This window comes from Leuconostoc falkenbergense (genome assembly GCF_045801155.1).
Lineage (GTDB): Bacteria > Bacillota > Bacilli > Lactobacillales > Lactobacillaceae > Leuconostoc > Leuconostoc falkenbergense.
In genome coordinates this window covers 25001-215000 of record NZ_CP174386.1, presented here as the reverse complement: position 1 = coordinate 215000, position 190000 = coordinate 25001, and the positions used below count along the sequence as shown (strand labels likewise).

General features: G+C 39.7%; 170 protein-coding genes, 9 tRNA genes, 1 rRNA gene and 3 riboswitches (2 of these 183 cut by a window edge). Of the genes, 40 read left to right on the top strand and 140 right to left on the bottom strand.

Features of this window, described 5'->3' with window-relative positions; translation table 11 throughout:
* The 5 genes from ACI3ES_RS01060 to ACI3ES_RS01040 all read right to left on the bottom strand — a co-directional run.
* A 16S ribosomal RNA gene (locus tag ACI3ES_RS01060) occupies positions 1 to 1040 on the bottom strand (it extends 511 nt beyond the left edge of the window).
* A gap of 489 nt (positions 1041 to 1529) precedes the next feature.
* On the bottom strand, positions 1530 to 2603 hold the full coding sequence (locus ACI3ES_RS01055; RefSeq protein WP_114667681.1) for a PTS transporter subunit IIC: 1074 nt from the start codon (positions 2601 to 2603) through the stop codon (positions 1530 to 1532).
* A 36-nt stretch (positions 2604 to 2639) separates the two neighbouring features.
* Positions 2640 to 3629 carry a D-2-hydroxyacid dehydrogenase gene (locus ACI3ES_RS01050; protein WP_114667682.1) on the bottom strand — a complete coding sequence of 330 codons (990 nt, stop codon included), beginning with the start codon at positions 3627 to 3629 and terminating at the stop codon, positions 2640 to 2642.
* Complete coding sequence (locus ACI3ES_RS01045) at positions 3622 to 4815, bottom strand: aminotransferase class I/II-fold pyridoxal phosphate-dependent enzyme (RefSeq protein ID WP_114667683.1); 1194 nt, start codon at positions 4813 to 4815, stop codon at positions 3622 to 3624. The genes ACI3ES_RS01050 and ACI3ES_RS01045 overlap by 8 nt, the downstream gene beginning before the upstream one ends.
* Before the next feature lie 284 nt (positions 4816 to 5099).
* Complete coding sequence (locus ACI3ES_RS01040) at positions 5100 to 5684, bottom strand: guanylate kinase (protein WP_080518891.1); 585 nt, start codon at positions 5682 to 5684, stop codon at positions 5100 to 5102.
* A 117-nt stretch (positions 5685 to 5801) separates the two neighbouring features.
* Here ACI3ES_RS01040 and ACI3ES_RS01035 point away from each other — a divergent pair, with 117 nt between their 5' ends.
* The gene (locus ACI3ES_RS01035; RefSeq protein ID WP_114667684.1) at positions 5802 to 7202 is read left to right on the top strand and encodes an APC family permease; all 1401 of its coding nucleotides are present in this window, start codon (positions 5802 to 5804) and stop codon (positions 7200 to 7202) included.
* Between the two features lie 33 nt (positions 7203 to 7235).
* Here the strand turns inward: ACI3ES_RS01035 and ACI3ES_RS01030 are convergent, their stop codons facing one another.
* Both ACI3ES_RS01030 and ezrA read right to left on the bottom strand, forming a co-directional pair.
* On the bottom strand, positions 7236 to 7763 hold the full coding sequence (locus tag ACI3ES_RS01030; RefSeq protein ID WP_114667685.1) for a GNAT family N-acetyltransferase: 528 nt from the start codon (positions 7761 to 7763) through the stop codon (positions 7236 to 7238).
* Between the two features lie 49 nt (positions 7764 to 7812).
* Complete coding sequence (gene ezrA, locus ACI3ES_RS01025) at positions 7813 to 9528, bottom strand: septation ring formation regulator EzrA (protein ID WP_114667686.1); 1716 nt, start codon at positions 9526 to 9528, stop codon at positions 7813 to 7815.
* Between the two features lie 305 nt (positions 9529 to 9833).
* Between ezrA and rpsD the strand changes: the two genes are divergently transcribed.
* Positions 9834 to 10445, top strand: coding sequence for a 30S ribosomal protein S4 (gene rpsD, locus ACI3ES_RS01020; protein WP_004914980.1), 612 nt, complete (start codon positions 9834 to 9836; stop codon positions 10443 to 10445).
* 106 nt (positions 10446 to 10551) lie between these two features.
* On the opposite strand, the gene ACI3ES_RS01015 is transcribed toward rpsD, so the two are convergent.
* Positions 10552 to 12252: an ABC transporter substrate-binding protein gene (locus ACI3ES_RS01015; RefSeq protein WP_114667689.1), complete on the bottom strand. Its 1701-nt coding sequence runs from the start codon at positions 12250 to 12252 to the stop codon at positions 10552 to 10554.
* Between the two features lie 112 nt (positions 12253 to 12364).
* Between ACI3ES_RS01015 and ACI3ES_RS01010 the strand changes: the two genes are divergently transcribed.
* The 6 genes from ACI3ES_RS01010 to ACI3ES_RS00985 all read left to right on the top strand — a co-directional run bounded on the left by ACI3ES_RS01010 (position 12365) and on the right by ACI3ES_RS00985 (position 19197).
* Positions 12365 to 13594, top strand: coding sequence for an MFS transporter (locus ACI3ES_RS01010; RefSeq protein ID WP_114667687.1), 1230 nt, complete (start codon positions 12365 to 12367; stop codon positions 13592 to 13594).
* Positions 13595 to 13688: 94 nt separating this feature from the next.
* The gene (locus ACI3ES_RS01005; RefSeq protein ID WP_010292632.1) at positions 13689 to 14063 is read left to right on the top strand and encodes a YueI family protein; all 375 of its coding nucleotides are present in this window, start codon (positions 13689 to 13691) and stop codon (positions 14061 to 14063) included.
* Between the two features lie 7 nt (positions 14064 to 14070).
* Complete coding sequence (locus ACI3ES_RS01000) at positions 14071 to 15354, top strand: replication-associated recombination protein A (protein ID WP_114667688.1); 1284 nt, start codon at positions 14071 to 14073, stop codon at positions 15352 to 15354.
* Positions 15355 to 15746: 392 nt separating this feature from the next.
* Positions 15747 to 16190 carry a universal stress protein gene (locus ACI3ES_RS00995; RefSeq protein WP_004914992.1) on the top strand — a complete coding sequence of 148 codons (444 nt, stop codon included), beginning with the start codon at positions 15747 to 15749 and terminating at the stop codon, positions 16188 to 16190.
* A 168-nt stretch (positions 16191 to 16358) separates the two neighbouring features.
* Positions 16359 to 18254 carry a glycoside hydrolase family 2 TIM barrel-domain containing protein gene (locus ACI3ES_RS00990; protein WP_407631999.1) on the top strand — a complete coding sequence of 632 codons (1896 nt, stop codon included), beginning with the start codon at positions 16359 to 16361 and terminating at the stop codon, positions 18252 to 18254.
* Positions 18232 to 19197 carry a beta-galactosidase small subunit gene (locus ACI3ES_RS00985; protein WP_142511726.1) on the top strand — a complete coding sequence of 322 codons (966 nt, stop codon included), beginning with the start codon at positions 18232 to 18234 and terminating at the stop codon, positions 19195 to 19197. Before ACI3ES_RS00990 ends, ACI3ES_RS00985 begins: the two co-directional genes overlap by 23 nt.
* A 110-nt stretch (positions 19198 to 19307) precedes the next feature.
* On the opposite strand, the gene ACI3ES_RS00980 is transcribed toward ACI3ES_RS00985, so the two are convergent.
* The 7 genes from ACI3ES_RS00980 to ACI3ES_RS00950 form a co-directional block, all read right to left on the bottom strand.
* The gene (locus tag ACI3ES_RS00980) at positions 19308 to 20477 is read right to left on the bottom strand and encodes an ROK family protein (RefSeq protein WP_114667373.1); all 1170 of its coding nucleotides are present in this window, start codon (positions 20475 to 20477) and stop codon (positions 19308 to 19310) included.
* A gap of 36 nt (positions 20478 to 20513) precedes the next feature.
* Complete coding sequence (locus ACI3ES_RS00975; protein ID WP_114667374.1) at positions 20514 to 21527, bottom strand: aldose epimerase family protein; 1014 nt, start codon at positions 21525 to 21527, stop codon at positions 20514 to 20516.
* 60 nt (positions 21528 to 21587) lie between these two features.
* Positions 21588 to 22964, bottom strand: coding sequence for a sugar porter family MFS transporter (locus ACI3ES_RS00970; protein WP_114667375.1), 1377 nt, complete (start codon positions 22962 to 22964; stop codon positions 21588 to 21590).
* Between the two features lie 84 nt (positions 22965 to 23048).
* Positions 23049 to 24737 (bottom strand): glycoside hydrolase family 43 protein, encoded by a 1689-nt coding sequence (locus ACI3ES_RS00965; RefSeq protein WP_114667376.1) that lies wholly within the window; start codon positions 24735 to 24737, stop codon positions 23049 to 23051.
* Positions 24738 to 24856: 119 nt separating this feature from the next.
* Positions 24857 to 25471, bottom strand: coding sequence for a hypothetical protein (locus tag ACI3ES_RS00960; RefSeq protein ID WP_242029715.1), 615 nt, complete (start codon positions 25469 to 25471; stop codon positions 24857 to 24859).
* Positions 25472 to 25948: 477 nt separating this feature from the next.
* Positions 25949 to 27391: an amino acid permease gene (locus ACI3ES_RS00955; protein WP_114667377.1), complete on the bottom strand. Its 1443-nt coding sequence runs from the start codon at positions 27389 to 27391 to the stop codon at positions 25949 to 25951.
* 77 nt (positions 27392 to 27468) lie between these two features.
* Positions 27469 to 27636: riboswitch (Lysine riboswitch) on the bottom strand.
* A 19-nt stretch (positions 27637 to 27655) separates the two neighbouring features.
* Complete coding sequence (locus tag ACI3ES_RS00950) at positions 27656 to 28312, bottom strand: phospholipid phosphatase (protein ID WP_114667378.1); 657 nt, start codon at positions 28310 to 28312, stop codon at positions 27656 to 27658.
* 150 nt (positions 28313 to 28462) lie between these two features.
* Here ACI3ES_RS00950 and ACI3ES_RS00945 point away from each other — a divergent pair, with 150 nt between their 5' ends.
* Genes ACI3ES_RS00945 through ACI3ES_RS00935 form a run of 3 tightly spaced genes read left to right on the top strand, consistent with a single transcriptional unit; the run spans position 28463 to position 30903 of the window.
* Positions 28463 to 29317 carry a sulfite exporter TauE/SafE family protein gene (locus tag ACI3ES_RS00945; protein ID WP_114667379.1) on the top strand — a complete coding sequence of 285 codons (855 nt, stop codon included), beginning with the start codon at positions 28463 to 28465 and terminating at the stop codon, positions 29315 to 29317.
* Positions 29318 to 29328: 11 nt separating this feature from the next.
* Positions 29329 to 29691, top strand: coding sequence for a DUF1634 domain-containing protein (locus tag ACI3ES_RS00940; RefSeq protein WP_114667380.1), 363 nt, complete (start codon positions 29329 to 29331; stop codon positions 29689 to 29691).
* 12 nt (positions 29692 to 29703) lie between these two features.
* Positions 29704 to 30903, top strand: a complete 1200-nt coding sequence (locus tag ACI3ES_RS00935) for an LCP family protein (protein WP_114667381.1) — start codon at positions 29704 to 29706, stop codon at positions 30901 to 30903.
* A 60-nt stretch (positions 30904 to 30963) separates the two neighbouring features.
* Here ACI3ES_RS00935 and ACI3ES_RS00930 read toward each other — a convergent pair whose 3' ends face one another.
* Both ACI3ES_RS00930 and trpS read right to left on the bottom strand, forming a co-directional pair.
* A complete protein-coding gene (locus ACI3ES_RS00930; RefSeq protein WP_317211732.1) occupies positions 30964 to 32292 on the bottom strand; it encodes an amino acid permease in 1329 nt (442 codons plus the stop codon).
* Between the two features lie 139 nt (positions 32293 to 32431).
* A complete protein-coding gene (gene trpS / locus ACI3ES_RS00925; RefSeq protein WP_114667383.1) occupies positions 32432 to 33448 on the bottom strand; it encodes a tryptophan--tRNA ligase in 1017 nt (338 codons plus the stop codon).
* 273 nt (positions 33449 to 33721) lie between these two features.
* On the opposite strand from trpS, the gene hflX reads away from it, so the two are divergent.
* Positions 33722 to 35002 (top strand): GTPase HflX, encoded by a 1281-nt coding sequence (hflX, locus tag ACI3ES_RS00920; RefSeq protein WP_114667384.1) that lies wholly within the window; start codon positions 33722 to 33724, stop codon positions 35000 to 35002.
* A 54-nt stretch (positions 35003 to 35056) separates the two neighbouring features.
* Here the strand turns inward: hflX and ACI3ES_RS00915 are convergent.
* The 5 genes from ACI3ES_RS00915 to ACI3ES_RS00895 form a co-directional block, all read right to left on the bottom strand.
* Positions 35057 to 35130: transfer RNA gene (locus ACI3ES_RS00915), tRNA-Pro, on the bottom strand.
* 179 nt (positions 35131 to 35309) lie between these two features.
* Positions 35310 to 36527, bottom strand: a complete 1218-nt coding sequence (locus ACI3ES_RS00910; RefSeq protein WP_114667385.1) for an amidohydrolase family protein — start codon at positions 36525 to 36527, stop codon at positions 35310 to 35312.
* Positions 36528 to 36547: 20 nt separating this feature from the next.
* Complete coding sequence (locus ACI3ES_RS00905) at positions 36548 to 38164, bottom strand: peptide ABC transporter substrate-binding protein (protein WP_142511731.1); 1617 nt, start codon at positions 38162 to 38164, stop codon at positions 36548 to 36550.
* Positions 38165 to 38598: 434 nt separating this feature from the next.
* Positions 38599 to 38671 (bottom strand) — tRNA-Thr (locus ACI3ES_RS00900).
* A gap of 74 nt (positions 38672 to 38745) precedes the next feature.
* A tRNA-Leu gene (locus ACI3ES_RS00895) sits at positions 38746 to 38827 on the bottom strand.
* Between the two features lie 110 nt (positions 38828 to 38937).
* Here ACI3ES_RS00895 and ACI3ES_RS00890 point away from each other — a divergent pair.
* On the top strand, positions 38938 to 39288 hold the full coding sequence (locus tag ACI3ES_RS00890) for a bacteriocin immunity protein (RefSeq protein ID WP_114667388.1): 351 nt from the start codon (positions 38938 to 38940) through the stop codon (positions 39286 to 39288).
* A gap of 100 nt (positions 39289 to 39388) precedes the next feature.
* On the opposite strand, the gene ACI3ES_RS00885 is transcribed toward ACI3ES_RS00890, so the two are convergent.
* The 3 genes from ACI3ES_RS00885 to mutY are packed head-to-tail and all read right to left on the bottom strand — an operon-like array spanning position 39389 to position 41909.
* The gene (locus ACI3ES_RS00885) at positions 39389 to 39763 is read right to left on the bottom strand and encodes a DUF6508 domain-containing protein (protein ID WP_004913942.1); all 375 of its coding nucleotides are present in this window, start codon (positions 39761 to 39763) and stop codon (positions 39389 to 39391) included.
* 30 nt (positions 39764 to 39793) lie between these two features.
* Positions 39794 to 40897, bottom strand: coding sequence for an AI-2E family transporter (locus ACI3ES_RS00880; protein ID WP_004913941.1), 1104 nt, complete (start codon positions 40895 to 40897; stop codon positions 39794 to 39796).
* On the bottom strand, positions 40875 to 41909 hold the full coding sequence (gene mutY, locus ACI3ES_RS00875; protein ID WP_114667389.1) for an A/G-specific adenine glycosylase: 1035 nt from the start codon (positions 41907 to 41909) through the stop codon (positions 40875 to 40877). Before mutY ends, ACI3ES_RS00880 begins: the two co-directional genes overlap by 23 nt.
* Positions 41910 to 41999: 90 nt before the next feature.
* Here mutY and ACI3ES_RS00870 point away from each other — a divergent pair, with 90 nt between their 5' ends.
* From ACI3ES_RS00870 to proC, 3 genes are all read left to right on the top strand, one after another.
* Entirely contained in the window at positions 42000 to 42143 is a 144-nt protein-coding gene (locus ACI3ES_RS00870) for a hypothetical protein (protein WP_181809862.1), read from the top strand.
* 104 nt (positions 42144 to 42247) lie between these two features.
* The gene (locus tag ACI3ES_RS00865; RefSeq protein WP_114667390.1) at positions 42248 to 43651 is read left to right on the top strand and encodes a DHA2 family efflux MFS transporter permease subunit; all 1404 of its coding nucleotides are present in this window, start codon (positions 42248 to 42250) and stop codon (positions 43649 to 43651) included.
* Positions 43652 to 43711: 60 nt separating this feature from the next.
* The gene (gene proC, locus ACI3ES_RS00860) at positions 43712 to 44479 is read left to right on the top strand and encodes a pyrroline-5-carboxylate reductase (RefSeq protein WP_142511733.1); all 768 of its coding nucleotides are present in this window, start codon (positions 43712 to 43714) and stop codon (positions 44477 to 44479) included.
* Positions 44480 to 44585: 106 nt separating this feature from the next.
* On the opposite strand, the gene ACI3ES_RS00855 is transcribed toward proC, so the two are convergent.
* From ACI3ES_RS00855 to ACI3ES_RS00725, 27 genes are all read right to left on the bottom strand, one after another.
* The gene (locus ACI3ES_RS00855) at positions 44586 to 44876 is read right to left on the bottom strand and encodes a bacteriocin immunity protein (protein ID WP_242029714.1); all 291 of its coding nucleotides are present in this window, start codon (positions 44874 to 44876) and stop codon (positions 44586 to 44588) included.
* A gap of 180 nt (positions 44877 to 45056) precedes the next feature.
* Positions 45057 to 45128: transfer RNA gene (locus ACI3ES_RS00850), tRNA-Glu, on the bottom strand.
* A gap of 64 nt (positions 45129 to 45192) precedes the next feature.
* Entirely contained in the window at positions 45193 to 46428 is a 1236-nt protein-coding gene (locus ACI3ES_RS00845) for an NADH-dependent flavin oxidoreductase (protein WP_114667392.1), read from the bottom strand.
* Positions 46429 to 46640: 212 nt separating this feature from the next.
* Positions 46641 to 47237 carry a LysM domain-containing protein gene (locus tag ACI3ES_RS00840; protein ID WP_080518875.1) on the bottom strand — a complete coding sequence of 199 codons (597 nt, stop codon included), beginning with the start codon at positions 47235 to 47237 and terminating at the stop codon, positions 46641 to 46643.
* Between the two features lie 205 nt (positions 47238 to 47442).
* Positions 47443 to 48948, bottom strand: a complete 1506-nt coding sequence (locus ACI3ES_RS00835; RefSeq protein ID WP_114667393.1) for a bifunctional UDP-sugar hydrolase/5'-nucleotidase — start codon at positions 48946 to 48948, stop codon at positions 47443 to 47445.
* A 48-nt stretch (positions 48949 to 48996) separates the two neighbouring features.
* Positions 48997 to 49806 carry a phosphonate ABC transporter, permease protein PhnE gene (gene phnE / locus ACI3ES_RS00830; RefSeq protein ID WP_114667394.1) on the bottom strand — a complete coding sequence of 270 codons (810 nt, stop codon included), beginning with the start codon at positions 49804 to 49806 and terminating at the stop codon, positions 48997 to 48999.
* A 10-nt stretch (positions 49807 to 49816) separates the two neighbouring features.
* Positions 49817 to 50638 (bottom strand): phosphonate ABC transporter, permease protein PhnE, encoded by an 822-nt coding sequence (phnE, locus tag ACI3ES_RS00825; RefSeq protein WP_004911713.1) that lies wholly within the window; start codon positions 50636 to 50638, stop codon positions 49817 to 49819.
* Complete coding sequence (gene phnC / locus ACI3ES_RS00820) at positions 50638 to 51384, bottom strand: phosphonate ABC transporter ATP-binding protein (protein ID WP_114667395.1); 747 nt, start codon at positions 51382 to 51384, stop codon at positions 50638 to 50640. Before phnC ends, phnE (ACI3ES_RS00825) begins: the two co-directional genes overlap by 1 nt.
* Before the next feature lie 95 nt (positions 51385 to 51479).
* Complete coding sequence (locus tag ACI3ES_RS00815) at positions 51480 to 52523, bottom strand: phosphate/phosphite/phosphonate ABC transporter substrate-binding protein (RefSeq protein ID WP_114667396.1); 1044 nt, start codon at positions 52521 to 52523, stop codon at positions 51480 to 51482.
* Between the two features lie 333 nt (positions 52524 to 52856).
* Positions 52857 to 53300 (bottom strand): F0F1 ATP synthase subunit epsilon, encoded by a 444-nt coding sequence (locus ACI3ES_RS00810; RefSeq protein ID WP_114667397.1) that lies wholly within the window; start codon positions 53298 to 53300, stop codon positions 52857 to 52859.
* Positions 53301 to 53314: 14 nt separating this feature from the next.
* Positions 53315 to 54715, bottom strand: coding sequence for a F0F1 ATP synthase subunit beta (gene atpD / locus ACI3ES_RS00805; RefSeq protein WP_004911725.1), 1401 nt, complete (start codon positions 54713 to 54715; stop codon positions 53315 to 53317).
* A gap of 147 nt (positions 54716 to 54862) precedes the next feature.
* The gene (locus ACI3ES_RS00800; RefSeq protein ID WP_004911728.1) at positions 54863 to 55771 is read right to left on the bottom strand and encodes a F0F1 ATP synthase subunit gamma; all 909 of its coding nucleotides are present in this window, start codon (positions 55769 to 55771) and stop codon (positions 54863 to 54865) included.
* A 14-nt stretch (positions 55772 to 55785) separates the two neighbouring features.
* On the bottom strand, positions 55786 to 57303 hold the full coding sequence (gene atpA, locus ACI3ES_RS00795) for a F0F1 ATP synthase subunit alpha (protein WP_114667398.1): 1518 nt from the start codon (positions 57301 to 57303) through the stop codon (positions 55786 to 55788).
* A 12-nt stretch (positions 57304 to 57315) separates the two neighbouring features.
* Positions 57316 to 57858: an ATP synthase F1 subunit delta gene (gene atpH, locus ACI3ES_RS00790; protein ID WP_080518871.1), complete on the bottom strand. Its 543-nt coding sequence runs from the start codon at positions 57856 to 57858 to the stop codon at positions 57316 to 57318.
* 11 nt (positions 57859 to 57869) lie between these two features.
* Positions 57870 to 58373 (bottom strand): F0F1 ATP synthase subunit B, encoded by a 504-nt coding sequence (gene atpF, locus ACI3ES_RS00785; protein ID WP_114667399.1) that lies wholly within the window; start codon positions 58371 to 58373, stop codon positions 57870 to 57872.
* A 26-nt stretch (positions 58374 to 58399) separates the two neighbouring features.
* Entirely contained in the window at positions 58400 to 58627 is a 228-nt protein-coding gene (atpE, locus tag ACI3ES_RS00780; protein WP_004902064.1) for a F0F1 ATP synthase subunit C, read from the bottom strand.
* A gap of 168 nt (positions 58628 to 58795) precedes the next feature.
* The gene (gene atpB, locus ACI3ES_RS00775) at positions 58796 to 59521 is read right to left on the bottom strand and encodes a F0F1 ATP synthase subunit A (protein ID WP_004911735.1); all 726 of its coding nucleotides are present in this window, start codon (positions 59519 to 59521) and stop codon (positions 58796 to 58798) included.
* A gap of 305 nt (positions 59522 to 59826) precedes the next feature.
* The gene (locus ACI3ES_RS00770; RefSeq protein WP_407631998.1) at positions 59827 to 61101 is read right to left on the bottom strand and encodes a uracil-xanthine permease family protein; all 1275 of its coding nucleotides are present in this window, start codon (positions 61099 to 61101) and stop codon (positions 59827 to 59829) included.
* Positions 61102 to 61554: 453 nt separating this feature from the next.
* A complete protein-coding gene (gene nagE / locus ACI3ES_RS00765) occupies positions 61555 to 63552 on the bottom strand; it encodes an N-acetylglucosamine-specific PTS transporter subunit IIBC (RefSeq protein WP_114667400.1) in 1998 nt (665 codons plus the stop codon).
* 245 nt (positions 63553 to 63797) lie between these two features.
* The gene (gpmA, locus tag ACI3ES_RS00760) at positions 63798 to 64511 is read right to left on the bottom strand and encodes a 2,3-diphosphoglycerate-dependent phosphoglycerate mutase (protein ID WP_004912306.1); all 714 of its coding nucleotides are present in this window, start codon (positions 64509 to 64511) and stop codon (positions 63798 to 63800) included.
* Between the two features lie 108 nt (positions 64512 to 64619).
* A complete protein-coding gene (locus ACI3ES_RS00755) occupies positions 64620 to 64820 on the bottom strand; it encodes a cold-shock protein (RefSeq protein ID WP_004912309.1) in 201 nt (66 codons plus the stop codon).
* Positions 64821 to 65095: 275 nt separating this feature from the next.
* Positions 65096 to 65773 carry a DUF4811 domain-containing protein gene (locus ACI3ES_RS00750; protein ID WP_114667401.1) on the bottom strand — a complete coding sequence of 226 codons (678 nt, stop codon included), beginning with the start codon at positions 65771 to 65773 and terminating at the stop codon, positions 65096 to 65098.
* A complete protein-coding gene (locus ACI3ES_RS00745; protein WP_080518869.1) occupies positions 65773 to 67284 on the bottom strand; it encodes an MDR family MFS transporter in 1512 nt (503 codons plus the stop codon). Before ACI3ES_RS00745 ends, ACI3ES_RS00750 begins: the two co-directional genes overlap by 1 nt.
* A 115-nt stretch (positions 67285 to 67399) precedes the next feature.
* The gene (locus tag ACI3ES_RS00740) at positions 67400 to 68095 is read right to left on the bottom strand and encodes a type I pantothenate kinase (RefSeq protein ID WP_004912318.1); all 696 of its coding nucleotides are present in this window, start codon (positions 68093 to 68095) and stop codon (positions 67400 to 67402) included.
* Entirely contained in the window at positions 68092 to 70458 is a 2367-nt protein-coding gene (helD, locus tag ACI3ES_RS00735) for an RNA polymerase recycling motor HelD (RefSeq protein ID WP_036068859.1), read from the bottom strand. The genes ACI3ES_RS00740 and helD overlap by 4 nt, the downstream gene beginning before the upstream one ends.
* Before the next feature lie 106 nt (positions 70459 to 70564).
* Entirely contained in the window at positions 70565 to 73264 is a 2700-nt protein-coding gene (locus tag ACI3ES_RS00730; RefSeq protein WP_242029712.1) for a DUF285 domain-containing protein, read from the bottom strand.
* Between the two features lie 179 nt (positions 73265 to 73443).
* Positions 73444 to 73878 (bottom strand): hypothetical protein, encoded by a 435-nt coding sequence (locus ACI3ES_RS00725; RefSeq protein WP_114667605.1) that lies wholly within the window; start codon positions 73876 to 73878, stop codon positions 73444 to 73446.
* A 189-nt stretch (positions 73879 to 74067) separates the two neighbouring features.
* Here ACI3ES_RS00725 and ACI3ES_RS00720 point away from each other — a divergent pair, with 189 nt between their 5' ends.
* Entirely contained in the window at positions 74068 to 74244 is a 177-nt protein-coding gene (locus ACI3ES_RS00720) for a hypothetical protein (RefSeq protein ID WP_158082417.1), read from the top strand.
* 44 nt (positions 74245 to 74288) lie between these two features.
* On the opposite strand, the gene ACI3ES_RS00715 is transcribed toward ACI3ES_RS00720, so the two are convergent.
* Together ACI3ES_RS00715 and ACI3ES_RS00710 are read right to left on the bottom strand one after the other, a co-directional pair.
* Positions 74289 to 74591, bottom strand: coding sequence for a hypothetical protein (locus ACI3ES_RS00715; protein ID WP_114667604.1), 303 nt, complete (start codon positions 74589 to 74591; stop codon positions 74289 to 74291).
* 143 nt (positions 74592 to 74734) lie between these two features.
* The gene (locus ACI3ES_RS00710; RefSeq protein ID WP_114667603.1) at positions 74735 to 75502 is read right to left on the bottom strand and encodes a helix-turn-helix transcriptional regulator; all 768 of its coding nucleotides are present in this window, start codon (positions 75500 to 75502) and stop codon (positions 74735 to 74737) included.
* 190 nt (positions 75503 to 75692) lie between these two features.
* Between ACI3ES_RS00710 and ACI3ES_RS00705 the strand changes: the two genes are divergently transcribed.
* Positions 75693 to 76016, top strand: a complete 324-nt coding sequence (locus tag ACI3ES_RS00705; protein ID WP_004912078.1) for a hypothetical protein — start codon at positions 75693 to 75695, stop codon at positions 76014 to 76016.
* A 283-nt stretch (positions 76017 to 76299) separates the two neighbouring features.
* A complete protein-coding gene (locus tag ACI3ES_RS00700) occupies positions 76300 to 78279 on the top strand; it encodes a hypothetical protein (RefSeq protein WP_260377988.1) in 1980 nt (659 codons plus the stop codon).
* Positions 78280 to 78416: 137 nt separating this feature from the next.
* On the opposite strand, the gene ACI3ES_RS00695 is transcribed toward ACI3ES_RS00700, so the two are convergent.
* The 5 genes from ACI3ES_RS00695 to ACI3ES_RS00675 form a co-directional block, all read right to left on the bottom strand.
* A tRNA-Ser gene (locus tag ACI3ES_RS00695) sits at positions 78417 to 78504 on the bottom strand.
* A 54-nt stretch (positions 78505 to 78558) separates the two neighbouring features.
* Complete coding sequence (locus tag ACI3ES_RS00690) at positions 78559 to 79095, bottom strand: biotin transporter BioY (RefSeq protein ID WP_114667600.1); 537 nt, start codon at positions 79093 to 79095, stop codon at positions 78559 to 78561.
* Positions 79092 to 79838 (bottom strand): biotin--[acetyl-CoA-carboxylase] ligase, encoded by a 747-nt coding sequence (locus ACI3ES_RS00685; protein WP_114667599.1) that lies wholly within the window; start codon positions 79836 to 79838, stop codon positions 79092 to 79094. The genes ACI3ES_RS00690 and ACI3ES_RS00685 overlap by 4 nt, the downstream gene beginning before the upstream one ends.
* Complete coding sequence (locus ACI3ES_RS00680) at positions 79838 to 81394, bottom strand: ABC-F family ATP-binding cassette domain-containing protein (RefSeq protein WP_142511754.1); 1557 nt, start codon at positions 81392 to 81394, stop codon at positions 79838 to 79840. The genes ACI3ES_RS00685 and ACI3ES_RS00680 overlap by 1 nt, the downstream gene beginning before the upstream one ends.
* Positions 81395 to 81414: 20 nt before the next feature.
* Positions 81415 to 82365 carry a helix-turn-helix transcriptional regulator gene (locus ACI3ES_RS00675; RefSeq protein WP_114667597.1) on the bottom strand — a complete coding sequence of 317 codons (951 nt, stop codon included), beginning with the start codon at positions 82363 to 82365 and terminating at the stop codon, positions 81415 to 81417.
* 196 nt (positions 82366 to 82561) lie between these two features.
* Here ACI3ES_RS00675 and ACI3ES_RS00670 point away from each other — a divergent pair, with 196 nt between their 5' ends.
* Positions 82562 to 83842, top strand: a complete 1281-nt coding sequence (locus ACI3ES_RS00670) for an MFS transporter (protein WP_114667596.1) — start codon at positions 82562 to 82564, stop codon at positions 83840 to 83842.
* 5 nt (positions 83843 to 83847) lie between these two features.
* Complete coding sequence (locus tag ACI3ES_RS00665) at positions 83848 to 84180, top strand: VOC family protein (protein WP_004911636.1); 333 nt, start codon at positions 83848 to 83850, stop codon at positions 84178 to 84180.
* Positions 84181 to 84226: 46 nt separating this feature from the next.
* Here ACI3ES_RS00665 and adhP read toward each other — a convergent pair whose 3' ends face one another.
* The 27 genes from adhP to alr form a co-directional block, all read right to left on the bottom strand.
* Positions 84227 to 85279, bottom strand: a complete 1053-nt coding sequence (adhP, locus tag ACI3ES_RS00660; protein ID WP_114667595.1) for an alcohol dehydrogenase AdhP — start codon at positions 85277 to 85279, stop codon at positions 84227 to 84229.
* A 170-nt stretch (positions 85280 to 85449) separates the two neighbouring features.
* Positions 85450 to 86352 (bottom strand): NADP-dependent oxidoreductase, encoded by a 903-nt coding sequence (locus ACI3ES_RS00655; protein ID WP_080518863.1) that lies wholly within the window; start codon positions 86350 to 86352, stop codon positions 85450 to 85452.
* Positions 86353 to 86604: 252 nt separating this feature from the next.
* Positions 86605 to 88455, bottom strand: coding sequence for an ABC transporter substrate-binding protein (locus ACI3ES_RS00650; RefSeq protein ID WP_114667594.1), 1851 nt, complete (start codon positions 88453 to 88455; stop codon positions 86605 to 86607).
* A gap of 124 nt (positions 88456 to 88579) precedes the next feature.
* Entirely contained in the window at positions 88580 to 89476 is an 897-nt protein-coding gene (locus ACI3ES_RS00645; RefSeq protein WP_114667593.1) for an ABC transporter permease, read from the bottom strand.
* 10 nt (positions 89477 to 89486) lie between these two features.
* A complete protein-coding gene (locus tag ACI3ES_RS00640) occupies positions 89487 to 90452 on the bottom strand; it encodes an ABC transporter permease (protein WP_317211767.1) in 966 nt (321 codons plus the stop codon).
* A 2-nt stretch (positions 90453 to 90454) separates the two neighbouring features.
* A complete protein-coding gene (locus tag ACI3ES_RS00635; protein ID WP_114667591.1) occupies positions 90455 to 91444 on the bottom strand; it encodes an ATP-binding cassette domain-containing protein in 990 nt (329 codons plus the stop codon).
* The gene (locus ACI3ES_RS00630; protein WP_114667590.1) at positions 91441 to 92454 is read right to left on the bottom strand and encodes an ABC transporter ATP-binding protein; all 1014 of its coding nucleotides are present in this window, start codon (positions 92452 to 92454) and stop codon (positions 91441 to 91443) included. Before ACI3ES_RS00630 ends, ACI3ES_RS00635 begins: the two co-directional genes overlap by 4 nt.
* 222 nt (positions 92455 to 92676) lie before the next feature.
* On the bottom strand, positions 92677 to 93894 hold the full coding sequence (locus ACI3ES_RS00625) for a phosphoglycerate kinase (protein WP_080518862.1): 1218 nt from the start codon (positions 93892 to 93894) through the stop codon (positions 92677 to 92679).
* A 93-nt stretch (positions 93895 to 93987) separates the two neighbouring features.
* Positions 93988 to 94833 (bottom strand): glycosyltransferase, encoded by an 846-nt coding sequence (locus ACI3ES_RS00620; protein WP_114667589.1) that lies wholly within the window; start codon positions 94831 to 94833, stop codon positions 93988 to 93990.
* On the bottom strand, positions 94830 to 96278 hold the full coding sequence (locus tag ACI3ES_RS00615; protein ID WP_114667588.1) for a glycosyltransferase: 1449 nt from the start codon (positions 96276 to 96278) through the stop codon (positions 94830 to 94832). The genes ACI3ES_RS00620 and ACI3ES_RS00615 overlap by 4 nt, the downstream gene beginning before the upstream one ends.
* Positions 96279 to 96357: 79 nt before the next feature.
* Positions 96358 to 96429: transfer RNA gene (locus ACI3ES_RS00610), tRNA-Gln, on the bottom strand.
* Between the two features lie 39 nt (positions 96430 to 96468).
* A tRNA-Tyr gene (locus tag ACI3ES_RS00605) sits at positions 96469 to 96551 on the bottom strand.
* A gap of 169 nt (positions 96552 to 96720) precedes the next feature.
* Positions 96721 to 98613 carry a M13-type metalloendopeptidase gene (locus tag ACI3ES_RS00600; RefSeq protein ID WP_114667443.1) on the bottom strand — a complete coding sequence of 631 codons (1893 nt, stop codon included), beginning with the start codon at positions 98611 to 98613 and terminating at the stop codon, positions 96721 to 96723.
* 100 nt (positions 98614 to 98713) lie between these two features.
* Positions 98714 to 99649, bottom strand: coding sequence for an ABC transporter ATP-binding protein (locus ACI3ES_RS00595; protein WP_004911617.1), 936 nt, complete (start codon positions 99647 to 99649; stop codon positions 98714 to 98716).
* A 2-nt stretch (positions 99650 to 99651) separates the two neighbouring features.
* Positions 99652 to 100701, bottom strand: a complete 1050-nt coding sequence (locus ACI3ES_RS00590; protein ID WP_004911614.1) for an ABC transporter ATP-binding protein — start codon at positions 100699 to 100701, stop codon at positions 99652 to 99654.
* A gap of 15 nt (positions 100702 to 100716) precedes the next feature.
* The gene (locus ACI3ES_RS00585) at positions 100717 to 101742 is read right to left on the bottom strand and encodes an ABC transporter permease (RefSeq protein ID WP_114667442.1); all 1026 of its coding nucleotides are present in this window, start codon (positions 101740 to 101742) and stop codon (positions 100717 to 100719) included.
* Positions 101743 to 101753: 11 nt separating this feature from the next.
* Positions 101754 to 102671, bottom strand: a complete 918-nt coding sequence (locus tag ACI3ES_RS00580; RefSeq protein WP_004911607.1) for an ABC transporter permease — start codon at positions 102669 to 102671, stop codon at positions 101754 to 101756.
* A gap of 84 nt (positions 102672 to 102755) precedes the next feature.
* Positions 102756 to 104387 carry a peptide ABC transporter substrate-binding protein gene (locus tag ACI3ES_RS00575; RefSeq protein ID WP_114667441.1) on the bottom strand — a complete coding sequence of 544 codons (1632 nt, stop codon included), beginning with the start codon at positions 104385 to 104387 and terminating at the stop codon, positions 102756 to 102758.
* 204 nt (positions 104388 to 104591) lie between these two features.
* Positions 104592 to 105251, bottom strand: a complete 660-nt coding sequence (locus tag ACI3ES_RS00570) for an amino acid ABC transporter permease (RefSeq protein WP_004911601.1) — start codon at positions 105249 to 105251, stop codon at positions 104592 to 104594.
* Between the two features lie 10 nt (positions 105252 to 105261).
* Positions 105262 to 105903: an amino acid ABC transporter permease gene (locus tag ACI3ES_RS00565; protein ID WP_004911599.1), complete on the bottom strand. Its 642-nt coding sequence runs from the start codon at positions 105901 to 105903 to the stop codon at positions 105262 to 105264.
* A complete protein-coding gene (locus tag ACI3ES_RS00560; protein ID WP_004911596.1) occupies positions 105903 to 106769 on the bottom strand; it encodes a transporter substrate-binding domain-containing protein in 867 nt (288 codons plus the stop codon). Before ACI3ES_RS00560 ends, ACI3ES_RS00565 begins: the two co-directional genes overlap by 1 nt.
* A 78-nt stretch (positions 106770 to 106847) precedes the next feature.
* Complete coding sequence (locus ACI3ES_RS00555) at positions 106848 to 107585, bottom strand: amino acid ABC transporter ATP-binding protein (RefSeq protein WP_114667440.1); 738 nt, start codon at positions 107583 to 107585, stop codon at positions 106848 to 106850.
* A 171-nt stretch (positions 107586 to 107756) separates the two neighbouring features.
* A complete protein-coding gene (locus tag ACI3ES_RS00550; RefSeq protein WP_114667439.1) occupies positions 107757 to 109556 on the bottom strand; it encodes an ABC transporter ATP-binding protein in 1800 nt (599 codons plus the stop codon).
* Positions 109549 to 111324 carry an ABC transporter ATP-binding protein gene (locus ACI3ES_RS00545; RefSeq protein ID WP_114667438.1) on the bottom strand — a complete coding sequence of 592 codons (1776 nt, stop codon included), beginning with the start codon at positions 111322 to 111324 and terminating at the stop codon, positions 109549 to 109551. Before ACI3ES_RS00545 ends, ACI3ES_RS00550 begins: the two co-directional genes overlap by 8 nt.
* A 73-nt stretch (positions 111325 to 111397) precedes the next feature.
* The gene (locus ACI3ES_RS00540) at positions 111398 to 112318 is read right to left on the bottom strand and encodes a YdcF family protein (protein WP_242029711.1); all 921 of its coding nucleotides are present in this window, start codon (positions 112316 to 112318) and stop codon (positions 111398 to 111400) included.
* Positions 112319 to 112492: 174 nt separating this feature from the next.
* The gene (locus tag ACI3ES_RS00535; protein ID WP_114667437.1) at positions 112493 to 113590 is read right to left on the bottom strand and encodes an aspartate-semialdehyde dehydrogenase; all 1098 of its coding nucleotides are present in this window, start codon (positions 113588 to 113590) and stop codon (positions 112493 to 112495) included.
* A gap of 9 nt (positions 113591 to 113599) precedes the next feature.
* Complete coding sequence (alr, locus tag ACI3ES_RS00530) at positions 113600 to 114712, bottom strand: alanine racemase (protein ID WP_114667436.1); 1113 nt, start codon at positions 114710 to 114712, stop codon at positions 113600 to 113602.
* A gap of 109 nt (positions 114713 to 114821) precedes the next feature.
* Positions 114822 to 114989: riboswitch (Lysine riboswitch) on the bottom strand.
* Between the two features lie 116 nt (positions 114990 to 115105).
* Between alr and ACI3ES_RS00525 the strand changes: the two genes are divergently transcribed.
* On the top strand, positions 115106 to 115927 hold the full coding sequence (locus ACI3ES_RS00525) for a serine hydrolase (protein ID WP_114667435.1): 822 nt from the start codon (positions 115106 to 115108) through the stop codon (positions 115925 to 115927).
* Between the two features lie 58 nt (positions 115928 to 115985).
* Positions 115986 to 116669 (top strand): NAD(P)H-hydrate epimerase, encoded by a 684-nt coding sequence (locus tag ACI3ES_RS00520; RefSeq protein ID WP_080518948.1) that lies wholly within the window; start codon positions 115986 to 115988, stop codon positions 116667 to 116669.
* A gap of 47 nt (positions 116670 to 116716) precedes the next feature.
* Here the strand turns inward: ACI3ES_RS00520 and rlmH are convergent, their stop codons facing one another.
* The 15 genes from rlmH to ACI3ES_RS00445 all read right to left on the bottom strand — a co-directional run bounded on the left by rlmH (position 116717) and on the right by ACI3ES_RS00445 (position 133417).
* Positions 116717 to 117196, bottom strand: a complete 480-nt coding sequence (gene rlmH, locus ACI3ES_RS00515; RefSeq protein WP_114667434.1) for a 23S rRNA (pseudouridine(1915)-N(3))-methyltransferase RlmH — start codon at positions 117194 to 117196, stop codon at positions 116717 to 116719.
* Between the two features lie 629 nt (positions 117197 to 117825).
* Positions 117826 to 118956: a S1C family serine protease gene (locus ACI3ES_RS00510; RefSeq protein WP_114667433.1), complete on the bottom strand. Its 1131-nt coding sequence runs from the start codon at positions 118954 to 118956 to the stop codon at positions 117826 to 117828.
* 63 nt (positions 118957 to 119019) lie between these two features.
* The gene (gene yycI, locus ACI3ES_RS00505) at positions 119020 to 119790 is read right to left on the bottom strand and encodes a two-component system regulatory protein YycI (RefSeq protein WP_242029708.1); all 771 of its coding nucleotides are present in this window, start codon (positions 119788 to 119790) and stop codon (positions 119020 to 119022) included.
* Between the two features lie 111 nt (positions 119791 to 119901).
* On the bottom strand, positions 119902 to 121200 hold the full coding sequence (locus tag ACI3ES_RS00500) for a hypothetical protein (RefSeq protein ID WP_114667431.1): 1299 nt from the start codon (positions 121198 to 121200) through the stop codon (positions 119902 to 119904).
* Positions 121190 to 123055, bottom strand: a complete 1866-nt coding sequence (gene walK, locus ACI3ES_RS00495) for a cell wall metabolism sensor histidine kinase WalK (RefSeq protein ID WP_036066468.1) — start codon at positions 123053 to 123055, stop codon at positions 121190 to 121192. The genes ACI3ES_RS00500 and walK overlap by 11 nt, the downstream gene beginning before the upstream one ends.
* Before the next feature lie 65 nt (positions 123056 to 123120).
* Positions 123121 to 123828, bottom strand: a complete 708-nt coding sequence (gene yycF, locus ACI3ES_RS00490) for a response regulator YycF (RefSeq protein ID WP_004911084.1) — start codon at positions 123826 to 123828, stop codon at positions 123121 to 123123.
* Between the two features lie 225 nt (positions 123829 to 124053).
* Positions 124054 to 125034, bottom strand: a complete 981-nt coding sequence (locus ACI3ES_RS00485; RefSeq protein ID WP_004911087.1) for a ribose-phosphate diphosphokinase — start codon at positions 125032 to 125034, stop codon at positions 124054 to 124056.
* Between the two features lie 160 nt (positions 125035 to 125194).
* Positions 125195 to 125695 carry a thiol peroxidase gene (tpx, locus tag ACI3ES_RS00480; protein WP_004911091.1) on the bottom strand — a complete coding sequence of 167 codons (501 nt, stop codon included), beginning with the start codon at positions 125693 to 125695 and terminating at the stop codon, positions 125195 to 125197.
* 44 nt (positions 125696 to 125739) lie between these two features.
* Positions 125740 to 126555, bottom strand: a complete 816-nt coding sequence (locus ACI3ES_RS00475; protein WP_114667430.1) for a Cof-type HAD-IIB family hydrolase — start codon at positions 126553 to 126555, stop codon at positions 125740 to 125742.
* 78 nt (positions 126556 to 126633) lie between these two features.
* Complete coding sequence (locus tag ACI3ES_RS00470; protein WP_114667429.1) at positions 126634 to 127866, bottom strand: MFS transporter; 1233 nt, start codon at positions 127864 to 127866, stop codon at positions 126634 to 126636.
* 63 nt (positions 127867 to 127929) lie between these two features.
* A complete protein-coding gene (locus ACI3ES_RS00465) occupies positions 127930 to 128451 on the bottom strand; it encodes an NUDIX domain-containing protein (protein ID WP_114667428.1) in 522 nt (173 codons plus the stop codon).
* Entirely contained in the window at positions 128444 to 129100 is a 657-nt protein-coding gene (locus tag ACI3ES_RS00460; RefSeq protein ID WP_114667427.1) for an HAD family hydrolase, read from the bottom strand. The genes ACI3ES_RS00465 and ACI3ES_RS00460 overlap by 8 nt, the downstream gene beginning before the upstream one ends.
* Positions 129097 to 129912: a histidinol-phosphatase HisJ gene (hisJ, locus tag ACI3ES_RS00455; RefSeq protein ID WP_114667426.1), complete on the bottom strand. Its 816-nt coding sequence runs from the start codon at positions 129910 to 129912 to the stop codon at positions 129097 to 129099. Before hisJ ends, ACI3ES_RS00460 begins: the two co-directional genes overlap by 4 nt.
* A 116-nt stretch (positions 129913 to 130028) precedes the next feature.
* Positions 130029 to 132482 (bottom strand): phosphoketolase family protein, encoded by a 2454-nt coding sequence (locus tag ACI3ES_RS00450; protein ID WP_114667764.1) that lies wholly within the window; start codon positions 132480 to 132482, stop codon positions 130029 to 130031.
* Positions 132483 to 132688: 206 nt separating this feature from the next.
* Positions 132689 to 133417: a GntR family transcriptional regulator gene (locus tag ACI3ES_RS00445; RefSeq protein WP_004911113.1), complete on the bottom strand. Its 729-nt coding sequence runs from the start codon at positions 133415 to 133417 to the stop codon at positions 132689 to 132691.
* A 75-nt stretch (positions 133418 to 133492) separates the two neighbouring features.
* Here ACI3ES_RS00445 and ACI3ES_RS00440 point away from each other — a divergent pair, with 75 nt between their 5' ends.
* Both ACI3ES_RS00440 and ACI3ES_RS00435 read left to right on the top strand, forming a co-directional pair.
* Positions 133493 to 133993: an aminoacyl-tRNA deacylase gene (locus ACI3ES_RS00440; RefSeq protein WP_080518949.1), complete on the top strand. Its 501-nt coding sequence runs from the start codon at positions 133493 to 133495 to the stop codon at positions 133991 to 133993.
* The gene (locus ACI3ES_RS00435) at positions 133986 to 134534 is read left to right on the top strand and encodes a hypothetical protein (protein ID WP_036066470.1); all 549 of its coding nucleotides are present in this window, start codon (positions 133986 to 133988) and stop codon (positions 134532 to 134534) included. The genes ACI3ES_RS00440 and ACI3ES_RS00435 overlap by 8 nt, the downstream gene beginning before the upstream one ends.
* A gap of 23 nt (positions 134535 to 134557) precedes the next feature.
* Here the strand turns inward: ACI3ES_RS00435 and dnaB are convergent, their stop codons facing one another.
* From dnaB to ACI3ES_RS00350, 17 genes are all read right to left on the bottom strand, one after another.
* Entirely contained in the window at positions 134558 to 136021 is a 1464-nt protein-coding gene (gene dnaB, locus ACI3ES_RS00430; RefSeq protein WP_114667328.1) for a replicative DNA helicase, read from the bottom strand.
* Position 136022: 1 nt separating this feature from the next.
* Entirely contained in the window at positions 136023 to 136475 is a 453-nt protein-coding gene (gene rplI, locus ACI3ES_RS00425) for a 50S ribosomal protein L9 (protein ID WP_004911126.1), read from the bottom strand.
* A 9-nt stretch (positions 136476 to 136484) separates the two neighbouring features.
* A complete protein-coding gene (locus ACI3ES_RS00420) occupies positions 136485 to 138512 on the bottom strand; it encodes a DHH family phosphoesterase (RefSeq protein ID WP_114667327.1) in 2028 nt (675 codons plus the stop codon).
* Positions 138513 to 138638: 126 nt separating this feature from the next.
* Entirely contained in the window at positions 138639 to 138923 is a 285-nt protein-coding gene (gene rpsR, locus ACI3ES_RS00415) for a 30S ribosomal protein S18 (RefSeq protein ID WP_004911134.1), read from the bottom strand.
* Between the two features lie 32 nt (positions 138924 to 138955).
* Positions 138956 to 139519, bottom strand: a complete 564-nt coding sequence (ssb, locus tag ACI3ES_RS00410) for a single-stranded DNA-binding protein (protein WP_004911137.1) — start codon at positions 139517 to 139519, stop codon at positions 138956 to 138958.
* Between the two features lie 31 nt (positions 139520 to 139550).
* Positions 139551 to 139847: a 30S ribosomal protein S6 gene (gene rpsF / locus ACI3ES_RS00405; protein WP_004911142.1), complete on the bottom strand. Its 297-nt coding sequence runs from the start codon at positions 139845 to 139847 to the stop codon at positions 139551 to 139553.
* 179 nt (positions 139848 to 140026) lie between these two features.
* A complete protein-coding gene (gene pepV, locus ACI3ES_RS00400) occupies positions 140027 to 141472 on the bottom strand; it encodes a dipeptidase PepV (RefSeq protein WP_114667326.1) in 1446 nt (481 codons plus the stop codon).
* Positions 141454 to 142281, bottom strand: a complete 828-nt coding sequence (locus ACI3ES_RS00395; RefSeq protein ID WP_114667325.1) for an energy-coupling factor transporter transmembrane protein EcfT — start codon at positions 142279 to 142281, stop codon at positions 141454 to 141456. The genes pepV and ACI3ES_RS00395 overlap by 19 nt, the downstream gene beginning before the upstream one ends.
* 1 nt (position 142282) lies before the next feature.
* Entirely contained in the window at positions 142283 to 143959 is a 1677-nt protein-coding gene (locus tag ACI3ES_RS00390; protein WP_114667324.1) for an ABC transporter ATP-binding protein, read from the bottom strand.
* Positions 143960 to 143996: 37 nt separating this feature from the next.
* A complete protein-coding gene (locus ACI3ES_RS00385) occupies positions 143997 to 144560 on the bottom strand; it encodes an ECF-type riboflavin transporter substrate-binding protein (RefSeq protein ID WP_114667323.1) in 564 nt (187 codons plus the stop codon).
* 26 nt (positions 144561 to 144586) lie between these two features.
* A complete protein-coding gene (locus tag ACI3ES_RS00380) occupies positions 144587 to 145450 on the bottom strand; it encodes an S-adenosyl-l-methionine hydroxide adenosyltransferase family protein (RefSeq protein WP_407631997.1) in 864 nt (287 codons plus the stop codon).
* Between the two features lie 406 nt (positions 145451 to 145856).
* Positions 145857 to 147665 (bottom strand): DNA helicase RecQ, encoded by a 1809-nt coding sequence (recQ, locus tag ACI3ES_RS00375; protein ID WP_114667321.1) that lies wholly within the window; start codon positions 147663 to 147665, stop codon positions 145857 to 145859.
* A gap of 26 nt (positions 147666 to 147691) precedes the next feature.
* A complete protein-coding gene (locus ACI3ES_RS00370) occupies positions 147692 to 148138 on the bottom strand; it encodes a Tellurite resistance protein (RefSeq protein ID WP_114667320.1) in 447 nt (148 codons plus the stop codon).
* 34 nt (positions 148139 to 148172) lie between these two features.
* Positions 148173 to 149528 carry a Na+/H+ antiporter NhaC family protein gene (locus ACI3ES_RS00365; protein WP_317211662.1) on the bottom strand — a complete coding sequence of 452 codons (1356 nt, stop codon included), beginning with the start codon at positions 149526 to 149528 and terminating at the stop codon, positions 148173 to 148175.
* A 311-nt stretch (positions 149529 to 149839) separates the two neighbouring features.
* Positions 149840 to 150982 (bottom strand): PLP-dependent aspartate aminotransferase family protein, encoded by a 1143-nt coding sequence (locus ACI3ES_RS00360; RefSeq protein ID WP_114667318.1) that lies wholly within the window; start codon positions 150980 to 150982, stop codon positions 149840 to 149842.
* Positions 150983 to 151094: 112 nt separating this feature from the next.
* Positions 151095 to 152309 carry an MFS transporter gene (locus ACI3ES_RS00355; protein ID WP_114667317.1) on the bottom strand — a complete coding sequence of 405 codons (1215 nt, stop codon included), beginning with the start codon at positions 152307 to 152309 and terminating at the stop codon, positions 151095 to 151097.
* A 93-nt stretch (positions 152310 to 152402) separates the two neighbouring features.
* Complete coding sequence (locus ACI3ES_RS00350) at positions 152403 to 152549, bottom strand: hypothetical protein (protein WP_004911174.1); 147 nt, start codon at positions 152547 to 152549, stop codon at positions 152403 to 152405.
* A 188-nt stretch (positions 152550 to 152737) separates the two neighbouring features.
* On the opposite strand from ACI3ES_RS00350, the gene zwf reads away from it, so the two are divergent.
* The gene (gene zwf, locus ACI3ES_RS00345; protein ID WP_114667316.1) at positions 152738 to 154198 is read left to right on the top strand and encodes a glucose-6-phosphate dehydrogenase; all 1461 of its coding nucleotides are present in this window, start codon (positions 152738 to 152740) and stop codon (positions 154196 to 154198) included.
* Between the two features lie 45 nt (positions 154199 to 154243).
* Here the strand turns inward: zwf and ACI3ES_RS00340 are convergent, their stop codons facing one another.
* Positions 154244 to 155173 (bottom strand): D-alanyl-D-alanine carboxypeptidase family protein, encoded by a 930-nt coding sequence (locus ACI3ES_RS00340; protein WP_080518918.1) that lies wholly within the window; start codon positions 155171 to 155173, stop codon positions 154244 to 154246.
* Positions 155174 to 155268: 95 nt separating this feature from the next.
* Between ACI3ES_RS00340 and ACI3ES_RS00335 the strand changes: the two genes are divergently transcribed.
* Complete coding sequence (locus ACI3ES_RS00335; protein ID WP_004911182.1) at positions 155269 to 155703, top strand: MarR family winged helix-turn-helix transcriptional regulator; 435 nt, start codon at positions 155269 to 155271, stop codon at positions 155701 to 155703.
* Positions 155703 to 156593: a metal ABC transporter solute-binding protein gene (locus ACI3ES_RS00330; RefSeq protein WP_114667315.1), complete on the top strand. Its 891-nt coding sequence runs from the start codon at positions 155703 to 155705 to the stop codon at positions 156591 to 156593. The genes ACI3ES_RS00335 and ACI3ES_RS00330 overlap by 1 nt, the downstream gene beginning before the upstream one ends.
* 33 nt (positions 156594 to 156626) lie before the next feature.
* Here the strand turns inward: ACI3ES_RS00330 and ACI3ES_RS00325 are convergent, their stop codons facing one another.
* Positions 156627 to 157364, bottom strand: coding sequence for a helix-turn-helix domain-containing protein (locus ACI3ES_RS00325; RefSeq protein ID WP_181809855.1), 738 nt, complete (start codon positions 157362 to 157364; stop codon positions 156627 to 156629).
* Between the two features lie 489 nt (positions 157365 to 157853).
* Here ACI3ES_RS00325 and ACI3ES_RS00320 point away from each other — a divergent pair, with 489 nt between their 5' ends.
* Together ACI3ES_RS00320 and ACI3ES_RS00315 are read left to right on the top strand one after the other, a co-directional pair.
* Positions 157854 to 158087: a hypothetical protein gene (locus tag ACI3ES_RS00320; protein WP_114667313.1), complete on the top strand. Its 234-nt coding sequence runs from the start codon at positions 157854 to 157856 to the stop codon at positions 158085 to 158087.
* 35 nt (positions 158088 to 158122) lie between these two features.
* Positions 158123 to 158329 (top strand): hypothetical protein, encoded by a 207-nt coding sequence (locus ACI3ES_RS00315; RefSeq protein ID WP_114667312.1) that lies wholly within the window; start codon positions 158123 to 158125, stop codon positions 158327 to 158329.
* A gap of 412 nt (positions 158330 to 158741) precedes the next feature.
* On the opposite strand, the gene ACI3ES_RS00310 is transcribed toward ACI3ES_RS00315, so the two are convergent.
* From ACI3ES_RS00310 to ACI3ES_RS00290, 5 genes are all read right to left on the bottom strand, one after another.
* Positions 158742 to 163193: a glycoside hydrolase family 70 protein gene (locus tag ACI3ES_RS00310; protein ID WP_188353981.1), complete on the bottom strand. Its 4452-nt coding sequence runs from the start codon at positions 163191 to 163193 to the stop codon at positions 158742 to 158744.
* Between the two features lie 408 nt (positions 163194 to 163601).
* On the bottom strand, positions 163602 to 164765 hold the full coding sequence (locus ACI3ES_RS00305; protein ID WP_114667330.1) for a DUF2075 domain-containing protein: 1164 nt from the start codon (positions 164763 to 164765) through the stop codon (positions 163602 to 163604).
* 67 nt (positions 164766 to 164832) lie between these two features.
* Complete coding sequence (gene ubiE / locus ACI3ES_RS00300; RefSeq protein WP_010278821.1) at positions 164833 to 165543, bottom strand: bifunctional demethylmenaquinone methyltransferase/2-methoxy-6-polyprenyl-1,4-benzoquinol methylase UbiE; 711 nt, start codon at positions 165541 to 165543, stop codon at positions 164833 to 164835.
* Complete coding sequence (locus ACI3ES_RS00295) at positions 165540 to 166985, bottom strand: o-succinylbenzoate--CoA ligase (RefSeq protein ID WP_114667310.1); 1446 nt, start codon at positions 166983 to 166985, stop codon at positions 165540 to 165542. Before ACI3ES_RS00295 ends, ubiE begins: the two co-directional genes overlap by 4 nt.
* 48 nt (positions 166986 to 167033) lie before the next feature.
* Positions 167034 to 167549: a GNAT family N-acetyltransferase gene (locus tag ACI3ES_RS00290; RefSeq protein ID WP_317211656.1), complete on the bottom strand. Its 516-nt coding sequence runs from the start codon at positions 167547 to 167549 to the stop codon at positions 167034 to 167036.
* A gap of 162 nt (positions 167550 to 167711) precedes the next feature.
* Between ACI3ES_RS00290 and ACI3ES_RS00285 the strand changes: the two genes are divergently transcribed.
* A complete protein-coding gene (locus ACI3ES_RS00285; protein ID WP_004914856.1) occupies positions 167712 to 168575 on the top strand; it encodes an aldo/keto reductase in 864 nt (287 codons plus the stop codon).
* Between the two features lie 121 nt (positions 168576 to 168696).
* Here ACI3ES_RS00285 and ACI3ES_RS00280 read toward each other — a convergent pair whose 3' ends face one another.
* Complete coding sequence (locus tag ACI3ES_RS00280) at positions 168697 to 169530, bottom strand: hypothetical protein (protein WP_114667308.1); 834 nt, start codon at positions 169528 to 169530, stop codon at positions 168697 to 168699.
* A complete protein-coding gene (locus ACI3ES_RS00275; RefSeq protein WP_004914854.1) occupies positions 169523 to 169858 on the bottom strand; it encodes a PadR family transcriptional regulator in 336 nt (111 codons plus the stop codon). Before ACI3ES_RS00275 ends, ACI3ES_RS00280 begins: the two co-directional genes overlap by 8 nt.
* Before the next feature lie 326 nt (positions 169859 to 170184).
* Here ACI3ES_RS00275 and abc-f point away from each other — a divergent pair, with 326 nt between their 5' ends.
* Positions 170185 to 171672 carry a ribosomal protection-like ABC-F family protein gene (gene abc-f, locus ACI3ES_RS00270; protein WP_114667307.1) on the top strand — a complete coding sequence of 496 codons (1488 nt, stop codon included), beginning with the start codon at positions 170185 to 170187 and terminating at the stop codon, positions 171670 to 171672.
* 55 nt (positions 171673 to 171727) lie between these two features.
* Here abc-f and ACI3ES_RS00265 read toward each other — a convergent pair whose 3' ends face one another.
* Genes ACI3ES_RS00265 through ACI3ES_RS00245 form a run of 5 tightly spaced genes read right to left on the bottom strand, consistent with a single transcriptional unit; the run spans position 171728 to position 175533 of the window.
* Entirely contained in the window at positions 171728 to 172495 is a 768-nt protein-coding gene (locus ACI3ES_RS00265; protein WP_114667306.1) for an ABC transporter permease, read from the bottom strand.
* A gap of 3 nt (positions 172496 to 172498) precedes the next feature.
* Positions 172499 to 173404, bottom strand: a complete 906-nt coding sequence (locus ACI3ES_RS00260) for an ABC transporter ATP-binding protein (RefSeq protein WP_114667305.1) — start codon at positions 173402 to 173404, stop codon at positions 172499 to 172501.
* Positions 173405 to 173441: 37 nt separating this feature from the next.
* Entirely contained in the window at positions 173442 to 174269 is an 828-nt protein-coding gene (locus ACI3ES_RS00255) for a hypothetical protein (RefSeq protein ID WP_142511333.1), read from the bottom strand.
* Positions 174269 to 175171: an ATP-binding cassette domain-containing protein gene (locus ACI3ES_RS00250; RefSeq protein ID WP_114667303.1), complete on the bottom strand. Its 903-nt coding sequence runs from the start codon at positions 175169 to 175171 to the stop codon at positions 174269 to 174271. The genes ACI3ES_RS00255 and ACI3ES_RS00250 overlap by 1 nt, the downstream gene beginning before the upstream one ends.
* On the bottom strand, positions 175168 to 175533 hold the full coding sequence (locus tag ACI3ES_RS00245; RefSeq protein ID WP_080518902.1) for a GntR family transcriptional regulator: 366 nt from the start codon (positions 175531 to 175533) through the stop codon (positions 175168 to 175170). The genes ACI3ES_RS00250 and ACI3ES_RS00245 overlap by 4 nt, the downstream gene beginning before the upstream one ends.
* A gap of 187 nt (positions 175534 to 175720) precedes the next feature.
* On the opposite strand from ACI3ES_RS00245, the gene ACI3ES_RS00240 reads away from it, so the two are divergent.
* The 4 genes from ACI3ES_RS00240 to ACI3ES_RS00225 all read left to right on the top strand — a co-directional run bounded on the left by ACI3ES_RS00240 (position 175721) and on the right by ACI3ES_RS00225 (position 179879).
* The gene (locus ACI3ES_RS00240) at positions 175721 to 176164 is read left to right on the top strand and encodes a CopY/TcrY family copper transport repressor (protein ID WP_114667302.1); all 444 of its coding nucleotides are present in this window, start codon (positions 175721 to 175723) and stop codon (positions 176162 to 176164) included.
* A complete protein-coding gene (locus tag ACI3ES_RS00235) occupies positions 176145 to 178214 on the top strand; it encodes a copper-translocating P-type ATPase (protein WP_114667301.1) in 2070 nt (689 codons plus the stop codon). Before ACI3ES_RS00240 ends, ACI3ES_RS00235 begins: the two co-directional genes overlap by 20 nt.
* A gap of 114 nt (positions 178215 to 178328) precedes the next feature.
* On the top strand, positions 178329 to 179057 hold the full coding sequence (locus ACI3ES_RS00230) for an MIP/aquaporin family protein (RefSeq protein ID WP_114667300.1): 729 nt from the start codon (positions 178329 to 178331) through the stop codon (positions 179055 to 179057).
* 102 nt (positions 179058 to 179159) lie between these two features.
* Positions 179160 to 179879, top strand: coding sequence for an MIP/aquaporin family protein (locus ACI3ES_RS00225; RefSeq protein WP_114667299.1), 720 nt, complete (start codon positions 179160 to 179162; stop codon positions 179877 to 179879).
* Positions 179880 to 179919: 40 nt separating this feature from the next.
* Here ACI3ES_RS00225 and ACI3ES_RS00220 read toward each other — a convergent pair whose 3' ends face one another.
* The gene (locus ACI3ES_RS00220) at positions 179920 to 180813 is read right to left on the bottom strand and encodes an RluA family pseudouridine synthase (protein ID WP_114667298.1); all 894 of its coding nucleotides are present in this window, start codon (positions 180811 to 180813) and stop codon (positions 179920 to 179922) included.
* Positions 180814 to 180879: 66 nt separating this feature from the next.
* A riboswitch (TPP riboswitch) is annotated at positions 180880 to 180968 on the top strand.
* A 68-nt stretch (positions 180969 to 181036) separates the two neighbouring features.
* Between ACI3ES_RS00220 and thiT the strand changes: the two genes are divergently transcribed.
* The gene (gene thiT, locus ACI3ES_RS00215; RefSeq protein ID WP_114667297.1) at positions 181037 to 181591 is read left to right on the top strand and encodes an energy-coupled thiamine transporter ThiT; all 555 of its coding nucleotides are present in this window, start codon (positions 181037 to 181039) and stop codon (positions 181589 to 181591) included.
* 36 nt (positions 181592 to 181627) lie between these two features.
* On the opposite strand, the gene ACI3ES_RS00210 is transcribed toward thiT, so the two are convergent.
* The 3 genes from ACI3ES_RS00210 to ACI3ES_RS00200 form a co-directional block, all read right to left on the bottom strand.
* Entirely contained in the window at positions 181628 to 182098 is a 471-nt protein-coding gene (locus ACI3ES_RS00210; protein WP_004910320.1) for a MerR family transcriptional regulator, read from the bottom strand.
* 86 nt (positions 182099 to 182184) lie between these two features.
* Positions 182185 to 183246, bottom strand: coding sequence for a glycosyltransferase (locus ACI3ES_RS00205; protein WP_114667329.1), 1062 nt, complete (start codon positions 183244 to 183246; stop codon positions 182185 to 182187).
* A 19-nt stretch (positions 183247 to 183265) separates the two neighbouring features.
* Positions 183266 to 185461, bottom strand: coding sequence for an LTA synthase family protein (locus ACI3ES_RS00200; protein WP_114667296.1), 2196 nt, complete (start codon positions 185459 to 185461; stop codon positions 183266 to 183268).
* A gap of 49 nt (positions 185462 to 185510) precedes the next feature.
* On the opposite strand from ACI3ES_RS00200, the gene ACI3ES_RS00195 reads away from it, so the two are divergent.
* Complete coding sequence (locus tag ACI3ES_RS00195) at positions 185511 to 185954, top strand: GNAT family N-acetyltransferase (RefSeq protein WP_114667295.1); 444 nt, start codon at positions 185511 to 185513, stop codon at positions 185952 to 185954.
* A gap of 14 nt (positions 185955 to 185968) precedes the next feature.
* Here the strand turns inward: ACI3ES_RS00195 and ACI3ES_RS00190 are convergent, their stop codons facing one another.
* Entirely contained in the window at positions 185969 to 186760 is a 792-nt protein-coding gene (locus ACI3ES_RS00190) for a DUF6681 family protein (protein WP_114667294.1), read from the bottom strand.
* A 90-nt stretch (positions 186761 to 186850) separates the two neighbouring features.
* Between ACI3ES_RS00190 and ACI3ES_RS00185 the strand changes: the two genes are divergently transcribed.
* Both ACI3ES_RS00185 and ACI3ES_RS00180 read left to right on the top strand, forming a co-directional pair.
* Positions 186851 to 187174, top strand: a complete 324-nt coding sequence (locus ACI3ES_RS00185) for a hypothetical protein (protein ID WP_181809853.1) — start codon at positions 186851 to 186853, stop codon at positions 187172 to 187174.
* A 250-nt stretch (positions 187175 to 187424) separates the two neighbouring features.
* The gene (locus ACI3ES_RS00180; RefSeq protein ID WP_004910305.1) at positions 187425 to 188201 is read left to right on the top strand and encodes a TIGR01457 family HAD-type hydrolase; all 777 of its coding nucleotides are present in this window, start codon (positions 187425 to 187427) and stop codon (positions 188199 to 188201) included.
* Between the two features lie 43 nt (positions 188202 to 188244).
* On the opposite strand, the gene ACI3ES_RS00175 is transcribed toward ACI3ES_RS00180, so the two are convergent.
* The 3 genes from ACI3ES_RS00175 to ACI3ES_RS00165 form a co-directional block, all read right to left on the bottom strand.
* Positions 188245 to 189450 (bottom strand): MFS transporter, encoded by a 1206-nt coding sequence (locus ACI3ES_RS00175; RefSeq protein ID WP_114667292.1) that lies wholly within the window; start codon positions 189448 to 189450, stop codon positions 188245 to 188247.
* A 385-nt stretch (positions 189451 to 189835) separates the two neighbouring features.
* Positions 189836 to 189909: transfer RNA gene (locus ACI3ES_RS00170), tRNA-Ile, on the bottom strand.
* A gap of 26 nt (positions 189910 to 189935) precedes the next feature.
* Positions 189936 to 190000, bottom strand: a tRNA-Gly gene (locus ACI3ES_RS00165) (it continues 6 nt past the right edge of the window).

Below are 190000 nucleotides of genomic sequence, written 5' to 3'. Positions count from 1 at the left end.
GAAGAGAACACTTCTATCTCTAAAAGCTTCAAAGGATGTCAAGACCTGGTAAGGTTCTTCGCGTTGCTTCGAATTAAACCACATGCTCCACCGCTTGTGCGGGTCCCCGTCAATTCCTTTGAGTTTCAACCTTGCGGTCGTACTCCCCAGGCGGAACACTTAATGCGTTAGCTTCGGCACTAAGAGGCGGAAACCTCCTAACACCTAGTGTTCATCGTTTACGGTGTGGACTACCAGGGTATCTAATCCTGTTTGCTACCCACACTTTCGAGCCTCAACGTCAGTTACAGTCCAGTAAGCCGCCTTCGCCACTGGTGTTCTTCCATATATCTACGCATTCCACCGCTACACATGGAGTTCCACTTACCTCTACTGCACTCAAGTTAACCAGTTTCCAATGCCATTCCGGAGTTGAGCTCCGGGCTTTCACATCAGACTTAATCAACCGTCTGCGCTCGCTTTACGCCCAATAAATCCGGATAACGCTCGGGACATACGTATTACCGCGGCTGCTGGCACGTATTTAGCCGTCCCTTTCTGGTATGGTACCGTCAAACTAAAATCATTCCCTATTCTAGCTGTTCTTCCCATACAACAGTGCTTTACGACCCGAAAGCCTTCATCACACACGCGGCGTTGCTCCATCAGGCTTTCGCCCATTGTGGAAGATTCCCTACTGCAGCCTCCCGTAGGAGTTTGGGCCGTGTCTCAGTCCCAATGTGGCCGATCAGTCTCTCAACTCGGCTATGCATCATTGTCTTGGTAGGCCTTTACCCCACCAACTAACTAATGCACCGCGGATCCATCTCTAGGTGACGCCAAAGCGCCTTTTAACTTCGTATCATGCGACACTAAGTTTCATTCGGTATTAGCATCTGTTTCCAAATGTTATCCCCAGCCTTGAGGCAGGTTGTCCACGTGTTACTCACCCGTTCGCCACTCACTTGAAAGGTGCAAGCACCTTTCGCTGTGCGTTCGACTTGCATGTATTAGGCACGCCGCCAGCGTTCATCCTGAGCCAGGATCAAACTCTCAATTTGAAAATTTGAAGATTGCTCTTCGATTAAACTGACGATTATTTCGCTATATTCTCTATAACGCTAATCCGTTTATTGTTTGTTACGAATTGACTTCGCAAATTTGTTTTTGTTACCTAAGTAACAGCCACAGATTCGTTTGTTCAAAGTTTTGTTCAGTTTTCAATGTGCTACTTATTGCCCCTTGAGACAACTATATTATCTTATCACCTTGTTCTTGTCTTGTCAACTACTTTCTTCGTTGACTCGCTCATGCTTCCGGCTCGCCCTGACTCGCTTTTGCCTCCGTCAGAACATATATTAATATACCAACTTTATCCCGCCTCGTCAACTCCTTTTTCCCTTTCTTTTACCTCCACTTTACTCCGTTTGTCCTTTCCTTATTCTAGCTCGGTTTTCCCCTCGCTTCGTTCGCTTTTTACCTCCCTTCTTCCCTGTTTCCCTCTCCCCCGTTCGCTTCATTTGCCCCTCCCTTTACCTTATCTTAATAGCTCACTTCAATGTTAACTTTAAATCTTCCGGTTGGATCATGTTTATTTTGGTCATAAACAACCACTTCATCCCTAACGCAAGTAAAATTGGTAAAACAACAAATACAATGAAAACATTTAACATGGCGATTCCCGTTTTTCCAGCTTCATTAAACGCCGTCAAAGGACCAATCAGGCCGGAAAATCCAAATCCAGCCGAAAAAGGCGTTCCTTTGATGTTTAGCAAGGTAGAAATCGCCCCCATTATAGCGGCCGCAATTGTTGTGGGTAAGAAAAGCTTTGGTTTTGTTAACATATTAGCCATCTGAATCTTTGGTGAGCCAACAAAGTGTGCCAAAGTGCCACCCAGCGGATTCACACTGGCACCCATTGCGGCTAATGTGAAGCTGGCCACTGTGATGCCAACGTTTGCGGCACCTGATCCCACACCTGTCAAACTAATGGCCATTGCCACTCCGACCGATGACAAGGGTGAAACAACCAAAAACGCAAACGCTGCTGCTAGTACAGCCCCCATCAGAATAGGTGTTAAATCAGTAGCTTGCGCAACCCATGAACCAATTACCATTTGCACGCGCCTGAGAGGATCTAAAGTAATTAAACCAATTCCACCCGCACCAACAAGTACAAACAGAGGCTGAAGTAACATTTTCAAGTGTCCAAAAATTGTTTCGGTTAACTTAACTAATGCTGTGGCAATGAGCGCTACTAAAATGATATTCAGCACAACGCCCGTTCCACCAATAATCATCCCCTTGGGCGTATTCGTTACAACGCCAGCTGAAACAAACATTGCTAAACCAATGGAGCCAGAATCAATCGCTGACAATTTGAAAATTTGTCCTACTGCAAATCCAGCAACAATTGGTAACGCGCTTTGAATCAAGGTTGTCATAAAGCCGATTTGAGTCGCAATTTGATTACCAGAAAACAATAAGAGCAACTGACTGACTAGCGCTCCTGGAATTAAAGTAATAACAATACCCAAACTAGTGCCATTTAAGACATTAATGATGAACTGCTTGATTGATAAGGGATTTGTTCGTTTTTGAATGTTTTGAGTGAGTGTTGTCATATTTTTTCCTTATGTATGCGCTAAAAAGCGCTTTTTTTATATTTCATGTGGTGAAGTGGCGCCTGACAGAATAGTTAAGACATCATCTAAGGCAAAATCTACCATGTTAGCAACAGCAATATTTGTGAAAAAGGCAATATGTGGTGTTAAGAGGACATTGGGCATGGCCAATAACTTTTTAATGCGCTCATCTGCTACTCCTGTTTTTCGTAAATCATGATTAAAAACTGGTGACTCGTCAGTTACAGTATCTAAAGCAACAGCATGCAACTTGCCATTATCTAATGCATCAATAAGATCATCAGTGTTAATCACTGGCCCACGGGAGGCGTTAACGAGCAAGCCACCATCTTTCATTTGAGAAAAATCAGAAGCAGATAGTAAATTAACGGACGTATCATTTAGGTCAACGTGCAAACTAATAACATCACTCTGAGACAAGAGTTCTTCTTTAGAGACATACGTCACTAAATCACGCAAGTCGTCGCGCGGATTAACATCATAAGCTAAAACTTTTGTGCCAAGTGCATGAAGTAAGCCAGCTAAAGTGCCGCCAATACGACCTGCACCAATGATGCCGACTGTCACGGAATGAATTTCTCTCGACTGCAAGCCCGCCCAGCGAAAATCATTTTGTGCAATACGCGCATCAAACTCCGGTGTTCGTCGTAGTAAACGGAAAATCTGCATTAGAGCCATTTCTGCTACCGATCTTGGCGAATAGGCTGGCACATTAGTAACTTTTAAGCCTGCGTTTTTGGCCAAGTCAACCTCAATCATGTCATATCCTGCTGTGCGCGTCGTAATTTGGCCAACTTGTTGTGCTAATTGATTGTAAAAAGCTTGATCGCCACCTATTTCAGCAGTTTGCTGAATCACCAAACCATCAATATTTGTTAAATCGGGCATTGTTTCTGGATGAAACTCATCCCGAGAAATCTCTATTTCAATGTGATGTAATTTGGCGTAGGCATTAATCGCCTCTTCTTCATCATTGCGAACACTAGTCATTAAAATTTTAGTCATTTTTATTTTCTTTCATATATAATGTCAAACGCGCCATTGCTTCTTGGAGAGTTTCAATTGCGGCTGCGTAGCTCAAACGAACGTAACCTTCTCCGCCAGGTCCAAAAGAAGAGCCCGGAATCAAAGCTAAGCCATTCTTGTTAGCTAAGTCGCGCGCAAATTCAAAATCATCTTGCAAGTAGCCAGCTGGAATTTTAGCAAAAATATAGAACGCGCCATCAGGTTTAGCAACTTGAAATCCTAATGATGTCATTTGTTCATAGACAAAGTCTCGACGCTGACGATAGGCTGCCTTCATATCCAAAGTATCTTGACGACCAGCTTCTGTACCTAACGCTTCTGTCGCGGCTGCCATTGCCGGGTTTGAGGCAGTTGTAATTGTAAATTGATGAATCATAGCAATCTTTTGCACTAGTTTTGCTGGTCCAGCCAAAATGCCAATACGATAACCTGTCATGGCATGTGATTTTGATACGCCGTTTAGCACAATTGTTTGTTCTGGGAGATATTTTGCCATTGAAACGTGATCATTGTCATACGAAAGTTCTGAATAAATTTCATCAGAGATGACGATAATATTAGTTTCGCGCAACACATCAGCCAAAGCTTTAACTTGTTCATCACTATAGGTCACGCCAGTTGGGTTAGATGGAAAATTCAGAACCACAGCTTTAATCGCGTCACCATGTTCTGCAATAGCAGCTTTCAGTAAATCCGGTGTCAGAATAAAATCAGTTGGAGCTGTATTAATATAAACAGGTTGCGCACCGTCAACCAAACCTACGGCAATGTACAAAGGGAAAATAGGTGTTGGCAAAATGATTTTGTCTTCAGGATTAAGAATCGTTGTTAGCGTTGCATAAATTGCTTCTGTCGCACCAACTGTCACAATAATTTCAGATGCAGCATCATAATTAACTTGATAGCGATCTTGTAAAAAGTTGGCAGCAGCTTGACGCAGTGCCAATGTACCATTCGAGGCAGCATAGTGTGAATCATCATCAATAATTGATTGAATTGCAGCTTGTTTGATGTGCTCTGGAACGTTGAAATCTGGTTCACCCAATGTTAACTTAATGATGTTTGGAATGGCACTAACCTCTACATCAAAAGCACGTATTGCCGATGGTCCAACCAACGAAAGATTTTTATTCAACGATTGCAATAATTCCGGTTTCACTTCCATTTTCATTCTCCTTAATTAAGACAAATACAAAACGCACACTCGGACGACTACCCGAATGTGCGTTTGCTCATTAATAACGAACTCACTGCGGCATTCGGAACGTTGTCCGAATACCTACGCAAAATGCTTTAAGTATCAGGACGATTAGCCGAAATACTTAAAGTAATAACTTACTGAAATTGCGCGTTGTGTACGTGTCATATAACCAATACCTTTTTATTTTATGAGATAATTATAATGCTATAATTATTTTATGTCAAGCATATTCTAAAAAAAATCACAGTTTAGATTTTTTTAGGCAGACTTCTGCCATTCATCACATCAGTTACAATCAAATCCAATCGTGCTTTTGTTTTCGCCCAATCATCATTTTCCAATTGATAAGCAACACCTTTCAGAGCTTCCGGCAACGTCACATCACGCATAAATTCTGGTGATGCAATACGTTGTTTAACAATTGTCGGATCATCGCCACGAATTTGAACCCGCTCAATGAGTACATCAGGGTGCGTTACCGTCACAAAAATAATGACAGCTTGTTCACCCAGTTCTCGTGCGTAAGTAATTGCACCTGCTGTGTCCAAGACAATCGTCGCAAAATTACTTTGTGCCCATGCTAATGCCAAAGCCTCGTGCGAGGAACCATATTTTGAGCCCGCGTACATGACCCGTTCTAAATAATGATTTTTTTCGAAACTATCATTTGTTTCAAAATAGTAAGCACCACCATTTTCTTCACGATCACGCGGTTTTCTGGTCGTGTGTGTAATTACCCGTGGCATATGATAGGTTTCTTGTAAGTAACGCGCAATGGTGGTTTTCCCAACGCCAGTCGCTCCCGTTATAACAAACACTTTATTATTTTTCATCATCTAAATTCCTTATCTTTCATTGTAACGTAAAACTTGAAGCACAGTTAGACAAGTGCGTGTTAAATTGATAAAATAATAGTTATTGATTTATTAAAATTATGTTGGAGAATTATTATGTCTGTATTGTCAAGAGCTTTTAAACGGGAGTCAGTCAATAATTATATTGCTGCTGATTCACACATGGAGCGTGTTTTAACCACTAAGGATCTGATTAGTCTAGGGGTTGGAACTGTTATTGGCACAGGTATTTTTATCTTACCTGGCCACGAAGCGGCTGAGCATGCTGGGCCGGCTGTGGCAATTGCTTTTTTGATTGCGGCGATCTTTTCTGGTTTATCAGGCATGGCTTTTGCTGAATTTTCATCAGCGATGCCAGTGGCTGGTTCAGCCTATTCATACGGTGGCGTGATTTATGGCGAAATTATTGGTTGGCTATTGGGTTGGTCCTTAATTGTCGAATACTTTCTCGCTGTTTCTGCTATTGCCACTGGTTTTTCCGCTTATTTAGGCAACTTGTTAACAATATTTAATATTCATATGCCCAAGGCACTCATGGCGGGTCCAATGGAAGGTGGCGTGGTTAATCTATTTGCCATGTTGATCATTCTGATCGTGGCAGCAATTCTTTCTCGTGGTCTTAGCACCTCGAAAAAGATTGAAAACGGTGCCGTCGTTTTAAAAATCGTTATCCTTGCACTATTCATTATTGGTGGCTCATTTTTCATTAAAACAACTAATTATGTCCCATTTTATCCAAAAGAATTTCATAGTGGTCTTGGCGGATTGAATGGTATTTGGGCAGCTACTGCCAGTATTATTTTCGCTTTTCTTGGTTTTGATACAATCGCTGCACATGCTGCCGAAGTCAAAAATCCCCAAAAGACAATGGTAAGAGGGATTGTTGGTACAGTCATTGTTTCTGCCTTGCTGTACACACTTTTCTCAATCGTCTTAACCGGTATTGTTAACTACAAAAAATTGGGTGTTGATGATCCTGCTGCTTTTGCTTTGCAAGTCGTTCATCAAACACAATTCTCTGTTGTCATCACGGTCGGTGCACTAATTGGTATGTTTACAGCCGTCTTAGCGCTTGTTTATGCCTCATCACGACTTGCTTATTCTTTTGGCAGAGATGGTTTGCTACCAAGATCACTAGGACGCATTTCAAAAGGATCTCATTTACCCGTCAATGCGTTGATCGTAGCCGTTGCCATTGAAATGATTTTTGCAGGTTTGATTCCATTAAGCACTTTGGCTAGCTTAATCAACGCCGGAACCTTAGTTGCTTTCATGTTTATTAACTTTGGTATACTGATTTTACGCCGTCGTAAAGACTTAGCTCATGATGGCTTCAAAGTTCCCGGCTATCCTGTCATTCCGTTCATTGGCGGTCTGTTGAGTCTATTCTTCATTTCACAGTTATCAGCTGAAACCCTCAAGATGTTTGGTATCTGGCTTGTAATTGGTATCATCTGGTATTTTGCCTATGGTATCAAACATTCTAAAATGTCTTAACATAAAAGGCTTCACTGTTAGTGAAGCCTTTTACTATTGCATTGCGAAATACTGACTCTTAGTCAGTGTCCAAATTTGGTGACCTTGTGAATCTACACCTTCACTATGAAAACCAAGTCGCTGCGGTATCCGCCGACTTCGAACATTATCTTGATCATGCCCAATCCAGATAACATTCATAGCTAATTCTGTAAATCCAATGTGAAGCAATGCTTTCACCGCTTCACTAACATAGCCATTGCCTCGTTGTTGTGGTGCCAAAACATAACCAATTTCTGCATCATTTTGGTCAGAATGGTAACGAAAATCAATTGTTCCCATTAATTCATCAGTTTTCAAATCAGCAATGGCATATTTCATGGTGCCAGGTTCATCATGCCAAAAATAATCACGAATAGATTGTGTTATTTCGGTAATCGTTTGTTTTCTTATTCCAGATAACCAACGGACTGTATCTTCATCACTCATATATATCAGCATTGCCGGAGCATCCGATAGGCGAACACGACGAAGCCGCAAACGCTCGGTTTGAATTTCTGGATAATCAGTAACTTGTTTCATTTATTGCCTCATTTTTTAATGTAAAAAGCCATCACGATTGTGATGACTTTTAAGACAATGGCGTTTTGCGACGCATATAGGAATCAACGATTTTTTCATATATGCCAGGTTCAACGCTATTAAGTGCTGGCCCCAAGACGTCCATTGCCTGTTTGAAATTATACTCTCGTTCATAAAACATACGCGCCTGTTCACTGGCAGCAGCTACCCGCTCGCTTGAAGCACGATAACGATTTGAATATTGTAATAGTTGCTCAGTCAGTGCGGCCTCGTCAACAATATCATCTGTCTTTTCTTTTAATGTGTCAATATCGGCAGAGACAATGTTAAGTTGACGTTGGACTTCATCCATATCAATCAAATTGGCATTTAGAGACTTAGCCAATCGTTCTAATTCATTTGATACAGCGTAGAAATACTCCAGATAAACCGCTGGCAAACCTGGTAAATTAAGACGCTCGACAGCATGTTTAATATTTTCAATTTCTTGTTGATATTGACCACCTAGTTGACGAGCTGAACGATCTGCTTTTTCCAATCCAGAAATCTTGTCCCAAATTTCAACTTGTTGTGTTTCAATTTCGGCAAATTGCTTCAAAAGTTTTTCTTGTTGAATCCGCAACTCACTGTATGAAATTTCTTTGGATTCTAACAAATCATCATTATGATCAATTTGTGCTTCCGCCGTATTAATTTGTTCAAGTAATGTCCGTCGGGTTTCCAACTCTTGATGATTAAATTGAAAACTTTGTCCCAAACGATCTAGTTCAATTGTCAAAGCTTGATTTTGTTCTCGCAAGCGCAACAAATCAGATGATAAGTTATTCGCATTTTTAACAACATGTTGGCGTGCCTTGACTTCAGTTTCCATTGTATCGTACATATTGTCAATACGTGTTTCAATGTAACCATTTTGCTCGGCAACTTCTTTTAATTTAAGATCAGCCAATAAGTTCAACACTTGTTGGCGTTGCCCATCAATTGCTTGTAGTTCCTGCTCAACGCTATCATTGGGGAACACATAGCCATCCGCCACTAACTGTGCATGCCCCTGCGCAAGTTCATTGAGTTGTTCAACATATTTAACGTTCAATCTGTCAAAGTAAGCCGGAATATCTTGCATCATGTTTTCCATTTGTGTCGTTTCCATGGCAAGTTGTTCGTAAATGTCTGAGGCCGTGGCATGATCACCCGCTTCAGTCAAACGGGTGAATTCATCATAATCACCTTCAAGTTGACTCAAAAACTGGTCAAGCGCAGGATTGGCTGGCCCAAACTTGAAATTTTCGGCCAGTAAACGTTTGCGTAAGTCTTCATACTTCTTTTTAAGATCACGAATCGCTTCTCGATGCGCTTCATCAATTTTCTTCAAATCTGACAAACCTGCGCGTACGTTTTTAATGGTCGTTTCTGTATCATCAACCATTGATTGCAAACGCACTATTTCACGGCGTGTTTTAACAATATTGATTCCGCGCGCCTCAAAAAGAACCAAATTGGCTTGTTGATCAATTTTCAAAAATTTATTATTTTGAACGTCGTTATAATCACTTTCAAATTTCTGATAATTTTTGAGCGATTGCCCTGTCAGAGATAGTTTGCGTGCCTCAACCAACTCATTACGAACCTTTAGTGATTCGAGTTGTGCTTTCCGAGCTTTCAGTTCATTGACTTTTTTGACAGTAGCTCTTTGTAAAACAAAGATTGCCAAGTATGCAATAACCACGAGTGCTAATATAATTGCTAGAATTGTAAAATTGAACATAGAGATAGTTTCCGACCTTTTAATTTTCACTCTCAATATTATCACTTATTTAGCTGAATTAAAGGACGTTTGCTAAATCTCAAATCGTTTACAGCTTTCTTAAGAACTTGCTATTTACGTAAGTTTCTGGTAGTATGGGAGAAGTTGTTAAATTGAGTAGCAGTAAGTAAAGAAGCGCGTCAACAGCGCCCCAAATCGTTAGTAAGGCCATAGCTACTGGCTCTGAGAAACGTCAAGTTCGGCGCTGCACGCATCTGGTACTTACCCTCAAATGTACAGCAAACTACATTTTGGAGGACATATACATGTCACGTTATACAGGTCCAAAGTGGCGCATTTCTCGTCGCTTGGGTGTTTCATTGTCTGGTACTGGTAAAGAATTGTCACGCCGTGCATACGCACCTGGTGATCACGGTGCCGGCCGTCGTGCTAAGATTTCTGAATATGGTACACAATTGCGTGAAAAGCAAAAGTTGCGTTTCACTTACGGTTTGACTGAACGTCAATTCCATTCTTTGTTTAACAAAGCCGGTAAGATCCGTAAGGGTACTCACGGTACTAACTTCATGATCTTGTTGGAGCAACGTTTGGATTCATTGGTTTACCGTCTTGGTTTGGCAACAACACGCCAACAAGCACGTCAACTAGTTAACCACGGTCACATCTTGGTTGACGGTAAGCGCGTTGATGTCCCATCATACAGCGTTCAACCTGGTCAAGTTGTCTCAGTTCGCGAGAAGTCAAAGAACATCTTGCCTATCCAAGTTGCTGTTGAATCAGTAGTGGCTCGTCCACAATTCGTATCATTTGATACCGAAAAGCTTGAAGGTACTTTAGTTCGTTTGCCAGAACGTGAAGAACTAGATGCCGAAATCAACGAAGCGTTGATCGTCGAATACTACAACCGTTTGGGTTAATAAATTAATTCAATTCGGTTTAAAAGCACTACCATTCATGATAGTACACCAAAAAGTTGTTTTAACTTTTGGTTACATATCGCGTTTGGTGGTGCTTTTTTTTGTGTTATTTTGGCATTTGCCACGCGTTTTTATAGTCATTTCCATATTCACCATTAGCTAGAAATTGATGGATATAGACATCACGAACCGCATGAATTGTATAAATCATGAAAAAATGATCTGTTAGCCAATTATCAATCGTCAAATATATAGTATGTCGCTGTTCTATAGTTGGTGCTTGTTTGAATTGAATAACCATTTGCTGTAAATCATTTTTCAAATCAATTGTTAACATTTTTTGTACCAATAATGTCGGGCTTGTTAGAAATTCTATATAAGCAAATTCGTCGTCGTTCATTGGGACATCAGCTAACATGACGAGATCTGCTTGTTGCTCCAAAACATCGGAATAGTAATCATTTGTAAAACTATAATACAAAATTTCAATATAAATACCAGCTTGTTGTGCACGTTCTTGTATCCACTTCGCCATATCAATAGCCGATTTGATATGCGAAAGCACACCTAGAATAATTGGTTCGCCGGAATAACCAGATTTTCTGATTAACTGTCTAGCCTGCTGCATAGATTTTTTATGATCTGCAATAGAATCCTCACGATTGTAATGACTGGCAATATCACCCAAATGCCTATCAAAATAACGCATATCAATGATGTTGTATAATGCTTCCCGCACTAATGTGTCCTGAATGATAGTCTTGCGATTCATGTTCGCGATGACAAATTCAGCACCAGGTATAGCACGTTGTTTTTTTATATAGTCATAATTGCCATAGTCTTCAGGATTAAATAAGTGTTTGGCGATGTTATCGTCATCAACTAACAGATACTGAACCTCATCAATCATGGCGCGAAAACCATAATAATTATTGAAAGCTTTCAACCTGAAGATGTCATTTGTGCTTTCAACCACTTCAAAAGCGCCCGTTCCAATCCAATGAAGATTGTCAATTGACGAATCACAATCAATGATAATATATTTGGCGTCGGCAACAAATCTCGCAAATAGTGGTTCAGACGCACTAAAATAAAATTCAACGACGTCTGTGGCTCGCGGAACTATTTTTACAAGATTGATCAACTGCCAATAGCGAGCACCTACTCGCTGTTGCACACGCTCAAATGTCTTTTTGACATCAAGACTAGTCATTTCCTTGCCGTTATGAAACTGTACCCCTTTACGTAAATAGAAAGTCCAGATCGTCGCCGATTGATTTGACGTCCAATGGTGTGCTAATCCTGGTTGTAACCCATTGTCATACTTGATTAACGTATCACCTAGTTGCATAACTAATTCATATTCATGATGAATAGCCACGTTAACTGGGTCTAATGATGTTATTTTACGCGTCGAAACTTGCCTTAAGATTCGTTTATGATCGTCTTGCACTTGTAATCCTAAAAGATTTGTTAATTGACGACGAAATTGTGCCAACCAAATTGTCGGTATGCCTAGTTGAAAAAGATAAAACATCATGTCGGTATCATTTATGATAATTGCATGACGCATCGTGTCTGTTAACTCCACACGAAAATCATTTAAAAAATGAATGTTTGACAAATGACCACGCCCTCGTCCCGGCTCATAAGTTAACAGTCCGTCATCCGAAAAATGCCGTAGTCTTCGTTGCGCTTGTTTAACTGAAACCGCCCAAAAATCAGCTAATTCTTTGGTTCTAAACTGAACAATTGTTCCAAATTTTAAATAATGAAGACGTAATTCAATGTAAATTTTACTAATCATTTGCATATCCCTGCTGTAAAAGTAGACATTTTATTTTAACGAAGTCCGTTTTACAAAATTAATGTCTATTTTATAATCATAACATGCACTTATGAAAGCGAGAAATAATCTCATGTGGCAAACTTTACATCCTAATATTAAAGCTCGTATCAAAATCCAATTTTTAAGTCGTTTTGGTAGTTCACTGATTTTCCCATTTATGGCTATCTATTTATCCCATGCCTATAATGCACAAACAGCAGGAATCTTAATGATGATTAATATCGTCATTGCTTTTTTAGCCGGTGTTTATGGTGGCCATTTGACAGATATGTATGGACGGCGACCTTTATTGATTACTGGTGAAACCATTAAACTAATCGGATCAGCTGGCATTTTTTTGGCAAACATCCCAGTATATCATCTGCCTTGGCTAACCTTTATCATGATGTCAATTGGTAATATTGCTAGTGGCTTGCTTAACCCAGCCAGCGAGGCAATGTTAATCGACGTTTCAACTAAAACAACACGTGCTTTTATGTATGCCATCAATTATTGGGCTAGTAACTTTTCGTTAATGATCGGCAGTATGATTGGCGGTTGGTTATTTGAATCACACTTCATAATATTAGCTTCTACGCTCGTGATAATTAACACTTTATCACTTTTATTGACGATTTTTTCAATTACGGAAACCTATCAAAGCAACCAACTATCTTCACCAAAAATCGGCATGCTTGCTGTCTTCAAACACTATCAGCCTGTCTTCAAAGATTTACCATTTCTCATTTTCACGTTGGGTGGTATTTTATTGCTTGCGGTTGAATTTCAACGGACAAATTATATTGCGATTCATCTTGCAGAAAAATTCGTTCACACGACAATATTTGCTGTGCCACTGAACGGAGTTAAAATGATTAGCGTGTTAACAACAATAAACACACTAATTATTATATTTTTCACTGCACTGTTTTCAAATTGGATTGCGCGGTATAATACACGCTATATTTTCACAATTGGCACATTATTATTCACGATTGGCTATGCTTTGCAAGCAACCACAATCACTTTTTTACCACTCCTTATTTCAAGCTTAATTCTATCTTTTGGAGAACTCATGTATGTGCCAACTCGACAGGTACAGTTGGCTAATTTAATGCCCAAAAGCCAGCGTGGCGCCTATATTGCTTTCAATGGTAGTATCTTTCAACTAGGTAAAATATTGGCTAGCTTGGTTTTAGTTGGATCACCACTACTAACTAATTCACTAATCGGTATACTGATTTTATTTCTAGGTGGCGGCGCTGTTATTTTAACCTTACTATCACTCAAAATGTTTGATACTCATCACGTTCAACCTTGACAATTAAAATTGATCCGCAAAAATCCTCAGCTAAACATGAAAAACCATTCTCAGATAACGTATAATGGAATTATCAAACGTATCGGAGAAAAATATGGACATCAATGAACGCTTACAGCAAGAGCAACTTGGTAACGGCACACCAAAAATTAATCCTGACGAACAAAGCCGCTACCTTGGCACGTTTCGAGAACGTGTTATTGTTGCTGTTAAAGTCTCACAACTTGGCAGTACTGCAATACAATCAGCTTTTGCCACTTCGTTAAAATCACACAGCATTGGGAAAGTGCTGATCGACCAAAATCTCGCAGGAGACTATTTTGCTAAATACGTTGGTCTAGCTACACAAAGTAAGCACCCTTTCACACTACTATCTGATGCAACCAAAAGCCATCAGCAAGATGATCCAATTGCTGTTTTACTAGCAGCCAACACCGCTGTTAATGTTGATAATATTTATTTAGGATAAGTGCCTCATGCAACAACCCCTTGCGTACCGTATGCGCCCCACAAAAATTGAAGAAATTGTTGGTCAACAACATCTTGTCGGTGAAGGCAAGATTATTTGGCGCATGGTCGCTGCGCATCGCTTGAGTTCCATGATTTTATATGGTCCACCCGGTACAGGTAAGACTTCAATCGCTAGTGCGATTGCCGGTTCGTCAAAATATGCTTTTCGTATGCTTAACGCAGCAACTGATAGTCAAAAAGATTTGCAAATTGTTGCTGAAGAAGCCAAAATGTCTGGTACAGTCGTATTATTGCTCGACGAAATTCATCGTTTGAACAAAGTTAAACAAGACTTTTTGTTGCCACACCTTGAATCAGGAGCAATTATTCTAATCGGTGCCACCACGGAAAATCCATATATTAACGTCACACCAGCCATCCGCTCCCGTACACAGATTTTTCAGGTGAATAGTCTTAGTGCTGAGGATATTAAAAGTGCCGTTGCGCGTGCACTAGATGACAAAGAAAAAGGACTTGGTGAATATGATGTTGCGCTTGATGATAATGCATTAACGCAACTATCACGAGCCACTAACGGCGACCTTCGTAGTGCGCTCAATGGTTTGGAGCTCGCTGTATTATCCACAAAACCAGATAAAAATAATATCATCCATATTACCTTGCCTATTATTGAAGAAACCGTTCAACGTAAGGCATTGTCAGCAGACAAAGATGGCGATGCACACTATGACGTTATTTCTGCGCTACAAAAATCAATTCGAGGATCAGACGCTGATGCTGCGTTGCATTATGCAGCGCGCATTATTGAATCCGGTGATTTACCAATCTTAGCGCGACGATTAACTGTGATTGCGTATGAGGACATCGGTTTAGCTAATCCAGCTGCAGCACAACGCGCTATAACAGCCATTCAGGCCGCACAAACGCTTGGATTTCCAGAAGCGCGCATTCCATTGGCCAACGCCATAATTGAACTCGCTTTATCACCAAAATCAAATGCTGCTTATACTGCAATTGATAACGCTCTCAGTGATGTCCGCAGTGGTAAAATTTCAGATATTCCAGACCACCTGAAAGATGCGCATTACAAAGGTGCGCACGATCTTGGTCATGGTGTGGGCTACATTTATCCGCATGATTTTGATAATGACTGGGTGCCGCAACAATATTTACCAGACAAACTCAAAAACAAAACTTACTTCCAACCAAAAGGTAATTCTAAAACAGAAAAGCAATTCCGTGATGTTTATCAGTCGTTAAAATCACAACAACAAAAAGGTTTAAGCTGAAAATGTCAAGACTGTTGTTCTAAATCTTTTCGCGTTATAATATACTTTGAATTACTTAGATATACGCATTGTTGCATCATCAGCTTTTTCCTTACAACCTTTATTTTCGGTTGGGAATTCTTGACTTAGAAGATCTGCCCTTTCATTCGGTAATCTGACAATCTTGATGCACCATCCACCTCGATAATTTCGAGGAAAATCTGCGCAACGATTAACGGTATCAATTGAGTATTCCGGGCATGACCCGTGCGTTCACATTTGTGAACGCTTTTTTATTGGAATTAGACTATTCTGTGAAATAATAGACAATTTACTACTAATTTTAGTATGAAAGCGCTATACTAAAGGTGTAAAGAAAAACCGTGGGAACACGTTTTATGGAGGAAGTTATTATGACAGCAAACTATCACAAGATTTTGGTACCTATGGATGGCTCAAAAGAATCTGAAGCTGCCTTGTCTCGCGCCATTGAGTTGACACTAGACGCTGGCGATGCCGGTGTTTTGTCAATTTTGAACGTAATTGATACTCGTGCTTTCCAAAACGTTGCTAGTTTCGATGACACCATGGTTGAAGCTGTGTCAGATGAAACACGCAAAAGCTTAGAAAAGTACAAAGCTCAAGCAACCGAGGCTGGTGTCAAAAATGTTGACTACTTAATTGAATATGGTTCACCTAAAGCATTGATTGCTAAGGATGTCCCAAGTGAAGTTAATGCCGATCTAATCGTTATTGGTGCTACTGGCTTGAACGCCGTAGAACGCTTAGTTATTGGTTCAGTAACTGAATTTGTAACTCGCACTGCCAAAACAGACGTATTAGTTGTTCGCGGCTAAGCGCTTCAAAAAACAACCTCATGTTGAGGTTGTTTTTTTTTGCCTTTTTCATTTATTTTGACTACAAAATATTTAGTAATCATCAAATAAATTCTATAAAATATTTACTAATTTATGGTAAAATTCTATTGTAAGCGGTTTCATTATTATACTAATAAAGGAGACATTATGTTAGAAAAATTGGAATGGTTAGATGATCCACGCGTCTTCCGCGTTGGTAAATTGCCAACTCATAGTGATCATACCATGTACCGAACAACAGATGAAATCAAACAAAAGCAATCGAGTTTTACTAAAAGTTTAGATGGTGACTGGCGATTTCATTTTTCAGAAAATCCATCTCAGCAACTAATTGGCTTTGAACAACTGGATTTTGACGTTGACCAATTCGAACACATTGCAGTTCCGGGACATATTGAGTTACAAGGATTTGGTCAAATTCACTACATCAACACACTCTACCCTTGGGAAGGCAAAATCTATCGACGCCCACCATATTCTCTTAGTCACGATAAATCCTATAAAGGTCTTTTCAGTGAAGCGGCAGACAATACCGTTGGTCAATACATCAAAACCTTTACGTTACCAGACAACTTTGCTCAACATGACGTTCATATTCAATTTGATGGCGTTGAAAAAGCGATGTATCTTTGGCTCAATGGTCATTTTATTGGTTATTCTGAAGATAGTTTTTCACAAGCTGAATTTGATCTAACACCTTATTTGCAAGCGGGTGAAAATAAATTAGCAGTTGAAGTATATAAATACAGTACAGCTGCTTTTATTGAAGATCAGGACATGTTCCATTTTTCGGGTATCTTTCGTAGCGTGCGTTTACTTGCAATGCCTCAAGTGAACTTGGTTGACTTGTTTCTCAAGCCTACCGTAGACAAACAATTGCATACAGGCAATTTGTCAATGTCACTATCTTTTGACGGCAAATTAACTGGTACAAGTGCCAAAATAGTGGTTCAAAACCCCTCGCAAAACATTGTTTGGCAAGAAACCGTTGCTATTAATAGTCACGTTACGCCTTCAAGTGCAGTCATTGAAAACGTTGCATTATGGTCGCATAAGCACCCTAATTTATATCAATTACTCATCACAATTTTTGATGCTAATCAAAACATTATTGCTGTTGTCCCATATTCATTTGGTTTCCGTCGTTTACACAAAGATGGTCATAATCGTGTCACGCTTAACAATGTGCCGTTGCACTTAAATGGCGTCAATCGTCATGAATGGAGTCCCACAGGCGGTCGCAACATCACAATGAGCGACATGAAAAAAGATATTAGTGTTTTCAAAGACAACCACATCAATGCCGTTCGTACAGCTCACTACCCAAACCAAATACCTTGGTACAATTTATGCGATCAAAATGGCATTTATATGATGGCGGAAACTAACCTAGAATCTCATGGTTCATGGCAAAAAATGGGCGCTGTTGAACCATCCTATAATGTCCCTGGTTCCATTCCTGAATGGCAAGACGTTGTTTTAGATCGCGCCAAATCCAATTTTGAACAATTTAAAAATCATCCTGCAATTTTGTTTTGGTCATTGGGCAATGAATCCTATACAGGTGACAATATTGCAGCAATGGACGCCTACTTCAAATCAGTTGATAACTCACGTCTAACCCATTATGAAGGTGTTTTTCAAAATCGTATTGATGAGGATCGCATATCCGACGTTGAAAGCCGAATGTATGCACACCCAAAAGCAATAAAAGACTATCTCACCAATCACCCCCAAAAACCTTATTTAAATTGTGAATATATGCATAGTATGGGTAATTCAGTTGGTGGTTTAGGTGATTATATGCAGCTATTCGATGAATTTGATAGTTATTTAGGTGGCTTCATTTGGGATTATATTGATCAAGCTTTGTACGTAACCGATAAAGTTACTGGTCAGCAAGTGTTAAGATATGGTGGTGATTTTAATGATCGCCATTCAGATTATGAATTTTCAGGTGATGGTATCGTGTTTGCCAACCGTCAAGAAAAGCCAGCCATGCAGGAGGTCAGATATTATTATGGACGCTATGACAATGAATGAGTTACATGTTGTATATGGAGATGGCACGCTGGGGCTACATGGCAATAGTTTTGATTATATTTTTAGTTATGAAAAAGGTGGACTAGAGTCACTCGTTGTCAATGCAGCAGAATGGCTGTACCGTGTACCAAAATTAACTTTTTGGCGCGCAACAACTGATAATGATCGTGGTAGTCATTTTTCAACTCAATCAGCAGCTTGGTTTGGCGCAGACATGTTTACAACGCTAAAAAACGTCAGCATTCAAGTAGACGATGAAAATATTGGTCTCCCTATTGCACCTGATAATAATCGTTTTTCAAATGAGATTTTTGCTAAAAATGTGGCCATTACCTTCAGCTTTTTAACAGCTACAACACCACAAGCAACAGTTGATGTTACTTATTTAGTGAGTCAAAACGGTAACATCACAATCACAGTAAACTACACTGGGACCACTGGACTACCAGAATTACCAGCTTTAGGATTAAGCTTTATCATGCCAGAAGTCGCTGACGGTTTTCAATATACTGGTCTATCTGGTGAAACTTACCCTGATCGACAAGCGGGCGCCTTGACAGGAACGTTTGACATTGTTGGCTTACCGCTGACACCTTATCTTGTACCACAAGAAATGGGCATGCACATGGCAACTCATTCTCTAACAGTCAAAAACGCAGCGTCACAGCAAACGCACAACCATAGTACGTCAATTAATAGCCTCACTTTTAATCAACATACACAACCATTTGCTTTTTCCGCACTACCTTATACTGCAATTGAGCTTGAAAGCGCCACACATATTGAAGAACTCCCCCTGCCTAGACGTAGCGTCATCACGATTTATGGCGCCGTTCGCGGTGTAGGTGGCATAGACAGCTGGGGTACCGACGTCGAGCCAGAATATCATATTTCCGGCGAAACTAATCATGCTTTCGATTTTACAATTGTTCCTTTTCAGTGATAAAACTTAACATCAAAAAAGCTTAAGCCTTATGCCATATAATTGGGATAAATCTTAAGCTTTTTCAATATTAATTGTTTGAGTTGAACAGTTGATTTCCAATTTCATACTCAATGGCTGAACTTCAAATCAACATCTTCCAAGTCAAGCACGTGGCGCGTCACACTTGCTGCCCCACCAAGCAAAGTTGCTTGATAGACAGAGTGATTTGCAAATAATAATTCTGATTGACAAGTTGGATTCAGATCTTGATACACTTCAATCACGCGGCCTAATAATTCCGGCATTTCAGCGATAAAACGTGAGTGAATAAAAAGCGCTTGTGGGGCATAGGTTTGTATAATATCATAAGCCATTTGTGCAATGCCACGGACCCAATCATCAATTAACGCTGTCGTTTCTGGTGCATTATGACTAGCACAAGCCACAAAATCAGCACGGACGATTTCTTTTTTACCTAAAGCTTCGGCCAAACGTTTCAGCATGGCATCTTCAGAATATAAATCTTCCATACGAATAATTTCTTTATTCTGAGACCAAACAATACTGCGACCAACTTCGCCAGCTCGTCCGGACAAGCCACGATATAGTTGACCATCAATAATAATTCCAGCACCAATACCATAATGAATATTGAGTGCAATTAAATTATCATATTGGTCAATTTGACGATAGTCATGATAATCACGAATATAAACAGCAGCATAATTGGCTTCGTTTTCTAGTAACACTGGCACACTAATCACTTGTCCAAGCATATCAGCTAAATCAATACCTGAATAATCGAAAAAAGGAGAGTACGTTACTTGATTATGATCAACAACGCCATGCACACCAACCGCAATTCCCATGACACCCTCTTGCGTGCCATATTTTTGCGGTTTAATACGATGCAAATTTTTCATCATTAAGTCTACAACTTGCTTTAGTGTCAAGCCATCAACGTCAAATTCATCAGTTGCGATTACTTCACCGCTCAAACGTACCTGTGCCATTCGTAAATGATGGCGTCCCATGTCAAATGCAACCACAAAACCGTAATTGCGATTGAAGCGAATCATTTTAGCCTTGCGGCCACCTGTTTCGGTTGTATCCCCTTCACCCAAATCTTCAATAAAACCGATATCATCTAAATCACGGTAAATCGAGCTAATGGTGGATTTATGCAATTCTAGGTCAACCGCAAGTTGGGCACGCGACGTTTCTTTGGCATTAAATAATGCTTGTAAAACTAAGCGCTGATTATGATCCCGCATGGTGATTTGATCTGTTTTCTTCATAGCATCGCTGGCATTAAAACAACCAGCACCTCTCCCTTATTTGTGATAACGATAAACAATTTCTGCCACACGGGTTTCATCTTTTTTCAAACGCACGTCACCAAAGGCTGGAATATTTTCAGAGTTTGGTAATGTGTGGGGCTCCAAGGCAACTGCCACCCATTTATGTCCGTTGCCATGATTATTTATCATATCCGATGTCATCGAATTGGCGGTGAAAACAACTAACCCATTTCGATGAGATATTACATCTATTGTACGCGAACTGACCTTATCTTTCAAACTAGCAATTTTTGGTCCTTGAACGACAAATACATCATCAAAGCCATGTTCCGCGGCTGTTTTATCCAAAGTTGCTAACGCAGCGCCCAAATCCGACGCCATTCTCAAATCAAATGGCGAATTATGATTGGCGACTGTCTCCCCAGTTGGCACTTTACCAGCATCAACTGCCAAATGAACTTTACTGTTAAGCTGCAATTCATGATTTGAGACATCATCAGATTGGCTTAAATTAAAATAAGCATGTGACGTCGGATTAAATACACCATCAGCTTCACGTTGTGTCCCGCTCATGGTCAAAGTCACAGTATCATCATCTTCAAGTGTGTAACGTATTTCTGATTCTAAATCACCCGGAAAGCCGTCTTGCGCTGACGTTATGGTCGCCGTCAAGACAATACTATTTTGATCAAATTTTACCGTAAACATGGTATTGGACCAACCATTACCACCACCATGTAGCGAGTTATTACCTTCATTTTGTGGTGTTTTAATCAATTGATCACCAAGCTTAAATGTTGCATCTTTAATACGACCAGCGACGCGACCAATTAAACGATTGATATAAAAAGGATTATCGGTGTAACCTGACATGTCCGGTGCTGACAATAACATATTAACGCGTGTTCCTTCGTCAATTACCGAATATTCATGCCAAATACCAGCAAAATCAAGGACCGTAATCCGAGTGCCATTCTTATTTTCTAAAGAATAAGCCGACACATTTTGTTCTTCAAACTCACCAAATGGTTGAATGGTTGTTTTCATTTTTTAAATTCTCTTTCATTTTTGATTTAAAAAAATCAGTCTAACGACTGATTATTGTTACTAATTTGCAACAGGTTCATCATTTAAATGATTCTTACGATGACGTAAGCTCGCTTCAATTTGTTCCAATGAACGACCACGTGTTTCAATAGTAAACTTGTGCACAAACCAAATGGAAATGAAACACATCACCGCATAGAGGTAGAATAAATTACCTGTACCAAAAGCACTTAGCAATGGTGGGAAGGTCAGTGAAACAATCGTGTTCGCTGTCCAGTTGACCACAGCACCAAATGAATTACCTAAACCACGGATATTGAGTGGGAAGCTTTCGCCAATCATAACCCACATTACTGGACCCCATGTTGCAGAGAAGAAAGCAATGTAAATTGTTAATGCAATCGCAGCAAGATATGAACCAAACTTACCTGTACCCGAAAGTTGCATGCCAACTGACATCAAAATCAGCGAAATACCCATCCCCCATGCACCGTAAATCAACATTTTCTTACGATCAATTTTGTCCATAATCATGACCGCAACCCAAGTCACAATCACATTAAAGATACCAATGCCAATGTGCGCCATCAAGGCTGCTGAGACACCAAATCCAATATCAGTGAAAATCGTTGGTGCGTAGTAAAGTACCGTGTTACATCCCATGGTTTGTTGAAAAATTGCCAATCCCATCGCCATAATAAGCACTGGCCGACTAAGTGGGCCAAACAAGTCCGCTAAACTACCAGCTGATTTTGTCTGAGCCTGTAACGCTATATCATCTAACTCCGCTTCAACAAGTTTGTCATCATTATTAAACATCGCCAACACTTGACGCGCTGCCAACATTTTGCCTTCACGAACCAAAAATCGCGGTGATTCAGGCAATACCCAGCCACCAATAAACAGGAGTAGGGCTGGGAGGGCAGCCAAAGCCAGCATGATACGCCAACCAAATGTCAATCCTTGTAATAAGTAATTTGAAATATACGCAATTAAGATTCCCGTCATAATCATCATTTGGAATAATGATGCGACGCCACCTCGTTTATCAGCTGGCGCCATTTCTGACAAATAAGTTGGAATAAGTGATGAAGCACCACCCACAGCCAAACCTAGGACAATACGCGAGGCAACCAAATGCAGGAAATCCGGTGCGAAACCAGACCACATTGCGCCGATAAAAAATATAATCGACGATAGTAACAGTAGTTTTCGACGTCCAAAGCGATCTGATAAAGGTCCAATCACAGCGGCACCAAGAATGGCGCCCACGAGAACTGCGGAAACAACCCAGCCTTCTTGCCATTTGGTCAAAGTCAACTGTTTAGAAATAAACAATATGGCACCAGAAATCACACCAGTATCATAACCAAATAATAACCCACCTAAAGCACCAAAGAAGTAAATAAAGCCTGCCGATAATTTATGCACTTTCATTTATAAGACACTTTCTGTTTAAAAACGTATAATCAATTGAAGTAACAATTACTTGAGATACTGTTGCTTATTTATATGTTATTTTTAATAAAATCGACTCTCTGATTTTTTCCAAGAATAACTACCGTCAGCTTCTTGGTAATCGCCCAATTCCTTATAATCGAAGAAATCAAATTCTGCTGTTGAGTCATAGCCAGAGTAATCAACCGCTGCCAAGCCGACATAAGCACCCGTGAAGAAACCACCATATTCGCGTACGACATAATCATCTGACAATACGGCAGCATCTAATGTAATACCTGTTGCAATCCAGTTTTGACCATCAAATGAATAGTAATAAGTATATGATTCCTTACGATTTTCTGACTTAAACCATACGTATTCTGTGCCTTCAGGAATCACCGGTGCATCGTCTTTAAAGTATGACGTGTATGATCCGTTACGCAAACCACCTTTATTTTCACCAACTTCAATGACATTTTGACCGTCATCATTTTTTGTAATGAAGATAAATGACCAATGTGAGTGGTTGTAGTAATTAGTCAAACCAGCCATTGCTTGATATGAATATGGATCAAACTTTACTTTGGTTTCGGCATCAAAGTAGAAAGCTTGCCAACGACGTGCAATCAAGGATAGGTCAAACGTGTTAGCCAATGAACCTTGTCCGCGCAACACTAATTTACCCGCGCCAGTGTGACCCATCTTTTCAGTAAATGGTACACGTAGTGTGTTCCAGTTAATGTCAAGCTTTTCATCAGTAAAGTCATCGTGTTGTGAATGATCAGCTGGTGCATCAGTCAAAATAGCGTCCTTAGGGGCCTCAACAAACGTTGAACCACCATGACCACCAACAACTCGTGGCCAACCTGCTTCATCCCATTCAACTTTTTGAATTGATGACTCGCGACCTAATGTTGACCAACCACGTGGATCCGTAGCACTTTCCGTTGGATGATTCCAAGGGCGAGCTGATAATGAGGCATAATACCATTCACCACCCGGTGTATCGACAAGGGCACCATGTCCTTGCTTTTGCAAGTAGGCATTTGGTGTATCAAAGTTGGTCAAGAATGGTCCTTCCGGCTCACGTTCAAATGACAATGCATCCAAAGACTGTGACCGTGCTACGACTTCTTGGTGAGTAAAGATCGTACCACCTTCTGCCGCAAACAAGTAATATTGACCCTTAATTTTATACAAATGTGGCCCTTCAACTAGCTTAACCTCAGTCCCTTCCCAAATTGTGCGGGCTGTTTCTGGCTTTAACTTCATTGTTGATGTATCAAATTCAGTCAAAGTAATGCCATCAAATGGGTGATGATACTCACGATGATCCCATGTCTGTTGCACGAGATACTTGCGACCATCATCATCATGGAACAATGAGGCATCAAAACCAACACCATTCACCAAAATTGGATCTGACCATGGTCCTTCAATTGATTCCGCAGTCGTCAAGTAATTCTTCATGTCCTTAAACGAGCCATCAGTAATCTTAACATCCGTGAAAATCAACCAAAACTTACCGTCAGCATAAGACAAATCTGGTGCCCAGATACCACCTGATGATGGGTTGCCCTTCATATCCAATAATGTCGTTGTATCAAGAACATTTTTAACTAAATTCCAATGCACCAAATCTTGTGAGGCGTGGATACGTACACCCGGGAACCATTCAAATGTTGATGTCGCAATATAGTAAGTATCTCCCACACGAATAATTGATGGATCTGAGTTAAATCCTGGTAATACAGGGTTTTGAATTTGCATAATATGCTTTCCTTTCTTAGTACCAAACCGTCTTTCTGCATCTGAAAGCGGTATCATTTCTTTTACAAAATATATCTTACCACGGTTAGTTTGTTCACGCAACCAACTATGATATATTTTTAATCAAAAACGGCACATTCTTGACGTTTTGGTGCGCGGCTTCTCAACACTAACATATAAATAATGCACCCACTCATAATAAATACCCATATTAATGGCACAAAAACAGTTTCAAAACTAATGATATGAACCGCTAAAAGGCTCAATAACATCGAGATATCATTCCAAACATAACAAGATAAACTCTCTGAATACGGTGCCCGTTTAATTTTCTGAATCGTTGGAATAATTGCTAATGCCTCAACAATCGCCAATATAAACAATAGCTCGCCCTGCGTCAGCGCATGAACCAAGGTCAACAAAAGTGGCACTACAACTGCCCCTAACATAGCCATAATAAATCGTCGATTAATTGGTTGTTCTTTGGCGTATTTGAGTCCAATAATGCCAAAGTAGGAAAAAAACACGACACTCAAAACCATTGATGTTGCACCAAAACCGCCACGATTAGCCAAAATAATCACAGCCTCAATTAACGAAATTAATGCCCAAATCATAAAAGTCGCAAAATTTGGTTGGAATTGTCCACGTTTTAACGCACGAAGTGCTGGCACATTTCGATAAAATACTGCTAACATTGCTAGTCCACCCAACCACGTCTGTATATGTAACATTAATCTGCCCCACTTTCTCATCATGACAGTTGCTATCATAATGATTCATTATTTTGATATTTATCATAACAAATATTCGTTAACAGGGGCTAAAGTTCATATTTTATTCACATAAATTGCTCTTTATATGAAATAAACGTGATAAACCAATCACTTCAGTTTAGTCTCAGGCAATCATGACAGTTGACGGTGTTAGACTTTCAGCAGAATCATTATCCTCCGTTACCTTTCCAACATAACCTGCTCTAGCAAATGTTGTCTAAGTAACACCAAACCCATCGCAAGCGATAATATTGTCAATCTGCTGCCGACCAGATTGATACATTTTATAATTTGTTATTTGGTCGCCCGACAATCATTATAGACACCAGATAAATATTGATATAATAGTATATTTTTATAATTAAGTATCTATTTCAAATGAATTTGTTGCATAAAAAAGCTGAATGCTCGTTGGCATTCAGCGATAAGTGCTATTTACTTTTTAGGTTGTGACAAGTCAACCTCTTCTAACTTAATCACTTTTGTTTTGTGGGAAATTTTGTACCAAATATATAAAATTGCAAATAATGGTACGGACAAGTATGTTATTGCGATTTTTTCCCAATTCAAGTTAGTAAAACTTTCCGGATCTTGTCCAATAATCACCCCAATTGAGATAACCAACGCAAATAGTGGCCCAAATGGGAACCACTTTGCCCGATACTTCAAATCCGACAAACTTTTACCCTGTGCAACATACGCGCGGCGGAAGCGATAATGTGAAATCGCAATTCCAACCCAAGCAATAAAGCCAGTCAATCCAGAGGCATTAACGAGCCAAGTATAAGCGACCGAACCACCTTTAGTATTAGAAATAAACGCTAACAAACCAATTGCCGTCGTCAAAACCAATGCTGCCACAGGTACACCGCGTTTGGACACTTTACCAAAAATCTTAGGGGCTTCACCCTTACGCGCCATGGCAAACAACATACGTGATGATGCATAAGATCCAGAATTCGCTGATGATACAATTGATGTCAAAATAACAGCATTCATCAAACTGGCTGCAAAAGCGATACCCGCATTTTTAAAGACAATCGTAAATGGTGATACAGCAATATTTTCAGTTGATGAAATTAACAAACGTGGATCTTGGTAGTAAACCAAAGCCGAAATCACAAAAATTGCTAAAATATAAAACAACAAAATTCGCCAAAAGACTTGATTGATAGCCTTGGGCACTGATTTATCAGGGTCTTGTGCTTCTCCAGCAGTAATACCAATTAGCTCAGTCCCTTGGAAAGAAAATCCTGCCACGACAAAGACTGACAAAATGGCTTGTGGTCCGCCAACGAAGCCATGATTGCCAACTGATAAGTTTTTCATGACATTGACGTCAGAATGAATAACGCCAAAGATTGTTGCCACGCCAACCACCAAAAAGACGATAATTGTAATCACTTTAATCATTGACAACCAAAATTCAGCTTCACCAAAAGCACCGACGGAGAACAAATTAATCAAAAAGATGAATGCCAAAGCAACGGCTGAAAAAATCCAACCCGGTGTATTTGGCCACCAAAACTTGGCAACTAATCCAACAGCCACAATATCAACCGCCAGCGTGATCGCCCAATTGAACCAATAATTCCAGCCCATCGCAAAGCCTAATGCGGGATCAACATATTTACCTGCATAATCTGAAAATGAACCAGACGTTGGTGCATAAGTCGCCATTTCTCCTAAACTGGTCATCAAAAAATAAACCATCACGCCAATCGCTAAATAAGCGACAATAGCGCCCATTGGACCAGCCTGCGCCACTGTGGCACCCGAAGCAACAAACAACCCCGTACCAATTGATCCACCTAACGCAATCATCGACACATGACGTGTTTTTAGATTTCGTTTAACTTGCCCACTATCCTCAGACATAAAAAATTCTCCTTTTCCCAACAAAAAACCTCTTCCTGCTCACACAGAAAGAGGTTTAAAAAGTCATTTTCTTAATCACTTTTCAAAGCGCACCGTATTACTACGACAGTCTAGTAACTGTTAATTACCAGCCCAAACATCATATTGCCAGATGACATTTTCGGCAATCGCCCCTTTAACATAACATCAACGTCTTGGCAGACTCAATTATGCGACTCATGTTGATTGCAACCTCTTTGATATATTAGTAAAAGCATATCACAATCAAACCCGACCGTCAATTTTTAGGACATGTTGCCATTGACGAGCTCGCTTGCGATACGTTTGTGCGGTTAATTGCCACCAAAAATAGCCAAATAATAACGCGCCAAGACCGCTAGATAATAACATGTTATTGATTTGGACCAATGAAATCATCATGAAAATCCAAAATACACCAATCAGCCAATTCATCATTATCTGTAATCGCCGTGATTGAAATAAACGTGGCACAATCAATGCTACCATCAAGAATAAGATTTGCGACCACCATACCAACAATAAATTGGGCATCATATCACGTAGCTTTAGCCCATTATCCCAAGAGATACCAACTACGATGGCAACAATCAAACACACTAACATCCCCATTGCTTGTGAAATAATGAACCACCACATCGCGATTTTGTATTGTGCCAGATAAAGAACACCAGCCATCAAAGCGATAAATGACAGTACTACCCAATAATGCGCAAACAGATGCCCTATTGTTATCAAAGCTTGCAGAGAATGTGGCAACATATTTTGAACCACTAAGGTAGCTGCATCATCCCCAAATGTCAACAAAACCGCGTTAAACCTGACGGCAAGGCAAAACACAGCAAATACTAAACCAAAAATAATAATCAACAATTTTCGTAATTTATCAGGTTGAATTAACACAAATACACTTCCGTTCACCCGCCATGACGCAGTAAACGCTCTCCCAATTTATTAAAATTCTACAAACACGTTTGCTTATCGTACACAATAATTGTAGCATTGTGTAGAATATAATTATTGAAAAAACAGTGAAGTGGTAGGAATTTAATCTTGGCTTTAACTTTGTCCATTATCATTATGCTATTGGTTGGTGTTCTTGCCGGAGTCCTTGGGGCGCTTTTGGGCCTTGGTGGTGGCATGATTGTCACGCCAATCTTAGTGATTGGTTTTAATATTCCTATTCACTACGCAATCGGTGCCAGTATTGTCGCTGTGATTGCGACTTCATCTGGTGCTTCAATCGCATATTTAAAAGACGACATGTTGAATTTGCGTGTCGCTATGTTACTCGAAATTTTTACGACAATTGGTGCGCTGGTCGGCGCAATATGTGCAGGCCTTTTCGCCCCAATTTGGTTAAATTTCCTTTTTGGCGTGCTACTAGTTTATCAATCCTACCGGATGTGGCGAAAATTGCACGTACACAACCAAGCTGATTTGGCCGCACACGATGACCCACTCGCTAACAAGTTGCAACTCAACGCCGCTTACTATGACAAAGCACTAAATCAAACCATTGATTATCGTGTGGAGAATGTTCCCGGTGGTGCTGTTGTGATGTTATGGGCTGGACTCGCGTCTGGCCTATTAGGCATTGGTTCTGGTATGTTCAAAGTGTTTGCCATGGACGGTATCATGAAAATGCCACTCAAGCCTGCCAGCGCGACCTCTAATTTAATGATGGGTGTCACGGCCGCAGCCAGCGCCCTCGTTTATTTTTTTAATGGCACTATTCGAGCCGACATCGCTGTACCAATTGCTTTAGGTATTGTTTTAGGTGCAACAATTGGTGCACGCATCATGCCGTATGTACCAGCCAAACGACTCCGACAACTATTTATCCCAGTTGTCGGTATTGCTGGTATACAACTCTTGCTCAAAGCATTTAATATTACATTATATTGAGGCCCTCACCTATGCCCACTAATCAAGCAGAAAAAGATTTAGAACGTCAAATTGGCATTGTTTTAAGAATTGGCGTTATGATTGCTGTTGTTGTGATGATTCTTGGTTTTGCTTGCTACCTCATTAATGGCGCCAAAACAGGTTTGCCCGACAACCAATTTCCGCGTCAACTAGCACAGATTGTACATGGTTCCTATCATTTTCAAGCTGGTGCTATCATGATGTTAGGACTATTTTTACTCATTCTAACGCCTGTTTTACGAATTATCGCTTCCATTTATGCCTTCACCAAAATTAAAGATTGGCGATATGCTGGCATTACCCTCGCAGTTTTCATTATTTTACTCGTTGCCATGTTCATTGGCCAACACTAATCGGAGATCATCATGGCAGAAAATCAAACAAAGTCTCGTACAGATCGTTTTAAGAAACCAACCCACAAATTGCGAAATACGATTTTAGCAATCATCGCTGTATTAGCAATCACGGCCGGTGGCTTCGCGTGGTACGCAATTAATAACGCTAAATCAACAATTGACAAGGTTTATAAGAGCACAGGCACTAAAAAGGCCCGCAATGTCTCAAGCGTTGTTTCTAGTGGTAAACCATTATCTATTCTATTGTTTGGAACTGATACAGGTGAACTTGGTCGTACTTACAAAGGACGTACCGATTCAATGATGTTATTGCTCATCAATCCCAAAACAGAAAAAACGACAATGATTTCAATTCCTCGTGACGCAATGGTTGCCATCCCCGGTTATGAAGATACTTTCCCACAAAAAATGAATGCCGCTTATGCCTATGGTTCAACATCAACGGCCATCAAAACTGTTGAAGCTTATCTTAATATTCCAGTTGATTTCTATGCGTTAGTAAATATGGCTGGTTTGGAAAAAATGGTCACCCAAGTTGGCGGTATTTCCGTAAAGTCACCACTTGATTTTACTTATAGCCAAGACACCGCTCATGATTATGGTCCCAACTTATACCGTTTCCACAAAGGTAGTACCGGTTATGAACACTCTGATGACAATGGTGTCACATGGTCTGAAACAAAGCATGTTATGACCGGTGATGCAGCACTAGCCTTCTCTCGGATGCGCTATGACGATCCTGAAGGTGATTATGGCCGTCAAAAGCGTCAACGTCTCGTTCTTGAAGGTTTGATTAAAAAATCTGCCAATGTTTCAAGCCTCTTGAACAATTCATTTATGACAACGCTTAGTAAAAATGTCCTCACTGATTTGACATTTGGTGACATGACAACAATCGCAAGTAAATATATTAAAGCCAAGAATAATATTGTGAGTGAACATATTCAAGGCGTGGGAACAAGCTATCCAGACGCTTCTGGTAATGCGATTTCTTATGAAGTCGTGACACAGAAAGAAAAGCAACGTGTAACTAACCTAGCTCGTAAAGCACTAGGGTTAAAGGCAGCAACAACTGGTCCGGCCTATGGTGGTGAAGTACCAAGCACACTACAAGCCGTGGCTGCTTCTCTCCGACCTGCAGATGATGAGTCCTCAAGTAGCACTGATAGTTCATCTGACACGTCGACAGAGAGTTCTTCTGATCAATAATTTTATCATTTTAAAACCCCTGAAAAATTAATTTCGGGGGTTTCTTTTTGATTAAAACACTTACTTTTTAAGTTGTCGCTTTGATAGAATCAGATAAACCGGCAACCCCATCGCGACCACGGCAATTGATATTACAACACCAGAAAAATCATGCAAAATTTCTGAAATTTCCACGTAAAGTGAACCTGCAATTGCTAGTATTGGGATAAACGGATATAAGGGTGCTGAAAATGCTCTATTAACGCCAGTCGGATCTTTATGTCGCAAAATGAAAACGCCGACAAATGCCAAAATATAGAACAAGAAAGTCGTGAACATGGCAATGTCAGTGAGTCGATCAGGATTAGTCAACAATAACATTAAGTCGCCCAGAACAATCATAAACCAAATCGCAGCATTAGGTGTTTTGGTCCGCATGTTAATCTTAGAAAATGTTCTTGCAAAGGGAAATAAGCCATCTCGCGCCATTGCAAATAACACACGTGGAAATGAGACAATTTTACCATTGAGTGTCCCTAGTAATGAAATTAAAACCGCCACACTCATCAAACGACCACCAACGACACCAAAGGCACTGGTTGCCATATGAATTGTTGTATTTTGACCAAGCGCAACGATTTTCGCTGCATCTAAACTTCTATATGTCCCATAACTGACACCCACGTAAGAGATAATGACAATAATCAAACCAAATACAATTGCCTTTGGTAGAACTTTTTGCGGATTTTTAATTTCACCACTAATATTTGCCAAAGTTACCCAGCCATCATAAGCAAATAGTGTTGCTAAAATAGCAACCCCAAATCCCCCACTGTTAGTGTGTGCCACCGCTGTGACTGTCTGCCCTAATGCTTCATGCTGTCCAAAAAACATACCAAAAATGATCAACGCAATAATCGGCAACATCTTAAGTGTCGTCGTCAATATCTGAAATTCAGCACTAAAACGATTAGGAATTGAGTTAATTATGCCAACAAACGCCAACGCAATAATCGCTGAGGGTATCGCCCACATTTTGGGTAATTGAAACAAGTCAACAAACAATATCCCAAAGTAAGCAGAAATAGATCCCATCATAGCCGGTCCATAAAATATGACTTGCATCCACCCTGCTAAATAGCCCCAAACTTTGCCATAAATTTTTTCAATATAAATGTATAAGCCGCCAGTTTTAGCCATTTGGGAACCAATTTCAGCAACACTCATACCGGAGGCAAGTGTCAAAATACCACCAGCCGCCCATGCAATTAATGCGGACGTCGTACTACCAGCCGACGCTAATACGCTACCTTGTTTAAAAAAAATCCCTGAACCAATGATTGTGCCAACCACTAAAGCCAGTGAGGCAGTCAGGCCGAAGCCGCGGTTGAGTTGTGCTTTATTATCCATATCGTCCCCTGATTTTGTTTCTATCTTGCCATTATATACTATTTTAATTTATCATATTTTAACAATTTGTGTCTTTTTTATGCCACTATTACTATAATCAGCACTAAAAAAGCAATCTTTTCAGATTGCTGTGATTTCTTTAGTCGAAATAATCAATGCCCATTGCATGGCGTACATCTTTCATTGTTGACTCTGCTACTTCATTAGCATGATCAGAGCCAGCCTTTAACATAGCCATCACAGATGGAATATCTTGGGCAAATGTTTCACGTCGTTGACGAATAGGTGCCATTTCAGCTTCCATCACTTCAATCAAGTGCTTTTTGATTTTCATGTCGCCAAGGCCACCAGCAGTGTATTGCTCTTTTAATGCCTGCACACGTTGCTTATCAGGATCAAAAATATCCAAGTAAGTAAAGACGACATTACCTTCAACATGACCGGGGTCATCAATGTTTATGTGCAATGGGTCAGTGTACATCGACTTGACTTTTTTAGCTAATGTGTCTGCATCATCACTAATATAAATACCGTTGTTCAGTGATTTTGACATTTTAGCATTACCATCAATGCCCGGTAGACGTCCTTGCCCCTTCGGTGGAAAGACACCGACAGGTTCAACCAATACTTCTGATTGGTAAGCATTATTGAATGAACGAACTAGCTCGCGTGTCTGTTCAATCATGGGTTCTTGATCATCACCAACCGGCACTTTTGTGGCCCTGAAAATTGCAATATCGGCCGCTTGAGACACAGGATAAGTCAAAAATCCCGCTGGAATACCCTCTCCAAAACCTTTTTGTTGAATTTCTGATTTAACAGTCGGATTGCGTTGCAGACGTGCCACACTGACCAAATTCATAAAATATTCAGTTAATTCTGGCAACCCAGTAATTTGAGATTGTACAAAAATCGTTGATTTAGTAGGATCAATACCAACTGCCAAATAATCCAATGCAACTTCTGTTAGCGAACGGCGAATTTTTTCAGGATTACGAGCGTTGTCTGTAAAAGCTTGTGTGTCAGCAATCATAATAAATGGATCAAATTCACCAGAATCTTGCATTGCCACACGATTTTTCAGTGAGCCAATATAATGCCCAATATGCAATTTGCCGGTTGGTCGATCACCCGTTAAATAAATTTCTTTTGCCATGTTTAACCTCGATTTAATTGATTAGCTTATTTCATTATACTTGAAAAAACACACCACGTGATAAGAAATATCGTCTAAGTTTGACATTAGGTTTAAAAACTTATACACTATCACTATTAAGAAAAAGAGGTACGGGAACTTGTTGAACGAATTTTAAGATGTAGTGACAAAAAACAGGCAACTGTTTTGGTGCGCTTTTCTTGAGATTGGTCTGCAATTTTCGTCAACACGTTAAATGCCCCAGTCTCGTAGTTTGATTGGAGGCATTTTTTGATGCAAGAAACACCCCGAAAAGTATTTTTAGTTGGCTTGACAACAAGTCAGGCAAATTTAACTTATGAATTAGAAGAATTAGGCAACCTAGCAAAAGCAAACAACTTAGACCCAGTTGAGACGTTCACCCAAAAACTGGAACGCCCGAATCCAGCCACTTATTTTGGTAAAGGCAAAGTTGAGGAAATTAGCGCGGCAGTAGCCACTTACGAGGTCGACATGATTGTGGCTAACGACGAGTTGACACCTTCGCAAATCCGTAATTTGGAAAAAGCAACCAACGCGACTGTGGTGGACCGCACTGGTTTGATTTTAGATATTTTTGCGCAACGTGCGCAAACTAAAGTGGCCCAATTACAGGTTCAATTGGCGCGTTTGCAATATCAGTTACCAAGATTACGTACAAGTATGTCAATCACGCTGGATCAGCAAACTGGTGCTGGTGGTGGTGGCTTTACGTCACGAGGCGCTGGAGAAACCAAACTCGAACAATCTCGTCGCCGTATTACAGCTCAAATGGTTCATATTCGTCAAGAATTAGCAGACCTTGAGAAAGGTGAGACAACACGTTCAGCACAACGCCAAAATAACGATCTACCAAGCGTAGCCTTGGTCGGCTACACTAACGCGGGTAAATCGACACTCATGAACCGGCTGTTGGCGCGTTTTGGCGTTGGTGCTAATAACGACGATAGCAAACAAGTTTTTGAAAGAGATATGCTTTTTGCCACTTTGAACACAACCGTCCGCCAACTGACATTACCAGATAAAAAACAATTTTTGCTCAGTGATACCGTTGGTTTTGTCTCTAAACTACCTCACAGCTTAGTCGCTGCTTTTAAATCGACTTTGCAAGAAGCGGCCAGCGCAGATTTACTGCTACACGTTGTTGATGTCTCTGACCCTCACTATCAAGACATGATGACAACCACTAACAAAACATTACAAGAAATTGGTGTTAGCGGTCGTCCAACTATCACAGTTTATAATAAAGCTGATCGTACTGAGCTCGTTTTTCCAGAAGTAACTGGTGAAAATGCAATTACCATTTCTGCTTTAGATATTGCTTCCCAAGATGCCTTAATTGATCTCATCAAACAACATGTGTTCAAAGATGTTGCAGTCGTCAACTTGCACATTCCTTTTGACAAAGGTAACGTTCAGGCTCAGCTCGCCGCAAAACACACATTTTTACAGGAAGATTATGATGATACTGGCACTCTGATAACAGTTGAGCTGTCAACTAATGAACGCGAGACTTTCAAAGATTATATCGTTTAAAAAAAGGGCAGCAAACCAATTATAGTTTGCTGCCCTTTTAATGTTTCTCGTTCATCGGGATGACGAGATTTGAACTCACGACCCCCACGTCCCGAACATGGTGCTCTACCAAGCTGAGCTACATCCCGTTGATACGAGAATAATTTTAACGCAATCAATGCGCCAATTCAAATTTTAATACACCAATGTTTCACCTTTTGTTGGTAGATAGACATTCAAACCTGCTTTGCGTAATGCTTCTGCCTCATACAAATACTTAATTGCCCGTGTTCGCTACAAAGAATATAGTTTTAAAATTTGGATTATCTTATGATTCTTCAAAAACAACGGCATGTCCGTGTTGAAAAACAAATTTATTATCTTGCTGAAGTGCTTTCATATTCTCCGCTGGATTTTCTTGCATGACAATGAAATCAGCAAATTTTCCAACCGAAATTGAACCATAATCCTGTTCAATAGCCATCATATTAGCCGCATTAATTGTGGCTGATTGTAAAACATTTTGGGGTGTCATTTTACCAAATTCAACCATCATATCCATCTCAACGGCACTCTCATCGCCAAAACCATTAAATGGTGTGCCAGAATCAGTTCCCATAACCATATTAACGCCCGAAGCAGCAGCTTTTGCGACACTTTTTTGATGTGCTTCCCAATGGGTTGTGGCACGCTCAATCATCCATGATGGCACCTCATTAGGTCGATCAATAATTCGCTTCATAGCAATCATAGTTGGCACTACTGATGTCCCATGCTCTTTCATCAGTTCAACTGCCTCATCATCAAGATGAAATGCGTGTTCCACCGAGTCCACACCAGCACGAACGGCAATTTTAATTCCCTCTGTACCCTGAGCATGTGCAGCTACTTTGATACCTTTTTTATGTGCTTCGATGACGCCAGCATGGACTTCGTCTTCATTTAATTGTACTTGATCTGGATTTTCAAAATCACCAGCACTAACACCACCAGTAACCATGAATTTAATGATTTGTGCACCAGATTTCATTGCTTGTCGTACAGACTTGCGGACTTCATCTGGCCCATCAACTTCGATACCACCCCCACCGCTACCATGACCTCCTGTCATGGAAAACGCAGCACCACTGGCCACCATCATAGGTCCCTCAATACTACCTTCACGTTGCAAACGCGCCATCTCAATATCTGTCATCCATGATGTACCAACATTGCGTACCACAGTTACGCCATGATGAAGCATATTTTTCATATTATGAGCAGCTGCCATAACTGCTCTAACATGTTCCTGTTCATTATTCACACCAAAATTTGGTTTACCAAATTCATTGTAGACATCAGAGTCGACATGAATATGAGCATTAATCAATCCTGGCATTAGATATTTCCCTTGAAAATCCACGCTCTTGGTCGCACTAGGTCCCGCGCCATTTCCAACTTCAACGTAGCGCCCTGTTTCATTGTTAACAATCACATACTTATTCGTTTCAAAATCACCTGTTTTATCATTGAATCCATTAAAGTTATAGTATTTAGTCGTTGTCATTTTAAATATCCTTTTCTATTTTATTTCCAGTACATATCTTGATAGGCTGGCGAGTGGAAACTATTTCCTTGAAAACCACCAACTTTATCAGTAACAGCATTTGCTGTTACTGGCTGATAAATCGGCACCATATAAGCTTTTGTCTTAGTGAAATATTTATTGGCAGTTTGTAAGGTTTGATAACGTTCTTTAGGATTATTAGCTTCTTTGGCAGCCTTGTCCAAATAGGCATCGTAATCTGTGTCATTAACTTTTGAGAAATTCAAACCATAACCAGATTTTCCAATAGCTAATGGATAGGCAGCATCTGGTACACTAACACTTAAACCAACATTCGCCATGTCAAAATCTTGCTTCAATACTTCTGAAACTAGTTGTGCGTGAGGTTCATACTTTGTATTGATGGTTATCCCTTTAAACTCGTGCTCAGCTGCATATTGAATATATGCACCAACCTTCTTGCTAGTGGAATCATCATCGAACGTCATGTTAAACGTCTCACTTGTTTTTCCAACCTCTTTTAAATAAGCTTTCCACTCCTCTTTTGCCTTTTCTTTGTTAACTTTGAATTGTGTTCCTGCATCTGTCGTAAAGTCAGTTCCCGTTGTTGGATTTGACATCACGCCTTTTGGTACAGCGTTCGATTGTGGCATCGAACCGTCATTCATGATATTAGAGGTAATCGTATTTCGATCAATTAAATAACCAAAAGCCTGACGTAAATGTAAATTATTTGTCTTATTGCTTGTTTCATTAAAATAAATGCCACGCACAACCGCCTGTGGTGTTGCATGATAATACTTTGTATTCTTATACGTTTTAATATAGTCATCAGATATTTGTGCAATGTCTAAATGTTTGTTCTTAAATTCATTAGCTGCGGTCATCGGTGTTTTAATCACACGTACTTTAACTTTTTCAATTTTAACTTGTTGCGCATCCCAATATTTGGCATTTTTAGTAAATGTAAAACTTGAATTAGTCCCTGTCCAGCCTGTCATCTGATAGGCACCATTCGTCACCATATATTTTGAGGATGTCCCATACTTGGTCCCCCATTTTTTATAGTCTTTGGTGTTTACCGGAATAATTGAAGTAGCTAACTTATCAAAAGCTGGTGTAGCTTGTGTCAAAGTAATCCGCAATGTGTGAGCATCAAGTGCTACGGCACCAATTTTGTTGGGAGATATTTTACCATCATGAACATCGTCATAATTTTTAATGATTGATATCGCGTCAGCTGAATTTTGCGATTTTGTTTTAGGATCAGCAATCGCTTGGATTGCAGTAACAAAGTCTTGTGCTGTCACTTTATCGCCATTTGACCACTTTGCATTGTCACGAATCTTAAAAGTATATACTGTACCATTTTGCGTGGGTTTTACTACTTTGACAGCATTACCTGTGACAACGCGATTTCCTTTATAACGATACAAGCCTTCATAAACTTGAGTTTGTGCTTGGGCAGAATAAATATCTGTGAGCATAATGGGGCTCATTGTGATAACGTCATCTTTCATCATCGTCTGCAATGTTTGACTTTTACTATTTTTGTTGTGTTGACCGGGAAAATACATAAACCCAGCTACCACAGCAACCCCAAGCACACCTACAATAACACCTGTTCTCTTCTTCATTGAATTCTATCTCCATTTTAGAATATAAAAAAGCCAATCTATTGTTGGCTCTAATAGTTTGATTGACAGTTTGTCAAAATCATTAGAATACCTGCAACTAGATTGACTTAGCAAAACACTAATAATCAATATGAGAATCAAATCCAGTCGCTTTTTTTATAGCGACTGAAAATAATCAACCGCCTCATTAAATAATAATAATGAGAGAGTTGAGAATAAGAACTGACTTATTTTCGGAGTTTTTTACTACATTTTTTTGCATAATCTGATGCTCCTTCTTATAAACATGTTTTTAATATTAACATTTAATTAGAATAACGTCAATATAATTTCATTAAAAATATATTTAATCCGATTAGATGTCCAGATAGAAGTATACCCTATTAAACAAAAAAAGCTTTGAATAATTACTCATTCAAAGCTTTCATAAATTATGCCGACCGCCGGGCTCAAACCGGCGACCCCCTCATTACTAGTGAGGTGCTCTATCAACTGAGCTAGGTCGGCAGATCAAAGTACTCAAGTATTATATCAAATAATACCAGATACCTCAATATAATAATATGGCGGCGACCATATTATACGGGTGACAGGAATCGAACCTGCACGGATTTCTCCACTGGAACCTAAATCCAGCGCGTCTGCCAGTTCCGCCACACCCGCATATCTAACACAACCCTTTAATTTTACTGGAAAAATGATTATACGTCAAGCGTTTATTTACCTTTGATCACAAATAAGCGTAACATAGAAGTAGCGAGGAGAAACAACAAATGACAAAAAGAAACGTTACAACAGTAATCGAAGCAAAGCACAACATTGAATTATTATACTTATCGCTACAATCTAAGCTTATTGTCCCAGGTATTCGCGATATCACTGATATTCTATTACAAGTTAACAAACAAATAGACACCAGTAAAAACCCAGAGGCTTTAATAAACAGAATGGTTAATTATATCCGTATCACGGCCTCGTCTGAAAAACTTCATTTTTCAAAAGCTGATGAAAAACTGATTATTGATTTAGGCGTGATCGGACAACAAGCTGGTCTGAATGGCCAATATATGGCCGATTTTTCTGATAAATCACAATTTTATAGTTACGCTGACACATATAGATAGATTGTAATTAGTTAGCCACTTTCATCATCAAAAAAGAATCGATACACTATTTTCTGTATCGATCCTTTTAATGTTCATAGTCCTATTTTAGTCACAATCATTAGGCTTTTTGTTTTAAATCACGTTCTCTTACTAACAAATCAAGTAAAATCCCATTTTGCACCAACGCTTGCCACATCCCCGGTGTGTATTTTTCACCGCGAATAATCGCTGATACAATTGCTCTTATTAAGCTATAATCCTGAGACGTATTCGCTAATTGGGCTACATCTGCCTCTGCCAAACCTTCATGAAATTGATGTTGGCGCAACGTGCGATCAAAATTTCTATCATATTCATCCGACTTAAAATAACTTTGCGCAAACGTCAAAATATCAGCCGTATAAGACGGGTATGTCGTCTCATGCCATGGAATTGCTTGCCCTTTTGCCTGCCGTAAAATACTAATATTTTTGTCAAAATCAAATGCTTGCATTGCGATACCTCTTTCTATGGTATGATTATATCACTTATTTTTAGTAAGTTCACGCATTTGTGTGCCAAATTTGATGACAGTTCTGAGCACAGCATAGACTGGCACCACCAAAATCATGCCAACGATACCTTTCAAGTTACCCGCTACCATCAGTAAAATCATGATTGTCAGCGGATGAATCTGTAATGATTTACCAATCACATTTGGATAAATAAAGTTGCCATCCAATTGCTGAACAACTGTCATGACCACTAATACCAAAATCATTTGCTTCCAAGATTGCGTTCCTGCCACTATTAAGGAAGGAATGACACCAATCCAGGGACCTACATAAGGAACAATATTAGTAATGCCGGCGATGACCCCTAAAAGCCAAGCATAAGGTTGACCGATGATTAGGTAGCCAATCGCCATTGCCACCCCGACAAACAGCATCTCGATTGCTTGACCAGAAATATACTTTTCAATCGTGTGGTCCATCTTATTTGTCAAATCTGCGACATTATCAGCAAAACGATCGGGAAAAAGACGTTGTAAAGCTGGTAGGAGACGATTACCGTCACTTAACATATAGAATAAAACAACCGGTATTGTCACTAAATTAATGGTCACTGACGTGATTGTTGAAATCACATTGCCTAGCGTCCCCGCCGTAATAGTCAAAAACGAAGCTGCATACTTTCCAACAGCGCTTTTCACCTCATCAACATCAATCGACAAATGCAAACTGTTAAACCATTTACTTTGCAACGTATCATTAACATAAGATTGGACCGTCTTAGCAAATCCCGGCAAAGCATTGATCAAATTGGTCATTTCACGAACCAAGGTTGGCACCAGCAATATTAAAGCCCCACCAATCACAGTCAAAAACAGCACAAATGTTATGATCACTGCCAGTTGATGTGGCATTTTATGATTTTTAATGGTGATTTTTTCAAGTAAGGTCAAGATTGGTTTCAAGACATAATACAAAAAGCCGGCCACAATTAACGGAACGAATACCGTTGAAATGAAAACTGATATCGGCTGCATCAAAAAATCAAACCGTGACACAATCCAAATTAGTGCCGACAGTGCTAATAATTCTATTGTCCAAAAAAACAAATTTTTATATTTCAGATTCGGAAACATTTAATTTCTCCAGCAATTTATATTGTAATTTTGGCAGACTTAATGCTGCCAATTCTTCTTGATTAAAGTATTTTTGCCGTGAATCCGGCGTAATCGGTGTCGATTTGACCAACCAAATTTCCCAACGGCGATGTGTGAAAATATGAACCACGGGCTTAATATTGAGCATGTTGCCTTGAATATCTTCCACACTATTAATTGGTGTTAGTGGGAACGTCCAAAAATTAGCTAACAATCCTGTTTCTGGCCTTTGTTCTAAAAGTAGAGCGCCATTTTTCTCATAAACATGAGCGACAAACAGTTGCTTGACTGGTTTTGGTTTGGGTGTTTTAACCGGATAATGACTTTCAACACCATCACGATAGGCCGCATTAAAAGATTGGACTGGTGAATGTTGCGTGTCAGCGTTTTTAGCGGACATATAGCTAGCACCTAAGTCCATAATTGCCTGATTAAAGTCCCCCGGTCGTTTAGGATCAACAATTGGCAAAATGGCATCATAAAATATTTGCCGTGACTTAGGCTGTGCAATGTCTGCATCAATCTTTAATAAACGACTAAACACACGATATTGATTACCATCAACCGCTGGTACCACTTCGCCAAAACTGATTGAAGCAATCGCAGCAGCCGTGTATGGCCCAACGCCCGGCAAAGTCTGCAACTCTTTACTTGTCGTCGGCCACTCACCATCATATTCACGAACAACATACTGCGCTGCTTTTTGTAAATTGCGCGCCCGCGAATAATAACCAAGTCCTTCCCATAATTTTAACACAACTTCCTCAGGTGCCTGTGCTAAAGCGCTCACTGTTGGTAACTGCTGCATAAATCGTTCAAAATAAGGGATTACCGTGGCAACTTGTGTTTGCTGTAACATTATTTCTGAAACCATTACGCGGTAAGGATCGTGATTTTGCCGCCAAGGTAAGGTTTTACGCCCCTCGTCATCATACCAACGAAGTAGTGTTTCTCGAAAAGATTCAATTGTTTGTTGAGACCATTTTTCCATAATATCTATTGTAGCACTTGTAATTGATATTTTTTTACAGTATAATAGTTATTTGTATGGAAAACATTGGATAAAAAAAGGAGCACTATCATGGCATTAAAGAAGCCTCTTAACTCATTCGCCCGTGCCCGCAAAGTTAGTCACAGCGCTGCGAAGAAGCAACGTCAAGCTGCTATTGCAAAGTTGCAACAATGGGCCAAAGGTAAGTCAGAAGAATTACCTTCGACAAAGTAAGTTTGACTTAAAAAACAAAACCAGTATACGTACTGGTTTTTTGTTTGTTTTTTTAACAGCAACACTTTGATAACTAAAATTTCAAAAAGAAAGGACGTTATTACTTGAATATATCTCAAAAAAATCGCACAATTTTAATCATTTTAGTGATTGGTACTTTCCTTGGCTTCTTAAATCAAACACTGATGAACGTTGCCCTACCTGATATTATGCGTGAATTTCACATTTCAACCGCATTAGGACAGTGGCTAACCAATGGTTATATGTTAGTCAATGGCATTATGGTACCTTTAACTGCCTTCCTCATTCAACGCCTAACAACACGTGCGCTTTATCTGACAGCGGTTGGTCTATTTGCGATTGGAACGATTACAGCTGGCTTTGCGCCTAACTTTGAAATTTTGATCACGGGTCGTATGATTCAAGCAATGGGCGCCGGTGTTTTTGGACCATTAATGAATGTCGTTGTGATGAATTTATTTGCCCCTGATCGTCGTGGATCGGCAATGGGAACGATTGGGTTGGCGCTAAACTTTGCGCCAGCCTTAGGACCGAGCTTGTCTGGATTTATCGTAACTAATCTGAATTGGCGTTTTCTATTTTATATTGTTGCACCCCTCATTATTGCTAATTTTATTCTGGCATATTTTCTCTTAAACAACATTGGCACACCAAAACGATTAAAGTTCGATATGCTCGGTGTTATTCTATCAAGTATTGGTTTAGGATCGTTACTTTATGGCTTTTCAAATGCAGGCGGTACCCCGTGGCATGACTTTACTGTTTGGGGGTTTGTGGTAATTGGCTTGGTTGTCACAACATTATTCATCCTTCATCAATTGCATACGTCAACGCCATTGCTTAACATGAGCGTTTTTTCTCATCGAGAGTTCAATGTTGCTGTTTTGATTAATATTGTTTTGATGATGGCTATGTACGGTGGTGCGTTAATGTTACCACTTTATATGCAAAATGTCCGTGGTGCTTCTGCCTTTATTTCTGGTTTGGTTTTATTCCCCGGGGCATTGGTTACAGCCTTTTTGTCACCATGGAGTGGCCGCTTATATGATCGCTATGGTGCCAAATATCTCACCCTTACCGGTATCTTAATTACCGCTGTGGGTACTTTTATTCTTGCCTCATTAACGTTGACAACGCCACTTTGGTTCGCTGTCATTGGACAATTTGTACGGCAGCTGGGGCTAGTCTTGGTTCTGATGCCGATCCAAACTGAAGCATTTAATGCACTACCTCTTAACATCATCCCTGATGGTTCGGCCATGTTTACAACGATTCGTCAGTTGGCTGCTTCGTTTGGTACGGCAGCCTTGGTAACAATTATGACAAAAAGCGCCACTAATTATCAGCTGCACCACCAACAAGCTAGTAGTTTACTTGTCAATTTGCATGGCGTCCACATCACTTTTTTAACTGCTGCGTTGTTAATGCTTGTTGCAGCAGCAATGACTGGTTTACTTAAACCCAAACCAATTATCACCAAAAAGTAGCAAGTGCTTCGACTATTTCAGTTATAATATAAATAAACTTAATTAATTGGAGGTATTGTTATGACCTACGGGTTTATTGGTGCCGGCAACATGGCGACGGCGATGATGAAAGGACTGTTGCACGCGAATGTTGATCCAGCAGATATTTACGTGTCTTCACCACACCGTGCCAAGTCGTTGGCAGAGAAACTTCACATCAATGCTGCTGATTCACAAACAGTTATTAACCAAAGTGACATCATCATATTAGCGTTTTTACCTAATCAGTTAACAGACATTGGCGCTACGCTTAATTTCACTAATAAAATCGTCGTCTCTGTGTTAGCACAAATCACGATTTCTGATCTAAATCAAGCTATTCCAAATGCGTTCAATGTTCGCGCTTTACCCAACATCAATTCGGCTATTGGGCAAGGTAACACAGCGCTCGCTTTTGCCGACAACATAGACGCGGAACAAAATAAAAGTGTTACTCATTTTTGGCATTTGTTAGGCAACAGTGTCATACTCGAGGAAGATCAGTTCGCCATATTTTCTGCCATTGCCGGTTCCGGTCCTGCCTATGTCTTCAAGTTCATTGACGCATTGACCAAAGCAGGTGTTGATAATGGCTTGGACGAAAAACAAGCTGCAAGTATTGCAACGCAAACTGTTTTAGGTTCTGCAAGCACTCTAAATCAGTCAGGCAGCGACGCCGTCACACTCATGAATAGCGTTGCATCACCGGGTGGCTCCACACGCGCTGGTCTAGATAATTTTGAAGCTAATCAATTTGATGATATTGTTGCCAAAGCTATTTCAGCGACCGTCAATCATAAACACGCCTAATCACTAGCACTTCAATCATGAAGTGCTTTTTTAGTGAGCAATCAAAATAAAAAAGCCGCAACCAACGTTGCGACTGATAAGCAGCTATCTCATCAAAATTGTTAAATCAAATACTGAACAAAACATCACGACCGCCCATATCGTTTGCACCAATATAGCGCTGAGATAATTCGACAAGAAACTTTGTCGATGCAGATGTCAACCGTCGCTCGACTGCAAGCCGCGATAAACTTCTTTTGAGCGACGCAGCCACAGCGCGATCATTTTGACTCTTTTCTAGTTGGGTTTTATTGCTAACAAATATATCACGTTCAGCACTCGTAATGGTTTCATCTAAAATTAAATCAACCAAATTGTCTAGCAACCAATTTTTATCTGGTGTCTTCCATGTCATCATTATTATTCCCCCGATTTTGCTTAATGGATAACATACGCTACATGACGTGCCATCCTATCATTTTAGCATTGATTATTTATATCATACTACTTTTTATCAGCGACAGTTCATTTTAAAAAAAATAATGCATTAAACGTCTGAGAGCACACAAAAAGCCGCAACCGAAGTTGCGACTTTTAGTAGCTCGTGAGAGAATCGAACTCTCGATTCCGCCGTGAAAGGGCAGCGTCTTAGCCACTTGACCAACGAGCCATGGTCAGTTGTTGTTCGCTCTCGCTAAACAACTATATTAGTATACCAAGAATTCAAATACTCGTCAACCCTTTTTCTTCAAAGTCATCAGTTTTGTTGGATCAATTCGTTTTGGCACTTTGACCGGTGTACTTTTGTAATAACGCCAAGGCTTGTTCGGATCAAATTCCAGATCTGTCGTCACCGGTAATCCATTCTTAAAGCGTGTCAATAACCATTGTTCCAATGGTTTGGGGACACCCAACAAGTCGAAATCTGATGGCGAAATGGCATACCGAATTGCCCGTTCATCATTCATCTTCACCTTTTGCACCCAGTTGGGTTCAACAATCAATTCACGCCCTATGGCCGCAAAAGTCACACCAGTATCCATCAGCTCTTCAACTTGCATAGGCTGTTTTACTAAGCCAGCCACCATCAGTGGAAAGTCGTCTGGTAGTGCCTGTCGATAATAATCAACAATTTTTGTCTGATCATTCTTATCTTTAAACGGTGTTTGAAAGGCATCTTTCAATGACAAATGTAGATAATCAACTGGCAAGTCAATTAATTTGTTGACAAAAGCTAACGAATCTTGCAATGTAATCCCCGGTGTCATTGGTTCTTCAGGTGATTGACGATAGCCGAGTAAAAATGGCCGATCAGCATACTGCTCGATGGTTTGCGCGACCTTAGCAGTAACCGCTAAACCAAAACGCATCCGTTTCTCCAATGTTCCACCCCAAATGTCATCACGTTGATTACTGTCAGGTGAAAAGAACTGTTGCATCAAATACAAATTCGCGCCATGAAGTTCAACACCATCAAACCCAGCCAAAATAGCTCTTTTTGTTGCAGCAGCAAAGTCATCAATTGTTTGCGCAATTTCTTGATGGGTTAACGCGCGTGGCGTTTCAAAGTCGCCACGTGGATACGCAACAGCTGACGCAGATACCGGTTGATGCCCACGCAATATCGCAGTAGTTGTCTGCCGGCCAGCAGAAAATAATTGCAGTATCGCTTTTGCACCGCCTGATTGTATTGCACTGGCTAAACGTGATAGCCCCGCAATTTTGTCGTCATCAGCGGCGGAAATACCACCTTCCCAACCTTTTCCTAAATTATTGACATGTGCAACTTCACTCACAATGATTCCGGGACCACCGCTGCGCATTTGGTAATAGCGCAACTCATTATCAGTTACACTACCATCTTCAAAAGACGCACGTAATGTTGTCGGAGCCATTACGACGTGATTACGCACGGTCATTTGCTTATTTTTAAATGTATATGAGTCTAAAAAATCGTAATTTATTTGCATATCAATATTGTAACACGATATGTTACTGTGTCACGAGTTGACCAGTGGCAAGATTCGACGTACATCCGTGAATATCATTTTTACTAGTGCCCACTCGATGTGACACAAACAATTGGCACATTAAAGTTATGGTTAATTACCATAACTTTTCTTAACTAAAAAAACATCCCCGCAAATTGAGGATGTTTTGATATCATGGTTTGATTAAAAAATTAATACCAACCAGTTGCTTGTGAGTGTGCCCAAGCATTTTCAGCTGTACCGTAACGTGCTGCAATATACGCCTTCATGGCATTCAATTGGTCGTTATAATCAGCTGTGTTACCACCGTAGATGGCACGGGCTTGTGCTGAAAGTTGACCAATACCATAATATTGACCGTTTGTAGCGTTAACATTACCACCTGATTCACGAGCAATCAAAGCATTCAATGCAGCAGAATTAGAGCTGTCACTTGAAGTTGACGTTGTTGCTGAAGATGAAGTAGTAGTGGTAGTTGTTGTCGTTGTGCTTGTCGTTGCTGCTGCAGTCGTTGTTGATTGTGCAGTCGTTGCTGCCGCTTTAGTTGCTGTGGCAAATGACAAATGTTGACCAACAACGATCAAGTTAACGTTTGAAATGTTGTTATTAGTCGCAATTGTGTCAACTGAAACACCATACTTTGCTGACAATTTGTTCAATGTGTCACCAGATTGCACAACATAGTCTGATGGGGCTGTTGTTGTGTCGGCACTAGCATGTGCACCACCAAAGGCAAAGGCACCTGCAACACCAGCAGCGATGGTCAAAGTCTTCTTAATATTAAACATTATGTATTTGTACTCCTAAGTTGTCTGTTCGAAGATGACAACATCCGAATTGATGAAGTCATGTAATTAACTTACGAGTATTAGTTTAGTCGCTGAATATAATAAGCAAACATCTGTTTCATATCAGGAACATTACATACTATTATTTATTATACATTTACCATACTAATTGTCTTATAAAAATCTTAAGATTTACAATAAAGGATTAATATCGGACTTTTAACTGTAATTGTGGCTTCTCTGGTAACTGATTATGATTCTCAAAATAGGCGACTAACATATCTTGAACAGCCTTATCACCCGAATAAATCGTCTCTGAATCAGCATAAGCTTTGTAATCACCACCACCGACAGCACGATAATTGTTCATCGCAACACTAAAATAATCGCTATCTTGAATATCTTCGCCCTGATACTTTAATTTTGTAATACGTTGTCCTATTGGCTTACGGACATCAATTTCATAATCAATACCAAACGCCAAGTCGTAGTTATAATGTTCCACTTTTGGTTTCAACCAATCAGGGTTAACCGCTAGTTTCTGATCTTCGATAACAAAATAATTTGCTGTATGCTCCAATCCAACGCGTAAATCAGCACCAGAAATACGTTTCGTGACCAATGTATTATCAAATGGGTAATTTTGCAAAATTGATCTGAGTGTCAACCGTTTTGGCAAACTTGACGGGTTGTTGTTTAAGCCTTGCAATGTAATTTGCGCACCGGTAGCAGCCAGTTGTACTGCTGCTACCCAGCGCAAAACATCATTACCGTATTGCGCCAAAGTTAACGGTTCTGCAACTGCAACAGATGATGTCAAATTAGCGATTGGCTGATCCAACCACGCTTCAACTTTGTCATTGAGTGGTTGCAAGGCTTTAAGCATGTCAGGTTGGCTAGTCGTGCCAGCAGCATTTGTTGATGCAGTGAATAACCATTTCCCGTCTCTTAGCTCGCCATCAATTTGTGCGAAAAACTTAGCTTGATTAGGTAATTGTAGCGTTAATGTGTCGTTAATTAACTGGGCCGGCACTTGACCATGCTGATGTGCTGTCAATAAAATATCCAAATCAAGTTCTGCGGTGAGTTGCCAAGCAATATTTTCAGATGTTGTACTAATTACCTTGTCGGAATCCAAGTCACGCTCATAACCACCATGATAAATACCTATTACAACATCAGCTGATTGGCGCAGACGCGCGATAGTTTGAGCCGCTTTAATCAAAGGTGATTCAATTTTAATACCTGCGAGATGTTCTGGTTTCTCCCAAATATTAATATAGTCTGTCACTAAACCAATTAAACCAACTTTTGTGCCATCAGCTAGAGTCTTAATTTCTGCAGGATATAAGGTTTGTCCACTCTCATCTGTAACATTTTCAGCTAACACAGTTGCATTCAGATTTGCCAAATGTTTCTGGAGTTCGTCATAGCCCGCATTAAAGTCATGATTACCAAGCGTAACATAGTCATATCCTGCCATATTCATCATGTCTGATACTGCGTCAATGTCTTTATTTTTCTTAAGGTATTGTAGTAGTGGTGATCCTTGATACATGTCACCACCATCAATCACTAGTGTATTGCCATCTTTTTGATAATTCGCGGCCACATTGATAAGGCCTTGTGGTTGTGAACCGCTTTGAATGTAGTCAGTTGGCCATAAGTAACCGTGAACATCCGAAGTGTAATATAACTTGAAATGCTTCATTAAATTCCTTCTTTCAAAAACAAGGCAGCCAATGAGGCTGCCCATCTTCTAACCATGTAGTAAGTGCTGACGTAATTTATCTGATAAGTACTCAATGACAAAAATTAGCACAAACAGACCAATTAGAATGGCCCCAACTTTGTGCCACTCATACCCACTCATTGCAAAAATCATTGGCGCACCAATGCCCCCAGCACCAACCAGTCCTAAAATAGTGGCTTCACGTAGATTCATATCAAATCGGTAAGCAAGAATTGAGATAAAGTCTGAACTGAGTTGTGGCAAAACACCATAACGGATTTTTTGGAAAAATGTGCTACCCGCTGCATCTAATGATTCCAAGATGCCCGAATCCAAATCTTCAATTGTCTCAATAAATAGTTTTGAAATCATACCGATAGAGACAACTGCCAGTGTCATCACACCGGCAAATGGTCCTGGCCCAGTGACGCGAATAAACATCAAACCATATACCAATGATGGTACTGTCCGAATCGCCATAATCACAAATCGTGTTACCACGACAACTGGTTTTGGCACTATATTTGTAGCTGAAATAAATGACAATGGCACCGCAATAATTGCACCAACTAGTGTCCCAAGAAAAGAAATTGCGATTGTTTGCAAAATCAAATAGGCAACACCAGTATCACCACCACCGAATAATAGGTCTTTGTCTGGTGTCACAATTCCTTCTAGGATATTCCAACCAATTCGCCATCCTTTGTCAGTCAAAGTCATTTGATTGACAGCAGATGATGACCAAACCAAGGCAATCAATACAATGATAGCAGCGGTGATATAGTATTTCGCACGTTTAGGTTGTGTCAGCAGAACAGCTTCTAGTTTTTTATTCATGTTGTTCTCCTTAACTCAAGAATTTTCGTAGTTGTTGACTCAATGTTTCAATCAGCACCACGGCAACAAATAATGAAACCAAGATCATGCCAACACTTTGAAATTCACGCCAACCAATTTTTTGGTTCAAAATCATACCAATACCACCAGCGCCAACATAACCTAAAATGGCAGCATAGCGAACATTACCTTCAAAAGCAAATAACGATGTCGACAAATAAGTCGGCAAAATTTGTGGCATAATAGCCGTAACAAACGCTCGCGGTGCATTTGCACCTGTGGCAATCAAGGCTTCATACGCCCCCATGTCCACTGTTTCAATATACTCAAATAGTTGTTTACCAACAAAAGATAAACTAAACATAAAGATAGCAACCGTACCAGCAAATGTGCCTAATCCAAAAATATAAGTCGCAATTAGGGCGGCAACTAATGTTGGCAATGTCCGCAACACTGTCAACGCAAACCGCACAATAAGATTGACGAATCGATTATTAGTAACATTGTTAGCCGCCAATATTGCTAATGGCAGGGCCACCACTGCACCAAAGAAAGATCCAAATAGTGACATTTTAATCGTATCAATTAAGGGTTGCCAAACCGATGGAAAATAAGACCACTTTGGTGGAAATAAATCGCCAAAGACCACCCAAAACTGCTGAAAATTAGCAAATAAGGTTGGTAAACTAAAACCAGTCACAACAACTGAAATAATTAAAATAATTAACAGTATCAGCAAAATCAATGGTGTTCTCGTAAACTTTTGGCTGACTGTTTTACCGTTGGCTAACGTGTATTTCTTAGCTTTAAATAATTTATCATACCACCACATTATTCGGCCTCATCTTTTGAATAGATATTATCTAAAATTTCTTGTGTTACACCAGAAACTGGTCCGTCATATACCACACGTCCAGAACGAATACCAATGATACGTTTGGCATAATCCAGAGCTAGGTCGACATGGTGAATATTGATCAAAACGGTTTGACCAAGTTCGTCATTAATGCGTTTAAAATCGTCCATTACCTCATGCGCTGTGACAGGATCAAGTGCAGCCACTGGTTCATCCGCCAAAAGCACTGATGGATTTTGTGCCAAAGTTCTTGCCAATGACACACGCTGTTGCTGTCCACCAGACAATTGATCAGTTCTAACAAAAGCCTTATCTAACATCGAAACACGATCTAGCGCCTCTAACGCACGCATTTTATCATTCTTTGAGAATAGCCCCAAAATGACTCGCCATAATGGCATATCTGGTACTAATGAACTCATAACATTACGAATAACCGTAATACGGGGCACCAAGTTATATGACTGAAAAATCATACCCACCTTGCGACGAAATCGGCGTAATGCTTTCCCTTTCAAGTTAGAAATTTCGACACCGTCAACCGTCAATTTACCTTCAGTGATGTCATTCAACCGATTAATAGTTCTAATAAAAGTAGACTTTCCAGCACCAGACATGCCGATAATCCCCACAAATTCACCATCTTCAATTTCTAAATTGATATCTTGCAAACCCTTCACACCGTTGGGGTACGTTTTTGAAACATGCTCAAATTTAATCATTTTTTCTTCCTAAACTATAATATGTATTGGCGCCATTTAAGGCACCAAACGCAATAAAAAGCAGCCCTGGAGCCGCTTATTAATGTCGTTGATTTTTACTTAGTTGACTCTTTTAACACTTTTTGTGCTGCACGTTCACCGTCATAGTTAGATGACTTTGCCTTAACATAACCTTCGTGTGAATAGATTGCAATCACTTTTTTACCTTCTTTAGTCTTAGCCAATTTGATAAATGACTTTGACAAAGCTGACTTAAACTTCTTAGTCATAATCTTTGACTTCTTTGAAACAGAAATTGTGTCGTTGTAGATTGGTTGTGAAACGCCGATAACATTTGTTTCAGCCCAAATTGACTTTGATTGCTTATAATCTTTTGTCCATGCGTCCGCAAAATCACGACGTGCATCTGCATAAACTGGCAAAATATCAATTTGTCCAGAAGCTAAACGTGCCATACCTGAACCGTATGAATCAACCTGAACTGTATTTGACAAGTCAGTCACTGTCTTATTGTACTTTTTATTCAACCACAATGATGGATAAATATAGCCGGCTGAAGAAGTGGTTGATGACAAGCCCCACTTAGCAGAGTTCAAATCTTTCCATGTCAACTTTTTACCTGCATTGATTTTCTTAGCCAATTCCTGTCCCTTTGCAGAAGGACCAGCGATAAACAATGAACGATATGTCGCTGCTTGCTTTTTAGTAGGTTCAGTCGCTTTACCATCATTCCACTTTGCAGCAGAAGTAAAGTCTTTATTTAAACCAGCACGAGTTGCGGTTAACAAAACTTGAACGCCGTCTTCATACATCACATAAGTACCACCCGGAATGAAACCAACATCGGCAGTCCCTGATGTTAGCGCTTCTCCGGCAGCTTCATAACTTGTACCTACTTTGATATCAACATTCTTAACATTATAACCTTGCTTTTTTAATTGTGCTTTCAACAAGCCTTTCAATGGCTTAGTTGCTGTTACAATTTGATCAGGTTGCTTTGAAGGAACAAAATAGATTTTCAATTCCTTGATTGTCTTAGTTGCTGCACTTGCGCTCTGCACACTCAATGTTGCAAAAGCAATCAATGCAACAGCAAAAACCATACTCAAACGGATGATCTGCTTAGCAGTCTGTTTCATGATTCAGTTCTCCTGTGACCTTAACGGTCTCTCTCGTTTTAGTAACCATTGCGTTACCAGTTTATTCTACACAAGCATTGTCAAATTTTCGTCAAACTTTTGTCAAGAAAAATTCAATGTCTGTCCAGATACTACTTTACCAAAAAAATCATCATCATAGCAAAATAATTATTAAGTATTTCCTCATTTTTAAAATTAACGTACGGGACGTTCTGAACATTCGTCATGATTTTTAATAAAAATACGAACGTTTAGTTTGTAAGCGCTTTTTATACAAATTAATGCCATCATAAAAACCCCGAAATAACTATTTCGAGGTTTTTGTAAATTGATTTAACGTCCAGATTTCAAGGCAGCAACGTGAATTCGGTTAACGGCACGCATCAAAGCAATACGTGCACGCTTTAGTTCTTCGTCATTGTTGTCATCTTGGGCATGAGCTAAACGTGCTTCCGCACGTTCTTTAGCACTTTCAGCACGTGACACATCAATTGTGTCAGATGTTTCAGCACTGTCAGCAATCACTGTCAAAATGTTATTAGAAAATTCAGCAATACCACCATTTACGGCCAATGATTCTTTATCATCACCACGCTTGACAATTAATTCATCAATCGTCAATGCAGCTAAGATAGGAACGTGTTTTGCCATAATTCCAATTTGACCACCTTGCGTATTTACAATTGCGATATCAATACCGCTTTCATTGTAAATATCCCCAGCTGGCGTAACAATTTGAACTTGGATGCCGTGTGTTGCAGTTGTTTCATCTGCCATATGTCAATACCCCCTTATTGGGCCATTGTCTTGGCTTTTTCAACAACTTGTTCAATAGCACCAACGTTACGGAACGCATCTTCAGGCAAATCATCATATTTGCCATCCAAAATTTCCTTGAATGAACGTACAGTTTCAGCAACTGGTACATATTCACCATTGATACCAGTAAACGTCTCAGCAACTGAGAATGGTTGTGACAAGAAGAATTGAATACGACGTGCACGGTTAACAGTCGTTTTCTCTTCATCTGACAATTCATCCATACCCAAAATTGAGATAATATCTTGCAATTCGCGATAACGTTGCAAAGTACGTTGCACTTCAGTAGCAACTTCATAGTGCTCTTGACCAACGATTTGTGGATCCAAAGCTGATGAAGTTGATGCTAGAGGATCAACCGCAGGATAAATACCTTGCTGTGTCAATGAACGCTCCAAGTTGGTTGTTGCATCCAAGTGCGCAAATGTTGTGGCAGGCGCCGGATCAGTATAATCATCGGCAGGCACATAAACGGCTTGAATTGAGGTAACTGAACCCTTCTTAGTTGAAGTAATTCGTTCCTGCAATTGTCCCATTTCTGTTGCCAACGTTGGCTGGTAACCAACGGCTGATGGAATACGGCCCAACAAGGCTGACACTTCAGAACCAGCTTGAGTGAAACGGAAAATGTTATCAATAAACAACAACACATCCTTACCTTCATTGTCACGGAAGTTTTCAGCCATTGTCAAACCAGTCAAAGCAACACGCATACGTGCACCTGGTGGTTCGTTCATTTGACCATAAACCATGGCTGTTTGTTTCAAAACGCCTGATTCTTCCATTTCGTGGTACATATCATTACCTTCACGGGTACGTTCTCCGACACCTGTGAAGACTGAAATACCATTGTGTCCTTGTGCAATATTGTGAATCAATTCTTGGATTAGAACTGTTTTTCCAACACCGGCACCACCAAACAAACCAATTTTTCCACCACGAACATAAGGTGCCAATAAATCAATAACCTTAATACCCGTTTCCAAAATTTCGGTTGAGTTTGTTAATTCGTCATATTTAGGCGCTTCACGGTGGATTGAACTACGTGGGACATCATTGGCAATTTCGCCATTGTTGTCGACAGGTTCTCCCAAAACGTTGAACACGCGTCCTAATGTTGCTTCACCAACTGGGACTTGGATTGGCTTACCAGTATCAGTGACTGACATACCGCGTTGAAGTCCATCTGTTGAATCCATGGCAATACTACGGACAATCCCGTCACCTAATGCCAAAGATACTTCAACTGTTAATGTTTGGCCTTCGCCTTTGTCAATGACAAGCGCATTGTTAATATCTGGCACTTGTTGGCCAGCTTCAAACGCAACATCAACGACCGGACCAATCACTTGTACGACTTTTCCAGTACTCATTGTCGTTTCCTTTCATGATAAACATCAATAACTGAATTACCTTTATCATCTGTCCAAATGTGTCATCACAAATAGTTTTGATATCGGGCAATTATTGATGCATGCTACACAAACAGTAGTTGTGTTTTATTTAATGTGACAGTCGGCTTACTCTAACGCAGCCATACCACCAGTAATTTCTGTAATTTCGGTCGTAATCGCTGCTTGACGTGCTCGGTTAAACTGTAACTCTAAACGACCAATTAGGTCCTTAGCGTTATCAGTAGCGCCCTTCATCGCAGTTGATGAAGCCGCATGTTCAGCCGTTTTTGCGTCAAGCACCGCTTCATACACTAAGCTTTGTGCAAATTGTGGTAAGACAACATTCAACACTGCCGTTGTGTCTGGTTCGATTTCATACGTAGATTGAACGTCTAGTTCCGCTTTTTGCGCTTCTGTTCCACCCATTGCTTCCAACGTATCTGTCGTTAGTGGCAATAACTGGACATCACGGTACTCACTAGTCAATCGGTTAACGAAGTGGTTATACACAACATGCAAGGCATCAAATACGCCAGTTTCATACAAACTCGTTACTGTTTTGACAACAGAACGAATTTCGTTGAATGATGGCACATCCGAGACACCGCGATGTTCTAAAATCACTTCAAACCCACGTTTTTTGTAGAAATCGGCACCATTACCACCCACAGCAAGAATAGCTGTGTTAGTGGTATCCAAATTCAATTTCTCTAATAATGCATTGGTTTGCTTAATAACGTTGGCGTTATATGAACCAACCAAACCACGGTCTGATGTTACCACCAAGATACCTGTTTTTTGGATTGGACGTTGTGCAATCAACGGAATATGTTCAGCATCCGCATTATCGAAAAGATGTGCAGAGACAAGATGTTCAACCACCGTCTCTAAACGAGCAGCATAAGCACCATATCCAGCACTATACTTTTGAATTTGACTCAACTTGGCCGTTGAAACCATTTGCATGGCACTCGTAATTTGGCGCGTTTTCTTAGTTGATGAAATACGACGCTGAATATCTTGCAAAGAAGCCATTGCAGCGCCTCCTTTTATTCTGCTGATTCAGATCCAGCAAAGCCAGCCTTAAAGGCCTCAATTGCTGCATTCAAATCAGCCTCTTCAGGTAAGTTCTTGGTTTCAACAATTGTCTTAAACAAACCAGACGCATTGGCGTCAACATAAGCAATTAATTCATCTTGGAAACGTTGAATATCTTCGACAGCAACATCATCCAAGTAACCATGTGTCAAAGCATACAAGACAACAACCTGATGTTGTACTGGCATTGGCTTGTGTAATGGTTGCTTCAGCACTTCAACTGTGCGGCGACCACGAGCCAACTTTGCTTGTGTCGCTGAATCCAAGTCAGATCCGAATTGGGCGAAACTTTCCAATTCACGGAAAGAAGCCAAATCCAAACGCAACGTACCAGCAACCTTCTTCATAGCTTTGATTTGTGCATCACCACCAACACGAGAAACAGAAGTTCCAGCATCAATAGCAGGACGAACACCAGCATAGAATTGATCAGCATCCAAGAACACTTGACCATCGGTAATTGAAATAACGTTGGTTGGAATATATGCTGAAACATCGCCGGCTTGTGTTTCGATGAATGGCAAAGCAGTCATTGAACCACCACCTAATTCATCACTTAACTTGGCAGCACGTTCTAGCAAACGTGAATGCAAGTAGAAAACATCACCGGGATAAGCTTCACGTCCGGGCGGACGACGAAGAATCAATGACAGTTCACGGTAAGCCGTAGCCTGCTTTGACAAATCGTCGTACACGATCAACACGTGCTTGCCATTGTACATAAATTCTTCACCCATTGCTGCACCGACATAAGGCGCCAAATACAACATAGGAGCTGGTTCAGAAGGACCAGCGTTAACAACGATTGTGTAATCCATAGCACCCATTTGGCGCAAAGTTTCAACTTGTGTACGCACAGTTGAATCCTTTTGACCAATAGCCACATAGATAACAATCATGTTTTGATCTTTTTGGTTCAAAATTGTATCGATAGCCAAAGACGTTTTACCAGTCTTACGGTCACCAATAATCAATTCACGTTGTCCTCGTCCAATAGGAACAAGGGCATCGATTGCTTTAATTCCAGTTTGCAACGGTTCAAAAACTGATTTACGTTGCATAACACCGGGTGCTTTTACTTCAACAGGGCGTGTCTTATCAGTTTTGATATCACCCAATCCATCAATTGGTTGACCCAAAGCATTTACAACGCGTCCGATTAATTGTTCGCCAACTGGCACTTCCATGATACGGCCAGTACGCTTTACTGTGTCACCTTCACGAATGTCGTCAAAACCACCAAGAATGATGATACCGACTTCGTTTGATTCGAGGTTTTGGGCCATGCCGTAAGTGCCATTAGCAAATTCGACAAGTTCACCAGCCAAGGCGTTAGCCAAGCCAGTTGCACGGGCCACACCATCACCAACATAAGTGACAGTTCCCACTTCTTCTACAGTTAGCGTTGTGTCGAACTTTTCGAGCTGTTGCTTAATTAAAGCAGATATTTCTTCAGCTTGAATAGCCATTATTCTTCCTCACTAACCTAATAATTGTGCCTTCATTTTGGCAATTTTTGTTTGTAAGCTACCATCAATCAAAATTGATTGTGATTGCAAGATAACACCACCAAGGATGCTGCTATCAACTACGTTTTCAATATTAACTTGTTTTGCACCCGTCTTGGTTGCAAATACGGTCGCTAATTTATCTAAACGTTGGTCATCTAAAGCAACAGCTGTCGTTGCTTTGACATCAACGATACCTTTGGCCTCATTATAATGATTGACAAATTGATCAATGACCAAAGACAAAATGTCTATGCGATCATTACGTGCCAACAGCTTAACCAAATTTTGAATTGACTCCGCTGCGCCTTTTGTGAGCGTCTGTAACAATTGTTCACGATCTGTCGTCGTTAAATCCGAAGCAGTCACAACAGTTACAAAACTTGGATTCTCAGTGATTAACTTTTGAATCGTTTCTAAGTCACGCAAGACATCATCAAGCTGATTTTGTTCACTTGCTAGCTCAAAAATTGCTTTGGCGTATTGGTCAGCAATATCTTTAATATTTTTTGCCATCCCAATACTCCTTATTTAGTTTCTAAATCTGAAATGTAAGCATCAATTAATGCTTGTTGATCATTCAACGACAATTCCTTTTGCATCAACTTTGACGCAATAGCCACTGAAAGGGCTGCTACATCATCTTTTGCACCAGAAATTGCGTCATCCTTGAGCTTTTGTGCATCCGTCTGAGCTTGTTGGTTAATTGAAGCTGCGCGATCAGTTGCAGCAGCAATCAATGAATCACTTTGCTTTTGAGCACTTGCCTTGGCATCTGCTACCACTTTTGTGGCGTTTTGACGCGTCTCGGCTAGCTCAGATTGACGTTGTGATGCTAATTGTTCTGCCTCTTGACGAGCTGATTCAGCTCCATCAATATCAGAAGAAATTTTATCTGCACGTTCGTCAAGAATTTTTGTCAATGGTCCGTAGGCCACCTTCTTCAAAATGAGCATCAACAAGAGGAAGGCAATGATAATAAACAGCATATTTCCCAATGGAAGTGCTGCTAATGTTGTTAATCCCAACATGATTTTCCTCCGCTACTATTATGTGATTACTTGCCCATCAACATGAAGGCGAAGACGATTGACAAAATTGGCATAACTTCGACCAACGCGACACCCAAGAACATACGTGACAACAAACGACTTTCAAGTTCAGGTTGGCGGCTCATACCTGCCAAGAACTGTGAGATCAAAACACCGTTACCAATACCACCACCAACGGCAGCTCCAGCAGCTGCAAGACCTGCTGCGATTACACCAAGATTGTGCAAATCCATTAGATTTCTCCTTATTGTACCGTGTAGTAGGGGTCCCCATACCACACACTTTATACTATATAGATGATACGCTCTCGCGTTCTTTTGGCAAACCAACTCGTGTCATAACCCCATTAAACAACTAGGTTTAGTGTGATTGTGGCACAAATCCCATTTGCTCCAACAACACTATTCATTACCTGACAATTGTGAAATAAACACACCCGTCAAAATAACAAATACGTATGCTTGAATGGCACCAATAAAGAGTGAAAATCCTTGCCAAACCATTTCGATTGGCAATGACAACACTGACCAAAGACCATTAAAGTGTCCTGGCCATGCCAAACTGTTAGCTACGAGTGTCAGCAACATTTCACCAGCGAAGATGTTACCAAACAAACGCAGTGACAACGTCAAGAAATTGGCTAATTGTTCGATAATATTCAATGGTAACATCCATGAATACGGTGTGAAGAACATATTCTTGATATAGCCCTTAAAGCCAAGTTCCTGCACGCCCATACCATGAGCTACCATTAACGACATAATTGCCAAAGTCATTGTTACAATTGGGTTGGCCGTTGGTGACTTAATATAAGTCACACCATCACCAAGCTTAATTTGTAACAGCAAGCCCATTTCGTTTGACACAATTATAAAGAAAAACAATGTAAATGCGAACAAACCAAATTGACGTGCTTGTTTTTTTGATAGTTGTCCACCAACGATACCGTTCGTGAAATCTAACAAATATTCAATCACATTTTGCCGCTTGTTAGGTTTTACACTAAGATTGCGGGTCAATACAACTGAGACAATGACAACAATCGCCATAGCCAGCAACGTTGAAATAATGGTGGTCCAATCAAAGGTCAAACCAAGAAACTCAAACGTTGCCATTGGGTCATCCATGCGCCTTCTCCTTTCTCAAATATTTGGCGAAATGGTCGTAAGTATTTCGGCTATTCGTCATAATATAAATCTATGATACGCCTTTCAGTTTGAATTTCAACCACTTAGCGCGACCTTTTTCACAAACTTTTTATTATCTTGACTTTGTAAGGTTGTCAACATAGTTATCAACGCCCATAAATTAAAATTTTGACTGATTAATTTCGATTGGCAACAAGATTATTTCATCACAATTTCAATCAAAAAAGGGTTGTGTTTCAGCATTTTTAGCCTAACACAACACCTTTTCGCAAAGTTTATTCAAATTACTTTTCACTAGCAGCCACTTTTGGCAAAACTAGATTCAACACAATTCCCAAAACGGTAGCAATAGCGACACCTGAAAAGTCCACTTGCGAACTTAACTGTAAATGGAAATTACCAATACCAACCACAAGAATCGGTGCAGCAATCATTAAATTGCGCTTTTTACTGTAATCAACCTTATTGTCTACAATGACCTGCAGTCCCGCCGCCGCAATGACACCGTAAAGCATGAAACCAACACCACCAGTAACGGCACCAGGAATAGTTGAAATCAATGCAGATAACTTACCAATGAAACTGAAAACAACGGCGAAAAATGCCGCACCACCAATAACCCATACTGAGTAAACACGACTTAACTGCATCACACCAATGTTTTCCCCGTATGACGTTACTGCAGGTCCACCAACCAATCCAGCGACTACTGAAGCCGTACCATCACCAGTTAACGTACGTTTCAAGCCAGGATTAGCGAAAAAATCATGCCCAGTAATTTTAGACAATACCATCAAATGACCTAAATGTTCTGATAGGGTTACTAACGCCAAAGGCGCCATGCTCAGCACCGCTGCCGGATAAAAGACGAAGCCATTTTTACCAATAAAGGTTTCAAAGTTAGGTAATTGGAACCAGTGCGCTGAAGCAACTGGGCTTAGGTCAACTAGACCAACCATTAACGCGACAATATAACCAAATATAATTCCCAGCAACACAGGCAGCAAACTCAAGAATCCCTTTAAGAACATATTAAATGCAATTGTCGCAAGGAGTGTAACCAAAGCGACAACAAAGACGCGCCAATCATATTTATTGTTAAGCATTGTCGCAGAGCTAGCAGCTGAACCAGCTAAACTCAGACCGATAACCATAATAATCGGACCAACAACTTCCGCTGGAAAAATGTATTCGATCCAACCAGTTCCTGTAAAAGTAACGACAAGCGCAACAATTAAATAAACTAGACCAACAGAAATGATACCTTGCGCGACGGCAGGATAGCCAATTGTTTTCAAAAGCGAAGCCATTGGTATAATAAAGGCAAAACTTGAGCCCATGTATGCCGGCACTTTACCACGCGTAATCAATAGATGTAAGAGTGTGCCGACTCCCGAAGTAAACAAGGCTACGCCGGGATTTAACCCAACTAGCAACGGTACTAAGACTGTTGCGCCAAACATTGAAAACAAATGCTGCAATGATAATCCAAGCCAAACTAAAAATGGTGGTTTGTCATGAAGATCATAGATAGCATTGCTATTGGTATTTTCTGACATAATTACTCTCCTGAACGTATTGAATCTATTATATACAAAAAACCTGACCTCATGCACGATGATGTCAGGTTTTTTGTTATATAATTTTGTCAAATATGCGCGGCAAACGCATAGTGTTGCTGAAACATCCACTGTCACGCAACACCTCGCTCCTTGCCAGTACACAACGTCATCCCACTATTTTTGGGGTGGTCAGACAAAATTTGTCTGCTACATATATATCATTCGGATAACCTGTGTACTTTTGTGACTTCAGTTGATTGCGCTTTATCATTAGCATTTGTTTATTCAGATTCGAATAATTAAATCATCTCAACCTTGGTCTGCGAGGCGTTACCTTGAACTGCTTCAATTTCTGTCAAATTGTTTTGCGACATTCATGGCCTCCTCTTATTTGATTAACTATAGTATATCATTCTTTGTAAGCGCTTTCAACTGTTTTTTATCCATATTTTAGTACATTATTTGACCGACATAGTTCCCACCATGACCATCAAAATCCAATTCGTCATCAATTTTAACGGTGGCCGTTTCTGGTAATTCGAGGCAAATCACCATAATCGTTGCCATTTTGTCAGCTTGATGAATTGCTTCAATGTTCATATCTGCCAGTAAATCCCCATGTTTGACATGATCACCGACGGCAATTTTAAGATCAAATGGCGCGCCATTCATAGCGACTGTGTCAATGCCCATGTGAACCAACACATCTGTACCACGCTCTGTTTTAATACCAATAGCATGTTGTGTTGGTGCAATCATTGTAATTTCACCATCAATCGGCGATAAAACATTACCATTAATAGGCTCAATTGCAAAACCATCTCCCATCACTTTGCTGGCAAACGTATCATCTTTGACATGTTCCAAATGTAAAAGTTGCCCATCAGCTACCGCAAAAAGTGATTCAACTGTCGTATGGTTAACTGGTGTTGTCGTCCTCGCGGTTGTCATTTCGCTTGATTTTAATGGTGTCGCCAGCATCGGTGACAAGTTGCCGTCATAAATGTTTTGAATATTATCTGCCACAAATTGCACATCTGGCCCAATCACAATATGAATTTGATGCTGGTCTAAAACATTAACACCCATAACACCCGGAGCATGTTTTAGCGCGTTAACATCGGCCAATGCCGTATCAGTCATTTTGTAACGTAAACGCGTCGTACAATTATATAAATAAGTTAAATTATCTTTTGCATTATCTCCGCCCAACGCTTGCCAAATGACACGCGCACTGCGTAAATACTTATCTTCTGTCGACGGACGCGACGGCACAGTGCTTTCTGGCACATCATTTTCTTTTGGATCACGACCGGGTGTCATCAAGTTGAATTTTTGAATGGCAAAATTAAAAATCACATAATACAAAATCGCAAACACAACCCCTTGCAGTAACAACATATAAGGCTTGTTAGCCAAAGGCATTTTGAACGCTAATACGTAGTCGACTAACCCTGCCGAAAAACCAAAGCCAGATGTCCAATGGAAAAATGCCGCTACTGCTAAGCTCAAACCAGTTAAAGCTGCGTGAATCAAGTACAGTGGCCACGCAACAAACATGAATGAGAACTCTAAAGGCTCTGTCACACCTGTAAAGAATGAGGCAACACCTGCTGCCAACATTAACGAACCAATCCGTTTTTTTTGCTCTGGTAACGCATTACGATAAATGGCATACGCACCGGCCGGCAAACCAAACATCATAATTGGAAAAAAGCCTGCTTGATAACGGCCAGTAATGCCCAAAACACCATGTGAATCCCAAAAATTACCAATATCATTAATCCCGGCAACTTTAAACCAAAAGACTGAATTCAGGGCATGATGTAGCCCCGTTGGAATCAGTAACCGGTTAAAGAAGCCATACAATCCTGCCCCAATCCAACCAAGATTAGCAATGGTTGTTGCAAAAGCAACTAATGCTGCGTAAACAAACGGCCAAATCACAATCATCACAATACTAAATATTAGCATCGCCAAAGCTGTTAAAATCGGTACTAATCGCTTCCCACTAAAAAAAGACAGCGCTTGAGGCAATTTTGTTTGTCCAAATTTATCAAAAAGCGCTGCTGCAACTAAACCAGAAACAATACCAAATAAGACATTGTTGTGCGTTGGTGTACCAAAAGCAGCGTTGACGGCTGTTATTTTCTGACCAAACAAAGTCGCAATATTTTCTGGACGGAGCACATAGTCTGTCAACGCGTAACCAACGACTGCTGCCAAAGCAACCGCCCCATCCTTTTTATTGGACATTCCTAAAGCTAAGCCAACCGCAAATAAAAGCGCTAAGATATCAAGTATCGAACCACCAGCTAACTTTAAAACACCGCTTATAAACCAAGTAGCTGGTAGCCAATTACCAATACCTGTTAAAATCGCAGCTGCTGGTAAAACTGCCACCGGCAGCATCAATGAGCGGCCCATCCGTTGAAAATAATCTTTCATAACCTCACACACTCCAATTTGTGCCAAATGTAACACAAATCTAGTGATTCCTTTCCCTATACTGACATAACACTACTGATAATAACGCTTTTAAGGACAAATAATCATTTTCATGTAAACTTTCATAACATATCAAAATCGTTTTCACAACATATACCAATGTACACTTTTCTACTAAAAAAAGCAAAAGATAGCAATAAAAAAAGGTATACCAATTTTGGTATACCTAGGAATGATAATTAGCTTTATTTTGTTAATGTTGTCTTTGATACAACTTCCAAATTGTCATCCAAGTCATAAACTAGTGGTTGTCCATTAGCAATTTCAAGATTCAAAATGTCATCGTCTGAGATGTGTTCGATATGCTTAGCTAAAGCACGAAGCGAGTTACCGTGAGCGGCAATGACAACGTTTTTACCAGCTTTCAAGTCCTTTGAAATGTTTGATTCCCAGAAAGGTAATACACGTTCCAAAGTAATCTTCAAATTTTCACCCAATGGCAATTCGCCTTCAGGTACATCGGCATAGCGACGATCAAACGCAGGATATGTCTTGCCTTGAACTGTCATTGTTTCATCGTATGAGTCCAACAATGGTGGCAAAACATCGTATGAACGACGCCAAATGTGAACTTGTTCGTCGCCCCACTTTTCAGCAGCTTCAGCCTTATTTTGACCTTGCAAAGCGCCATAGTGACGTTCGTTAAGGCGCCATGACTTCTCTTCAGGAATAAACAATTGACCAGCCTCTTCCAAAGCGTAGTGCAATGTTGTAATTGCACGTGTCAAAACTGATGTATAAGCCTGATCAAATTGGATGCCTTCGGCAGCCAACAATTCGCCAGCTTCCTTTGCTTGTTCAACACCCTTGTCTGACAACTTTGTGTCAATCCAACCATTGAATAAGTTCAATGCGTTCCATTCACTTTGACCATGACGGATTAGTACTAATTTAGCCATTTGTTCTAAACTCCTTAGTTTATGTTTGTGTTAATCGTAACGATATCATTATACCACGAAATCACGACACAAAAAAACTCGCCGAAGCGAGTTCTTTCTAATTGGTTATTAGCCCTTAACGATGTTAACAGCTTGCAAACCGCGGTCACCACTTTCAACTTCGAAAGTAACTGCTTGACCTTCGTCAAGAGTCTTGAAGCCGTCGCCTTGGATTGCTGAGAAGTGTGCAAATACATCTTCGCCGTTTTCGCGTGTGATGAATCCGTAACCCTTTTCGCCGTTAAACCACTTTACTGTGCCTTTTTCCATGATATGTTTCTCCTTTGGTGTGCTCACCAAGTAATATTGTTCGTAATCTAAAATAATTGGTACTGAGCGCCTTCCGAAAAAAACAAATCAAAATCAAAAACTTTTATTACCCCATTAGTGTAACACATTCACAGAAATTAGCAAGTAATACACTAATAACCGTAGTTCTTTTTTACTCCCAATTATTGGATTAATTTTTTCACCGATTAAAAACAACTGCAATTGTATCAAAAAAACGTTTTCGACCTGTTTAAGGCGAAAACGTTGATGACACATTATTTAATATTTAACGCTTTTTTGACTGCTGCAACTTGTAATTGTGCCGCTTTGTCTGGATCCGTTTTTGCCAAAGCAGCTAACTGTGCTTGTTGTTGGGCTAGTGCTTGCTTTTCAGCATCTGTCTTTGGTGTCATTTTTGATTGCAATGACTTAGCTTGAGTCGTCGTCAAAGCAACCCAAGTGCTCGGCACTTGATAAACAACATGCTTATTTTTAAGTTGGTGATTATTGCCACCAATACCAAACATCAACCGCATTGTGGCATTTTTATAGACATAACGCGTTGTTTTCGTAATTTTGTAAGCTTTATTTCCGGAAATATTAGACATACGAGAACTGGTATTCAAGTTGGGCTTTGCAACAGTTGTCTTTTTAGCATTGTCTGTGGCACGGTAAACATAGACATTTTCAGCGCCGTTTGTACCAACACCTTGATAAAGCAATAGACCAAATCCCTGTGACGCCGTTCCGGCTGTGTAGATTTGTTTTTTGGTTGTCGTGGTGACTTCCTTCATACCGTAGTGTGAATTCATGTTAGCCGCAACGCCAGCAACACTTGCAATCAACCCAACAAACATAATCACTGTTGTTACAATACGTATACCACGATTGGTAATCATCATATTGGCTACAAAGGCCAAAATAGCAAATAACGCTATCAACAAAATAATCATTAGGCTGCGTCCTCCTTGTGTGCTGGTGTGTTAATTTTGCCACTGTGTAGTAAGAATGTAATTAACAATGCAACAAGAGCAAATCCTGCGGCCAACAAGAATGAAGCGTGGAAGCCGTTCAATGTTGCATCTATTAACTTATTAGCATATGACAATGGATCTTGGCCTTTAAGTGAAGCAGCTGGCTTATTGTTGTCAGTAACAGACTGCATGACTGATGCCAAAATTGCCGTTCCCAATGAAGAAGCAATTTGACGCATCGTGTTGTTGGCAGCTGTTCCTTGGGCGGCTGTTTCAGGTGACAAAGCACCCATAGCCGAAGCTGTCAACGGCATCATTGTCATCGCAATACCAAACATACGTAATGTGTATAGTGCTGTGATAAAGTGTTGCGACGTATCAGCGGTCATATAAAATAGCGGTACCGTACCAATCAACAAAATAGAAAATCCAGTAACGGCTAAGCGCTTGGCCCCATGCTTATCGTAGAAAGCACCAGCAATCGGTGACATAATTCCCATCATCAACGCGCCGGGAAGTAACGTCAAACCAGAATCCAACGGCGTTAAGCCTCGGATATTTTGCATATAAATTGGCAAAACCATTTCAACACCAATCATAGCCATCATAGCTAGTGACACTAATATTGTCGTAATGGTAAATTGCTTAGACTTGAAGACAGACATATCCAAGAATGGCTTCTCCATGCGAGATTGATGCCACATAAATTCAATTGTAATCAACAATCCAGCAATTAATGGCAGAATAACCCAACCAAAATCACCCCATCCGTGGTCTGAAACCATGGCAAATCCAAACAAAATTAGACCAAATCCAAACGTTGATTCAATCAAAGAGCGCACATTTAGTGTCACTTTTTTCGTTGGTAAAATGTTGCGGAAATAAACAAATGAAGCAATCATGACTAAAATAACAACTGGTAGAATAACGCCAAAGATTGAACGCCATGAATTTTCAAGCGTGAAGCCCAAAATAGTGTGATCTTTTTCCAAAATCCAACCTGACAGTGTTGGTCCAATGGCAGGTGCCATTCCAACAACTAATCCACCAAGACCCATCGCTTTACCACGGGACTCTGCGTCAAATAAATTCAACGAAATCACTTGCATCAATGGCATCAAAACACCAACAGCCATAGCTTGCAAAACACGTGCCACCATGAGCATCCAAAAGGCATTAGTTGGTGTCACAAACGCCAGCAATGTACCAGCAGTGAACAACCCAAGCGCTGATAGATACAATGTTTTTGTTTGAATTCGTGTTGTTAAGTAAGCTGAAACCGGCACCATAATCCCGTTAGCCATTAAGAAAATGGTTGTCAACCATTGCACTGTTGAGGCGTTAACATCAAACGCTTTCATCAATGCAGGTAATGCTGTCCCCAAAGCTGTTTGCATCAGCATTACAGAGAACACACCGACCAACAACACAATCATCATGGCGATGCGGTTGACTGGTTTCCCCTTTGTGTCTACTATTTTATCCGACATATCAAAATCCTTTCATTCGTTTTCTGCTATTTACAGAAAACACTTTAGTTCTTCGTTAGGTTCAAAAAGCTATTTTACGCTTTAAAAAAAAATTGTCAACTAAGTTGACAATTTTTTATCGATTATTATAAGTGATATTTTTCACATCGTGCTGATCGTTCAATGTAACAATCACATCCGCTAAAGATTTCGTAGGTAAAATATAGTGATCCAAATTGGTTTGATTCGTTGTGTCCCAAACCTTCATTACCAAATCGCTTAGCTCGTCTAGTGGCATTTTGGCATATTGATAGCGCCAGCTAGATGGATCATTCTTGGCTAAAGCCGTTTCTTGCAAGGTACGTGACAAATACCATGACTTAATATTATCCAAATCTGCGGTGACAAAAATTTTGAAATCTAACACATCCTCTGGTAATCGCAGGGCTGTTACACCCTCAACAATTAAAATATTGGGTCGGGTGATAGTTTGCAATTGTGTTGGGTGAATGTCAGCCAATTCTTGCGTATAAAGTGGTATCTCGATCTGCTCACGACCAACCTTAAAATCTCTAATCACTGTTGCCATGCGGTCCAAATCGTACGTTTGTGGAAAACCTTTTTGTTCAAAAATGCCGGCGGCCAACAATGTGTCATTAGACATCAGAAAATCATCCGTACTAATCACACTAGTCGTCAAGCTTTCCTGATGAAATAATGCTGCCAAATTATTAGCAAATGTACTTTTGCCAACTGAAACTGAACCGGTAACACCAATTACCATGAAAGGTTGCTGATAGCGTTTCAAAATTTCATTGACTAACTCGTTCATTTTTCAACCTCATAACGTTCGGCACCGACATGGTCCAACAACGGTGTCACTGACTTTTCAGCCAGCAATGTCAAACGATGCATCGCGCGTGACGCAACTGTATACAATAGACGACGTTCGTCTTCTGCCGCATATCGTGTCCAATCCGCGTGCCAAATGACAACTGCGTCAAATTCCAGTCCCTTAGCCAAATACGATGGTACTATGATAGTTCCCAGTGCTAAACGTTGATTCTCTGATTGAATTAATGTCACACTTTTATCAGCCAATTGTTGCGCCAACAACTTCGCATCAGCGAGTGTTTTGGTGATAATAGCTGTCGAATCTTGGTCTTTGGCATTTTGTTGTAACTGCTGACGTAGCTTATTCAGCAAGTCAGTTTCATTATCAGCGATTTTCACAATTGGCTTCTCGCCATTACGATTAAACGCTTCAATATCTTGCCCACCTAATAAAATATCTTTGGTGAAATCAGTAATTTGTTGTGTCGAACGGTAAGTTTGTGTGAGCTTAACCGTGTCTACCCGCTCTGGATCAAACAAACTAGCCAAATCTTCCTGCAAATTAGCCGCATTATCCTTAGTGAAAATAGCTTGGTTAAGGTCGCCAAGCACCGTGAACTTTGCCAATGGGAAGCTAAACTTTAAGAAAGCTAATTGGAACGGCGTATAATCTTGCACTTCATCAATGAATAGGAAGCGAATATCACGTTCGCCATGCTTACCAGTCATTAAATCATATAAATACAAATATAACGTTGTGTCAGCCAGTGACATTTGATGATTCTTGAGATTTGCCACAACGTGTTCAACATGCGTCTGCCACTCTGCTTCCGATAGTTGATAAGCCGCTAAGTCAAAGAATCTTGGTAACTCATGCAAGAAATCAATAAATTGCGCATTGATATTAAGGAAACTAGCACGTCTCACTTGTCTTGCCAAAGGCTTCAAAGCGCGTGTCGTAATTTGCTTGGCCAAGAACTTGCGCTCAGCTTTTTCACTGGTAAATTCTCGTTCTTGTTCCCCAGCACCTAATTGCGTACGGCGCGTCACTGCTGCTGCGTCGTTTTCTTCATTATCGCCCATACGGACACGCCCAGCGCCAACAAGCTCATCATATTCTTCTTTAGATAGATTTTCAATTTCTAAATCTACCCAATCTTTACGCATCTCTGTGCCAATGCGGCTGCTTAGCATACGCATAAGTGTGTCGCGCGTTGCGTCCAAACGTTGACTTAACTTGTAATTTTCGTTGTACTGATAATAAATTTCTGCCATGCGTTCTTTGGCGATAAATGGCTCGCCTCTAAACATAATGCTGCGGAACTTCATCCCCTGACGTGTCAAAGAGTTGGCATAATTGGTGACTGCGTTGAACATGTCAACACTACCTTTAGCCAATGCCAGTCGATTATTCACATGATCCAATTCAAAGCGTTCTTGCAACGTTTCTACTGACATTTTAGGTAAACGACGTGAGGCGTACTGGTAAAATGTCATTTGGACCATATTTTGTTCACCTAATTCAGGCAAAACTTGATCAATATAATCATTAAATAGTTGGTTGGGACTAAATAGCACCACTTGGCCACTGGTTAATTTACCGCGGTAACGATAAAGCAAGTAAGCCACACGTTGCAAAACGGCCGCCGTCTTACCAGAGCCGGCTGCACCTTGAACAAATAAGAGATCAGCCGACGTATTACGGATAATCTTGTTTTGCTCTTTTTGAATGGTGGTCACAATTGACTTCATCTTGGTTGATGATTCGCCACTCAAGGCATTCATCAACATAGCGTCCCCAATTGCCTCTTCCGTGTCAAATAACGTCACAATCACGCCGTCTTCAATTTGAAATTGACGTTTCAGCGTGACATTGGCTTTTTGAGTGCCATCAGGTGTCAAATATTCAACTGGTCCAATGCCACCATCATAATAAATAGAAGCTACCGGTGCACGCCAATCATAGACAAAATAGCGATTGTCGTCATCACTAAACGACCCCAAACCAATGTAGATGGTTTCTGGTTCACCGCTTTCTGACACGGATTCGCTAAAATCAATACGTGCAAAATACGGATTATGAATCTGCTTATTTAAAACTTCATAACGACGTTCTGCCCGTGACTTAGAATTTTCACGTTCAGCCAACATTTGTTGCTGCTGGCGGACAGACATAGCTGTTTCAACAATACCGGAATAGGTATCCGTTTTGAGACGCACATCTCCCCAACTTTTGGAAACGTCAGAGATGTTTTTGTTTGTCCGCTTAATTTCTAGCTCGGTATCAGTCAAAGATTGGTTCATGGCTGATAGTGTTGTCTTCAAATATTGCTCTTCAACTTGCTTAATTTTTTCGTCCAAAAACGCGTCCCACTCTCTTAAATTTCAATGATATAATTATACGCTTAGATTGAATAAATGAAAAGGAAAAGCGCTTAAATGATTAACATTTAAGCGTTTCTTCTGTTTACGGCGTCTCACTCAACGTCCATGTTAATTCTGATTCTAGTTGTTTGCCAAGCAATGCTGTATCAAGCACAGTGCTTGGGTTCAACCAAATGCTGAAGTTTTTGGTATCATCATGATTAAAAGCAATACTCTTGGTCGCAGTCGCTGATGTGCCCGACCAGAAACGGCAAGCTCCCGTGGATAAATCACTAGTGCCATATTTAATCTTCAAATCTGATTTGGCAATCGTAGCTGATTCACCATCAGTTGTCCAGTCGCTCGTTTGTGCCACTGTAACATTATACGTTGTAGTGTTATCTAAATCTTCTAAGGCCACTGAACCAGTTGCCATGTTGGTTGCCAGCGGACTATTGCCATTAAAGAAGTCACTAGCCCCTAACGTGCCAAAAGTAAGTGATGAAATCGTATCAATCGCAGGTGTAGGTTGAACTGACTGATTAGCCCACACATAAGTCACTGGTTCTGTTCGATCAGCGTACATTTCTGTCGTTGTGACCATTGCACCTTTGGGATTAAATTCTGTTCCTGTGCCAACAATCTGCCAACTGGCAGCAGTTGTCTTGTAACTTGTACCCGGGATTGTTGTGCCAATGGCAGGCGCTGTTTGAAATCTAGGGTTACCAGAAAATATAATATCTTCTCCCAAGGTGATTTTCCAGAGATTGGTAGTATTGTAGAACATAGCGGCAACTGTGGCACCAGAAGTATGCCATCCTGATAAGTCCAGAGTTGTTAATTTATTGGCATTGTAAAACATATCCTCAAATGTCGTGACTTGGCTGACATCCCAGCTCTGAATTGCTAAACTAGTCACACCAGCGTTATAGAACATACTCTCCATATTCGTAACATTAGTGGTCTTAAAATTAGTCAAAGTTGGATTGGTTAAGGAGCTCGTACCAAAAAACATAAAGCTCATGTTCACGCTACTGGCTACACGATTAACACCCCAATCAGTTAAGTTCAATGTTGTTAACGCGGTCGCATTTTGAAACATACGCTCAAATGTCGTCACCTCGGTCACATCCCAATTACTCAAATCTAAACCGACCACACCACTGCTGACAAACATAGACTGCATATTCGTAACATTAGTGGTCTTAAAATTAGTCAATGTTAGACTGGTTAACGCTGTCGTATATCGAAACATGAAACCCATATTCAAATTGCTGGCTGTGCGACCAACACCCCAATCAGTTAAGTTCAATGTTGTTAACGACTTCGCATTTTGAAACATACTGCCAAATGTCGTCACCTTCGTCACATCCCAATTACTCAAGTCTAAACTGGTCACACCACTACTGGAGAACATAAACTCCATATTCGTAACATTGGTGGTCTTAAAATTGGTCAACGTTAGATTGGTTAACGCTGTCGTCCCAGTAAACATGCTATACATGTTCACAGTACTGGCTGTGCGACCAACACCCCAATCAGTTAGGTTCAGTGTTGTTAACGATGTCATTCCGTAAAACATGGTGTCAAAGCTCGTCACCTTCGTCACATCCCAATTACTCAAATCTAATGTCTGAATTTTACTATTCAGCATGAACATTCTACCCATATCCGTCACATTATCCGTATATGAGTTTGTAGCATCAAACACTGCTAAGTTTTCCAAATTATAAAACATATTATATGAATTAGCTGGTAAATTAACTGTTCCCGTAAAACTAATTGAAGTGACAATATCTGGATCAACATCATACGATTCCAAATTAGCAGCCACTGTTCGTGCGTTATAGTTTTGAAATGTACCGGTATTGTATATCAATTCACCAGTGTCTGGGTCGAGTGTCCAAGGTGACGTGCCGTGATAACCGCGAAGAATGGGATCATATGTTTCACCAGTCTGTGCCCAAACTATGGTGAGGGGACGCGGCGCTGTATTTGTTGTTATTGTCTTTAAGTTGCTCAATACTTCCCCAGCGGGTAGATGATCAGTTCCTGCACCAACTAATTGCCAATTGGCTGCACTAGTAACATATGTAGTCCCATTATCTGTGATATGTGTACCAACGTCGGGCGCTGATGGAATAGTAACTGGTGTGTCTCCTTGAAATTCAAAGTTAGCACCAATTGCAATTTTCCACAAGCTGGGCGTGTTAGCGAAAAAGTTTTCCATGCAAGTACCGGACATGGTGTGGTTAGTCGCAATATCTAAATTAACTTTTCCAAGTTTGCTCAAACCAGAGAAGAAGTTTCTCATGCTCGTCACGCTGCTTGTATCAAGATTAGCACCGTCAAACGACTGTAATTCAGTTAATCCTGTTAGAAAATTATCCAAATTAGTTGGTGCAACGACTGTCCCCTGAAATGACACGGATTTGACAAGTGTTGGATCGTATCCTTCGTTCGTAATATTGGTTGCAATGTTTTGATCTAATGTACCATTTGTGAAAATCAGCTCACCCGTTGTGTCATCAAGTGTCCATGATGAGTCACCATTCTCTCCTGACAAGATTGATTGTGTAGCCACTTTTGATTTATCTACTTCGAGGTTTAGAGAGTTTTGGCGTTTTATTTCTTTTGTGTTGGTTTCACTCGAACGCTTGCTATCACTATCCTTACTGGTACTTGTGGCATGATGTTCAAGAGGGGGGGTAGAAACTTGTCCTTCTGCTGACACCGTAACAAAAGGTGTCAGTAAATTGATTATGATTATCCCTATTAACATAATTTTTGGTAATTTAGCCATTGCACACTTGTCCCAATCAGATTATGTATTCATTATCACTGGAAAAGTTGCCTAAAAGGTGAAATAAATTCGAATACTGTGTAACGAATTTGTGAACAAATTGTGCAGATGTCGCTAAACCTGTCTAATACTTCAAACTAAAAATTGAGCACGACATAATTTATGTCGTGCTCAATTTTTTACTTATCTGTCACAATCACAGTGGCGTTGTCACCAATGTAGATTGATGTTTTCTTACCTGTTTTATTATCAACCAGATTCACACCATGTCCGTTACGGTCAAAGCTAAATGAACCAGTATATTGATAGATTATCTTGCCCTGATAATCTTTGATGACAATTTCACGTTTTTGATTGTTGTTATATTCCAATTGGTAAGTCTTTTTTGACTTAATGTAACTCGATGAGTGGATATAATTATAATATTTTGACGACGCTGCTAAGCCGAATACAACCAGCGCCGCAATAATACCTATAACAGCAATTGTGTTACCTAGCCTCTTTTTGCCACCAAAGAAATAAGCATAGACACCTAGTAAAATAATGACAACAGGTACGGCAAACATGGCCGCCCACAGCACCCAAGAAATAGGCGTTGGCTGAATATGAAACATTTGATTCTCCCCAATTAATGAATTTTTTGTTATTTCTTACTATATAATATCAAACATTTCATCAATTTTCACCTTGAGATGATGATAAGAAGATTATGGTATTTTTCAAATAAAAAAGGACATATTACTATGATTATAAATAGATGTCTGCTAGTATTAAGTTAATTAGTCGCATGAAAGGAGCAGTTAATGTATACCACAGTACTTTTTGCCATTATATTCTGCGTGATTGTCGGGGTAATTTTCTTAGCGATTGGCTTTAACGCTCGCCATCCCGTAGCCAAGTATGTTTGTCAGTTCATTGGATTTGCGCTATTAGTCTTTGCCATTATATTCTTGCTCACACATTACTGGTGGTGGATATAATTGGCAATTAAGCTATCTATTTTTCAAGTTCGCCAACCAACCCGTCAGCGATTCAGATAGGTAACGATGTTCTGCGCGATGCAGGTATTCACAATTCCCATTGTGAATTCACCACCCTTGTCAATATTCAGTTCATTAGCCAAAATCTGATTTTGTAATTGTTTATTATCTACCAAGAGTCGTAACAAGTCATTCTTAGAAATTTTATTTTGGCTCGTATCGCCCTCGTGTTCCGCATAAAAATAATAACGATGTGCGCCCACAGCAGCAATATTACCAATATTTCGGAGGGCATCTTTAAAACTATGTTTCTCAGCAATACCATAGTTCATCTGACTATCATTCATGATTTTGACCTCCCAATCTCTTCAATCAACCTACTATATAGTTCTCATTATAGTACAATCTAAAGGCAGAATTTTCCGAATTTTTTAATCTTTTTTCAATAAAAGCAAAAAAATCGTCCCCAGTAATGATTTTTTTGTTTAACCTACTGCACAACCAGTTCTTGAATGACTTTATTAAAGTGCTTTTTATTTTTTAAATCCTTAACTGATTGGAAATTCATACTCAAATTGTCGTGATCTTTTGAATACATCAATCTTGTGATAGCTGAAACATTGCTTTTCATGACGGTGCTAACTGATGATCCCGGTACAATTCTAGCAATTTTAACGTAGCTGCCTTTGTGATAAGCCATTACGTACGGATCTTTGACGCCGGGGTTGAGTCCCGTTGTTAGCGTTAGCTTCGTCCACTCCGTCCCCATGTCATTATCTGAAAACCATTTTGTCCAATAACCATGGTTTGTCTTATTATTGGGATTAGTGACTTTATCACTAGGCATTTTTGTATAGGCTACTTTGTATTGCAAAAATGGATTCATGCGGTCAATTGTATCAATGCCTTTTTGGTAACCAACCAACAGCATACCTAACCATAAAACCAATAACACAAAAATGGACCCCAGTATCATCGTGAGCCGCTTATAGCGATGTTTTAATGACACGTCTTGATCAATTGCTTCAGCAATGCTTTTCTGTTTGTCTTTCATGTCGATTTCTTCTCCGAACATTATTTTTTCGAAAGATACGTCAAACAAATCACTCAAACGCCTTAAGACATCCAAACTAGGATAATTTTTGCCTGTTTCCCAAGTTGACACAGTTTGCCGGCTGACATGAACTTCATCTGCCAGCTCCTGTTGTGTCATCTTTTTTTGTAGTCTTAGTTGTTTAATATCTTGTTCAAAACTCATAGCTTTCATCTCCTAATGTAACCGACTCATTAAGAACAATACTAGCAATTCATGCTTGCTCTTGTAAAGCAAGCGTCACTAGCATGGCGTTACTTGGGGATTTGCGCGTAAAAAAATATCAAGGTTTAATTACTTCATCATGATAACAATTGCTTATGGTACAATAAGAAAAACTCGAAGGGCAACTACTATGGAAGAATTATTTGGCATGATTTTGGTATTCTCAGACACGTTATTTGATGTTGATGATGACAAACCATTTGGATTCAGATTCTGGCTCGCACTAGTCGTCTGGGCTGTTACGTTTGGTGCTTTTATCATTGCACTTTACATGTTCATCGTGTTTGTGCCAAGCTTATTTAATCACCCACTAACTCAGTTTTGGTGGGTGTGTGTTGGCATAGAAGTGTTATTTGGTGGGATGTCTTATTTTTTAGGACGGCGTACTGTAATTTGGGCTTGGCAAATTAAAAATAATATTCAAGCCCATTACCCCCAAAAACATACAGATTAATCATCTGTTTTTCATGATTAGGGTGTTATAGAAATAACCAAAAAACCACGACTTAAATTTAAGTTGTGGTTTTTTTGATTCTGATTGATATCATTTTTGGCAACAAAATTCAAAATATCATCACATTGCAAATCTAAAATTACTATTAACGGTAAAAATAATGCCACATTTACAAAAAATTTACCAGATATTTTCACAAAAACAAAATAACAATGAGACACTAATTAAGTACAGAAAATTATTATTAAGTACACATCGTTATATCAAAACACTCAGGGAGAATATGATGAAACGCACACTCACTCGAACACTCAAGCTATCAGCAATTGCGCTGATACTCTGCCCAAGTTTTTGCACTAGCGTCATAACTGCTTCCAATATCAATGCCATTGATATTGATGCCGCGCAAAAAACCAAAGTTTATAGCGATGCTGATGTCAAGCAAGTGATAAACAACCTTAATGATGATTTATCGGAAATTTCAAAGTCAACCAACTCTGATAGTGATACTGATTTGAAGCCACTATCGCCAATGTATAAAAATAATACCGATAATATTCTCAACACAATCGGCGCCGCTGCTTCTTGGGCAACGGCAGCATTCGCCGATAGCACCAAAGAATCTTGGAAAGCCGGAAAAGGTCTCGCTTTTAAAGAAAGTATGACTGGCTTGGCTAAACTGTTAGATTTTGGTAAACTGTTTGGTCCTCTAGTCAAACTATTTATGGGTTTTGGCTGTCCGGGGGAAGAATCACCTGAAATGAAAGCAATCAATGATCTAAAAAACACACTCAACTATTTTCAAGAACAAACAGCAGCTCATTTTAAAACAACCAATCGAAAAATTGATTTAAACACAATTACCCCACTCGTTCAAGAGCAAATCACCATGCAACAGAACTTCAGAACTGCTAACGGTGGTACAGACGCTCTAACTGGAGAGCTAAATGCTAAAAAATATTTCACTGGAGAAAACACAAATGAAACAACATTTGATTATAATACAAAAGCAATTTATCACACAATTGGCGATTGCAAAGTAGAAAACAATACGGTTAGTTTTTCACAAGACAAAAACACAACATTTGTTGGTGATGTACAAAAATTTGGCAATGCTCTAACCAGCAGAACACTACAAAACAAGTCATACGATTCATTTAATTTATACGCTGCCTATGTGTCTCTTGCTCGAGAACTTAACTTTGCAACATTTAGTGACAGAGAAAAATGGAACGAAACCATCAAAGATGATTGGGCGTACCTGACTCAAGTGGCCACATTAGGCATTTATGCCGATGCCACGCGTTGTCAAGCCATTTCTATTGCTTTTGACCGACTAACTCATAATGACGCATTCTGGCAAGATAAGACTTCAGCAGTTGAGACAAAACTTAGAAAAGATCTAGCGGCTTATTCGGATATCAAGAAGCAAGATGAGACAAAAGATTTGAATCTCTTCGGCTTAACCGTTACACATATTGACACTAACTCAAACGACTACACAAGAACCTACGGACCAATTACAGCAGCAGAGCGCAACACCACAACCCCATTAACCGAATTAAGCCAAAAAATCGAACAAAATTATAACAACAATCAAAAAGAATTTGATCAAGAAAAGAGTCTTTCAAACCAAGGTACTTACTATGATTATGCAGCTGCCACATCATTTACGACGAACAATTCTTGCCCATTGTATCGAGCAGTCTTAGGTAGCGCCGGTGGTAAAGACGCACAAATCAAAAAACAAGGTGGTACAACGAATCATTGGGGTGTCGCTAATCTAATGGGTCGCCATGGATTAGTTGATGTCTTGGAACCAGTTGCCAGTTTAGACCACAGTCCACTCGAAGCACAAGATAATGATCCGCAAGGCTATGATATGAGTAACGCCTTGTCTAGTCAACAATTAGCTAATATGATGACTGGCTTAGACGCCAAAGGGCAAAGTTTGGAACAATTTTGTCCAGAAATAAAAGGTCGACCTGTTTACGCTAACAATTTCAACCCTGAAACCGATGATCACGGTGTCTCATCAGGTTTCATGTACTGGGAAGGTTATGATTTAGATGCCAATTATTACCGTGGCACTAAATTAGACCCTAATCAAAAAATAAAACATGCCTTCTACGAATATTACTCATTTTTAAATTCATCGGGTGTTGGCTCCCGGTATTTGCCTACTGAATGGCAGCACACAAAACAAGCAGTAACCATTTTAAAAGCTGGGAAACCTATGAATCCAAGTTATCTGATTCAATAAAAGTCATAGCCAACATTCAAACTCATTTGTATTTAAAAAGCAAGCTACTGTTAGAAAATCAGTAGCTTGTTTTTTGTCATAAAAAAAGCGTCATATCAAGGTTTTTACAACTTGATACAACGCCATTCAATGGTTAGTGGAGAAGAAGGGATTCGAACCCTCGCACGCTTTAACACGTCTACACCCTTAGCAAGGGCGCCTCTTCAGCCGCTTGAGTACTTCTCCATAACAGATAATACTATACCAGAATTTACCGATGATAGCAATACCTGTTAACACTTATACCGTCAAACGCATCTTTTGAGTAGCCTGACGGATCAACACTGTGGCTAATACCACGACAATTATTTTGATCAAACCTGACAATACGAACGGTGTCACACCAGCCGCAATTGCTGCTGTTGCACTCATGTGCGTACTGATAGACAACCAAATTGTACCAATCGCCAAATTAACGACCACTGCTACAACGTTAGCAACAATCAATGCCAAAACGTTTGAGGTATGCTTAATTGTCAACCCAATGATTGGTGCATAAAGCAAGAATGACCACAAATAGCCGGCCGTTGGTCCAATCAAGACGGCAAAACCACTAGAATATCCTGCAAAGACGGGCAAACCAAGTGCGCCAAGTACAATATAAAGTCCAATTGCTGTTAGACTAACCCGCGTTGACGCTACTGAAGCTACTAGTGCAACAATTAAAGTTTGTAGTGTCATTGGTACTGGTCCAACATTAATTGCTAGTGGTCCAATAATCAGTAAAAGTGCGGTCAAAACCGCTGTAATCGCAATTCGTTGTGTATTATTTTTCATTTCTTCCCCTTAATGAACACCTTCGTTACATCACCACTGATGAATGGTGTTAAGTTTTCATCATGTTTCAATAATAATTCACCCCGTGTACCAATGTCAAGAACTTGCCCAGAAATTTCATGGTTATTTGTCAGCAAAGTGACCATCTTATCCTTTAAATATGAATGCTGACGGTAATAATCAAGATGTTGACCTGCTTGATAGCCAGATATATTTTGAACAATTCTTTCAAAAATCGCGGTCACTAACGCATTGCGATCCACGTCCACACCGAGTGTTGTTACAATATCTTCCAAATCAGATGGCACTGCGGTCGGTAAAATATTTAAGCCAATGCCGATAATCACCTGTGTGATTTTACCCGAATTTAAAATACCTTCAACCAAGACACCACCCATTTTACGATCATGCAGGTAAAAATCATTGACCCACTTCAATGACACTTGAACCCCAGTCATTTCAAAAAGAACTTCTGCCACAGAAACCGCCACCCCTGTTGTTAACAGACCGGCGTCAAATTCGCCCGCAACATCAAAAACATAAGTTTGATAAACGCCTGCGCCTCGCGGTGAAAAGAAAAAGCGTCCCTTTTTACCATAACCAGCGCGCTGTTGATTGCTCACAATGCCAAAAGGTCGTGACACGCCCTGTTTGAGCATATCACGACCTATTGTCATTGTTGAATCAACCACATCAATCACAGTAATATCGTCATGCATACCTGTTTGAGTGAGTAAATTCATTAATCTGATTCCTTTTTATAACTTAATGCCGCTACGTTCAATTCCTTGTCCCCAAGTCCTTGTGTAAAGCTGGTCTCGTGCGACACAATAATGACATTCCCTTGAAACTTGTCAATCGCTGCACGCAAAGCATTCTTGGTTCCTTCATCCAAATGGTTTGTTGGCTCATCTAAAATCAAGAAATTACTTGGCTTCATTTCCATGATTGCCAACTTAACTTTGGTTTGTTCACCACCTGAAAGTTGTTGCAATGGTTTTTGGGCATTTTCGGCATTGATGCCTGCTGCAGCTAAACGCGTACGCAAGGCTTTTGGTTCCAATGTTGGAAAACGATCTTGCATTTCTTGCAACGGTGTCTTGCTATCATTATCCCAAGCCAAATCTTGGTCAAAATAGTTAACAACGGCTGATGGGGAAAATTCAGATTGACCAGCTAATGCCGGTATGACACCCAAAATTGATTTAATCAAAGTTGATTTACCAGCACCGTTAAAACCTTTAAAGACAACTTTTTGCCCAGTGGTGATTGAAAAAGTCACTGGCTCCAGCACTGGCGTCACATAACCAACAGATAAATCACTCACGGTCAACGCATTAGCTGATTGTGAATTAACATAGGGAAAATTAAATTTAGCTTGCAATGTTTCAGAAGGTGGATCAACGCGGTCCATGCGCGCCAACATTTTTTCACGAGACTTTGCTTGCTTAGAAGTTGAAGCACGTGCCTTATTTTTGGCAATGAACTTTTGTGCTTTTTCAATTTCTGTTTGTTGTTTTTCGTACTGACGCAATTGTTGTTCGGCGCGTTCGTCTTTTTGGCGCATAGCCTTTTTAAATGAACCACGGAATTTAGTGATTTTACCAAATGAAACATCAATGATTGCGTTAGTGACTTTGTCTAAGAAATCAAAGTCATGGGAAATAATCATTGCTGAACCTTCAAAGGTTTGCAAAAAATCTTCCAGCCATTCAATGTGTGCCACATCCAAATAGTTGGTTGGCTCATCCAAAATAATCACGTCGTCATTTTCCAACAAGAGCTTGGCCAAAATGACCTTGGCGCGCTGTCCACCAGACATAGCTTCCAACTCGCGCTCACGTCCAATAGCCTCTAATCCCAAACCAGAAATCACACGCTCAATTTGCGTGTCGACATCATAAAAGCCTGCCGCATCAAGTTCTTCTTGCATGCGACCCGCGCGTTCGAGCAATTTATCAGACAACGTTTCGGCATACTCATTGTAAAGTGCCGTGATGCGATCTTGTTTGTCATAAAGGTCTTGATAAGCGGTATGCAAAAAATCAACCAGCGTCATACCCTCTGGAATTTCTGCATACTGGTCCAAATAACCGATTTTCAAGCCTTTTTGCCAATCAATTTTGCCTGATAATGGGAGTTCTTGCCCAGTGACAATTTTAATGAGTGTTGATTTGCCGGCACCATTTTGTCCAACAATTCCCATGTGTTCGCCACTTTGAAGCTCAAACTCTGCGTCTTCATATAAAGTTTTTTCTGCGTAGGCCATGGTTAGGCCGTTTACTTCTAATAATGCCATAACTATAAGTTTATCACATTTTAAATCAACATTGAGTATGTGTGTGGTATATTGCCCGGATTACCGGCCAATATTTCCTTGCGCGTTAATTCAGCTTGCTTTTTAGTAAACTCCGACATCTTATTCATGCCAGCAATTTCGTATGCTGGGACAACAGACATTGCTTGTGTGTAGCCACCTTCAATATCCCCCTGAAGCATTTTCAACAACCCTTTACTAGAAATCAATCTTAACCGTTGTGTCGTTAAATCAGTCATGAACTCGTCCATGCCATTCAATACTGACTCTTCTAAGGCTAACATTTCAGCTGCACCCGCAATATCTGCATAAATCAAACCATTAAAAGCAGTATAAATAATATCGACTAGCCGCATCTGTTCTGTTCGCAATTGTGAATAAAAATGTGCCCGTTTAATGGCTAAACGCCCCAGTGCCAACAAGTCTGTTGGTGACATCCCCGGATAAAATAAAGTAAAAATGTCTAGTTCAATTCGCCCCCAAGTTTCAGCTTGCTTGAGAAAATCAACAGCTGGTTGGACATGCTTTTTTACTTCAACACGATCATAAAACTGCTTATCCGTTTCTTTGTCTATGCCATACTTCAGCATGATACCAAATTCACGCATAAAACGAGCCCCAATGCCGCCACGACCATGTTTTAAATCATTAGTTGATCGTGTAATCATCGCCTCAAGTTGTTGCATTTCTTTTGGCTCACCAGTTTGCACACCCATTTCATGTAGCTTCATATAGATATAATTATCACTACGATCACCACCAAGAAATAAGAATTCATCATGGCTGACGCCCATGTCGGATAATAATTTGTCTAGACGATCAGCCGATATACGTGTTTGCCCTCTTTCAAACTTACCAATCAATGATCGTGAAATGTTGGGTTGCTCGAGGTCAACAATTTTCAAGCCCTTATCTTCTCGCAAGCGTTTAAATGTCGCGCCATAATCAATCATAGTTTACCTCATATGCCTGCTTATTTTTAAAAGTTGTCATATATGTCACTTTTACCGTATTAACAACAAAATCAATTATGCTTATTTTACTAACTGTTATGTACAGATAATTTAAAGTAGAATATATTCTCTTATTGTTCTTTAATTTATCTTACCGTGTACACTTAATTTATTCAAGTCAAAAGGAGTATTGCTAATGCAGGTTTTCAAAGTAAACAAAGCATTTCGCGTGATGATTATAGCGCAGTTCTTTAATAATATTGGGAGCAGTTTTTTCAACATTGTTTTTTTAATTTATGCCGCTACCCTACCCAATAAAACGCTCGCAGTAACATTAGTGGCATTCGCTGAGTTTTTCCCGTCACTATTATCGGTTGTGATGGGAAATTTGGCAGATAAAACTAAAAATCATCTGCGCGCTTGGTCATTTGCCCGACTATCGCAAGCCGGTATATTCTTAATTGTAACTGTTATTTTAACATTATGGCATGGTCGGTTTGACAGCTTTATCGTGCTACTAATACTTATTTTTTTCGCTGATACCATTGGTTCATACAGCAATCTTTTAATGACCCCCGTATCACGATACATTTTAAGCGATAATCAATTGCAAAACGCCATGGGATTGGAACAGGCAGTCAGCATCACGGTGAGTTTAATTGGCGGTTTTGCTGGTGTGGGATTATTGGGATTACTACATCAAGATTATGCCGCTTTTAGCTTGATCAATACGTTCATGTTCATCGTCGCTTGGTTGATCATGACTGTCAATCGTCACCACTTCAAACAAGCCGAAGCACATATTGAAACAACACAACGTCCAAAATCAACGCAACCCATGTGGCACGACTTAAAGACGACTTTCTCGTATGTTTATCAAGACAAGCTATTCTTCCAGTTAATGCTGTTAGCCACTGCAGTTAATTTTATTGGCACCTCGCTAAATGGCGTATTTAATGTCACGCTTTTACACGAAAAAAGCCTGCTCATTGGTAGTTTTGGCACTACCGTCGCGATGTTTGGTGCTATCTTTTCAACCGGAATGTTGTTAGGCTCTCTTCTGCCCATGCCTTTTCTGAGTCATCTAACAACTAAGCAATTACTAGCCGTAGCGATGACTGGCGTACTAGGCTTAGAGCTCGTACCAATCATTTATCCAAACGGCAGTGTATGGATGATTATTTCCTTTGTCGTTGCTTATTTTAATGCGCAAGTCAATCCCAAATTTGGTGCCATTTTAATGAAACGCATTGATCAAAACCAGCTAGCAAGTGTCAGTGGTTTGCTCAATACATTCGCTTTGTCAAGCGCACCAATCGGTCAGTTTTTGTTCCTCGGTATTGCAAATTTAATTTCACCAAATATCTCGTGGGTAATCATGGCGATTGTGACATTGATGACTGTTGTATACATCATTTTAACCCGTCAACATGACATTGAGAAGGTTGAAAAAACCACTGAAACAGCTATACTATAAGTATTATGAAACCAAGAAAACTCAACATTAAAACAATTCCTGCTCAAGATGTTAACCGTGCCTACCGTTTTTGGCGTGATGTATTCGACCTACCACAATCCGGTCACGCTAGTGGTCGCCACTTAATGATTGATGGTGATGATATTATTTTTGTAGCCGGTGAACCAACTGATCAATTAGAAATGTTGATTAGAGACCATCAAGATGAATTAAAGCAACATCTTCGCAATAATTTTATTCCAATTGTAGGCAAGCCCGAACCCCGTTTTGGCAATAAAATCGCCTTTAAAATCCATGACTCCGAAGGTAATTTAATCACACTTGAGGCAAATCAATAGTTAAAAAAAAAACGAGATACAAGTTCTGTATCTCGTTTTTATTTGATTATAGTGCTGTGAAGTCAAATACTTTACGACCAGTAATGTTACCAGCCTTCATCTCATCAATCACGTCATTCATATCCTTGAAATCAACTGTCTCAACGATTGGCTTAACTTTACCTTCAGCCCCAAATTGGAAGGCTTCTTTCAAATCGGCACGAGTACCAACAAGTGATCCTCGAACTTCAATGCCGTCTAATACTGTTTTAGCAATATTGAGTGCCATGTCACCTTGTGGCAAAGCAACAGCCACTAACTTACCCATTGGGCGCAAAACATTAACAGCTTGTGAGAAAGCTGCATCATTAACAGCAGTTACTTGTGCGTTATGCACACCACCAGTTAATTCATTAACCTTAGCAACCACATCTTCGGTCTTACGGTTGACCAACACTTCAGCACCGTTAGCCTTAGCAGCAGCCAACTTGTCATCGTTACCATCAATAACGGCTACGTGTGCACCAAATACATTATGAGCATATTGCACAGCCAAGTTACCTAAACCACCGGCACCATGAACTGACACCCATTCACCTGGCTTTGTTTCACCAACTTTAAGTGACTTATACATTGTCACACCGGCACAAGTGATTGATGTTGCTCCAACTGGATCCAAACCTTCTGGTACTTTCACTGCATATTTTGAGTTGACAACAACTTGTTGTGACATTGCACCGTCAATCGTGTAACCTGAGTTACGAACCTTACGGCAAAATGTTTCATTACCTGAAACACAGTAGTCACAAACACCACAAGCATCATAGAACCAAGCAATTGATACGCGATCACCAATTTTAAGATAATCACCGGCACCTTCGCCTAACTTTGAAACACGACCAACGCCTTCATGACCAATAACACGACGGAATTGACCATTGCGTTCACCAATTTCATTTGGATTACCAAAATCACCATTAGCACAGTGCAAATCTGTGTGACAAAGACCGACATATTCAACGTCAACCAAAGCATCACCAAAGCCTAACGCACGTGGTTGCCAATCATCAATTAAATCAACATACCCATCATTCACTTCACGGACAACTGCTGCTTTCATATTTAACCTCTTTCATATATGTGAATTTATTTACAAGTAAATTGTAACCATAAAATTCATATTTGTAAATAGTTTTTATGTAAAATTTACATAAAATTCTTTTATAAAGTGACGTGTTTCACTAACAAATGTATAGAGAGCCTCTACGGTTTCTAAAAATAAAAGTTGGATTACGAGAATTTTAAAACTAACTTGCCTAAAACGTGCTGACGACTATGGAATTCTTTCAGATTAATCACATTAAAAGGCGCCACCTCGGCAATATTGACTTTCACATCACCACTGGCAACCATCTGCAGCAACGCTGCTAATTGTTGCCCGTTTGACTTCATGAAACTGTTTGTTACTCTTGGATCATCATTGTTATCAACAATAGACACCAGTCGACCTTCGAGTTGCAACACGTTCAAAGAATCAGTTAAGGTTTTACCACCGATGGTATCAAGAACGACATCTACTTTATCTTTAATAACAGTTGCCAAACTTTCTTTCTTATAGTCAATAACATGTAAATGCGGATTGAAGGACTTCAAAAATACAGCTGATTCGCCGCTGGCCGTTGTATATATTTTCCCCGCGCCGATTGTCTGAGCAACTTGGATCGCGGTAAAACCAACTGAACCAGCACCACCGTGAATCAATACGCTCTCACCAGGTCGTACATCAAGATCAGTCGTCATCATTTGATACCCAGTTTGACCGCCTAAAGCAACTGCTGCGGCTGTTTCATAACTCACACCATCTGGAATTTTAGCCAACTGCTTGCTACTGACAGCCACAAATTCAGCGTAACTTTTGAGATGTGGTGACGCCGCAACACGATCACCAACATGAAAATCACTTACTTCACTACCTACTGCAATAATGTCACCTGCCACAGACGAGCCATTTATCAGTGGTGTTGGTGCACTAGTTCCCATGACACCTGCACGGAACTTAACATCATAGGGATCAATAGCTGTTGCATGTTGCTTAACCAGTACTTGACTGGGCTTAATGTCTGGTGTTTTGGCATCCGTTACCTCTGCAAAAACGTCGACGTCGCCATAATCTTTCATCTCTATTGCGTACATTTTTTCACACTTTCTTTTCTTCGAAATGTCTGAGTCGCTTTCACATACATTGTAAGCTAATTAACCGCTAAAATGTTAATTTTGATTCAAATTTTTATAAAACAATTAGAAAGTCACATAAAAAAACATCACAACATTAGGAAGTCAAAAATCCATGTTGTGATGTTTTTTACTGGTTGGCTCAACTACTGCTTACGGGCTGGAAAAGTAACGTGAGCCATGGGAGGATACCAACCCGTATTTAATTTGTGATTACTTACGTGGATTACCAGAAGTAGTCAATTTGTTTGAAGTAACACTCAATTTAGCGTACAAATCGTTGACAGGCGCATTTGTCCATCCCTTAACACGACCATTGACCAATTGTACATCAATGTTAGTGTAAGTAGGAATTGTGTAAGCTTCTTTATCAACAACTAACTTTTGGAAGGCCTTGATATTCTTAATCAAGCTTGCATCAGAAGTTGAATTCTGTGTGTCAGTCAAATTCTTAGTCAAAGCAGCTGATGTGACATGTCCAAAGTTATAAGCAGCGTTCTTGCTCCAAAGTTGGTCAAATGTTGGTACTGTACCTTCACCCCAACCACCATCAGTGATATCCCAATCATTGTTCTTTGCTGACAAAACAATTGACTGCCAAGTAGCTGCATCAACTAACTTGTCTTGATAAAGCTTAACTTCAATACCGGCTGCTTTCCATGCAGCGATGTAAGCTTTTGCTTCAGACTCAGCTGTTGAACGACCTGAACGAGCTAAGTAAGTCAACGTTAGGCGCTTGCCATCTTTAGCGTAGTAGCCATCAGAATCTTTCTTATAACCTGCCTTTTCCAACAAGCTACCAGCTTTCTTGATGTCACCGTTAGCTTTTGCTTGATAGCCCTTGACATTCTTATCATAGAACAACTTCTTAGTTTCTGACTTTGAAACTAATGTGTTGGTTGTCACACGTAGGCCGTTACCATACTTAGCAACAACCGCACCGACGTTTTGTGCATACCCAACTGCCTTACGAACGTTAGCATCTTGCAATGGCGTTGAACGATCTTGAATACTTGTTCCCTTAGAATCTGCGTGTCCTAAGTTAAAGTAAAGTTCCCAATATCCTGCATCAGCTTGACCAGTAGCAGCATATCCCTTGGCATTGTTATACTTTGACAACACTGGTGTGTTACCATTCTTCCACAATGTAGCTGGCGCTGTTGTCACAATATCAAACTTTTGCTTTGATAAGTCATTTTCAAGCTTTGACTGATCTTGGTTAACATAGTAAGTGATTGTCTTCAACTTAGCTTGTTTGCCCCAGTAATCACTGTTACGCACATACTTAACTGTTGAGTCTGAAGAAACAGATGATACTTTAAATGGTCCAAACGACAAAGGCGTCTTTGTAACCTTTTTAGACGTGTCAATGGTCTTGGCACTCACATCTTTCAGATCATGATATGGCAAAGCATAGGCTGGCACACCGTCACCCCAGTTAACAGCAGCTGGTAGACTTGTATAAGATACTGTCAACTTCTTGCCATCTTCACCATCATCAAACTTGATACCTGAAATTGACTTTGACTTACCATTTTGGAAATCTGTCAAACCCTTAATCTTGGTATAGGCTTCAGTAAAGTTACCTGAAGCCACTGTGTTAGTGGACAAGGTTTCAAGTGAAAATTCAACATCTTTGGCAGTGACAGCTTTACCATCCGACCACTTCAAGTTATCTCTCAATGTAATCGTGACAGTTTTGGCATCTTTGTCAACTTTTAATTTAGCTGGACCACTACTGATAATCTTCCCGTTCTTGTCGGTGTAGAACAAACTGTTATTACCAGCTGGTTGTAGTTGCTGTTGAGCAGCCGCCCACTGTGCGAATTCCGTATACCCAGCAAATGTGATTGGCGAAGCAGCTTGTCCAGGATAAGTAACTGTTAAATTACCGCCCTTAATCGCTGCCTTTGAGTTAGTATAGTCACCCTTAAATGAACCAACATTGACTGCCTTAGGTGTCGCGTCATTATTGGACGTTGCTGACAATGCTGCCCAACCACCTCCTACAACAACAGCTAGGCCAACAACGCCAAAGCCAATTTTTGCACCTGTGCTTACCATATATATTCTCCCTTTTTGTGTTTCTTCATTGGAATGTTCTTTTTCAAAACACTCATCATGTTAAGCAATATATCACTTATCTATTTTACTGTCAACATCATTTTCTCATTTTTATATTATTATTTTAAGAAACCGATTGTCGTTGGTCACTTGCACGCCGTGCAACTTGACCCAGAATAACAACGCCAACCGTCAAAATAATCAACACAATGGTTTCTGGCAACCATAACCACCACTGCGTATAGATAGTTGAAGCTGAGTTCTGACTTAACACAGTCAACATCATTCCAATTGAGTTAGTCCCTTGTTTTAAACCAAAACCAAGGAACGTCAAACTCGTCTCAATACCAATTGAAGTAGCCAATGTTAATGCAAAATCAGAGATAATTGTTGGTGAAATATTCGGGAAAATACCGGTAAAGAGTATTTTATACCAAGGTGTTCCTGAAATTTTTGCTGCATCAACATAATCACGATTAACTTCAGATAACGTTAATGTTCGAACCAAACGCACGCTTGCTGGCCAACTTGTTAGCCCCAAAATCAATATTAAATTCCAAATCGACAGGCCCTTGGCTGTCGAAAAAATAATTGCTAAGATCATGATAAGTGGCATAATCAACCAGAAATCAATAATACGCATTGACAACCAATCTATCCAACCACCAAAATAACCTATAATCATACCAGCAACAACTGAAATAAATGTAATAATGATTGCAACACCAAAACCAATAATAATTGAATTTTTAGCTGAAGCAATTAGCGTTAAAATAAAGTCAGCACCAGAATCCGTTGTGCCTAAGATATGGCCACCACTCATAGGTGGTAAATTAGCATTCAAAATATCACTCATAGTCCCAATGTTACTTGGCACAAAGAATTGACCAATGACTATAAATAAGAATAATGCAATTAACAAGACAACCGTCACTAACGCTAAATTATCTTTTTCAAGTTCACGCCAGAAATTTTTAATAAAGCGTGCACCAAACCGTTGTTTTTTCATTTTAGTTTCCATGGTTCACTCCTTATTTCACTCGAATACGCGGATCAACCCAAGCTGAAATAACATCAGATAGTAAGCCACCCAACAATGCTAAGAATCCTTGCAATAACATAACTGCTGTGATGACTGTATAATCACGGCTAGTCAGAGCTTGGACGAATAATGCACCAATACCGGGATAACCAAAGATTGTTTCAGCAAACATTGCACCACCCAAAACACCAGTAATTGAATAACCAATTCCCGATGCAATTGGCAAAAAGGCGTTCCGCAAGATATGTTTTCTAAAGACATCCTTAATTGTGACACCTTTGGCACGTGCAGTTCTAACATAATCTTGTGCTTGTTGGTCTAACAAGTTTGATCTCAAATATTGGAAAATACCGTTCGTACTGAACAAGGCAATCGTGAATGCAGGTAAAAATGCATAACGCAAATTACTGAAAAAACTCGTCGTAAAACTCTGAGAGTCATCTATTCCTGTACCTGAAGCTGGGAAAATTGGAATCAAGTAAACAAACAAAATCATCATCAAAAAATAAAAAACAAAGGATGGTACTGCTGAGGTAATTGTGTTCCATACCATCAAAAGGCTGTCAATTGTTTTGTTTTCATGTCGTGCTGATAATAAAGCTTCAGAGATTGCAAAAACATAAGTTAATATCGCTGCAATAATTCCCATTGAAATGGTTGGCCAAAGACGTGAAGCAATAATTCGCGTTACGGTCCAGCCTTTGTTAACAGCGTATGAAGTGCCTAAATCACCGTGAAAAACACGATCAATCCAGTGAATATATTGCTGATAGAGTGGTTGGTCCAAGCCAGCTGCATGTCGCATACGCGCAATAGTTGCTGGGTCAGAGTTAGGATTTAAGTTACCATAAAATGGATCACCAGGCATTAACTGCGCCAACATAAAAATCAGTATTGAAACCAAAAATAACTGAGGAATCATAATCAAGACACGTCGTAAAATCGTTCGCCACATAATTAAGCCTCTCCTTTCTTAAGTGCCGCAGAATGGGTCGGCGTAATTTGTTTCAAGTCATACGCTCGTGCCCGTAAGCCATCCTGCTCATAATATGCAGCTTGATTTTCAGCAAATTCAGCTTCAACTCGTTTTCGATAAGCGCGGTTAGCATCACGTTTGCTAACATCTAGACTCGGAATTGCGGATAGTAGTCGTTTTGTATAAATATGGCGTGGATCATTGAAAATGTCTTCCGTCGTACCCAATTCTACAAAACGCCCATTATGCATAATTGCAATGTTATCCGTCATGTACTTCACAACACCTAAATCATGGGAAATAAATAAGAAACTAATGCCGAAGTCACGTTGTATTTTTTTCATGAAGTTCAAAACTTGCGCTTGAACTGATAAATCTAACGCCGAAACTGGTTCATCTGCCACAATTAACCGTGGATTGGTTGCTAAGGCACGTGCCACACCAATACGTTGGCGTTGACCACCGGAAAACTGGAACGGATATTGCGTCACAGTTCGTGCTGGCAAACCCACAATTTCTAATAATTCTAATACACGTTTATCAATAGCATCTTGATCAAATGAACGTTTATCTCCCGCACCCGCGCCAATTGCGTTAGGCACCCCAAAGCTTTTCAAAGGTTCAGCGATGATTTCTCCAATAGAACGGCGTGGGTTCAGACTAGATTGACTATCTTGAAACACCATTTGAACATCTTTGTTATAATTTAATTTCTTTTTTTGCTTGATCGTTGTTGCTTCCTCGCCATCAAACAAAATTGTGCCACTAGTGGGATCTTCTAATCCTACCAATGATTTGCCAATCGTCGTTTTGCCTGAGCCCGATTCACCAACTAACCCGTATGTTTGTCCTGCTTTAATGGAAAATGATACATCATCAACAGCCTTAATGTTATCCGTTACACGATTAAAGAAACCAGAACGTACCGGATAATAGACTTTCAAATTTTCAATTCTAATTAGGTCGCTCATACCTGATTTTCTCCCTCGGTAACGTCATTAAATTCAAAATTCTGCCATGCTGTGCCACGAACGTAATGATGATCCCCAACTTTTTGTAATTCATCTTTTACGGTGGCATTCACTACTGCTTCATCTAACCAAGGAACACGTTGCAAAAACAAATCCTTGCTGTGATCCATATCTTTTAGCGCTGGCACCGTACCCGGAATAGCATATAGTGTTTCTCCGGAATCAACATCTGAAGGATCAGCTCGCAATAATGAACGTGTGTAAGGATGTTTAGGATGATTAAACAGTTCATCAACACCGGCTTTTTCAACAATCTGACCCGCATACATAACCGCAACAGTGTCAGCCATTTCAGCCACAACACCTAAATCATGGGTAATAAGTAATATACCAGCATTCTTTTTTTGCTGAATTTCTTTAATCAAATCCAAAATTTGTGCTTGAATTGTAACGTCCAAAGCGGTTGTCGGTTCGTCAGCAATTATCAAATCTGGCTCGTTAGCCAAAGCAATTGCAATCATCACACGTTGACGCATACCACCAGAAAGGGCATGTGGATATTGCTGCGCAACACGCTTGGCATCGACAATACCAACATCATCAAGTAATGCCAACACGCGATTCGAAACTTGTTGCGTGTGTTTGTCATGAACAGTCATAGCTTCCGCAATTTGATCGCCAATCTTCATGAGGGGATTTAAACTGGATAGTGGATCTTGAAAAATCATACCGACCGAAACACCACGATACTGATCGAATTGTCGTTCAGTCAAACCGATCAACTCATCTCCATGCAGCTTGATTGACCCAGTGACTTTTGTCTGATCAGGATTATGAAGCCCCATGACACTCATCGCAAACGTCGATTTGCCCGATCCTGATTCACCCACAAGCGCTAGAACTTCACCATGATTAATAGATAAATTAACTTTATGTAATGCTTTTTGATATTCACCGGCAATCTTAAATTCTACCGAAACATCTTGAGCATCTAACAATTTTTCTGCCATGTTACTCTTCCTTAATTTTAACCTGGGTAATATTATATCACGCATATCTAATATTTGTACATGATTTAGAAATCAAAAAAACATATTTCTCATATAAATGTCATTATAATACAGAAAAAAGGCTATCTCCTAAATGGTAAAGAAACTACTAAAAATATGACAATAAAAAAGCACAGGCTCATAAAAGAGCGCTGTACCTTTAATCATGCTTAAATGATAAATTTATTTTTCAGAAATTGAAGCAATACCTGGTAATTCCTTACCTTCGAGGTATTCAAGTGATGCACCACCACCTGTTGAAATATGCGTCAATTTGTCAGCAACACCCAATTGTTGTACTGCGGCAGTTGAGTCACCACCACCAACAATGGTTGTACCACCATTTTCAGTTACCTTAACCAATTCTTCACCAATTGCCAATGTACCCTTGGCGAAGTTAGGCATTTCGAACACACCCATTGGGCCGTTCCAAACAACTGTCTTAGCGTCTGACAAAGTGTCTTGCAACAGCTTAACTGACTTAGGACCAATATCAAGTCCCATGTAACCATCAGGAATACCAGCTGTGGCATCAACAACTTCTGTCTTGGCATCATTTGAAAATGCGTCAGCAGCAATTGAATCAACTGGCAAAACCAACTTGTCCCCAGCTTCAGCCATCAATTCCTTAGCCAATTCAACTTTATCGGCTTCAAATAATGAGTTACCAATCTTTTCACCCTTAGCAGCATCAAATGTGTAAGCCATACCACCACCAACAATAACCTTGTCGGCTTTAGACAATAGTGACTTCACAATCTCAATCTTATCAGAAACTTTTGCACCACCAATGATAGCAACAAATGGACGAACTGGGTTAGCAACAGCGTCACCCAAGAACTTGATTTCTTTTTCCATCAAGAACCCAGCGGCTGCTTGTGAAACGTTTGAAGCGATACCGACGTTTGAAGCGTGGGCACGATGTGCTGTTCCAAAGGCGTCGTTGATGAACAAATCATCACCCAATGATGCCCAATACTTGCCCAACTCTGGGTTGTTCTTTGATTCGTTTTTGACTTCAACGCCGTCAACAACGTCCTCAAAACGTGTGTTTTCAACCATCAAAACTTCGCCATCTTGCAAAGCATTAATTGCTGATTCTAATTCTGCACCGCGTGTAAATGGTACGAACTTAACGTCTTTGCCCAACAATTCACCCAATCGCGCAGCAACTGGTGCCAATGACAATTCTTTTTTATCATCTTCAGACTTAATACGTCCCAAGTGTGAAAACAAAATTGCACGACCGTTGTGTTCCAACACGTATTTGATTGTTGGCAATGCTGCCACAATGCGGTTATCGTTTCCGATAACGCCTGCTTTGATAGGCACGTTGAAATCAACGCGCATCAATACTTTCTTACCTGAAAGTTCCAAATCTGAAACAGTCAATTTAGCCATGATAGCCTCCAATTTTTTATTGTTACAAATTCTATTATAAAACAAAACGCTTTAATTGTCTTGCTTGGTGTGTGAAAAATTGCACGATGATAACTATTTTCGGGATTCATGATTGATGACATGCACTTTTTGCCCAGGTAAACCAGACATTTTCAGGGTTATTGCGTCTTGTGGTTTAACCCAAATTGCCTCAATTGGATGATGTTTATTCTTTAAAATAGCAGACACTTCTTTCAAAATGCGACCATTCTTATCAGTCACATCATTAAATAATGTCAATTTGGTTTTTTGTGGCGCAAAGTCAATTGAACGACCAAGCTGAGTCACATTGTACTGATTATCGACATGTTGATTACCGACATCTGCGATATAATCACTCTGTCGCCGAAATTTTTGTCCAAAAGCCACGACTAAGTTACAATGCCCATCAGCATAAAAATCTTGAACAACCACTTCGTTATTGCCAAGATAAAAATCAGATTGCAATAGTTCCCCATCACTAAAATACTGTTTAGCAAACAAGCGGCCGTCACGTCGATAAATATCTTTATAGTCAATTTTGCCGTCGCCATCATACCATGTCACAGCTTGTACTAGTCGCTTAGAATGACTAAACCACCTCACTTTTGCCAACTCACGACCACAGCTCATGATACTTTTAGTGCCATCTTGATTGATGATGATTTGGCTTTCATTTGGCACAGTTAAATCTGACCACCAAATACCTTTTGTGTCATCGATTGTTGAAAAATATTGTTGCCCGTACATGTCAAACACCTTATCAGGTGGCAATCCCATTTTTTTAATGAGATAAACAGCATCTTCATGAGGCGTGGCAACCCATAATTCATCACTATGACCGAGTTTCACTTGTTCGATTTGCCAAGCAATACCATCTAATTGCGTAATCGATAAAGAATTGATAATTTCAATTTTCATGACAGCACCTCAACAACACGTGCCCATTGATCAGCTATTCTTTTGACTTGAAAGTTTTCAGCAGTCAATGCAGCACCCTCCGATAATGCATCATAATCTGTAAAAATAAGTCTCATTGCTGCTGACAAGTGAGTAATATTGGCAGCTTCATTTTTGTTATGACGATCAAATTCTGCTAAATGGCCGTTTTTACCATCTTTAATCAACAATTGTGCACCGTACAAATTAGCATAGGACGCAACTGGTAGTGCTGCTCCCAACGCTTCCATGTAGGTCAAACCGAAACCCTCCGAATAAGACGCGGAAACATAGGCGTCATAGTTCAGCAGCTCGCGTGTAATCGACTGACTCAATCCCTTTAAAGTGATTTTGTCATTCAAATGGTAGTCGTTAATGAGCTGTTTTAATTTTTCTTCTTCATTTCCCGTACCATATATTGACAAAGTGGCAGCAAAGCCGTCTTGATTAAGTTGCGCAATCGACTCAATAATGTGCGCTATCTTTTTTTCTGGGTGTAGTCGTGAAACCGTGACGAATTTTGCGACATTACCAGCCCATTTTTTGGGCGCCGCAATTTGATTAACACCACCGACTGGAATCGCTATTATTTTATGAGAATCAACTGGGAAACCGCTATCACGCAATTGTGACAACATATCCTTTTGCTGTAAAGTTGTCGCGACAATTACCCTGTCAATATCATCTAAATGATCAAACATATATTGATAATAGTTATTCCATAATGGCCGACCATTTTGATAGGAAACCAAATGAGCTGCATGCACAATGTCAATGATTTTCAACTGATATCCTCGGTGCTTCAAAGTAATAAGTGCTTCCTCATTGTCAGTACCACGATCAACAAAATAAAAATTATTAGCAAATTCACGTTGCAATTCTAACAAAAAAAATACGAGCAATTCTTCAAAAGTCGCAAACAAATAATCCCGACCACGAAATTGCGAGACATGAATGTTGGTCATGATTTTACCCAGTGATTCAGAATAACGATAATGCCAAGTCACACGATGTTGCCCATTTTCTAAAATGACACGGTCGTCCCCAACCAAATAAACATTTTTCTTGCTATCAAACCGTTTATTTTTTAATATTGTCGCTTGATAATGACCGGTTGTTTGTTGATTTACCAATCTTTGGGTATCAACAAAATCCACTAAAACGTGCTGTTGGTAAACGTTTGTGTCATTTAATCCGTTTTTCAAATAATCTGTTGGCTCATCACTTAATAAATAATCATACAGACCGATAACTTCATTTTCCTTTAAATGCCATTCCTTCATGTGTTCATGAAGCTGCGGTAGATAATCAGTGTAAATCAATTTGAAAGCCATGTTTTTTTCACGGAAGCATTGGGCTCGATAAAATTGCGCGTGTTCAACACCGCTATTACCATGTCCAATTCTTTTATTCATAAAAAAATTCATCATTGACACCTCTTACTAGGCCATTCTTATCATGACAATTATATACAAAAAAAGGAACTTTCCCAAGTTCCTTTAGCAATTGCCCCTGCTGGATTCGAACCAGCGCATGTCGGTACCAAAAACCGATGCCTTACCGCTTGGCGAAGGGGCAATAGTTAATTTATTTTGCCGTTAACTATTAAATCGGCAATGGGAGCGGTAGGATTCGAACCTACGAACCCGAAGGAACGGAGTTACAGTCCGTCGCGTTTAGCCAGACTTCGCTACACTCCCATATCTCAAACAACTATATTATAATACCAGAAAATGAGAATGATAGCAAGCAATTTTGACATAAAAGACAAAAAAACGATGTTTTGCTATATTTTCACTCATTAACTAATCAAAACATACAATTATTTGAGCATAAATCATATTATTACAGTATTCTACAGAACAGTTATCACCAAATTTGGACACGCTTATCTGGCGCCAACCACATACCATCAGTTTCTTTAACATCAAATGTTGTGAAAAAGTCGTCAAAATTTTTCAATTGTACATTAACGCGCGCCTTAGCAGGACCATGCGGATCCATTGCCGCTAACAACTGCATATACTCAGGACGTGCTTTCATACGCCAAATAGCAGCCCAATTAGTAAAGAATGCTTCAGATGAAAAATCCTCATCTCGTTTGGCAGCGGCCAGAGCAGCAGCTAAGCCACCCAAATCAGCCACGTTTTCTGACACCGTTAACTTTCCATTCACCTTGGCGCCGTATGAATCCAAGCCATCAAATTGATCAACAACTTGCTGTGTACGTTCTTTGAAGGCAGCATAATCTGCATCAGTCCACCAATTATTTAAACTACCAAATTCATCAAATGACGCACCATTGGTATCAAAAGCATGAGAAATTTCATGAGCAATCACTGCGCCGATACCACCATAATTAGCTGATGAAGATTGATTTAAGCTATAAAATGGTGCTTGTAAAATGGCCGCCGGAAAGAAAATTTGATTTTGTTGCGGATCATAGTAAGCGTTGACCAAGTGTGCTGGCATTTGCCATTCATTTTCATCAACTGGTTGATGCCATTGTTGCCAAGCATGGGCAATCTCAATTTGCCTAAATTTAGCTGCAGACTCAAACAATGTGGCACCTTCATCAACTGTCTTTTGAGCCAAACGATCTGGCAGCTTATCAGGATAACCAATATGAGGCACAATTGCGTTAAGTTTGATAATTGCTTTGTCCCGTGTCGCCTGCGTCAACCAAGTAACGTTTTGCAAACGATTTTTATAGACATCAATCATCGTCGCTGCCTTTGATTCAACGTCCGCTTTTGCCTCCGGCGAAAATTTCTCATGTGCATAATACATACCAATCGCTTGGCTAAATGGGGCTTCTGCCAAGTAAAAAGCTGCTTTCTCGGTACTTTTAGCTTCAGGCAAGCCTTGTAAAGCTCTCGAGTAAGCGCCACCCAAGACACGCAAATCATCACTCAACAAATCAGTGTACTCATTAGCAACGTTTATTAGCAGATAATCTTTCAATAATGGCCATGCGTCCTCAGAATAAAATTGATTTGCAGAAGCCCAAAAACGTTCTGCAGGTACAATGATTTCATCCGGTATCTGTCCAATCAAGGATTTGATAATATCATTTAGTGGCAACTCAGACGCTTGTTCAACAAAATTTTCCCATTGATAAGGGTGATACAATTTGGCATATTCGTTTTGTTCCTCTCGACTCAACGAAACACTTGCAATTTTGGCGTCCAAAGCAATGTAATTGTCAATCATTGTTTCCGCTTCATCACTTGAAAAACCAAACTGAGGCAATAATGTCATTTGCTGTTCACGAAACTTTGCTAGTAATACTTTAGCTTGGTCATTATCGGGGGTGTAATATGTCGTGTCTGGCAATAATAATGGTAAGCTGCCAGCCCACAAAACATTTAGTTTCGCATTCTTAAAATCCGGTTCAATTCCAAACGGCAATGCGTCGGGTAATCCTTTTTGCTCAAGTTCAGCAATATGAGATGCAAAATCAGCAAACGATTGATATCCTTTATATTGCGCCAGCAAAGGCAATACTGGCGCGACACCAATTTTATCACGTGTTTGTGTATCGGCCGTCAAACGATGATAAGCAATAAACTGTTGCAATATATCATCCTCTGGTATATTCTCACCATTTTGCCATTCATTGGTCGTTGACAACAACCAATTTTCGATGCCAACGGCTAAATCATTAAAGCCACCAGTTGACGGTTTATCAGCTGGTATTTCAGCTGTTTTAGCCCACTCACCGTTAATTGCATCATAAAAATCATCTTGTAATCTTGTCATTCCAATTCTCATTTCTTTTTCTTAATTAACTAATAAATATTATACACTTTTGACTTTTGTTTACAAAAAAGCCGACCAATAAAGGCCGGCTAATCTATGTTTACTTTTGTTGCTGCTTATATTGCTCTGCTTCTTCCGGCGTAGCCAAGACAAAATGTCCTGGATTAACTTCAATCATGCTACGTTCTTTGCCATCAGTTTCAATGGTTGTATCATAATCAACGTGTTGCCTCAAATTTTCAGCTTCAGGATCTGGTACTGGAATAGCTGATAACAGACTCTTTGTATAAGGATGTAGTGGATGATTATAAACGGCATCTGAAGTACCAATTTCTAATAACTTACCCCAATGCATCACACCAATACGGTCTGAAATATATTTCACCATTGACAAATCATGCGCAATAAACAGATATGTCAATGAATGCTTTTTCTGCAATTCTTTCATTAAATTGACAACTTGTGCTTGAATTGAAACATCCAAAGCAGAAATAGGTTCATCCGCAATGATAAACTTTGGATCAACAGCTAACGCGCGTGCAATTCCAATTCGCTGCCTCTGACCACCAGAAAATTCATGTGGGTACCTCGTGGCGTGATCTTTGTTTAAGCCAACTAAATCAAGTAATTCCTGAACTTTAGCGTTTCGTTCATCTTTTGATTTTGCCAAATGGTTGATATCAATTCCTTCGGCAATGATATCACGTACTTTCATTCGCCCATTCAAACTAGCTTGTGGATCTTGAAAAATCATTTGCGCGTTTTTACGGAAATTAGATAACTCTTTACCCTTAAGTTTGGTAATATCTTCACCATCAAAGGTCATAGTGCCACCATTTGGTTCGTATAGCTTCAAAATGGTACGGCCAATTGTCGTCTTACCTGAACCGGACTCACCCACAAGACCAAACACTTCACCTTCATAGATATCAAAACTAACATGGTCAATAGCACGTACTTCATTGGCTTTTCCCTTGTTAAAGTACAATTGTAAATCATTCAGCTCAACCAATTTTTTTGGTGTTTCTTCAGTCATGATTAAGCCTCCTGTCCTTGTAATTCTTCCCATCGTGCCCAACGCTTCAAAATCTGTGCAGGTGGCGTCACTTTAGGTGCTCGCTCATCAAGTAACCAAGTAGCGGCATAATGTGTATCACTAATTTTAAAGAACGGTGGTTCTTCTTTACTGTCAATTGCAAGTGCATACGAATTTCGTGGTGCAAAAGCATCGCCCAATGGTGGCTCTAACAAGTCAGGTGGCGTACCAGGAATAGCCTGTAATGAGCCTTCCGCCGTATCCGTGGTAGGCATTGAATTTAATAGCCCCCAAGTGTACGGATGTTGTGGATTAAAGAAAATCTCATCAACCGTGCCATATTCGACGATTTTACCAGCATACATGACAGCCACACGATCAGCCATACCCGCCACAACACCCAAATCATGGGTAATGAAAATAATTGAAGAATTAGACTGCTTTTGTAATTGCTTCATTAAATTTAAAATTTGTGCTTGAATCGTAACATCCAAAGCGGTTGTTGGCTCATCAGCTATCAAAATTTCAGGATCAGCAGCCAAAGCAATTGCAATAACAGCACGCTGTCTCATACCACCAGACCATTGGTGAGGGTAATCGTTAATATGTTCTTCAGCGTTAGGAATACCAACGCCCTTCATCAATTCCAAAGCACGAGCCAAAGCATCTTTTTCACTCAACTCTTGATGTTTAATTAATGGTTCAGCAATTTGCTGACCAATCTTCATCGTTGGATCTAAACTAGTCATCGGATCTTGGAATATCATAGCAATTTCATTACCACGAACATGTTGCCACTCTTCTTCTGACAATTCCAACAAATTTTTGTCTTTGAACAAAAGACGACTATTCTCAGGAATTACAGCGTTTTTGGCATTTAGACCCATCAATGTCTTGGTTGTGACTGACTTTCCTGACCCAGACTCACCAACAATTGCCAAAGTTTCGCCTTGATTCAAATCAAATGACACGTCTCTAATGGCCTGCACCGTACCAGCATAGGTATTGAAATTGACGTGCAAATTTTCAACTCTTAATATAGGATTACTCATAAGTACTTGCACCTCTTAATCTTCACTAGCACGTGGGTCAAAGGCATCTCGTAAGCCATCACCCAGCAAGATAAACGCCAACGAAATCAATACCAACACACCAGAAGGAATCAAAACCTGGTATGGGTAGAATTGCAACATGCTTTGAGCATCAGAAATCAATGAACCAAGAGAAGCCGTTGGTGGCTTAACACCCAAGTTAATGGCAGACAAGACGGCTTCAAACATGATTGCACTTGGTACTGTCATCATGATTTGAACAATAATTGTACCAGCCATATTGGGAATCAAATGCTTAATCGCAATTTTAGTTGAACTTTCACCAAGAGATTTGGCAGCCAAGACATAATCACGTTCTTTCAACGAGAGTGTCATGTTGCGCACTTGTCGTGCCATACTTAGCCAACCAGTAATCGCAATCGCAATAATGATTGATGTGACACCGTTACCCAGCAACAAACCAAACATAGTTACAACAATCAAATTGGGCACCGAGGAAAGAATTTCAATGATACGCTGCATGACAACGTCAACCCAGCCACCTTTCCAACCGGAGAACACACCATAAGTAACGCCAATCAACAAATCAATAAATGTTGCTGAAATCGCGACTAACAATGAGATACGAAGACCCACGATAACACGTTTTCCTAGTGAACGTCCAATGTTGTCAGTTCCCAAAATGAAGTTTTGTTTAACATTATTATTTTTGTAAGGATCAGTAGTATCCGTAGCACCTGGTTCTTTCAGCTTACCGTCCCACCCTGGAATTGGTAAACCTGAGTTTGGTGGTAAGTTTTTATATTTACCAACGTTATCAGAATCAAAAGCGTTGGCTTTGTTTTGCGTCACAAAGAAATTTGATATTAATGCGAAGCCGAGAATAAACACTAAGAACCAAAGTGAAATCACAGCTAATTTATTTAATTTTAATCGACGCCAAGCATCTTGCCAAAATGACAAGGCAGGCTTAGAAATATGTTCGTTGGCTTCGGAGTTTTGTGCGCCAACGATGACAAAGTCTTCTGTATTTGCAGCCATCATGAGCCTCCTTATTGCAACCGAACACGTGGATCAACAATTGCCGTCAAGATGTCCGTAATCAAAATCATAACCATCAGCATCAATGCATATACGATAGTTGTTCCCATGATTACTGGGAAATCTTTAGTTGGAATTGAAGAAACGAATTGTTGCCCGATACCTGGAATTGAGAAAATATTTTCAATCAATGTGGAACCGGTTAACAAACCAGCCGCCATTGGTCCAATCAATGTTAATACAGGAATCATAGAGTTACGGTAGGCATGTTTATTAACAACTTCTTTTTCACTAAGACCTTTAGCGCGAGCTAATTGTACGTAGTCAGAACTCAATGCTTCAATCATTTCTGAACGAACAAACCGTGTCACAACAGCCGCTGGTGTCACAGCCAAAGCCAATGTTGGCAAGACTGACTGTGAAAATGAGTCTCCCCAGCCGGAAACTGGGAACAAAGGCCACTTGAATCCAAACAGGTACAAAAAGATAATACCTAATATGAAACTTGGTACGGAAATACCAAGAGTCGAAACAACACCCAAGAGACCATCAATTTTGTTATTTTTATTGCGTGCTGATGCGGCACCCATGAGCAAACCAGCAATAACGCCTACAACCAAAGCTTGCGCGCCAAGTTGTGCAGAGATTGGCAAACGCTGACCAATCAACATGCTAACACTTTGGTTCTGGTATTGGAACGACGTTCCAAAATCGCCACGAAAGGCGTTTACTAAATAATGAAGATATTGTTGCCAAAGCGGCAAATCCAATCCGTATGCTTTGTTCAATTGGGCGATCATTTGTGGCGTTAGCTTAGGGTTATTGAACGGTGTTCCAGGCATAATTTGCATCAGGAAAAAAGTTGCAGTAATCACTAAGAATAACGTGAAAATTAAAAGCGCCAATCGCTTTAAAATGTATTTCACCATAGTCTTGACTTCCTAATAAATAAGAATTGACATATGTCAATTCTCATTTTTAATTAAATGTAGTTTAATTCTATCATAAATTACTTACTTACGGTAGGCGTATTTGAAATCAATGTTCAAGCCAGTTGTGTTAGTGATAATACCCTTAACACTTGGGCGAGCCAATGAATATCCTGCACGGAAGTACAATGGGTTGAAGTTAGCATCCTTATACAATGCAGCTTCAGCAGTCTTATAATCTGAATCACGGGCTGCATCATTCAAAGCATCTGTTGTTTCTGCCTTGTTGACAGCTGCAGTGTAGGCACTGTTCTTGAATTGACCATTGTTGTATGATGCACCATTCTTAAACAAATCATAGAATGTTGAGCCTTCTGGATAGTCACCACCCCAAAATGAGACAACAGCTTCAAAGTTTTGCGTTTGAGAATCTGACAAACGTTGCTTGAATGGCACAAACTTTTCTTCAACTTTCAAACCAGGCAAAGCTTTTTGCAATGAGCCTTGTAGATAATCCAATGTCGTCTTGGCAGCAGAACTGTCAGCATCAGAAGTGATTGTCAAAGTCATCTTTGTTTCGCCAACTTCTTTCAAACCTTCAGCGAACAACTTAGCAGCTGCTTTAGCATCATACTTATAGCCAGGTGCTGCGTACTTAGCCAAATCTTCACCTGATGCAGTCTTAGCCAAGCCTTGTGGTGCCAAACCAGTAGCTGGTGTTGAAATACCTGATGTTACTTGATCAACCAATTCTTTACGGTTAGTTGCAAGGTTCAAAGCTTGACGGATCTTTGTGTTAGCCAAGAACTTGTTCTTACCAGTTTGGTTATATTCGATATAGGCTGTCGTTGCTTCAGGAACCTTCACCTTATCCTTATTGCTCTTGTTAGCAGCATATAGTTCAGGTGTTGAGATTGAAGCACGATCTAACTTGCCTTGCTTGTATAATTGGACAGCCGTTTCTGGCTTTTTAACAACAGAATAGTCAATTTCTTTTGTCTTAACACTCTTGGCATCCCAATAGTTATCATTTTTCACTAACTTAAAGCTGTTGTTAGTACCATTCCATCCTTCAAACTTATAAGGACCAGAATATAGCTGCTTTGCAGAAGTTGTACCATACTTCTTGCCTTGCTTTTCAACAAAGCTTTGCTTTTGTGGCATGAAATTAGCAAATGTCAACAAATAGTTAAATTGTGGCATTGCGCGTTCAAGCTTGAACGTAATAACATTGCCCTTTGCTGAGACACCCAAAGTGCTAACTTTAGCTTTACCAGCAGTAATGGCATCAGCATTTTTCACACCCGAGGCAAGATAAGAATATTGTGATGCTGTCTTTGGATCAACAATACGTTGCCATGAATAAACAAAATCTTTGGCTGTCAAAGATGAACCATCAGACCACTTCAAACCACTCCGTAGAGTTGCTGTATAAGTCAAACCATCTTTTGAAACTTTAACTGACTTAGCCAATTCAGGAACAGCCTTACCTTTAGCATTGACACGTAACAAGTTAGCGCCTGTATTACCAATAACTGTTCCAGAATAAGTATCTGTATTCTTTGAGATATCCAATGTTTGGATTTCTGTTGGGAAAGAAAACTTAAGTGCATTTGATGATCCATTCGAACCACCCCAGAGGCCAGCGGCGCGTGTTCCGCCACCTACCACAACGACAACGGCTGCGCCGATTGCCCATTTCTTCCATGTATCCATGTTAATATATCCTCCCGATATACTTTTTTGCTAACAATGCTATTAGTTTACCATGTGCATTTCTCATTTGCAATTCATTTTGTTATCTTTTAAGATTTTACTGCGATTTAACGTATAATATAACGTTTATAGTAGAAATGCACTGGCAATCCGAACCTTATTTGGTCTAATTAGCCTAATTAGCGTCAATTCTCTCTCATCAATTTAAGCTAACTTACTATCAAACCATCTTGCGATTAAGGACAATCCGTAATTTAGTAAGAAATAAATTAGGGTAATCACAATCAACACAGGAATGATATACGTTGAATTCTGTGCATAGATAATTTGACCACGATAAGTCATTTCTGACAAGACAATTCCCATTGCCAAACTCGTATCCTTAACCAATGATATTAACTGTGAAATAATTGGTGGAATCATCTTCTTGTAAGCTTGTGGCAATACAATGTAAAACATTGTTTGCAAGTTAGAAAGACCGTTGGCACGTGCACCTTCAAACTGACCTTTATCAATTGATTCAAGTCCACCACGAACAATTTCAGCCAACATTGAAGACTCAAATGTACTCATAGCAACAACCGTAGCCCAAAATATTGGCAAGTGAATTCCTAACTTTGGTAAAGCAAAGTAAACAAAGAAAATAATCAATAGCAAAGGCAAGTTACGGATAATATTATTAATTGTCGCAACAAACTTTGAAAAATACGGTAATCTCTCAAATTGAATAATACCGATCACCGAACCTGCAATGAAACTTAAAATAACTGAAATAACTGAGACACCAACTGTAATGCCTAAACCACCCAACAAATATTGGACGTTCTGTGGTGTAAAGGCGTCAAAAATTCCTAATGTAACCATAAAGTCCTCCTTAAGCCGCGTGCTTTAGTTTACGTTCAAGATGCTGCATGTAGTAACTCAATGGTAGTGTAATCACTAGATAGAAAAGCGCAACAATAATGTATGTGCCAAACGTATCAAATGTGTTAGCTGCAACCATATTACCTTGATACATCAAATCAAGACCACCGACAAAAGCCAAAATGGATGAGTTTTTTACCAAATTAATGAACTGGTTACCAAGTGATGGTAATGCTATTTTAAAGGCTTGTGGTAATACAATGTGTTGCATCGCCTGCCAGAAAGACAAACCATTGGCACGAGCACCTTCCATTTGTCCACTGTTCACTGATAAAATACCCGCGCGAACTGTTTCTGCAATAAAGGCTGATGTGTATAATGACAAAGCAATTGTCCCAGCAGTGAACCCATTCATTGGTATTAGCTTTGCAACAACCAAGAAGAAGAAGAAAGTAATAATTAATAAGGGAATGTTACGAAAGACTTGCACATAGATGTTACCAACCTTTTGTACCCATTTTTGGGGTAAAATCTGCAAAATAGCAAAGAATGTACCCAAAATCATTGAAGCAACTAGCGCAATAATACTTGATAACAACGTATACCCAAATCCCTGCAAAAATGTCGAAAAATTATTCTGTAATAAATCCATTATTTCGCCTCCAATTCATGCCAATCGAGACCCGGCACATTGCTGAACCATTTTTTAATCAATTTATTGTATACACCATTTTTCTTCAATGTAGCCAAGGCTTTATTAGTCTCTCGAATCATTGGTCCTTGATCATTATCAAAGGCAATACCATAAGGTCCGTGTGTAAATGTGCCACCAACAATTTGATAATCAGGGTTTTCAGTTGCAAAACCATATAAGATCGCATTGTCGGTTGACATTGCTTGACCTTGTCCGGCCTTTAAAGCTTGCATGCCAGTTGCATAGTCTTGAACGGCCAACAATTTCGCTTTAGGTGCGAACTTTTTAGTTTCTTCCGCAGCTGTTGTACCTACGACCACAATAATCGTGTACTTTGAATCATTCATATCCTTAATTGACTTGATGCCCGAATCCTTTTTAACTAGAATTGATTGTCCGGCATCAAAATACTGTTTTGTAAAGTCAATAATTTTTTCACGTTCTGGCGTGATAGTCATCGTGGACACAGTGCCATCAATGTTAGTGTTTTTCAAAAGTTGAATTTTTGACGATGATGAAACAGGTACAAATTCAGCAGACATTGGCACACCAGTTTGCTTGGATAATTGTACAGTCAGCGCTTTGGCAATATCAACATCAAACCCTTTAGAAATACCTGTCTTTGTATCCATCAAACCGAATAATTTGGTATCTGCTTTAACACCCCACACAATTCGGCCCAGCTTTTCAACACGAGCCAAAGTGTCCTGATGTTCTTGGTTTTTCTTAGCGGTAGCTGTTGCCCACATTAGACCGAGGACAATAACGGCAGCTAAGACGATTGTAGCAATAATGCCGAACTGTCTTTTTTTAGCTTTTTCCATAATAATGTTGCATTAAAAATTCACTGATTATTGTTGACATCCGTAACATTTTTAACACTTTTCCTCCCAATCTAAATTTTAGTGATGCTCAACTTGACTCAAGAATTGTTGCGCTCGTGGCTCAGTTGGATTATTAAAGAATGCTTCTGTTGAGCTATCTTCAAGAATTTGACCGTCAGCCATAAAGATAACACGGTCAGCAACTGCCTTAGCAAAACTCATTTCGTGTGTCACGACTAGCATGGTCATTGATGAATCTTTAGCAATATCGCGCATAACATCCAAAACATCACCAATCATTTCTGGATCCAATGCAGAAGTAGGTTCATCAAATAGAAGGGCCTTCGGTTGCATAGCTAGTGAACGTGCAATCGCAACACGTTGCTTTTGACCACCAGAAAGTTCAGAAGGCATATTAGCCGCCTTATCTGCCAAACCAACTTTTTCTAACAATGCCATTGCCATTCTCTTGTTTTCAGCTTCGTCTCTTTTTAAAACAAGACGTGGTGCTAGCATGATATTTTCAATTGTCGACTTATTATCATACAAATTAAAGTGCTGGAACACCATGCCGACATTTTTGCGAATACGGTTGATGTCAGTTTTAGGATCATGAAGGTCAAAACCGTTAACAAGTAAATGACCTTCTTGAATCTCTTCCAATCCATTAACGGCACGAATTAAAGTTGATTTTCCTGACCCAGATGGTCCAATCAAAACAACTGTTTCGCCCTCATCAATTTCCAAATTAATGTTCTTAAGCGCATGAAAATTCCCGTAATATTTCTCAACATTCTTAAATTCAATCATTGACATGACCTAATTCTCCTTTTCACTCGTTGTGATTGCCTTAAGCACTCACGATATCAAAAAAACTGGACGAACGTAGAGTTCTAGTCCAGTCTGTTCTAGTTCCATTTTACGCACATTTTGTTAATTTAGTCAAAGTTATGTCAGGTTTTATAACAAAAATATTAATTTCAACCTTTATTCAACAATAGCATCGTTGGCACCTTGCAAACGATACAAGTCATAGTAACGTCCTTTCTGTGCTAACAACGATTCATGCGTACCGCGTTCAACGACACGTCCCTCATCTAAAACAAGGATTAAGTTAGCATCCTTAATCGTCGATAGTCGGTGAGCAATAGCAATAGTTGTCCTATTTTCACGCATTTTTTTCAATGATTTTTGAATCAATGTTTCAGTCTCAGTGTCGACATTTGCCGTTGCTTCATCCAAAATTAAGATTTTAGGATCCTGCACAATAGTTCGCGCAAAACTAATTAATTGCTTTTCTCCGGCCGAAAAACCAGATCCACCTTCTTGTACTTTGGCGCTATACTGATTGTCTAATTTCTCAATGAAAGTGTTGGCACCTACAAATTCCGCAGCTTCCCTAACACGCACGTCAGAAATACTGTCATCGTACATTCGAATATTCGAAGCAATATCACCAAAAAACATAAATGGTTCTTGCAAAACTAATCCCATTTTTTGACGTAAGTTTTTCATACTAACATCTCGAATATCCTGCCCATCAATCAAGATTTCGCCACTTTGAAACTCATAAAATCGCATTAATGTATTAATTGTCGAGCTTTTTCCAGAACCTGTATGTCCTACCAAAGCAACCGTTTCACCCGGATTGGCCGTAAATGTCAGGTCCTTTAAAATTTGATGCTGACCATCATAACTGAAATTGACATGCTTAAATTCTATTTTGCCATCAGTAATATCGCCTTGCGCATTGGCATTTTGAGCAGGGGAATATGTTTCATCTGCCAAAATGCCCAAAATTCTGTAGCCAGACACCAATCCTTCTTGAAATGGACTGAACAAACTCATAATATTTTCTAACGGTCCAAAAATGTTATTTAAATAGGTAGTAAATGCATAAATTACACCAGCGGCTACCACTGTATGCATTGATAATTCACCGAAATACCAAAGAATTAAGACTGTTGCACCACCTAGTAACATATCAATCATAGGTTCGAGTAGTAAGGCATCTGCCTTAACCATTTTAAATCTGGCGTTAAAATATTCACCGTTGATTTTGGAAAACTCTTTTTTAAAGCGATCCTCTTGGTAAAACTCTTGAATCACATCAATACCAGTGATACTTTCGGCAATTTTTGCATTCAATGCCGATAACCTTTCTCGCATATGTCGAAAAAGGCTTGATGAAAACCGCTGATAAGCGATGATACTGGCAACAATAAAAGGCACAACAACTAACATAAGTAACGTCGCTTTCACGTCAACTGTCCACATACCAATGTAAGCACCAATCATACTCATTACAGCAAATGTCAATTCCATAAAGAATCGCCAAAAGTCAGTTAACGACGCTGTATCATTGTTGACACGCGTTACTAGTGAACCAGCAGGCACTTGATCGAAAAAGCGCATTCCCAGCGTATGCAATTTTTTAAAGACACGAATTCGAATATCTTCTAAAGCATATTCACCCGCCACCGAAAAATAATAGGCATTCAAAGCGTCCGTGACAGCTTGTAAAATCCGAATAACAGCTACCAATACAGCAAAACTAATTGTTATTTGCAAAGGAACGCTTGTTGTTTGGTGCAAATAGTTTGTCATATAATAAGAAATCACACGTGGTGCAGCTGCCTGTAATAATGCAAAAGCAGCACCAATTAACAACGCCCAAATGAACATTGACCGAAATGGCTTAGCCATCTTGATTAGCGTCCAAATGACATGAAGCTGTTCTTTTACTGGAATACTTTTAGCCCAAACTGATTCATTTTTTTCAGGCATTATTTTCCTCCTTCGCTGACAACTGTTCATCTAATTGAGTCGCTAACTGTTGTTGCGCATACATACGTGCGTACCAACCATTTAACGCCAACAATTCGGCATGCGTTCCACGTTCCTTGATTTGACCATCGTCAAAGACAATAATCTCATCAGCATTCATGACCGAACTAATACGATGAGCAGCAATAATAGTCGTTTTATCTTGTCGCTCTGACTTCAACGCACCCAAAATTTGTTTCTCCGTACGTGCATCAACAGCCGATAAGGCGTCATCTAATATCAAAATTTCTGGATCAACGATTAAAGCACGCGCAATGGCCAAACGTTGCTTTTGTCCACCTGATAAGCTAACACCATGTTCACCCACCTCGGTATCATATCCCTCTGGAAAACCTAAAACATCGTCGTGAAAAGCAGCTTTTTTTGCTGCCTCTTCAACTTCAACTGTTGTTTTAGTTAAATCTGCAAAGCGAATATTATCCAATACTGTTGTTGAAAACAAAAAATTTTCTTGCGCCACATAGCCAATTGCTCTCAGATAAGCTCTTAACTTATATTGCTTGATGTCAAAGCCACCCACAGTGATACTTCCTTCGTAACCGTCAAACTGACGCAGCAATAATTTAATCAATGTGGTTTTACCAGAGCCAACACGTCCAACTAATCCTAACGTTTCACCAGATTTGATTTTCAAATGAACATCAGATAAGGCAGTTGTTGTCTCATCATCAGGGTACTTAAATTCATCAATGTCTATGGCAACATCACCGTGAGCTAAACTTTCACGACCTGACTCATCTTCAACAATAGCCGATTTCTCTGCTAAAATTTCCTGTACTCGCATGTATGATGCATTCCCACGTTCCAACACATTGAATAACTGTCCCAAACCAAACATGGGCCAAACTAATAAGCCTAGATAAGTAGAAAAAGAGACCAGTTGTCCAATCGTAATCGTTTGATTCGTTACCAAAGAACCACCGTATGTCACCATGACCACATAACTAATTGTCATCACAAGTGTTGCCATTGGACCAAACATTGAATCAATTTTAGCGACCTTTTTATTAATTTCAATTGTTTTTTTGACTTCACTTGTAAAAGATGCGACGTCTTGTTGTTCTTGTCCTAAAGTTTTAATCGCTTTGATGCCTGCAATTGACTCTTGCGATTTATTAGAAAGCCGTGAAAAAGCTTCTTGCGAGGCAGTGAAAGCACGTCTAATCTTTGGTGATAAGTAACGAACACCCCAAGCTAGCAAAGGTAGTGGCAAAACGCCAATGAGTGTCAAGCGCCAATCAACGACAAAAGTCATTGAAATGACAGTGAAGATAATAATGACAATCGAATCAACTAACATCAACACACCACCAGAAGCGACGCGTTGAATTGCCGAAAGATCGTTGGTCGCATGTGCCATTAAATCTCCGGTACGGCGACGTTGATAAAAGGTTGTATCCATTTGCATATAATGATCAAATAATCGTTGCCTTAGTGTTCGTTCCAGCAAAGCAGATCCTTGAAAGATATGTGTGATCCATGCGTAACGAAAACCATACATTAAAATAGAAAACAGTAGAATACCACCACCATAAATCACTAAGCTTTGACTAGTGACTTGTCGCGCCACTAAAACATCGGTAAAGCGACCAATGAGTGCCGGTGATACCATTTGTGAAATTTCCGTCAGCAACAAAAAAGACAACCCTAAGATGTAGAGCCGCTTATTAGCCTTGAAAAACCACATTAACTTACTAAAAATACTCATTTTCTCTCCAAACTAAGCAAAATTAAAGTTATCTAATAACATATCATACTTTTATAACGATTGTATATGTTTTTTATCTAAAAACTATGGTAACAACTGCTACTGCTACAAAAAATAAAAGACTACCCCAAATAATCTGTGCTTTCTTTTTAATATTCATCACACCAGAAAATTCACGCAAAAAAGCAATAATCCGGTATGGAAAAGGACTCTTACCACCACGCCCATTAGCAGTTACCTTTTGCTGTTGTGCTAATGTTGCACCTCGCAAAATGTGATAGTCACTACTATAAAAAGTAAAAGGTGTGTGTAATATTTCTGATGAATTTCTGATATTTTCAAACGTATTGCGTGATTGATCTTCAAGCATTGTCTTTTCAATTGGTACGTGCAACTCTTTTACTGCATAATCTCGCATTGCTTGAGCTTCGGAAACGAGTTCATCTTCACCTTGCCCACCTGAAAAAACAATCATCGGGTAAGGTGTCATTTGATTAGCATCCTTCACCGCCGCTTTAATGCGTTGACTCACAATGCGACCAACAAAATAGCCATCAACCAATCCGCCCCCTAACACCACTAATGGTCCTATTTCAGGACGCTTGATAACAAAACCGTAAATTATACTCGTAATGAAAAAGCGCAAAAATTGCCATAACACAAATAAAGCCAACCATGAAATAACACCACGCAATTGCCAGATATCTGATGGCAGCCATTGTGGTAAATAAATAGAGACATTAAGCACAACATAAAAAATAATCATGCCAGACAAAACCATATTAGCAAACGTGTGTCCCGACTGATGCCACTTTTTATAGCTATAAAACAGCAAAACTAATAAGAGACTTAACCCTAAAAAATCACCAATCATGCCAACTATCAATGCAACATGATAAACGACATTATTATCAGGCCGAAAAAGTGTATACATGAAATACCCAAACACAGCCAACATAAAAAGCACGTAAGCGCCAACTTGTAAAGAAGCCACATTCGTCCTGATTTGGTAATTCAGCAATATAGCCAAACTAAAAAATACGATGATTATAATGATTTCATTGATTATCATGCCTTAATTGTAACACGCCACCAACACTGATATTGTATGATCTTATCTTTGCAAAAAAAGTGAATGATAATAAAAAAGCGCTTAGTAGCACTTTTTTTATTTTGTCACTGGAAACTTATCAGACGCACCCTGTGGCACCCTAACTAAGTTGAGTGCAACAAGACGCTCTGCAATTTGAACAGTATTCCATGCAGCACCTTTTAGCAGGTTGTCTGACACGACCCACATGTGGAAACTATCATCATTTTCCAAATCAGGACGCACGCGACCAACAAATGTTTCACGCTTACCAGCTGCATTAACTGGCTGTGGGTATAATTGTTCTGCTGGATTATCTTCTAGCACAACACCAGCGGCTGAACGTAAAGCTGCTTGAATGCTAGCCGTTGTCGCCCCAGCGCCGTCATTAGTTTCAAAATAAACCGTTTCCCCATGTCCAATGGGTACCGGTACGCGTACCGCTGTACCTGTTACTTTGACAGCTTTAGAATTTTTGTCACCAAACATGATTTTCTTAGTTTCATGGATCATTTTCCATTCTTCATGTGTATAACCATCATCTTCAAAAACGTCAATTTGTGGTAATAAATTATATGCCAAAGGATAGTGGTGTTGCGCTCCCTTGACTGGTAAAATGTTGGCGTGAACTGGTTCACCAGCATTATAAGCCGTTGTCTCTGCCACCAATTCATTCCAAGCAGACTGACCAGCACCTGATGCAGCCTGATATGTTGATACTATCACACGTTTCAAGCCAAATTGTTGTTTAATGGGTGCTAATGCGACTACCATTTGAATGGTCGAGCAATTAGGATTTGCGATAATGCCGTTATGCGATGATAATGCGCTTTCATTAACTTCAGGAACAACAAGTGGCACATCATCGTTCATGCGCCAATAGCTCGAGTTGTCAACTACCACTGCCCCGCGTTTAACCGCTTCTGGCGCATATTGAGCTGAGACTGAACCACCACCACTTGCCAAAACCAAATCAATACCATCAAAGCTCTCTGGCGTGGTCGCTTCAACAGTAATTTTTTCACCTTTAAATTCTAATTGTTTACCTGCTGAACGTGGTGAAGCCAATAATTTCAAAGAATTTACTGGTATTGTTGACTGTTCCAGTTGTTCAATGAGTCTCGTCCCCACAGCACCCGTGGCACCCAAAATAGCGACATTATATGCTTTTGTCATGATTTTCTCCTAATCTACTAAAATACGATGTATCCGTTCATGGAAACCTGTGGTGATTTCCCACGGTGCTAATTTGGCATATTGCGCCACATCTTCTACCGTGTTTTCTAAATTACCGTCCACGCCGATAAATGTTACTGTTGTGCCAAGTGGATATTCATGCGGTAGGCGAATCATCAGCTGATCCATGGCAATTTGTCCTACAATTGGTACATATTGTCCGTCAACAATCACATTAAAACCAGTTAATGAACGCAACCACCCATCCCCATAACCAATTGGAACTGTCCCAATCCATTCGTCTTCAGACGTGGTATAAATATGAGAGTAACTAATGCCTTCTCCAGCCGGTAATTTTTTAACAAAATTCATCTGACTACGTAATGATAATACAGGCATCAAGTCATGACCATCAGCTAACTCACCACGGGATGGTTCAATACCGTAAATCACAGTACCAACTCGAATAACTTCATGTGGTACTTCATTTGGATGATACAGTGCTGCACCAGAATTCGCTACATGATAATACTCAGGCTTTGGTAAACCGTCGGTCAAAGCATGCCAACGTTTGAGCTGCTTCTCAAAATAGCGTGTGTCAGATGAATCGGATTCAGCAAAATGGGTGCACAAACCGACATATTCGAATTTATCTGCATGTGCCTGTACAAAAGCAATTGCTTCGGCCACTTCAGAACGTTCTCGAAAACCAATGCGCCCCATTCCCGTATCTAGTCCCAAAGTTACTGGTAAACGCTGTTCACCACTCAAGTGTTGTTCTGCTGTTTTCAGCCAATCTATCGAGACAACTGTCGCCATAATATGTTGTACAGCCATTAATTCGGCATACTCCGCTGGTGAAATACCTAGAATCAGAATAGGAACTGTCAAACGTTGGTGTCGTAGCGCTAACGCTTCATCAATGATAGCAACAGCAAGACCGTACCCACCACCAGCCACGGCAGCTTCAGCCATTGTATGCAAGCCGTGACCATAACCATTTGATTTTACAGCTAGAAAAACTTTATCCGCACCAGAAGTGGCTTTAACCACTTCAATGTTATTTTTAACTGCAGCCAAAGAAATTGTCATCTCAGTTGGTCTTGTAATTGCTTCTACCATCAGTCCCTTTAGGTACGTCCATTAAATCAATGTCGCACACTTGCCTTTCTATATAGAAAAAATCCACAGCACACAAACTAGTAGCCATGGATTCCAATTAAATTGCAATCAACCACATAGCACTCCGCTTGCGCGACAGTCCGCCAGTTATTGACTAACGACCCAGCTAACTAACCTTACAGTACTAGTGCTTCGGCTATTTCCCCTTTGACTTGCTTCCTCGTATCTGTAAATACTCCACAAGCTACTGATGTCAATAGCAACCTCTATGATTTTTAAATTGTTATTATTGTATTCTAATTTTTCTTATTTGTCAAATAACTGATTTTAAATTACATATAATATTTTTGACTTATGTTATAGTTAAAATAGTTCGATATTAAGGATTATTTTATGCGTAAAATACTGATTATCTTTCTAGCCAATTCTTTCATAGTAACCTCAGCAAACGCAAGTAGCATTCAAAATCCAACCACTAGTTGGAAAAAAATCATAAAAAAAACTGACACTGACGCAACTGTTATTGCTAGTATTCGTGATTTATCGACCGGTAAGACCTATACCTATCGCAATAGCCAAACTAAAAAAATCATGATGGCCTCTACTATCAAAGTTTCGATTTTGGAAGCACTCATGATTCAAAAACAAAATGCGGGCGAACTCTTAACGGCCGATGAAAAAGAAAACGCAACACAAATGATTATCAATTCTGACAATGATGCAGCAACTGTATTGTGGACAGAAATCGGCGGTGATGATGGTCTAAACAATTTTTGGCAGAGTATTGGTGTTAAGATTACACAAGCCACTTATTTTGGTGAAACAATGGCTACTGCCAGTCAACAAAACAAAATACTAGATCAGCTATACAACACAAAGTCACTGTTAAATACAACCTCAAAAGCTTATATTTTGTCACTGATGAGTCATATCTCAGAAACGCAAGACTGGGGCGTTAGTACAGGGGCTAAAGATGTTGCGTTAAAAAATGGTTGGATGACAGATTACAACGCTAATAATGGCACTTGGATTGTCAACTCTAGCGGTATTATTGATGATAAATACATTTTAACAATTTATACAACGGGCAATAGTGATTACCAAACCGGAGTGACATTGGTCAATAAATTAAGCAAGGCTGCAAACAAACAGCAAAATAAAAAAGCAACAACCCCTACCAGTATTTGGGACCGGATAAAAGCGTTACTAGTTTGATTAGCAACTCAATTCCTCGTATAATAGATTTAACAACTATGAAGAAATGATGGAAATTATGACACAACTTGTAACTGCAAACGAAATGCAACAAATTGATCAATACACAATTGATGTCATTGGCATGCCACAAGATGTTTTAATTGAGCGCGCTGCAATGGCGGTAGTTGATGTCATCGGTGCCGGCCATTTTGATCTCAACCATGTTCTTGTATTAGCTGGTTTAGGCAATAATGGCGCAGACGGTGTCGCCATTGCCCGTCTGCTCTATGCACAAGGCATTAACGTTTCGCTACAATTTGTAGGCAACGTTAATCGGGCTAAAGATAGTGTCAAACGGCAGTTGTCTATTATTGAGGCCTATGGTGTTGTTCGCTCTGAAAAAAGTGACTTCAACGAAGCAACATTAATTATTGATGCTATTTTTGGCGTCGGCCTAAATAATGATTTACCAGAAGGGCTGCAGAAAATGATTAAGGCAGCCAATCATATTGAAAAGCCAGTTATTGCCGTTGACATGCCCACAGGCATTGACGCAACTACTGGCGAAGTAAGAGGGGCTGCATTAAAAGCCCATACAACCGTGACTTTTGGTTTTAAAAAAGTAGGACTAACAAAACGCGTAGGTGGCTACTTGTCAGGTGATACTATCGTAAAAGATGTTGGTATGCTTGTACCAGAAGATTTTGAATTTAGTCTACCGCTATCACAGTCCGCCACACATGAGAGTGAAGCCATTTAAGCATTATAAAAATCCACCCACTGAGGTGGATTTTTTTGTACCAATTCTTATTTGTGATAAGGAGATCCTTGTTGAATCATAAAAGCACGATATATTTGTTCAATTAGCACTAGTCGCATTAGTTGGTGTGGCAGGGTTAACAACCCAAAACTCATCTTAAAATTAGCGCGATGTTTCACTTCCGGTGACAGTCCTAATGAACCACCAATTATAAATGTCACATCTGAATAACCATCCACCGTAATTTGATTCATTTTTTCAGCAAAAACTTCTGAAGGTAGTTGCTTACCCTCAATGGCTAAAACAATAACATAATCACGTGCACCAATTTTTTCCTGAATACGCTGACCTTCTTTAGCCATAATTTGTGTATTCTCGGCTTCACTAGCCTTTTCTGGTGTCCTTTCATCAGGCACTTCAATTAAATGAACTTTAGCAAACCGAGATAACCGCTTGGTGTATTCTGCAATGCCATCTTTTAAATATTGCTCTTTTAACTTGCCTACTGTGATAATTTTAATATTCAATGTCTATTACTTATTTAACCTTTCTTAATTATTTTTAGATTCTTGTAACTGCAATTCTAATTACGTTATCCACACGAACAAATTTTATTTGTTTTTAAATAAATGCCTTTATATCAACGTTTCTTCTGTTCGCTTGTAATAGTTATCCACAGTTTTTAACTTTTTCTGATAATAAGTGGATAACTTTATAAACTCATTTTGCATTTAATTAACTGAATTTCTGTCTCTAAAACACTACTTTTCCACAGTTATTCACAATATTATCCACAGATGTGGATAAGCACATTTGTTCGCCAAACATTATGCGATAAATTGTCTACAATGTTCGTTAATTTTAAAATTAAGACTGATTATAAGAAATAAACACGATAGAACACAGTTTACACGAACATTACAATATCTACTCACTATTTTTGTGGATAAGTCTGTTTTTGATCGGTCAATCACCAATAATTTACTTTTTTTTAAAGAACAGGCTTTCTTATCCACTATTATACTTGATTTTTCCACATTTTTCAGGAGTTTTCCCCCAAGTTATTAACATTTACACACAGTTTTCAACATTTTCTGAAAACACACGTTATCGTCTCGTTGTCAACTAAAGGTAAAGAAAAAGCTAACGATAATCGTTAGCTTGCTAATTTTTGGGTTAATTTAACTTTAACAGTTTTCTTATTACTGTGGTGGTAGTATGTCAATGTGATCGTATCACCTAATTTGTGTTTGTATAGGACTTCACGCAGATCGGCTTGTGTCGTCACTTTCTTGCCATCGATACCTACAATCACATCATACTTTTTCAAACCAGCATTGTCAGCCGGTCCTTTTTTCGTCAAACTCATGACCACAACACCGCCTGTGACACTATCGGGAATTTTGAGTGTAGACTTTTGATCGTCAGCAGTCACTTCTGACAAATTAACTAAACCAATGCCTATGGCTGGCCGTGTAATTTTGCCGTCCTTGACCAACTTATTGACAACATCTACCACTTGATCTGAAGGAATCGCAAATCCCATTCCCTCAACACTAGTACCTGATGACGAAGTAGATAATTTCATTGAATTAATGCCAATCACTTGTCCGGCAAAATTAATCAACGGACCACCAGAATTACCTGGATTAATCGCGGCATCCGTTTGAATAACAGTCGAGCCACCATAATTTTGACCATTTTCAGAAGTCGCTTCAACGAGTCGTTTTTTAGCAGAAATAATGCCTTGTGTAACTGAAGAGGCATACTCTGAGCCCAAAGGAGAGCCAATCGCTAACACATTTTCTCCAACCGCTATTTTACTGGAATCACCAAACTCAGCTGTTGTCGTCACATTGTCACTTGCAATCTTTAGAACCGCTAAGTCAGTCATAGCATCTTTACCAACCAAAGTGGCAGTCACTTTTTTCCCATTGTGGAGCATCACTTGAATTTTAGCTGCACCGTCAATGACATGATTATTTGTCACAATAAACGCCGATTGATCTGATTTTTTGTAAATGACACCAGATCCCTCAGACGATTCTTCATAATTCTGTCCCGATTTACTAAAATTCAACACAGACACGACCGCATCTGAAACTTTATTATAAGCTGTCGTAGCAGTTGCATTTTTAGAAATCGACGACGTTTTGGTTGCCGTTGTGCGTACTGTTTGTGTGGTACTTTTTTCAAGCCCCTCTTGCGCGTATAAAATAACGCCTCCGCCGACTAAACCTGCAATGACGCCAGTTAACACTGTTTTTGTTAATGTTGATTGTGCCATATATTACACCTCTTCATGTCGTTATGTTTTACTTTATCAAGTTGAAATTAACCTAAAATTAAATTACTCTGACAAATTATCCCCAGTAAAAGCGTTGATTTTCAACGTATCTCTCTCACCGTCACTGTGAGTCACTACAAACAGCCAAACTGGTGTATAGATATCATACCCATTCACTTTCAAGGCGGAATCATAGGATAACATTCCTTTAGATAACTTATCACCAGAATTTAATTCGTTAAATCTGTACAAACTAACAATCGCGTCCTCTTCACTCAACGTAACACGTTCATCTCTTAATTCAGTGATATGGGATATTTTGGTCTGTGTAAATCCAGTGGCTTTCCCATCCTTATCATAATTCACCACGAATAACCCTTGCTGTGAAACAACAGGTAACTTATCAATTTTTTGCGAGTAAATACCTTGTTTGGCACCTTGTTCGTAAGAAAGGATCTTATTATATTGATACCCTGCGCTGTATGCTAAGGCCGTTGGGTCAATCTGATTACCAATATATTTACTTGTCTCGTTTTTACTGCCGCTACTCTTAATACTTTGTGGTGTTTTGAAATTGACAGAAAGCTTCTGATTTTTGACACTAGCCTCATAATCGGACACTTTGCCCGATAATGAGATTAATTTGTCAGATTGCTTGCCAGCTAAATAATTAGCATACGGTATCTTGGTGCTAAACTTGGACAACTGGATATTTTGATGCTTCATTTCAGCAATAATACTGGTATTGGCGTCGGTTACTTGGACACTGTCTGGGCGATTACTTCGCCACCACACGAAAAGAAAGGTATCTAAAGAAATAAATAAAATGATCATCAAAATTTTTAATCTTTTAAATTGCATTTTTTAAATTGTGACTGATACTATCATCACGTACCAGTCAACAGCCTTCCTTTCTTAAATATATTGTTACCCTAATGGAATTGCTTATTGATTAGCACAAGTTTTCAAATAATCATCCACACTCAACCAACCACTAGCTGTTTCAATCATCCAAGTTGGGCGCATATTAACTGCCGCATGACTATCTTTGTTGACCAGCCACTCATAACCGGGTGTTATAAAATAATAATCGCTTTCTTTGACACCAGCCTGTCGTAAACGATTAAGGACATCCGATGACTTAGGTAGCGTAACTTCTTTTTGATTGTTCGGCACGGGTACACCCAGTTCATTCAACGAATACGTGCTAATCAAGTTACCATGATTGTCCAATGTCATGTGAATCGCGCCACTTTCAGATTGATAATATACCGGCATTCCTTCAACAAACGTGCGATAGGTGACGTTTTTACCAGCATTACGGCTTTCATAAAAGCGTGTATCAGTTAAGTTAAGCTGCAACAAATTAATCTGAGAAAACCCAATATTTAATCTCGCAGCATAAGTTTTATCTAATTTGCCATCAGCCTTGTTGTCTTTAAAGGTAACCGTATCAAGATCCGGATCATAGGTGACTTGTTGGTCGCTAAATTTATTCGTATAGATAACTTTATTGCCGTCGGTTGTCGTTGTTAGTTGATTCGTTGTACCCAGTAATGCTGACACATACGTCGTTGGATCGCGGTGATTCACTAAATAAGAATAAACAGGTAATTTAATATCTTTTGGAAAATTTAATCGCACGCGATTGTTCAAAGATTTAAAATTGACTGTAAGCGATTTAGGCAACTTTTCAGCTACGGCCCACATGCTGGCCGTATTAATTTTACTCAAACTCACTGTTACCATTGTTTTCGTTTGGGTATTTATAAAATAGGCTAGATTGGATTTATCAAGTGATAACACAAAGTAATCAAAATTAAAATTTTTAATTGCAGCAATGTGTTGGTTATATCTTGCGTTAAAATAATCAATCGGCACCACATCCGGATAGCGATAAACTACTGCTTGTTTTTTACTAATTGCAGCAATAATCATTGTATTTGAAACTTTTTTCTTATGAGGATTTTTAATCTCAGCAGATGTTAAATAGCTGCGCATCGTTTTGATTTGCTGATTATCAGCGTGCATCACCATATTCTGGATGCCATCCTTATCGTTGACAATATAGTTTGTAGGTCTAAATGCCGTCACCGATTGTTGATCTTGCTGACCAGATGGGCTCACATTTTGTTGTTGCCCAATAGACATAAACACAAAGGCCGTCAGTATAATCGAAATTAAAATAGCCACCGTAAGTATGACGTTCATCGTAATTCCTTGAACAGATCGATTATTCCGCATCCCAATCATCCTCCGGAACTTCGTCCACATAGGCTAACGAAATATAGAACGTTGAGCCTTTGTTTTCCACAGAATCAACCCAAATTCGACCATTGAATTTCTCAACAACTTCCTTAGAAATGGCTAATCCTAAGCCTGTACCGCCTTGAGCGCGCGAACGAGATTTGTCCACTCGGAAAAACCTGTTAAAAATGTTGTCCAAATCCTTGCGTGGAATACCTAATCCTTGATCTGAAATACTCAAAATAGCGCGTGTCTTAGTCTTAATTAGACGCGCTGTAATGGTGCCACCATCTGGCGAGTATTTCACGGCATTATTCATGATATTGTCTAGTACTTGCGTAAATTTATCTGGGTCAACTTCAACCCAAACATCTTCTTTAGTAAATTCACGTAAGATATTATATCGTTTTGACGGTGATTCATCATTTTTAGCATCGTTTTCCAAGATCATATCAAAACGATTCAGCACAAAGTTAAACAAGCTATTTAAATTAATGACTTCTAATTTAACATCCATCGTGCCCTGATCAAGTCTTGATAATTCAAGCAAATCATTAATCATACGAATCATACGTTGCGTTTCATCTTGCACAACGCCTAAAAAGTTCTGCGCCATATCAGGATCATTGATTGCACCTTCAGCAAGCGCATCAACATACGAACGCACAGATGTTAATGGTGTGCGTAATTCATGAGACACGTTTGAGACAAACATTCGCCGTTCAGAATCTATACGTTGCTGTTCTGTAATATTGTGTAAAACTACAACTAATCCGGAAATAAAACCAGATTGACGCTTAATTAATGACACATAGGCTTGTACTAATAAATCCTTGCTATCATCCGACAAATCAACCCGAAAATCATCTAAGTTCTCAAGCATTTCCCGCAAGGTACGCTTGTTTTTCAGATGTAATAAATCAATAACATTCTTTCCCAAAGCTTCTTCACGGTCAACACCAACAAAATCAGCAGCGGCTTGGTTAATAATGGTCACTTCACCACGTCGATTAGCGGCCAAAACGCCATCTGCCATGTGTGTCAAAACCGAATCCAAACGATTACGTTCTGCGTTAACTGTTTCCGTTGACTCTTCGATACGCATTGAAAGTTCGTTCACCGACATCGCCAATTGACTCAATTCATCGGAACCATAAATATGATTAACCATTGAGTAATCACCATCAGCAATTTTGGTCGTCTGTTCATTAATTTGCTCAATTGGTCGTGTTAGCGTTCGCGCCAAAAAGAGAGCTAACGCAATACTAGCGACAAGCGCAACCAAGCCTGCAATGATAAACAACTTCATAACGTTGTTAATGTTTTTATAGACTGGCGATAGACTCGCTTTGACCACAATCACGCCGGGGACATCTTTAAGGCGACCGTTAGTCACGCCAAGCGGTGTTGTCATCAATTCTTTGCGATCGCCACCTTCATTAATGGTCCGTGTTTGTAAATATGATTGATCACCAGCCAATGCTTTTTGGGCATTGATATCCGTCGTTTTTTGTCCAATGGTCTGCTGTCCGGAAACAGAAATTGTCCCACGGATTGTTCCTGTTTTGTCAATAACTTGCGCTTCTTGTATATTTGTATTATTTAATCCAGACAAAACATCCTGAATTTGATGATTGCCAGATTCAGTATCCTTGTCCCGAAGCGCTGTTGTAATTTGATCCGTCAAATATTTTGGCAATGTAATTTGCTGTTGAAAGGTCGCTAAATTTTGCTGTTCCATTTGCCGTACGAAAAACGCACCCAATAATTCGAGTGCGATAATCATTAGCAACACGAATACGAGTGCAATACGAAAGCGAATAGATTGAAAAAATTTAGTCATTGCCGTCATGTCAGTTGTGCTCAGATAAGAGCTACGATCTCCCTAGTTATGTACGCGGTCAAGCCGCTTATTTTTTACTCTTCTGATGGGCGCAAATAATAGCCAACACCCCGTCGAGTGGCTAACCAATTAGGATGGCTGGGATTATCTTCTATTTTTTCACGCAAGCGACGCACGGTAACATCAACAGTGCGAACATCCCCAAAATAGTCATACCCCCATACCTGTTGTAGCAAATGTTCCCGCGTCATAACCTGGCCAATATGTTGTGCCAAATAGTAAAGCAATTCAAATTCTCGGTGAGTCAATTCAATGTCAGCACCGTTTTTGGAAACCATATAAGCTTGAGGATGAATAGTCAGATCACCCAAGTGAATGTCTTCTGTACTATTAAATGACTCTTCTGTACTTTGAGCAACTGATTTACGGCTACGTAAATTAGCTTTCACACGTGCTACAAGTTCACGGTTAGAAAAAGGTTTAGTCACATAATCGTCAGCGCCCATTTCAAGCCCTAGCACTTTATCAATTTCACTATCTTTAGCCGTTACCATGATAACTGGGATATCTGACTTCGAGCGAATTTGACGCAATACCTCGATGCCATCGACTTCTGGCAACATTTGATCAAGCAAAACAAGATCAGGATTTTCATCGTTGTACATGTCCAACGCTTCACGTCCGTCAGCTGCCGTCACAACATCGTAACCCTCTTTTGTTAAATTAAATTTGATAATATCTGAAATTGGCTTTTCATCGTCTACAACTAAAACTTTACTCATGCAGAACTCCTATCATAATAAGTGTATTCTAAGTACATTATAACATTTTCAACAGCTAAATGTGTTTATCGTCGGTATGTCCTACATTATAAACAAGCACCTCATTACTGTAAAGTAATCATGATGTTCACAATTTCGACACATCGCGGCACTTATATTGCAAATTCATACTTACAAAAAAAACCAATCACATCAAATGATTGGCAAGATTGCTTGAGACAAGACTTAATGACTTCTGCGATGGAAACGTGTTTTGAAAAGAGAACTAATGGCTTCATTGTTACTGATGCGACGAATAGCTTCACCAATTAACTCACCAACAGAAACAATTTCTAGTTTTTCAAACTTCTTTTCTTCTGGTAAATTAATTGAATCTGTCAAAATAACCTTTGTGAACACTGAATTTTGCAAGCGTTCCACTGCTGGACCTGAAAATACAGCGTGTGAGGCCACAACATAAACCTCTTTAGCCCCATGAGACATGATTAATTGTGCACCCTGAGTAATGGTTCCTGCTGTATCAATCATATCATCAATCATAATGGCAGTTTTACCTGCGACATCACCAACAATGCTGCCAATTTCAGCAACATTTGGCTTTGGTCTGCGCTTATCAATGACCGCCACTGGTGATTCTAATCCTAACATGTTGTTAAGGTTACGCGCACGTGTCATACCACCATGATCTGGTGAGACAACAACCGAATTTTGCTTGTTAGCTATACCTGACTCAATCAAATAATCAGCTAATAAGGGTGCCCCTTGTAAATGATCCATTGGAATATCAAAAAATCCTTGAATTTGGGCAGCATGCAAATCGAGTGCCAGCACACGCGTTGCGCCAGCACGTTCCAGCATATTAGCGACAAGCTTGGCAGTAATTGGTTCGCGAGAGCGCGCTTTACGGTCTTGACGTGCATAACCATAATAAGGCAGTACAACATTAATTTGATTAGCGCTAGCTCGACGCAAGGCATCAATCATAATCAACAGCTCCATCAAATTATCATTGACAGGCGCAGAAGTGGACTGAATCACAAATACATTATCACCACGAATACTTTCTTCAATGTTAATTTGCACCTCACCGTCAGCAAAGCGTTTAACAGAAATTTCACTCAATGGCACGCCCACTGAATCAGCGATTTTTTGAGCAAGTGGTTCATTTGAACTCAACGAAAAAAGTTTCAATTTAGGTTCCGGCATGTCTAACTCCAAATTTTTATAGGTAAAATATCACTACTACACCCATTCTATCAAAAAAAACGTCTTAAATACATAGCTAACCGAATTTTAAAATCAGTTTATTATCCCAGAATAAAACGACCACAGATGAAACTGCAATCGTCGATTAAAATTACCATATTTATGCTTCTAAAGCTTTTGATAAGGCTTGTAGAGCATCATCATAGTCAGGCTCTTCAGAAATTTCCGGTACAATTTGTGCATAAATCACAGTACCTGTTGCATCCAAAATATAAACAGCACGTGTGTCAAAGCCAGTATCTGGCACATATAACTTTGTTGCATAGCCAAATGATTCTTGTTCATCTGACAACATTCTCAAATTGTGCACACCTTCTGCAGCACACCAATCGCGTTGTTCAGCAACTGTGTTTGTTGATACAGTGATGAAATTAACACCATCGAATTGATCAACAGTTTGATTAAAATGGCGTGTTTGCAGTGAACATGTATCAGTGTTTAGATCTGGTACAACAGAAATAAGCGTGACTTTACCTAATAAATCAGCCGTTTTAACTTTTTCACCTGATTGGTCCAGCAACTTGAAATGTGGCATTGCCTCACCAACTTTTGTTGGTTCCCCTTCTAACTCAACTTCTTTTCCACTTAATGTAACTTTCATCTTCTGCCTCCTTGGCTTATATCAGTAATCATTTTTAGATGGCACTATTTTAGAACATACTTCTCAAGTGCTCTTGCAACGCCGGATTCATTATTGGAAACTGTCTCAACATCAGCAATGTCTTTAATCTTTTTAATAGCATTACCCATAGCAACGCCCAGACCCGCGACCTCAATCATTGAAAAATCATTTTCTTGATCGCCAATTGCCATTGTATTTTCAATATCAATATTAAGGGACTGTGCAAGCGCAGCTAAGGCATTACCTTTTGAAGCCTTCTTATTAATAAATTCCAAATTATTAGCAGTTGATCGAATAACGGAAACTGATTCAGTAATCGCTGTTGGAATCAATGCCTGAACATGGTCTAATGCATCAGACTCATCGTTGGCAATGCCTTTAATGATTTCAACTTCTACCAAATCGTTGATATCGTCAACGACGTGCAATGGTAATTTGACTAAAGCATTTTCAAAGCTCGCCCATCGGTGAACCAGATGGTTGGTTGTATAAGCAGCATTTTGACTTTCTGCCTGAATATATGTGTTTTGTTCGCGCATGAAATCATTAATTTGCTGATATTCCGATAAACGCAGTGCTGCTTGAAAGAGAATGCGAGAACCATCGGCAGTTTGCATTAAACCACCATTATGTGTAATGACAAATTGCTCACTACCGGCAATTTCTAACTGATCTAAAATATCTTGCACCCCCGGTAAAGGACGTCCTGTTGTAATCACAATTTTAACGCCTTGTGCCATGGCTGCTTGGATAGCTGACTTCACGTCAGGTGTAATTTGTCGATCATCGTTTAATAGCGTGCCATCAATATCAATGGACACAATTTTTATTTCTGACATGTCTGAGCTCCAATTTTAGTGTAACTACATTATAGCAAAAAGTAATCGCTTTCAAAACATCGATTACTATTTTATTAATTAGACTGTTCTTTTTTCACGCAACATCACAACAGATAAATACGTAAAACAAATACTGATACCCGTTGCAATCAACAAAATAATTGCGGCGCCGACATTGCCGATAAACGTGGAAACACTCACAATCGCAGATGAAATAATAAAACCTACTGGTCGCATTGCGGCACTAAAACCACTATAAGTACCAATTTTTTGCTGATTCATCATTTCCGCGCGCAATGACTGCTGCGCTGGTGTCACAATCATTTCACCTAATGTCAGAAAAATTGCCACCAAAAATAATGGCCAAAAATCATTCAATAAAAACGACAAAGCAAAACCGGCCCCCTGAATCGCAGTTCCTACGGCAGTTGCTTTCATGTTTGACCACTTTTGAAACAGTTTAGTCATAGTTCCCATTAATAACACAATCATTAATGTGTTGGTTACAGTAATTACAGAAAGCATTCGTTGACCGAAAATTTGCACGCCAAATATAGTTGTATTATTAAAACTCTGTCCTAGGTGCGCTGCTAAATAATAATCAGGTGACGAAAAAATAACTGTCGCTCCGATAGCAGCAATCATAAACTTAAGATAACGTTTATCGGCAAAAACTTCTCGATAGCTTTTAACTACTGACCAGACTGACTGGCCATGAACCGTACGCTTTGAGGCGGGAAAAGTTTCAGTAATCCATAAGACAACAATTACCAAACTCAACAGCGCCCCTAATGCTGTGCCCAGAAGCAACTCGAATCGGGCTGTTTTGAAAAACCAGCCACCCAAAGCTGCCCCAATCATGACCGCCAAATTAATGACCCAATAGATCATGGCATAGATGAATTTACGATTTTGTAATGTTGATACATCAATCATCATTGCTTCTTCTGCTGGTGAAGCAAAGCTAATACCCAAAGTCGCCATTAAAAAACCAAAAAAAGTTAGATATGGATTAATGTACAATGGTGAATTCATTGCAGCTGCTAGAATATAACCAACCGTCATGGTCGTAATGCCACCAATCATCACTCGTTTTCTGCCCCAATTATCAGCTAAATGACCACCATATAGACCAGCTACAAAACCAGCCACTTGCACTGCCACTAATAATATACCAGTTACAAGAGGACCAAAATAATCCACATAATATATTGTCATATTTGGGCCCACTGAAGAACCGATTGCAATTGTGATAAACATCATCACAATTCGCAATTGAATATTGCGATCTAATTTAAAAAAATCAGACATAATTTCTCCCTCGAGCCTGTGATTTATCACCAGACAATTTATACTTAAAATAATAAAAATAAATTATATCATATTAAGGGCTATGCGCTGTGCTTTTATTAGAATATCGTCGTCTAAATAATCTGGGTCACTGCTTATTTTTTGTGCGTCTTTGATTGATAACCAAGTCACTTGCTCAACTTCAGAAGTTTGAATTTTCAAACTGTCCAATGTCTGAGTAATGATAGTGACATATAAGTCATCAAACCAATCTTTTTCCCAACTAGTCCGAATTCGTTCAAATTGCGTTGTCTGTGCGCCTAATTCTTCGACAACCTCTCGTTGAATACCTTCTAATGATGTTTCTCCTTGCAAAACTGACCCACCAATCGCCAAAACCCAGCCACCTGGTAATGCCATTTTTTTGAACGATCGCTGCTGAACAAGTAATTCCCCGTCTTGGTTAAAAACTAGCGCATTAGCAACCATATGGTAATCACCTTGTGCCAGCGGTTCACCACGTCGATGGGTTCGCCCAGTGAGTTGTCGTTGACGTGTATAAACGTCCCATAATTCGCCTAATTTATCAGCACGTTGATCACTCATGAATAATGATCTCCGTTAATTGCTTCGCATCACTAATGATATAATTAGGCTGAGCTTTTTCCAAAATCGCCTGGTCATGTGATCCCCACGTAACTGCAATTGTATCAATCCCTGCAGCATTGCCAGCGTCAATATCAAATGTTGCATCGCCTATCATTATAGCTTGCCTGTCATCAATATGGTGCTCTGCCATAGCTTGCAATAAACCACCAGGTAATGGCTTAAATGCCACAACGCGATCAGAACCGTAAATATCGCTAAAATATTGGTTAATATTAAGAATCGCTAGATTGCGCTGCGCTACCGCAGACTTTTTACTCGTCATAATAAACAGCTCAACACCAGCAATTTTTAGTTGTGCCAATGCTGCCACTATTCCCGGAAATGCTGTTATTGTATCTGCGGACTCGCCACTTTGATAAGCGGCACGAAAATTAGTATATAATGTCTGCAGTTCTGACGGGTTTAAATCTTTAGCACCTAATTTAGAAAATGATGTTTCAATCGGAACACCCTGATAATGCACAATGTCTTGCGCATCAGGAACGGGTAATTTTATTTGTTTAAACGCTTGTTGCGTTGCCAATACTGATAGTTTTTCGGTATTTGCTAAAGTACCGTCAAAGTCAAAGAATGCTGCTTTTTTCATTTGATAACCTCTTCTATTTCATTAAAAAACTGACCCACCTCACTAACACTCTGGGCATGAGAACTATAAACAACGTCAATACCCATATCAAAAGCTGAGGCAGCCACATCTAACGCTGGATAGGTATCACCATAACCAACGTCATTGAATCCAGCAGCATTGATTTCTAACTGATAGTCACGCGTCGCCATCATTTGAAATATATCACCTATCTGTTTGTAAATACTATCATCAAAATCAGGTAAATTTAATGTCTGTTGGAAACGCTTAATAATACCAAAATCAGCAATTCGGATAGGTTTATTGACACCAATAATGGCTTCAACACTCTGGGCCATTAATGCAAAATAGCGTTGGTAGAACACTTGAGGTGTTGTTAGCGTCTTAGCAAAATACCTGCTAATGATTTCGGCATTATCATCAATACGACGCAATATACCCGTATCATCTGGCATAAAGTGCACTGATAAAATTACTTCATCTACCCACTCTGCTTGTGAACGCAAAAATCGACGCATTTGATTTTCATAATCCGAAAAGTAGTTGATTTCAAATGCACGTTTAATAAGGATTTGATTTTGATACTTATCAGCTACCCGATCCACTTCTAATTTGTAAGTCGTCAAATCATCTGACGTGAGACCTAGCTGTGATCGGTTCACATTTGATTCATCTGGTAAAGGTGCCGTTGCAGCGATGGTGTATTCTTTAAATCCAAGTGAGATTGCACGTTCAATTAAATCATCTAAGTTGTCATTGTTTTTGTGATCTATTAGATTAGGAATGTGTGTATGTCCGTCTTTTTTTAACATGATTTTTCACCTTAATTTTACTCAATACAACCATTCTACATATTTGCAAAGCAAAAAGCGAACCAGAATTAACTGATTCGCTTAATCTCTCACTCATGGTGAAGTCGCACTTTGTCTTACTTAAGTGCTGACCACTTCCAGTCAGTGAATTCTTCGATATCACGTCCTTCGTTACGAGTGACTTCGAAATGCTTTGCCAATGTTTCATCCATCTTAGCGATAAATGTATCAGCAGCTGCTTGATCAATCTTACCATTTGCTGACAAGATTTCTGCTGCTTCCTTAGCTTGGTGGAAACGATCCAAGTGTGAGTAAACACGCATGTCATATGTCGTTGTGATGTCACCATCTTCACGATAACCATGAACGTATACATCACCTTCAAACTTACGCTCGAAGAAGAATGATTCAATCAAATCTTCATACGCGTGGAAGCCAAAGATAACTGGTGTTTCAGGTTGGAAGAACTTGTTAAATTCTTCGTCTGACAACTCACGTTCGTCGTTCATGTTAGGTTCTGACTTCTTCTGCAAACGTAGCAATTCAACAACGTTGACATAGCGGAACTTAACTTCTGGGAACGCTTGGTTAATCAACCACAAAGCTGCCAAAGTTTCGATTGTTGGTTCTGTACCAGCAGATGCAAATGTAATATCAACATCGCCAGAAGGTGCAGTAGAAGCCCAATCAATAATCTTCAAACCTTCGTTAGCCAATACATCAGCTTCGTCAGCAGTAAACCATTGTTGACGTGGTTGCTTTGAAGCAATCAACAAGTTAACCTTATGACGTTCTGAGAACGCACGTGCTTGAACGGCCAACAATGTGTTACCATCGGCTGGCAAGTATTCACGGATGAAGTTTGACTTCTTTTCAGCCAAGTGAGTCAATAGACCTGGATCTTGGTGAGTGTAACCATTGTGATCTTGTTGGAACGCCGTTGACGTTGCAATCAAGTTCAATGATGGGTAATCATTACGCCATGCTTGCTCTGAAGCGTGACGCAACCACTTGAAGTGTTGTGTAATCATTGTGTCGACAACACGTAAGAATGATTCATATGAAGCAAAGATACCGACACGACCTGTCAATGTGTAGCCTTCCAACCAACCTTCTGCTTGGTGTTCTGACAATTGCGAGTCAATAATACGACCTTCAGGACCTACATATTGGTCATTTGGCTCTTTAACTTCTTCCATCCATTGACGGTTAGTACTGTTAAAGAGACTCCACAAACGGTTTGACATCGTCTCATCAGGACCAAACACGCGGAATGATGTTGGATTCAACTTTGAAACTTCTTCCAAATAATTTGAAAGTGTTGTCATATCCATGTTTTGTGTTTGCTTTGGCAATTCAGTACCACGATTATCATCTGTGATATCGTTGGTAAATTGACGCCAATCAGGCAAAGTCAAGTCTTGCGCCTTTTCACCACGACGACGACCGCCGTTAGCAATTGGGTTAGCTGACATGCGCTTGTCACCCTTAGGTGCAATTGCCTTCAATTCATCTTTCAATGAACCGTCTGCGTTGAACAATTCTTCTGGCTTGTATGAATTCATCCATTCTTCGAATTGTGTCAAAGTTTCAAGCTTGTTTTGTGCCAAAGGCAATGGCACTTGGTGAGCACGGAATGAGTTTTCGATTGGATCACCATTCTCATCATGTGTTGGACCACCCCAACCCTTTGGCAAACGAGCAATGATAACTGGCCATGCAGGAATTGTACCGTCTTGGTACTTACCGTTTTCACGCGCATCCTTTTGGATAGCTTGGATATCTTCAATTGCTTGATCCAAGACCTTAGCTGCTAATTCGTGATAAGCAGTGTAGTCATGAATATCATCGTTTTCGATGAAGCGTGGTGAATAACCCAAACCTTCAAAGAACTTTGTGATTTCTTCATCAGACATGCGTGAGAAGATTGTTGGGTTAGAAATCTTAAAGCCGTTCAAATCCAAAATTGGCAATACGGCACCATCGTTCTTGGCGTTCAAGAACTTTGTTGAGTGCCATGATGTCATTGATGGACCAGTTTCGGCTTCACCATCACCAACAACTGCAAAAGCAATTTGGTCTGGGTTGTCCAAAACAGCACCAAAGGCGTGTGATAATGAATAACCTAATTCACCACCTTCATGCAATGAACCTGGTGTTTGAGCTGTCATGTGCGATCCGATTCCACCTGGGAATGAGAAGCGCTTGAACAAACGGCTCATACCTGCCAAATCTTGTGTGATTTCTGGGTAATCCTCTGTATATTCGCCATCCAAATAAGCGTTCGTGACCATAACTTGACCACCGTGACCTGGACCACCGATATAGAACATGTTCAAATCATACTTGTTAATCAAGCGGTTTGCATGTGCATACAAGAATGTTTGACCTGAAATGGTTCCCCAGTGACCGATTGGCTTTACTTTAACGTCTTCGGCTTGGATTGGTGTGTTTGTTACTGAGAACAGTGGGTTACTCTTCAAGAAGATCATCCCAGCTGACAAGTAGTTGGTTGCACGCCACCACTTATCAACGAGTTCTAAGTACTCTTTTGAATCGAAATCTGCCATGAGATTAAGTACTCCTTATTTTTTGAGAGAATCGTAAAACACGAACCTATTTCCGTTATTTACTCTTACAGTATAACTGATTTTAGTAGTGAGTTCAAGAAGAAAGATTAGATTGGTTCTGGTCTATTGTTTTTTTGGTTGGCGCAGATAAGATTTTGGTACGGTCCAATATTTTGGACTCTAAAAAAACTGCTAAATGCAGTATTTCATTCTGAGTCAAGACTGACAAAGGCATTATAACGAAGATATTTATAGTGCAAACGCATTGTTGAAAATTCAAGCGGCGTACCATCATCCATGAAAAAAATACCTTCCATAATCCCAACTGGCTCTTTTTCCGATAATTTTAATAATTTCTGATCTTCTTCAGTTGATGGTTCTGCCATAATTGTCATAAACGACTTTGTAACTGAACGGTGTTTATTTTTTTCAATATATTCATAAACTGAACCTGAAACAATATCACGATTCAGACCTGGTAAAACGCTAATCGGCACATAACCACGCTCAATCATAAATGGCACGCCTTCCAAACGACGTAACCGTTTTATTTCATAAACAAAGTCACCCTCATTTAAGAAAAGTGCTTGTTGCTGCTCTGGCGTTGCTGGGATGACCTTGAAATCTATTAATTCAATTGCCGGTGCTTTGCCGTCGACACGAAAAGAATCAGAAACACCAAGATTTGATCCTTCATGCTGGAAAATAGCATGGTTCTTCAAATATAATGGATTGACAAAAGTACCGCTGCCACGTTTTTTGAAAATGACCCCTTGTTGAACAAGCACATTGAGCGCTCTTTTGATTGACGAACGTGAAACATCATACTGTTCAGCTAATGATCGCTCATCTGGAAGTTTCAAATTAGCAAATTCGCCTTGATAAATTTTTTGTTTTAAGTCCGCTTGCACGGTAACATAGATAGGTTCTGACATAATGTTAATAAGTATATCACATATTGGTCTGACCAGTCATTTTATTGGTTGTTCCAATTGTGGTAAAATATGAGCATGAGTAAAAAGAAAATGAAAAAAACATTGCCCGAGCAGGTAATGGATAAGCATAACATTCCATACGAAGCGCTGTCTCTCAACATTCTTGACAAATCAGAAGCCGAACGTGACGCTATTTTAGAGACGTTTCACGTGAAACATGATGATATTTATAAGACCTTAGCCGCAGAAGGTGATAAAACTGGTCCAATTGTTGCTGTGCTCCCTATTACATCACATCTATCGTTAAAAAAGTTAGCGGCTGCTTCTGGTAATAAAAAAGTCAGCATGTTGCCATTAAAAATATTGCAAAAAACAACTGGCTACATTCACGGGGCCAATAATCCTGTCGGTATTTGGCAAAATAAGCACTTCCCAATTTTCTTCGAGCAAACTGCTCAAAATGCACCGTACATTTTGGTAAGTGGTGGTGAGTTGGGTCGCTCTGACAAAATTAATCCCGTAGATGTTGCATTGCTGGTTGGTGCCTCATTCGTAGATTTACTAGAACATGACTGATTGGCTAAATATGGTGGGCGAGCAACTGCTTTTTTTCTTTATCCTACCAATTATTATTGTTTATTTAGTAGGTAGTCTCTCATCCTATTTGACAGATCAACTCAATCAGCGACTAGGTCATAATCTTACGGCTATCTTAAGCTTTTTTGGCGTCGTAATACACGAATTAAGCCACTTGACTGTCGCCTTGATTTTTCGGCATCACATTGTCAGCTTTTGTCTCTGGCAAATTAGTGAGGACGGCATATTAGGTTATGTTAATCGTGAATATAATCCAAAAAGCTATTATCAACGCCTAGGCAATTTTTTTATTAGTTTAGCACCCATTCTTGGTATATGCCTAACTATTTGGTTCTTGTTATCCTTTGGCTGGATTACTGGTTGGCACATTAGAAATATCATTATTGTCTTCATTTTAGTCAGTCTGTTGTTGGGATTTCATCTTTCTCAAGCTGACTGGCAAAATTTTTGGCGAGGAACACCTTTTTATCTGACACTCATTGTAATCATCACTACCATCAAATTTATATTTTTCCAATAAAAAAAGCGCATTCGCGCTTTTTTTTACCAACCAGAACTCATATCAGGAACGCCAGCATTCATATCATCACGATATAATGGCGCCATGGCATTAAATTTGAAAGTTGGCTTGTTAAACATTAATGTCGCAGTCCCTCGTGCACCAGCACGATTCTTTTCAAAAATCACTTCAATCGGCACTGCTTCTTGTTCTTCACGAGGATCACCTTCGCCATCTTCACTGTCATCACGAGAATAATCATCACGATACAGGAAAGCAACAATATCAGCATCTTGTTCGATAGAACCTGAGTCACGCAAGTCAGAAAGAATTGGACGTTTATCTGTACGTTGTTCCACGCCACGACTCAATTGAGCGAGCGCTATGATTGGCGTACTTAATTCTTTTGCTAACTTTTTGATTGATCTTGACACTTCAGAAACTGCTTGTTGGCGGCTTTCGGTGTTATTTGACTCAATCAAGCCTAAATAATCAATGACAACGAGTCCGATTGGATGCGGATTTTGGACGCGATCTTCTGGTGACATTTCATTCAACAAATCACGTTCAAGTTGATGCAGTTTTGCACTAATTTGATTGATTTTAATGCCTGCGGTATCGTCCATGTAGATTTGCATTTGTGCCAAAGATTGCATAGCCAACGTGAGTGCTTGCCAATCTTCTTGCGTCATTTGCCCAGTTGTCAAATGGTTAGAATCAATAGATCCTTCGCCAGCTAATAAACGGCCAACAATGTCGGTCGCACTCATTTCCATTTCAAAAATAACGACTGGCACTTGTTCATTCTTGGCAACATTACGCGCAATGTTAAGTACAAAAGCTGTTTTACCGACTGCCGGGCGAGCACCAAAAACGATCATTTGATCATTACGAAAACCGTGTGTTATTTTATCCATTTCTGGAAATCCTGTGGATAACCCAACCACATCACTATCGTTTTTCACAGCCTCGTCTAGATTAGCTTGATATTCCCGAATGACATCTTTAATTTTTCGAAAATCCTCACTACCTCTATTCTCGGCAATAGTATCAATGCTACGTGATAATTGATCTAATAAATCTTCACTTGGTTCTGACGCGTCGTAGGCTAATGACATGCTACGCGTTAACGTATCAATCATTTTGCGTAAAATCGCCTTCTCTCGAACAATATTGGCATAGTGTTTTAAGTTAGCTGAAGATGCCGTTGACTCAGATATTTCTGCCAAATAGGACATGCCACCAACATTGTCAAGTTGTTGCATGCTATTTAATTTGTCTTGCAGTGTCAACATATCAATGGGGCGGTTGTCCTCAACCAAGGATTGCATCGCCTTAAAAATAGTTTGGTTCGCTTGTCGATAGAAATCTTCCGGCGCCAAAATCGCACTCGCCTCAATCATGGCGTTCTCTGATTTGACATCAAAAAAGATGGCGCCAAGCACTGCTCGTTCAGCGTCAATATCCTGTGGCACCTGCCGATATTCATTTGATACCGGATTATCCATCTTAACCCTCGCTCACATGCACACGCAAGTTAGCTGTCACTTGACGATGAAGCTTAACAGGGACATTCGTATATCCCAAAGCATGAATTGGTTGGTTTAATACCATCTTACGTTTGTCAATTTTAATTTTATATTGTTTTTCAAGTCCTGCAGCAATTTGTTTGGTTGATATTGCACCAAATAAACGACCATCTGCACCGGACTTACCAGTCAATTCAACGACTGTCTTCTCGTCCTCAAAGAACTGAGCTAACTTTTGCGCATCTGCTAGTTCTTCCGCAGATGCCTTTGCTTCAGCCTTTTGACGACCCTTAACAGCACCTAAATTCTTCCCCGTCGCTGGTTCAGCTTTTTTATTTTTTATCAAAAAATTATTGGCGTAGCCATCAGGAACTTCCTTAACTTCACCTTTTTTACCGCGACCTTTAACATCTTCTAAAAATACAACTTTCATTTTAAAACCTCATTCTTCTTTTTGCTCAGCCAATACGTCTAATAATTGTTCCTTCACTTCATCAGTCGTGACATCAGCAATTTGAGTAGCAGCATTGGACAAATGACCACCACCACCGAGAGCCTCCATCACGCGTTGAACATTACGATCACCAGTTGAACGTGCAGAAATTCCGACACGCCCATCTTGACGTTTAGTAATCACAAATGAAGCATCTACACCACTAATTTGTAATAGTTCATCTGCTGCCTGAGCTGTAATTAACCCTGAATAATTATTTTGGTTTTCACCAGTCACAATCGCATTGCCATCCTGAATTTCCGCTAAGTTAATTAAGTGAGTTCGTGCTTTGAAATCCGTAAACTTTTCTTTCATGAATGACTGAATTAAGTTACTATCTGCACCGTTGGCACGCAAATAACTTGCTGCATCAAAAGTACGTGAGCCAGTACGTAAAGTAAAGTTCTTTGTGTCAATTTGGATACCACCAAGCATCGCTGTGGCTTCAATTTTTGTAATTGGCGCATTTGATTGATCTTGATACTGCAGCAATTCAACCACTAACTCCGAAGTTGATGAAGCGTATGGTTCAATATAAGACATTAACGGTTTATCTTTTAACCCTTGCTCAGCCAGACGGTGATGGTCAATAACAACGACACGATTTCCTAGTCGTGCCAATAATTGTGATGCACCCGATATATTAGTGTTAGCGTGATCAACCAAAACGAGTAACGTATTATCGCGTACTAATTTAAGCGCGCGCGTTTCATCAATAATGGAATCATTAATATTTGATCCGGGTGCCACAAAGTCAGCAGGACTTTTTCTAAGTTCGGCCAGTAATAATTTGATATCACTGTATACCTGCTTTTCATCTATCACGAGAAACGCCGGTTTGTTTTTGGTCTGGGCTAGTCGCCACACACCCAATCCAGCACCGACTGAATCCAAATCTGGCATCACATGACCAGCGATCATAATGTTATCAGCTTGTTCAATTAATTCAGAAATGGTCTGTGAAACCATACGTGCACGGACGCGAGTTCGCTTTTCCATAGGGTTGGTAGCACCACCGTAAAAACGTGCCGCCGAATCCTCAGCCTTAACGACGACTTGATCGCCACCACGCCCCAATGCCAAATCAAGATTGGTTTGAGCTAGTTTTGCCAGCTGATTAATATCTGGCGTGCCATACGCAATACCAATTGATAAAGTCACCGGTAAGTTTTGTTGGGCAGTCGCTTCACGAATTGCTTTCAAAACACTGAATTTGTCAGCTTCTGCCTCTTCCAAGGCGGATTGATAACCAAACATTACGTAATGCACTGTGTTTAAGCGACGAATATAGATTTGATGATCTGCCGCCCAATCAGACAGTGAGCGCGTGACAAATGTTCGTAACGTTGAGGTCTCTGATTCACTCATCCCCTCAGTTACTTCCTCATAATTATCCACCGATACCAAACCGCTGAACAATTGATGATCCTCATATTGTTTAGCAATGGCAGCATATTCACTGATGTCCATTAAATAAATAACCCGTAAATTTTGTTGAACAAATAATGAAAATTGTCGCTCTTGCCAAGTAATGGTATTCGTGTCAGACGAATCAGCATAACTGTTAATTTCCTGTGCAAGCGTACTATCAAGTTCTGATAATTCCAAACCTAGCACATCTCTTTTGTCCAAATAAGACTGCATATAGGGGTTAATCCAGTCAATTTTTTGGTCTTGGTTCAGTAATATAATACCAATTGGCATACGAATCAAAGCTTCTTGTTCACTACGGGCAATACGATATCCTAATCCTGATAAGTATTCCTGCGCGTTTTCGCTAACCTCTTTGAACGCTTGCCCACTGAAGACAAGCCCAATCACAACTACCACTAACCAAATTAAACCAAATATCCAGTTAATAGCCACCGCAAAAACAACACTCATCACACTCGCTACTAACAGCAGCAAGGCAACCGTGCCTAGTTTTGTGTTTTGGAAAAAAATAGGTAAGTTTTTAAAATTAAAAAATCGTTTCACGCGTTACTCCTCGTAACTTTCATATCTACTATTTTACCACAGGGTGGCCTGTGGTTAAAATGAGATAGTCTAGTTAAAAAATACAACAAAAAAACCCAAGAATCACTTCTTGGGTTTTAAGCTGAATTAGTCTTCCGTAACGAAAGGCAACAAAGCCATGATACGCGCACGCTTGATAGCAGTTGTTACCTTGCGTTGGTTCTTGGCAGAAGTACCAGTTACACGACGTGGCAAAATCTTACCACGTTCTGAAATGAAACGCTCCAACAATTCAGTGTTCTTGTAGTCGATGTATTCGATGTGATTAGCAGCGATAAAATCAACCTTACGACGACGACGTGGGCCGCCTTGTGGACGACGTGAACGTTGTGGACGTTCAGAGTTTTGTGGACGTGAGTTTTGTTCTGACATAATAAAGCTCCTTTCTTAGTGTTTAATTTAATTTAAAATGGTAAATCATCATCTGATATATCAATTTCAGTGTTGCCACTAGCCGCAAATGGGTTAGGGGCATCGTTTTCAGATGTTGCTGACTTATTAGCTGAACCTTGGTTCGCACTAGCAAAGGGATCAACACCACTAAACGAATTATCATTACCGCCAAATGAATGGTCATTTGAGCCATTATTATAGCTACCCGCATTGCTGTTAGAAGAGCCGTTTTGTGCACGACGCTTTTCACTTTCTGCACGGGATTCTAGTAATGAGAAATTATCCGCAACAACTTCAGTCACGTAAACACGTTGACCTGCGTTGTTTTCATAATTTCTTGTTTGCAAACGACCTTCAATCGCAACAAGTGCGCCTTTTCCAGTAAAGTTAGCAAAGTTTTCAGCTGCTTTACGCCAAATAACTGCGTTAATAAAGTCAGCTTCACGTTCACCACTTGCGTTAGTGAACTGACGGTTAACCGCCAAGCTAAACGTGCCGACAGCTACACCCGATTGGGTATAACGTAATTCCACATCGCGGGTCAATCGCCCAATCAATACTACTCGATTAATCATTTAAAAGCTCCTTTCCCAGTGGAAATTCAGATTACTCTGCGTCGCGCTTAACAATCATGTGACGTAAGATATCTTGTGAGATCTTAGCCAAACGATCAAATTCATTAGTAGCAGCATCGCCTTCAGCTGTGAAGTTGATAATGTGGTAAGTACCTTCACGGTAACCAGCAATTTCGTAAGCAAAGCGGCGTGTTGCCCAATCTGCTGACTTTTGAATTGTTGCACCGTTGTTTGTCAAAATGCCGTCAAAACGCTCAACAAGCGTCTTTTTAGCATCCGCATCCAAATCAGGGCGAACAATATAAGTCAATTCGTATGATGTAGCCATTGTATTTCCTCCTTTTGGTCTCTGGCAGCCTTAGCTGCAAGGAGTGCACGCATAATTTTATGCATTCACAGGTATTAATGATACTACATATCGCCTATTATTATCAAGTGTTTCGCAAAATTATTTCCACAGGTAACTTATTTTACGGTTTGTGTTCAATTTTTACTTATGATTCAATTTTACCGAGAAATTTCATATAACGCATGAGCAAAAATTGCTTGGGTCTTAGGAATATTGTCAATCAATACGTACTCGTTGGGTTGGTGGCTCATGACCGGTACATCTGGGAATTGACCACCAAAAGCAACACCACGCTTGAGCAAACGCGCATATGAACCGCCATTAGAAATTTTGTATTGCTTGACTGTGTGTGTATGTTCGGCATAAACATTTTCTAGTGTCGTCACAATTGGATCGTTCAAATCGACCATGTGTGGTTGATTACCAAAGGACTCTTGCTTAAATGTTTTGCCGACCAAATCACCCATGTGTCGTTGTACCTGTGTCAAAATCGCCGTCTCAGTAATACCCATTGGATATCTAAAATTGATCCTGATTTCTGATTCAGCATTTTCATTAAACGTCATTTGCCCAATATTTAGCGTCAAATCACCCATAATGTCATCGTGATACACTAGTCCTAGTTTCTCACCGAAAACATTTTGGTGGTTAGCAATCCCCAAAAATTCCAAAAACGCATGCGCTTGCTGATTGAAACCATAATCGACCAAAAAATGGGACAAGTACGTTCCAGCATTCAATCCAGTTTCAGGATAAGCGCCATGAGCTGATTTTCCGTATAACGTTAATAAGATATGCCCATCATCATATTGACCAACACCAGAAATTATTGGTGTGTCATTCAAATAACGCTCATAGGCGCCCAAAAAACCGTTGATGTCAACATGACTTGGTAGCTCGATATCAGCTGTGGCCATGCCTGGTACGACATTATCACGTTCACCAGCATGAAAATGATGCAATTGCCATGCGCTTGTCGTGACGCCTTGAAATTTGGTCGCCAATGTTAGCACACCCTTTTCACCCGGTACGACTGGAAATGCTCCGTCCGGTGAAAATCCTAATGTTGGCTCGCCAACTTCGCTTAAGTAGGCCTGCATATCACGCCAATCTGACTCCTCATCACTACCGAAAATCAACCGTATTTTTCGTTTTGGTTGAAATGCCATATCTTTGAGCTGTTTTACCGCATAATAGGCAGCTAGCAGGTCGGCTTTCATATCGTGAGAACCACGCCCGTAGAGTCGATTGCCCTCAATTTTGGGACTAAATGGCAGTGTCACCGTCCACGCATCCCCTGCGGGTACAACATCAACATGCGATAATACCCCTACGGTTTCCGACGCGTCTTCCGGACCATAGTCAACAACAACAAGCATGTTATCAGCCACCCGATTGACTTTGAAACCGTCACGCTGCGCTATATCACTAATAAATTTGAGTGCCATATCAATGCCTGTGCCAAACGGGCGTTGGATATTAGCTGTTGTTGGATCAAGCACTGATGGAATAGCCAAAAATTGAAGCAAATCAGCCATTAAAGCTGGTTGATACTGTTGGGCATTTTCTTGCCACTGTGATGATGTTAATTGAATGGATTCCACAAGCGCCCCCCATTTTGAAATACTAACAAAATACCAATCGCGACAATGATTAATGTACCAATTATCATGCCAAAGTCACGACCAGAAAATTTTTGATCTTGATACCAAGTACGTTTATTATACCGGCCAAAGCGTCGTAATTCCATTGCCTGACTAATCGTATCAATGCGATCTAAACTAGAAAAAACTAACGGCAAAATAATTTGCACAGCGCCTTTCATACGTTTTGTTAAGGATGCTTTTTTAGAAATTTCATAGCCACGCGCCTGTTGCGCCAAACTGATTGTGTGGTAATCACTTTGAACATCAGGAATATAACGAAGTGTCAAGGCAACTGCGTAAGACACTTTGTACGGCACCCCAATTTTGTTTAAGCCAGAGGCAAACTCGCTTGGATTAGTCGTAAATAACAATACAATTGATAATGGAAATGAAAAAACATACTTTAATAGTAGATTTAATTCATAAAACAACTGCTCTTGTGTGATTGTCCAATAGCCAGTACCAAATAGGACGTGTTTTGAGCCATACAATTCTGCACCGTATTGTGGCGCTAAAACTGTAATCATAATTAAATTAAGGACCCCAATAAAAATCACTAATTTCAATAACAAGGCATATTCGCGATATTGAATGTGCGAAACTTTAATCAGTATAAAAGATAAAATAACCAGTGCCACCAGAAAACGCGTATCATAAGAAACCATACCAACCGTTGTCAACGCCAAAAAGCCAACCAGCTTAGCTGTGCCAGTTGCTTGGTTCATCCATGTATCACGCGCTTTGTATCCAAATAACGAATTGTTCATATTACTTCCTTATCGCAGCATTGAGTTTTTCCGGTTGATTAATCGCCAATCGTTTCGCCAAACGATAGATACTCGTTGTCCGCAAGCTTGCTGCTGTGACCAGCTCTTCGTCGGCCAATAATTCAGCCGGCGTCGTATCTGCTAGTAGCTGGCCGTCAACAATGACCAACACACGCTGGACAAAATTTGCCAGCAAATGCATGTCGTGCGTGATGATAATTATTGTAGTCTGCTGTTGGGCATTGATTTTCTGCAAAAAAGTCAGTAGCTGGGCAGTATGTGTCGCATCTTGTCCAGCTGTTGGTTCGTCCAAAATTAAAATTTCCGGTTGTAAGACTAAGACAGCAGCAATCGTCAATCGCTTCTTCTGACCAAAACTAAGTGCGGAAATTGGCCAGTGGCGCATGCCATCTAAATCAACTAATTTGAGCATATCACGCACACGTTTTTCAATGGTGTCCGTATCCACTTGGCGTAATATCAAACCACTGGCGACTTCATCATAAACTGTTGATTTCGTAATCATGTGGTTGGGATTTTGCAACACGTAGCCAATGTGGTCGGCGCGTTCTTTAATTGATTGCCCTAAGACAGACTCGCCATGCAATAAAACATCACCACTACTTGGTTGTAAAAATCCTGTTAGTAAATGTGATAATGTCGTTTTACCAGAACCATTTTTACCGACAATGCCGAGAATTTCACCGGTGTGGATTGTCGTTGACAACGCGTTGAACAATTGTTGTCCCGCACTGTAACCAAATGAAACATTTTGAATGATAAGTTGTGGATCGGCAAGTTTGGCTGGTGTTACAGATTGACCAATAGCTGCAATTTGGTCACGATATGGTGTCACATCAATTTGATCCAAATCAGACACATGTGGCAAATTGGTAATCGCCACACCAGATTGGCGCAACAATTGCACATAAAGTGGCTCATCTAGCCCATTATCCAGTAATACGCCAGCTTGTACGATCTCGTCTGGTGTGCCATTCGCAACAATTTTACCGTCAGACATTACAATTACACGGTCAATATCTGCCCCCAGCACTTCTTCAATACGATGTTCAATGATGACCACTGTCAAATCACGTTCAGCCTGCAATTCAGCAATCATTTTCATAGCAGCATGTCCAGCAGCTGGGTCCAAACTCGCCAAAGGTTCGTCAAATAGTAACAACTTCCCGTCGTCAATTAACACACCAGCCATTGCAGTACGTTGCTTTTGCCCACCTGATAAATCTTGTGGTGCCAAATTCAGGCGCTCACCTAAACCAAAACGTTGCGCCCACTTTGCAACTTTTTGTTTGATACTGTTCACCGGTTGTGTATCATTTTCCAATGCAAAAGCGATATCTTCAGCCACAGTCATGCCAACAAACTGCGCATCTGCATCCTGTAACACAGTTCCAGCTTGTAAAGAGAGTTCAAATAAGGATTGATCCAAAATATTTTTGCCATTTAATAATAATTGGCCTGTCACATCTCCCTGATAAGCTTGAGGAATCAAGCCATTAAGCAACCGTAACAATGTGGTTTTACCAGAGCCTGAGGCACCAGCAATCAAAACCTTTTCACCCGGATAAATCTGAAAACTCACGTCATGTAAAGTTGGTTCGGCTTGTGCATTGTATTTAAATGTGACATGTTGAAAATCAATTAACGGTTCCGGCATGATGACTCCTATGTACGCGGCAACTGCCGCATGAGAACTATTCGCTACGTAACGAACTCTTTTTGGGACGTGACTTCACATAAGCCACAATTAAGATTGAGCCAATGATTGCCACTGACAAAATATTCACAATTGCTGCCACAATGCCTTGCAAAAAGACTTTGTTAGCCGGCTGCTTATAAATTAAAATATCGCCAATTGGGGCAATCACTACCCATGACACAACGTTGGCAACAATTTGCCAAACATTGAATTGAATCAGCTTTTTAGCCGTTAAATCCCCACCTTGCAAATCTAAAAAGCGTTTGCTCAAACCAAGCAGTAAGCCAAAAATACCATCTGCCAACACCCATGACCACCAAGGCGCACCATAAGTGGCATCAGTCAACGTATGCCCGATAATACCCACTAAAAAGCCAACTACTGGTCCAAATAACCCAGCTATCAAAGCCAACCAGCCTTCAGCCACGTTAACGTTGGTGTTAGGAACACCTGTTGGAATCGCAATATACTTCATCAAAATGAAGAAAACTGCTGCGCCGATTCCAGTTGCGACTACTGCCCGTACAGATAGTCCTGATTTTTTGCGTTGTTCACTCATCGTTTTTCTCCTAATTATTCTGTCATCTACTGTGCTTCTTTGGTAAGTACGACCGCCCAATTTTGACCAGCACCAACGTGATACGTCTGATCAAAACTACCAGTGTGGACGCCAAAAGCAACTGTATACACCGAGTCAATATAAATCAACGGTTCTCCCGGATTAACATCTGTAAAGGTATGCACATAAGGCAAGACCTCATCAAACAAAACATGATCATGATGCGTTATCTGAACACGCAAAGTATCACCATATACCAGATTCAGCTTCTCAAACTCACTGATAGGAATGTTAGACCATAGTGAGCCGAAGTTAACATCGGTAATATCAATGTTACCAACGAGTTGTGGCTGTCCGTACTGTGTTTCTTGATAACGCCCCGGTGTAATTGGCAAACGTACTAAATCATCTACTAACACACTCTGATGATAATCCTCAAATTGTGTCTGCCCACTAGCTAATTTGGCCCCATTGAAAGCATAAATATCGCGCCCGTGGAACGTCGCTGATTTTTCTGATCCCGGCAACCGTTGCGTTGTTTCGTCAATCACACGTGCGCTTTCAATCAAACCGTTAGTTAATAAATGAGACAAAGTGCCATTATCTGGTGTCACAATATAATGCCCTGTTGTTGTCTTAGCAATGATCGATAACCGGTTAGACCCCACGCCGGGATCAACTACCGAAACAAATACCGTACCAGCTTGCCAATAGCGAAATGTCTGGAACAGCCGAAAGGATCCTTCAAATATATTAAAAGGCGTAATCCCATGGGTTAAGTCACTAACGACAATGTTATCAGCCACGCCGTAGGCAACGCCACGCATTGAGCTTACCGCACCATCTTGCAGGCCAAAGTCAGTCTGTAAAACGAGATGTCTACTAATCATTATACTTCTTCTTTCTTTTTTTAGTCGTTAAAAATGAAAAGTCCCTGTTAATCCTAAGATTAACAGGGACGTCAAAACGTGGTACCACCCAAATTCAGCACAATGTGCACTCATCACGATAACGGTGTTCATCCGGACGCACAGCTTGCACCATACGACATCATCCACGTTCATCTTCAATAAATTGCGTCATACCGGCTTTCACTATCCCGACTCGCTATATTGCCACGCCTTATCTACTCTTCGCTTCATTGATTTATTAACTTATCATTATTTTAAGATAATTCTTATTTATTGTCAATAATTTTGTTAGTATCAATGCTTTTTTAATCACAAATTATCATCATATTGATATTTAATCATCATACAATCAAAAACTCATGAGATTTGAACATCTCACGACTTTTTAGCTAACAACATAATCATTAATCACAGCGGCAAAATCATCATGGTAAATATCAAACTTTTTTTCACCAACACCAGAAATGGCCAAAAATGCTTCGTCTGTTTGTGGCCGATTTTGAGCCATGGCCATGAGCGTTTTATCGGAGAAAATTAAGAACGGCGGAATGCCGGCTTCACGCGCCAATGACAAGCGCTTTTCTTTCAACTGAGCGAACAAGCGATTATCATCATCTGACAATTTCAAGCCCTCTTGCGTCGCTGATTGACGAAGAATGCGAACCTTTTCCAATCGTTTGGTAACATTTCCCTGACCTTTAAGGACATCGGCACCAAGTTTAGTGACCTTTAGCACCGGATACTCTGCCCCTTCAAAACGCAAGTAGCCGTCAGCCGTCAAATAATCAATAAACTGAGTTAAATCTTTCAAAGTGCGCTCTTTCATCAAACCAAATGTGGGTAAGTCACGCAAATACTCATACTTTTTCACACTCGCATCATTAGAACCTTTCAACACTTTGGCAACCATTGTCTTGCCAAAGCGCTGATTCATGCGCATAACGTTAGCTAAGACCTTTTGTGCATCTACCGTCACATCAACTAATTCTCGCTCATCTAAACAGTTTGAGCATCGACCACAGTCTTGTATTACTGTTTCACCAAAATATTGCAACAAATAGCGCGGGAGACAGGTTTGGGTATTCGCATACGCATTCATTTCACGAATTTTATCGTATTCATTTTGCTTGTAAGCTTCGGAACCTTCTGATTTTTGCACGAAGAATTCTTGCAGATGGATATCCTGAGGTGCATACAGCAAAATTGCTTCAGCTGGCAAGCCATCACGACCGGCGCGGCCAATTTCTTGGTAGTATGCTTCAATATTGCCCGGTACTGAATAATGAATGACATAGCGCACATTCGGCTTGTTAATGCCCATTCCAAAGGCATTCGTCGCCACAATGACTGGACTTTCGTCATAGAGAAAAGCTTCCTGTTGTTTTTGCCTTTCCTTTTCTGACAAGCCCGCATGATAACGAGCAGCATGAATCCCAATTTTATTGAGATAGGCTGTCAACTCGTCAACTTGTTTGCGTGTTGCCGCATAAATAATCCCAGTCTGGTCAGCGTTTTCACGCAGATATTTAGCAATATAATCACGTTTATCTTGGTTGCGGACTATTTTCAACGCTAAATTATCCCGCGCAAATCCAGTAAGGACAGTGTCATCGTCACTAACGCCCAAAAGTTCTTGTAAATTTTCACGGACACGTTCAGTTGCTGTGGCCGTCAAACCAAGAATTGCCGGATTACCGGGAATTTCGGACAACAAAGGCAAGATGTTAAGGTAACTTGGTCTAAAGTCGTGTCCCCATTGCGACAAAACGTGTGCTTCATCAATGGCAATTAAGTCCACCGGTAACTGTTGCACAAAGCTAAAAAAGCTTGGTACTTCAAGGCGTTCAGGCGCAACATACAACATTTTGTAAACACCATGGCGTAAATCCGACATGCGTTGGGCTTGTTCCTGACCATCGACTGTTGAGTTCAGAAAAGTTGCCGGGATCCCTAATGTATTTAAACCGTCAACTTGATCCTTCATTAAGGAAATGAGCGGTGAAATTACTAACGTTAATCCTTCAAACATCATGGCTGGCAACTGGTAGGTGATTGATTTACCACCACCGGTTGGCATGATGGCTAAGGCGTGCTTGTGCGCTAATACCTTGTTAATGACTGATAATTGACCAGTTCTGAATTGGTCATATCCAAAAGTTTCTTTTAAAATTGTTTCCGGCGTTTGATTCTGCATACTTTCCATTATAGCATGTGCTACCATCACTGATTTTTACTGGGATTAAGCTGGAATTTGATTGGTGAAACACGCCTAAATAGCCAATTCATCACAGCCAACACGGCAGAAATCACAACCAACCACCAGAATGTTTGTGCTTGAAAATCAACCACTTGTAAAATAATAAAACCAATCGTAAACCAGCCAAAATAGGCGGCCATCAGATTACCACCAATGCGTAATATGATATCAATCAACGTTTCTTGTCCGTCTTGCGCAAATTTGTGGTGCAGCCAATCAAAAAAAAGCATAATGAAGACAAAACTAATGAGATCCATGGCCACAAACTTGGCAATTGTTGGATAATCTTGTGCCCGCACAAAGTGGCTGTGATGGGCAATGTTAATCCCATAGGTCATCATAATATCTGACCCGACAATGAATAACAACCAACTAATTGGCTTAGTGCGCACCATATCTCGAATTAACATTTTATACCCCCATCAAACAGTTACCGCAATTATATCATTTTTCAAGTTGCTTCAAACCAATTCCTGTCACAGCCGAAAGCAATGACATAACGGGTGAAAATAGCGCAAAGAACGTGAATGGCGCAAAATCAAGCACTGATACACCCAGTGTTTGCGCTGCAAAAGCGCCGGCAACGCCCCACGGCACCAAATAATTCATTACAGTACCACTATCTTCAATCGTACGACCTAACGCTAGCGGTGATAAGCCAACACGTTTAAAACTATCTTTGAATAATTGACCCGGCAAAATGGTTGCAAGATACTGTTCACCAACTAAAAAGTTCGCCGCAATCCCTGTTAACAATGTCGCCACAATCATCGCACGTCGTGTTTTTAAATAGACAACCACCGGTGCCATGACACGCGACAAAATTCCTAAGCCACTGAGCAAACCACCAAAAGCCAAGGCAAGCATGATCATCATCACTGTTGGCATCATGGCAGACATGCCACCACGATTCATCAAAGCCATCAAAGTAGCGTTATGGCTACTTGTTTTGAAGCCATTAACCAATAAATCAGCCCAAGTCATCAAACTATGTTGCGTCAGAAAAGCGATACTTGACACCAAAATATTAATCATCAAAGCTGGAATCGCCGGTATTTTTTGCCAAGCTGTGATGACTAACAAGCCAAGCGGTACAATAGCCCACCAAGTAGGCGCTAGTAGTGGTAATAAACGGCTAATTTTAGCGGTCGCATCCCCACTTGTTTGATGACCAAATCCCAATATAATAGTCATCACAAGTGACAAAATCAACGCAGGTAAGGTTGTCCACATCAAGTTTTTAATATGTGCAAACAGATCTGTTTCAGAAATCGCGCTGGCCAAATTAGTCGAATCTGATAGCGGCGAACTTTTATCACCAAAAATTGCCCCAGATAATACTGTTCCAGCAATTAAAGCGGGATTAAATCCCATCAACGTTCCCACACCCATTAGTGCAACCCCAACTGTCGATAATGTCGTAAAAGCACTACCAATCAATGTGCCAACAATTGCTGTTGATAATAAAGCCGTGGGCAAAAATAGTTGTGGACTGAGTAATTTAAAGCCAACCCAAATCATCGTTGGAATGACACCGGTTGCTAACCACAGTGCAATTAACGAGCCGATCAATAAGAACAAAAATAACGGTGCAATACCGGATGACACACCGCTTAACAATGCTTTTTGACTAGCTTGCCAGCTCACGCCAAAACACCGTGCAACAACGATAATGAGCCCAATTACCAACATTAACGGCGCAATCGGAGATAATCCGAATCCAATCACACCCACTGCTAAAATTGCGACCGCCACAAGCAGCAGTGTCACAGAAATTTTAGTCTTCAATTTTGTAACCATAGTATTCTCTCCATTTTATGTCAAATAAAAAACGTCCCTGCCGTCACAATGACAAAGGGACGAATTGACATTTCATTAAGAATCCGTGGTACCACCCAGCTTATGCGTCATAAAACGCATCACTTTGGCATTTGTTAACATGGTGCTGCCACGCTTAAATGGGTAGCTGTACTTCAGATTATGACACCTGTGCAGTTTTCACCAACCACTGCTTCTCTTCACGCCGAGTGTCGTCTTACTTATTTGTGCTAATTTCAAGTAAACCTAGTGTAACTGATTCAATTACTTTTTTCAAGTGGTACATTTAAAGGTTAAAGTTGTGCCAAACCTTGTTGAAAATCCTCAATTAAATCTTGGCTATCTTCAATACCAACTGAAATGCGAATTAATTCATCAGTGATACCGTGTTCATGACGTATGTCAGCCGGAATAGACGCATGTGTCATTACCGCCGGCACTTCTACCAGGCTTTCTACACCGCCAAGGCTTTCAGCCAACGTAAAAATTTTGAGACTTTCCACAAATTTTTTGACATCTAATCCTGCCTGTAATTCGATTGAAATCATCCCACCAAAACCACCCTGCATTTGTTTTTGCGCAATCGCATATTGCGCCGATGACGCGTCACCCGGATAATAAATTTTAGCCACTTGAGATTGCGTCTGCAACCAGTTGAACAAAGTTTGCGCATTATCATTGTGTGCTCGCATACGCAGGGCAAATGTTTTGAGACTACGCAAGACTAAATAACTATCTGACGCACCCAAAGTTGCACCAATTGACATTTGTAAATGTTTGATTTCAGCTGAATGTCGATCGTCATTTGTCACTACAAAGCCACTCAAGACGTCCGAATGACCACCAATATATTTGGTACCAGAATGTATGACGAAATCTGCACCAAGGTCAAGGGGCACTTGGTTATAAGGGGTCGCAAATGTGTTATCAACTGCCAAAGTGGCCTGATGCTTATGCGCAATTAATGACAAATCTTGGATATCGGCTAACTTCAACAAAGGATTCGTTGGTGTTTCCAAAAAAATCATCTTCGTATTCGGTTTCAACGCGCTAGTGACTGCCGATAAATCCGCCATGTCAACCTGATCGTACGTAATATCTAAGCGCGCTAATATCGAATTAACTAACCGAAAAGTACCACCATAGACATCATCAGCTAATAAGATATGATCGCCTGCTGACAAGGTGCTCATTACCGCATGAATCGCACTCATACCAGATGAAAAGGCAAAACCAGCAGTGCCATGTTCCAAACTAGCAATTAACTCTTCTAAGGAGGCGCGCGTTGGATTTTCTGAACGTGTGTATTCCCACTTCGCGCCACCTCCTAATTCTGTCTGCTTGAACGTTGTCGTTTGATAAATAGGCATGTTAACAGCGCCTGTTCGTGGATCAACTTGATGGCCGCCATGAATTACCTGCGTTCTAATATTCATATTTTTGCTCCTTATTACAATGAATTATCAGTTATTATTGTACCTTGTTCTACCAATTATATGCCAACGTACGCTTACCAAAAAAGCAGATTGTATTGCTACAATCTGCTTTTTAAGATGTTTTAACATGTTTGTTTTTGAAAATAGTCCAAGCTAGACTTGCTGTAATGAGCAACATCATCACAAACACAGACAAGAACATCATATTCATCAGGCCACGATCCATCATAATACCCGAATAAATAGGACCAATCACACGCCCTGAGCTAATCATCATTGAGACAAAACCTTGTGCCTGACCAGCCACTTCTTTTGGTGTAATCTTAGCAACCCATGCCGGAACCTGCGGACTTTGTAACATTTCACCAATCGTCAGCAGTTCAAACACTAGCACAATTTGCCAAAACGCTTTGACAAACATCAAAAAGAAAAAGCTGGAAGCAAAAATCAGACTACCAAGAATTACCGAAACTTGGTAAGGGCGCTTGTTGGCCCAACCAGACACCACTTTTTGTAACAAAATAATCGTAATGCCGTTAATCATCCATAAGTCTGCATAATTCCGTGTTGGCATACCCAATGCTTTCATGTGTGGTGCCATCACCGTTTCCCACAACATATAGGAAAGATAAGTAATAAATAATAAGGCACCAATCCCTACTAATAAGGGCGTCAAACGAAAAGTCGGGCGTACTTGGTTCGTCTCCACGGTAGCAGTTGCCGAATCCACAATCACTGTTTCCCCACGCACATGAGCAATCGGTACATTGAACTTAGTCGCAATAATCAGCATTAGGAAAAAATATAACACAGATGAAATAATCATCAACAGACTAAAGCCGTAATCAAAAAAATAGCCCACAGCCAATGTTCCCAAAACAACACCAATATTTAGCACGATATACATATTATTGAAAACAATTCGTGTTTTTTCACCCGGAACAGTGGTAGCAAAGGAATTGACTAGCGTTTGCTCAACACCCATGCCCAAATTAGCCAACCAAATTAAGCCGGCAAACGCTGGCCAATCATTCCACACAATCAAACTAGATACCGCAATTAAAATGATGAAGCTAGTTATCAGCAAGGCTTCATAAGGTCGCCAGTGATCAAATAATTTACCACCGACAAACGAGCCAATCATACTGATAATTGAGCCAATCATCAAAACAATGCCTGCGGTTGTAAATGTCTGATGCAATACACCGGTCATATACAGCGTTGTCACTGGCCAAATCATTGAGTTACCAGTATTTGATAGTAATGTTCCAAAAAGCAGCCACTTCTCATTAAGTGGCCGCGGTCTATCAGTTAAGTCAATTTGCATAAATTCTCCGAATATTGAATGCTTTTACAATAACCAATTGTACCATGAAAAATTGCTATCAGCACACGCAGGCCCTACTGGTTACGCAATTTTTTAGCGCCGTGAGTCGCGCCCGTTAGCCATCAGTTTAATGACCACATAAATCATGCCAGCGACAATTAAACCGGCAAATGCCCAACCAATACCCACAGTAAATGTCACAATCAAAAAGGCAGCTAATCCTATCCAAAACCACTTCATTTGTTGCACTCCTTCATTTGCGTTTTTTATCATTGTGTAACGAACAGATGATGAGGTCAAGTGCAAGATTTCACGACAGACCGTCAATTTTAGATGATAAACGTTTAAAAAACGCTGAAAACGGTTACTTTTTGCGCTATTTTGCGCTATAATAAAAAGTGAATTTAACTAAAAATAAGGGGTACATCATGGTTTCAGAAATCAAGACGTTAGTAACTTTCTTTGGTGGCACTGGTGACTTGGCCAAGCGTAAGCTTTACCCATCAGTTTTCAATCTTTATAAAAAAGGCTACTTGCAAAAGCACTTTGCCATTGTTGGAACGGCCCGTCAAGCCCTCAATGATGACGAATTCAAACAATTGGTTCGTGATTCAATTAAAGATTTCACTGACGATCAAGCACAAGCTGAGGCGTTCATCGAACATTTCTCATACCGTGCACACGACGTAACAGATGCAGCTTCATACGCTGTTTTGAAAGAGGCGATTGAAGAAGCTGCCGACAAGTTTGATATTGATGGCAACCGCATTTTCTATATGTCAGTTGCGCCACGTTTCTTTGGTACAATTGCCAAATATCTTAAGTCAGAAGGCCTATTGGCTGACACTGGTTACAACCGTTTGATGATTGAAAAGCCTTTCGGTACATCATATGACACAGCTGCCGAACTCCAAAATGACTTGGAAAACTCATTTGATGATAACCAACTATTCCGTATTGACCACTACCTTGGTAAGGAAATGGTTCAAAACATTGCTGCCCTTCGCTTTGGCAACCCAATTTTCGATGCTGCTTGGAACAAAGATTACATCAAGAACGTTCAAGTAACATTGTCAGAAGTCTTGGGTGTCGAAGAACGTGCCGGCTACTATGACACAGCCGGTGCATTGCTTGACATGATTCAAAACCACACCATGCAAATTGTTGGTTGGTTAGCAATGGAAAAGCCAGAATCATTCACTGACAAAGACATTCGTGCCGCTAAAAACGCAGCCTTTAATGCTTTGAAAATCTATGATGAAGCAGAAGTTAACAAATACTTTGTTCGTGCACAATATGGTGCCGGTGATTCAGCTGATTTCAAGCCATACCTTGAAGAATTAGACGTACCTGCGGATTCTAAAAACAACACATTCATCGCAGGCGAATTACAATTTGATTTGCCACGTTGGGAAGGTGTCCCATTCTATGTCCGTTCAGGTAAGCGCTTAGCTGCTAAACAGACACGTGTCGACATCGTCTTTAAGGCTGGCACGTTTAACTTTGGTTCAGAACAGGAAGCACAAGAAGCTGTCTTGTCAATTATCATTGATCCAAAGGGTGCTATCGAATTGAAGTTGAATGCCAAGTCAGTTGAAGACGCCTTCAACACACGTACAATTGACTTAGGTTGGACTGTATCTGATGAAGATAAGAAGAATACACCAGAACCATACGAACGTATGATTCACGACACTATGAATGGTGATGGTTCTAACTTTGCTGACTGGAATGGCGTTTCAATCGCTTGGAAGTTTGTTGATGCTATTTCAGCCGTTTATACCGCAGATAAAGCACCACTTGAAACTTACAAGTCAGGCTCAATGGGTCCTGAAGCATCCGACAAATTATTGGCTGCCAATGGTGATGCTTGGGTATTTAAAGGTTAATTAAAGCAAAAAACGATCGATTGTGATCGTTTTTTATTGCCCGATTTACACAGTTTCATCAAGAATCCGTTTTGTTTCACGAAAAACAGCCGATAAGTTTTTGTACTGATCCGCATGCAGCACAACAGTCACATAATGATGTTTTTTGTACGTAAAGAATCCAACAAATGACACACCAGATTTGACAGAAACACCTAGTTTACCACCAGTGACCTGATATTTTGTCTGACTAAAATAGTTATTCATTAGTGAAAAATTTGACGCTTGAGTGGTGCCATTGAAAGTGTTAGTTGTTTGACTCAATATTGCTATTATTTTTGGCTGATGCTTCAAAATTTGCTCACTCATTTTGGCAACATCAATTGCTGACATCATGTTTTCAGCACTGTTGGGTGCGTTGACTTTGTCATCTTCCATTTCATCATTACGTATGCCCGCTGCATTGTACCATTTTGCTGTTTTGATGTTCCACTGCTTGGCGGTTGCTGCCATTAACTTTGTAAAGCGTAATTGCGACCCACTTATTTCATCCCCTAAGGCAATCGCGGCATCATTAGCAGATAATTGTAACGCCGCGTTGAGCAAATCATCAGTCCGATAGGTAGTTGCAGCGTTTAGCGGAACAGCTGCTAACTCAGATTCTTCACCAATTTTAACTGTATTAGCAGATGGTTCAATCATGTCTGTCATTGCTAATTTCTCCAACGTTAAATACCCAGTCATTAACTTACTAATCGAGGCAATCGCTAATGGTTGCGTTCCATTTTTTGTCCCTAATATTTTCCCAGTTTCACGATTCATGACAACTGCTGCTGAAGCTGTTGTCGTTAGTTTTTTGACTGTTAGTTGTTTAATTTTTTTAGTTTTTGCTATTCTTTTTGCCCCATCATGATGTGCCTGATTAAATGAACTAGCAAACCACAAAACACTCATTACGCCCACCATAACTGCGATTGTTAAGCCGATTTTTTTCATAAGTCTAATTGTACTCAAAAACTGATGATTGACAATATTCAGTCTGACAAGATATACTTAACTAGTTAATTAACCGGTTAAGTATTGGAGAATATATGTCTGAAACAAATGAAATCATGGCCGCACTGAATCATTTCGTGCAAGAGTATGCTAGTCATTCAGAAGTCATCACAAGTACAGCGGGGCAAAATATCAACGCGACACAAGCTCATTTACTCATGCTATTACGCACACAATCGCTGACTAACACGCAACTCGCCACATCCGTTGGCCTGTCACGTCCAGCTATCACAAAAGCCATCAAAAATCTCATCACTCACAACTATGTCATCGCAACCATCGACGACACAGATAAACGCAGCACTTTTTATTCATTAACACCAGCGGGTGATCAGTTGGCAGTACGCCATGAAGCTGCCCATCAATCCATGCTAAATCATCTCAATACAATTATGACCAATTTTACCCCTAAACAACAAAAAACAATTACCAAATTTTTAGAACAGCTCAACCAGATTGGAGACAACTAATGAAAAAAGTTATCACCTTATTAGCTATTATCATGATTATTGTAATGGGGTTTGCTCTCATTAAAGGACAACACACTTCTTCAAAAAATAACCAGCATCGCCAAATTACAATTGTCGCATCCACTGATTTCTATGCCGAATTGGCACAAACAGTTGTCGGATCACATGGTAAAGCGACCGCTATCATCAAAAATCAAAATATTTCGCCCGAGGATTATGAGCCCACAACAGCAGTTGCCAAAGAAGTTAGTCAAGCTGATATCGTTTTGGCAAACGGACTTGGTTATGACACGTGGCTTAATAAATTAGCTAAGGCTTCTGACCAAGCAAAGCTCATTCGCGTTGGTGAAACTGTTTTAAAGCAAAAAACTGGCAGTAATCCTCACCTTTGGAATAACCCCGAAACCATGATTAAAACAGCACACTACCTCGCTAAACAACTCGGCCAGCAAGATCCCACACATAAAGCCGATTTTCAAAAGAATGCCAACAAATATATTGCAAGCTTAAAGCCTATTCAATCACTAATCACCCAAATTTCAAAAAAATCTAACGGACATGCCGTTGCGCAAACCGAACCCGTGTTTGAATATATGCTAAAAGCAATGGGCTATCACGTCATGGATTCAGATTTTTCTGAGGCAATTGAGGCGGGTAATGATCCTTCACCCACAACATTGGCGACGCTCAAGTCAGCTATCGAGAACCACAAAATCACTTTTATTGTCAACAACAAGCAAACATCAAGCACAACTGTCAGTAACATCATTAACCTCGCTAAAACACACCACATACCCGTCGTAAACGTCACTGAAACAATCCCTAATGGCGAAAACTATGTGTCATGGAAATTATCTGAACTCCAACAAATTGCCAAAATTACGCAGTAAAAAACCAGCAATGCTAATAAGCAATTGCTTTTTTTATAGCCATTGATTAATTGGTCTTCCCGTCAAGCATCTCATACGATTCTGAAATGCTGCCAATGGCTCTGGATTGGGTTGACTGAGCCAAACAGATATAAAGGCTGTCAAAACTTCAATCAAATACTCTAATGCCAACCCTTCCTGCTCGTCAACTTGATGATGTGCCAACAAAATGCGCTTATACTTTGATTTAATGAATGCCAACCAAATCCCTTTAATATAAGGCCGGGTATATAAAACATGAAGCTGGACTCGTTTGTCATAGAGCAAAGGTGCCATATTATTGATAAAAATAGTAATCAAATCATGGTGCGAAACGATTTGTGCTTCAATTTCAATTTTGATATTGCGATCAACTTCATTGAAAAATTCATAGATTAATTCATCCGAATTAGCAAAGTATAGTGCGACATGTTCAGGTTCAAGCGACGCAACTTGTGCTACCTTTTTGATTGTTGGCCGCTTATCATACGAAGCAATCATACTTTCTAAAAAAGCATTCAAAATGACCTCTTTAGCTGTATATTGCGTTTGCTGTGTGACTGGATCCAAAAAAAAATCGAACGGCAGTTGATATTTATCAATAATCGTAAACATCATTTCCGCCGTCGGTTCACTTAAATTTCTTTCCCACTTTGACACCAGTTGATAAGAAACAAATATTGCCTTTGCTAGTTCAGTTTGAGTCAATTTTTTTGCTTTTCTCAATAACTTGATGCGTTCTCCAATAATCAACGTTTTTCTCCCAATAATGTAACTACCCTCATACCATATACTGACAATCTGCTCCTCGACATAGATGGCATCGATTTTATTCTTTCAATGATATCATTTTATTAATACAAATTCTTGCAGAAAAAGTACCTATTTATCGGACAAAACTCATACCATGGCTTACTTGGCGGCCCCAATCCCCAAAATCTGGCTTTGTCGTAACAGTAACATATTTATCAAAAATGTTATTTTAAATCTTTATTTATCACATTGAGACATATATAGTTGAATTATGATATTTTTGGGTATAAAATTAATTTGTAAGCGCTTCCTAAACTTTGGAATTCGCGAAAAATGATCACATAACAAAAAATCTGGCAGGATAATTATGAAAACTAAAAAAATTAACTATGTTAGCATCATTTTCTTTATAGTGACAGCAATAATACCGTTTGTTTTCCTATTAGGTAGTCTGAAATAATTAAATTCACGACTAACTTATAACAGATCATGTCAGCATCAACTCACTGGCCTTTACCAAACCAGCTTAAATATCCAAATGACCATTTCATTTTGTTGTCGGCGATACAATTGGGCAGCCAATCATATCCTAATAATGGCACGTTTGCAAAATTGATTAACTACCGAATGATTGCAATGATTTCAGACAATCAACAAGGCTTCAATCAGTTTGTCACCAACACAAAATATGAATTTTTAGATGCAGATCGACTGGCAATCTAAAAAGACATTTTCATTTTAATCAGAGAGGAGGTGTTATGATGTGGCAATTGCTTATCGGTTTACTACTAATTTTGGCTGCCATTTGGCAAGGTTTTGCTTCACACAAAGCATTTAGAACCTATCGCACAAACGCCACAAAAACAGATAGCCCTTTTAGAGTATTTGGTTACTTGTACGGTTTCTTTTTTACAGCATTGTTAGCTATGATGGGTATTGTAGAACTGCTAATTTTTTTGGGATAAAAAACAACTTAACTTCACCAAAAAAGGTCAAAACCATTAAATTAGTTTTGACCCTTTTTTATTGTCATGTGGTGACCCAAGCAAACAAAAAACAACCCACCCAGAAATAATACTTCTCAAGTATAAAACCTAAGCAAATATCATTAATTATCAAACTAGCTACAATGTACAGCTATTCTCATAGCCGTACCCAGCAGTTTTCACTGAGCAAGTCGTTCTTAGATTGAAAGAAACCCATTCCTGCCATCGTCACTGACGGCGTCAACAAATTTGAATGTTATTAGGATCTCCTCCTAATCTCTACCTAAATTATAGCATGTCTTTTTTGCTTTTGCAAGCGCTTACATATATTTATTTTAAAAAGGTTACAGTATCTTCCTACTGTAACCCGTTAAAGTTTAGTTCAGTCACCTTATTGGTCAACCAAAGAGAGGTCTCCATCTTGATCAGCATAATACCAAGTTTTACCTTGATCAACTGTGACAAAATTATTTTTCACCAAATTGCCTGAATCTGCGTCGTAATAATTCTGTTTATCACCATCAGCAATAATTTGGCCCTTTACTTGACGACCATCTGTCCTAAAGTATTGCGTTTCGCCGTTGATAATTTGTTGACCTGTTACAAGAACACCTGTTGCGTCGGCGTAATACCAACTATCATTGTAACTGATATATCGATTTGTGACTAAATCACCATTACCACCTTGATAATAATATTGTTGCCCATCATTTGATATGATTTGGTCTTTGATTTGTATCCCATTATCATCAAAATATTGATTGTGTCCATTAATATTCTGTACACCTGTCACGAGATTACCGTCTTGATCGGCATAATACCAAGTTTTACCTTGATCCGGTGTCAAAAAATCATTTTTGATAAGATTTCCAGTGTTTGCATCGTAATAACTTTTCTGATTACCAGTCACGACAATTTGACCTTTAATTTGTTGCCCATTGCTGGCAAAATATTGAACGTTACCATTAATACTCTGAGCGCCGGTCACTAACTCGCCCTTGGCGTTGGCATAGTACCAGCCGTTGTTGTAGCTGACATATTGGTTGGTTGCCAAATTACCGTTCCCAGCTTGATAATAGCGTTGCACGCCGTCAAGTGTAATGATGGCACCTTTTGTTTGAACACCATTCACATCAAAATATTGCGCATGTCCATCGACTGTATAAGCACCAGTTACCATTTCTCCATCACCATCAAAGTAATAACTATTGCCTTCTGTGTCAGTCACATAGGCGTCCTTAACCTGTTCCCCATTAGTCGCATAGTAATTGACGGTCCCATCCGCTGTTTGTAAAAAGGATCCTCGTAACTCTACGCCATTTGGCAAGAACATATAGTTTTTACCATTGATCGTCTTACTGCCAATTGTCATCAGACCATTCTTATTGAAATAGTAGTAATTGCCAGAAACATCATCTTTGACAAATTGATTTTTAGCCTGAATACCGCTCTTAGAGTAATATACAATGCCCTTACTCGTTTGTTCAAATCCCGTCGTTGTGGGTTGCCCAGTCAGTTGATTAGGCAAAAAATCATCATCTGTACTGTTCGAAATCACTTTAAAGTAGTTCTGTGTGCCACCATCAGATAGCACATATCCAAAACCACGTCCTTGAATATTTGAACCATTAAAGTATTTTGCTGACCACTCTTTAATCTTAGTTGAATCATCAATTGGTAGTCCTGTCGAAACCTGAATTGTTTTAAACAAGCTTGGATATTTAGACTTAATAAACGCTAAAAATTCACCCCCATACTTGCTTTGATATTCACCACCACCAACTGTATGAGATACATACAATACATTGGCTGCATTTGAATTGGCTGACTGATTACCAAGACTATCGGTGCGTGATACAGAAACCAGTTCTGTTTGAGGCAAATTATAAATCTGGTCTGGCACAAAGTCAGCCATTGCTTGTATACCATTAGCATGCAATGCTTTAATTGCATCACGCAATTGCTGGTCCGTCCCATACTTCGTTGGCGTTTCAAATCCCAAATCGTAACGGTCAGTGAAGGCATAACCATTTTGAATAATGGAATCCAAAAAGCTTGTATCGGTGCTCGAACGATATTGAGGTGCCATTTGAAAACTGGTGACACCCCAAGATTTGAACAGATTAACATTAGCAGCTATTTTGACATTTGCAAATTCACTTTCTGACTGAGGTGTGGATTGAAAGTTTGAAAAGCCTTCATAAATTATGTTGGAATCTAAGGCAGCATTTGAATGAAGCGTATTGCCATCATTAGAAGTCGATTCACTAGCAGCAGTACGTACATCTTGATCATCCGCAGCATCTTTGGGTGCCCAAACTGATAAAAAGCCTGATACTTGAACATTACTATACCCATGAATTTCAGAAGCTGTGAAAATCAAGTCACCATTGCTATCTGTTGTTTTAAAAATATCGGTATTATTTGCAATACCGTTGTCGGTTGTCTCAAGTATCTCACGATACACTTGATTTGCGTGTGCAATGCCCATATGGAGCACGACGGTTTCACCAGACGCCAACGAAAGATTGGGATTATTAGAAACAATGACACCTATGCCTGAGTTAATACTGGTTAAATCATCTGATGTCACATTAGCGTCAGCCAAATTTTTGCCATAACGCACACTTGTTAAAATATCATGTTGATCAACCGCCATTGACTGTCCACCTGCAACATATTTAACGCGAGACTGCAATAGATTAACGATAGCATCATAATAGGGTGTTTGCGTACCCATATACTCACCATCATCTGTGTATAAATCACCGTAATACACACGTGGAATCGTATCTTTATTGGTCAAAAGCATGGCATAAGCACTTGGCATATTATATTGGGTATATTGTTTATCCACCCGATTCATATCAGCGTTATACACGGCAAATGCCTCTTCTAATTGTGCTTGAGTTGGCGCAAGACTATTCACAACATCAGGATGTAAATCTTTAATTATCGTAGCAATGACCGTTTGAACTTCACTATCATGCGCACGAACAAATGAGTAATTTGGTGTTGCCACATTTTCAGTGGCATCGTTAGCACGATTAATCATAAAGTATTCTAGGAAACGTCGCATGTCAGCACGATTACCAACTGTTTTTGTCAATGAAAAGAGTAATTGTTGCTGCGTATACGTGTCCATTGTCAATTGATTACTACCCGTTTTTGACATGTATTCCGCATCATTAGCAGACCAATCTTCCAAAATCGATAAATGTTGATTAGCATTTGTGTCAGATAAACTAGTGCCATACGCTAATTTAAAGTAATCCGATGCGATTTGCAACAAGTCAGCGTCTACGTTATCAACAGCATCAACTCTAATACCATCAAAATTAGCCGTTGGATCATTAGCTGTAATTGAGCCAAAATTCATTAAATAGTACAACCAGTTAAGTTGCTCAGCTTGAACTACTGGGTTTGAATTATCAACATCATTGGCTAATAATAATTCAAAACCACCTTCAGATTTGTCAGTATCATAACGCGTTGTGCCAGATTGATTAGTCGGGGTCCGATTAAGCAAACGAAAATTAGAATTGGCATCTGGCGTCAATGGACTATTGACATACGTTAATGCACCGCCTTGCAGGTGATCATTGCTTGGTGATTCACTCACCTCATTCCACTGTGGTTGTGTATTAATAAACTGAGTCATCAGTGTTTTTAACCAATCAGTTGATTTTTCTTGGCTAATCCGTATTTCAATATTCTTTTGAACAGCTCTGACAGCATCATTCATAATGGCAAGGTCACTAGCAGTTATAAATGGTGCGTTAATCGAGAGCAAACCATTTGCAGCCATCATGTTGAGATAATTGACCTCGGTCACAATATCCGGTTGCCAAGTAATTAAAATGGGACGTTTATCTTCAGTAGTAGACGGCCGCCATGACTCACCATTTTCCAGTATTTCTTTAGGTCTATACCAGCTTTCTGCCGTCAAATAGCCATTGATATTATCAAAACTGGCGGCTGTATTATCATAGGCGGCATTATGCGTTGTGTAATCTGAGTTGTCAATTGTAACACCAGTTTTAATGGTTGAGGCGTCAGTATTATCTGCTTCACCCGTTGTGCTGTTGAAGAAAGTTACAACACCACTCAAGACTGCTGTGTAGCCCTTCATTAATTTACCAGTACTGTCAAAATAATAGGTTTTACCATTAATTTGTTGCACGCCAGACACCGTATTACCGTCAGAATCAAAGTAATATTTGTCACCGTTGACTGCCGTTAAGTAATCTCCTTTGATTTGGACACCAGTAAGACCAAATCCCTTAATTGATTCTCCAATTTTATGTATTCCTATCAGTGCGTCACCACTATTATCATCAAAATAATAAGTGTTACCATTGATTGTTTTGTATGCGCCTTTCAACACTGTGCCGTCAGGATTAACGTATCTGACTTGATTATTAACTGTCACTAATCCTGTTTCAGTTGTCGCATCACTATTTTGTATTGTTTCTGTTTGATTCGTTTGAGCTGTCACTGCTGTTGTATCTGTTGATTGACTATTCGTTGTAACGTCCGTTTCAACTGTTTGCGTGGTGCCTTTTGAATCATCTTTTTGATCTGTTGATGCCTGAATATTGATGTTATCAACTTGAGTATCATCCAAATTTGGACTAACTGTCGTCGTTACAGATGCGTCAATACCAGTGTCCTGATCTGTTGTGACATCCTGCGTTGTTGTTGTGACCGATGTATCATTTACATTTTGATCAGCGCTTACACTGGCTTGATTCACCATCAAAAAGGCAGTAGTCAAACCAGCTACCACCCAACTTTTTTTCGCCTTATAAAGCTTCTTTCTCGCCACGACTTTCTCTCTCATAACATTCGTTCTCCATAATTTTTTAACCACGTTTTAATTTAACGCGACTTGTAAATTGTATCACAATTTTTGCTAAACGTTTGTCAAAAATTCGTAAAAATACTGTGCTATTAATTGCTCATTTGAAAATATAGCATGGCCGAAATCATTGACAAACCCTTATTTAGAAGCTTTTTAGATTTTATTCTGATAATGTTGCCAGAAGTGTTCACAATATAGTATGAAAAAAATAACTATATCTTTTATTAATGCTGTTGTTGTATTCACAAATTTTAAAGTTAATCTCAGGATTTTTCATGAGATATTCTACGCTAAAAATGAGTAACATTAAAAAACGCTGATGATATTAGTCATCTAGCGCTTTCTGTACACTCTTATTGAAATTTTTATTGTTCAGTCAAATAGCCATCAGTCACGATACAATTCTAACAATCGTTGACGCAAAGCATCATCATAAGCCGTTAAATATAAACCATATTTGCCACGTTTCATCAAAACATTTAAAACGTTGGCAATGAAAGCTTTAAATTCGGCCTTTGTAAACTGTTTATCCTGACGTTTTTTGAATATTTCCTTGTGTGAATATTTCTCTGGCAAAATAGTCATGCTGTCTGTTTTTGCATCATAGCCAAACGATGGCCCAATAATCATTCCCACAAAGTTCAAATCAAAGCCCTGCAAAGTATATATTGTCCCAACTTGCTTGATAGAGTATTCACGTTTGGCCCAGTGCGTGCGTTGTGGATCCCATTCATCCCAAGGCAGTGAGAATGTATCCATTTCAACGTTATGACGGCCATCATTCCTTGGAAATCCTGACGTTGCAACAACTCGGCTTAACCCGACTGACTTATTTTTTTGGACAATATTGTCGTAGAGTTCCCCAGCTTTATCAAAGACTTTGAATTCGAAGTCACTATCATTTGGAAATGGATATAATGGTTTTTCAGCTGTTAGATCATCCATCCATTTTACTTGTGACTCACTGGCAATCATGCGGTACTGAAAATTCATATCAAATAACTTATGTGGCCGATTCCCGATTGTTTTGTATAAGAAGTCTTTTGACCAATACATTTTTGATTGAAAAACTTGTGCAAAGTCATAAACAACGACCACAATTTTAGCTAAATCCATTAAATCAGTTAGTTGATTGTTGCCATTATAATGCATATAAGGTTCGGGCTTGGATAATAATAAATGCGCTTCATCAACAAAAATGACATCATATCGCCAATGATTTTTTTGAGCGTGATTAATCAGCGGCGTTGGTCGCGTAATATCGCGTTCACGCATACCAGGAATACTTTCCGCAATGTCCTTATAAGCCTTGAAGAGTTCAGGGTGGTTAACCACCAAGGCTGTTTTATAACGTTTATCAGTCATGTATTTAGTGACAAGATCCATCAGTACAACAGATTTACCAGTACCAGCTGCCCCCTGAATAATCGCAACAGCATGGTTGTTATGTGCTACGCTAGTGCCAATATAATCATTGATATCACCAATGACACGTTCTTGATCTTGTGACAATTGATCGACAAAAAATTGTTTTTTGAGTTGTTCATTCATTTCAGCCATGGTTTATTTCTCGCTTTCCACACCATCGTTGTTAAATCATTATCCACCACAAATGAGGTTATTTTGTAGCATAATGTACGGCCGCAGCTCCCAAATTAAATCTAGAGATAACAACTTTTTGAAACTTTAATCGCAGCATTACTTGACCCAATGTCATATAATCCATAAAGTTTTCAGTCGTTTCATCTAAGTATTTATAAGCCGAGTATTTACCATTTGCAAAATATTTCCCTAATAAAGGCATCACTTGCCCAAAATATAAGCGCCAAAAAGGCTTAACAATAGGATTATCCGGTTGAGATGTTTCAAGAACCACGAGTTGTCCACCCGGCTTAAGCACTCTATACATTTCACGTAGACCTTGAATTGGATCAGGCAAGTTTCTAAGACCAAAACCAATGGTCACAATATCAAAGTGATTATCTTCAAATGGCAGTGACATAGCATCGCCTTGTACTAGCGTTATTTTATCCGCATAATCACTCAAATCGACTTTGTGTTGCCCAACTGTGAGCATTTCCCGACTGAAATCCAACCCTGTTATTTTTGCCGTGGGGTCGCTCTTTTCTGCCAAGGCAATTGCCCAATCAGCCGTTCCCGTTGCTAAATCAATAATTTCAGCACCTTTTGGAAAAACCATTTTTTTCATAACTTTTTGTCGCCAATTTTTGTGCGTTCCCAAGCTAATAATATTATTCATCTTGTCATATTCTGGCGCAATGGTATTAAACAGTGATTGTACATCAGTATTTTTAGGTGATAGGGTCATTTTAACTCCTTCAATCGTGTGATTTCAGCTATGAATTTGATTCGTTCCGTCTTACCACTGGCATTCCGATGCCAGTCATTTGCAAAATAAAAACGTTTTGGCACTTTATAATGTGCTAATTTTTCACGCCCGTAAGCTTTTAAATCAGTAGCAGAGAGCTTGCTATCTATTACAATAGCCACTGGTACTTGCCCCCATTGCTCATCAGGAACACCGACTACCACAATGTTGTCAATCTCTGGCAACTTTAGATAAACTGATTCGACTTCATCTGGAAAAATGTTTTCTCCGCCAGAACTGATCATATCACCTTCACGACCTTGTACGAATAAGAAACCATCATCATCGAGATAGCCAAGATCTTCAGTATTAAACCAGCCATCACGGCATTTTTCTGCCAATTTATTCGGCTGATTAAGATAACCAACTGTCAACGTCGGTGACTTAATCCAAATGTTACCTGTTTTAACTGGTACGCCATAATGATCAGCAATTTTCAAGCTCACTGGAAATAGTGGTTTACCAACCGATCCTAATTTTTCATCAGCGTACTCGGCGTCTAAAGCAATCACTTGAGAGGCGGTTTCAGTCATGCCATAAGACTGAATGATCGGAATGTGGTGGGCCTGTGCTCGCTTTAAAGTTGCGCGATCTGTGGGACCACCACCTAATAGCATCGTACGAAATCCGCTATTATAAGAGACATCTTCTGGCAAGTCCTTTAACAGTTGCTTAAGCATCACAGGCACTACTGACATAGTCGTAATATGATGATTAACCAATAGCTCATTGGCTTGGTGTGCATCAAATTTTGGTAAAAGGACAACACGCATACCATAAATCAGGCCTCGCATTAAAATTGAAAAACCACTAATATGAAAAATAGGCACCGCTGTTAACCAAGCATCATCAGCCGTTAGCCCCAAATTCAGAGCACTCCCCATAGCTGAAAAAAAGTGATTATTGAAAGTTTGCATGACACCTTTCGGCTTACCTGTGGTGCCAGAAGTATACATAATACTGGTAACAGCATCATCAGGAAAATTTTCAACCAAATCCAGTCGTGCTGATTTTTCAGTGGATAACGCACTAACAGTTAACTGTTTATCCACTTTTAGCTGCTGATGATAGTCTTCATCTGTGATTAAAACTGAAATATCAGCATCAGCCAACTGATAGTTAATTTCGTCAAATGACAAGCGTCGATTAATAAAGACCATCGTTTTGCCAAGTTGTTGGACTGCCATAATCACTAAATAACTTGCAATTGTATTCGTAGCAATTAAGGCTATCCGTTGTTCTGTTTCAATCACCACATTCAATTGTGCAGCAATTTTTTTTGTCTGATCAGCAACTTCTTGAAAGGTCAGTTGCTGTCCTTTTTCCTGCACGGCAACGCGATTGGGCGTGAGTCGTGCACGTTTTATCAACCAGTTTTCCATTTTTCTATCATACCGCAGAATGCATTAAAAAAAAATAGACGTCATCGTCTATTGCATTGTAGTCGTTAGCCCTAAGATATCAATAGCTTTTAAGTAATCTGCCACTGTAATTTGAGCACTTGTTCTAAGCAAATGAAAAGTCCCACCCATATTTTGAGCGACAAATCCTGAATCTAGAACGCCATTTCTTTGATAAAACTGATAACGTTGTAAACGCTGTTGCTCATTATCCGCATTAGTACCAACGATTTCAGATTCCAAAACAATGCCACCAGTGTAGCGTTGCTTTAAGCATGATAACATTTGGCTTCCAATACCTTTCCCGCGAATAGTTGCATCGACGGCAAAATATAGAATAAATGCTTTATCATCTGCCAATGTCACCAAAAATAGGATCCCAGCAACATGATCATTGCTTTTAAACGTTAACATTTTAATCTGGTCATTGTCACTCACCTTTTGCTGTAAAGTCTCGAATGGCAACCGCTCATGTGCCGGAAAGGCATTTAAATAAATTTTTTGCCAATTTGTTTCATCATTAGTATTGAAGTTTGTTAATATCATATCGTTATCCTTTTGATAAAATTCAAGCATTACTTACATTTTATCATAGCTACAATAACCAGTTGTTTAAGCGAACGTTTGTTCCGTGTTCATGTTATAATGAATGTACTGGGCGAATAATCTAATTTTTCGTTCGCCAAATAAAAAAATAGAGGTACTCATATGACTTCTCAAAATGATACATACACACTGGCAAATGGTACTAAAATTCCCGTTATTGGCTTTGGTACATGGCAAAGTGCTGACGGAGATGTTGCTTATCAAGCCGTTCGTTGGGCATTAGAAGCTGGTTATCGCCATATTGATACGGCAGCTGCTTATGGTAATGAAGAATCAGTTGGTCGCGCTATCAAAGATTCTGGCATTAATCGTGAAGACCTATTTGTCACAACTAAGCTTTGGAATGATGCACATTCATTTGAAGCCGCTCAAAAGGCTTTAGATCTTTCCTTGCAAAAGTTAGGGCTAGACTACGTTGATCTCTACCTGATTCACTGGCCAAACCCCGCAGCAATAAAGGCACAGGGTCAAAATGCTTGGGAAACGGCCAACGCTGAGACATGGCGCGCCTTTGAAGCTGCTTATGAAGCTGGAAAAGCCAAAGCAATCGGTGTTTCCAATTTTCAAATTCATCATCTCGAAAGTTTGGCAAAAACACAAAAAATTGCACCAATGGTTAATCAAAACTTTTTGAACCCTTCTGACACACAGGACGAACTTGTTGCTTATGACAAAGCACATGACATTGTCAGTGAAGCCTATTCGCCACTGGGCACTGGACGTTTAGTAGATTTACCACAGGTTACGACAATTGCAGAAAAGTATCACAAATCCGTCCCACAAGTGCTCATTCGTTGGTCTTTGGAAAAGGGATTTCTGCCACTGCCAAAATCAACGCATGAAGACTATATTAAGGCTAATTTAGACGTTTTTGACTTTGCCTTAACCAATGATGAAGTGTCCGAACTTGATTCACTTACTGGAATCGGTGGCACGCATACCAATGCCGATACGGCTGACTTTTAAAGTTAACTATCAACACCCCTTTTAATCATAATTTGATTGTCCGCTGTCTGGTCAGCGGATTTTTTTGTCATTAAATTTGAGATTTGGAATGCTTGACTACTTTAATTGTGTAAGATAATCATTAATCACTTCTTTTATGCACGATGTGACTGACAACATAAAATGACACCAAAGCAATTATGATAATAATCGCGTAACTATTTTTACCAAACTGGCTCCTAAAAACCGTGCCTTGCACATTTGGTATTCTAATAATCAATGACAGTATGCCAAATACCAAGGCTGCGAACAACATTGGAAAGTTAAATCTGCGATTATTTGAATGTAACCACCAAACGATGAAGCCCGCCATAATCAACACAGATACCATAACACCAGCAAAACCATTTAGCGAAAAGGTCAAAGGTGTTTTAACAAATAACAGAATCAAATACACAGGTGCCAATAAGGCGCTCGCTAAAACAAAATAAGTCACATATCTGACCACTTTGTTCGACATAAAACGGTTAATCACATAGATTGACCGCGCTATTTGCTTCAAAATTAACATGCTTGCTAGACAAGTATAAATGCCTGCCAAAATCATATTACCCAAATCAATCTTCGCGTTAGGATTTGCCAGCACTGGCAATAAAGTCATAATTGCAAAGCTAAACAGCACCGTCATGGCTAGCTTAACTGTATCAGTAATACTATTAGGAATCGATTTTAAAATATCATCCGCTACCATTTTCGGTGACTTACCAAAATACTTGTTCGCATCAATATTTTCTCGTTGTGCATCAAGAATATCTTCTAAGATTTCAAGTAATATATTTTCAACAATAGTTTCTTTTTTTGTAATACTGCCAAGTCTCATGTATATCAAAAAATCACTATAAAACACCTCATTTTTTAGATTGAGTTCTTTTCGCAAACTATTGTTCTTTTCAATCAATTTTTGACTACTATTCATTTTCTTCCCCCAAAATGCTATTCATACTGTGACTAATCCCCAGCCATTCGCGACTAAAAACTTGTTTTTCTGCTTTGCCGGCTTCGGTTATGTAATAATATTTTCTCGTTCTCAAACCATCAGAAGCTTGAATTTGGTATTTAATCAATCCTTTTGTTGTCATATTGGTGAGCAAGGGATAAATCGTACCTTTCGGAACATCCCCCAAACCATATTCCGACATTTTTTTCATGATGCCATAACCATAATTTGGTTCTTTATCAAGTAGAATGAGCAAAAAGCCTTGTAAAATACCTTTTCTAAGTTGACTGGCTATATTTTCTGACAAGTCATTATTTCTCCATTCTATTTATGGTTTGTTAAGCATACCGTATAATAATTGACAATTCAAATAATAAAATAACAACTATGTCGCTTTTATACTTGATATTATGAATTTTCAATGATAAAATTAAAATAATTTATGAAACATGAGGGACTTACTGTTGAACAAATAAACTAATGAACGAAAATGACACAGACACTTGCCATGCGTGTGAGCAAGTACGTTGATTTTCGAGATTTGGTTTAACCGTTCATAGGGTGGGTCTTTTTAGTTACCCTCAAATTTACCATCTCGACGATCAATGACTATATTTTTGATGAGGTAATTTTATGGTCGATATTGAGATAAAACATTTGTATTTTGGATTTGATCAACAGGGTACGCAACTTTTTTCAGATATCAATTTGAGTTTATCTGCCCAATGGAAGTTGGCTTTGATTGGTCGTAATGGCCGTGGTAAAACAACACTGTTACGACTACTGATGGGCGATTATCATTATACTGGCGACATTAGTCAAAACATCAAATTTGCGTATTTTCCCCAGACAATTCAAGATCCACAGCAGTTAACTTATAATATTTTGCAGACGCTATCAAACTTCGATTTTTGGAAAATATCACGTGAACTCTCCTTGTTAGGATTAACAGATGATATTCTCTGGCGCAAATTTTCGAGCTTATCTGGTGGTGAACAAACCAAAGTTTTACTATCACTTTTATTTGTCGACGATATCAGTTTTCCATTAATTGACGAACCGACTAATCATTTAGACCAAGCATCACGCCAGCAAGTTGCCAATTATTTAAGGGAAAAGAAACAAGGTTTCATTGTAGTCAGCCATGACCGCAACTTCATTGACGAAATTGTTGACCATACGTTATCCATTGAGAAACACAACGTTTTGTTGCAACGTGGTAACTTTCAAGTATATGATGACCAAAAAAAGCAAACAGACGCATACGAAAAAGAACAAAATACTCAGTTAAAAAAAGAAATTAAACATATCAAACAAGCATCAAAAAATGTTGCCACATGGGCCCTTGAATGTGAGAATGAAACAAATGATTCTGCTTCACGTCGAATTGCCAAGAAGCAGGCAAAACGTTCCAAAGCGATAGCCAAACGATCTGAAAGTAAAGTCGAAGCAAAAGCGGCGCTTTTAAAAAATATTGAATCAGTATCACCACTAACGTTAAATTTCACCCCAACAACCCACCAACAGTTGCTCAAAGTAAAAAATCTACAATTAAACTATGACAAACCACTATTTGAACCAATTTCGTTTGATCTTAATCTCGGTGAACGGTTAGCAATTGAAGGTAACAATGGTTCAGGCAAATCCTCTCTTGTACGCTATTTGCAAAATAATTTTGCTGGTACCGCAACCGGGAAAATGTATCGCCCCCAAAACCTAGCTATCAGCTATGTCAGACAAAATTATAACGATAATCATGGCACACTAGCTGAATTTGCCTTGGCGAGTCATTTATCCTATGAAGATTTACTCAATAACCTTTTCAAACTTGGCCTTGAACGTCACGTTTTTCAAAATAGAATCGAGCAAATGAGTATGGGCCAACAAAAACGCGTGGCATTGGCTAAGTCACTTATGACACCAGCTGAATTGTATATTTGGGATGAACCATTAAATTATCTTGATGTTTTCAATCAAGAGCAAATCACTAACATTATCAATCAAATACAGCCAACGATGATAATTATCGAACATGATGCTAATTTTTTGGCAACAACGTCAACCAAAACCGTTCATTTAACGACACCATCATCAAAAAAACCTGATAGTTTAGACAAATAATATTGTCTAAACTATCAGGTTTTTTAAATAATTAATATATGTTTCACGTGAAACATTATACACTACGCTTTTTGAAAATTAGATATGCAATGCCATACATCAAAATAATATAAATGAAGTACACAATAATCAAATCATTTTGTGATATATTCATCGCTTGCTTCACAAGACTTGGTGACAACATACCTAAGTTAGACATGCCTAAATAAATATTAAATGGGTTCCACTTTAAAAACGGTGCTAAACCAATTAATTTCAATGAAATAGCGCTCAATAATGGTGTCGCCACAATCATCACAACACCCAATCCAATTGCTGCCCCAGAACTTTTAACTAGATTCGTAATCATCAAAACTAGTGCAGCCACGAATACCATTTGAATAGCAGTATCAAGCATGCTGATGCCCATAGTTTGCCAACTATTCCCTGTATACCCAAGGGACTGACTGAAATCATACTTTGGTATAAACAAAGCAACCGCTAGAACAGTACCAATAAATGCCGTGACAAACAGACCAATATAAACACTGAGATTTAGCAACAATTTACTAACAAACACGCTACCACGACTAAAACGACGTGATAACAATGGGCGAATGGTTCCAAAACCAAATTCTTGCGATACCGACAAAGCAGTTATAATGATGCCGGCCATTTGTACATACAGCAATGCTTGTCCCAAATTAATCACGGCTGATGGGGTTCTTTGTGATTTAAAAATACCAATAATAGCTATCGGAAAAATCAAACTTAAAATTAACCAAACATATAATTTGTTTTGCTTAAAAGCTTTATAATACTCTTGTTTCATCAATGTTAACACGACTTATTCCCCCTTATCGTCTGCTGCCAGCATATCCAACAACGACTTTTCTAGATTCCCTGTGACTGTATTAAGTGCAATAATTTCAAGACTAGCTTGGTTAATCACTGTGATAACTTCTTGCAAACTTTCCGCCCCAGTAATTTGCAAGTGCCCATCATCAATATTTGCCTGCCAATGATGTTCTTGAACAACCATCAACGCTGCCTCATTGTCATTAGTATCAACTGTCCAACGCACTTTATCGTGACTAAAGAAATTAGACATTGTATCTTTTTCAATAATTTTGCCATGATTAATAATCACAACATCGTCAACCAATTTTTGCAGTTCATCTAACAAATGACTTGATATCAAAAATGCTGTTCCTTCGTCTGCCAAAGCGCGAATTAATTCACGCAAATCATGAACTGATTGTGGATCTAATCCGTTCATTGGCTCATCTAAAATGACCAGCTTTGGGTTTCTAATCAATGCAATCGCAATACCAAGACGTTGTTTCATCCCCAATGAAAAATTTTTGGCCTTACGTTTTCCAAAGTTATCGCCATCAATTTGTGTTTTATGCATGAGCATTTTAAAGTCTGCAGGTGATTTTGTATCCATTGCATACAACTTCAAATGTTCTAAGGCGGTCAAATTGGGATAGATTGACGGATACTCAATCAAATTACCAATTTTATCCAGTGCTTGATGATTACTAAACGTTACAGGTTTGCCATCAAACGAGATTGTACCTGATGAATAACTCATTAATCCAGTGATAGCACGCATCGTCGTTGACTTTCCGGCACCGTTGGGCCCAATTAATCCAACGATATGTCCGGCCTCAACCTCAAAACTAACTTGATCCATTGCAGCGCGTGCCCCATATTTTTTACTAACGTTTTTTACTTCTAATAATGCCATTATTTCCCCTCTATATTATGAAACTAGTTTGAATGTATTATCTTTCCCAAGATAATTTAGGTTTAAAAACAAAAACAAATGTGGTGATGCTTAAAATTACTGGCAACAACAGTTTATCTAGCAACCCACCAGCGGCATTAAGCTGTAATATTAACATTGATACAAAAACAAATATCACAACCGGCCATTTAAGATAACTTAATCGTACCGGTTCATCTTCAGTATCAACACCAACATGCTCAACCAAGTAATAACTAATCGCCAATGCCACTAATGAAATACCGATAATAGCCAGCACTGATGTCATCAAATCATTAATAAAATACTGTTTTGACAGCATTTGATCCGCAGACGTGTGGGTAATAGTCTCAAACACAATAATGAGATACATACTCCCTGCAACTTTTTGCCAGATAGGACCTATGACTAAACTGACACCAAGAACTAGGCTAGCAAACAGTAAACTAAAAGCTCCATTGATAATGTTACTCCGTACTGCATGTGCCCACTCACTAGGCTGTATGGTAATTATTGAAAACAAATCAAGGAACACTGCAAATGCAATCGGTGCGATTATCAGCCAAAACATTTTACTCAACAATAATTGTCTACGCGACATACTTTGTGTTACTAACCATGCATCAAGATGACGTGTTTTATCGTTATAAAAGGAAAGCAATGCCGCAAATTGCAAAATAATCATCAATTGACTGCTAAGCTCACTTGCATCATCCCCACCAGCAGCTGTGCCAGAATCAATAAAGTTTGTACCAATAATAATAGCCGACGCTGCGACACCCAAAAAAGCAATTAATATCAACTGAGGTGCTTTCATTTTGCCATAAATTTTTATCGCGCGTAACATTATTCGCCCTCCAATTCTTTTTGCCAAGCATAGGCTTCACTTGCAAAACTAGCACGGAAAATGTCTTCACTACCAATGGGTAATTCTTCAATAAACTTAAAATCTGAGCCTGCTAGTTTAATCCCAATGCTCTCATCAAAGTCACTGAAGACGACGGTTACGATATGCCCAACATGGGCGATAATTGTGCCATTTTCACGCAAAAAAGCTAACATCTCGTCATTATCGTAAGCCACTTGATACTTTTTGATATTGTTATTATTTTCAATAGCAAATGTCATATGAATGCTACCGTCTTTTAACAGCAAAATGCGATCAACTAATGTGTCGAGCTCTACTAAATTATGTGAGGCAATCAAAACCGTCGTGTTATTTTTGTTCACACGATCAATAATTAATTGCTTAACTTGATCCCTTATTAAAACATCTAATCCATCCAACGGCTCATCTAACAAAACATAGCGAGCGCGACTAGCGAAACCTACAATTATCGTAAACAGTGCACGCATACCTTTAGAATAAGTTTGCACGCGTTTTTTACTATTCAGATTAAATTGCTGAATGCGATCGTCATACCAATCAGAATCAAAATCTTTGTAAGATAGCGACAAAATAGATTTAATTTTGTTTGGTGTATAATATGCTAACCAATTTTCAGGCATATCAACATAGAATAACTGATCATGCGTACTAGTTGTCCGAACATAATCTTGATCATCAAGCCCTATCCGTCCAAAATCAGCTTTCATTTCACCGACAATGGTTCGAAAGAGTGTCGTCTTTCCTGCACCATTATGACCAACAAGACCAACAATTTCGCCTTCATTTAATTCAAAGCTAACATTTTTTAGGACTTGCTGATGTTGTATTTTTTTTGAAATATTTTCCAAAATCAATGTCATTGTTTCTCTCCGTACAATTCATCAATCCAGCTGTGAAGCTGATTCGGGCTAATTGAAACACGTTTGGCTTCAATTGTTACTTCTGTTAGCTTGTTTTTGAGCTGCTCAACAAGTTCATCATCCGCATTTTCCCCATTTCTGCGAATAAAAGTCCCTTTTCCAGTTACAGTCTCGATAACGTTTTGCGCTTCAAGTGCTTTGTATGCCTTGGCTACCGTGTTTGGATTTAATCCCTCAATTAATGCCATTTCACGGACCGATGGTAATTTTTCACCAATGACTAACACGCCGGCAGCAACTTGCGCTTTAATTCGCCACATTAGCTGCTCGTATAGTGGTTGGTTTCTTTGTATTTGCGCCATTTGTGAGCTCCCGATTAAGATTTGGTGTTTTAAGTAACCACACCACTATCATATTTGACTGAGTTTCATTCCCCACATCCCCAAATGTACTACGTGTACTATGTTACACGGTACACCGTAATCTGTCAATCCTCTTTTATCATCATAATGCCTTGTATTTTTAAGTTTACAGTTGTAGACTATATGTATGAACACAACAATATCAACAAGTGAATGGCAAATAATGCGTGTCATTTGGACTCTAGGAGAGGCAACTAGCAACCAAATCATTCGTATTCTGTGCGCGGAAACAGATTGGCAACCGTCCACTGTTAAAACTTTGATTACACGTCTAATCAAAAAGGGCATTATTAGCCACAATGACGCTGCCAGAGACCGTATATATACTGCAACCATTACTGAAAAAGTAGCAATGGTTGACACCTTATCTACGACATTACACGACATGTGTGCCATGTGTGTTGGTGATGCGTTAGTCAACGCCTTAGCGGAGACCCCGCTATCTCAAACAGACATTAGCCACTTGCAAGCTTTATTGGTACAAAAATCAAAAACAGCTCCGGCAACAATAGCTTGTAACTGTATTCCAAAAGATTGGGAGGCCTGCCAATATGACAGAGAAAAAAAATAATCACACCATGTCACAAATGACACATGAACACCACATGGATCATGACCACAATATGTCAATGATGACCAATTCTGAGATGGATATGTCAGCCATGCCAATGCATCACCACGGTGCTGATATGGGCATGGCGGGCATGGACATGAATGATATGAAAAGACGCTTTTGGATATCATTCATCTTAATGATTCCGATTCTCTTTATCTCGCCATTTATGGGTGTCAATCTACCTTTTACCATCATTTTCCCAGGCAACAGTTGGGTCTCTGCCTTATTGGCCGCCATGTTGTACGTTATTGGCTCACAGCCGTTCTGGGTAGGTGCGCGTCACGAGTTGCATGCCAAAAAACCAGCAATGATGAGTCTTATCACAATGGGATTAAATGTCACATTTTGGTATTCTATCTATGCCTTAATTGCCACACAAGTCTTCCATCATCACGTAATGGATTTCTTTTGGGAATTTGCAACGCTTACCGTAATCATGCTGCTTGGTCATCGAATTGAGATGTCAGCAACAATGAGAGCCGGTGATGCCACCGCCAAACTTCGTGAACTTTTACCCCAAGTTGCCCACGTTAAACACGGTGATCATATAATGGATATGCCAATTACCACACTCAAAACAGATATGGTGGTTCGCGTTTTGGCAGGTGAATCTTTTCCAGCCGACGGTATCGTGACAAATGGTAACAGTCAAGTAGATGAATCTCTGATGACCGGTGAAAGTCAACTGATTGATAAATCAGCCGATGCTATTGTCTATGGTGGTACCATAAATGGTAACGGCACATTAGACATTAAACTCACCACAGTAGGTGCACAATCATTTATTGGTCAATTACAACAAACTTTACTCACATCACAAGATAAAAAATCACAAGTCGAAACACTAGCTGACCGTGTCGCCTCTTGGCTATTCTGGATAGCACTCGTTTTCGCAATTGGTGCATTGATCATTTGGACGCCATTACGGGGATTTAGTTTTGCGACAAATATTGCTGTGACTGTTCTCGTAATTGCTTGCCCACACGCGCTTGGCCTCGCAGTACCCTTGGTAATTAGCCGTACGAAAGCGATTGCTGCTGCGCAAGGCATCCTGATCAAAAATCGCAAAGCATTGTCGGCAGCTAATCAACTCCAATATGCCTTGATGGACAAAACCGGTACATTAACAACCGGACAGTTCACTGTGCAACAGTTCGTAACCTATCAAGAAGATAAATCTCACGTTTTAGCAATTATGAGTGCACTCGATCAACAATCAACACATCCGCTGGCACAATCAATTATTAGTTATGCGCAATCTCAAGGCGCACCAACACTGTCAGCACAACATGTTGAGAATATAGCCGGTTATGGTGTTTCAGGTATGGTCGAAGGCCATCACTACCTATTGGTGTCCGCACGATACTTAACTGAACATCATATTGCCTTTGAACCGCTAAACGCAGACGGTTCTGTTTCATATTTGCTTAACCATGATAAGGTGATAGCAGCCATTGCACAAGGTGACAGCGTTAAAGAATCAGCGCGTCAGTTTATTGACGATTTGCATGCGCAACACATTATTCCGGTTCTTGTAACAGGTGATAATGAAAAATCGGCAAAACGTGTTGCCCATGAATTAGGTATCGAAGCCATTCATGCTGGCGTGTCTCCCCAAGAAAAGATTGCCTTAGTGGCTGAATACCAAAAGCGTGGCGCTGTCATGATGATTGGGGATGGTATTAATGATGCACCAGCACTAGCGCACGCTGACTTAAGTGTCGCCATTGGCGCTGGTACCCAAGTTGCCCAAGCCTCAGCCGATACAGTTCTCATAACTAATCATTTGCCAAAAATCATCGAATTCATTCGTTTAGCAAAACATGGCAATACAAAGCAAGTTCAAAACTTGTGGTGGGGCGCAGGATACAATATTATTACCATTCCGTTAGCTGCGGGTGCTTTATCTTTCATTGGCCTCATGCTCAATCCCATGATTGGTGCCATTGTTATGTCTTTTTCAACCATTGTCGTAGCCTTAAATGCGTTGACACTTAAAGGGTAAATAATTAAATATTTAATCAATTATTAAAAATTACTATTTCTTTAATAACCAATTAATATAAACGTGTAAAATGGTAAGTGTTGATAATTTTTATACCGATAAGGAGAATCTTACATGCGTAAGTATATCGCGGAATTTCTAGGCACCTTTATGTTGGTTGGGATTGGAACAGGAAGTATTGTTTACTCTGCTGCTTCTACACAATCACCATTAACGGTAGCACTAGCCTTTGGTCTTGCTTTAGCAATTGCCATTTACACATTTGGCCCAATTTCTGGCGGCCACTTTAATCCAGCTGTTTCGTTGTCAATGGCCATCCAAAAAAGACTCACGTGGGTTGATTTTGGTGGTTATATTGTAGCACAATTCCTTGGTGCAATTGTCGCTTCAGCAGCAGTTTACGGTGGTGTTGCCGCTTACTTGAAGTCTTCAACTGTTTCCACAGCATTATCTGGACAAACAATGACCGTCAGCCAATTTGTTTCCTATGTTGGTTTGGGTCAAGCAAACTATGCCACTGGTGAACGTCTGAACGCTTTTGCGTTTGAATTTGTCTTGACATTCTTGTTCGTACTTGTGATTTCAATTGTCACAAAGTTGACTAATGTCCCTGCTCCCTTGGTCATTGGCCTTTTCTTAGCCGTTTTGATCATTGTGGCCTTGCCAATTACAGGCGGATCATTCAACCCAGCACGTTCATTGTCACCAGCAATTTTTGTCGGTGGTAAGGCACTGAAACATCTGCTAGTCTATATTCCAGCACAGCTAATCGCTGGTGCATTGGCAGCATTTGCCGCTAATTACTTCAATAAAACCAGTAAAGAAAAAGCCGTAAAAGCCTAAAGTTTATAAAGATTGACTAACATTGTCAATCTTTTTTTGTTTCTAGAAATAAACGTGTATAATGGGATTTATTGGTAATATTACACACAAGGAGAATTTTTCATGCGTAAGTATATCGCAGAATTTCTAGGAACATTTATGTTAGTGTTCTTTGGAACTGGTAGTGTTGTTTATTCAGCTATTACGACACAATCACCTATCACAATTGGTTTTTCATTTGGTTTGGCATTGGCCGTTGCCATTTATGCTTTTGGTCAAATTTCTGGTGGGCACTTTAACCCAGCCGTATCACTTTCAATGGCTATTCAAAAGCGTTTGTCATGGGTCGAATTTGTCGGCTATGTATTAGCACAATTGATTGGTGCTATTGTCGCTTCTGGTGCTGTCTATCTTGGCGTTACAGCTTATCTAAAGTCAACATCCGTTACAACCGCTTTGTCAGGTCAATCAATGACAGTCAAACAATTCGTTACTTTGGCTGGTCTTGGTCAAACTAACTTTGCTGACGGGCAAGGCTGGTACGCTTTTGCCTTTGAATTGATTTTGACTTTCTTGTTTGTTTTGGTCATTTCAATTGTCACTAAATTGGCTAATGTCCCTGCCCCATTGATTATCGGTTTGTGGTTAGCAGTCCTAATCATTGTTGCGTTACCTATTACCGGTGGCGCTTTCAACCCTGCTCGTGCCTTAGGTCCTGCAATCTTTGTTCAAGGTAAAGCACTTGGTCACGTTTGGGTTTACCTAGTGGCTGATCTACTAGGTGGTGCTTTGGCAGCATTTGCCGCTAACTTCTTCAACAAGGGCGTTACAAAAGAAGCCTAATCTTAATAAAAAAGAAGCTCGTCGCGAGCTTCTTTTTTTATTAACGCAATTGTCGTGGAAAATCATCAGGCAATGGACCTGTAATCGTTTTAATGCCACCATCAAAGGGCAAAGGGAGTTCAATGGTAGCTGAATGCAGCATCAATCTTGGCATATGACACCCACCATATAGGTCATCCCCAACTATTGGATGGCCTATACTAGCTAAATGAACCCTAATTTGGTGCATTCGGCCAGTATCTAAACGAATTCGTAATAAAGAATTTTGATAAACCGTATGTATATTAGTCCAATGTGTCACAGCAAATTGTGCGTTGGTTCCATTGACAGCACGTTTCCTGTCGTCTTGTGCATCAATGCCAATTGGTGTTTCAATTATTCCCTGTTTTGTCGGCATCACGCCACTCACCCATGCCAAATAAGTCCGTGTAATTGCCTTAGCAGATAGTAATTGGTCAAGTATTGGGACTACCAAAGGCGTTTTTGCAATAATAACGGCCCCCGATGTGGCCCGATCAATTCGATGTACCATATAAGGGGCCACTTCCAAATGGCGCCTTTGAAAATCACCGGCAACGTAATTCAGCAAAGTATCATCTTCTGTTGGTGAATGCGGATGCATTTTCATACCCGCTGGTTTATCGACAACCACAAGATAATCGTTTTCAAATAAAGTTACTACTTTCTGACTATGATTCGGTCCATAATTAGAGTTACTCGTCCTAAAATCATCCTGATCAAAGGTCATCACTAATACATCATTTGTTGCCAAAAAATAACTAGTCGGGACCACTTTACCATTCACGGTAAAATGTCGCTTAATCCTGAGAGCCCCACGAATACGCTTTGGAATAAGCCATTTTATCCACAATGCTTTAACTGATTGACCGGCATTGTGCGGTGCTATTTTAAATTGATATTGCCATGTTGTCATATGATAAATGCCCACACCTTTAGGGTTAGCTCCCTTAATTTGACTTTATTGTCATTTTCGTTATACTTAGATTATCTGGGGTGCCCTATGGCTGAGATATACCCACCGAACCTGCTCATGATAATGCATGCGAAGGGAGATATAACATTGTTTAGCTCATTAATGGCGCAACCTGTGAACTCTCTTGACGGTTGCGCTTTTATTTTTTGGAGATATGAAATCTATGCAAAATTCTCGTTCCCGCGTCATCGCTGAAGTGGCTATATTTGCCGCCTTGGCTGTTGTTTTCGATTGGCTGACCCTTTTTAAAATGCCACAAGGTGGCGCCGTGACCTTGTCATTGGTCCCAATATTATTTGTTGCCTACCGACATGGTGTAAAAGCCGGTATGGTGACTGGATTAATTGTTGGTGTGGTGACTTTTATTTTAAATCCATATTATTTAAATCCACTACAAGTATTTTTCGACTACTTCTTTGCCTATACGTTGGTTGGTCTCGGCGGATTGTTCACGAGCCAATTAAAATATGCACTCCGTCGAAATACAACAAAACAAGCAATGGTACTAGTATCACTTGGCGCCGTACTTGGTGGTTTTGGTCGCTTTTTTGGTTCCTTTTTGGCTGGTGGTTTCTTTTACGGCGCTTTTGCTCCTAAAGGGCAAAATCCTTGGCTCTATTCACTGATTTACAACGCAGCTTACGTTGTCCCACAAATCCTTTTGACTGTCATTGTACTGATTGTTTTACTTCGCGTTCAACCAAAAATGTTCAAATAAAAAGCCAATTATTATAACAATTCTAAATGGAACCTGTTATAGTAACTGGCTTTTTTTCGTAATTGGAAACTCACGTTTATCAACAACCCGATACTTTACTTTTCCAGACTCAAGATAAACATACAGCAATTGCGTTTCAGCGTCATCAAAATAGCCCAAGTTGACCACAACACGTCCTTCATATTCTTCAATACCTTGGAAGGCTTTCTTCATAATATGATGGATAATCATAGCACTTTCAAGCTGTTCATTAGCCTTATCAACGGCTTCATGTAAACTATCACCATCATCTAAGTTTTGTTTGATAATCGCAACTTTAACAAACGCACGAAACCCATATAATCGAGATTCTTGTTCATCTTCTCGATCTATCGCTTGAACATATCCTTGCTTTTCCCAATAGCGAAGTTGCCGTGTCGATATATTCGTCATACGTGCTAGTTCACCAATGCGAAATTGTAGATGATCAAGAGACGGTTTTTTAAAATTTTCTTTGTCAAAATTCATATTTGTGCCTCTAAAAATAGTGTTCTTTGTCAACTAAGTTGCTAAAAACACGCCTAATATCTATTTAAATATAGCACATTAATTAATTAAAACAAAGCCTGCCACTGTTCTAAAATTGGGCCTATCTCAAAATCTTCAACTCGTCGTAGTGAGATATCAGCATAATGTTGGCGCTCTTTTTGAGTGTTTAATAGTGGCTGAATAGCTGCTAACAAACCATCGACATCACCATTCTCAACTAAAATGCCGTATTGACCGCCATCTAGCACTTCTGCAGAACCCGTATTTTTCATTGCGACAATCGGTAAACCAAAGCTCATAGCTTCAGCCAAAACCAACGGCAATCCTTCCCAACGAGAAGTCTGTAAGAAAATACTAGCATCACGGTAATGTTGTCGCAAAGCTTCGTCTTTTAGTCCACCACGATAAATAATTTTATCTTGAGCCGCATATTTTTCAATCAATTCTTGAAACGTTACCATATCTTCTGGTAGCCCACTACCAGCAATTGCCAAACGCCAATCATTAGGTAGTTTAGATGCTAGTTGCACAGCGAAATCAATGCCTTTATGCTGAATCGCAATCCGAGCTGTAAAGGCAATGATATGTTGTGTCAAATCAGCGCGTCCATTTGGTGTTATGGTCAACGGATTCCATATTTTGACAGCGTATTGATTATAGGGCTTAAAGCCCGCCAAATCATAGTCTGTCAGTACAACGACAGTATCAAGTGCCCGCAAACCTGCCTCAAATTCAGTCTGCATATCAGCATAGTACTGACTTTTGTAAGTCGTCACATTATTATGCATCCAACCAATTAACTGTGTGTCAGGTAATTGTGGCTTCATCACAGCAGCAAAACTAGACAACAAACCACCTGCTAAAATTACCACATCGAATTCCCGTGCAATGTTAATAAAATCTTGAATTTGTTCAGCATATTTGACATAAGGCTTTGCATCGTTGGCTAGTGTTAAGGGCCTCTTTGCAACCAATAAATCCGCTGATAGTGTATAAAAAGGTGGTAAATCAGAAAAACTATAATATACTACGTTGTGCTGTTGCGCCAACGCATTACCAACAACAGTCGTGGCACGCTTCATGCCCCCAAGACCAATGTTTTCAAGGGCAATAAGAATCTTAGTCATATTTTTGCTCCCAGTTTCATTAATTTCCACTCCAATCATCTGCATTTCGTGGCAACAATCTTGTTGTATCTGTCGCTTTATCACGTGACTCTGGTGCATCAGTGATGTAATCACTCAGAGTCGAGCGGTTACCATTTTTAGACAACAAACTTGTGGATTTTGTCCCTAATTTTTGGTTAATCTTTTTCAACCGTTTGACTGTACTGTCTTTACTGTAATCATATTTCGACGGGTCAACAGCCTTAAAATCTTTTGGTGTGTAGAAACGCAATAAATTCTTTTGATTCAAATTATCTGACATATTCAATTTTTTATTCACATAACTTTGAATCTTATTAAGTTTTGTCTGCAATTTTTTGTCAGGATATTCAATTAATTGATTCGTTTTTGTATTCCAAATTCGCCCAGACAAACTAGCATATTCTGGTGTTATCCAGTCTTTATTACGGAATGCAACTATTTGTACGTGCTGCTTGCTTAACAAGTCTTGTCCAAACTGAATATACCGCTTTGTACTGATGCCAAGCAAATGCTCTAATGTAGGCGCAACATCAATTTCACCACCATAAGTATGATCAATATAGCCATTTGTCATGCCCGGTATATGAACAATCAATGGCACCCGTTGCAAATTAGCATTGTCTAAATCGTTCCAGTTACTCTCATTTTTGCCAAGCACCGATGCCAAATAAGGCGCGTCAGTATTAGAAATACCGTAGTGATCACCATACAAGACAACAGCAGTATTATCGTACAACCCTGATTTTTTGAGATAGTTAAAGAATTCTTTCACGGATTGATCAAGGTAGTGATTGGTGATGAAATAGTTGTCCACTAATGTTGAACCTGTATTCGACGTCTGGAAATTAGGATCTTGGTCCTGTGCATCTAGCGTATAAGGTGTGTGGTTCGTCACTGTCAAATATTTAGCATAAAACGGCTGCTGCAAACGTTCTAGATAAGGAACAGAGTTCTGGAATAATAGTTTATCCTTCAGTCCCCACGATGTCGCTTTTTTACCAGTTAAATCAAAATAATCACCGGAAATCCAATTTTGGTATCCCATATGTTTATAAACTGTGCTACGATTCCAAAAGCTACCAATGTTACCATGAAATACTGCGCTTGAATAACCAGCACGCTGATTCAAAATAGCAGGCATTGCCTGAAAAGTCTGATCATCTCCTAATTTAGAAAACAGAGAGCCTTGTGGTAATCCAAAAGTAGAGGTCTCTAGCATATTTTCTGCATCTGATGTCTTACCTTGTCCAACTTCATTAAAGAAATTATCAAATGAAACACTCGACTTACTATGATATAAGCTGTTCAAAAAAGGTGTTACTTCTTGACCATTAATTTTCAAATCAAGTGACATTTGTTGGAAACTTTCCAAATGAATCACAATGACATTCTTGCCTTTAGCTTTGCCATAAAATTCTGGATTAATCGCCGCGTAATTCTTCTTAATATATTTTTGAACAGCTGTCAATTCAGATGGCGTTGCACTTTTACGAACCTGACTAGTCTGGTATGTGTTAATCGCATCATAAATCGTGAATGGCCCAATACCCAAATATTTCACCATATATTCACGATCAAATTGACGTGTTAATAACTGTGGCCGATCGACATCTGCCAAAAACATATTTGCCACCAATACAAAAACACCAATGGTAAAAAGTTTAAATGGTTGCAAACGTTTTAATGGCCGCTGGTCAAACTTAATTTTCCGGAAGACCATCAGGCCAATTAAAATCACTAAATCAATCCAAAATAAAAAATCATGTATCCCGAAAGAAATGGCCCCGGCTGCTTTACCACCTTGGTTAACGGTATTGTACCCCAACATGGTATTAATGGACATGAAATCTGAAAATTCTCGAAAATAAATGACGTTTAAATACAACAACGTTGTCATCGCTGTATCAATTAGTAATAATGCCCCATAGTAAATCTGTTTGGGCTTGATAAATAAGGCCAAACTAAACAAAATCATGGTAAACCCGATTGGATTCAATAACATGAGAACGACTTGCAATGGATCAGAAACGTGTAGCCAATCAAAATCAGCACCGTACGCCAAAATAGCTTTCAATGTGAATAAGACGACCAACCATGTGAAAAATCCAAGTCGTGTATTCAATTGTGCTAGCCAATTTTTTGGCGCCAGCGTCTGGTGCCAAAATTTTTTAAAAAAATTTTTCATAAGTTTCATTATACCAATTTATATGGTCACTCGCTCTAAATATTGCTATACTTGTATCATGACAATAGAAATTAAACATCAAAAAGGGCTCGGTCCAATTCAAGCTGACGCCCTCATAATTAGAAAAACCGTTTTTGTTATCGAACAAGGCGTTGCTATTTCTGACGAGATGGATGATACGTCAGCCGAAGAAGAAGCGATTCATATCGTAGCATATGTTGATGGCAAACTAGCAGCAACTGCTCGTGTTTTACCAGAGTCCGCAACAACTTGGCATGTTCAACGTGTAGCCACACTCTATCCTGCGCGTGGCAAGGGTCTCGGTAGCAAATTATTTGCCTATATTGAACAACTTGCCCCTGAATACGGTATAAAAACATTAGTATTAGGCGCACAAGTTCAGGCACGCGGTTTCTACGATCGCTTAGGATTTTCAGCTTTTGACGAAGAGTTCATCGAGGCTGGTATTCAACATATTCACATGAAAAAAGCGCTGTCATAGGCGCTTTTTTTGTGCTAAGAACGCCTCATGTAAGCAATTTCAACTCTAATTTGATAAGGTTGTTGATCATCGATGAGTTCACTTCTCGTAGCAACATGACTTGGCCCACCAGTCAGAACTACGGAAGCAACGGCCAAACGATAATGTGACAATGCTTGATCCGTTGGTGTCAGACCCACGCGAGATACATTCCCAAGTTCGCGAGCCTGCAACTGATTGATACCACCAAATATTGTCAATGTGCCATCAGCTTCTTGCATATCAAAATAAGGTAATATTGTCCCTGGATGATTGGCATTAATCACACCTTTTTGTGCAATAATTTGTCGTTGGGCCTGTTCACCTAAGTGACCATAGTCTTGTGCGATTAAATTCAAATCGGTCATTTCACGAGCAATCGCTTCAATGTTGGTTCTTTGCTGTAAATTACTATCAATTACGCCGTTCATAACATCTTGTCGCTCGTACAGTCCATTTGCTGGAATAATCACACTCGTTGCTGCTTGTGCACTTTCTTCATGCGGTTGTCCCACAATTTGTTCTATTTTAGGCGAAATATCCCATTTCGTTGTTTTTTTGGTAAAAAAATACAACACATTTAAAATAACAAAATACAATAAGACTAGGAAAATAGCTACTAATAAACTACCTCTTAGAATACGACCGTTCACAAAAAACCGATATGCTAGGTAGAGTAGATACCATACGCCAACGGCACCTACTGCTGTATAAATACGGCCTTTTACTTTAGAATTGGTAGTAAAATAGCCAAGATAATGATTGACTAAGTCAAGCAATGTAAACATTATTGGCTGTCCTCCGAAGTACTTGTAGAAGTTGCATTAGAACTCGAACTTTGACTCGACGACGAACTTGACGACGATGAAGAGATTGTTGTGCTAGAAGTTTCCGATGAAGTTGCGCTTGAAGTTGAAGACGAAGATGGCGTAACTGATGATGAGGTGTCACTACTCTCAGATGATGAGTCATCACTAGATGACTTATCGCTACTTGTTGTCGATGTATTTTTACTTGTAGTTGTCGAGGACGAATTGGTACTAACTGACCGTGATGATGTCCGTCCACCTTCTGTTGTACCTGTTGCAACGTTAACAGCCAAATTTGCCGCACTAATTGCAACAATTAATGACACAATTGCTGATGGTGTCAAAAAAGGTGGTGTTCTATATTTTTTTGCCATAAGCCCCCCTCTGTGCTGATATGATTAGTGTCTACTATAAGCATTGAAAATTAACAGTATAATTATATTTTACCCGCTTTCCATCAAATAAACATAAAATAAATCCATAACTAAAACGAAAACCCGCAATCTCTTGCGGGCGGACGATATTTAGGAGATTTTATTTTAGGGAGATTGAGATTTGGAGAGAAGTCCGTTGATTCGTTGTTTGATATCAACTACTGTTGATGTGTATAATATAGTCATTCAATGTTAAATGGAGATTAAACATGTCAAAATACAAAGCCTATTTTATCGATCTTGATGGCACTATCTACCAAGGATCTAAAAAATTTGCATCAGGCAAACGATTTATTGATCGTTTAAAAGCAGCCAATATTCCTTATTTATTTGTTACGAATAATTCAACCAAAAGTCCGGCTGACGTTGCTGCTAACTTAACGATTAATCATCAAATTGACACCACCATTGATCAAATTTACACCAGCGCCATGGCAACGGCCGATTACTTGAAACAATTGGCAACCCCGCAGCAAACACGGGTTTTGGTTGTTGGCGAGACTGGACTTGAAGAAGCACTTTTAGACGCCGGATTTGATTTGGTACAAGACGAACATGCTGATTTTGTTGTGGCAGCATTAGATCGTGCATTTACATATGATAAATTGATGTATGCAACTTTAGCGATCCAGCATGGTGCTAAATTTATTGCCACCAATCGTGATACTAATTTACCTAATGAACGCGGTATGATTCCTGGAGCAGGTGCCATTGTCGCCGCCATTGAAACAGCTACTCAGATCACCCCAACTGTTATTGCGAAGCCTCAGACACCAATTATGACTGGCGCTTTGCAAAAACTAAAAATTGCCAAAGAAGACGTTATTATGGTTGGTGACAACTATAATACCGATATTTTAGCTGGTATCAATGCCGGCATTGATACACTATTAGTTTATTCAGGTTTATCAACTCACGATCAAATTGACCAAGTAGCAATCAAACCAACCCACGAAATCGAAAGTTTAGATGATTGGCTTGTCTAATTGAAGATAGTAAAAAACGCATCAAAATATGATGCGTTTTTTTTTAAGCTAATTCACGTTTAGTTACTTTTTGAGTTACTTTTTTTGCTTTATTTGGGCGGTAGAATAGCAAGTAAAGAATTGCCGAAACAATCGGAATAACTGCTGATACCAAATACAACTCGCGGAATGAAAGCGAATTGTGCAACGCGCCTAACACGTATGGGCCAACGCCTAATCCCAAATCCAAACCAATGAAATAAGTCGAAAGAGCAATACCAATTCGGTGGCTAGTGACAAGTTTAAGTGTGACAGCCTGTCCATTTGACATAAATGTACCATATCCCAAGCCAATAAACGCACCAGATAGTAACAATACAAAACCATTATGCGCAAACGCTAAAATTACTAATCCAAATGCCAAGAACAAATAGCTAGGATACATCACGTAATTTTCACCAAAGCGATCAAAGATTCTACCAGACATAGGACGTGTCAAGGTTACAATACCAGCATATACCACAAAGAAAAATGAACTAATAGCAACTAAATGCAATGTCTCTGCGTAAGAAGCCAAGAATGCCAAAACTGATGAATAAGAAAGGCCCATTAGAAATCCGATGCCGGCAATCAGTAACACTTTAAATTCAATAAAACTAGAAACTTTCCATGACTTTAATTCAGCCAGATGTGCTGCGGACAAAGTAACATTATTAATTTTAACCGCGAACAAAGCAACCATTGATATGCCAATTAATATGGCTGACAGAATAACGATAAACTGAAAGCTTGTTGCATTCAATAACAACAAACCGATGAATGGTCCAATAGCCGCTGCCAAACTTGTACTCAAACCATAGTAATTGATTCCTTCGCCTTTACGCTTCTCTGGTATAAATTCAGTGACAATTGCGTTAAGAGCAGTTGAAGTCATACCGTATGCAAAACCATTAAGCAAACGAACACCATCGAGAACAGCAATCGTAGGAACAGCTAAATAGGCTATTGTCGTTATTAAGTAAAGAATTGCGCCCCATCGCGCAACTCGCTTGCGTCCAATCAATTCAAGTTCCTTACCCATGACTAAACGCGCAATCAACGTACCAATAATATAAATTCCTGATGCAAGACCAGCCTGCCCAAATGACGCATGTAGTTGATCATGCGCAACTACAGCAATGATTACCATCATGAGATAATACACCAAGTAAACAATAAAGTTGATGATCGTAATCGTTAAAAAGCCTTTGTTAAATAATTTTTCTTCCATTTTTCCAATCTCATTATACCTTAACTACTAACAACAAAAAATGTCGCTAGGTGGGCACAAAAATCGGACCGGATATTGTATCATACATGTCGCGCGAAACCTCATCATTTTAACACCGCGCGCGTTTGCATGAAAACAATGTAAGCGTTGAGCCGTTGATTTAAGATTACCACGATTTCACAAAGTATGCAAAGTTTTTTTTATTTTCTTATTATATTGTCAAATAAGTTGACAATATAGTCTTTAATAATAAGAAATTTTAAAATTTGCTTGTGAAAATAATATTTTATAACACATTTTCTGAAAATAAATGAAACAATTTTACTGAAAACAAAAAGAGGAAACAAACGTTATGTTACCATAACACTTGCTTCCCCCTGAATCATGGGCCATCCAGGACTCGAACCTGGGACCTCTGCGTTATCAACACAGCGCTCTAACCAACTGAGCTAATGGCCCATATTTTGATGCCGCTTCTAACATCAAGCGAATGACGGGAATCGAACCCGCATAGCCAGCTTGGAAGGCTGGAATTCTACCATTGAACTAC

Bases quoted from the DNA above. Each gene is read 5' to 3' on its own strand.
- ACI3ES_RS00200 (WP_114667296.1), bottom strand. From the start codon at position 185,461: ATGAAACTTATGAAAAATTTTTTTAAAAAATTTTGGCACCAGACGCTG.
- ACI3ES_RS00395 (WP_114667325.1), bottom strand. From the start codon at position 142,281: ATGAACAATTCGTTATTTGGATACAAAGCGCGTGATACATGGATGAAC.
- ACI3ES_RS00885 (WP_004913942.1), bottom strand. From the start codon at position 39,763: ATGCAAGCATTTGATTTTGACAAAAATATTAGTATTTTACGGCAGGCA.
- ACI3ES_RS00450 (WP_114667764.1), bottom strand. From the start codon at position 132,482: ATGGCAGATTTCGATTCAAAAGAGTACTTAGAACTCGTTGATAAGTGG.
- ACI3ES_RS00255 (WP_142511333.1), bottom strand. From the start codon at position 174,269: ATGTTACGCGCGATAAAAATTTATGGCAAAATGAAAGCACCTCAGTTG.
- ACI3ES_RS00175 (WP_114667292.1), bottom strand. From the start codon at position 189,450: ATGGAAGAAAAATTATTTAACAAAGGCTTTTTAACGATTACGATCATC.
- nagE (WP_114667400.1), bottom strand. From the start codon at position 63,552: ATGAAAGATTATTTTCAACGGATGGGCCGCTCATTGATGCTGCCGGTG.
- ACI3ES_RS00235 (WP_114667301.1), top strand. From the start codon at position 176,145: ATGACAGAGAAAAAAAATAATCACACCATGTCACAAATGACACATGAA.
- ACI3ES_RS00815 (WP_114667396.1), bottom strand. From the start codon at position 52,523: ATGAAACAGACTGCTAAGCAGATCATCCGTTTGAGTATGGTTTTTGCT.
- ACI3ES_RS00180 (WP_004910305.1), top strand. From the start codon at position 187,425: ATGTCAAAATACAAAGCCTATTTTATCGATCTTGATGGCACTATCTAC.
- ACI3ES_RS00585 (WP_114667442.1), bottom strand. From the start codon at position 101,742: ATGGCTGCAAATACAGAAGACTTTGTCATCGTTGGCGCACAAAACTCC.
- ACI3ES_RS00845 (WP_114667392.1), bottom strand. From the start codon at position 46,428: ATGCAAATAAATTACGATTTTTTAGACTCATATACATTTAAAAATAAG.
- atpE (WP_004902064.1), bottom strand. From the start codon at position 58,627: ATGGATTTGCACAATCTTGGTGTAATCGCAGCAGGTCTTGCAGCTGCT.
- ACI3ES_RS00620 (WP_114667589.1), bottom strand. From the start codon at position 94,833: ATGAAAATTGAAATTATCAATTCTTTATCGATTACGCAATTAGATGGT.
- ACI3ES_RS00575 (WP_114667441.1), bottom strand. From the start codon at position 104,387: ATGGATACATGGAAGAAATGGGCAATCGGCGCAGCCGTTGTCGTTGTG.
- ACI3ES_RS00870 (WP_181809862.1), top strand. From the start codon at position 42,000: ATGGCATTAAAGAAGCCTCTTAACTCATTCGCCCGTGCCCGCAAAGTT.
- ACI3ES_RS00330 (WP_114667315.1), top strand. From the start codon at position 155,703: ATGAAAAAAGTTATCACCTTATTAGCTATTATCATGATTATTGTAATG.
- rplI (WP_004911126.1), bottom strand. From the start codon at position 136,475: ATGAAAGTTGTATTTTTAGAAGATGTTAAAGGTCGCGGTAAAAAAGGT.
- ACI3ES_RS00650 (WP_114667594.1), bottom strand. From the start codon at position 88,455: ATGGTAAGCACAGGTGCAAAAATTGGCTTTGGCGTTGTTGGCCTAGCT.
- thiT (WP_114667297.1), top strand. From the start codon at position 181,037: ATGCAAAATTCTCGTTCCCGCGTCATCGCTGAAGTGGCTATATTTGCC.
- ACI3ES_RS00220 (WP_114667298.1), bottom strand. From the start codon at position 180,813: ATGACAACATGGCAATATCAATTTAAAATAGCACCGCACAATGCCGGT.
- ACI3ES_RS00225 (WP_114667299.1), top strand. From the start codon at position 179,160: ATGCGTAAGTATATCGCAGAATTTCTAGGAACATTTATGTTAGTGTTC.
- ACI3ES_RS00890 (WP_114667388.1), top strand. From the start codon at position 38,938: ATGACAAAAAGAAACGTTACAACAGTAATCGAAGCAAAGCACAACATT.
- ACI3ES_RS00210 (WP_004910320.1), bottom strand. From the start codon at position 182,098: ATGAATTTTGACAAAGAAAATTTTAAAAAACCGTCTCTTGATCATCTA.
- ACI3ES_RS00810 (WP_114667397.1), bottom strand. From the start codon at position 53,300: ATGGCAGATGAAACAACTGCAACACACGGCATCCAAGTTCAAATTGTT.
- ACI3ES_RS00250 (WP_114667303.1), bottom strand. From the start codon at position 175,171: ATGACATTGATTTTGGAAAATATTTCAAAAAAAATACAACATCAGCAA.
- ACI3ES_RS00640 (WP_317211767.1), bottom strand. From the start codon at position 90,452: ATGTGGCGAACGATTTTACGACGTGTCTTGATTATGATTCCTCAGTTA.
- ACI3ES_RS00350 (WP_004911174.1), bottom strand. From the start codon at position 152,549: ATGAAGTGGTTTTGGATAGGATTAGCTGCCTTTTTGATTGTGACATTT.
- ACI3ES_RS00285 (WP_004914856.1), top strand. From the start codon at position 167,712: ATGACTTCTCAAAATGATACATACACACTGGCAAATGGTACTAAAATT.
- ACI3ES_RS00475 (WP_114667430.1), bottom strand. From the start codon at position 126,555: ATGTCAGAAATAAAAATTGTGTCCATTGATATTGATGGCACGCTATTA.
- ACI3ES_RS00665 (WP_004911636.1), top strand. From the start codon at position 83,848: ATGAAACCAAGAAAACTCAACATTAAAACAATTCCTGCTCAAGATGTT.
- walK (WP_036066468.1), bottom strand. From the start codon at position 123,055: ATGACGGCAATGACTAAATTTTTTCAATCTATTCGCTTTCGTATTGCA.
- ACI3ES_RS00245 (WP_080518902.1), bottom strand. From the start codon at position 175,533: ATGGCGCAAATACAAAGAAACCAACCACTATACGAGCAGCTAATGTGG.
- ACI3ES_RS00655 (WP_080518863.1), bottom strand. From the start codon at position 86,352: ATGTACGCAATAGAGATGAAAGATTATGGCGACGTCGACGTTTTTGCA.
- ACI3ES_RS00365 (WP_317211662.1), bottom strand. From the start codon at position 149,528: ATGGTTACAAAATTGAAGACTAAAATTTCTGTGACACTGCTGCTTGTG.
- ACI3ES_RS00445 (WP_004911113.1), bottom strand. From the start codon at position 133,417: ATGTCAGAACCTATCTATGTTACCGTGCAAGCGGACTTAAAACAAAAA.
- ACI3ES_RS00930 (WP_317211732.1), bottom strand. From the start codon at position 32,292: ATGGATAATAAAGCACAACTCAACCGCGGCTTCGGCCTGACTGCCTCA.
- ubiE (WP_010278821.1), bottom strand. From the start codon at position 165,543: ATGACCCTATCACCTAAAAATACTGATGTACAATCACTGTTTAATACC.
- ACI3ES_RS00355 (WP_114667317.1), bottom strand. From the start codon at position 152,309: ATGCAAATTGACTTAACTGATAGACCGCGGCCACTTAATGAGAAGTGG.
- ACI3ES_RS00240 (WP_114667302.1), top strand. From the start codon at position 175,721: ATGAACACAACAATATCAACAAGTGAATGGCAAATAATGCGTGTCATT.
- atpF (WP_114667399.1), bottom strand. From the start codon at position 58,373: ATGTTGGGATTAACAACATTAGCAGCACTTCCATTGGGAAATATGCTG.
- ACI3ES_RS00555 (WP_114667440.1), bottom strand. From the start codon at position 107,585: ATGTCAATGATTGAATTTAAGAATGTTGAGAAATATTACGGGAATTTT.
- ACI3ES_RS00740 (WP_004912318.1), bottom strand. From the start codon at position 68,095: ATGAACGAGTTAGTCAATGAAATTTTGAAACGCTATCAGCAACCTTTC.
- ACI3ES_RS00315 (WP_114667312.1), top strand. From the start codon at position 158,123: ATGATGTGGCAATTGCTTATCGGTTTACTACTAATTTTGGCTGCCATT.
- abc-f (WP_114667307.1), top strand. From the start codon at position 170,185: ATGGTCGATATTGAGATAAAACATTTGTATTTTGGATTTGATCAACAG.
- ACI3ES_RS00680 (WP_142511754.1), bottom strand. From the start codon at position 81,394: ATGGCATTATTAGAAGTAAACGGCCTAACCATGGCCTACGCAGAAAAA.
- ACI3ES_RS00290 (WP_317211656.1), bottom strand. From the start codon at position 167,549: ATGATATTAACAAACTTCAATACTAATGATGAAACAAATTGGCAAAAA.
- ACI3ES_RS00570 (WP_004911601.1), bottom strand. From the start codon at position 105,251: ATGGTTACATTAGGAATTTTTGACGCCTTTACACCACAGAACGTCCAA.
- ACI3ES_RS00700 (WP_260377988.1), top strand. From the start codon at position 76,300: ATGATGAAACGCACACTCACTCGAACACTCAAGCTATCAGCAATTGCG.
- phnE (WP_004911713.1), bottom strand. From the start codon at position 50,638: ATGTGGTGGTATGATAAATTATTTAAAGCTAAGAAATACACGTTAGCC.
- ACI3ES_RS00690 (WP_114667600.1), bottom strand. From the start codon at position 79,095: ATGAAAAATAATACACAACGAATTGCGATTACAGCGGTTTTGACCGCA.
- ACI3ES_RS00645 (WP_114667593.1), bottom strand. From the start codon at position 89,476: ATGGAAACTAAAATGAAAAAACAACGGTTTGGTGCACGCTTTATTAAA.
- yycI (WP_242029708.1), bottom strand. From the start codon at position 119,790: ATGATCATTTTATTTATTTCTTTAGATACCTTTCTTTTCGTGTGGTGG.
- ACI3ES_RS00910 (WP_114667385.1), bottom strand. From the start codon at position 36,527: ATGACAACGACTAAATACTATAACTTTAATGGATTCAATGATAAAACA.
- rpsF (WP_004911142.1), bottom strand. From the start codon at position 139,847: ATGGCTACATCATACGAATTGACTTATATTGTTCGCCCTGATTTGGAT.
- ACI3ES_RS00990 (WP_407631999.1), top strand. From the start codon at position 16,359: ATGTTAGAAAAATTGGAATGGTTAGATGATCCACGCGTCTTCCGCGTT.
- gpmA (WP_004912306.1), bottom strand. From the start codon at position 64,511: ATGGCTAAATTAGTACTAATCCGTCATGGTCAAAGTGAATGGAACGCA.
- ACI3ES_RS00260 (WP_114667305.1), bottom strand. From the start codon at position 173,404: ATGGCATTATTAGAAGTAAAAAACGTTAGTAAAAAATATGGGGCACGC.
- ACI3ES_RS00535 (WP_114667437.1), bottom strand. From the start codon at position 113,590: ATGACAAAAGCATATAATGTCGCTATTTTGGGTGCCACGGGTGCTGTG.
- ACI3ES_RS00745 (WP_080518869.1), bottom strand. From the start codon at position 67,284: ATGTCGGATAAAATAGTAGACACAAAGGGGAAACCAGTCAACCGCATC.
- ACI3ES_RS00560 (WP_004911596.1), bottom strand. From the start codon at position 106,769: ATGGAAAAAGCTAAAAAAAGACAGTTCGGCATTATTGCTACAATCGTC.
- ACI3ES_RS00800 (WP_004911728.1), bottom strand. From the start codon at position 55,771: ATGGCTTCTTTGCAAGATATTCAGCGTCGTATTTCATCAACTAAGAAA.
- ACI3ES_RS00190 (WP_114667294.1), bottom strand. From the start codon at position 186,760: ATGTTTACATTGCTTGACTTAGTCAATCATTATCTTGGCTATTTTACT.
- ACI3ES_RS00385 (WP_114667323.1), bottom strand. From the start codon at position 144,560: ATGAGTGAACAACGCAAAAAATCAGGACTATCTGTACGGGCAGTAGTC.
- ACI3ES_RS00550 (WP_114667439.1), bottom strand. From the start codon at position 109,556: ATGCCTGAAAAAAATGAATCAGTTTGGGCTAAAAGTATTCCAGTAAAA.
- ACI3ES_RS01030 (WP_114667685.1), bottom strand. From the start codon at position 7,763: ATGAAACAAGTTACTGATTATCCAGAAATTCAAACCGAGCGTTTGCGG.
- ACI3ES_RS00720 (WP_158082417.1), top strand. From the start codon at position 74,068: ATGTATACCACAGTACTTTTTGCCATTATATTCTGCGTGATTGTCGGG.
- ACI3ES_RS00880 (WP_004913941.1), bottom strand. From the start codon at position 40,897: ATGTTTCCGAATCTGAAATATAAAAATTTGTTTTTTTGGACAATAGAA.
- ssb (WP_004911137.1), bottom strand. From the start codon at position 139,519: ATGATTAATCGAGTAGTATTGATTGGGCGATTGACCCGCGATGTGGAA.
- ACI3ES_RS00835 (WP_114667393.1), bottom strand. From the start codon at position 48,948: ATGAAGCATTTCAAGTTATATTACACTTCGGATGTTCACGGTTACTTA.
- ACI3ES_RS01000 (WP_114667688.1), top strand. From the start codon at position 14,071: ATGCAACAACCCCTTGCGTACCGTATGCGCCCCACAAAAATTGAAGAA.
- ACI3ES_RS00630 (WP_114667590.1), bottom strand. From the start codon at position 92,454: ATGGCAGAAAAATTGTTAGATGCTCAAGATGTTTCGGTAGAATTTAAG.
- trpS (WP_114667383.1), bottom strand. From the start codon at position 33,448: ATGGCAAAAGAAATTTATTTAACGGGTGATCGACCAACCGGCAAATTG.
- ACI3ES_RS00305 (WP_114667330.1), bottom strand. From the start codon at position 164,765: ATGAATGAACAACTCAAAAAACAATTTTTTGTCGATCAATTGTCACAA.
- ACI3ES_RS00670 (WP_114667596.1), top strand. From the start codon at position 82,562: ATGCAGGTTTTCAAAGTAAACAAAGCATTTCGCGTGATGATTATAGCG.
- ACI3ES_RS00510 (WP_114667433.1), bottom strand. From the start codon at position 118,956: ATGGCACAATCAACATTAACAAAAACAGTGTTAACTGGCGTCATTGCA.
- ACI3ES_RS01055 (WP_114667681.1), bottom strand. From the start codon at position 2,603: ATGACAACACTCACTCAAAACATTCAAAAACGAACAAATCCCTTATCA.
- ACI3ES_RS00755 (WP_004912309.1), bottom strand. From the start codon at position 64,820: ATGGAAAAAGGCACAGTAAAGTGGTTTAACGGCGAAAAGGGTTACGGA.
- adhP (WP_114667595.1), bottom strand. From the start codon at position 85,279: ATGAAAGCAGCAGTTGTCCGTGAAGTGAATGATGGGTATGTTGATTTA.
- atpB (WP_004911735.1), bottom strand. From the start codon at position 59,521: ATGGATGACCCAATGGCAACGTTTGAGTTTCTTGGTTTGACCTTTGAT.
- ACI3ES_RS00685 (WP_114667599.1), bottom strand. From the start codon at position 79,838: ATGAATTTACTCACTCAAACAGGTATGCATGACGATATTACTGTGATT.
- ACI3ES_RS01050 (WP_114667682.1), bottom strand. From the start codon at position 3,629: ATGACTAAAATTTTAATGACTAGTGTTCGCAATGATGAAGAAGAGGCG.
- ezrA (WP_114667686.1), bottom strand. From the start codon at position 9,528: ATGTTCAATTTTACAATTCTAGCAATTATATTAGCACTCGTGGTTATT.
- ACI3ES_RS00460 (WP_114667427.1), bottom strand. From the start codon at position 129,100: ATGAAAAAAGCAGCATTCTTTGACTTTGACGGTACTTTAGCAAATACC.
- zwf (WP_114667316.1), top strand. From the start codon at position 152,738: ATGGTTTCAGAAATCAAGACGTTAGTAACTTTCTTTGGTGGCACTGGT.
- atpA (WP_114667398.1), bottom strand. From the start codon at position 57,303: ATGGCTATTCAAGCTGAAGAAATATCTGCTTTAATTAAGCAACAGCTC.
- ACI3ES_RS00525 (WP_114667435.1), top strand. From the start codon at position 115,106: ATGCGTAAAATACTGATTATCTTTCTAGCCAATTCTTTCATAGTAACC.
- ACI3ES_RS00440 (WP_080518949.1), top strand. From the start codon at position 133,493: ATGAGTAAAAAGAAAATGAAAAAAACATTGCCCGAGCAGGTAATGGAT.
- ACI3ES_RS01005 (WP_010292632.1), top strand. From the start codon at position 13,689: ATGGACATCAATGAACGCTTACAGCAAGAGCAACTTGGTAACGGCACA.
- ACI3ES_RS00485 (WP_004911087.1), bottom strand. From the start codon at position 125,034: ATGCCGGAACCTAAATTGAAACTTTTTTCGTTGAGTTCAAATGAACCA.
- ACI3ES_RS00715 (WP_114667604.1), bottom strand. From the start codon at position 74,591: ATGAATGATAGTCAGATGAACTATGGTATTGCTGAGAAACATAGTTTT.
- ACI3ES_RS01010 (WP_114667687.1), top strand. From the start codon at position 12,365: ATGTGGCAAACTTTACATCCTAATATTAAAGCTCGTATCAAAATCCAA.
- ACI3ES_RS00370 (WP_114667320.1), bottom strand. From the start codon at position 148,138: ATGTTAATTCGAGATATGGTGCGCACTAAGCCAATTAGTTGGTTGTTA.
- ACI3ES_RS00985 (WP_142511726.1), top strand. From the start codon at position 18,232: ATGGACGCTATGACAATGAATGAGTTACATGTTGTATATGGAGATGGC.
- ACI3ES_RS00975 (WP_114667374.1), bottom strand. From the start codon at position 21,527: ATGAAAACAACCATTCAACCATTTGGTGAGTTTGAAGAACAAAATGTG.
- alr (WP_114667436.1), bottom strand. From the start codon at position 114,712: ATGGTAGAAGCAATTACAAGACCAACTGAGATGACAATTTCTTTGGCT.
- ACI3ES_RS00730 (WP_242029712.1), bottom strand. From the start codon at position 73,264: ATGGCTAAATTACCAAAAATTATGTTAATAGGGATAATCATAATCAAT.
- ACI3ES_RS00520 (WP_080518948.1), top strand. From the start codon at position 115,986: ATGACACAACTTGTAACTGCAAACGAAATGCAACAAATTGATCAATAC.
- ACI3ES_RS00710 (WP_114667603.1), bottom strand. From the start codon at position 75,502: ATGAGTTTTGAACAAGATATTAAACAACTAAGACTACAAAAAAAGATG.
- ACI3ES_RS00770 (WP_407631998.1), bottom strand. From the start codon at position 61,101: ATGTCAGAAAATACCAATAGCAATGCTATCTATGATCTTCATGACAAA.
- ACI3ES_RS00940 (WP_114667380.1), top strand. From the start codon at position 29,329: ATGCCCACTAATCAAGCAGAAAAAGATTTAGAACGTCAAATTGGCATT.
- yycF (WP_004911084.1), bottom strand. From the start codon at position 123,828: ATGAGTAAAGTTTTAGTTGTAGACGATGAAAAGCCAATTTCAGATATT.
- ACI3ES_RS00380 (WP_407631997.1), bottom strand. From the start codon at position 145,450: ATGATTAGTAGACATCTCGTTTTACAGACTGACTTTGGCCTGCAAGAT.
- ACI3ES_RS00195 (WP_114667295.1), top strand. From the start codon at position 185,511: ATGACAATAGAAATTAAACATCAAAAAGGGCTCGGTCCAATTCAAGCT.
- phnC (WP_114667395.1), bottom strand. From the start codon at position 51,384: ATGATTAAATTTGAGCATGTTTCAAAAACGTACCCCAACGGTGTGAAG.
- ACI3ES_RS00970 (WP_114667375.1), bottom strand. From the start codon at position 22,964: ATGAAAGTGCATAAATTATCGGCAGGCTTTATTTACTTCTTTGGTGCT.
- proC (WP_142511733.1), top strand. From the start codon at position 43,712: ATGACCTACGGGTTTATTGGTGCCGGCAACATGGCGACGGCGATGATG.
- rpsR (WP_004911134.1), bottom strand. From the start codon at position 138,923: ATGTCAGAACAAAACTCACGTCCACAAAACTCTGAACGTCCACAACGT.
- ACI3ES_RS00335 (WP_004911182.1), top strand. From the start codon at position 155,269: ATGTCTGAAACAAATGAAATCATGGCCGCACTGAATCATTTCGTGCAA.
- ACI3ES_RS00995 (WP_004914992.1), top strand. From the start codon at position 15,747: ATGACAGCAAACTATCACAAGATTTTGGTACCTATGGATGGCTCAAAA.
- ACI3ES_RS00840 (WP_080518875.1), bottom strand. From the start codon at position 47,237: ATGTTTAATATTAAGAAGACTTTGACCATCGCTGCTGGTGTTGCAGGT.
- tpx (WP_004911091.1), bottom strand. From the start codon at position 125,695: ATGAAAGTTACATTAAGTGGAAAAGAAGTTGAGTTAGAAGGGGAACCA.
- ACI3ES_RS00205 (WP_114667329.1), bottom strand. From the start codon at position 183,246: ATGACTAAGATTCTTATTGCCCTTGAAAACATTGGTCTTGGGGGCATG.
- ACI3ES_RS01045 (WP_114667683.1), bottom strand. From the start codon at position 4,815: ATGGAAGTGAAACCGGAATTATTGCAATCGTTGAATAAAAATCTTTCG.
- ACI3ES_RS00725 (WP_114667605.1), bottom strand. From the start codon at position 73,878: ATGTTTCATATTCAGCCAACGCCTATTTCTTGGGTGCTGTGGGCGGCC.
- ACI3ES_RS00465 (WP_114667428.1), bottom strand. From the start codon at position 128,451: ATGAGTGATCAACGTGCTGATAAATTAGGCGAATTATGGGACGTTTAT.
- ACI3ES_RS00320 (WP_114667313.1), top strand. From the start codon at position 157,854: ATGTCAGCATCAACTCACTGGCCTTTACCAAACCAGCTTAAATATCCA.
- ACI3ES_RS00600 (WP_114667443.1), bottom strand. From the start codon at position 98,613: ATGACAAGATTACAAGATGATTTTTATGATGCAATTAACGGTGAGTGG.
- ACI3ES_RS00500 (WP_114667431.1), bottom strand. From the start codon at position 121,200: ATGCGGAATAATCGATCTGTTCAAGGAATTACGATGAACGTCATACTT.
- hflX (WP_114667384.1), top strand. From the start codon at position 33,722: ATGCAAGAAACACCCCGAAAAGTATTTTTAGTTGGCTTGACAACAAGT.
- ACI3ES_RS00340 (WP_080518918.1), bottom strand. From the start codon at position 155,173: ATGAAAAAAATCGGCTTAACAATCGCAGTTATGGTGGGCGTAATGAGT.
- hisJ (WP_114667426.1), bottom strand. From the start codon at position 129,912: ATGTTAAAAAAAGACGGACATACACACATTCCTAATCTAATAGATCAC.
- atpD (WP_004911725.1), bottom strand. From the start codon at position 54,715: ATGAGTACTGGAAAAGTCGTACAAGTGATTGGTCCGGTCGTTGATGTT.
- atpH (WP_080518871.1), bottom strand. From the start codon at position 57,858: ATGGCAAAAAATATTAAAGATATTGCTGACCAATACGCCAAAGCAATT.
- ACI3ES_RS00960 (WP_242029715.1), bottom strand. From the start codon at position 25,471: ATGTTACATATACAGACGTGGTTGGGTGGACTAGCAATGTTAGCAGTA.
- ACI3ES_RS00360 (WP_114667318.1), bottom strand. From the start codon at position 150,982: ATGAATATTAGAACGCAGGTAATTCATGGCGGCCATCAAGTTGATCCA.
- ACI3ES_RS00310 (WP_188353981.1), bottom strand. From the start codon at position 163,193: ATGAGAGAGAAAGTCGTGGCGAGAAAGAAGCTTTATAAGGCGAAAAAA.
- ACI3ES_RS00615 (WP_114667588.1), bottom strand. From the start codon at position 96,278: ATGAATTTTTTTATGAATAAAAGAATTGGACATGGTAATAGCGGTGTT.
- ACI3ES_RS00390 (WP_114667324.1), bottom strand. From the start codon at position 143,959: ATGCCGGAACCGTTAATTGATTTTCAACATGTCACATTTAAATACAAT.
- ACI3ES_RS00675 (WP_114667597.1), bottom strand. From the start codon at position 82,365: ATGATTGATTATGGCGCGACATTTAAACGCTTGCGAGAAGATAAGGGC.
- ACI3ES_RS00590 (WP_004911614.1), bottom strand. From the start codon at position 100,701: ATGAGTAATCCTATATTAAGAGTTGAAAATTTGCACGTCAATTTCAAT.
- ACI3ES_RS00230 (WP_114667300.1), top strand. From the start codon at position 178,329: ATGCGTAAGTATATCGCGGAATTTCTAGGCACCTTTATGTTGGTTGGG.
- dnaB (WP_114667328.1), bottom strand. From the start codon at position 136,021: ATGGATAATCCGGTATCAAATGAATATCGGCAGGTGCCACAGGATATT.
- ACI3ES_RS00635 (WP_114667591.1), bottom strand. From the start codon at position 91,444: ATGAGCGACCTAATTAGAATTGAAAATTTGAAAGTCTATTATCCGGTA.
- ACI3ES_RS00705 (WP_004912078.1), top strand. From the start codon at position 75,693: ATGGAAGAATTATTTGGCATGATTTTGGTATTCTCAGACACGTTATTT.
- ACI3ES_RS01035 (WP_114667684.1), top strand. From the start codon at position 5,802: ATGTCTGTATTGTCAAGAGCTTTTAAACGGGAGTCAGTCAATAATTAT.
- recQ (WP_114667321.1), bottom strand. From the start codon at position 147,665: ATGCAGAATCAAACGCCGGAAACAATTTTAAAAGAAACTTTTGGATAT.
- ACI3ES_RS00595 (WP_004911617.1), bottom strand. From the start codon at position 99,649: ATGACTGAAGAAACACCAAAAAAATTGGTTGAGCTGAATGATTTACAA.
- ACI3ES_RS00435 (WP_036066470.1), top strand. From the start codon at position 133,986: ATGACTGATTGGCTAAATATGGTGGGCGAGCAACTGCTTTTTTTCTTT.
- mutY (WP_114667389.1), bottom strand. From the start codon at position 41,909: ATGGAAAAATGGTCTCAACAAACAATTGAATCTTTTCGAGAAACACTA.
- ACI3ES_RS00955 (WP_114667377.1), bottom strand. From the start codon at position 27,391: ATGTCTGAGGATAGTGGGCAAGTTAAACGAAATCTAAAAACACGTCAT.
- rpsD (WP_004914980.1), top strand. From the start codon at position 9,834: ATGTCACGTTATACAGGTCCAAAGTGGCGCATTTCTCGTCGCTTGGGT.
- phnE (WP_114667394.1), bottom strand. From the start codon at position 49,806: ATGAATAAAAAACTAGAAGCTGTTCTGCTGACACAACCTAAACGTGCG.
- ACI3ES_RS00965 (WP_114667376.1), bottom strand. From the start codon at position 24,737: ATGCAAATTCAAAACCCTGTATTACCAGGATTTAACTCAGATCCATCA.
- ACI3ES_RS00565 (WP_004911599.1), bottom strand. From the start codon at position 105,903: ATGGATTTATTACAGAATAATTTTTCGACATTTTTGCAGGGATTTGGG.
- ACI3ES_RS00545 (WP_114667438.1), bottom strand. From the start codon at position 111,324: ATGAGTATTTTTAGTAAGTTAATGTGGTTTTTCAAGGCTAATAAGCGG.
- ACI3ES_RS00980 (WP_114667373.1), bottom strand. From the start codon at position 20,477: ATGAAGAAAACAGATCAAATCACCATGCGGGATCATAATCAGCGCTTA.
- ACI3ES_RS00905 (WP_142511731.1), bottom strand. From the start codon at position 38,164: ATGAAGAAGAGAACAGGTGTTATTGTAGGTGTGCTTGGGGTTGCTGTG.
- ACI3ES_RS00855 (WP_242029714.1), bottom strand. From the start codon at position 44,876: ATGATGACATGGAAGACACCAGATAAAAATTGGTTGCTAGACAATTTG.
- ACI3ES_RS00295 (WP_114667310.1), bottom strand. From the start codon at position 166,985: ATGGAAAACTGGTTGATAAAACGTGCACGACTCACGCCCAATCGCGTT.
- ACI3ES_RS00580 (WP_004911607.1), bottom strand. From the start codon at position 102,671: ATGGTGAAATACATTTTAAAGCGATTGGCGCTTTTAATTTTCACGTTA.
- ACI3ES_RS00470 (WP_114667429.1), bottom strand. From the start codon at position 127,866: ATGTCTGATTTTTTTAAATTAGATCGCAATATTCAATTGCGAATTGTG.
- ACI3ES_RS01040 (WP_080518891.1), bottom strand. From the start codon at position 5,684: ATGAAAAATAATAAAGTGTTTGTTATAACGGGAGCGACTGGCGTTGGG.
- ACI3ES_RS00750 (WP_114667401.1), bottom strand. From the start codon at position 65,773: ATGATTATTTTGTTGATAGCGTTATTTGCTATTTTGGCCTTTGTAGCC.
- ACI3ES_RS00625 (WP_080518862.1), bottom strand. From the start codon at position 93,894: ATGGCTAAATTGACTGTTTCAGATTTGGAACTTTCAGGTAAGAAAGTA.
- ACI3ES_RS00280 (WP_114667308.1), bottom strand. From the start codon at position 169,530: ATGAATAGTAGTCAAAAATTGATTGAAAAGAACAATAGTTTGCGAAAA.
- ACI3ES_RS01015 (WP_114667689.1), bottom strand. From the start codon at position 12,252: ATGATTAGTAAAATTTACATTGAATTACGTCTTCATTATTTAAAATTT.
- ACI3ES_RS00935 (WP_114667381.1), top strand. From the start codon at position 29,704: ATGGCAGAAAATCAAACAAAGTCTCGTACAGATCGTTTTAAGAAACCA.